Source organism: Hydrogenophaga aromaticivorans (assembly GCF_013387465.1).
In the GTDB taxonomy this organism is placed as follows: Bacteria; Pseudomonadota; Gammaproteobacteria; order Burkholderiales; family Burkholderiaceae_C; genus Hydrogenophaga; species Hydrogenophaga aromaticivorans.
The window spans coordinates 717,769-945,088 of sequence record NZ_VYGV01000006.1 but is presented as its reverse complement, the minus strand read 5'-3'; the positions used below and the strand labels follow the sequence as shown (position 1 = coordinate 945,088).

206 protein-coding genes, 8 tRNA genes, 1 other RNA gene and 2 pseudogenes (2 of these 217 running past the window's edge) are annotated in these 227,320 nt (G+C 64.4%); 159 read left to right on the top strand and 58 right to left on the bottom strand.

Annotation, left to right across the window (positions count from 1 at the left end; genetic code table 11):
• The 3 genes in view from F3K02_RS08785 to hpnC are tightly spaced (at most 59 nt apart) and all read right to left on the bottom strand, a layout consistent with a single transcriptional unit that may run on beyond the window.
• Positions 1-1,155, bottom strand: partial view of an efflux RND transporter permease subunit gene (locus F3K02_RS08785; protein ID WP_177135175.1) — the 5' end (the start) only. The gene continues 2,004 nt to the left of window position 1, outside the view; the window shows 1,155 of its 3,159 coding nt (coding positions 1-1,155); its start codon is at positions 1,153-1,155; its stop codon lies beyond the left edge, outside the window.
• A gap of 13 nt (positions 1,156-1,168) precedes the next feature.
• The gene (locus F3K02_RS08780; RefSeq protein ID WP_177135173.1) at positions 1,169-2,278 is read right to left on the bottom strand and encodes an efflux RND transporter periplasmic adaptor subunit; all 1,110 of its coding nucleotides are present in this window, start codon (positions 2,276-2,278) and stop codon (positions 1,169-1,171) included.
• A 59-nt stretch (positions 2,279-2,337) separates the two neighbouring features.
• Positions 2,338-3,255: a squalene synthase HpnC gene (gene hpnC / locus F3K02_RS08775; protein WP_177135171.1), complete on the bottom strand. Its 918-nt coding sequence runs from the start codon at positions 3,253-3,255 to the stop codon at positions 2,338-2,340.
• A 237-nt stretch (positions 3,256-3,492) separates the two neighbouring features.
• On the opposite strand from hpnC, the gene F3K02_RS08770 reads away from it, so the two are divergent.
• The 13 genes from F3K02_RS08770 (at position 3,493) to F3K02_RS08710 (ending at position 16,870) form a co-directional block, all read left to right on the top strand.
• Entirely contained in the window at positions 3,493-4,608 is a 1,116-nt protein-coding gene (locus tag F3K02_RS08770) for an efflux RND transporter periplasmic adaptor subunit (protein WP_177135169.1), read from the top strand.
• 7 nt (positions 4,609-4,615) lie between these two features.
• Positions 4,616-7,780: an efflux RND transporter permease subunit gene (locus tag F3K02_RS08765; protein ID WP_177135167.1), complete on the top strand. Its 3,165-nt coding sequence runs from the start codon at positions 4,616-4,618 to the stop codon at positions 7,778-7,780.
• 103 nt (positions 7,781-7,883) lie between these two features.
• Positions 7,884-7,970: transfer RNA gene (locus tag F3K02_RS08760), tRNA-Leu, on the top strand.
• Positions 7,971-8,041: 71 nt separating this feature from the next.
• Complete coding sequence (tig, locus tag F3K02_RS08755; RefSeq protein ID WP_177135165.1) at positions 8,042-9,352, top strand: trigger factor; 1,311 nt, start codon at positions 8,042-8,044, stop codon at positions 9,350-9,352.
• Positions 9,353-9,581: 229 nt separating this feature from the next.
• Entirely contained in the window at positions 9,582-10,202 is a 621-nt protein-coding gene (clpP, locus tag F3K02_RS08750) for an ATP-dependent Clp endopeptidase proteolytic subunit ClpP (protein ID WP_281362737.1), read from the top strand.
• Between the two features lie 166 nt (positions 10,203-10,368).
• Entirely contained in the window at positions 10,369-11,634 is a 1,266-nt protein-coding gene (gene clpX, locus F3K02_RS08745) for an ATP-dependent Clp protease ATP-binding subunit ClpX (RefSeq protein ID WP_177135163.1), read from the top strand.
• A gap of 99 nt (positions 11,635-11,733) precedes the next feature.
• Positions 11,734-14,166, top strand: coding sequence for an endopeptidase La (gene lon / locus F3K02_RS08740; RefSeq protein WP_177135161.1), 2,433 nt, complete (start codon positions 11,734-11,736; stop codon positions 14,164-14,166).
• Positions 14,167-14,244: 78 nt separating this feature from the next.
• Positions 14,245-14,320 (top strand) — tRNA-Gly (locus tag F3K02_RS08735).
• Positions 14,321-14,393: 73 nt separating this feature from the next.
• Positions 14,394-14,467, top strand: a tRNA-Cys gene (locus tag F3K02_RS08730).
• 23 nt (positions 14,468-14,490) lie between these two features.
• Positions 14,491-14,566 (top strand) — tRNA-Gly (locus F3K02_RS08725).
• Positions 14,567-14,696: 130 nt separating this feature from the next.
• Positions 14,697-14,789, top strand: a tRNA-Leu gene (locus F3K02_RS08720).
• Between the two features lie 44 nt (positions 14,790-14,833).
• Positions 14,834-15,460, top strand: a complete 627-nt coding sequence (locus F3K02_RS08715; protein WP_177135159.1) for a DUF6806 family protein — start codon at positions 14,834-14,836, stop codon at positions 15,458-15,460.
• A 96-nt stretch (positions 15,461-15,556) separates the two neighbouring features.
• A complete protein-coding gene (locus F3K02_RS08710; protein WP_177135156.1) occupies positions 15,557-16,870 on the top strand; it encodes an MFS transporter in 1,314 nt (437 codons plus the stop codon).
• A 32-nt stretch (positions 16,871-16,902) separates the two neighbouring features.
• On the opposite strand, the gene murI is transcribed toward F3K02_RS08710, so the two are convergent.
• Together murI and F3K02_RS08700 are read right to left on the bottom strand one after the other, a co-directional pair.
• Positions 16,903-17,715, bottom strand: a complete 813-nt coding sequence (murI, locus tag F3K02_RS08705) for a glutamate racemase (protein WP_177135154.1) — start codon at positions 17,713-17,715, stop codon at positions 16,903-16,905.
• Positions 17,712-19,265 (bottom strand): fumarate hydratase, encoded by a 1,554-nt coding sequence (locus F3K02_RS08700; protein WP_177135152.1) that lies wholly within the window; start codon positions 19,263-19,265, stop codon positions 17,712-17,714. Before F3K02_RS08700 ends, murI begins: the two co-directional genes overlap by 4 nt.
• A gap of 132 nt (positions 19,266-19,397) precedes the next feature.
• On the opposite strand from F3K02_RS08700, the gene fumC reads away from it, so the two are divergent.
• Entirely contained in the window at positions 19,398-20,795 is a 1,398-nt protein-coding gene (gene fumC, locus F3K02_RS08695) for a class II fumarate hydratase (protein ID WP_177135150.1), read from the top strand.
• A 68-nt stretch (positions 20,796-20,863) separates the two neighbouring features.
• Here fumC and F3K02_RS08690 read toward each other — a convergent pair whose 3' ends face one another.
• Positions 20,864-21,463, bottom strand: a complete 600-nt coding sequence (locus F3K02_RS08690; RefSeq protein ID WP_177135148.1) for a TIGR00645 family protein — start codon at positions 21,461-21,463, stop codon at positions 20,864-20,866.
• 223 nt (positions 21,464-21,686) lie between these two features.
• Between F3K02_RS08690 and acs the strand changes: the two genes are divergently transcribed.
• On the top strand, positions 21,687-23,681 hold the full coding sequence (gene acs / locus F3K02_RS08685) for an acetate--CoA ligase (protein WP_177135146.1): 1,995 nt from the start codon (positions 21,687-21,689) through the stop codon (positions 23,679-23,681).
• Between the two features lie 95 nt (positions 23,682-23,776).
• Here acs and F3K02_RS08680 read toward each other — a convergent pair whose 3' ends face one another.
• Positions 23,777-24,082 (bottom strand): c-type cytochrome, encoded by a 306-nt coding sequence (locus F3K02_RS08680; protein ID WP_177135144.1) that lies wholly within the window; start codon positions 24,080-24,082, stop codon positions 23,777-23,779.
• Between the two features lie 122 nt (positions 24,083-24,204).
• On the opposite strand from F3K02_RS08680, the gene F3K02_RS08675 reads away from it, so the two are divergent.
• Positions 24,205-24,444: a TIGR04438 family Trp-rich protein gene (locus tag F3K02_RS08675; RefSeq protein WP_177135142.1), complete on the top strand. Its 240-nt coding sequence runs from the start codon at positions 24,205-24,207 to the stop codon at positions 24,442-24,444.
• A 23-nt stretch (positions 24,445-24,467) separates the two neighbouring features.
• Here F3K02_RS08675 and ilvD (F3K02_RS08670) read toward each other — a convergent pair whose 3' ends face one another.
• A complete protein-coding gene (ilvD, locus tag F3K02_RS08670; RefSeq protein WP_177135140.1) occupies positions 24,468-26,174 on the bottom strand; it encodes a dihydroxy-acid dehydratase in 1,707 nt (568 codons plus the stop codon).
• A gap of 128 nt (positions 26,175-26,302) precedes the next feature.
• Between ilvD (F3K02_RS08670) and ilvD (F3K02_RS08665) the strand changes: the two genes are divergently transcribed.
• The 7 genes from ilvD (F3K02_RS08665) to F3K02_RS08635 all read left to right on the top strand — a co-directional run bounded on the left by ilvD (F3K02_RS08665) (position 26,303) and on the right by F3K02_RS08635 (position 34,585).
• A complete protein-coding gene (gene ilvD / locus F3K02_RS08665) occupies positions 26,303-28,162 on the top strand; it encodes a dihydroxy-acid dehydratase (protein ID WP_177135138.1) in 1,860 nt (619 codons plus the stop codon).
• A 107-nt stretch (positions 28,163-28,269) separates the two neighbouring features.
• Entirely contained in the window at positions 28,270-29,073 is an 804-nt protein-coding gene (gene lgt, locus F3K02_RS08660) for a prolipoprotein diacylglyceryl transferase (RefSeq protein ID WP_177135136.1), read from the top strand.
• A gap of 139 nt (positions 29,074-29,212) precedes the next feature.
• Entirely contained in the window at positions 29,213-29,881 is a 669-nt protein-coding gene (locus F3K02_RS08655) for a GntR family transcriptional regulator (RefSeq protein ID WP_177135134.1), read from the top strand.
• Positions 29,878-31,206 (top strand): malonyl-CoA decarboxylase domain-containing protein, encoded by a 1,329-nt coding sequence (locus F3K02_RS08650; protein ID WP_177135132.1) that lies wholly within the window; start codon positions 29,878-29,880, stop codon positions 31,204-31,206. The genes F3K02_RS08655 and F3K02_RS08650 overlap by 4 nt, the downstream gene beginning before the upstream one ends.
• Before the next feature lie 36 nt (positions 31,207-31,242).
• On the top strand, positions 31,243-32,232 hold the full coding sequence (locus F3K02_RS08645; RefSeq protein WP_177135130.1) for a Bug family tripartite tricarboxylate transporter substrate binding protein: 990 nt from the start codon (positions 31,243-31,245) through the stop codon (positions 32,230-32,232).
• A 22-nt stretch (positions 32,233-32,254) separates the two neighbouring features.
• The gene (locus F3K02_RS08640; RefSeq protein WP_177135128.1) at positions 32,255-33,022 is read left to right on the top strand and encodes an enoyl-CoA hydratase/isomerase family protein; all 768 of its coding nucleotides are present in this window, start codon (positions 32,255-32,257) and stop codon (positions 33,020-33,022) included.
• Positions 33,023-33,043: 21 nt separating this feature from the next.
• Complete coding sequence (locus tag F3K02_RS08635; RefSeq protein ID WP_177135126.1) at positions 33,044-34,585, top strand: malonate--CoA ligase; 1,542 nt, start codon at positions 33,044-33,046, stop codon at positions 34,583-34,585.
• A gap of 121 nt (positions 34,586-34,706) precedes the next feature.
• On the opposite strand, the gene F3K02_RS08630 is transcribed toward F3K02_RS08635, so the two are convergent.
• On the bottom strand, positions 34,707-35,150 hold the full coding sequence (locus tag F3K02_RS08630) for a universal stress protein (protein ID WP_177135124.1): 444 nt from the start codon (positions 35,148-35,150) through the stop codon (positions 34,707-34,709).
• A 93-nt stretch (positions 35,151-35,243) separates the two neighbouring features.
• Here F3K02_RS08630 and F3K02_RS08625 point away from each other — a divergent pair, with 93 nt between their 5' ends.
• From F3K02_RS08625 to F3K02_RS08585, 9 genes and pseudogenes are all read left to right on the top strand, one after another.
• Entirely contained in the window at positions 35,244-37,700 is a 2,457-nt protein-coding gene (locus tag F3K02_RS08625) for a heavy metal translocating P-type ATPase (RefSeq protein ID WP_246309251.1), read from the top strand.
• 42 nt (positions 37,701-37,742) lie between these two features.
• Positions 37,743-37,880, top strand: coding sequence for a cbb3-type cytochrome oxidase assembly protein CcoS (gene ccoS, locus F3K02_RS08620; RefSeq protein ID WP_177135122.1), 138 nt, complete (start codon positions 37,743-37,745; stop codon positions 37,878-37,880).
• 67 nt (positions 37,881-37,947) lie between these two features.
• Complete coding sequence (ccoN, locus tag F3K02_RS08615; protein WP_177135120.1) at positions 37,948-39,393, top strand: cytochrome-c oxidase, cbb3-type subunit I; 1,446 nt, start codon at positions 37,948-37,950, stop codon at positions 39,391-39,393.
• A gap of 11 nt (positions 39,394-39,404) precedes the next feature.
• Positions 39,405-40,016, top strand: a pseudogene (gene ccoO, locus F3K02_RS08610) (cytochrome-c oxidase, cbb3-type subunit II); the annotation flags it as partial.
• Between the two features lie 184 nt (positions 40,017-40,200).
• Positions 40,201-40,338: a cbb3-type cytochrome oxidase subunit 3 gene (locus F3K02_RS08605; protein WP_177135115.1), complete on the top strand. Its 138-nt coding sequence runs from the start codon at positions 40,201-40,203 to the stop codon at positions 40,336-40,338.
• A 26-nt stretch (positions 40,339-40,364) separates the two neighbouring features.
• Complete coding sequence (gene ccoP, locus F3K02_RS08600; RefSeq protein ID WP_177135113.1) at positions 40,365-41,273, top strand: cytochrome-c oxidase, cbb3-type subunit III; 909 nt, start codon at positions 40,365-40,367, stop codon at positions 41,271-41,273.
• A 171-nt stretch (positions 41,274-41,444) separates the two neighbouring features.
• Positions 41,445-42,818 carry a cytochrome c oxidase accessory protein CcoG gene (ccoG, locus tag F3K02_RS08595; RefSeq protein ID WP_177135436.1) on the top strand — a complete coding sequence of 458 codons (1,374 nt, stop codon included), beginning with the start codon at positions 41,445-41,447 and terminating at the stop codon, positions 42,816-42,818.
• A 39-nt stretch (positions 42,819-42,857) separates the two neighbouring features.
• Positions 42,858-43,160, top strand: a complete 303-nt coding sequence (locus F3K02_RS08590; protein WP_177135111.1) for a nitrogen fixation protein FixH — start codon at positions 42,858-42,860, stop codon at positions 43,158-43,160.
• Between the two features lie 92 nt (positions 43,161-43,252).
• Positions 43,253-43,546 (top strand): hypothetical protein, encoded by a 294-nt coding sequence (locus F3K02_RS08585; protein ID WP_177135109.1) that lies wholly within the window; start codon positions 43,253-43,255, stop codon positions 43,544-43,546.
• A 78-nt stretch (positions 43,547-43,624) separates the two neighbouring features.
• On the opposite strand, the gene fnr is transcribed toward F3K02_RS08585, so the two are convergent.
• Positions 43,625-44,344 (bottom strand): fumarate/nitrate reduction transcriptional regulator Fnr, encoded by a 720-nt coding sequence (gene fnr / locus F3K02_RS08580; RefSeq protein WP_177135108.1) that lies wholly within the window; start codon positions 44,342-44,344, stop codon positions 43,625-43,627.
• A 179-nt stretch (positions 44,345-44,523) separates the two neighbouring features.
• On the opposite strand from fnr, the gene hemN reads away from it, so the two are divergent.
• Positions 44,524-45,903, top strand: a complete 1,380-nt coding sequence (gene hemN, locus F3K02_RS08575) for an oxygen-independent coproporphyrinogen III oxidase (RefSeq protein ID WP_226467029.1) — start codon at positions 44,524-44,526, stop codon at positions 45,901-45,903.
• Between the two features lie 158 nt (positions 45,904-46,061).
• Entirely contained in the window at positions 46,062-46,721 is a 660-nt protein-coding gene (locus tag F3K02_RS08570; protein WP_319005929.1) for a sulfite exporter TauE/SafE family protein, read from the top strand.
• Between the two features lie 16 nt (positions 46,722-46,737).
• On the opposite strand, the gene F3K02_RS08565 is transcribed toward F3K02_RS08570, so the two are convergent.
• Positions 46,738-47,691 (bottom strand): DMT family transporter, encoded by a 954-nt coding sequence (locus F3K02_RS08565; protein WP_177135103.1) that lies wholly within the window; start codon positions 47,689-47,691, stop codon positions 46,738-46,740.
• A gap of 386 nt (positions 47,692-48,077) precedes the next feature.
• Here F3K02_RS08565 and aceA point away from each other — a divergent pair, with 386 nt between their 5' ends.
• From aceA to F3K02_RS08450, 24 genes are all read left to right on the top strand, one after another.
• Positions 48,078-49,409: an isocitrate lyase gene (aceA, locus tag F3K02_RS08560; RefSeq protein ID WP_177135101.1), complete on the top strand. Its 1,332-nt coding sequence runs from the start codon at positions 48,078-48,080 to the stop codon at positions 49,407-49,409.
• Positions 49,410-49,630: 221 nt separating this feature from the next.
• A complete protein-coding gene (locus F3K02_RS27965) occupies positions 49,631-50,020 on the top strand; it encodes a DUF4189 domain-containing protein (protein ID WP_177135099.1) in 390 nt (129 codons plus the stop codon).
• A 212-nt stretch (positions 50,021-50,232) separates the two neighbouring features.
• Positions 50,233-52,140, top strand: coding sequence for a threonine--tRNA ligase (thrS, locus tag F3K02_RS08550; RefSeq protein ID WP_177135097.1), 1,908 nt, complete (start codon positions 50,233-50,235; stop codon positions 52,138-52,140).
• Positions 52,141-52,246: 106 nt separating this feature from the next.
• Positions 52,247-52,858 carry a translation initiation factor IF-3 gene (gene infC, locus F3K02_RS08545; protein WP_343067054.1) on the top strand — a complete coding sequence of 204 codons (612 nt, stop codon included), beginning with the start codon at positions 52,247-52,249 and terminating at the stop codon, positions 52,856-52,858.
• A gap of 180 nt (positions 52,859-53,038) precedes the next feature.
• Positions 53,039-53,242 (top strand): 50S ribosomal protein L35, encoded by a 204-nt coding sequence (rpmI, locus tag F3K02_RS08540; RefSeq protein ID WP_069048846.1) that lies wholly within the window; start codon positions 53,039-53,041, stop codon positions 53,240-53,242.
• A 24-nt stretch (positions 53,243-53,266) separates the two neighbouring features.
• Positions 53,267-53,626: a 50S ribosomal protein L20 gene (gene rplT / locus F3K02_RS08535; protein ID WP_066151478.1), complete on the top strand. Its 360-nt coding sequence runs from the start codon at positions 53,267-53,269 to the stop codon at positions 53,624-53,626.
• A 126-nt stretch (positions 53,627-53,752) separates the two neighbouring features.
• Positions 53,753-54,805 carry a phenylalanine--tRNA ligase subunit alpha gene (gene pheS, locus F3K02_RS08530; protein WP_177135095.1) on the top strand — a complete coding sequence of 351 codons (1,053 nt, stop codon included), beginning with the start codon at positions 53,753-53,755 and terminating at the stop codon, positions 54,803-54,805.
• A gap of 18 nt (positions 54,806-54,823) precedes the next feature.
• Positions 54,824-57,250 carry a phenylalanine--tRNA ligase subunit beta gene (gene pheT, locus F3K02_RS08525; protein ID WP_177135093.1) on the top strand — a complete coding sequence of 809 codons (2,427 nt, stop codon included), beginning with the start codon at positions 54,824-54,826 and terminating at the stop codon, positions 57,248-57,250.
• Between the two features lie 31 nt (positions 57,251-57,281).
• Positions 57,282-57,608 (top strand): integration host factor subunit alpha, encoded by a 327-nt coding sequence (locus tag F3K02_RS08520; RefSeq protein ID WP_177135091.1) that lies wholly within the window; start codon positions 57,282-57,284, stop codon positions 57,606-57,608.
• A 192-nt stretch (positions 57,609-57,800) separates the two neighbouring features.
• On the top strand, positions 57,801-58,253 hold the full coding sequence (locus F3K02_RS08515; protein ID WP_177135088.1) for a MerR family transcriptional regulator: 453 nt from the start codon (positions 57,801-57,803) through the stop codon (positions 58,251-58,253).
• A gap of 35 nt (positions 58,254-58,288) precedes the next feature.
• Positions 58,289-58,365, top strand: a tRNA-Pro gene (locus tag F3K02_RS08510).
• 204 nt (positions 58,366-58,569) lie between these two features.
• The gene (locus F3K02_RS08505) at positions 58,570-59,841 is read left to right on the top strand and encodes a tyrosine-type recombinase/integrase (protein WP_177135086.1); all 1,272 of its coding nucleotides are present in this window, start codon (positions 58,570-58,572) and stop codon (positions 59,839-59,841) included.
• 377 nt (positions 59,842-60,218) lie between these two features.
• A complete protein-coding gene (locus tag F3K02_RS08500; protein ID WP_177135084.1) occupies positions 60,219-60,476 on the top strand; it encodes a helix-turn-helix transcriptional regulator in 258 nt (85 codons plus the stop codon).
• 9 nt (positions 60,477-60,485) lie between these two features.
• Positions 60,486-60,785, top strand: a complete 300-nt coding sequence (locus tag F3K02_RS08495) for a hypothetical protein (RefSeq protein WP_177135082.1) — start codon at positions 60,486-60,488, stop codon at positions 60,783-60,785.
• Positions 60,769-63,216, top strand: a complete 2,448-nt coding sequence (locus F3K02_RS08490; protein WP_218179377.1) for a DUF3987 domain-containing protein — start codon at positions 60,769-60,771, stop codon at positions 63,214-63,216. Before F3K02_RS08495 ends, F3K02_RS08490 begins: the two co-directional genes overlap by 17 nt.
• Positions 63,213-63,725: a hypothetical protein gene (locus F3K02_RS08485; protein WP_177135078.1), complete on the top strand. Its 513-nt coding sequence runs from the start codon at positions 63,213-63,215 to the stop codon at positions 63,723-63,725. The genes F3K02_RS08490 and F3K02_RS08485 overlap by 4 nt, the downstream gene beginning before the upstream one ends.
• Positions 63,726-63,736: 11 nt before the next feature.
• On the top strand, positions 63,737-64,114 hold the full coding sequence (locus tag F3K02_RS27285; protein ID WP_218179376.1) for a hypothetical protein: 378 nt from the start codon (positions 63,737-63,739) through the stop codon (positions 64,112-64,114).
• A gap of 27 nt (positions 64,115-64,141) precedes the next feature.
• On the top strand, positions 64,142-64,402 hold the full coding sequence (locus tag F3K02_RS08480) for a hypothetical protein (RefSeq protein WP_218179375.1): 261 nt from the start codon (positions 64,142-64,144) through the stop codon (positions 64,400-64,402).
• Between the two features lie 275 nt (positions 64,403-64,677).
• Positions 64,678-67,467: a class I SAM-dependent DNA methyltransferase gene (locus F3K02_RS08475; RefSeq protein WP_177135076.1), complete on the top strand. Its 2,790-nt coding sequence runs from the start codon at positions 64,678-64,680 to the stop codon at positions 67,465-67,467.
• Positions 67,464-69,587 carry a DEAD/DEAH box helicase gene (locus tag F3K02_RS08470; protein ID WP_177135074.1) on the top strand — a complete coding sequence of 708 codons (2,124 nt, stop codon included), beginning with the start codon at positions 67,464-67,466 and terminating at the stop codon, positions 69,585-69,587. Before F3K02_RS08475 ends, F3K02_RS08470 begins: the two co-directional genes overlap by 4 nt.
• Entirely contained in the window at positions 69,580-70,767 is a 1,188-nt protein-coding gene (locus F3K02_RS08465; protein ID WP_177135072.1) for a GIY-YIG nuclease family protein, read from the top strand. The genes F3K02_RS08470 and F3K02_RS08465 overlap by 8 nt, the downstream gene beginning before the upstream one ends.
• A gap of 63 nt (positions 70,768-70,830) precedes the next feature.
• Positions 70,831-71,247, top strand: a complete 417-nt coding sequence (locus F3K02_RS08460; protein WP_177135070.1) for a hypothetical protein — start codon at positions 70,831-70,833, stop codon at positions 71,245-71,247.
• Positions 71,248-71,260: 13 nt separating this feature from the next.
• Entirely contained in the window at positions 71,261-71,833 is a 573-nt protein-coding gene (locus tag F3K02_RS08455) for a type II toxin-antitoxin system MqsA family antitoxin (protein WP_177135069.1), read from the top strand.
• On the top strand, positions 71,818-72,246 hold the full coding sequence (locus tag F3K02_RS08450) for a hypothetical protein (RefSeq protein WP_177135067.1): 429 nt from the start codon (positions 71,818-71,820) through the stop codon (positions 72,244-72,246). The genes F3K02_RS08455 and F3K02_RS08450 overlap by 16 nt, the downstream gene beginning before the upstream one ends.
• Before the next feature lie 471 nt (positions 72,247-72,717).
• Here the strand turns inward: F3K02_RS08450 and cysN are convergent, their stop codons facing one another.
• From cysN to F3K02_RS27460, 3 genes and pseudogenes are all read right to left on the bottom strand, one after another.
• Positions 72,718-74,619: a sulfate adenylyltransferase subunit CysN gene (cysN, locus tag F3K02_RS08445; RefSeq protein ID WP_177135065.1), complete on the bottom strand. Its 1,902-nt coding sequence runs from the start codon at positions 74,617-74,619 to the stop codon at positions 72,718-72,720.
• On the bottom strand, positions 74,619-75,548 hold the full coding sequence (cysD, locus tag F3K02_RS27960; protein WP_425485576.1) for a sulfate adenylyltransferase subunit CysD: 930 nt from the start codon (positions 75,546-75,548) through the stop codon (positions 74,619-74,621). The genes cysN and cysD overlap by 1 nt, the downstream gene beginning before the upstream one ends.
• A gap of 570 nt (positions 75,549-76,118) precedes the next feature.
• Positions 76,119-76,256 (bottom strand): annotated as a pseudogene (locus F3K02_RS27460) (hypothetical protein); the annotation flags it as partial.
• Between the two features lie 147 nt (positions 76,257-76,403).
• Here F3K02_RS27460 and cysQ point away from each other — a divergent pair.
• Positions 76,404-77,174 (top strand): 3'(2'),5'-bisphosphate nucleotidase CysQ, encoded by a 771-nt coding sequence (cysQ, locus tag F3K02_RS08435; protein ID WP_177135063.1) that lies wholly within the window; start codon positions 76,404-76,406, stop codon positions 77,172-77,174.
• A gap of 10 nt (positions 77,175-77,184) precedes the next feature.
• Positions 77,185-78,921: an SLC13 family permease gene (locus F3K02_RS08430; protein WP_177135061.1), complete on the top strand. Its 1,737-nt coding sequence runs from the start codon at positions 77,185-77,187 to the stop codon at positions 78,919-78,921.
• 4 nt (positions 78,922-78,925) lie between these two features.
• Here F3K02_RS08430 and F3K02_RS08425 read toward each other — a convergent pair whose 3' ends face one another.
• Complete coding sequence (locus F3K02_RS08425; RefSeq protein ID WP_177135059.1) at positions 78,926-79,522, bottom strand: 3'-5' exonuclease; 597 nt, start codon at positions 79,520-79,522, stop codon at positions 78,926-78,928.
• 92 nt (positions 79,523-79,614) lie between these two features.
• Here F3K02_RS08425 and F3K02_RS08420 point away from each other — a divergent pair, with 92 nt between their 5' ends.
• Entirely contained in the window at positions 79,615-79,923 is a 309-nt protein-coding gene (locus tag F3K02_RS08420; RefSeq protein WP_177135432.1) for a hypothetical protein, read from the top strand.
• A gap of 54 nt (positions 79,924-79,977) precedes the next feature.
• Positions 79,978-80,325 carry a DUF6172 family protein gene (locus F3K02_RS08415; protein ID WP_177135056.1) on the top strand — a complete coding sequence of 116 codons (348 nt, stop codon included), beginning with the start codon at positions 79,978-79,980 and terminating at the stop codon, positions 80,323-80,325.
• 48 nt (positions 80,326-80,373) lie between these two features.
• Here F3K02_RS08415 and F3K02_RS08410 read toward each other — a convergent pair whose 3' ends face one another.
• Positions 80,374-81,621, bottom strand: coding sequence for a DEAD/DEAH box helicase (locus F3K02_RS08410; protein WP_177135054.1), 1,248 nt, complete (start codon positions 81,619-81,621; stop codon positions 80,374-80,376).
• Positions 81,622-81,680: 59 nt separating this feature from the next.
• On the opposite strand from F3K02_RS08410, the gene F3K02_RS08405 reads away from it, so the two are divergent.
• Complete coding sequence (locus F3K02_RS08405; RefSeq protein ID WP_177135052.1) at positions 81,681-82,043, top strand: translation initiation factor Sui1; 363 nt, start codon at positions 81,681-81,683, stop codon at positions 82,041-82,043.
• Between the two features lie 12 nt (positions 82,044-82,055).
• Here the strand turns inward: F3K02_RS08405 and F3K02_RS08400 are convergent, their stop codons facing one another.
• The 4 genes from F3K02_RS08400 to mfd all read right to left on the bottom strand — a co-directional run bounded on the left by F3K02_RS08400 (position 82,056) and on the right by mfd (position 87,528).
• Complete coding sequence (locus F3K02_RS08400) at positions 82,056-82,616, bottom strand: redoxin family protein (protein ID WP_177135050.1); 561 nt, start codon at positions 82,614-82,616, stop codon at positions 82,056-82,058.
• A gap of 7 nt (positions 82,617-82,623) precedes the next feature.
• Positions 82,624-83,349, bottom strand: a complete 726-nt coding sequence (gene serB / locus F3K02_RS08395; RefSeq protein ID WP_177135048.1) for a phosphoserine phosphatase SerB — start codon at positions 83,347-83,349, stop codon at positions 82,624-82,626.
• A gap of 37 nt (positions 83,350-83,386) precedes the next feature.
• A complete protein-coding gene (locus F3K02_RS08390; RefSeq protein WP_177135046.1) occupies positions 83,387-83,896 on the bottom strand; it encodes a DUF4405 domain-containing protein in 510 nt (169 codons plus the stop codon).
• A 140-nt stretch (positions 83,897-84,036) separates the two neighbouring features.
• Positions 84,037-87,528 carry a transcription-repair coupling factor gene (mfd, locus tag F3K02_RS08385; protein WP_177135044.1) on the bottom strand — a complete coding sequence of 1,164 codons (3,492 nt, stop codon included), beginning with the start codon at positions 87,526-87,528 and terminating at the stop codon, positions 84,037-84,039.
• Between the two features lie 123 nt (positions 87,529-87,651).
• Between mfd and ispD the strand changes: the two genes are divergently transcribed.
• Positions 87,652-88,374, top strand: coding sequence for a 2-C-methyl-D-erythritol 4-phosphate cytidylyltransferase (ispD, locus tag F3K02_RS08380; RefSeq protein ID WP_177135041.1), 723 nt, complete (start codon positions 87,652-87,654; stop codon positions 88,372-88,374).
• Positions 88,371-88,868, top strand: coding sequence for a 2-C-methyl-D-erythritol 2,4-cyclodiphosphate synthase (ispF, locus tag F3K02_RS08375; protein WP_177135039.1), 498 nt, complete (start codon positions 88,371-88,373; stop codon positions 88,866-88,868). The genes ispD and ispF overlap by 4 nt, the downstream gene beginning before the upstream one ends.
• 12 nt (positions 88,869-88,880) lie before the next feature.
• Here the strand turns inward: ispF and F3K02_RS08370 are convergent, their stop codons facing one another.
• Positions 88,881-90,284 (bottom strand): ATP-binding protein, encoded by a 1,404-nt coding sequence (locus F3K02_RS08370; protein WP_177135037.1) that lies wholly within the window; start codon positions 90,282-90,284, stop codon positions 88,881-88,883.
• The gene (gene ompR, locus F3K02_RS08365; RefSeq protein WP_177135035.1) at positions 90,284-91,015 is read right to left on the bottom strand and encodes an osmolarity response regulator transcription factor OmpR; all 732 of its coding nucleotides are present in this window, start codon (positions 91,013-91,015) and stop codon (positions 90,284-90,286) included. Before ompR ends, F3K02_RS08370 begins: the two co-directional genes overlap by 1 nt.
• A gap of 154 nt (positions 91,016-91,169) precedes the next feature.
• Between ompR and F3K02_RS08360 the strand changes: the two genes are divergently transcribed.
• Positions 91,170-91,475, top strand: coding sequence for a hypothetical protein (locus tag F3K02_RS08360; RefSeq protein WP_177135032.1), 306 nt, complete (start codon positions 91,170-91,172; stop codon positions 91,473-91,475).
• A 6-nt stretch (positions 91,476-91,481) separates the two neighbouring features.
• Entirely contained in the window at positions 91,482-92,240 is a 759-nt protein-coding gene (locus tag F3K02_RS08355) for an SIMPL domain-containing protein (RefSeq protein ID WP_177135030.1), read from the top strand.
• A 62-nt stretch (positions 92,241-92,302) separates the two neighbouring features.
• Here F3K02_RS08355 and F3K02_RS08350 read toward each other — a convergent pair whose 3' ends face one another.
• Positions 92,303-93,073 (bottom strand): 3-hydroxybutyrate dehydrogenase, encoded by a 771-nt coding sequence (locus F3K02_RS08350; RefSeq protein ID WP_177135028.1) that lies wholly within the window; start codon positions 93,071-93,073, stop codon positions 92,303-92,305.
• Positions 93,074-93,152: 79 nt separating this feature from the next.
• Here F3K02_RS08350 and F3K02_RS08345 point away from each other — a divergent pair, with 79 nt between their 5' ends.
• The 5 genes from F3K02_RS08345 to rimO all read left to right on the top strand — a co-directional run bounded on the left by F3K02_RS08345 (position 93,153) and on the right by rimO (position 98,730).
• Positions 93,153-94,076, top strand: coding sequence for an alpha/beta fold hydrolase (locus tag F3K02_RS08345; RefSeq protein WP_177135026.1), 924 nt, complete (start codon positions 93,153-93,155; stop codon positions 94,074-94,076).
• 19 nt (positions 94,077-94,095) lie between these two features.
• Complete coding sequence (locus tag F3K02_RS08340) at positions 94,096-96,420, top strand: RelA/SpoT family protein (RefSeq protein WP_177135024.1); 2,325 nt, start codon at positions 94,096-94,098, stop codon at positions 96,418-96,420.
• 59 nt (positions 96,421-96,479) lie between these two features.
• Positions 96,480-96,556, top strand: a tRNA-Val gene (locus tag F3K02_RS08335).
• A gap of 201 nt (positions 96,557-96,757) precedes the next feature.
• Complete coding sequence (phaR, locus tag F3K02_RS08330; RefSeq protein WP_177135022.1) at positions 96,758-97,300, top strand: polyhydroxyalkanoate synthesis repressor PhaR; 543 nt, start codon at positions 96,758-96,760, stop codon at positions 97,298-97,300.
• Positions 97,301-97,344: 44 nt separating this feature from the next.
• On the top strand, positions 97,345-98,730 hold the full coding sequence (gene rimO / locus F3K02_RS08325) for a 30S ribosomal protein S12 methylthiotransferase RimO (RefSeq protein ID WP_177135020.1): 1,386 nt from the start codon (positions 97,345-97,347) through the stop codon (positions 98,728-98,730).
• Between the two features lie 169 nt (positions 98,731-98,899).
• On the opposite strand, the gene F3K02_RS08320 is transcribed toward rimO, so the two are convergent.
• Positions 98,900-98,984: transfer RNA gene (locus F3K02_RS08320), tRNA-Leu, on the bottom strand.
• 46 nt (positions 98,985-99,030) lie between these two features.
• Between F3K02_RS08320 and rnr the strand changes: the two genes are divergently transcribed.
• Together rnr and F3K02_RS08310 are read left to right on the top strand one after the other, a co-directional pair.
• Positions 99,031-101,334, top strand: a complete 2,304-nt coding sequence (gene rnr, locus F3K02_RS08315) for a ribonuclease R (RefSeq protein ID WP_177135018.1) — start codon at positions 99,031-99,033, stop codon at positions 101,332-101,334.
• Between the two features lie 114 nt (positions 101,335-101,448).
• Complete coding sequence (locus F3K02_RS08310) at positions 101,449-102,000, top strand: YggT family protein (protein WP_177135016.1); 552 nt, start codon at positions 101,449-101,451, stop codon at positions 101,998-102,000.
• Between the two features lie 21 nt (positions 102,001-102,021).
• Here the strand turns inward: F3K02_RS08310 and F3K02_RS08305 are convergent, their stop codons facing one another.
• A complete protein-coding gene (locus F3K02_RS08305; protein ID WP_177135014.1) occupies positions 102,022-103,575 on the bottom strand; it encodes an NAD(P)H-hydrate dehydratase in 1,554 nt (517 codons plus the stop codon).
• Between the two features lie 283 nt (positions 103,576-103,858).
• Here F3K02_RS08305 and rpsB point away from each other — a divergent pair, with 283 nt between their 5' ends.
• From rpsB to F3K02_RS08200, 21 genes are all read left to right on the top strand, one after another.
• Positions 103,859-104,614, top strand: coding sequence for a 30S ribosomal protein S2 (rpsB, locus tag F3K02_RS08300; RefSeq protein ID WP_177135012.1), 756 nt, complete (start codon positions 103,859-103,861; stop codon positions 104,612-104,614).
• A 113-nt stretch (positions 104,615-104,727) separates the two neighbouring features.
• The gene (gene tsf / locus F3K02_RS08295) at positions 104,728-105,645 is read left to right on the top strand and encodes a translation elongation factor Ts (RefSeq protein WP_177135010.1); all 918 of its coding nucleotides are present in this window, start codon (positions 104,728-104,730) and stop codon (positions 105,643-105,645) included.
• Positions 105,646-105,824: 179 nt separating this feature from the next.
• Positions 105,825-106,535, top strand: coding sequence for a UMP kinase (gene pyrH, locus F3K02_RS08290; RefSeq protein ID WP_177135008.1), 711 nt, complete (start codon positions 105,825-105,827; stop codon positions 106,533-106,535).
• A 42-nt stretch (positions 106,536-106,577) separates the two neighbouring features.
• The gene (gene frr / locus F3K02_RS08285; protein WP_177135006.1) at positions 106,578-107,138 is read left to right on the top strand and encodes a ribosome recycling factor; all 561 of its coding nucleotides are present in this window, start codon (positions 106,578-106,580) and stop codon (positions 107,136-107,138) included.
• 43 nt (positions 107,139-107,181) lie between these two features.
• Positions 107,182-107,952, top strand: coding sequence for a polyprenyl diphosphate synthase (gene uppS / locus F3K02_RS08280; RefSeq protein WP_177135004.1), 771 nt, complete (start codon positions 107,182-107,184; stop codon positions 107,950-107,952).
• A complete protein-coding gene (locus F3K02_RS08275; RefSeq protein WP_177135002.1) occupies positions 107,945-108,778 on the top strand; it encodes a phosphatidate cytidylyltransferase in 834 nt (277 codons plus the stop codon). The genes uppS and F3K02_RS08275 overlap by 8 nt, the downstream gene beginning before the upstream one ends.
• Positions 108,779-108,783: 5 nt before the next feature.
• Entirely contained in the window at positions 108,784-109,971 is a 1,188-nt protein-coding gene (gene ispC, locus F3K02_RS08270; protein WP_177135000.1) for a 1-deoxy-D-xylulose-5-phosphate reductoisomerase, read from the top strand.
• 82 nt (positions 109,972-110,053) lie between these two features.
• The gene (gene rseP / locus F3K02_RS08265) at positions 110,054-111,421 is read left to right on the top strand and encodes an RIP metalloprotease RseP (protein WP_177134998.1); all 1,368 of its coding nucleotides are present in this window, start codon (positions 110,054-110,056) and stop codon (positions 111,419-111,421) included.
• 12 nt (positions 111,422-111,433) lie between these two features.
• Positions 111,434-113,734 carry an outer membrane protein assembly factor BamA gene (gene bamA / locus F3K02_RS08260; protein ID WP_177134995.1) on the top strand — a complete coding sequence of 767 codons (2,301 nt, stop codon included), beginning with the start codon at positions 111,434-111,436 and terminating at the stop codon, positions 113,732-113,734.
• Entirely contained in the window at positions 113,734-114,252 is a 519-nt protein-coding gene (locus tag F3K02_RS08255) for an OmpH/Skp family outer membrane protein (RefSeq protein WP_177134993.1), read from the top strand. Before bamA ends, F3K02_RS08255 begins: the two co-directional genes overlap by 1 nt.
• Before the next feature lie 18 nt (positions 114,253-114,270).
• Entirely contained in the window at positions 114,271-115,323 is a 1,053-nt protein-coding gene (lpxD, locus tag F3K02_RS08250) for a UDP-3-O-(3-hydroxymyristoyl)glucosamine N-acyltransferase (protein ID WP_177134991.1), read from the top strand.
• Positions 115,320-115,760 (top strand): 3-hydroxyacyl-ACP dehydratase FabZ, encoded by a 441-nt coding sequence (fabZ, locus tag F3K02_RS08245; protein WP_177134989.1) that lies wholly within the window; start codon positions 115,320-115,322, stop codon positions 115,758-115,760. Before lpxD ends, fabZ begins: the two co-directional genes overlap by 4 nt.
• 19 nt (positions 115,761-115,779) lie before the next feature.
• Positions 115,780-116,568, top strand: coding sequence for an acyl-ACP--UDP-N-acetylglucosamine O-acyltransferase (gene lpxA, locus F3K02_RS08240; RefSeq protein WP_177134987.1), 789 nt, complete (start codon positions 115,780-115,782; stop codon positions 116,566-116,568).
• Between the two features lie 19 nt (positions 116,569-116,587).
• On the top strand, positions 116,588-117,733 hold the full coding sequence (lpxB, locus tag F3K02_RS08235; protein WP_177135431.1) for a lipid-A-disaccharide synthase: 1,146 nt from the start codon (positions 116,588-116,590) through the stop codon (positions 117,731-117,733).
• Positions 117,705-118,340, top strand: coding sequence for a ribonuclease HII (rnhB, locus tag F3K02_RS08230; protein ID WP_177134984.1), 636 nt, complete (start codon positions 117,705-117,707; stop codon positions 118,338-118,340). The genes lpxB and rnhB overlap by 29 nt, the downstream gene beginning before the upstream one ends.
• Positions 118,337-119,104 carry a TrmH family RNA methyltransferase gene (locus F3K02_RS08225; RefSeq protein ID WP_177134983.1) on the top strand — a complete coding sequence of 256 codons (768 nt, stop codon included), beginning with the start codon at positions 118,337-118,339 and terminating at the stop codon, positions 119,102-119,104. The genes rnhB and F3K02_RS08225 overlap by 4 nt, the downstream gene beginning before the upstream one ends.
• A 265-nt stretch (positions 119,105-119,369) precedes the next feature.
• Positions 119,370-120,530 (top strand): glutamine-hydrolyzing carbamoyl-phosphate synthase small subunit, encoded by a 1,161-nt coding sequence (carA, locus tag F3K02_RS08220; RefSeq protein WP_343067038.1) that lies wholly within the window; start codon positions 119,370-119,372, stop codon positions 120,528-120,530.
• Positions 120,531-120,549: 19 nt separating this feature from the next.
• A complete protein-coding gene (locus F3K02_RS08215; protein ID WP_177134980.1) occupies positions 120,550-120,912 on the top strand; it encodes a hypothetical protein in 363 nt (120 codons plus the stop codon).
• A 30-nt stretch (positions 120,913-120,942) separates the two neighbouring features.
• Complete coding sequence (gene carB, locus F3K02_RS08210) at positions 120,943-124,218, top strand: carbamoyl-phosphate synthase large subunit (RefSeq protein WP_177134978.1); 3,276 nt, start codon at positions 120,943-120,945, stop codon at positions 124,216-124,218.
• A gap of 141 nt (positions 124,219-124,359) precedes the next feature.
• The gene (gene greA / locus F3K02_RS08205; protein WP_177134976.1) at positions 124,360-124,836 is read left to right on the top strand and encodes a transcription elongation factor GreA; all 477 of its coding nucleotides are present in this window, start codon (positions 124,360-124,362) and stop codon (positions 124,834-124,836) included.
• Positions 124,836-125,300, top strand: a complete 465-nt coding sequence (locus F3K02_RS08200; protein WP_177134975.1) for a DUF4149 domain-containing protein — start codon at positions 124,836-124,838, stop codon at positions 125,298-125,300. The genes greA and F3K02_RS08200 overlap by 1 nt, the downstream gene beginning before the upstream one ends.
• 105 nt (positions 125,301-125,405) lie before the next feature.
• Here F3K02_RS08200 and folD read toward each other — a convergent pair whose 3' ends face one another.
• The 3 genes from folD to F3K02_RS08185 all read right to left on the bottom strand — a co-directional run bounded on the left by folD (position 125,406) and on the right by F3K02_RS08185 (position 129,515).
• Positions 125,406-126,254, bottom strand: coding sequence for a bifunctional methylenetetrahydrofolate dehydrogenase/methenyltetrahydrofolate cyclohydrolase FolD (gene folD, locus F3K02_RS08195; protein WP_177134973.1), 849 nt, complete (start codon positions 126,252-126,254; stop codon positions 125,406-125,408).
• A 79-nt stretch (positions 126,255-126,333) separates the two neighbouring features.
• On the bottom strand, positions 126,334-126,960 hold the full coding sequence (locus tag F3K02_RS08190; protein WP_177134971.1) for a response regulator transcription factor: 627 nt from the start codon (positions 126,958-126,960) through the stop codon (positions 126,334-126,336).
• The gene (locus tag F3K02_RS08185; RefSeq protein ID WP_177134969.1) at positions 126,957-129,515 is read right to left on the bottom strand and encodes a PAS domain-containing sensor histidine kinase; all 2,559 of its coding nucleotides are present in this window, start codon (positions 129,513-129,515) and stop codon (positions 126,957-126,959) included. The genes F3K02_RS08190 and F3K02_RS08185 overlap by 4 nt, the downstream gene beginning before the upstream one ends.
• Before the next feature lie 205 nt (positions 129,516-129,720).
• Here F3K02_RS08185 and aceE point away from each other — a divergent pair, with 205 nt between their 5' ends.
• The 3 genes from aceE to lpdA (F3K02_RS08170) are packed head-to-tail and all read left to right on the top strand — an operon-like array spanning position 129,721 to position 135,951.
• A complete protein-coding gene (gene aceE, locus F3K02_RS08180; RefSeq protein WP_177134967.1) occupies positions 129,721-132,423 on the top strand; it encodes a pyruvate dehydrogenase (acetyl-transferring), homodimeric type in 2,703 nt (900 codons plus the stop codon).
• 18 nt (positions 132,424-132,441) lie between these two features.
• Complete coding sequence (aceF, locus tag F3K02_RS08175; RefSeq protein WP_177134965.1) at positions 132,442-134,103, top strand: dihydrolipoyllysine-residue acetyltransferase; 1,662 nt, start codon at positions 132,442-132,444, stop codon at positions 134,101-134,103.
• Positions 134,104-134,112: 9 nt separating this feature from the next.
• Positions 134,113-135,951, top strand: coding sequence for a dihydrolipoyl dehydrogenase (gene lpdA, locus F3K02_RS08170; RefSeq protein ID WP_177134963.1), 1,839 nt, complete (start codon positions 134,113-134,115; stop codon positions 135,949-135,951).
• A gap of 143 nt (positions 135,952-136,094) precedes the next feature.
• Here lpdA (F3K02_RS08170) and F3K02_RS08165 read toward each other — a convergent pair whose 3' ends face one another.
• Entirely contained in the window at positions 136,095-136,325 is a 231-nt protein-coding gene (locus F3K02_RS08165) for a hypothetical protein (protein ID WP_177134961.1), read from the bottom strand.
• Positions 136,326-136,549: 224 nt separating this feature from the next.
• On the opposite strand from F3K02_RS08165, the gene F3K02_RS08160 reads away from it, so the two are divergent.
• Together F3K02_RS08160 and F3K02_RS08155 are read left to right on the top strand one after the other, a co-directional pair.
• Positions 136,550-136,780 (top strand): hypothetical protein, encoded by a 231-nt coding sequence (locus F3K02_RS08160; RefSeq protein WP_177134958.1) that lies wholly within the window; start codon positions 136,550-136,552, stop codon positions 136,778-136,780.
• A gap of 399 nt (positions 136,781-137,179) precedes the next feature.
• The gene (locus tag F3K02_RS08155; RefSeq protein ID WP_246309246.1) at positions 137,180-137,650 is read left to right on the top strand and encodes a L,D-transpeptidase; all 471 of its coding nucleotides are present in this window, start codon (positions 137,180-137,182) and stop codon (positions 137,648-137,650) included.
• Positions 137,651-137,742: 92 nt separating this feature from the next.
• On the opposite strand, the gene F3K02_RS08150 is transcribed toward F3K02_RS08155, so the two are convergent.
• From F3K02_RS08150 to F3K02_RS08140, 3 genes are all read right to left on the bottom strand, one after another.
• Positions 137,743-138,189: a PRC-barrel domain-containing protein gene (locus F3K02_RS08150; protein WP_177134957.1), complete on the bottom strand. Its 447-nt coding sequence runs from the start codon at positions 138,187-138,189 to the stop codon at positions 137,743-137,745.
• A 138-nt stretch (positions 138,190-138,327) separates the two neighbouring features.
• Positions 138,328-139,122: a Crp/Fnr family transcriptional regulator gene (locus F3K02_RS08145; RefSeq protein WP_177134955.1), complete on the bottom strand. Its 795-nt coding sequence runs from the start codon at positions 139,120-139,122 to the stop codon at positions 138,328-138,330.
• A gap of 206 nt (positions 139,123-139,328) precedes the next feature.
• A complete protein-coding gene (locus F3K02_RS08140) occupies positions 139,329-140,036 on the bottom strand; it encodes a Crp/Fnr family transcriptional regulator (RefSeq protein WP_226466420.1) in 708 nt (235 codons plus the stop codon).
• 71 nt (positions 140,037-140,107) lie between these two features.
• Here F3K02_RS08140 and F3K02_RS08135 point away from each other — a divergent pair, with 71 nt between their 5' ends.
• From F3K02_RS08135 to F3K02_RS08120, 4 genes are all read left to right on the top strand, one after another.
• A complete protein-coding gene (locus F3K02_RS08135; RefSeq protein ID WP_177134953.1) occupies positions 140,108-140,275 on the top strand; it encodes a hypothetical protein in 168 nt (55 codons plus the stop codon).
• A gap of 137 nt (positions 140,276-140,412) precedes the next feature.
• Positions 140,413-141,696 (top strand): OmpP1/FadL family transporter, encoded by a 1,284-nt coding sequence (locus tag F3K02_RS08130; RefSeq protein ID WP_218179372.1) that lies wholly within the window; start codon positions 140,413-140,415, stop codon positions 141,694-141,696.
• Between the two features lie 149 nt (positions 141,697-141,845).
• Complete coding sequence (locus F3K02_RS08125; RefSeq protein WP_246309244.1) at positions 141,846-142,526, top strand: class I SAM-dependent methyltransferase; 681 nt, start codon at positions 141,846-141,848, stop codon at positions 142,524-142,526.
• Positions 142,527-142,766: 240 nt separating this feature from the next.
• Positions 142,767-143,438, top strand: coding sequence for a c-type cytochrome (locus tag F3K02_RS08120; RefSeq protein ID WP_177134951.1), 672 nt, complete (start codon positions 142,767-142,769; stop codon positions 143,436-143,438).
• Positions 143,439-143,515: 77 nt separating this feature from the next.
• Here the strand turns inward: F3K02_RS08120 and F3K02_RS08115 are convergent, their stop codons facing one another.
• A complete protein-coding gene (locus tag F3K02_RS08115) occupies positions 143,516-144,079 on the bottom strand; it encodes a C40 family peptidase (protein ID WP_177134949.1) in 564 nt (187 codons plus the stop codon).
• Positions 144,080-144,273: 194 nt separating this feature from the next.
• On the opposite strand from F3K02_RS08115, the gene F3K02_RS08110 reads away from it, so the two are divergent.
• The 7 genes from F3K02_RS08110 to zapE all read left to right on the top strand — a co-directional run bounded on the left by F3K02_RS08110 (position 144,274) and on the right by zapE (position 154,766).
• On the top strand, positions 144,274-144,879 hold the full coding sequence (locus F3K02_RS08110) for an isochorismatase family protein (RefSeq protein ID WP_177134947.1): 606 nt from the start codon (positions 144,274-144,276) through the stop codon (positions 144,877-144,879).
• A complete protein-coding gene (locus F3K02_RS08105; RefSeq protein WP_343067035.1) occupies positions 144,822-147,026 on the top strand; it encodes a propionate--CoA ligase in 2,205 nt (734 codons plus the stop codon). The genes F3K02_RS08110 and F3K02_RS08105 overlap by 58 nt, the downstream gene beginning before the upstream one ends.
• 172 nt (positions 147,027-147,198) lie before the next feature.
• Positions 147,199-147,573 (top strand): ArsR/SmtB family transcription factor, encoded by a 375-nt coding sequence (locus tag F3K02_RS08100; protein ID WP_177134943.1) that lies wholly within the window; start codon positions 147,199-147,201, stop codon positions 147,571-147,573.
• 250 nt (positions 147,574-147,823) lie between these two features.
• Positions 147,824-150,715 (top strand): 2-oxoglutarate dehydrogenase E1 component, encoded by a 2,892-nt coding sequence (locus F3K02_RS08095; protein ID WP_177134941.1) that lies wholly within the window; start codon positions 147,824-147,826, stop codon positions 150,713-150,715.
• Between the two features lie 82 nt (positions 150,716-150,797).
• Positions 150,798-152,063: a 2-oxoglutarate dehydrogenase complex dihydrolipoyllysine-residue succinyltransferase gene (gene odhB, locus F3K02_RS08090; RefSeq protein ID WP_177134939.1), complete on the top strand. Its 1,266-nt coding sequence runs from the start codon at positions 150,798-150,800 to the stop codon at positions 152,061-152,063.
• A gap of 164 nt (positions 152,064-152,227) precedes the next feature.
• On the top strand, positions 152,228-153,655 hold the full coding sequence (gene lpdA, locus F3K02_RS08085; RefSeq protein ID WP_177134937.1) for a dihydrolipoyl dehydrogenase: 1,428 nt from the start codon (positions 152,228-152,230) through the stop codon (positions 153,653-153,655).
• 13 nt (positions 153,656-153,668) lie between these two features.
• A complete protein-coding gene (gene zapE, locus F3K02_RS08080) occupies positions 153,669-154,766 on the top strand; it encodes a cell division protein ZapE (RefSeq protein WP_177134935.1) in 1,098 nt (365 codons plus the stop codon).
• 135 nt (positions 154,767-154,901) lie between these two features.
• Here the strand turns inward: zapE and F3K02_RS08075 are convergent, their stop codons facing one another.
• Entirely contained in the window at positions 154,902-155,660 is a 759-nt protein-coding gene (locus F3K02_RS08075; RefSeq protein WP_177134933.1) for a PP2C family protein-serine/threonine phosphatase, read from the bottom strand.
• Positions 155,661-155,843: 183 nt separating this feature from the next.
• Between F3K02_RS08075 and F3K02_RS08070 the strand changes: the two genes are divergently transcribed.
• A complete protein-coding gene (locus F3K02_RS08070; RefSeq protein ID WP_246309242.1) occupies positions 155,844-157,892 on the top strand; it encodes an ATP-dependent DNA helicase in 2,049 nt (682 codons plus the stop codon).
• Here the strand turns inward: F3K02_RS08070 and F3K02_RS08065 are convergent.
• Positions 157,864-158,670, bottom strand: a complete 807-nt coding sequence (locus F3K02_RS08065) for an outer membrane protein assembly factor BamD (RefSeq protein ID WP_177134931.1) — start codon at positions 158,668-158,670, stop codon at positions 157,864-157,866. The two genes, F3K02_RS08070 and F3K02_RS08065, sit on opposite strands and share 29 nt — an antisense overlap.
• A gap of 75 nt (positions 158,671-158,745) precedes the next feature.
• On the opposite strand from F3K02_RS08065, the gene F3K02_RS08060 reads away from it, so the two are divergent.
• The 22 genes from F3K02_RS08060 to F3K02_RS07955 all read left to right on the top strand — a co-directional run bounded on the left by F3K02_RS08060 (position 158,746) and on the right by F3K02_RS07955 (position 180,233).
• Positions 158,746-159,741 (top strand): RluA family pseudouridine synthase, encoded by a 996-nt coding sequence (locus F3K02_RS08060; protein ID WP_177134929.1) that lies wholly within the window; start codon positions 158,746-158,748, stop codon positions 159,739-159,741.
• A gap of 211 nt (positions 159,742-159,952) precedes the next feature.
• Positions 159,953-160,624 (top strand): SMC-Scp complex subunit ScpB, encoded by a 672-nt coding sequence (gene scpB / locus F3K02_RS08055; RefSeq protein ID WP_177134927.1) that lies wholly within the window; start codon positions 159,953-159,955, stop codon positions 160,622-160,624.
• Complete coding sequence (locus F3K02_RS08050) at positions 160,621-161,955, top strand: pseudouridine synthase (protein WP_177134924.1); 1,335 nt, start codon at positions 160,621-160,623, stop codon at positions 161,953-161,955. The genes scpB and F3K02_RS08050 overlap by 4 nt, the downstream gene beginning before the upstream one ends.
• A 95-nt stretch (positions 161,956-162,050) precedes the next feature.
• Positions 162,051-162,476 (top strand): nucleoside-diphosphate kinase, encoded by a 426-nt coding sequence (gene ndk / locus F3K02_RS08045; RefSeq protein WP_177134922.1) that lies wholly within the window; start codon positions 162,051-162,053, stop codon positions 162,474-162,476.
• Positions 162,477-162,496: 20 nt separating this feature from the next.
• Positions 162,497-163,651: a dual-specificity RNA methyltransferase RlmN gene (rlmN, locus tag F3K02_RS08040; RefSeq protein ID WP_177134920.1), complete on the top strand. Its 1,155-nt coding sequence runs from the start codon at positions 162,497-162,499 to the stop codon at positions 163,649-163,651.
• A 92-nt stretch (positions 163,652-163,743) separates the two neighbouring features.
• Positions 163,744-164,541 (top strand): type IV pilus biogenesis/stability protein PilW, encoded by a 798-nt coding sequence (gene pilW, locus F3K02_RS08035; protein ID WP_177134918.1) that lies wholly within the window; start codon positions 163,744-163,746, stop codon positions 164,539-164,541.
• Between the two features lie 7 nt (positions 164,542-164,548).
• Positions 164,549-165,472 (top strand): RodZ domain-containing protein, encoded by a 924-nt coding sequence (locus F3K02_RS08030; protein ID WP_177134916.1) that lies wholly within the window; start codon positions 164,549-164,551, stop codon positions 165,470-165,472.
• Between the two features lie 8 nt (positions 165,473-165,480).
• On the top strand, positions 165,481-166,773 hold the full coding sequence (gene ispG / locus F3K02_RS08025) for a flavodoxin-dependent (E)-4-hydroxy-3-methylbut-2-enyl-diphosphate synthase (RefSeq protein WP_177135425.1): 1,293 nt from the start codon (positions 165,481-165,483) through the stop codon (positions 166,771-166,773).
• Between the two features lie 65 nt (positions 166,774-166,838).
• Positions 166,839-168,158 carry a histidine--tRNA ligase gene (gene hisS / locus F3K02_RS08020; protein ID WP_177134914.1) on the top strand — a complete coding sequence of 440 codons (1,320 nt, stop codon included), beginning with the start codon at positions 166,839-166,841 and terminating at the stop codon, positions 168,156-168,158.
• Between the two features lie 16 nt (positions 168,159-168,174).
• Positions 168,175-168,849 carry a YfgM family protein gene (locus F3K02_RS08015; protein WP_177134912.1) on the top strand — a complete coding sequence of 225 codons (675 nt, stop codon included), beginning with the start codon at positions 168,175-168,177 and terminating at the stop codon, positions 168,847-168,849.
• A complete protein-coding gene (bamB, locus tag F3K02_RS08010; RefSeq protein ID WP_246309238.1) occupies positions 168,849-170,018 on the top strand; it encodes an outer membrane protein assembly factor BamB in 1,170 nt (389 codons plus the stop codon). Before F3K02_RS08015 ends, bamB begins: the two co-directional genes overlap by 1 nt.
• A 51-nt stretch (positions 170,019-170,069) precedes the next feature.
• Positions 170,070-171,404 (top strand): ribosome biogenesis GTPase Der, encoded by a 1,335-nt coding sequence (gene der / locus F3K02_RS08005; RefSeq protein WP_177134910.1) that lies wholly within the window; start codon positions 170,070-170,072, stop codon positions 171,402-171,404.
• An 85-nt stretch (positions 171,405-171,489) separates the two neighbouring features.
• On the top strand, positions 171,490-171,741 hold the full coding sequence (gene hfq, locus F3K02_RS08000; RefSeq protein WP_413466255.1) for an RNA chaperone Hfq: 252 nt from the start codon (positions 171,490-171,492) through the stop codon (positions 171,739-171,741).
• 49 nt (positions 171,742-171,790) lie between these two features.
• Positions 171,791-172,981, top strand: a complete 1,191-nt coding sequence (gene hflX, locus F3K02_RS07995; protein WP_177134906.1) for a GTPase HflX — start codon at positions 171,791-171,793, stop codon at positions 172,979-172,981.
• 46 nt (positions 172,982-173,027) lie between these two features.
• Positions 173,028-174,425 (top strand): FtsH protease activity modulator HflK, encoded by a 1,398-nt coding sequence (gene hflK, locus F3K02_RS07990; protein WP_177134904.1) that lies wholly within the window; start codon positions 173,028-173,030, stop codon positions 174,423-174,425.
• 38 nt (positions 174,426-174,463) lie between these two features.
• Positions 174,464-175,351, top strand: coding sequence for a protease modulator HflC (gene hflC, locus F3K02_RS07985; RefSeq protein WP_177134902.1), 888 nt, complete (start codon positions 174,464-174,466; stop codon positions 175,349-175,351).
• A gap of 15 nt (positions 175,352-175,366) precedes the next feature.
• Complete coding sequence (locus F3K02_RS07980; protein WP_177134900.1) at positions 175,367-175,552, top strand: DUF2065 domain-containing protein; 186 nt, start codon at positions 175,367-175,369, stop codon at positions 175,550-175,552.
• A 110-nt stretch (positions 175,553-175,662) separates the two neighbouring features.
• The gene (locus F3K02_RS07975; RefSeq protein WP_177134898.1) at positions 175,663-176,829 is read left to right on the top strand and encodes an ATP phosphoribosyltransferase regulatory subunit; all 1,167 of its coding nucleotides are present in this window, start codon (positions 175,663-175,665) and stop codon (positions 176,827-176,829) included.
• A gap of 13 nt (positions 176,830-176,842) precedes the next feature.
• Positions 176,843-178,231 carry an adenylosuccinate synthase gene (locus tag F3K02_RS07970; RefSeq protein ID WP_177134896.1) on the top strand — a complete coding sequence of 463 codons (1,389 nt, stop codon included), beginning with the start codon at positions 176,843-176,845 and terminating at the stop codon, positions 178,229-178,231.
• 58 nt (positions 178,232-178,289) lie between these two features.
• Positions 178,290-178,814 (top strand): phosphoribosyltransferase, encoded by a 525-nt coding sequence (locus tag F3K02_RS07965; protein WP_177134893.1) that lies wholly within the window; start codon positions 178,290-178,292, stop codon positions 178,812-178,814.
• A gap of 5 nt (positions 178,815-178,819) precedes the next feature.
• Positions 178,820-180,010 carry a PLP-dependent transferase gene (locus tag F3K02_RS07960; protein ID WP_177134890.1) on the top strand — a complete coding sequence of 397 codons (1,191 nt, stop codon included), beginning with the start codon at positions 178,820-178,822 and terminating at the stop codon, positions 180,008-180,010.
• A 34-nt stretch (positions 180,011-180,044) separates the two neighbouring features.
• A complete protein-coding gene (locus F3K02_RS07955; RefSeq protein WP_177134888.1) occupies positions 180,045-180,233 on the top strand; it encodes a hypothetical protein in 189 nt (62 codons plus the stop codon).
• 17 nt (positions 180,234-180,250) lie between these two features.
• Here F3K02_RS07955 and F3K02_RS07950 read toward each other — a convergent pair whose 3' ends face one another.
• Positions 180,251-180,931, bottom strand: a complete 681-nt coding sequence (locus tag F3K02_RS07950; RefSeq protein WP_177134886.1) for an NBR1-Ig-like domain-containing protein — start codon at positions 180,929-180,931, stop codon at positions 180,251-180,253.
• A gap of 150 nt (positions 180,932-181,081) precedes the next feature.
• Between F3K02_RS07950 and F3K02_RS07945 the strand changes: the two genes are divergently transcribed.
• Together F3K02_RS07945 and F3K02_RS07940 are read left to right on the top strand one after the other, a co-directional pair.
• Positions 181,082-181,918, top strand: coding sequence for a response regulator transcription factor (locus F3K02_RS07945; RefSeq protein ID WP_177134884.1), 837 nt, complete (start codon positions 181,082-181,084; stop codon positions 181,916-181,918).
• Positions 181,887-183,845, top strand: coding sequence for a sensor histidine kinase (locus tag F3K02_RS07940; protein WP_177134882.1), 1,959 nt, complete (start codon positions 181,887-181,889; stop codon positions 183,843-183,845). The genes F3K02_RS07945 and F3K02_RS07940 overlap by 32 nt, the downstream gene beginning before the upstream one ends.
• Before the next feature lie 44 nt (positions 183,846-183,889).
• Here F3K02_RS07940 and F3K02_RS07935 read toward each other — a convergent pair whose 3' ends face one another.
• From F3K02_RS07935 to F3K02_RS07920, 4 genes are all read right to left on the bottom strand, one after another.
• The gene (locus tag F3K02_RS07935; protein ID WP_246309236.1) at positions 183,890-184,438 is read right to left on the bottom strand and encodes an ABC transporter ATP-binding protein; all 549 of its coding nucleotides are present in this window, start codon (positions 184,436-184,438) and stop codon (positions 183,890-183,892) included.
• Positions 184,439-184,610: 172 nt separating this feature from the next.
• Positions 184,611-185,369, bottom strand: coding sequence for a general secretion pathway protein GspB (locus tag F3K02_RS07930; RefSeq protein WP_177134880.1), 759 nt, complete (start codon positions 185,367-185,369; stop codon positions 184,611-184,613).
• A gap of 26 nt (positions 185,370-185,395) precedes the next feature.
• Positions 185,396-187,060, bottom strand: a complete 1,665-nt coding sequence (locus F3K02_RS07925) for an AAA family ATPase (RefSeq protein WP_177134878.1) — start codon at positions 187,058-187,060, stop codon at positions 185,396-185,398.
• Positions 187,061-187,140: 80 nt separating this feature from the next.
• Positions 187,141-187,716, bottom strand: coding sequence for a bactofilin family protein (locus tag F3K02_RS07920; protein ID WP_177134877.1), 576 nt, complete (start codon positions 187,714-187,716; stop codon positions 187,141-187,143).
• 227 nt (positions 187,717-187,943) lie between these two features.
• Here F3K02_RS07920 and F3K02_RS07915 point away from each other — a divergent pair, with 227 nt between their 5' ends.
• The 3 genes from F3K02_RS07915 (at position 187,944) to F3K02_RS07905 (ending at position 190,768) form a co-directional block, all read left to right on the top strand.
• Positions 187,944-188,777, top strand: a complete 834-nt coding sequence (locus tag F3K02_RS07915) for a helix-turn-helix transcriptional regulator (RefSeq protein WP_177134875.1) — start codon at positions 187,944-187,946, stop codon at positions 188,775-188,777.
• 96 nt (positions 188,778-188,873) lie between these two features.
• Entirely contained in the window at positions 188,874-190,577 is a 1,704-nt protein-coding gene (locus tag F3K02_RS07910) for an FAD-dependent monooxygenase (RefSeq protein ID WP_177134873.1), read from the top strand.
• Between the two features lie 2 nt (positions 190,578-190,579).
• The gene (locus tag F3K02_RS07905) at positions 190,580-190,768 is read left to right on the top strand and encodes a DUF2783 domain-containing protein (RefSeq protein ID WP_177134871.1); all 189 of its coding nucleotides are present in this window, start codon (positions 190,580-190,582) and stop codon (positions 190,766-190,768) included.
• A 171-nt stretch (positions 190,769-190,939) separates the two neighbouring features.
• Here the strand turns inward: F3K02_RS07905 and F3K02_RS07900 are convergent, their stop codons facing one another.
• A complete protein-coding gene (locus tag F3K02_RS07900; protein ID WP_177134869.1) occupies positions 190,940-191,440 on the bottom strand; it encodes a hypothetical protein in 501 nt (166 codons plus the stop codon).
• A gap of 254 nt (positions 191,441-191,694) precedes the next feature.
• On the opposite strand from F3K02_RS07900, the gene F3K02_RS07895 reads away from it, so the two are divergent.
• The 6 genes from F3K02_RS07895 (at position 191,695) to F3K02_RS07870 (ending at position 198,284) form a co-directional block, all read left to right on the top strand.
• On the top strand, positions 191,695-194,076 hold the full coding sequence (locus tag F3K02_RS07895; protein ID WP_177134867.1) for a YgiQ family radical SAM protein: 2,382 nt from the start codon (positions 191,695-191,697) through the stop codon (positions 194,074-194,076).
• 170 nt (positions 194,077-194,246) lie between these two features.
• Positions 194,247-195,239 (top strand): Bug family tripartite tricarboxylate transporter substrate binding protein, encoded by a 993-nt coding sequence (locus tag F3K02_RS07890; RefSeq protein WP_177134865.1) that lies wholly within the window; start codon positions 194,247-194,249, stop codon positions 195,237-195,239.
• Between the two features lie 316 nt (positions 195,240-195,555).
• Positions 195,556-196,065 (top strand): bacteriohemerythrin, encoded by a 510-nt coding sequence (locus F3K02_RS07885; protein WP_177134864.1) that lies wholly within the window; start codon positions 195,556-195,558, stop codon positions 196,063-196,065.
• Between the two features lie 161 nt (positions 196,066-196,226).
• Entirely contained in the window at positions 196,227-196,580 is a 354-nt protein-coding gene (locus F3K02_RS07880) for a TA system antitoxin ParD family protein (RefSeq protein ID WP_177134862.1), read from the top strand.
• A gap of 14 nt (positions 196,581-196,594) precedes the next feature.
• Complete coding sequence (locus F3K02_RS07875; protein ID WP_177134860.1) at positions 196,595-197,209, top strand: ATPase; 615 nt, start codon at positions 196,595-196,597, stop codon at positions 197,207-197,209.
• Between the two features lie 4 nt (positions 197,210-197,213).
• Positions 197,214-198,284, top strand: coding sequence for an AI-2E family transporter (locus F3K02_RS07870; protein ID WP_177134858.1), 1,071 nt, complete (start codon positions 197,214-197,216; stop codon positions 198,282-198,284).
• Between the two features lie 83 nt (positions 198,285-198,367).
• Here the strand turns inward: F3K02_RS07870 and ffs are convergent.
• Positions 198,368-198,464, bottom strand: an RNA gene (gene ffs, locus F3K02_RS07865) — signal recognition particle sRNA small type.
• Between the two features lie 65 nt (positions 198,465-198,529).
• Between ffs and dnaX the strand changes: the two genes are divergently transcribed.
• From dnaX to F3K02_RS07840, 5 genes are all read left to right on the top strand, one after another.
• Positions 198,530-200,467, top strand: coding sequence for a DNA polymerase III subunit gamma/tau (gene dnaX, locus F3K02_RS07860; protein ID WP_177134856.1), 1,938 nt, complete (start codon positions 198,530-198,532; stop codon positions 200,465-200,467).
• 49 nt (positions 200,468-200,516) lie between these two features.
• Positions 200,517-200,849, top strand: coding sequence for a YbaB/EbfC family nucleoid-associated protein (locus tag F3K02_RS07855; protein ID WP_177134854.1), 333 nt, complete (start codon positions 200,517-200,519; stop codon positions 200,847-200,849).
• A gap of 11 nt (positions 200,850-200,860) precedes the next feature.
• Positions 200,861-201,466 carry a recombination mediator RecR gene (recR, locus tag F3K02_RS07850; RefSeq protein ID WP_177134852.1) on the top strand — a complete coding sequence of 202 codons (606 nt, stop codon included), beginning with the start codon at positions 200,861-200,863 and terminating at the stop codon, positions 201,464-201,466.
• Positions 201,467-201,493: 27 nt separating this feature from the next.
• Positions 201,494-201,898 carry an MAPEG family protein gene (locus tag F3K02_RS07845; RefSeq protein ID WP_177134850.1) on the top strand — a complete coding sequence of 135 codons (405 nt, stop codon included), beginning with the start codon at positions 201,494-201,496 and terminating at the stop codon, positions 201,896-201,898.
• Between the two features lie 200 nt (positions 201,899-202,098).
• Entirely contained in the window at positions 202,099-203,100 is a 1,002-nt protein-coding gene (locus F3K02_RS07840; RefSeq protein WP_177134848.1) for an ABC transporter substrate-binding protein, read from the top strand.
• A gap of 25 nt (positions 203,101-203,125) precedes the next feature.
• Here F3K02_RS07840 and F3K02_RS07835 read toward each other — a convergent pair whose 3' ends face one another.
• A complete protein-coding gene (locus F3K02_RS07835; protein WP_177134846.1) occupies positions 203,126-204,766 on the bottom strand; it encodes a transglycosylase SLT domain-containing protein in 1,641 nt (546 codons plus the stop codon).
• Complete coding sequence (gene gloB, locus F3K02_RS07830) at positions 204,763-205,536, bottom strand: hydroxyacylglutathione hydrolase (protein ID WP_177134844.1); 774 nt, start codon at positions 205,534-205,536, stop codon at positions 204,763-204,765. Before gloB ends, F3K02_RS07835 begins: the two co-directional genes overlap by 4 nt.
• Before the next feature lie 102 nt (positions 205,537-205,638).
• Between gloB and F3K02_RS07825 the strand changes: the two genes are divergently transcribed.
• The 5 genes from F3K02_RS07825 (at position 205,639) to F3K02_RS07805 (ending at position 211,960) form a co-directional block, all read left to right on the top strand.
• A complete protein-coding gene (locus tag F3K02_RS07825; RefSeq protein ID WP_177134842.1) occupies positions 205,639-206,529 on the top strand; it encodes a class I SAM-dependent methyltransferase in 891 nt (296 codons plus the stop codon).
• A gap of 125 nt (positions 206,530-206,654) precedes the next feature.
• Entirely contained in the window at positions 206,655-207,089 is a 435-nt protein-coding gene (rnhA, locus tag F3K02_RS07820; protein ID WP_177134840.1) for a ribonuclease HI, read from the top strand.
• A gap of 114 nt (positions 207,090-207,203) precedes the next feature.
• Positions 207,204-208,394, top strand: coding sequence for an efflux RND transporter periplasmic adaptor subunit (locus F3K02_RS07815; protein ID WP_177134838.1), 1,191 nt, complete (start codon positions 207,204-207,206; stop codon positions 208,392-208,394).
• Positions 208,395-208,412: 18 nt separating this feature from the next.
• A complete protein-coding gene (locus tag F3K02_RS07810) occupies positions 208,413-211,511 on the top strand; it encodes an efflux RND transporter permease subunit (RefSeq protein ID WP_177134836.1) in 3,099 nt (1,032 codons plus the stop codon).
• Positions 211,511-211,960: a hypothetical protein gene (locus F3K02_RS07805; RefSeq protein ID WP_218179371.1), complete on the top strand. Its 450-nt coding sequence runs from the start codon at positions 211,511-211,513 to the stop codon at positions 211,958-211,960. Before F3K02_RS07810 ends, F3K02_RS07805 begins: the two co-directional genes overlap by 1 nt.
• 75 nt (positions 211,961-212,035) lie before the next feature.
• Here F3K02_RS07805 and moeA read toward each other — a convergent pair whose 3' ends face one another.
• From moeA to F3K02_RS07785, 4 genes are all read right to left on the bottom strand, one after another.
• A complete protein-coding gene (gene moeA, locus F3K02_RS07800) occupies positions 212,036-213,313 on the bottom strand; it encodes a molybdopterin molybdotransferase MoeA (protein ID WP_177134834.1) in 1,278 nt (425 codons plus the stop codon).
• A 10-nt stretch (positions 213,314-213,323) separates the two neighbouring features.
• Complete coding sequence (gene mobA / locus F3K02_RS07795; RefSeq protein ID WP_177134831.1) at positions 213,324-213,953, bottom strand: molybdenum cofactor guanylyltransferase MobA; 630 nt, start codon at positions 213,951-213,953, stop codon at positions 213,324-213,326.
• Positions 213,954-214,075: 122 nt separating this feature from the next.
• Positions 214,076-215,212, bottom strand: a complete 1,137-nt coding sequence (moaA, locus tag F3K02_RS07790) for a GTP 3',8-cyclase MoaA (RefSeq protein ID WP_177134829.1) — start codon at positions 215,210-215,212, stop codon at positions 214,076-214,078.
• Positions 215,213-215,293: 81 nt separating this feature from the next.
• A complete protein-coding gene (locus tag F3K02_RS07785; RefSeq protein WP_177134827.1) occupies positions 215,294-216,115 on the bottom strand; it encodes a metal-dependent hydrolase in 822 nt (273 codons plus the stop codon).
• Between the two features lie 144 nt (positions 216,116-216,259).
• Between F3K02_RS07785 and F3K02_RS07780 the strand changes: the two genes are divergently transcribed.
• Complete coding sequence (locus F3K02_RS07780) at positions 216,260-216,886, top strand: TetR/AcrR family transcriptional regulator (RefSeq protein ID WP_246309232.1); 627 nt, start codon at positions 216,260-216,262, stop codon at positions 216,884-216,886.
• Between the two features lie 68 nt (positions 216,887-216,954).
• Here the strand turns inward: F3K02_RS07780 and F3K02_RS07775 are convergent, their stop codons facing one another.
• Positions 216,955-219,018: a sodium-translocating pyrophosphatase gene (locus tag F3K02_RS07775; protein ID WP_177134825.1), complete on the bottom strand. Its 2,064-nt coding sequence runs from the start codon at positions 219,016-219,018 to the stop codon at positions 216,955-216,957.
• Between the two features lie 308 nt (positions 219,019-219,326).
• Between F3K02_RS07775 and ppa the strand changes: the two genes are divergently transcribed.
• On the top strand, positions 219,327-219,863 hold the full coding sequence (ppa, locus tag F3K02_RS07770) for an inorganic diphosphatase (protein ID WP_177134823.1): 537 nt from the start codon (positions 219,327-219,329) through the stop codon (positions 219,861-219,863).
• 97 nt (positions 219,864-219,960) lie between these two features.
• Here the strand turns inward: ppa and F3K02_RS07765 are convergent, their stop codons facing one another.
• The 6 genes from F3K02_RS07765 to F3K02_RS07740 form a co-directional block, all read right to left on the bottom strand.
• Positions 219,961-220,365 (bottom strand): bactofilin family protein, encoded by a 405-nt coding sequence (locus tag F3K02_RS07765; RefSeq protein ID WP_177134821.1) that lies wholly within the window; start codon positions 220,363-220,365, stop codon positions 219,961-219,963.
• A 4-nt stretch (positions 220,366-220,369) separates the two neighbouring features.
• Positions 220,370-220,930, bottom strand: a complete 561-nt coding sequence (locus F3K02_RS07760; RefSeq protein ID WP_177134819.1) for a hypothetical protein — start codon at positions 220,928-220,930, stop codon at positions 220,370-220,372.
• 9 nt (positions 220,931-220,939) lie between these two features.
• Positions 220,940-221,473 (bottom strand): bactofilin family protein, encoded by a 534-nt coding sequence (locus F3K02_RS07755; RefSeq protein WP_177134817.1) that lies wholly within the window; start codon positions 221,471-221,473, stop codon positions 220,940-220,942.
• Between the two features lie 91 nt (positions 221,474-221,564).
• A complete protein-coding gene (locus tag F3K02_RS07750) occupies positions 221,565-222,005 on the bottom strand; it encodes a bactofilin family protein (RefSeq protein ID WP_177134815.1) in 441 nt (146 codons plus the stop codon).
• Complete coding sequence (locus F3K02_RS07745; protein WP_177134813.1) at positions 221,996-222,313, bottom strand: hypothetical protein; 318 nt, start codon at positions 222,311-222,313, stop codon at positions 221,996-221,998. The genes F3K02_RS07750 and F3K02_RS07745 overlap by 10 nt, the downstream gene beginning before the upstream one ends.
• A 103-nt stretch (positions 222,314-222,416) precedes the next feature.
• Positions 222,417-223,607 carry a GNAT family N-acetyltransferase gene (locus tag F3K02_RS07740; protein ID WP_177134810.1) on the bottom strand — a complete coding sequence of 397 codons (1,191 nt, stop codon included), beginning with the start codon at positions 223,605-223,607 and terminating at the stop codon, positions 222,417-222,419.
• A gap of 104 nt (positions 223,608-223,711) precedes the next feature.
• Here F3K02_RS07740 and F3K02_RS07735 point away from each other — a divergent pair, with 104 nt between their 5' ends.
• On the top strand, positions 223,712-225,409 hold the full coding sequence (locus F3K02_RS07735) for an NAD+ synthase (protein WP_177134808.1): 1,698 nt from the start codon (positions 223,712-223,714) through the stop codon (positions 225,407-225,409).
• A gap of 89 nt (positions 225,410-225,498) precedes the next feature.
• Positions 225,499-225,837, top strand: a complete 339-nt coding sequence (locus tag F3K02_RS07730) for a P-II family nitrogen regulator (protein WP_177134807.1) — start codon at positions 225,499-225,501, stop codon at positions 225,835-225,837.
• A 27-nt stretch (positions 225,838-225,864) separates the two neighbouring features.
• On the opposite strand, the gene F3K02_RS07725 is transcribed toward F3K02_RS07730, so the two are convergent.
• The 3 genes in view from F3K02_RS07725 to F3K02_RS07715 are tightly spaced (at most 40 nt apart) and all read right to left on the bottom strand, a layout consistent with a single transcriptional unit that may run on beyond the window.
• Positions 225,865-226,452 (bottom strand): LOG family protein, encoded by a 588-nt coding sequence (locus F3K02_RS07725; protein ID WP_177134805.1) that lies wholly within the window; start codon positions 226,450-226,452, stop codon positions 225,865-225,867.
• A 24-nt stretch (positions 226,453-226,476) separates the two neighbouring features.
• Positions 226,477-226,875, bottom strand: a complete 399-nt coding sequence (locus F3K02_RS07720; RefSeq protein WP_177134804.1) for a diacylglycerol kinase — start codon at positions 226,873-226,875, stop codon at positions 226,477-226,479.
• A gap of 40 nt (positions 226,876-226,915) precedes the next feature.
• Positions 226,916-227,320, bottom strand: partial view of an RDD family protein gene (locus F3K02_RS07715; protein WP_425485574.1) — the 3' portion only. 75 nt of this gene lie beyond the right edge of the window; 405 of the gene's 480 nt are visible here — the last part of the coding sequence; its start codon lies off the right edge, out of view; the stop codon is at positions 226,916-226,918.

Sequence of the window (227,320 nt, the reverse complement as noted above, 5' to 3'; positions counted from 1 at the left end):
GTGGCCCAGGGTCTGCAGCACGGCGAAGGTGCCGAGCAGCGAAAACGGGATGCCCATGGTCACCAGCAGGCCAATGCGCCAGCCCAGGAACACCCAGCACACCGCCAGCACCAGGAGCATGCCGAACAAGGCGTTGGTTTCCATGACACCGATGGCGTCGCGCGTGGGCACGGTCTGGTCGTCGGTCAGCACGAGCTTCAGTCCCGACGCTTCGAACACGCTGTTCTGGTTCTGGATGTAGGTCTTGAGAACGTCGACAAGCTCCAGGGTGTTGGTGCCCGATTTCTTGGTCACGGCCAGCGAGATGGCGCTCTGACCGTCGGCCGCGGCGTATTGCGCCGCCGGTGCGCGCGCGCGCTCGATGCGGGCCACCTCGCCGAGCCGCGCGGCCACGCCGGGGCGCTGGGCAGAGGTGACGGGCAGGCCTTCGAGCGCCTGCGGATCGGTCATCACGCCCTTCACGCTGATCGACCAGGCGCCGCCCTGGGTCTTGAGCGTGCCGCCGGAGGTGTCGCGCCACCACGCGGCCACCGCGTCGGCCACGTCGGAGGCGAGCAGGCCGCGCGCGGCCAGCGCCTGGGCGTTGGGGCTGATGAGGATTTCCGGGTCGCGCAGGCCCGAGGCGTAGACCTGGTCCACACCGGCGATGCGTTCCAGGTCCGCCTTGATGCGCCGCGCGTTGACGCGCAGGGTTTCGTCGTCGGCCTGGCCCACCAGCATCAGCGCGGCGGTGGGGAAGCCGTTGCTGGTGGTGATCTCCAGGATCATCGGGTCTTTGGCATCGCGCGGCAGCTCGCTGGTGGCCTTGTTCTGGATCTCGCGCCGCAGGTCGGCCATGCGCTTGTCGAAGGTGCGCTCGTTGATCTCGCGAAAGCGCACCAGCATGCTGGAGATGTTTTCGCGCGAGCTGGAGATGACGAAGCGCACGTCGGCCACGCCCTTGATCGCGTCTTCCAGCGGGTTGGTGATCAGTCGCTCGACCTCCTCGGCGCTGGCGCCCGGCAGCACCGCGGTGACGCTGACCCAGTTGAAGTTGATCTCGGGGTCCTGCTCGCGCGGCATGGTGTTGTAGCTGACCAGCCCGAGCAGCATCACCACCACGAAGGCGATGTTGGCCAGTGGGTGGTTGGTGAGGAGGGCGCGCATGAATGCCATGGGGCGTCCTGGTTCAGTTCGCCGAACGGCCGCTGACCGGCTTCACCTCGATGGCCACGCCCGGTTGCAGCGCCGCCTGGCCACTGACCACCACCAGCGTGTCGCCGCCCAGTGTGGCGGGCAGGGCCGAGGCCCGGCCTTCCTGGGCGCCCGGCACGGTGACGAAGCGGGCCGTGGCCTGCGCGCCGCTGCCTTGATGCACGAACACGCCCAAGCCGCCGTTGCGGCGCACCATCAGGGCCGGTGGCAGGTGCGGTCGCGACTCGCGCCAGCGCAGCGTGCCGCTGGTGCCGGCGGGCGGTGGCGAAACCGCGGCGGTCTGCGCAAAGGCCAGGCGCGCGGTCTGGGTGCGTGCCGGCGCGCTCAGCGTGCTGCCCACGCGCAGCAGCTTCACCGGCACAGCCTCCCCGAGGGTCACGAAGCGCAGCTCGCTGCCGGCGCGCAGGCCGGGCACGTCGGCCGGGCTGAGCGTGGCCTGCAGTTCCGCCGCACCCGATTCGCTGAGCACGTAAAGCACGCTGCCGGGCGCCACCGATTCACCGGTCTGCGCCAGCCGCTCCTTCACACTGCCGGCGAACGGTGCGCGCAGCGTGGTCTTGGCCAACTGGCGCTGGGCGGTGGCGAGCTGGGCGCGGTTGGCGCTGACCTCGGTCTGCACCAGGGTCACTTCGGTCTCGCGCTGACCCAGCGCTTCCTTTGAAAAGAAACCCTGGGTGACCAGATCGCGTGAGCGCTGCAGCTGCGCCTGGGCCAGCTTCAGGCGCGCCAGGGTGGCGTCGAGTGCGGCCTGGGCGCGCTGCACGGCCAGCTCGGCGTCGCGCGGATCGATCTGCGCCAGCACCTGGCCGCGCGCGACCTGGGCGCCGACATCGGCGGTCCAGCGCAGCAAGGTGCCCGAAACCTCGGCCGAGAGCTTCGATTCGTTGCGCGCGATCACATGGGCCGGCGCTTCGCGCTCGGGCTGGATCCAGACCGTGTCCAGCCGGGCCACGCCCACGCTGGTGCGGGCCGGCACCGCCGCGGGCTGCGGGGCCGGTTCGGGGCTCTGCTGCGCCCAGCCGGGCAGGGACAGGCAGCAACCGAGCAGGGCCGCGACCAGGGTCGGGCATTGAAAGCGTCGCATGGCGGATTCCTGAAAGGGCGAGCGGGGGGGCGTGTTCATGAGGGCGGATCCGTTAGGGGTCAGCGCATGCACAGGGCGCGCCAGACCAGGCGGGGCACATCGGCAGCGCCCACCCGGGGGCGCTGTTGCCAGCTGCGGTGCTGCAGGGCCGCGATCTTGTCGAGGATGAGCAGGCCGCCCTGAATCACCAGCCGCAACTCCCAGCCGGCGCGTCCCGGGATGCGCCGGGCGAGTGGCGCTCCCTGCTGCATGAGGGCTCGTGCCTGGGCGCAGAGGGCGGCGACCGCCTGCGCCATGCGCACCTGGGTGGCGGCATCGGGGCTGGCGCCGGCGTCGAAGGCTTCTCGCGGCAGGCCGTGGCGCTGCAGCAGGTCGGTGGGCAGGTAGTGGCGCTGGCGCGGCAGGTCCACGCTGATGTCCTGCCAGAAGTTGATGAGTTGCAGCGCGCTGCAGATCTGGTCGCTCCGGGCGAGCGAGGGGGCATCGTTCACGCCATAGAGGTGCAGCAGCAGCCGGCCCACCGGGTTGGCCGAGAGGCGGCAATAGTCCAGCAGCTCGGTGGTGTCGGCGTAGTGGTGCCCCGCAGCGGTGTGGCGCACGTCCTGTTCGAAGGCGCAGATCAGGTCGTGCAGCAGATTTGCCGGCAGGTTGTGCTGTTGGATCGCCTCGCGCAGCGGCGCGAAAACGCCATTCCATCGGGCGGTGAGGGGCTGGCCCCTGGTGAGGCTCGCCTGCAGGGCCTGCCGGTAGGCGCCCAGATCGACGAGGCGCTGCGTGGCATCGGCGTTGCCTTCGTCGGCAATGTCGTCGGCCGTGCGGGCGAAGTGGTAGATGGCCATCACGGCGGGGCGCAGGGCGGGCGGGCACAGCAGGGAGGCGACCGGGAAGTTCTCGTAGTGCCTCACGCCGGCAGACAGCGGCGCAGCGCCCGGGAGGGGCGCGGTGGTGGTTTCGGCGGTCTGGGGCAGATGGGTCATGGGCGCTCGGCCGGGTGGCGTTTCAGGGCGGGTGTCAGGCCTGCCAGTGTCGGTGGACACCAAAGGTCCGCATTGTGCAGAGTGTCGGCTGCTCCGGGCGCCCCGACGTCCCTCGATTGAACTACAATTTTGGTTACTAACCAGTCAGTCATTAACTCGGGCACATCGGACCATCGAATTTGGTGCACCAGTTTTTAAGCATTTCCACGCCTGATTTCAACGGAACTTTGCAACGTCATGAAAACACCGCATTTTGTCTTTGCCATGACCGCCGTGCTGGCACTGGCCGCCTGCTCGCGGCCGGAAGCGCCCCAGGAGCCGATCCGCTCGGTCAAGCTGATCACCGTCGCGGCCACGGGCGTGGGCGCGCAGAGCGAGTACGCTGGCGAGGTGCGGGCACGCGTCGAGTCGCGGCTGGGCTTTCGGGTCGGGGGCAAGCTGCTGCAGCGCCCGGCCGAGGTGGGTCAGCGTGTGAAACCGGGGCAGTTGCTGGCGCAACTGGATGCGAACGACCTGGCCCTGGCCAGCCAGGCCGCACAGGCGCAGGTGAGCGCGGCGCAGACCCAGCGCAACCTGGCCGCGGCCGACCTGAAGCGTTTCACTGACCTGAAGGCCCAGGGCTTTGTGAGCGGGGCTGAAATCGAGCGCCGCCAGGCCACGCTGCAGGCCGCCGAAGCCAGCCTGCGCCAGGCCCAGGCGCAGGGCGCGGTGCAGGGCAACCAGGCCGCTTACACCCGCTTGCTGGCCGACGCGGCCGGCGTGGTGCTGGCCGTGGAGGCCGAGGTGGGCCAGGTGGTGGCCGCGGGCACGCCGGTGGTGCGCCTGGCGCGCGATGGCGCCCGCGATGTGGTGTTTGCCGTGCCGGAAGACCGGCTGGCGCAGTTGCGCGTGGGCCAGCCGGCGCAGGTGCGCCTCTGGGCGGCGGCCACGGGTGCACCCGGCAACGGAGCCCCGCTCGGGGGCGTGGTGCGTGAGGTGGCCGCGAGCGCCGATGCGGCCACACGCACCTACCAGGTCAAGCTGTCTCTGCCGGACGGGGCTGCGGTGCCCCTGGGCGCGACCGCCTATGTGACGCTGGCCGCGCCGGAAGGCGCGGGGCCTGCGATGATCCAGCTGCCCACCAGCGCGCTGATGGCTTCGGTCTCGGGCGAGCCGAATGGCAGCGCGGTCTGGGTGTTCGACGCAGCGAGCCAGACGGTGCAGCCACGCCCGGTGGTGGTGGCGGGGGCCAATGGCAACCTGATCGTGATCGCCGAGGGCCTGAAGCCGGGTGAAGAGGTGGTGGCTGCGGGCACGCATGTGCTCTCGCCGGGGCAGAAGGTGACGCGTTTCGCCGCGCCCGCCGCGCAGTGAGGACGGCATGAGCGAACACCATCCGAACACCACCGACGGGGCCCGCTCCTGGGTCTCGCGATTCAACCTCTCGCAGTGGGCGCTGGACCACCAGGCCTTCACGCGCTACCTGATGATCGTGCTGATGCTGCTGGGCGTGGCGGCTTACTTTCAGCTCGGTCAGGACGAAGACCCGCCGTTCACCTTCCGCGCCATGGTGGTGCGGGCCTACTGGCCCGGTGCCACGGCGCAGCAGATGGCCGAGCAGGTGTCCGACCGGATCGAAAAGACCCTGCAGGAGGTGCCTTACGCCGACAAGATCCGCAGCTATTCCAAACCGGGAGAGTCGGTGGTGCTGTTCCAGGTCAAGGACTCGTCGCCGCCGGACGAGGTGCCCCAGATCTGGTACACGACACGCAAGAAGATCGGCGACATGCGCAGCACGTTGCCGCAGGGTGTGGTCGGGCCGTTCTTCAACGACGAGTTCGGCGATGTCTTCGGTGTCATCTACGCGCTGCAGGGCGAGGGCTTTTCGCCCGCCGATCTGAAGCAGGTGGCCGACGACGTGCGCCAGCGCCTGCTGCGCGTGAAAGACGTGAACAAGGTCGAGCTGTTTGGCGTGCAGGATGAAAAGCTGTACGTCGAGATCTCGCAGAAGCGCCTGGCGGTGCTGGGTCTGGACATGCCCCAGGTGCTGGCGGCGCTGGGTCAGCAGAACGCGGTCGAATCGGCAGGCGCGGTGCAGGCGCCGGGCGACGCGGTGCAAGTGCGGGTGGGGGGTGCGTTCAACTCGTCGGAACAGCTGCGCGCCATGCCGATCCGCGCCGCCAATGGCACACAACTGCGGCTGGGCGACATCGCCGACATCCACCTGGGTTATGCGGATCCGGTGCAGGTGAAGGTGCGCCACAACGGGGAAGACAGCATCGCGCTGGGCATCTCCATGGCCAAGGGCGGCGACATCATCGCGCTGGGCGAGGCCCTGAAAGGCGCGGTGATCGACATTGAGGCGCACCTGCCCGCCGGCATGAAGCTGGTGCAGGTGCAGGACCAGCCGACCGCGGTGGCGCGCTCGGTGAGCGAATTCGTCAAGGTGCTGATCGAGGCGGTGGTGATCGTGCTCGCGGTGAGCTTCCTGGCGCTCGGTCTGCACAAGCGCCCGGGCGGCCGTGGCCTGCGCCGCTATGTGCTGGACGTGCGGCCCGGGCTGGTGGTGTTCATCACCATCCCGCTGGTGCTGGCCATCACCTTCCTGGCCATGCAGTACTGGGGCATCGGCCTGCACAAGATCTCGCTCGGTTCGCTCATCATCGCGCTGGGCCTGCTGGTGGACGACGCGATCATCGCGGTGGAAATGATGGTGCGCAAGCTCGAAGAGGGCTACACCATGATGAAGGCGGCGACCTTCACCTGGGACGCCACCGCCATGCCCATGCTCACCGGCACCCTGATCACCGCGGCCGGTTTCCTGCCCATCGGCATGGCGAACTCCACGGTGGGGGAATACACCTACGCCATCTTTGCGGTCACGGTGATCGCGCTGGTGCTGTCGTGGATCGTGGCGGTGATGTTCGTGCCCTACCTGGGTGTGAGGCTGCTCAAGGTCAAGCCCCATGTGGGCCCGGCACATGAAGTGTTTGACGGTCCGTTCTATGTGCGCTTTCGCGCGCTGGTCAACTGGTGCGTACAGCACCGCTGGATCACCATCGGCCTGACCATCGCGACCTTTGTGCTCGGCATGGTGGGTATGGGCAAGGTGCAGCAGCAGTTCTTCCCCGATTCGAGCCGGCCCGAGATCCTGATGGACGTGTGGCTGCCCGAGGGCAGCAGCATCACGGCCATGGACGAGGTGAGCCAGCGGCTGGAGAACCGTCTGGCGCGCGAGACCGGTGTGACCAGCGTGACCAGCTGGGTGGGCTCGGGTGTGCCGCGTTTCTACCTGCCGATCGACCAGATCTTTCCGCAGTCCAACGTGTCGCAATTGATCGTGTTGCCCCAGGATCTCGCCACCCGCGAAACGCTGCGCAAGAAGCTGCCGGCCCTGCTGGCCACGGAGTTTCCCGAGGTGCGCGGGCGCGTGAAACTGCTGGCCAACGGGCCCCCGGTGCCTTACCCGGTGCAGTTCCGCGTCGTCGGGCCCGATCCGGCGGTGCTGCGCGGTCTGGCCGACGAGGTGAAGGCCGCGATGCGCCAGAGCCCGAACACGCGCGGCGTGAACGACAACTGGAACGAGTCGGTCAAGGTGTTGCGCCTGGAGGTGGACCAGGCCAAGGCGCGCGCGCTCGGCGTGAGCAGCCAGTCCATTGCGCAGGCCTCGCGCACCAACCTCACGGGCAGCACCGTGGGCCAGTACCGCGACGGTGACAAGCTGATCGACATCGTGTTGCGCCAGCCGCTGGACGAGCGCAATTCCCTCTCTGCCCTGGGCAACGGCTACCTGCCCACCGCCAGCGGCAAGAGCATCCCGCTGCTGCAGATCGCCCGGCCGGTTCCGGGCTGGGAGCCGGGTGTGATCTGGCGTGAAAACCGCGACTACGCGATCACCGTTCAGAGCGATGTGGTCGAGGGCCTGCAGGGCGCCACCGTCACCGCCGAGCTGCAGCCGGCCCTGAAGGCGATCAGCGACAGCTGGGCCGGCCGCGGTCTGGCGGGTTACCAGGTGCAGGTGGCCGGTGCGGTGGAGGAGAGCAGCAAGGGTTCGTCGTCGATCGCCGCCGGCATCCCCATCATGCTGTTCATCACCTTCACGCTGCTGATGCTGCAGTTGCAGAGTTTCAGCCGCTCACTGCTGGTGTTCCTGACCGGCCCGCTGGGCCTGGCGGGTGTGGCTGGCGCGCTGCTGCTGCTGAACCGGCCGTTCGGTTTTGTCGCGCTGCTGGGCGTGATCGCGCTCATGGGCATGATCCAGCGCAACTCGGTGATCCTGATTGACCAGATCGAGCAGGACCGTGCGCGTGGCGTGCCGGCCTGGGACGCGATCGTCGAAGCGGCTGTGCGCCGCATGCGGCCCATCGTGCTCACCGCTGCGGCGGCCGTGCTGGCCATGATCCCGCTCTCGCGCAGCGTGTTCTGGGGGCCGATGGCCGTGGCCATCATGGGCGGCCTGATCGTGGCCACCGTGCTCACGCTGCTGGCGCTGCCGGCCATGTACGCGGCCTGGTTCCGGGTGAAACGGGAACCGCAGGCCGTTTGACCGGTCCGGTGCACTGCAGCGGCTACAATTTAGGGTTGCCGTGAAGCGGAGAAACCTGAGCACGGGGCTGTGATTGCCCTCTGCGCAGGACCTCTTTGAAGGCGCGCGGGTGGCGAAATTGGTAGACGCACCAGGTTTAGGTCCTGACGCCAGCAATGGTGTGGGGGTTCGAGTCCCCCCCCGCGCACCACCTTTCAGACGAACAGATTTTTACCGGTTGGCCAGAGTGGCTGGTTGACCGACACCCTTTTGGAGAAAGCCATGACCGTGACTGTTGAAACCCTGGAAAAGCTCGAGCGCAAGATCACGCTCACGTTGCCGGCCGACGTGATCCAGAACGAGGTGACCAAGCGCCTCAAGGACGTGGCTCGCAAGGTCAAGATGGATGGCTTCCGTCCCGGCAAAGTGCCCATGAGCGTGGTGGCCCAGCAGTACGGCTACTCGGTTCACTACGAAGTCATGAACGACAAGGTCGGTGAGGCTTTCGCCACCGCCGCCAACGAAGCCAAGCTGCGCGTCGCCGGTCAGCCCAAGATCACCGAAAAAGAAGAATCGCCCGAAGGCCAGCTGGCTTTTGACGCCGTTTTCGAGGTGTATCCCGAAGTCAAGATCGAAGACCTGTCCACCGCTGAAGTCGAAAAAATCTCGGCCGAAGTGGACGACGCCGCCATCGACCGCACGCTGGACATCCTGCGCAAGCAGCGCCGCACCTTCGCGCAACGCGCGCAGGACCAGGCCGCAGCCGACGGTGACCGCGTCACCATCGACTTCGCCGGCAAGATCGACGGCGAAGCCTTTGAAGGCGGCAAGGCCGAAGGCTTCCAGTTCATCGTCGGCGACGGCCAGATGCTCAAGGAATTTGAAGACGCCGTGCGCGGCATGAAGTCCGGTGAGTCCAAGACCTTCCCGCTGGCCTTCCCCGAGGATTACCACGGCAAGGACGTTGCCGGCAAGACCGCCGATTTTCTGGTCACGGTCAACAAGATCGAAGCCGCCCACCTGCCCGACGTGGACGAAGCCCTGGCCAAGTCGCTCGGCATCGCCGAAGGCACGGTCGAAGGCCTGCGCGCCGACATCAAGAAAAACCTGGAGCGCGAAGTCAAGCACCGCCTGCAGGCCCGCAACAAGCAGGCCGCGATGGACGCCCTGGCCGCCAAGGCCGAGCTGGATCTGCCGAAGTCGGTGGTGCAAGCCGAACTCGACCGCTTGGTCGAAGGCGCCCGTGCCGACCTCAAGCAGCGCGGTGTGAAAGACGCCGACAAGGCGCCGATCCCCGACGACCTGTTCCGTCCCCAGGCCGAGCGCCGCGTGCGCCTGGGCCTGGTGGTGGCCGAGCTGGTGCGCGCCAACGAACTGCACGCCACGTCCGAACAGATCAAGGCCCACATCGACGAACTGGCCGCTTCCTACGAAAAGCCGGCCGACGTTGTGCGCTGGTACACCAGCGACAACCGCCGCATGGCCGAAGTGGAAGCCATCGTGATCGAAAACAACGTGACCGAGTTCGTGCTGTCCAAGGCCAAGATCAATCAAAAGTCGATCAGCTTCGAAGAGCTGATGGGTCAAGCCTGATCTTTTGCACACAGCGGCCCGGTGTTCGGGCCGCTTGCGGCATCGGTCGGGGCCTGCGGTCGCGCGGGATTCGGAAGGGCGGAGCAATCCGCCCTTTTTTGTTCCCCGACGCTTGCCTTTTTCAACAGGCACGCCATATGCATGCTTCGGCCATAGCCGCAACCCTGTGGCGGCTTTGGCAGGTTGGTTACAGTAGTGGCATGTTATGCATCAACACATGGAGAAACGCATGAGCGCAATGGACATTCAGGGCCTGGGCATGGTGCCCATGGTGATCGAGACCTCGGGCCGCGGCGAGCGCGCCTACGACATCTACTCGCGCCTGCTCCGGGAGCGGGTGATCTTTCTGGTGGGCGAGGTCAATGACCATTCGGCCAACCTGGTGGTCGCTCAGCTGCTGTTTCTGGAAAGTGAAAATCCGGACAAGGACATTTCCTTCTACATCAACTCGCCCGGCGGTTCGGTGAGCGCCGGCATGGCGATCTTCGACACGATGAACTTCATCAAGCCCGACGTGTCGACCCTGTGCTGCGGCTTCGCCGCCAGCATGGGTGCGTTCCTGTTGGCCGCAGGGACCAAGGGAAAGCGCTTCTCGCTGCCCAACTCCAAGATCATGATCCACCAGCCTTCGGGTGGCAGCCGCGGTCAGGCGACCGAGATCGAGATCCAGGCCCGCGAGATTCTCAAGACCCGCGAGCAGCTGAACAAGATCCTGGCCGAGCGCACCGGCCAGCCTCTGGACCGCATCGCGCGCGACACGGAACGCGACTACTACATGTCGGCCGCCGAATCGGCCGAATATGGCCTGATCGACAAGGTCATCGAAAAGCGTGGGGCTATTGCAGCTTGACGCTATGGACCGATGGGTGCTTCGTGTGGCGCCCATCGGTCCAGAACCTCGCCAAACTGCCCGATTCGTGCCAAAAGAGGCGCTTTTTCGGCATTTGGTACATCGCAGGCTTGAACTATCATTGTTCCCGTTGCACTCCTCTCCGTCTATCTGAACTCCCAATCTCATGGCCGACAAAAAAGCCGTCTCCGGTGAAAAAGCGCTCTACTGCTCGTTTTGTGGCAAGAGCCAGCACGAGGTCAAGAAGCTGATCGCGGGGCCCTCGGTGTTCATCTGCGACGAGTGCATCGAGCTGTGCAACGACATCATCCGGGACGAACTGCCGGGACTGGAGTCTGTCAAGGCGTCCGGCGATGACGTGCCCACGCCCGCCGAACTGAAGGGCAATCTGGACAGCTACGTGATCGGTCAGGAAGGGGCCAAGCGGGCGCTGGCGGTGGCGGTGTACAACCACTACAAGCGCCTGCGCCACAAACTGACGGCGCGCAAGGACGAGGTGGAACTGGCCAAGAGCAACATCCTGCTGATCGGTCCCACGGGGTCCGGCAAGACCTTGCTGGCCCAGACCATGGCGCGCATGCTCAACGTGCCGTTTGTCATGGCCGACGCCACCACACTGACCGAAGCCGGTTACGTGGGTGAAGACGTTGAAAACATCGTGGCCAAGTTGCTGCAAAGCTGCAACTACGATGTCGAGCGTGCCCAGCAAGGCATCGTCTACATCGACGAGATCGACAAGATCACCCGCAAGTCTGACAACCCGTCCATCACGCGCGACGTGTCGGGCGAAGGTGTGCAGCAGGCGCTGCTCAAGCTGATCGAAGGAACGATGGCTTCGGTGCCGCCCCAGGGCGGCCGCAAGCACCCGAACCAGGATTTCCTGCAGGTCGACACGACCAACATCCTGTTCATCTGCGGCGGCGCGTTTGCCGGGCTGGAAAAGATCATTGAAAACCGCACCGAAGCGTCCGGTATGGGGTTCAATGCCGTCGTCAAGAGCAAGAAGCAGCGCAGCCTGACCGAATCTTTCAAGGAAATCGAGCCTGAGGATCTGATCAAGTTCGGCCTGATCCCCGAGCTCGTGGGGCGCGTGCCGGTGATTGCCGCGCTGTCCGAGCTCAGCGAAGATGCCTTGGTCGAAATCCTGACCGAACCCAAGAACGCCGTGGTCAAGCAGTTCGCGCGCTTGTTGTCCATGGAAGGCGCGGAGCTGGAAGTCCGTCCTGCTGCCCTCAAAGCCATCGCCCGCAAAGCGCTGGCGCGCAAGACCGGCGCGCGCGGCCTGCGCTCGATACTGGAAAACGCGCTGATCGACACCATGTTCGATCTGCCAGGCATGAGCAACGTGGAGAAAGTCGTGGTGGACGAGTCCACCATCGAAGAGAACAAGCCTCCGCTGCTGGTCTACCGCGAAGCGGCCAAACAGGCCTGATCGGTAGCGGGCATGCGTGAGTGAATGCATGCCAAGTTGATGATGCACACGGTGTTGACCGCTCGCATCTGCCCAAGACCATTTTGTTGAGGTTGAGAAATGTCCGGACAAACCCCTTTGCCCAGCACGCCGGTTGACCTGCCACTGCTGCCCTTGCGCGACGTGGTGGTGTTCCCGCACATGGTGATCCCGCTGTTCGTGGGTCGCCCGAAAAGCATCAAGGCGCTGGAATCCGCCATGGAAGCGGAGCGCCGCATCATGCTGGTGGCCCAGAAAGCCGCGGCCAAGGACGAACCCTCCACGGAGGACATGTTCGAGATGGGTTGCGTCGCCACCATCCTGCAGATGCTGAAACTGCCCGATGGCACCGTGAAGGTGCTGGTGGAGGGCGTTCAGCGCGCCAAGGTGTTGTCGATCACCGATGGCGAGACCCACTTTGTCGCCAGCGTCAACCCGGTGGACCCCGCGATCGAGCGCGCCGATATCCTGTCGACCGAACTCGAAGCGCTACGCCGTGCCGTGATGCAGCAGTTTGATCAGTACGTCAAACTGAACAAGAAGATCCCGTCGGAAATCCTGACTTCGATCTCCAGCATCGACGATCCGGGTCGCCTGGCCGACACCATTGCCGCCCACCTGCCGCTCAAGCTGGAATCCAAGCAGGTCGTGCTGGATCTGGACCTGGTCAACAAGCGCCTGGAAAACCTGTTCGAACAGCTCGAACGCGAAGTCGACATCCTCAACGTCGACAAGAAGATCCGTGGTCGGGTCAAGCGCCAGATGGAAAAGAACCAGCGCGACTTCTACCTGAACGAACAGGTCAAGGCGATCCAGAAGGAACTGGGCGAAGGCGAAGAGGGCGCCGACATCGAAGAGATCGAGAAGAAGATCAAGGCCGCCAAGATGCCCGCCGAGGCGCGCAAGAAGGCCGATGCCGAGTTCAAGAAGCTCAAGCTGATGTCGCCCATGTCGGCCGAAGCCACCGTGGTGCGCAACTACATCGATGCGCTGGTGGCCCTGCCCTGGAGCAAAAAGACCAAGATCAAGCACGACCTGGCGCACGCCGAAGCCGTGCTCAACGAAGACCACTACGGCCTCGACAAGGTCAAGGACCGCATCCTCGAATACCTCGCGGTCCAGCAGCGCGTTGACAAGGTCAAGGCGCCGATCTTGTGCCTGGTCGGTCCGCCCGGCGTGGGCAAGACCTCGCTCGGCCAGTCGGTGGCCAAGGCCACTGGCCGCAAATACGTTCGCATGGCCCTGGGGGGCATGCGCGATGAAGCCGAGATCCGTGGTCACCGCCGCACCTACATCGGCGCCATGCCGGGCAAGGTGCTGCAAAGCCTGTCCAAGATCGGTACGCGCAATCCGCTGTTCCTGCTCGACGAAATCGACAAGCTGGGTACCGACTTCCGCGGCGATCCGTCGAGCGCCTTGCTCGAGGTGCTGGACCCGGAGCAGAACCACACCTTTGGCGACCATTACGTCGAAGTCGATTTTGACCTGTCCGACGTGATGTTCGTCGCCACGTCGAACTCGATGAACATCCCTCCAGCCCTGTTGGACCGGATGGAAGTGATTCGTCTCTCGGGCTACACCGAAGAGGAAAAGGTCAATATCGCGATCCGCTACCTGTTGCCGAAACAGCTGAAGAACAACGGCATTCGCGAAGGCGAGATGGTGGTGAAGGACGACGCTGTGCGCGACATCGTGCGTTACTACACCCGCGAAGCCGGTGTGCGCTCACTGGAGCGTGAGCTCTCCAAAATCTGCCGCAAGGTGGTGAAGGGTCTGCTGCTCAAAAAGTACACGCCCACCGTGGTGGTGGATGCGGAAAACCTCAGCGAATTCCTGGGGGTGCGCAAGTACAACTACGGGCGAGCCGAAGCGCAGAACCAAGTGGGTCAGGTCGTGGGTCTGGCGTGGACCGAGGTCGGTGGCGATCTGCTGACCATCGAGGTGGCGATCATGCCCGGCAAGGGCGTGATCACGCGGACCGGTTCGCTGGGTGACGTGATGAAGGAGTCGGTGGAGGCGGCGCGCACGGTGGTTCGCAGCCGTGCCCGCTCACTCGGCATCAAGGACGAACAGTTCGACAAGCGCGACATCCATATCCACGTGCCCGACGGCGCCACGCCCAAGGATGGACCGAGCGCCGGTGCGGCCATGACCACGGCGCTGGTGTCCTCGCTCACAGGCATCCCGGTGCGTGCCGACGTGGCCATGACCGGAGAGATCACCTTGCGTGGTGAAGTCACCGCGATCGGTGGGTTGAAGGAAAAGCTCCTGGCGGCTTTGCGTGGTGGCATCAAGACCGTGATCATTCCCGAAGAAAACGTGAAGGATCTGGCCGAGATTCCCGACAATGTGAAGCAGGGTCTGGAGATCGTGCCGGTCAAATGGATCGACAAGGTGCTTGCCATTGCGCTGGAGCGCCAGCCAGTTCCGCTGACCGACGAGGAGGTCGCGGCGCAGGTGGCCGCAGCCTCCGTCCGTCCGGCGGCACCCGCACCCGATGCCGTGAAACATTGAGTCAAAAAATTTGTGGGGGCTTGAAAAGAGGCGTTTTTCTGCGCTAGAATTCCAGCTTCTGACAAACATCAGAAACATGCGGGAATAGCTCAGTTGGTAGAGCGCAACCTTGCCAAGGTTGAGGTCGCGAGTTCGAGTCTCGTTTCCCGCTCCAGTTTTGAAAAAGGGAAGCCGAGCTTCCCTTTTTTGTCGATGGGGATGAATGGGTTTTCCGATTCATCGCACAGGGCGCGATAGCAAATCGGTTATGCAACGGATTGCAAATCCGTCTAGCCCGGTTCGACTCCGGGTCGCGCCTCCAGTCACTGGTTGGTATCAGATTTTGCGGGAATAGCTCAGTTGGTAGAGCGCAACCTTGCCAAGGTTGAGGTCGCGAGTTCGAGTCTCGTTTCCCGCTCCAGCATCAAAGAAAAAGGGGAAGCCATGCTTCCCCTTTTTTTTTCGTTTCCGTGTCACGGCAAGCCGAACAGGGATTGACCAGGTTGCGACGCCCCAAGCGCGCCTGGCGAACCTGCGACAATGACAGGCTGGCCTCGGTGGTGAAATTGGTAGACACAGCGGACTTAAAATCCGCCGCTTTCCCGTGAGGGGGCGTACCGGTTCGACCCCGGTTCGAGGCACCATGTCCCCTAGGCTTTTTCCGGTTTCACCGGTACAGTGAGTTTCCATGACCCGATACAACGCGCCCTTTGAAATCCACGTGCATGGCGATGTGCCCTTGCGCGAGGATGTGGCTTACGGCCAGATTCAGGATGCGCTCAAGCCACTCTGGCAGTACGCCGGTGGCCGCTCGCTGGCGGCAGCGGCCGAGAGCAGCTACGAGGACGAGCCGGGTATCCGATTTGACGCGGAAGCGCACGTGTTGCAGATGTGCTGGACGGTGCCGGGCGATGAGGATTTCCGCCAGGTGATCGAAGAGGCCTGCATGGGCTTGAACGACATCGCTTCGGCCGGTGCACCGCTTGAAGTGTCCTTCTACGACACCGAGTTCGATGAAGAAGACGAGTCCTCAGAAGAGGAGGCGCGCGACGATTTCATGATGTGTTTTGTCGGCCCCACGCCCGCGGCCATCATGCAGGTGCAGCGCGATCTGCTGGTGCAGGATGTGGTCCACATCATGGAGCGGCACTTTGATGCCGCCGAGCTGGGCGATGTGGTCGGCTCGATCGACAAGCTGTTCACCCAGCGCTTTGATGCCCTCGTCAACTCCATGCAGCTGGGTCGCCCACCCCGTGGACATGGTGGCGGTTCCTCGGGCCACGGCGGTGGGCGCAAGCCCCGCCATCTGCACTGACCAGCCCGATGGATCGACGGTCTGCCGTGTGTGCAGGCCCCAGGCCGATGCCACCGCTTCGGGTTCGTCGACGCGGCGTGAACGCGTGAGGCCCTGATGGCGCTGTTTTCCACCGAAGCCCTGAACCCTGGCGTGTGCAGGCGCGAGGTGTTCGGTTGGGCCATGTACGACTTCGCCAACTCGGGCTACACCACCGTGGTGCTGACGGCGGTGTTTGCGGCCTATTTCGTGGGTGCTGTCGCCGACGGTGCCGCCTGGGCCACGTTCGCCTGGACGCTGGCGCTGAGCGTGTCGCATGCCATCGTGATGGTGACGATGCCGGCCATGGGCGCCTGGGCCGACCGCTACGGTACCAAAAAGCGGCTGTTGCTGCTCACCACCACGGGTTGCGTGCTGGCCACGGCCGCGCTGGCTTTCGTCGGGCCCGGGATGGTGGCGCTGGCGGTGCTGTTGATCGTTGTTTCCAACGTCTGCTTTGCCTGGGGCGAATCCCTGATTGCCGCGTTCCTGCCCGAACTTGCGCGGCCGGCGGCCATGGGCCGGGTCAGCGGTTGGGGCTGGAGCTTTGGCTACTTCGGCGGCATGCTGGCGCTCGGTCTGAGCCTGGTGTACGTGATCCGGGCCCAGGGGCAGGGGCAGACCGCCGCCCAGTTCGTGCCCGTGACCATGTGGATCACCGCCGGCCTCTTTGCGCTCGCGGCGCTGTTCACCTTCAAGCTGCTGAAAGAACGGGCCGAACCTCAGGCTCGGTCGACGGAAAGCGGATTGAAGGCTGCTTTGAGCCGCTTGCATTCCACCTACCACGATGCCCGGCGCTACCGCGATTTCATGTGGTTGCTGGCTTGTGCGACGGCGTACCAGGGCGGTGTGACCGTGACCATCACGCTGGCGGCCATCTACGCGGAGCAGGTGATCGGCTTTGTGCAGCAGGAAACGATGGTGCTGATCTTCGTGCTCAACATTGCGGCTGCATTGGGCGCGTTTGCCTTCGGCTACTGGCAGGACCGGCTGGGCCACAAGCTCGCGCTGGGCATCACCCTGGTCGGCTGGATCGCGACCTGCATCATCGCCGCACTCACCACCACCAAGGGCGGTTTCTGGTACGCGGCCGCGATCGCGGGCCTGTGCATGGGCTCCAGCCAGTCGTCAGGGCGGGCCATGGCGGGCATGCTGGCTCCGCCCAGGCAACTGGCCGAGTTCTACGGGTTGTGGACCTTTGCAACGCGGCTGGCGAGCATCATCGGACCCTTGAGCTATGGGGCCATCACCTGGGCCACCGGGGGCAACCAGCGCCTGGCCATCGGATTCACGGCGCTGCTGTTTTTGCTCGGGCTGGTGTTGCTGCTGCCGGTGAACATGGAGCGGGGTCGTCGTGCGGCCTTGTCAGGCCCAGGCGCGGCGAACGGCTGACCTTTGGGTTTCCGCGCGGGATGTTCGCCGGATCAGACGTTGATGTGGGTGGCACCCACGGTGATGCCGAGCCAGCGCGCTGCGGCCTGCGTCAGCGGTGTCGGGTCGCCGGTGGACAGCAGCGTGATCTGCGGTGTTGCGCCATCTGAGGGGTGGGCCTCGGGCAGGCCCAGCACCGCCCGAGTGCGGCGTGCCACCGGCGCGCCGGTTTCAACCAGGCGAACGTCGGGTCCCGACAGCGCTTGCAGGATGTCGGCCGCGAACGGGTAGTGCGTGCAGCCGAGCACCAGGGTATCCATGGGTTCCGGGGTGGAGGCATGGGCTCGCAATGCGTCCAGGTAGCGCGCACACAGGACCCGTGTCGTGGTTTCGTCGCCGCGCTCGATCGCGTCGGCGAGGCCGTCGCAGGCCTGGCTGTTGAAGTGCAGCGGGCGACTGGATTCGGATTCGACCCGGGTGCGCAGGCGGGCAAAGCGCTCACTCTCGACGGTGCCGCGCGTGGCGAACACGCCGATGTGCCCGGTCCGGCTGAGGGCCGCAGCGGGTTTCAGCGCGGGTTCCACGCCGACGATGGGCCAGTCGGGGTGTTGCTGGCGCAGCGATTCGATGGCCTGGGCGGTGGCCGTGTTGCAGGCCACCACCAGGGCATCGACCGCATGGTCTTTGCGCAGTCGGGCGGTGATGCGCTGTGCCCGCTCTGCGACCTGCTGGGCGCTGCGTTCGCCGTAGGGGGCGTGCGCACCGTCGGCGAGGTAAACGTAGCGGGCTTCTGGTATTTCGAGCAGCAGGGCGCGCAGCACGCTCAGGCCACCCACCCCGCTGTCAAAAACCCCGATGGTCTTCAAGCAGCGGCCACCGAAATGCCCTTGAACTCGCCCGAGGCGATGCGTTTGCTCCACTCGGCCGGGCCGGTGATGTGGGCGCTGGTGCCGCCCGCGTCCACCGCCACGGTCACGGGCATGTCGACCACGTCGAACTCGTAGATGGCTTCCATGCCCAGGTCGGCAAAGCCCACGACCTTGGCGGTCTTGATGGCTTTGGACACGAGGTAGGCGGCACCGCCCACCGCCATCAGGTAAGCGCTCTTGTGCTTCTTGATCGCCTCGATGGCGACCGGGCCACGCTCGGCCTTGCCGACCATGGCGATCAGGCCGGTTTGCGCGAGCATCATCTCGGTGAAGCCGTCCATGCGGGTGGCGGTGGTGGGGCCGGCCGGTCCGACCGCTTCGCCCTTGACCGGGTCGACCGGGCCGACGTAGTAAATGACGCGGTTGGTGAAGTCCACCGGCAACGGCTCGCCCTTGGCCAGCATGTCCTGGATGCGCTTGTGCGCTGCGTCGCGGCCGGTGAGCATCTTGCCGTTGAGCAGCAACGTGTCGCCCGGTTTCCAGCTCGCCACTTCGGCGGCAGTGAGGGCGTTCAGGTCCACCTTCTTGCTCTTCACGTAGTCGGGCGTCCAGGCCACGTCGGGCCAGAGGTCCAGGCTCGGCGGGTCGATGTAGACCGGGCCGCTGCCGTCGAGCACGAAGTGGGCGTGGCGCGTGGCGGCGCAGTTGGGGATCATGGCCACGGGCTTGCTGGCCGCGTGCGTGGGGTACATCTTGATCTTGACGTCGAGCACGGTGGTGAGGCCACCGAGGCCCTGCGCGCCGATGCCCAGCGCGTTGACCTTCTCGAACAACTCCAGGCGCATCTCTTCGACCTTGCTGAGCTTCTCGCCCTTGGATGCCTTGGCCTGCAGCTCGTACATGTCCAGGTCGTCCATCAGGCTTTCCTTGGCCATCAGCACGGCCTTCTCGGCGGTGCCGCCGATGCCGATGCCCAGCATGCCCGGCGGGCACCAGCCGGCGCCCATGGTCGGCACGGTCTTCAGCACCCAGTCGACCACGTTGTCGCCCGGGTTGAGCATGACCATCTTGGACTTGTTCTCGGAGCCGCCGCCCTTGGCAGCCACGGTCACTTCCACCGTGTTGCCGGGCACGATCTCGGTGAAGATCACGGCCGGCGTGTTGTCCTTGGTGTTCTTGCGGTCGAATTGCGGGTCGGCCACGACGCTGGCGCGCAGCGTGTTGTCAGGGTGGTTGTAACCGCGGCGCACGCCCTCGTTGATGGCGTCATCCAGACTGCCGGAGAACCCTTCCCAGCGCACGTCCATGCCCACCTTCAAGAACACGTTGACGATGCCGGTGTCCTGGCAGATCGGGCGGTGGCCGGTGGCGCTCATCTTGCTGTTGGTCAGGATCTGCGCGATGGCGTCCTTGGCGGCGGCGCTCTGCTCGCGCTCGTAGGCGCGCGCCAGGTGGGCGATGTAGTCGGCCGGGTGGTAGTAGCTGATGTACTGCAGGGCGGCGGCGACGGATTCGATCAGGTCGTTCTGGCGGATGCTCGTGGTCATGGCGTGGGGCAATGGTGTTGACGTGGACAAGGCGTGCCGCGCTGGTGGCACGGCGCAAGGTCTGCTACGGTGGGATCAGCCTGCTATTTTGACAGGCCCAGCCTTTCACCGGCTGACGACCGGAGCCATGCCATGAACACCCTGTCAACAACCCGCATCGAAACCGACAGCATGGGCGCCATCGAGGTGCCTGCAGACCGTCTGTGGGGCGCGCAGACGCAGCGCTCACTGGCGCACTTCGCGATCTCGGGCGAGCGTCTGCCGACCGAGCTGATCCGTGCGCTGGCCGAGGTCAAGCGGGCCTGTGCCGTGGTGAACCCGTCTCTGGCTTCGCTGGACGCCGACCGGGCGGACGCCATCGTTGCGGCAGCCGACGAAGTCATCGCTGGACGGCACGCGGGCGAATTCCCTCTGGTGGTCTGGCAGACCGGTTCGGGCACGCAGAGCAACATGAACCTGAACGAGGTGCTGGCCAACCGCGCCAGCGAGTTGCTGGGCGGCGCGCGGGGAGAGGGGCGGCTGGTGCACCCGAACGACGACGTGAACCGCAGCCAGTCGTCCAACGACGTGTTTCCCACCGCCATGCACCTGGCCGCGGTGGAGGGGTTCACGCAGCGGCTGCTGCCTGCATTGTCGGATTTGCGTGAGACCCTGGCCGCCAAGGCCGTGGCGTTCGACAACATCGTGAAGATCGGCCGCACCCACCTGCAAGACGCCACACCGCTCACGCTGGGTCAGGAGATTTCGGGATGGGCCGCGCAGCTGGCGCACGCCGAGCGTCATGTGCGCGCCGCACTGCCGCACCTGTGTGAACTGGCGCTGGGCGGCACGGCGGTGGGGACCGGTTTGAATGCCCCGGCCGGCTTTGCAGAACAGGTGGCCGCCGAGCTGGCCCGACACACGGGGCTGCCGCTGGTGAGCGCACCCAACAAGTTTGAGGCACTCGCCAGCTGTGACGCGCTGGTGCACGCGCACGGCGCGCTCAAGGGGCTGGCGGCCAGCCTGATGAAGATCGCCAACGATGTGCGCTGGCTCGCCAGCGGCCCGCGCAGCGGACTGGGTGAGCTGTCGATTCCGGAAAACGAACCCGGTTCGTCCATCATGCCGGGCAAGGTCAACCCGACGCAGTGCGAGGCGCTGACCATGCTGTGCTGCCAGGTGATGGGCAACGACGTGGCGATCAGCATGGGTGGCGCGTCGGGCAACTTCGAACTCAACGTGTTCCGCCCGATGGTGGCGCACAATTTCCTGCAGAGCGTGCGCCTGCTCGCCGATGGCATGGCGAGCTTCAACTCGCACTGCGCGGCTGGTATCGAACCCAACCGCGAGCGCATCACCGAGCTGCTCGAACGGTCGCTGATGCTGGTGACCGCACTGAACCCGCACATCGGCTACGACCGGGCCGCCGAGATTGCGAAGAAGGCGCACCGGGAGGGCCTGACCCTGCGCGAGGCCGCTCTGGCGCTGGGCCACGTGTCGGCTGAGGACTTCGACCGCTGGGTGGTGCCACAACAGATGGTCGGCCGCTGAGCTTTTTGCCGGTGCCAGAATCAAAAAAGCGGCCACGAGGGCCGCTTCCCGGTAGCGATTGCAGTGGCTCAGTGATCGGCACCCGCGGGTTTGCTCATCAGACGGTCGGTCACGGCGATGGCCATGGCGCTGAGCAGGAACACCACGTGGATGATGGTCTGCCACATCAGCACCTTTTCTTCGTAGTTGGCGGCGTTGATGAAAGTCTTGAGCAGGTGGATCGACGAGATGCCGATGATCGCGGTGGCCAGCTTGACCTTGAGCACCGACGCGTTCACGTGGCTCAGCCATTCCGGTTGGTCCGGGTGGCTCTCCAGGTTCATGCGGCTCACGAAGGTCTCGTAACCCCCGACGATCACCATGATCAGCAGGTTGGAGATCATGACCACGTCAATCAGCGCCAGCACCACCAGCATGATGATGGTCTCGTTGAGTGAGGTGACCTCGAAAGACTCCTTGTAGCCAATGCTCTTGACCAGGGCCGCCAGCGCGTCCGTGTTGCCGAAAGCGGCCTCGATCAGGTGGACCAGCTCCACCCAGAAATGGAAGACATAGATGCCCTGCGCCAGGATCAGGCCCAGGTACAGCGGCAACTGCAGCCAGCGGCTGGCGAAGATCAGGTTGGGCAGGGCCTGCAGGGTGCTGGTGTTTTTGACGGGTGTGGTCATGGAAGGTACAAGTGCTGTTGGTGCGGGCAAACCCGTAGTGGGCGGGCCCGATTGTAGGAGCGGGCTGATGTCCGCTGTGCTACAAGTCCATCTTGGCGGGCCTACGGATCGTAGCTTCCCCCTTGGTACAGGGCTACCCGCGCCAGCCTATGTAAGTGGCTCGTAAGAGCCTTTGCGCACATTCACGCGTTACCTGTTCCCACAACACCTGAGGAGACTGCCCATGTCCGCGCCTTCGTCGTCGATCGAATCCACCCTGGTCGAAAACCGCGTTTTTGAACCCACCGAAGCGACCCGAAAGGCCGCCCGCATTTCGGGCATGGACGCCTACAACGCCCTGTGCGCCGAGGCCGAAAACGACTTTGAAGGTTTCTGGGCCAAGCGCGCACGCGAAACCCTGACCTGGAGCAAGCCCTTCACCAAGGTGCTGGACGAGTCGAACGCACCGTTCTACACATGGTTCGAAGACGGCGAACTCAACGCCTCCTACAACTGCCTGGACCGCCACATGGGCACGCCGGTGGAGAACAAGACCGCCATCATCTTTGAAGCCGATGGCGGCGAAGTGACCAAGGTGACCTACAAGGAACTGCTGGCCAAGGTGTCGCAATTTGCGAATGCCTTGAAGGCCCGTGGCGTGAAGAAAGGCGACCGCGTCGTCATCTACATGCCCATGACGATCGAAGGCGTGGTGGCCATGCAGGCCTGCGCCCGCATCGGCGCGACGCACAGCGTGGTGTTCGGTGGCTTCTCCGCCAAGGCTTTGCAAGAACGCATCCAGAACGCCAGTGCCGTGGCCGTGATCACCGCCAACTACCAGTTGCGCGGTGGCAAGGAGCTGCCGCTCAAGTCCATCGTGGACGAAGGCATCGCCATGGGTGGCTGCGAGTGCGTCAAGGACGTGATCGTCTTCCAGCGCACGCCCACCGCCTGCAACATGGTGGCGGGTCGAGACAGCTACATGCACGAGGTGATGGCCTCGGAGTCCACCGACTGCCCGGCGGTCATGGTGGGCGCCGAGCACCCGCTGTTCGTGCTCTACACCTCCGGCTCCACCGGTACCCCCAAGGGCGTGCAGCACAGCACCGGAGGTTACCTGCTGTGGGCCAACCTGACCATGAACTGGACCTTCGACCTGAAGGACAGCGACGTGTTCTGGTGCACGGCCGACATCGGCTGGATCACCGGCCACACCTACGTCGCTTACGGCCCGCTGGCTGCGGGCGCGACCCAGATCGTGTTTGAAGGTGTGCCGACCTACCCGAACGCCGGCCGCTTCTGGCAGATGATCGAGAAACACAAGTGCTCGATCTTCTACACCGCACCCACCGCCATCCGCTCGCTGATCAAGGCCGCCGAGGGCGATGAAAAAGTGCACCCGGCGCGCTCCGACCTGTCCAGCCTGCGCATCCTGGGTTCGGTCGGCGAGCCCATCAACCCCGAAGCCTGGATGTGGTACTACAAGCACATTGGCGGCGAGCGTTGCCCCATCGTCGACACCTTCTGGCAGACCGAGACCGGTGGCCACATGATCACACCGCTGCCGGGCGCCACGCCCCTGGTGCCGGGTTCGTGCACGCTGCCGCTGCCAGGCATCACGGCCGCCATCGTGGACGAAGCGGGCATGGACGTGCCCAATGGCGCGGGTGGCATCCTGGTCGTCAAGCGGCCCTGGCCTTCGATGATCCGCACCATCTGGGGCGACCCCGAGCGTTTCAAGAAGAGCTACTTCCCCGAAGAACTCAAGGGTTATTACTTGGCTGGCGATGGCGCGGTGCGCAGTCCTGACCGTGGCTACTTCCGCATCACCGGCCGTATCGACGACGTGCTCAACGTTTCCGGTCACCGCATGGGCACGATGGAGATCGAGTCGGCGCTGGTGGGCAAGACCGACCTGGTGGCCGAAGCCGCCGTGGTGGGCCGTCCGGACGACCTGACCGGTGAAGCCATCGTGGCCTTCGTGGTGCTCAAGCGTTCGCGCCCCACCGGCGACGAGGCGAAGGCGATCGCCAAAGTGCTGCGCGACTGGGTGGGCAAGGAGATCGGCCCGATCGCCAAGCCCAAGGACATCCGTTTCGGTGACAACCTGCCCAAGACCCGCTCGGGCAAGATCATGCGCCGCCTGCTGCGCTCGATCGCCAAGGGCGAAGCCATCACCCAGGACACCTCCACCCTGGAGAACCCGGCCATCCTCGATCAATTGTCTGAAAACAACTGATCCTGTGTTCCTGGCACCCTCGGGCGCCAGGAACCAGACAACAAAAAACCCGCTGGAAATCCAGCGGGTTTTTTGTTGGAACAGCGGGAAGTGGATTACTTCTGGCTCAGCACCCAGGCAACCAGCTTCTTGGCCTCGGCCGCGCTCACCTGTGGGTTGGCAGGCATGGGGATCGCACCCCAGACGCCCGAACCGCCCTTGACGACTTTCTCGGCCAGCATGTCGGCGGCCTTGGCGTTGCCGGCGTACTTCTTGGCCACGTCCTTGTAGGCGGGGCCAACCAGCTTCTTGTCCACGGCATGGCAGGCCATGCAGTTCTTGCTCTTGGCGAGGGCTTCGTCGGCCATGGCGGGAGCGGAGATGGCGGCCACAGCGGCCATAATCAGGAGAGCGCGTTTCATGGTGTTGTCCTAGTGGGTGAACGTGAAAAACTCACAGGCTGGATTTTACCCAGTGGGACAGCCCGGATACGCTCGCTTACAGTTTCTTGCCGGGCTTTATCGGACCTTTACTGGAGGGTGTGATGTATTTCCTCATCGCGGGCGTCGGCCTGTTGCTACTGAAGTATTTCGAATTGGGATTCGTCGCCGAGCTGTCCTGGTGGTGGGTGTTGTCGCCTTTTGCCATGGCGGTGGCCTGGTGGGCCTGGGCTGACAGCACCGGCTACACCAAGCGCAAGGAGATGGAAAAGATGGACCAGAAAAAGCAGGACCGCATTGAGCGCCAGCGCCAGGCGCTGGGCATGAAGAGCCGGCGCCGCTGAGCCTGCATGGGGTTCCCTGCCACTCAATAGTTGTCAAGCACCGCACCGCGGCTTGCACTGGCTGCGTTGAACGCAAATTTGGCTTGCACGCCACGGGTGTAGCGGGGCGCGGGAGCGGTCCAGCCGGCCCGGCGGCGGGCAATTTCGTCGGCTGCCACGTTCAACTCCAGCCGGAGGGCATGGGCGTCGATGGTGATGCTGTCGCCCTCTTGTACCAAGGCAATCGTGCCGCCGGCAGCGGCCTCGGGAGCCACGTGGCCCACCACCATGCCCCAGGTGCCGCCTGAGAAGCGGCCATCGGTGATCAGGCCGACGCTCTCGCCCAGCCCTGCACCGATCAGCGCACCGGTGGGTGCCAGCATCTCGGGCATGCCAGGTCCGCCCTTGGGGCCGAGGTAGCGCAGCACCATCACGTCACCGGCCTTGATCCTGCCGTCCAGGATGGCCTGCAGCGCCGACTGCTCGTCGTCGAACACCCGCGCGGGGCCGGTCATCACGGGGTTTTTCAGGCCGGTGATCTTGGCCACGCAGCCCTCGGGTGACAGGTTGCCTTTGAGGATGGCCAGGTGGCCCTGGGCGTACATGGGGCGGTCGATGGGGCGGATCACGTCCTGGTCGGCACGCGGCGCGTCGGGCACGTCTTTGAGCACTTCTGCGATGGTCTGGCCGGTGATGGTGAGGCAGTCACCGTGCAGCAGGCCGGCGTTCAGCAGCATCTTCATCACCTGCGGAATGCCGCCAGCGCGGTGCAGGTCGACTGCCAGGTACCGGCCGCTGGGCTTGAGGTCGCAGAGTACCGGTGTTTTCACGCGCACGCGTTCGAAGTCGTCGATGTTCCATTCGACGCCCGCAGCATGCGCAATGGCCAGGAAATGCAGCACGGCGTTGGTGGAGCCACCGGTGGCCATGATCATGGCCACCGCGTTTTCGATGCTCTCGCGGGTGACGATGTCGCGCGGCTTGATGTCTTTGCGGATCGCCTCGATCAGTACCTTGGCCGACTCACGGGCCGAGTTCATTTTTTCGTCGTGCGGATTGGCCATGGTGCTGGAGTAGGGCAGGGAGATGCCCAGCGCCTCGAAAGCCGAACTCATGGTGTTGGCGGTGTACATGCCACCGCAGGAACCCGATCCCGGGATCGCCCGCATCTCGATCTCGCGCAGCTCGGCGTCGCTCAGGTTGCCCGCCGCGTTCTGGCCCACGGCTTCAAACACGCTCACGATGTTCAGGTCCTGGTCTTTGTAGCGCCCCGGCAGGATGGTGCCACCGTACACGTAAATGGCCGGCACGTTGGCGCGCAACATGCCCATCAGGCCGCCGGGCATGTTTTTGTCGCAGCCGCCGATGACGAGCACGCCGTCCATCCACTGCCCCTGCACGCAGGTCTCGATGCAGTCGGCAATCACCTCGCGGCTCACGAGTGAATACTTCATGCCCTCGGTGCCCATGGCCATGCCGTCCGAGATGGTGGGTGTGCCGAACACCTGGGCGTTGCCGCCGGCTTCCTCGATGCCGGCGATGGCCGCGTCGGCCAGCTTTTGCAGACCCGAGTTGCAGGGGGTGATGGTGCTGTGACCATTCGCCACGCCCACCATGGGCTTGACGAAATCGGCCTCTTCGTAACCCATGGCGTAGTACATGGAGCGGTTGGGCGCGCGCGATTTACCCTGGGTGATGTTGCGGCTGCGCGGATTCATGGGTTGGATCGGAATGACGGTCGGTTTGGCCATGGGGGTCTCCGGTGGTGGGGCGTTGTTGTGCTCTGCTTATAGCGCGGCCGGCAATCACCTCTTGGGCGTGGGAGATAATCCAAGGCTGCGTTTTTTGCCCCCTGATCCGCCCAGACAAAGACCTCACCATGCCCGCTTACCGCTCCAAGACCTCCACCGCCGGCCGCAACATGGCCGGTGCCCGCTCGCTCTGGCGTGCCACCGGCATGAAGGACGGCGACTTCAGCAAACCCATCATCGCGGTCGCCAACTCCTTCACGCAGTTCGTGCCCGGCCATGTGCACCTGAAGGATCTGGGCCAGCTGGTGGCGCGTGAGATCGAGGCCGCGGGTGGCGTGGCCAAGGAATTCAACACCATCGCGGTGGACGACGGCATCGCCATGGGTCACGACGGCATGCTGTACTCGCTGCCCAGTCGCGAGCTGATCGCTGACTCGGTGGAATACATGGTCAACGCGCACTGTGCCGACGCGCTGGTGTGCATCTCCAACTGCGACAAGATCACCCCCGGCATGCTGATGGCCGCCATGCGGCTGAACATCCCGGTGGTGTTCGTCTCCGGCGGTCCCATGGAAGCGGGCAAGGTGCGCCTGGCCAACCCGCAGACCCAGGTCATGGAGTTCAAGAAGCTTGATCTGGTCGATGCCATGGTGATGGCCGTGGACAGCAAGGTGAGCGACGCCGATCTGGCCGAAGTCGAGCGTTCGGCCTGCCCGACCTGCGGTTCCTGCTCGGGCATGTTCACCGCCAACTCCATGAACTGCCTGGCCGAGGCGCTGGGCCTGGCGCTGCCGGGCAACGGCACGGTGGTGGCCACGCACGCCGACCGTGAGCAACTGTTCAAACGCGCTGGTCGCACAGCGGTGGCGCTGTGCGAGCGCTTCTACGAAAAAGGCGATGCGTCGGTGCTGCCGCGTTCCATGGGCTTCAAGGCCTTCGAGAATGCCATCACGCTCGACATCGCCATGGGTGGCTCGACCAACACCATCCTGCATTTGCTGGCGATCGCGCAGGAAGCCGAGATCGACTTCACGATGCAGGACATCGACCGCCTTTCGAGATCGGTGCCGCAGCTGTGCAAGGTGGCGCCCAACACCAACAAGTACCACATCGAAGATGTGCACCGTGCGGGCGGCATCATGGCCATCCTGGGTGAGCTGGACCGCGCTGGCAAGCTGCACACCGACGTGCCCACCATCCACGCGAAGACCATGAAGGATGCACTGGATCAGTGGGACATCGCGCGCCATCCGTCCGACGCCGTCAAGACCTTCTACATGGCCGGCCCGGCCGGCATCCCCACCCAGGTGGCGTTCAGCCAGTCCACGCGCTGGCCCAGTCTGGACCTGGACCGCACCGAGGGCTGCATCCGCTCGGGTGAACACGCGTTCTCGCAAGAGGGCGGCCTGGCGGTGCTGCACGGCAACATAGCGCTGGATGGTTGCGTCGTAAAAACGGCTGGTGTGGACGAATCGATTCTGGTGTTCGAGGGTTCGGCCTACGTGACCGAATCGCAGGACGAAGCCGTCGCCGAGATCCTGGCCGACAAGGTGAAGGCCGGGGACGTGGTCATCGTGCGCTACGAGGGCCCCAAGGGAGGCCCCGGCATGCAGGAAATGCTTTACCCCACGAGCTACATCAAGTCCAAAGGCCTGGGCAAGGCCTGTGCGCTGCTGACCGATGGCCGTTTCTCCGGCGGTACCTCGGGCCTGTCGATTGGCCACTGCTCGCCCGAAGCCGCGGCGGGTGGCGCCATCGGCCTGGTGCGCAACGGCGACCGCATCCGCATCGACATTCCCGCCCGCAGCATCAACGTGCTGCTGAGCGACGAAGAACTGGCCAAGCGCCGCGCCGAGCAGGACGCCAAGGGCTGGAAGCCCGCCCAGCCGCGCCCGCGCAAGGTGTCTGCGGCCCTCAAGGCCTACGCCTTGCTCGCGACCTCGGCCGACAAGGGCGCGGTGCGCGATCTTTCGTTGCTGGGCGACTGAAGCCACAGCGCTGAAGCCACAACAGCCTCTCCGGAGGCTGTTTGTTTTTGGCGTGTGGACAGCCCGGTCACCTGTATGCTGCACGGTCAGCGTGCACAATCGCTGCCATGCTGATTCATCCCCAGATCGATCCCGTCGCGCTGCAACTCGGCCCCCTGGCCATTCACTGGTACGGGCTGACCTACCTCGCGGCGTTTGCGCTCTTTGTGCTGCTCGGTCGCGCGCGCCTGAAGCACGAGCCGTTTGCTTCCATCCGCCAACCCCAGCCGTGGACTTCGCGCGATGTCGAAGACATCCTCTTCCTCGGCGTCATGGGCGTGGTGGTCGGTGGCCGCATCGGCTACTGCCTGTTTTACAAACCCGCGTACTACCTGAGCCACCCGCTGGAGGTGTTTGCGGTCTGGCAGGGGGGCATGAGCTTTCACGGCGGCATGCTGGGGGTGCTGTTGGCGATGGTCTGGTACGCACGCAGCCGCCAGCGGCCCTGGCTTCAGGTGATGGACTTTGTGGCGCCCTGCGTGCCCACAGGGCTGGCGGCGGGTCGCGTGGGGAACTTCATCAACGGCGAGTTGTGGGGCCGTGTGGCCGATCCGTCGCTGCCCTGGGGCATGGTGTTTCGCGGCGCGGGTGATCTGCCGCGCCACCCTTCGCAGGTCTACCAGTTCCTCATGGAAGGCGTGCTGCTCTTTGTGCTGTTGTGGCTCTACGCGCGCAAGCCGCGGGCAACCGGGCGGGTGAGCGCGGTCTTCCTGTTCGGCTACGGCGTGTTCCGCTTCATCGCCGAATTCTTCCGCGAGCCCGATGCCCACCTGGGGCTGCTCACGCTGGGCATGAGCATGGGCCAGTGGCTCTGCGTGCCCATGATCGTGGGTGGGGTGGGGCTTTGGTGGTGGTGCGGTCGACGCACCTGAGCCGCCGGTTTTGACAGGCGCCATCGCGGGCCTGTCCCTCCGCAACTCCGCCGCTTCGTCAGCATCGGGGTGCGGGTAATTCCCGGCGCCAGAGGCTTGCCCTCTGGTTAGCATTATCTGTAATTACAGATAATCACAAATGCGACTGGTGCCCAACTCTCTGCACGATGAAGTGGCTGCGAAGCTGCGCGACCGGATTTTTGCGGGTGCACTGGTGCCCGGCAGTTTCATCGATGAGTCCGCGTTGTGCGCCGAGCTGTCCATCTCGCGAACACCGCTGCGAGAGGCGCTCAAGGTGCTGACGGCCGAGGGCCTGTTGCGCCATGAACCGCGCCGGGGTTGCTTTGTGAGCCAGATCACCGAGCAGGATCTGGACGAAATTTTTCCAGTCATCGCACTGCTGGAAGGGCGCTGCGCTTTCGAGGCCGCGCGCAATGCCACCGACGCCGACCTGGCTGCGCTGGAGCAGTTGCACGACCGCCTGCAGCGCAACGCCAAAGGCAAGCGCATCACCGAATACTACGAAACCAACTTCGCGATCCACGAAGCCATCATCCTGTTGGCCAACAACCGCTGGCTGGCGCAGGTGATCGGCGATCTGCGCAAGATCGTCAAGCTCGCGCGCCTGCAGCAGCTGCACGCGCCGGGACGCCTGGAGCAAAGCCTGTCTGAACACATGGCGGTGTACGCCGCGCTCAAGGCGCACGACGCCGAGGGCGCCGAAGCCGCAATGCGCACCCACCTGACCCGCCAGCGCGTGGCGCTGCGCGAACTCGCCCGCAACCAGAAGTCGAGGATCACGGCATGAACACCCGCGAATGGCTGTCCGAACACGTCGCACGTCTGCGCAAACCGGCACCGGTGGCGGCGCGGTCCACGCAGGACCGGCTCAAGGCCCGGCTGCGCCAGGGCGAAGAGGCCATGTCGCCGCGCGCCCTGCGCCACAAGCTTGACGAGCTCAAAGCCATCGTCGATCCACTGGTGAGCGAGGTCGAAGGTGGGCGGCGCGCAGGGGCCTTGATTGACTGGTATGCCAGTGCTTCGGCAGCCCACCGGCGTGACCTGTGGCTGCTCATGAGTGAACGGTTCGTGGCCGACCCCGAGCAGGTGAAGGCTGCTCAGGTGGACTACGCGGCCGCGGTGGGCACGCCCGACGAAGCCGCTGCCGAGGTGTTGTACCGGCGCGCGACGGTGTCGCCTCGCCGGCGCCTGCTGCAGCGCTTCAGTGCCCACCCGGACGGCATTCCCTTTCTGGTGAACCTGCGCGCCGAGATGCAGTCCCTGTTGAAAGCCGACAAGCGCCTGCTGGCGCTGGACGTGGAGATGGAGTACATGTTCTCCACCTGGTTCGATGTGGGCTTCCTCGAGCTGCGCCGCATCAGCTGGGACTCGCCCGCTTCGCTGGTGGAAAAGCTCATCAAATACGAGGCGGTGCACGACATCCGCAGCTGGGACGATGTGAAAAACCGGCTCGACAGTGATCGACGCTGCTACGGCTTTTTTCACCCGCGCCTGCCGGGTGAGCCGCTGATCTTCGTTGAGGTGGCGCTGATCAATGAGATCGCCGCCAGCATCACGCCGCTGCTGGACGAATCCGCAGCACCGGCCGATCTGGGTCGAGCCACCACCGCCATCTTCTACTCGATCAGCAACACCCAGGCCGGGCTGCGTGGCGTGAGCTTTGGCGACTCGCTGATCAAGCGCGTGGTGGAAAGCCTGCACGAAGAGTTTCCGCGCCTCAAGACATTTGCGACGCTTTCGCCGATTCCCGGTCTGCGGGGCTGGCTGAACAAGAACGCACCCGCAGAGTTGCTGCAGGCTTGGGAAGCAGCCCCCGAACTGGCCGAAAAATCGGCGCCGCGCGTGGCCCTCAAGCAATGGGCCGCGCGCTACCTGGCCCAGGAGCTCAAGGACGGCAAACCGTTGGACCCGGTGGCCCGTTTTCATCTGGGCAACGGTGCCCGGGTCGAGCGCCTGAACTGGGCGGCCGATCCGTCGGCCAAGGGCTTCAAGCAGTCCTACGGCCTGATGGTCAACTACCTCTACGATCCCAAGAAGCTCGACAAAAACCGGGCCGCCCTCGCGCAAAGCAAGATCCCGGTCGCGCCATCGATCAAGGATCTGCTTCCCTGACGCCCACTTTTCCACAACCACAACGGAGACAAACCCATGCAGACAAACGGATTCAATCGGCGGGATGTGTTGCGCGCGGCGGCGGCCGGCCTGGCTGTCTATGGCAGCACCGGCCATGCGCAGGGCGCCTGGCCCAGCAAACCGGTGACCTTGATCGTGCCTTTCCCGGCCGGCGGCGGCACCGACGCGTTTGCCCGCCCGCTGGGGGCCCAGTTCACACGCCTCGCTGGTAAGGCGCTGGTGATCGACAACCGCGGCGGTGCCGGTGGCACGCTGGGCGCCGGTATTGCCGCGCGGGCGGCACCCGATGGCTACACGCTGTTCATGGGCGCGGTGCACCACACCATCGCCCCCAGCATGTACCCCAAGCTGGACTACGACATCGAAAAGGACCTGGTGCCCCTGATCCTGGTGGCCAGCGTGCCACAGGTGCTGGTGGTGAACACCAAACAATACGGCGGCATGGATTTCAAGGCTTTCCTTGCACAGGTCAAGTCCAGACCGGGCAAGCTCAACTACGGATCGGCTGGCGCCGGCACCTCGCACCACCTGGCGGGCGAACTCTTCAAGCAGCAGAGCAAGACCTTCATCACCCACATCCCCTACCGAGGTGCTGGGCCCGCGCTCAACGACCTGATTGCCGGCAACGTCGACATGATGTTTGACGGCCTGGGTTCTTCGGCCGGTCACATCAAGGGCGGCCGTATCAAGGCACTCATGGTCTCGGGCAATAAGCGCAGCGCAGCGTTCCCTGACGTGCCGAGCGCGGCCGAGCTGGGTCTGCCCGATTACAACGTGACCACCTGGTACGGCATCTGGGCGCCCAAAGGCACGCCCGCCGATGCACAAGCCCGAGCCATTGAAGAAATCCGCAAGGCCGCACAGGCCGACGAGGCCAAGGCCGTCTGGACATCCCAGGGCGCCGAGTTTCCCAACCTGACGGGTGCGCAGTTCGATGGCTTCGTCAAGGGCGAAATCCGCAAGTGGGCCCAGGTGGTCCAGGCATCCGGCGCCAAGCTCGACTGAGACTCTCACATCAAAGGATCGCATGTCCGGTCATGTCCGTCTGAAGATCGATGGCGCCGTCGCACGGGTGACGCTGTCGAACCCGGCCAAGTTCAACGCCATGTCGCGCGCGATGTGGCGCGAACTGCGGCAGGTGTTCACCGAGCTGCAGCAACGCACCGACGTGCGTGTCGTGCTGGTGGCGGGCGAGGGCGGGCATTTCTGTGCAGGCGGTGACATCGCCGAGTACAGCGACTTCCGTTTCCATCCCGGGGGCTTGCGCGACTTCCACGAGAACGATGTCTGGGGCGGCCTCTCGGCCATGCTGGCCTGCGACCTGCCCATCGTGGCGCAGATCGAGGGCAACTGCATGGGCGCCGGCGTGGAGATCGCCTGCTGCGGCGACATCCGCGTGGCGGGGCAGGGTGCCCGCTTTGGCGCACCGATTGCCAAGCTGGGCTTTCCCATGGCGCCACGCGAGGCCGAGCTGGTCGCGCGCGAGGTCGGCCTCGCCACGGCGCGCCAGATGCTGCTGGAGGCCGCAGTGCTCGACGCGCCCACGATGCTGGTACGAGGCTTCCTGCAGACCGTGCTGCACGACGCCGACGTTGCGACAGAAGCCTTGCAACGCGCCCAGCGCATGACGCGCCTGGCCCCGCAGGCAGCCCGGCTGAACAAACTGGCCCTGCGTGCGCTCGCGGGCGGGCAGGGGGCCGAAGCGCTGCTGCCCACCGCCTACGACTACGCCGACAGCCCCGAGCACCGCGAAGGCATCGCGGCCTTCCTGGCCAAACGTCCACCCAACTTCTGAACGTTTCTACCCGATCCACCCATGAGCAACCAGAACCTGTTCGTCGCGCTGCGCGACGCCTTCCCCGCCGATCTCGACCGCACAGCCTTGGAGACCGACGACGGCCTGACGTATTCCTGGCGCGACCTCGACCGCGCCACCGCCATGATGGCCAACCTGCTCGATTCGCTGGAGCTGCCCGCCGCCTCGCGCATCGCGGTGCAGGTGGAAAAGTCGGTCGAGGCCATGGTGCTCTACCTCGCCACCTTGCGCGCCGGCCATGTGTTCCTGCCGCTCAACACCGCCTACCAGAGTGCAGAGATCGAATACTTCATCGGCAACGCCGAACCGGCCGTGGTGGTCTGCAGCCCGCAGAACCACGGCTGGGTCAGCAAGATCGCCTTTACCGCGGGCACGAAATACGTGTTGACCCTTGGCGATGACCGCAGCGGCAGCCTGCTGGAGCGCGCCGCCCACCAGAGCGACCACCACACGCCAGCGGTGCGGCAGGACGATGACGTCGCTGCCATCCTCTACACCAGCGGTACCACCGGGCGCAGCAAGGGCGCCATGCTCACGCACGGCAACATGCGCACCAACGCCGTGATGCTGCGCGACTACTGGCAGTGGCAGCCCGACGATGTGCTGATCCATGCACTGCCCATCTTCCACGTGCACGGCCTGTTCGTGGCCATCCACGGCGCGCTGATCAACGGCAGCAAGATGATCTGGCTGTCCAGGTTCGATCCCAGGCGGGTGATCGCCAAATTCCCGGAGGCCACGGTCTTCATGGGCGTACCCACGCTGTACGTGCGCATGCTGGCCGAACCGACGCTCACGTTGGCTCAGACCGCTCACATGCGTCTCTTCATCGCCGGCTCGGCACCGCTGCTGATCGAAACCTTCACCGACTGGCAGCGCCGCACCGGGCACACCATCCTGGAGCGCTACGGCATGAGCGAGACGGTGATGCTCACGTCCAACCCCTGCGGTCCGGATGCGCGTTACGGCGGTGCGACGGAGCGGCGCGGAGGCACCGTGGGCTTCCCGCTGCCGGGCGTGACCTTGCGCGTGGTGGAAGACGACGGCAAAGCCGTGTCGCCGGGGGAGATCGGCGGCATTCAGGTGCGCGGCCCCAACGTGTTCAAGGGCTACTGGCGCATGCCCGAGAAAACGGCCGAGGAGTTCACGGCCGACGGCTTTTTCAAGACCGGCGATGTGGGCAAGGTGGACGCTGACGGCTACGTGACCATCGTCGGCCGCAGCAAGGACCTGATCATCTCGGGCGGCTACAACGTCTACCCGGCCGAGATTGAGGGCACCATCAACGAAATGCCCGGCGTGGCCGAGAGTGCCGTGGTCGGCGTGCCGCACCCGGACTTTGGCGAGGCGGGCGTGGCCGTCATCATCGCCAGGCCCGGCGCCACGGTGCAGCCCGAGCGGGTGATCGCCGACCTGAAAGCCAGGCTGGCGAACTTCAAGATCCCCAAACGCTGCTTCGTGGTGAACGAACTGCCCCGCAATACCATGGGCAAAGTGCAGAAGAACCTGCTGCGCGAGCGGTACAAAAGCGAGTTCGCCTGAAAAAAGAAACGCGCTGCGGTGTGACATCCGGAGCGCGTGAACAAAGCCCAGAACGCGGCGGAACCGGCGCTGCCAGTCCGTTCGCGTTGCCCGGGGGATGCCGCCGAAGGCGGCGCGGGGGTTACCGGAGCACCAGCACAGGCGTGTGAGAATGCGTCAGCACCTGCTGGGTTTCGCTGCCCAGCAGCAGGCGTTTGAGGCCTCGACGACCATGCGAGGCCATCACGATCAGGTCACATTTGTTTCGCTTGGCTGCCGCGATGATGGCTTCGGCGATCAGATCGGATTTCACGGTGATCGGCTTGACCTTCACTTCGCGCAGCTGTCCCGCCGACTTCACGGCGTTGACCGCCTCCATGGCTTCGTCCTGCCACTGCTTTTCGATACGGGCCACTTCCGCCGCGGCAAGCGCCACACCTCCTTCAAAATAGGTCTGCGGATAGCGTGGCACCACCTTGAGTGCCACCACTTCGGCGCCTGTGATATCGGCCAGATTGATGGCGTGTTCGACGGCCATTTGCGACAGTTTGGAGCCGTCGGTCGCCACGAGGATGCGCTTGTACATGCTGTTCTCCAGTGAAATTGTTGTTGGACAGACAATAGGCTAACAAAGACCGCCCCGGAGCGGTTGACTTAAATCAAGCGCCTGGAGCACCTGTTGAATTACCCTCAGCGCATGAACGAGGCCGTCACCGCGCCCCCGGTGGGGCTGTCGCTTGGGCGTTCCTTGCCCAGCGATCCTTCGGCCTCTGGTCGCGTCGAGCAAACGGGTGAGGGCGCTGCTGCGCCCAGTCTGTTTGGCGCGCACCGGGGCCCGCTCACCGTCACCGACAATTTCGCTGTTCTGGACGATCCGGTCGAACAGCAGGATTTCACCGAATTTTCCGAAGTCGATGGCCACCAGGTGGCGGAGTCGGTGTTGATGGTGCAGGGCATGTATTGCGCGGCGTGTGCCGACACGGTTGAATGCGCATTGCAAGATCTGCCCGGTGTGCAGCTTGCCCAGGTGCATGCCGCCACAAGACGCCTGACCGTGCGCTGGGACCCGACCCTGACCCGCATGTCCAGCCTGGCGCAAGTGGTCGGAGAGACCGGCTACCGGCTGCTGCCGATGCAACAAGCGCTGTCCATCAGCGAACGTCTGCGCGAAACCCGTCGTGCGCTGTGGCGTTTGTTCGTGGCCGGTTTCTGCGCCATGCAGGTCATGATGTACGCATGGCCCGCCTACGTGGCCACGCCTGGTGAGATTCCCCCTGACATTGACCAGTTGCTGCGTTGGGCCAGTTGGGTGTTGAGCTTGCCGGTGGTGTTTTTTGCCAGTGGCCCGTTTTTCAGCAGTGCCTGGCGCGACCTCATGCGTGGCCGGGTGGGTATGGACACCCCCGTGTCCATCGGCATTCTGGTGACCTTCATCGCGAGCTCGGCTGCGACGTTCGATCCGAACGGTCCCTGGGGGCATGAGGTCTGGTTCGACTCGCTGACCATGTTCGTATTTTTCCTGCTGGGTGGTCGCTATCTGGAGCTCAAGGCGCGTGACCGCACTGCGGGTGCACTCGACAGCCTGATGAACCGCCTGCCCGAGGTCTGCGAGCGGATGAAGCCCGACGGGAACTTTGAGTCGGTTTCGGTGCGGCGACTCGTGGTGGGCGATGTGGTGCGTGTTCAGGCGGGTCAGGCATTTCCCGGCGATGGCGAGATACGCAGCGAGTCCGCGACGGTTGACGAAGCCCTGCTGACGGGCGAGTCACGTCCGGTCGTGCGCACGTGCGGCCAGGCTGTGGTGGCGGGCAGCTTCAACCTGGGCGGCCCTGTGCAGGTGGCTGTTCAGCGTCTGGGGCGCGACACCCGCTTTGCACAGATCGTTGCGCTGATGGAAAAAGCGTCCACCGAAAAGCCGCGGCTGGCCGTTCTGGCGGATCGCATTGCCGCGCCGTTTCTCGTGCTGGTGCTCCTGGCGGCGGCCTTCGCTGGCTGGTACTGGTGGCAGATTGATCACAGCAAAGCGCTGGCGGTGGCGGTGGCGGTGTTGATCGTCACGTGTCCGTGTGCGCTCTCGCTGGCGACGCCGGCCGCCATGCTCACGTCGGCCGGGGCGCTGGCCCGGCGGGGCATTCTGGTTCGCCGCCTGCAGGCCTTTGAGTCCCTCGCCGGGATCAACACCGTGATTTTTGACAAGACCGGAACACTCACCCACGATCAGCTGAAGCTTCAAGCGGTGCGCACCCGTGAAGGCGTCGATGCGGCCCACGCGCTGTTGCTGGCGGCTTCGCTGGCGCAGGGCTCACTGCACCCCGTATCGCGAGCGCTGGTGCAGGCGCAGTCCGATGCGGCCGGTGTGGACCATGGACCCATCGGCTTCAGGGACATGCAGGAGGTGGCCGGTCAAGGCATGCAGGCGATCCTGGCTGATGGTGGGCGACTGCGCCTGGGCTCGGCGGCATTTTGTGGCGTGAGCCTTGGATCTTCCGACGAAGCAGACGGCGCGCCTCAAGCCCATCTGGCTGACGACCAGGGCTGGCTGGCGACATTCGAATTGCAGGAAGGCTTGCGCGAGGACGCCAAGGCGGCCATAGCAGCCTTGCGCAAGTTGGGCATTGAGACTTGGTTGCTGTCGGGTGACCGCGAAGCTGCCGCGCGCCAGGTCGGGCAGGCGGTGGGCGTGGACCATGTCATCGCCAGCGCCACGCCGGAACAAAAGCTGGCCGAGGTGGTGAACCTGCAGTCCCAGGGCCGTCGCCTGGCCATGGTTGGCGATGGCCTGAACGACGGACCGGTGCTGGCGCGTGCCGACACCTCGTTCGCTCTTGGGCACGCAGCCCCTCTGGCTCAGGCCCAGTCGGACTATGTGATCCAGGGCGGCGAGGTCATGGACGTGGTCTTGACGCTGAAGCTGGCCAGGTCCACGATGCGCATCGTGCGTCAGAACCTGATATGGGCTGCGCTCTACAACGTGGTCAGTATCCCGATGGCCCTGATCGGCTGGATGCCGCCATGGCTGGCCGGTTTGGGTATGGCGGGCAGTTCCTTGTTGGTCATCGGCAACGCGTTGCGGCTGACGACCCATATTCCTGTCCGACGCACAGATACCCGGCCAGGTATGGAGTGGCCGGCGTAAGATCGCGCCTGTTTTTGAACTCAGATTTCCAGAGGCTTCACCATGGACGTTTTGTATTTGCTGGTCCCGCTCTCCGTGGTTCTGGTCTTCGCCATCATCGGCATTTTCTGGTGGGCGCTCCATGCGGGGCAGTTTGACAACATCGAACGAGAAGGCGAGCGCATTCTCCGAGGTGATTGACTTAAGTCAAGGCGATTAGCCGGGTGCCTGTAGACACTCGCCAAGTGACATTTATGAGGAGTTCTGTATGTCCGTGACAACGAAGACCAGCCAACCGGCGGTCTACAACGATAGTGTGGTCCGCGGGTTTGCCGTCATGTCCGTGATCTACGGCGTGGTGGGCATGCTGGTGGGTGTAATCATCGCGGCCCAATTGACCTGGCCCGAGCTCAATATGGGCATTGAATGGCTGACCTATGGTCGCCTACGTCCGCTACACACCAACGCGGTGATTTTTGCGTTTGGTGGGTCGGTGCTGTTTGCAACCAGCTACTACGTGGTTCAGCGAACCTGCCACACCGCCTTGTTCTCGAACAAGCTGGCCTGGCTGACGTTCTGGGGCTGGAACGCCGTGATCGTGTCGGCTGTTGTTTCATTGCCTTTGGGTCTGACTCAGGGTAAGGAATACGCCGAACTGATCTGGCCGATCGACCTGTTGATCACGGTGGTCTGGGTGTCGTATGCGATCGTGTTCTTCGGTACTGTCGGTATCCGCAAGGTCAAACACATTTACGTAGCGAACTGGTTCTTTGGTGCCTACATCATCACCATCGCGCTGTTGCACATCTTCAACAACCTGGCTATCCCGACCGGTGCCACGCACTCCTACTCGGCCTATGCTGGCGTGCAAGACGCCATGGTGCAATGGTGGTACGGCCACAACGCGGTCGGATTCTTCCTGACCGCCGCCTTCCTGGGCATGATGTACTACTTCATCCCCAAGCAGGCCGAGCGTCCGGTTTACTCCTACCGCCTGTCCATCGTCCACTTCTGGGCGCTGATCTTCACCTACATGTGGGCGGGTCCTCACCACCTGCACTACACCGCACTGCCTGACTGGACGCAATCGGTCGGCATGGTGTTCTCCCTGATCCTGCTGGCGCCCAGCTGGGGCGGCATGATCAACGGCATCATGACCCTGTCGGGTGCCTGGCACAAACTGCGTGACGACCCCATCCTGCGCTTCCTGATCGTGTCCCTGTCGTTCTATGGCATGTCCACCTTCGAAGGTCCGATGATGTCCATCAAGACCGTCAACGCGCTGTCGCACTACACCGACTGGACCGTGGGTCACGTGCACTCGGGTGCTCTGGGCTGGGTGGGTCTGGTATCCATGGGTTCGCTGTATTACCTGATTCCTCGCCTGTTTGGCCAGAAGAAAATGTATTCGGTGCCCGCCATTGAGCTGCACTTCTGGGTGGCCACCATCGGCATCGTGCTCTACATCGCCGCGATGTGGATTGCCGGTGTGATGCAAGGTCTGATGTGGCGCTCGGTCAACCCCGACGGCAGCCTGACCTACACCTTTGTCGAGTCGGTGAAAGCCACCTTCCCGTTCTATGTGATCCGTCTGCTGGGTGGCGTGCTGTACCTCAGCGGCATGCTGGTCATGCTCTGGAACGTCATCATGACGATGCGTCAGGGCCGTGTTGTGGACGTGCCCGTCCTCGCCGTCAACCCCGCACACGCCTGAGGAGTACAAACATGGCAAACAACGAAAAAGTCGAAGGCCACGGACGGATCGAGACCAACAACTTCCTCATGATCGTGTTGATCACGCTCGTGGTGGCCGTGGGTGGTCTGGTCGAAATTGTTCCTCTGTTCTTCCAGAAGTCCACCACCACGCCGATCGAAGGCCTGAAGCCTTACAGCGCACTGCAACTGGCGGGTCGTGACGTCTATGTGAGTGAAGGTTGCTACAACTGCCACTCGCAGATGATCCGTCCGTTTCAGGCTGAAACGCTGCGTTATGGCCCTTACTCGGTGGCTGGCGAATTTGTCTACGATCGTCCGTTCCAGTGGGGTTCCAAGCGCACCGGTCCTGACCTTCACCGCGTGGGGGGGCGCTACAGCGATGAGTGGCACCGTACTCACTTGACCAACCCACGTGATGTGGTGCCCGAATCGAACATGCCGGCGTACGCATTCCTGGGTGGGAAGGCCGTGAACGCGGACGTTATGCCCAAGCGCATGGAAGTGCTGCGCACGCTGGGCGCTCCCTATACCGACGAAGAGATCGCACAGTCGGTCGAGGCGGTGAAGGGCAAGACCCAGATGGACGCTGTCATCGCATACTTGCAGGTGCTGGGCACCGCTCGCAGCGCCAGCCGCCCAGCTGCCATGGTCGCTCCAGCAGCTGCTACCGCCGATGCGGTTCCAGCTGCTGCCGAAGTAGCTCCCGCGACCGAGGCGGCTGCACCTGCAGCGCCAGCCGATCCGGCTGCTGCACCGGCTCCCGCCGCGGCGACTGGTACCAACCAATAAACAAGGAGGTCCCGCCATGGACATCAACGATCTCCGCAGCGCCGTCACGGTGGTCAGCCTGCTGACCTTCGTGGGCATCGTGGTCTGGGCATGGTCCAAACGCAACCAAGCCGGTTTTGACGAGGCAGCGCAACTGCCCTTCACTGACGACTAAACCGCGGCACCAACAAGAGAAACATCATGAGCGACTTTACAAGTGATTTCTGGCACCTCTACGTGGGTGGACTGACGCTGGTCAGCATCCTCGCCTGCCTGATCCTGCTCTGGATCAGCGGCACCACGAAAGCGAACACCCATGCAGACAACACCACCGGGCATGTCTGGGACGGCGACCTGGCGGAAATGAACAACCCGTTGCCCAAGTGGTGGGTGTACCTGTTCGTCATCACGGTCCTCTTCGCGCTGGCTTACGGTGCGTTGTATCCCATGTTCGGCAAATTCCAGGGTGTGCTCGGCTGGACTTCACGGGGTCAGCACACCGCTGAAGTTGCCAAGGTGGAGGCCGCAATTGCCCCCATTTACGCCAAATTCAGCGGGATGACGCCCGAGCAGATGGCCGGTGACTCCGAAGCCATGGCGATCGGTGAGCGCCTGTTCATGAATTACTGTGCCCAGTGCCATGGTTCTGATGCCCGTGGTGCCAAAGGCTTCCCCAACCTGACGGACAAGGACTGGCTGGGCGGAGGCGATCATGCGACCATCAAGACAACCATCACGCAGGGCCGCATCGGTGTCATGCCTCCGATGGCAGCTGCGGTGGGTAGCGCTGAAGACGTGCGCAACGTGGCGAACTATGTGCTGAGCCTGTCTGGCAGCCCTCACGACTCCGTGCGGGCCACTCAAGGTAAAGAGAAGTTCGCTGCTTGTGCGGCATGCCATGGCATGGACGGCAAGGGCATGGCTGCGGTGGGTGCAGCCAACCTGACCGACGGTATCTGGCTTCACGGCTGGGGCGAAGAAGCCATCGTGCGCGCTGTGAACAACGGGTTCAACAACCAGATGCCTGGTCAGTCGGCCTTGCTGAACGAAGCTCAGATCAATGTGCTGGCCTCCTATGTCTGGGGCATGTCCAACAAAGCGGCCAATTGAGCGTTTAAAGAGAGTCGCAGCGGTCGATTCGACCGCTGCGACTCTTTTCCATTTTCCTACTTCGGGTTTTTCGTGAGTTCCGCCAAGCCAGCCACCAGCGCCAATCCGACCACCACCATTCCCATCGTCCCGGAGCCTCCACCCAAAGGGGTTCCTGCCGACGATGAGGTCATGGTTTCACTCTACGCCTCGCGCAAGAAGATATACCCACGATCTGTCTCGGGTCTGTTTTCTCAGTGGCGCTGGATCACGGTCTGGATCACCCAGATCGTTTTTTACGGTTTGCCCTGGCTCGAGTGGAATGCTCGACAGGCGGTGCTCTTCGATCTTGAGGCGCGCCGCTTTTACATTTTTGGCCTGGTGTTGTATCCGCAGGACTTCATCTACCTGACGGGTCTTCTGGTCATTGCCGCTCTGGCATTGTTTCTGTTCACGGCTGTCGCCGGACGTTTGTGGTGTGGTTATGCCTGCCCGCAGACGGTCTACACAGAAATTTTTCTCTGGATCGAGAAAAAAGTCGAGGGCGATCGCTCGGCTCGCATGCGCCTGGATGATTCGGCGTTTTCAGCCGGCAAGTTCGGCAAGAAGTGGTCGAAGCACGTGCTCTGGATACTGTTCTCGTTGTGGACCGGTTTTACCTTTGTCGGCTACTTCACGCCGATTCGGGAGCTGGCGGCGGTCTCGCTGGCTGCATCGCTGGGCCCGTGGCAGACCTTCTGGATCTTCTTCTACGGTTTTGCCACTTATGGCAACGCAGGCTTCATGCGTGAACAGGTCTGCAAGTACATGTGCCCTTACGCACGTTTCCAGAGTGCGATGTTCGACAAGGACACGATGATCGTGACCTACGACGAAAAGCGCGGGGAGCCGCGAGGCCCTCGCTCGAAGAAAGCGGACCCCAAGGCGCTGGGTCTGGGGTCCTGTGTGGACTGCACGTTGTGTGTTCAGGTTTGTCCGACGGGTATCGATATCCGCAATGGCCTTCAGTACGAGTGCATCGGTTGCGGTGCCTGTATCGATGTGTGCGACGAAGTGATGGACAAGGTTGGCTATCCGCGTGGACTGGTCAAGTACTCGACCCAGAACGGCATCGCGCAAGGCTGGAATACCCAGCAGATGATCCGTCGGGCCATGCGCCCACGGGTGCTGGTTTATACGGGCATTCTGCTGGCGATCACGTTCGCTGTCATGATCAGCCTGTTTCTTCGAAAACCGCTCAAGGTGGACGTGATCCGGGACCGCGGCGCGCTGGCTCGCATGGTTGAACAAGGCCGCATCGAAAATGTCTTCCGTTTGCAGGTGATGAATGCGACCGAGAGCACGCAACGTTATGTGATCAGCGTTTCTGGGCTGCCTGGTATCACCATTGCGTCGGAATCGGAGATTGAGGTCTTGCCGACGGAAGTGCGATCTGCGGTCATCCGGGTGCAGGTTCCCCCGGGTGCAGCAGACACCGGGTCGCACCCGATCCATTTCGAAATCAAGGCTGCCGAGGATGATGGTGTATCTGTCACAGAAAAGGCTGCCTTCCTGGTGCCACGTTGAGCACCGCTTTTCAGCAGTCAACCAGACTCAGAGATATCTATGAACACCACAACACTCAAAACGCCTTCCAGTGAACACCAGCCCACTCCCTGGTGGCGCGTTCCCCACATGTGGCTGGTGGTGGGTGGGCCACTGGTGGTGGTGGTAGCAGCCATCATCACGGCCGTCATAGCCGTGGAGGGCGCTGACCCTGTTCTGAACAAAGTCGACTTTGAGCGGGACCTGAAGGCGGCCCAGTCGTTGGATGGACAAGCGCGGGCCGAGGCACTGATCAAACTTCAACCGGCCCACCAGGCACGTAACCACGCCGCTTCTCCTGTCGTCCCGCCCTCGAAGGAGTAGCGAGATCTGTGTAGTCCTGAGGCTGAGATGGCGCCTTTGCACCGGTTTTGATGCGTGGAATCGATCACAACAGCACCCGAGGAGAAACAGGAATGACCGCTCAAAGATGGATGTGGATAGCGTGGCCAGCCTTTCTGGTCGCTGCGGTGCTGGAGATGATCGTTTTCGCCATGATCGATCCCAGCGATCTCCACTGGTTTGGCTCGCCGTTGGAGTTGTCTCGCCCAGCGGTCTATACCTTGGCGTTTTTCACTTTCTGGCTGGTAGCCATGGTGTCAAGCGCACTCACCACCCTGTTGTCCATGTCGCCATTTGAAGTCAACCGGTGTCCGGTCCCGCAGGATCAGCGGCCCCAGGATTGCGCCAAGAACGGATCTTGCGGCTGAACGCCCCTGCGGCCACTTCAAGAAAAAAGCCCCAGCGAGCTGTCATTCGCTGGGGCTTTTGTCTTGAGTGAACTGGGTTCAGGGGCAGGTCGGCGGGTTCACGATCAACCGGAGGCCCTCGGTGTTCTTGATGTGGACGTAACGCTGTTTGACTTCAATGATGCCTTCTTCCACGAACTTGGAAAAAGTGCGACTCACCGTCTCCAGCTTCATGCCGAGATAGCTGCCAATTTCTTCTCGGGTCATCCTGAGAATCAGTTCGGACTGGGAAAAGCCGCGGGCGTGCAGGCGCTGCACAAGGTTCAGCAGGAAGGCCGCGAGGCGTTCTTCCGCGCGCATGCTGCCCAGCAGCAACATGACGCTGTGGTCGCGCACGATTTCGCGGCTCATGATCTTGTGCACATGGTGCTGCAGAGTGGTGAACTCTCTGGAGAGTTCCTCGACCTGATCAAACGGCATCACACAGACTTCTGCGTCTTCCAGTGCGATGGCATCGCAGGAATGGCGGTCACTCACGATGCCATCCAGGCCGATGATTTCTCCAGTCATCTGGAAGCCGGTCACTTGATCCCGGCCATCGGCCGTGGTGACGCAGGTCTTGAAGAACCCGGAACGCACGGCGTACAGCGAGGTGAATCTGTCGCCCGTATTGAAAAGTGCCGACCCGCGCTTGATGCGTCGCCGGGCTGAGATGACGTTGTCGAGCTTGTCCATCTCGTCGGGGTTGAGACCCATGGGCAGACACAATTCCCGCAGGTTGCAACTTGAACAGGCGACTTTGATGCTTTGTGCGTCCATAAATTATCCGGAAATCGGTGGTGAGCTTAACGCATAGCTGGGACTTGTGTCGAGGAAATGCCTGTATGCCACGCCCCTCACCGGAGCGAAAATTTGCGAATGCGCGCACGATTGATCAAGATCAAGGGAGGACTTGCGAGCGTGGTGCACATTCAGGGTTCAGCATTGGAGAACAGTCTGTGAGTCACGCCATTTCCGATGAATTGCTCAAGCGATTCGATGTTCCCGGTCCGCGGTACACCTCGTACCCGACGGCTGACCGCTTTGTCGAAGCCTTTACCGAGGGCGACTATATACAAGCGCTGGAGCAGCGCAGGGCCGGCTCGCTGGCACTGCCGCTCAGCATCTACGTTCACATTCCGTTCTGCGAGTCGGTCTGTTATTACTGCGCCTGCAACAAGGTCATCACCAAGCACCACGAACGGGCGGCTGAATACCTGCGGTACCTGTCGCGTGAAGTGGAGTTGCAGGTCCAGCATTTTGGCAAGGGGCACAGCGTGTCCCAGCTGCATCTGGGTGGTGGCACACCCACCTTTTTGTCCGATCCAGAGCTTGAGGATCTCATGACGATGATCCGGCGCAACTTCACGTTGGTGCCGGGCGGAGAGTATTCGATCGAGGTGGACCCCCGGACCGTGACCGACCAGCGGCTTCAGACGCTGGCGAGACTGGGCTTCAACCGCCTCAGCTTTGGTGTCCAGGATTTCGACCCCGCTGTTCAGAAGGCGGTGCATCGCGTGCAACCTGCCGATCAGGTGTTCGCGCTGGTGGAAACCGCCCGCAAGATCGGTTTTGAGTCGGTCAACGTGGACCTGATCTACGGTCTGCCGCTGCAGACGCCCGAGTCGTTCGCGCGCACGCTCGCTCAGGTGAACCAGTTGCGTCCCGACCGCATTGCGCTGTATGCCTACGCGCACCTTCCCTCCCGCTTCAAGCCGCAGCGTCGCATCATTTCGGCAGAGCTGCCCAGCCCTGGCGACAAGTTGTCCATGTTGTCTGCATCGCTGGATGCCATGAGCGATGCCGGGTATGTGTATGTGGGCATGGACCATTTCGCCTTGCCGACAGATGCGCTCGCCGTGGCCAAGCGTCAGGGCCGCCTGCACCGCAACTTCCAGGGCTACAGCACGCAGCCCGACTGCGATCTGATCGCCCTGGGGGTTTCCGCCATCGGTCGCATCGGAGCCACCTACAGCCAGAATGCCAAGACGCTGGAGGATTATTACGATGCCCTGGATCAGGGCAAGCTGCCCATCGTGCGGGGTCTGGTGCTCACGCGGGATGACCTGCTGCGCCGCGCCGTCATCATGTCCATCATGTGCCAAGGACAGCTGCAGTACGAATCGATCGAACTGGGTCACCTGATCGACTTCAAGAGCTACTTCGCGCGTGAGCTCGAAGTGCTGGCCGGACTGGCCGAACACGGCTTGGTCACCCTGGATGACAGCGGTGTTCAGGTCACGCCGACCGGTTGGTACCTGGTCCGAGCCATTGCCATGGTGTTTGATAAAAATCTGCAGGTTGATCGGGACCGGGCGCGGTTTTCAAAGATCATTTGAACGGTCAGCTTTTGGACCCGTGGCGGGTCTTTGCCCACGTGGGGTGTCCACGAGCGGGTGCGGTTGGGACCAATACCCACTACCCATGGGGGCGGGTTAGAACTTGCCTTCGCCACCTATCACCCACGCGCTGCTAAAGTTCCTTCATGCAAACTTCCATGGCGATCACGGCCCTGTTCATGGGCATCGTGGGTGGACCCCACTGTGTTGCCATGTGCGGCGCAGCCTGTGCCGGTATCAGCCGCGCGGCAGGCGAGCGCAGCACGCGGGCGCTGTGGACGTTCCAGTTCAGTCGCATGCTGGGGTATTCGCTGTTCGGCGCTTTTGCGGCGGGTTCCGTCCAGGGGCTTGCGGTGCTGGGGACCAACACCATAGCGATTCGGCCGGTCTGGACCATGTTCCACGCCGCGGCATTTCTCTTGGGCCTGGCACTGATCTGGCAGGCGCGCCAACCTGCCTGGATTGACAGCCTGGGCCAATCGTTGTGGCGCAAGGCGCGGCCGGTGCTGACCCGCTTGGGGCCGCGTGCCCCCATTGTGTTGGGGGTCGGCTGGGCGTTCATGCCGTGCGGGTTGCTGTATTCCGCCTTGCTGGTCGCGTCGCTCTCTGCGAACGTGTTCGAAGGGGCCGCCATCATGGCTCTTTTTTCTTTGGGCACGTCTATTTCCCTGACGGCCGCACCCTGGTTGTTGCTGCGCCTGCGGGGCGGTCAGTCGGGCGCCTGGGCCATCCGGTTGGCCGGCTTGGCACTGGCGCTGACGTCGGGCTGGGCACTCTGGATGGGGCTGACCAACCCCACGGGCCTGTTTTGCCTGTGATCGCCGGCTGAACAGTTCAACCCTTGGCCGATTGGCGAGCGGGCAGGGTGGCCAGTATCAGTCCCAGGAGCGCGATACCGAACGCCAGCATCTGCATGGGCGTCAACCGTTCGCCCATGAACAGCACGCCAACGGCCGCAGCGCTCACCGGAAGCATGACAGTGAAAACACCCGCACGCGAGGCTGGAACAATCTTCAGTCCGGTCATCCACAGCCAGACGGTCCATACGCTGGCCGCCAATGCATAGAAAAACAGCAGAGCCCAGATGTCACCACTGACCACGGCGAAGTCGAAGTGCCAAGCGGTCCACAAGCCAAACGGCGTGACCAGCGCAAAACCCCAGAGGTTGATGATGGCCGAGATCCGTTTGGGCCCAAGGCCTTCGGTCAGCTTTTTGCCGATCACGACGTAGGACGCTTCGCACACGACCGCGGCGAACACGAGCAGGTTGCCCCACACGGCGTAGCCTAGGCCCATGAAGGAGGATTCGGGCGTAGCGGTGATGCCGGCATCGGGCTTTTGCAGCGAGAACAAGCCGATGCCGAGCGCGGCACACGCGATGGCGGCGCTGGTCCGGCGTCCGATGCGTTCCTTCAGGAAGAGCCAGCTCAATATCGCCACCACCGCCGGGATGGACGACATCACCAGACCGGCCGCCACGGCCGTGGTCAAGCTGACGCCGAACAGCATGCAGATTGAAAACAGGAAGTTGCCGAGAAAAGATTCCAGGAACAGCAGGTGGCGAGTGCGCGGAGAGATGACGGCTTCGTCCGCTGGCTTGCGCAGCCATCGCCACATGGCGAGCCCCCCGATCCCGAACCGCAGCCAGGCCAGCAGAAAAACCGGGAACACCAGTACCAGCGGTTTGGACAGAGCCACATAGCTGCCGACCAGTGACATGCTCAAAGCCAGGCTGCCATATGCCCACCAACGCCTGACGGCGGGACTTGCTGTGATGGAGTCGTGCATGGGCGCCGATCATGCCCGAAGGCGGCTTTCATGCCTTTGCGCACCCACTCTGCGCAGGTTGGGGGCACTGAAAACGTGCTTTTTCGGTTGTTGAGAACGCACGCGGTTCGTGCTGCGGTTACTGTTCCGGGATGAGAGAGCGTCATTCCTCAATGTGAAATCGCAATGTTTTGCGTTGCACAAAAATTTCTCAATACAAGAAAAAGTTTTCCGCATTGAGGAATTTTATAAAAATATAGTTGATTTTAAAGGAATAATTTTTTGTCTTCTATAAGACATAAGAGCTTTCAAAACTCTTCTATAAGACTTAAAGTTCATACATCGGCATCGGGCTCGCATGGTGACCACGCCGACCCCTTTTCATCAACCTCACGGAGAGTCTTCAAATGCCCCAATCCCTCAACGAGCAACTGAGCCGCCAACAGCAGATTGACGCCCTGGAAAAAGACTGGGCCTCCAACCCGCGCTGGAAGGGCGTGAAGCGCGGCTACTCCGCCGCTGACGTCGTGCGTCTGCGCGGCAGCATGCAAATCGAACACACGCTGGCCAAACGCGGCGCCGAGAAGCTGTGGGACAAGGTCAACGGCGGCGCCAAGAAGGGTTACGTCAATGCCTTTGGCGCCATCACCGCAGGCCAAGCCATGCAGCAGGCCAAGGCCGGCCTGGAAGCCGTGTACCTGTCGGGCTGGCAGGTTGCCGCCGACGGCAACACCAGCGAAACCATGTACCCCGACCAGTCGCTGTACGCCTACGACTCGGTGCCGACCATGGTCCGCCGCATCAACAACACCTTCAAGCGCGCCGACGAAATCCAGTGGGGCCGTGGCATCGAGCCAGGCTCCAGCGAATTCGTGGACTATTTCCTGCCCATCGTGGCCGATGCTGAAGCCGGTTTCGGTGGCGTGCTCAACGCCTTCGAACTGATGAAGAACATGATCGCCGCCGGTGCCGCTGGCGTTCACTTCGAAGACCAGCTGGCCGCTGTGAAGAAGTGCGGCCACATGGGTGGCAAGGTGCTGGTGCCCACGCAGGAAGCCTGCGAAAAGCTGATCGCCGCTCGTTTCGCCGCCGACGTGATGGGTGTCTCTACCATCGTGCTGGCCCGTACCGATGCCGAAGCCGCCAACCTGATCACCAGCGACCACGACGCCAACGACAAGCCGTTCCTGACCGGCGAGCGCACGCAAGAGGGCTTCTACCGCGTCAAGAACGGTCTCGAACAAGCCATCAGCCGTGGCGTAGCCTACGCGCCCTACGCCGATCTGGTGTGGTGCGAGACCGGCGTGCCTGACATCGGCTTCGCTCGTGAATTCGCGCAAGCCGTGCAAGCCGCCTGCCCCGGCAAGCTGCTGTCGTACAACTGCTCGCCTTCCTTCAACTGGAAGAAAAACCTGGACGACAAGCAGATCGCTTCCTTCCAGGAAGACCTGGCCGCGCTGGGCTACCGCTACCAGTTCATCACGCTGGCCGGCATCCACATCAACTGGTTCAACACCTTCCAGTTCGCCCACGCTTACGCCCGCGGCGAAGGCATGAAGCACTACACCGAAATGGTGCAGGAGCAGGAGTTCGCCGCGCGTGATAAGGGCTACACCTTCGTGTCGCACCAGCAGGAAGTGGGCGCGGGTTACTTCGACGACGTGACCACCGTGATCCAGGGCGGTTCTTCCAGCGTGAAGGCCCTTACCGGCTCGACCGAAGAAGAGCAGTTCCACTGAGATCCAGCGGGCGCGCGTCGCCCTGCCCATAGAGACCGAATGGAATGGCCCGGCGCGCTTAGGCGTGACCGGGCCATGTTCTTGCTGTCGCCAATTTCATACACGCTGCGGGTATGTCGAACGATAGACTAGATGCATTTGTCGCCTGGCTGTATTTGTGCAAGAAATGTATGGGCCATGCGTGGTAGAACAGCTTTGTCGAGGAACAAGGAGAACTTCAAGTGCAAATCAACTGGAAACTGCTGTCTATATTGGTCGTTGCGTCGGTGGTGGCGGCCTGCGGAGGCGGGGGGAGTGACTCAACACCGCGAGGGGCTATTGCGGTCAACCCATCGACTGGGGTGGGCGCTATTTCAGTAAACTACTCGTCACAGCCAGAGGCCAACAGCGATGCTGTTTTTGAATGTGGTGGCGCGTCTGTCTGTACCGTGGTGCGGGAGTTCTCCGGATACGGTGAATGCGGATCGCTGGCGCGAGGCACCAATGGGGTCTGGGGGGTCGGCAGTGCGGGTTCCAAGGAAGAGGCGGACAACCGCGCAACGGCTTCCTGTGCTGGCAAGGGAGGTTCTGCTTGTCTCATTCAGCTGACGCTGGGGACACAGTGCAACTGACCGAGGCCTGTGTGATGAGTTTGGTGCGTGGCTGACTGCTAAAATGTAATGTTGATGTTCTCAAGAAATCGAAAGGCGAAACGGTTATGACACCGCGAACTACCGAGAGGTTTTCTCTGGCCTTCTGAGGCCTGCAGTTCGCGCCTGCCCGATTCCTTCTTTCTCACATCCAGCGCGGCCCATGCCGCGCTTTTTTGTTTCTGGACTTCCCCATGCTTCACATCACACTTCCCGACGGTTCCCAGCGCGAGTTTCCCGGTCCGGTCACTGTGGCCGAGGTGGCTGCTTCGATTGGCTCCGGTCTGGCCAAGGCCGCGTTAGCGGGCAAGATCGGCGACAAGGTCGTGGATACCAGTTTCCAGATCACGGCTGACAGCCCACTGTCCATCGTCACCGCCAAGGATGCCGAGGGTCTGGAGGTGATTCGGCACTCCACTGCCCACTTGCTGGCCTATGCCGTGAAGGAGCTGTTTCCCGATGCGCAGGTGACCATCGGCCCGGTGATCGAGCACGGTTTCTTTTACGACTTTTCGTACAAGCGCCCGTTCACGCCGGACGATCTGGTGGCCATCGAGAAAAAAATGACCGAGCTGGCCAACAAGGACGAGCCGGTGGTGCGCCGCGTGCTGCAGCGCGACGAGGCTGTGGCCTATTTCAAGAGTCTGGGGGAGCACTACAAGGCCGAGATCATCGCCAGCATCCCGAGCAATGAGGATGTGTCGCTGTATCGCGAAGGAAAGTTTGAAGACCTTTGCCGTGGACCGCACGTGCCGAGCACGGGCAAGCTCAAGCACTTCAAACTCATGAAAGTGGCGGGTGCCTACTGGCGCGGCGACCATCGCAACGAGATGCTGCAGCGCATCTACGGCACCGCCTGGGCCACCAAAGACGAACTCCAACAGCACCTGACAATGCTGGAGGAGGCTGAAAAGCGCGACCACCGCAAATTAGGCCGTGAGCTGGACCTTTTTCACATCGACGAGCATTCGCCCGGCACTGTGTTCTGGCACCCCAAGGGCTGGACGGTGTGGCAAGGTGTCGAGCAGTACATGCGGCAGGTCTACCGTGACAACGGCTACCAGGAAGTCAAGGGTCCGCAGATCCTGGACAAAGGCTTGTGGGAAAAAACCGGCCACTGGGATAAGTACCGCGACAACATGTTCACCACCGAGTCGGAAAAACGTGAATACGCGCTCAAGCCGATGAATTGCCCCGGTCACATTCTGATTTTCAAGCAGGGCATCAAGAGCTATCGTGATCTGCCGTTGCGTTATGGGGAGTTCGGACAGTGCCACCGCAACGAGCCTACCGGTGGCCTGCACGGCATCATGCGTGTGCGCGCGTTCACGCAGGACGATGGTCACATCTTTTGCACCGAAGACATGATCCTGGGCGAATGCGTGGCCTACACCGCTCTGCTGCAGAAGGTGTACGCCGACTTTGGTTTCAAGAACATCATCTACAAGATCGCCACCCGGCCCGATGCGCGCATCGGCAGCGATGAAAGCTGGGACAAGGCCGAGCACGCCTTGATGGAGAGCTTGCGCGCCTCCGGGTGCGAGTTTGAGATCTCCCCGGGCGAGGGCGCTTTCTATGGTCCCAAGATCGAATACACGCTGAAGGATGCTATCGGGCGCCAGTGGCAGTGCGGCACGATCCAGGTGGACTTCTCCATGCCCGATCGGCTGGATGCCGAGTACGTGGGTGAGGACGGCGCGCGCCATCGCCCGGTCATGCTGCACCGTGCCATCGTCGGCAGCCTGGAGCGATTCATCGGGATTCTGATCGAGGAACACGCGGGTGCATTGCCCGTCTGGCTTGCGCCAGTGCAGGTATCGGTGCTCAATATCACCGATTCACAGGCCGATTATTGTCGTGAAATCACGAAAACTCTGCAGAATCAAGGGCTTAGAGTCGAGACCGATCTGCGCAATGAAAAAATAACGTATAAAATACGGGAGCACGCGTTGCAGAAGCGGCCTTACATCCTTGTCGTGGGCGACAAAGAGAAGGCCGCCGGCGCCGTGGCTGTTCGGGCGCGAGGTAACAAAGACCTCGGGGTCATGCCGCTGGAAGACTTTTCCAGACTGATTGCGGCAGACGTTTCATCCAAAGTTTGAAGTCAAACATCCGGTTGATGCCCCTCGCTGCGGTGCTCAGGACTCGTGCATTGAGGGTGACGAAGGTTGCCCACCTGTCTGAACAGCCCACATCAAGGAATACACCATAGCTACCAATTTTCGCGACCGCCGCCAACGTGAAGAGCGTGCACACAGACTGAACCGTGAAATCATGGCTCCCGAGGTTCGCCTCAATGGACCAGAGAACGAACCGCTGGGTATCGTCAGTCTGATGGAAGCGTTGCGCATGGCAGGTGAGCTGGATGTGGATCTGGTCGAGATTGCCGCCACCGCAGTGCCTCCGGTCTGTCGCCTGATGGACTACGGCAAGTTCAAGTACCAGGAGCAGAAGAAGGCAGCGGAAGCGAAGGCCAAGCAGACGGTCATTGAAATCAAGGAAATCAAGTTCCGCCCGGGCACCGACGAGGGTGACTACAACATCAAGATGCGCAACATCCGGCGCTTTCTTGACGATGGCGATAAATGCAAGATCACGCTGCGTTTTCGTGGCCGCGAGATCACGCACCAGGACTTGGGTTTGGCGTTGTTGAACCGCATTCGCGATGAGCTGGCCGATTCGATCATCGTGGAGCAATTTCCCAAGCTGGAAGGGCGCCAGATGATCATGATGATCGCACCTGGTCGCAAGAAGGCCGGTGGCAGCGGCCCGAAGGCGTCTGAAGCGGCAGCGCAAAGCGCTGAGCAGCCGGCAACCTGAAGATTTCAGGGCCAAACAGAATTGGACGGGCAGGGTAGTCTCCTGCCAGTCCGAGGCTCCGGCCGAAAGGTCGGGTGCCAAAGAAGGGCTGTAAAGCCTTTCATAAAAGTGGCTCGGGGCCAACAAGTCCGCGGAAGGTTCGCGGCGCCTCACGAGCACAAATGAAAAAGGAGCATGAAGATGCCCAAAATGAAGACCAAGAGCAGCGCGAAGAAGCGATTCCGCGTTCGTCCCGGTGGCACCGTCAAGCGCGGTCAAGCCTTCAAACGTCACATCCTGACCAAGAAGTCCACCAAGACCAAGCGCCACCTGCGTGGAGCAGTGACTGTCCATGAGACCAATATGGGTCACATGGCGCAGATGCTGCCCGGCATGGGTATTTGATCAACGACGAACAAGGAGTCACACATGCCTCGCGTCAAACGTGGTGTAACGGCACGCGCCCGTCACAAAAAAGTTCTCGCCCTTGCCAAAGGTTTCCGCGGTCGCCGCGGTAATGTCTTCCGCATCGCCAAACAGGCGGTGATGAAGGCCGGTCAGTACGCCTACCGTGACCGCCGCACCAAGAAGCGCGTTTTCCGTCAGCTGTGGATCGCGCGTATCAACGCCGGTGCACGTGCTTGCGGCCTGACGTACAGCCAGTTCGCCAACGGCCTGAAGAAGGCCCAGATCGAGATCGACCGCAAGGTCCTGGCCGATCTGGCCGTGAACGACGTTGCTGCTTTCAACAGCATCGTGGAGCAAGTCAAAGCCAAGCTGGCCGCTTGATTCACGGCGGAGAGCGTCGTTGCCCGCAAGGGTGATGGCGGTTTCCCGTCGCTCAAAGGGGTTGAGGCTTGAGGGATTCCCTCGCTGCTCTCAGCCCCTTTTTTCATTTCTCTGCACAAGACACACATGAACGAGTTGGACGCACTGGTTGACAGCGCCCGCGCTGGCTTCGCGCAAGCAGCTACCCCGGCCGATCTGGAAAATGCCAAAGCCCAGTATCTGGGCAAATCGGGCCGCATCACCGAGCTGATGAAGGGCATGGCGGCGCTCCCGGTCGAGGAGAAAAAGACCCGTGGAGCCGCGATCAACGTGGCCAAGCAGGCCATCGAAGCTGCCCTCAATGCGAGGCGCCAGGCGCTGGCCGATGCAGAGCTCGAAACCCAGCTCAAGGCGGAGGCGCTCGACGTGAGTCTGCCAGGCCGACAGCGTGGGCAGGGTGGTTTACATCCTGTGAGCCTGACGCTGGAGCGCATCGAAGCGATCTTCAGCTCACAGGGCTTTGAGGTGGCCGATGGCCCCGAGATCGAATCCGACTGGTTCAACTTCACCGCGCTGAACACGCCCGAAGACCACCCGGCGCGTTCCATGCACGACACCTTCTACGTGGAAGGCGGTAGTGCGAAGGCGCCGAACCTGCTGCGCACCCACACCAGCCCGATGCAGATCCGCCACGCGGTGCAGCATGTCAAGCGCCACCGTGCCGCACTGGACGCGGGTCTGCCCATGCCTGAAATCCGCGTCATCGCGCCGGGTCGCACCTACCGGGTGGACAGCGATGCGACGCACTCTCCCATGTTCCACCAGTGCGAGGGCCTGTGGATCGGTGAGAACGTGAGCTTCAAGGACCTCAAGGTCGTGTTCACCGATTTCTGCCGCACCTTTTTTGAGTCCGACGATCTGGTGCTGCGTTTCCGCCCCAGTTTTTTCCCGTTCACCGAGCCCAGTGCCGAAATCGACATCCAGTTCCAGAGTGGCCCATTGGCCGGACGCTGGCTGGAGGTGGCAGGTTCAGGCGAGGTGCATCCGAACGTGGTGCGCAACATGGGGTTGGACCCCGAGCGCTACATCGGCTTTGCCTTCGGCATGGGTCCGGACCGCTTGACCATGCTGCGCTACGGCGTGAACGATCTGCGCCTCTTTTTCGATGGCGATATCCGCTTCCTCTCGCAGTTCCGCTGACCTCTTCGGTACGACACGATGCAATTTCCCGAATCCTGGCTGCGCGCCTTTTGCAACCCATCCCTGACCAGTCAGCAACTGGCCGATACCCTGACCATGGCCGGTCTGGAAGTCGAAGAGCTGCGCCCCTTTGCTCCCGCCTTCACCGGTGTGGTGGTGGGCCAGATACTGAGCGCCGAGCAACACCCGAACGCCGATCGCCTGCGCGTGTGCCAGGTGGACGTGGGGCAGGGCGCTCCGCTCAACATCGTCTGCGGAGCGCCGAATGCGCGTGCCGGCATCAAAATCCCGTGTGCCACCGTCGGCGCGCTGCTGCCGCCGGGTGAGGACGGCAAGCCATTCGCCATCAAGCTGGGCAAGCTTCGCGGTGTCGAGAGCGAGGGCATGCTGTGCTCGGCCAAGGAACTGCAGATTTCGGAAGAGAGCAACGGCCTGCTGGAGCTGGGTGAAAATGCCGTTATCGGCCGCAACATCCGCGAGCAGCTGGGACTGGACGACATGCTGTTCACGCTCAAGCTCACGCCCAACCTGGCGCACTGCCTGAGCGTGTTCGGTATCGCGCGCGAGGTGTCGGCTCTGACGGGGGCGCCGCTTCTGTTGCCCGAGTTCTCCAAGGTCGCGGTGCAGGTGCAGGATCAGCTGCCGGTGAGCGTCCAGGCGCCCGACCTGTGCGGTCGTTTCAGCGGTCGCATCGTGCGCGGCGTGAACACCACAGCGCAGACGCCAGCCTGGATGGTCGAGCGCCTGGCGCGCTGCGGCCAGCGCAGCATTTCACCGCTGGTGGACATCTCCAACTACGTGATGTTCGAGCTGGGCCGCCCCTCGCACATCTTCGACCTCGACAAGATCCACGGCGGCCTGCAGGTGCGCTGGGGCCATGAAGGCGAACAGCTCAAGCTGCTCAACGGCAACACCATCACGGTGGATGCCGAAGTCGGCGTGATCGCCGACGACCAGCAGGTCGAGTCGCTGGCCGGCATCATGGGTGGCGACGCCACGGCGGTGTCCGACGACACGCAGAACATCTTCATCGAAGCCGCTTTCTGGTGGCCCAAGGCCATCGCTGGCCGCTCGCGCCGCTACAACTTCAGCACCGATGCGGGCCACCGCTTCGAACGTGGTGTGGACCCGTCAACGACCGCTGAACACGTCGAGCGCATCACGCAACTGGTGCTGGACATCTGCGGTGGTCAGGCCGGCCCGCTGGATGACCAGACGCTGGCGCTGCCCGAGGGCAAGCCGGTTACGCTGCGCGTGGCCCGTGCGGCCAAGGTCATCGGCATGCCGGTCACGCAAGCGCAATGCGCGGGTGCCTTGCGCCGCTTGGGCCTGGACGTGACCGAAGGCGAGGGCACCGTGACCGTGGCGCCGCCGGCCTTCCGCTTCGATCTGCAGATCGAGGAAGACCTGATCGAAGAAGTGGCTCGCGTGATCGGCTACGAGCAACTGCCCACGAATCCGCCGCTGGCGCCCATCACCGCCAAGCTGCGCACCGAGGCCAAGCGTGGCCCGTTCGCGGTGCGCCGGCAACTGGCGCAACTCGGCTACCAGGAAACCATCAATTTCAGTTTTGTGGAAGAGCGCTGGGAACACGAGTTGGCTGGCAATACCGACCCGATCAAGCTGCTGAACCCGATCGCTAGCCAGATGAGCGTGATGCGCTCCTCGCTGCTCGGCAGCCTGATCGCTGTGCTCAAGTTCAACCTGGATCGCAAGGCCCAGCGCGTGCGCCTGTTCGAGCTGGGTCGTGTGTTCCGCAAAGACGCTGCGGTGAAGGACAGCGACACCACCGTGGCTGGCTTTGACCAGCCCATGCGGGCCGCTGGTCTGTGCTACGGCCCAGTCGATGCGCTGCAGTGGGGCCGTGCCGATCGCGCGGTCGACTTTTTCGACGTCAAAGGCGATGTGCAGTCCCTGTTGGCGCCGATGCAGGCGAGCTTCCGGCCGAGCGAACATCCAGCAATGCACCCCGGTCGTTGTGCGAGTGTGTGGCTGGGTGATCGTTGCATCGGCCACGTGGGCGAGCTGCACCCCAAATGGCGCCAAGCCTACGATCTGGCTCTGGCGCCCGTGATGTTTGAGCTGGAGCTGGATGCCGTACTGCAACGCGATGTGCCGGTGTTCCAGGCCGTGAGCCGCCACCAACCCGTGGATCGCGATCTGGCCATTGTGGTCAAGGAGTCGGTCACCCACGCGGCCGTGATGGATGCGGTTCATGCAGGCGGGGGTGAGCTGCTCCGCCAAGCGGTGCTGTTCGACGTGTACCGGCCGAAGAAGCTGGGTGACGCGCCTGCGGGTGGCCTGGCCGCTGATGAAAAGAGTCTGGCCGTGCGCCTGACCCTGAACCGGGACGACGCTACACTGACCGACGAAGAGATCGATGGCGCGGTCAAAGGCGCACTCGAAGCACTCGCCCAGCGTGTGGCTGCCCGGCTGCGTGCTTGAGCAAACAAAAACCAGGATGGAGCATCAACACATGGAACTTGCTGTCGAAAGCCTGGAGACCCCAGCGCTGACCAAAGCGCAGTTGGCCGAATTGCTGTTTGACCAGATCGGACTGAACAAGCGTGAATCCAAGGACATGATCGACGCCTTTTTCGACCTGGTCACGGACAGCTTGGTCGAAGGGACCGATGTGAAAATTTCCGGCTTCGGCAACTTTCAGATCCGCACCAAGGCACCGCGACCCGGCCGCAACCCGCGCACTGGCGAACCGGTCGCCATCGAAGCGCGTCGCGTTGTCACATTTCACGCTAGCCCGAAGCTCAAGGAGCAGGTGCAAACAGCGGTGATCGGCAACTGATCCCGCGATGTGACCAAAGCCCGGGGCTTGGGCCGCCGGGCTTTTTTACGTCGGAAGTGCTCACCTGTTCAAGGTGGTGAACCCTCTCGCAGTGGCATTTGCAACAGTTTGTACGGAAATTTTGTTGCGCTTAACCTTGTCAGCCTGTGTTAGAGTAAATTTCAAGGTTCGGTCTCTACCGCCTTGATTTTCATGGAAAAAACGCTGCCTCCCATCCCCGCCAAGCGCTACTTCACCATCGGTGAAGTGGGCGAGCTTTGCGGTGTGAAGCCGCATGTGCTGCGGTATTGGGAGCAGGAGTTTACCCAGCTGCGCCCGATGAAGCGACGTGGTAATCGGCGTTACTACCAGCACCATGAAGTCCTGATGATCCGTCGCATACGCGAGCTGTTGTACGACCAGGGGTTCACCATCAGTGGCGCGCGCAACAAACTGCAGGAGCTCGTGCAGGCCGAACGGGACCAGCGTCGTCATGAAGACAGTGAAGTGATCGAAGTGATTGACTTTGAGGTTGCGGCACCGCTGGTGGTTGGGGAGGCTGACCAAGTATTGACCAAGTCGGTGAGCCATAGCTCAGGTGCTGAATGGGTGGGGGTGCGACGCGAACTGCTGGAAATTCGCGAGCTTCTGAGTGTTCAGGACTGAATCGTCCAAATAGCCGGCTATAATGCAAGGCTTGTCGGCGTGTAGCGCAGCCTGGTAGCGCACTTGCATGGGGTGCAAGGGGTCGCGAGTTCGAATCCCGCCACGCCGACCATTTATCGAGATAAAGCCCGTTAGGAGCATATACCTAACGGGCTTTTTCTTTGGAAAATCAACGGCTTACCCTGCAGCGGGGTACAGGGGCTGACATTGACAGCCAGCATGGTAGCGGGGAACATACCGGGGAACGAAACCCGGTTTTTCTCAAAACCGGGGAACAGACCCCGAACCGCCGGGCAACAACCAACCGGGGAACCCCATGCTGACCGATGCCCAGTGCCGAAATGCAACATGTCCAGAGGGCAAGAAGCGCGAACGGCTGACCGATGCTGGCGGCCTTTACCTTGAGGTGAGCCCTCAAGGATCCAAGCGGTGGTTCTGGAAAACCTACAAGGACGGCAAGGAGGGGCGGATGGCTTTGGGGAGCTATCCAGCGGTCACCCTGACGTCGGCGCGCAAGGCGCGGGACGCTGCAAAGCTCAAGAAGGCAGACGGCTTCGATCCGGTGCAGGCGCGCAAGATTGACAGGCTCAAACGGGCCATGAGCGAGGGCGAAACCTTCGAGCATGTGGCGCGGGAGTGGTACGGCAAAAAATCACCGTTATGGAGCGGGCACCATCAAGTACGCGAACTGCGCAACCTGGAAAAAGACTTGTTACCTTGGGTGGGTAAGCGGCGCATTGGGGATATTGAGCCGGCGGAACTGTTGCAGACGCTGCGGCGTGTGGAAGCGCGGGGATCGTTTGACGTGGCTCACCGTGTGTTGACCACGGCGAGGGCTGTGTTCGCCTACGCGGTGGCCACCGGACAGGCGGGCCGCAACATCGCCATGGACTTGAAGGGCGCACTGACGCCACACAAGGGCCGACACTTCGCGGCGATCACCGACCCTGTGAAGGTGGGCGAACTGATCCGGGCGATCCGGATTTACAAGGGTGGGCTGATCGTGCGGGCCGCGCTGCAACTAGCACCGATGCTGTTTCAGCGACCGACCGAGCTGCGCGCGGCGGAATGGTCCGAGTTCGACCTGGACGCGGCTCTGTGGACGATCCAAGCCAAGCGCATGAAACGCACCTATCAAGGCAAGGAACATGGCGATCCCCATTTGGTGCCCCTTCCCACCCAGGCGGTGGCCATCTTGCGCGAACTGCACTACCTGACTGGCGATGGTGTGCTGTTGTTCCCCGGTGAGAAATCCCGATCTATCCCGATCAGCGACAACACTCTTCGCGCGGCGCTTCAGACGCTGGGCTATGGGTCCGATGTACAGACCGTTCACGGCTTTAGAGCCACGGCGCGGACCCTGTTGGATGAAGTGTTGGAGTTTGACCCGCTGGTGATTGAAGCACAGTTGGCCCACTCGGTGAAGGATGCCAACGGACGGGCCTACAACCGCACCACCTACCTGAAACAACGCGCGGACATGCTGCAGCGGTGGGCGGACTATCTGGACAAGCTGGCAGCGGGCGCGGGCGCGGGCGCGGGCGCGGGTGCGGGTGCAGACTTGATACTGCTACACCGAGCGGCTTGAGACGTTCTTAAGCCGTGGCCCAAAGGGGTGGGTATTGGCCATGGGTCGTTGTGTAAATGGCGGTTCTGAATGTTGAGGTTCTTAGGTCGTTTGGCGAAAGATGGCCCCATAGACGGCTACGTCGACAACTGCAACATCGTATGTATTGAGCGATTCCGTTGTTTCTGCGCAAAAATACCCAATAAGTCATTGATTCAATGGAGTTTTTATCCCGAGTATTTTTTGAAATGCAATTTCACGACAGTCTGTTAAGTCATTGATTTAATTGAAAATGTCACCCGTTTTCTGGTCGTTTTCACATAACAGTACTGCGAAAAACTTGCATCATTGCTCCATCTGTGGCAACGGCGTAAATCGCCAAACAAGGATGGGCAGCGATGGCAATTTGGCGAATCGAACGATGTAAGGATGAAGCTGGGTATCGTTCCCACGCGAGCATTTACGGGCTGATCCGAGTCGGCCTTTGGACACAGCCGGTCAAGATTGGGGAACGCTCAAGCGGTTGGCCTAGCGACGAAGTGCAGGCGATCAACGCGGCGCGCATAGCAGGCCAGACGGATGAACAAATCCGCGAACTGGTGAAGCAACTTCACGCCAGGCGTGCGGCAAAGCTGGCGGTGTTGATGGCGGATTAAGGGGTGGACATGACGATCAACAACACCTCAAAAAAAATGCCCACCGAGGACGGCAATCCCACGGCAGGCAACACGATCAACAAACCAAATTTTCCCACCAGCGAGCGCAACTACAAAGCGTTTTCAACACTGCGCGCGGCCGATGCGTTGAAGGGCCACACCCTGCACCACCCAGACCCGACAGACGGGCCTGTAACGTATTGGGCGGAACGCTGGGGGCTGGTCGCTACCTGCCCTCCATCGACTCGGCGCGGCGGTTTCTGGAACAGATCGGGGGACGGCTGTGATCGTCATGCAAGGTCCCACTGAAGAGTTTCAGGCGGCAATCCTGGCCGCTAGCCTGACCCCACCCGATGAAATCGTGGCCGATGGTCGCTTGCATCGCTTCAGCACGAACGGCAAAGCCAAGGACGATTCGGGTTGGTACACGCTGCACCTGGACGGTACACCTGCCGGGGCTTTTGGATGCTGGCGCAGCGGTTTGCAATCGAGTTGGTGCGCGAAAGCCGATAACGCCATGACCCCTGCCGAGCGTGAAGCCCATCGGCAGCGCATCAAGGCCATGCAGGCACAGCGTGAGGCCGAACAGGCGCGGCGACAGCAACAGGCCAGCGAGGCGGCGGCGCTGATCTGGAAACAGGCGATCCCGGCGACAGAGCACGTCTACCTGACTCGCAAAGGCATTAAGCCCCACGGCATCAAGTGTGACGGTCATCATCTGGTGATCCCGATGCGCGACACATTGGGCAAGCTGCACAGCCTTCAAACTATCGCACCAGACGGCAGCAAGCGGTTTCAACCTGGCGGAAGGGTGAAGGGCTGTTATCACGCTGTTGGCAAGCCTGACGGCGTGCTGATCGTATGCGAGGGTTACGCGACCGGTGTCAGCATCCACGAGGTCACCGGGCACGCGGTGGCAGTTGCCTTTAACGCTGGCAACCTGCGGGCTGTGACGGAGGCACTACGGGCCAAACACCCGGCGCTGAAGATTATTCTTGCCGCCGATGATGATGTGGGCACCCCTGGCAATCCGGGCCTGACCAAAGCAACCGAGGCTGCCCGGGCCCAAGGTGGGTACCTGACAAAACCTGATTTCGGCAGCGACCGACCAGACGGCGCGACCGACTTCAATGATCTACACCAGATGGTCGGGCCTGACGCGGTGCGCACATGCATAGATGCAGCGATGCCGGTCGAGTCCGTGCAGATGTTCCCTGAGTTCCCCGACTCGACTGCGATGGCACCCTGGCCTGATCCGGTGCCACTGCCCGATGCCTTGCCGGCGGTGCCAGCGTTTGATGACGAACTGTTGCCCAAGGCGCTGCGCGGCTGGGTGGCGGATATTGCCCATCGGATGCAATGCCCCCCGGACTTCACGGCGGTGGGCGCTGTGGTGGCGCTTTCAAGCCTGATCGGTGCGCGCGCTGTGGTGGCTCCCAAGGCTCGGGACGACTGGCGCGTGGTGCCGAATCTTTGGGGCTTGATCGTGGGTAGGCCCGGTGTGATGAAGTCCCCAGCCTTGTCCGAAGTGCTGAAGCCCCTGCATCGGCTGGAAGCGACCGAGCGCGAACAGTGGCAGGCTGCACATGAAGCGTGGCAACTCGATTGCATGGTGGCGGACATGGCCGCTGAAGCCAACGCGAAACAGGCCCGAGGTTTGGCCGCCAAGGAGCCGGCCAAGGCGCGGGCACTGTTGGCGCCGGGTGACACCCCAGTCGAGCCTCTGGCGCGGCGCTACGTGGTCAACGATGCCACGGTGGAAAAGCTGGGGGAACTGTTGACGGTGAATCAGTGGGGCGTGCTGGTGTACCGCGATGAAATCCACGGCCTGCTGTGCAGCATGGACCGGCAGGGGCAGGAGGGCGCACGCGGTTTCTACCTGACCGGCTATGACGGCAACCAAGGCCACGCGGTGGACCGCATCGGGCGCGGGGAGTCCTACATCCCCCGAGTCTGTTTGGCCATGCTGGGCGGTATCCAGCCGGGCAAGCTGCAGAGCTATGTGCGTGAGGCAGTGGCCGGCGGAGCGGGTGACGATGGTCTGTTGCAACGCTTTGGGTTGGCCGTGTGGCCAGATGTGAGCCGCGAGTTTGTGTATGTGGATCGGTGGCCTGATACCCCAGCGAAACAGGCGGCATGGGCCGTTTTCGATCGGTTGGGCCAACTGCGCCCGGCCAGCGACACCGCCCCCCAGGAATGGCGCTTCACTCCTGGGGCCCAAGCCTTGTTTGAGGAATGGCTGGTCCCATTTGAAAACGAAATCAGAGGCGAGGACCTGCACCCGGCGCTGGTGTCTCATCTGAGCAAGTACCGCAAGCTGATTCCGGCTCTGGCCCTGATCTTTGCCCTGGTGGACACTCCGGATAGCGGCGGGGCGATCCATCCGACAGAACTGATCCGGGCTGTGGCCTGGGGCGAGTACCTGCGCAGCCACGCAGAACGCATCTACGCGGCGGCAGTGATACCGGAAACCGCCGGTGCCAAACAACTGCTGGACAAGATCAGGGCGGGCAAGCTGTGCGACGGCGACGGCGTGATCCTGGAGGCATTCACGCCGCGGCTGGTGGCAGTGAAGCACTGGGCGGGGCTGGGCACTCCCGATGCGGTGCGCAAGGCCGCTGACTTGCTGGCGGACTACGGATGGCTGGCGCGTGAGTCGGTCCCGGCTGGGCCCTCTGGTGGCCGTCCCACCGAGCGCTACCAGATCCATCCTGCACTGCTGAAAGGAGGCCGCTCATGAGCTGGCTGGCACGACTTAAAAGGCAAACAGCTCTGGACCAGGACGCTACAAAACCTACACAACCCCCAGAGGCGGACCACGAGGCAGGTTTCGTTGGTTTCGTAGCGTGCCCTCCGGTGCCAATTCAGAAAATCAAAGCCCTCAAGGCTGCAGCGAACGACGCCGCTGCCGAAACTCTGGCGGCGGACACCGACCGCTACTGCTGGCCACACAGCGACGCCATGAACGGGCAGGAAATCGACACCTTCACGGCGCGGCTTGCCCAGTTCACCGACAAAGGCCTGAGCCTGGACGACGCCGAGCGCTCGGCCGACAAGCTGGTGATTCGCGACCGTGAATCAGACGACCGGCGACTTTGCTTGGAATGTGCCCACCTGCAAGGCCGTGGCCGCTGGCGCTGTGGCAACTGGGGTGTGGCCGACGTTGCGCGAGACGGGTTGGCCCCCGATCTGGTGAAGATTTTGCAGCGATGCAGCGGATACCCACCTGCCACGAACAATGCAGCTTAAGGAGCCCCACCATGGAAACGAAAAAGACACGCCCCAAGGCAGCTGTGCCGGCATCCCCAAAGTCTGATCCCAATGCCTACAAGATCGCGGCAAGCAAGGACACCAATTCGCAGACGATTGCGAAACTGGTTACGGGGTCGGTGCTGTCGGCTGCGACACTGAAACAGTTCTCAGGAGGTGGTGAAGCCCTTGACGTTGCGGACCTGGTGGTCGAAATGAAGAGGGCTGGTGACGAAACTGTTGCGGGCGACCTGGGGCGAGTCGAGCGCATGCTTGCCAATCAACTGCTGACACTGGACATGTTGTTCAACAACCTCGCGCAGCGGTCGGGCCGACAAGAGAGCTTCAAGGGCATTGAGGTGTTGATGCGGCTGGCGCTGAAGGCCTAAGCCCAGTCCAGGGCCACCGCAGAAACCTTGTCGATCATCAAGAACCCCATGCCTTACATCAAGCAGACCAACATCGCCCACGGGCACCAGCAAGTCAACAACAGCCAGCCGCCCACGGGCGCGGAAAATTTTGAAAGCAAGCCAAACAAACTATTGGAGGTCGATAATGGCGAAGTCTTGGACTTTGGAGCGCAGACAGCGCCAGGCCGAGCTGATCAGGCGCTGGAAGCCGTGGGAACAGTCCACAGGGCCAAAAACGCCCGAGGGAAAAAAGAAGGTGGCAAGTAATGCGAACCGAGGCGGTGTGCGCGGACAACTGCGCGCGCTGTCCAAGGCGCTCGGTGCTGAGTTGGCGGAGATGAATAGGCTTGAACGCCTCGCGCGCCGCTAGATCATCGGTGTGGCCAGTTTAGGGGTGCATGAAGCGCAATCCCTGATTGGCGGCAGGACCAACTTTTCTCACCCCACGAAACCGTTTTCGGCCAGGGCCTGCAAGCTGGTGATCTGGCTATGCTGTTGCTGGGCTTCGAAAGTCGCAACCTTGGGCATTGAGGAAACAACAATTGAACGCGGTAGAAATCGAGTCAGCGGTATCTGATCTTGCACTCCAGCCCTTTGACGCTACAGAGTTTCCCTTCGCCTTCCTGGCCGCCTTCGGCAACAAGGACACCACGCTCAAGCGCTTGCGCACTGGCAACAACAACGCCTCGGACGTGGCGAGTGGCGTGCTGCTGCGCAACAACATCCACCTGGCTGTGTGTGCGGCCGGGGCCGTGGGCGACACGCTTAAAGCGCTTCGCGCTAGTCCGGCCACGACGAAGGCAAAGGCTAAGTTCATTCTCGCCACCGATGGGCAGACCTTGGAAGCCGAAGAGCTGGCCAGCGGCGAAACCATCGCGAGCTCCTTTGCAGATTTCCCGAACCACTTCGGCTTCCTGCTGCCCCTGGCTGGCATCTCCACCATCAGGGAGATCAAAGACAACCCCATCGACGTCCGCGCTACTGGGCGCCTGAACAAGCTGTACGTCGAACTGCTGCGCGAGAACCCGGCCTGGGCCACGGACGAACGGCGCAGCGACATGAACCACTTCATGGCGCGGCTGGTGTTCTGCTTCTTTGCTGAAGATACTGACATCTTCAACGGCAAGGGTCTGTTCACCCAGACCGTAGACCAGATGAGCGCGAGCGATGGCAGCAACACCCATGAGGTGCTGTCAGAGATCTTCCGCGCCATGAACATCAAGGTGGCCAACCGCGTCACCGAGCATCCCCGTTTGCCAAACTGGGCCAACGGTTTCCCTTACGTGAACGGCGGTCTGTTCTCTGGCAGCACCGAGGTGCCGCGCTTTACCCGCATGGCGCGCACCTACCTGCTGCACGCAGGTGCCTTGAGCTGGCGGGAGATCAACCCAGACATCTTCGGCAGCATGATCCAGGCGGTGGCCGACGACGAGGAGCGCGGCGCACTGGGCATGCACTACACCAGCGTGCCCAACATCCTGAAGGTGTTGAACCCGTTGATCCTCGACGACCTGCGCACCGCGCTGGACGAGGCCGGCGACAACGAGCGAAAGTTGTTGAACCTGCGCAAGCGCATGGCGCGCATCCGAGTCTTTGACCCGGCTTGCGGTTCAGGCAACTTCCTGGTCATCGCCTATAAGCAGATGCGCGAGATCGAGGCGGAAATCAATCGCCGCCGGGGTGAGCTGCACCTTGGCAGCGAGATTCCGCTGACCAATTTTCGCGGCATCGAGCTGCGCAATTTTCCGACCGAGATTGCCCGCTTGGCGCTGATCATTGCTGAGTTTCAGTGCGATGTGTTGTATCGAGGGCAGAAGGATGCGCTAGCCGAATTCTTGCCACTGGATGCGCAGAACTGGATCGTCTGTGGCAATGCCCTGCGGCTGGATTGGTTGAGCATTTGCCCGCCCACGGGTAGTGGCGTGAAGGTGAAGGCAGATGATTTGTTCCAGACACCGTTGGATCAAGCGGAAATTGACTTTGAGAATGAAGGTGGAGAGACGTACATATGCGGCAATCCACCCTATAAGGGGGCTACAGAGCAGAACATGCTCCAGAAATCTGATATGCAGGCGATATTTGGGGAAACGTTCCCGGTCTGGAAATCCTTTGATTACATTCTGGGCTTCTTTCAAAAAGCCAGATATTTTTTAAATCACTGCGATGCTTCCTTCGCCTTTGTTACCACTAACTCCATATGCCAAGGTGAGCAGGTCTATCGTTTTTGGCCGCAATGTATCTCTGATGGCGTACGTATATCATTTGCTGTTACTTCTTTCAAATGGTCAAATTTGGCGAGCAAGAATGCAGGTGTGTCTGTCTGCATTGTTGGCTTGGCAAGAAATCCGCGGGCTATCCGCTACTTCGATGATGAGGGTGCAATAGTCAGGAATGTAGCGAACATAAACGCCTATCTTGTTCCGTACAAAGACGTTTACGTAAAAAATGAGACAAACCCCATAAATGGCATGGCGCCAGTTGTAAATGGTAATAAGCCTGCCGATGGTGGAGGCCTAATTTTCGATGCTAGTGTTGCTGCCGACCTTAAGATGGCAGCGCCTGGATACGCCCATGTCATTCGCCCATTTTATGGCGCACATGACGCCACACATGGCGCTGGGCGCTATTGCATTTGGGCGGCAGAACCAGATTACCATGCTTTGAGAGATGTTCCCGCGTATCAGCGGCGCTTTGACATGGTCGCGGAGATGCGCGGCAATAGCGGTAAAGCACTAACCAAAGCTGGATTGGATAGTCCCTACGCCTTTCAACAAATTAGGCAGGTTGGTACCGAAATTGTTTTTCAGATACCGCGACACTCATCTGAGAGTAGGGAGTACTATCCGATAATCTCCTTGCCGGAAGGATCAATTGTTGGTGATGGAGCATTCTCATTTTACAATCCGCCACTTTGGAATGTGGCTATATTCGTTTCGCGTCTTTCACTTGTCTGGACCGGCGCTGTGTGCGGAAAGATAAAAACCGACTTTCGCTTTTCTAATACCCTTGGTTGGAACACGTTCCAAATCCCGCTTCTCACCGAGCAAAACAAGGCCGACCTGACGCGGTGCGCCGAAGACATTTTGCTGGCCCGCGAAGCCCATTTCCCCGCGACCATCGCCGAGCTGTACGACCCTGACAGCATGCCTGACAACCTGCGTCATGCCCACGAGCGCAACGACGAAGTGTTGGAGCGCATCTACATCGGCCGCCGGTTTAAGAACGACACGGAGCGGCTGGAAAAGCTATTTGAGCTGTATTCAAAGTTGACGACCGCAGAAAAAGCCAAGCCTGCAGCAAAGGCAACAAAAGGGAGGAAGAAAACAGCATGAACGACCAAGCCAGTAACCCAACCAACGCCTACACCGTGCCTTCGGTATCCATCACCACTGCGCGCACCGGCGCATCCAGCAAAGCCAATGAGTTGGGCATGCGCGCCATGCAGGAGCGTGCCTATGCCAAGCGGGGCGAACAGTACCTGCTGATCAAGTCGCCGCCGGCCTCGGGCAAGTCCCGCGCGCTGATGTTTATCGCGCTCGACAAGCTGCACAACCAAGGCATGCAACAGGCTATCGTGGTGGTGCCCGAGCGGTCCATCGGTGGCAGTTTTGCCGACGAAGCCTTGACCCGCTTCGGCTTCTACTGGGATTGGCAGGTAGCCCCGCAGTGGAACCTGTGCAACGCGCCAGGCGGTGACGAGCCTCGCGCGGCCAAGTCCAAAGTGGCCGCGGTGCGCCAGTTCCTGGCCAGCAGCGACAAGGTGCTGGTCTGTACGCACGCGACCTTCCGCTTCGCGGTGGAAGAAATGGGCATCGCGGCTTTCGACAGCCGCCTGATCGCAATCGACGAGTTCCACCACGTCTCCAGCAACCCGGACAACGTGCTGGGCAGCCAGTTGGGCGCCTTTATCGCCCGCGAGAAGGTGCATCTGGTGGCCATGACTGGCTCTTATTTCCGGGGCGATAGCGAGGCCGTGCTGGGCCCGGCCGATGAATCGAAGTTCGAGACGGTCACCTATACCTACTACGAGCAGCTCAACGGATACCAGTGGCTCAAGTCGCTGGACATCGGCTACTTTTTCTACACTGGCCCCTATGTGGATGCGGTTACCAAGGTGCTCGACCCGGCACTAAAGACTATCGTCCACATCCCCAACGTCAACGCACGCGAAAGCCTGAAGGACAAGCAGCGCGAAGTCGACGAGATCATGCACGGCCTGGGCACCTGGACAGGTGTTGATCCCGTCACCGGCTTTCATTTGGTTCAGACCAAAGAGGGCCGCGTGCTGAAGGTGGCAGACCTGGTGGATGACAGCGACGCGGCCAAGCGCACCCGGGTGCTGGGCGCGCTGAAAGACCCGGCGCAAAAGGACAACCGCGACCATGTGGACGTGATCATCGCGCTGGGCATGGCCAAGGAAGGCTTCGACTGGATCTGGTGCGAACACGCACTGACTATCGGCTACCGCAGCAGCCTGACGGAGATCGTACAAATCATTGGCCGCGCCACGCGTGACGCCAAAGGCAAGGAGCGTTCGCGTTTCACCAATCTAATTGCCGAGCCGACAGCCGAACAGTCCGCGGTGACCGAAGCTGTCAACGACATGCTCAAGGCCATTTCGGCCAGCTTGCTGATGGAGCAGGTGCTGGCGCCGCGGTATGAGTTCACGCCCAAGAATGCTGGCGCCCAAGGAGGCTTTGTCTACAACGGCGGCGAGGGCTACCAAGAAGGTCGCACCAACGTTGGTGTGAACGAAGCCACCGGCCAGTACCACGTCGAGATCAACGGCCTGGCCAAGCCAGTGACGCCCGAAGCCACTCGCATTTGCAAGGAAGACTTGAACGAGGTGGTGACCAGCTTCTTGCAGGACAAAACCGCACTGGAACGCGGCCTGTTCGACAAGGAAAACACCTTGCCCGAAGAGCTGACGCAGTTGCGAATGGGCAAAATCGTGCGCGAGCGTTACCCGGAGCTGAGTGAGGGCGACCAGGAGGCCATTCGGCAACACGCCATCGCCGCCATGAACATCACCCAGCAAGCGAAGCTGGCCCTGGCCCAGGCGGATGCAGCGGGCGGCAGCACCGCGCAAGGCAGCACGGCTCTGCTCGACGGTGTGCGCAAGTTCGTCAACGTGCGAGACCTTGACATTGACCTGATCGACCGCATCAACCCCTTCGACGCCGCCTATGCGGTGCTGGCCAAGGCGATGGACGAGAAGTCACTGCGCCAGGTTCAGGCCGCCATTGCGGCGAAGAAGGTCAGCATCCCCGAGGAGGAAGCGCGCGACCTGTCCAAGAGGGCCTTGCAGTTCAAGAACGAGCGTGGCCGCCTGCCGGACATAAACTCTGCCGACGCCTGGGAGAAACGCATGGCCGAAGGCGTGGCCGCCTTTGCGCGCTACCGTGCCCAAGCAAAGGCAGTGCAAGCACAAGGGAGCGCCGCCAATGGCTGACATGGACGACGACGAACTGCTGGACGCGCTGGGCGTTGACGTGACACCGCTCAAGTCATCAAGCCGTACGCCGCGCGAAGAACGCATCATCGCGGGCTTTGAAGACATCCTGCGCTTTCATCATACGCACGGGCGCGCACCGCAACATGGCGAGGACCGCGACATCTTCGAGCGGCTGTATGCCGTGAGGCTGGATCAGTTGCGCAAGCTGCCGGAGGCGCACGCCCTGCTGGCAGCGCTGGACGGGCCTGGCATGCTTGCCAGTGCCTCCAGTACTGTGGCCGATGTCGATGCACTCGACGAAGACGCGCTGCTGGCTGAGTTGGGTGTCGAGAGTGCCGCACTGGCCGAAGACGACATCACCGTGCTGCGGCATGTGCGTTCCAGCGCCGCCATACGCGCAGCGGAAGAGGTGGCAGACCGTACCCCGTGCGCTGATTTCGAGCGTTTCCAACCGCTGTTTGATCAGGTGGAGCGTGAGCTGAAATCCGGCGTGCGAAAGGCCCTGCCGTTTGGCCGCGATGCCAGCATCCTCAATGGCAACTACTTCATCTTGAGTGGCCAGCTTGCCTACGTTGCCGAGGTGGGCGACCAGATCAAAGCCCCCAATGGCGAAAGCGATGCGCGCTTGCGCGTCATCTACTCAAACGGCACGGAGAGCAACCTGCTGCGCCGCTCTCTGCAGCGAGCCTTGTACAAAGACGAAACTGGCCGACGCCTCACAGACCCCGGAATGGGCCCTCTGTTTGGCGAGACCATGGAAGAGAGCGACATTGAAAGCGGCACCATCTACGTGCTGCGCAGCAAGTCAGATCATCCCTATGTGTCCGAACACCGGGAGTTGGTCCACAAGATCGGCGTCACCGGTGGCAAGGTCGAGACCCGAATCGCCAATGCCGCTCTTGAGGCAACGTACCTGCTTGCCGAGGTGGAGATCGTTGCGACCTACAAGCTGGCCGGCATCAACCGCACGAAGCTTGAGAACCTGTTTCACCGCATCTTCGCTGCAGCCCAGTTGGACCTGACGATCCAGGACCGCTTCGGGCATCCTGTGCGGCCCAGGGAGTGGTTCCTGGTGCCGCTGCATGTGATCGACGAGGCGGTGACGTTGTTGGTGAGTGGATCGATCACCGGAATGGCGTACGACCCAGAGTCAGCAAGACTGGTTCAAGACTCATAGTGCTGTAATTGCATCCAGCATCGCTCACTCCTTAACCTTGGCCGTTGGTCGAAAATTACCACGATGGTAAAAATCTTCGTTCTTTCAGAGTACAGTAACAATCCTCCCGCAGTGCTCGGTACCGGGCGGATCAAGATAGCTAGAGGGCCGCTGTATGAACTGGCAGCGGTGCAGGCGCTGGTTCAAGACGAAGAGAAGCTCAAGGCATGGACAGATAAGTGTCGTAACGATTTACGTAAGTGGTTTGACGACGATCTACAGCGGGTCGCTGATCTCATAGGTAGTCTGAAGAAGTCGGACTACATTGATTCGGAATGGTGTGAAAACGGCAAAGGTGCTGTCGCTGCGTGCGACGCCTACAGCATTCGTCGATTCGAGAGAGCGCCTGCCACCGGGCAGGCCCTTCAGATGGATTATTTTTTGAAATTTGCAGTGAGCAAGACCGGTACCCTAGTGCTGATGGTGTCTTGCCACCCTTGAAAGGAGTGTCGCCATGAGCGCACAAGAACTTTGCCCGATCTGCGGTGAAGGCCATGTCACCGAGCAGGTTCAAATGGTTGAGAGCGAATACAAAGGCCAAAAGGAAGCCCTGCCTTTGCACTTCAAGCTTTGCGACACCTGCACTTCGGACTTTGCCGGGGCAGCCGAGAGCAAGCTGAACAAGCGGGTACTGATGGCATTTCGCAAGAGGGTAGACGGCTTGCTCACGGGCGCCGAGATCACAGCATTGCGCCAGCAGTACAACTTGACCCAGGGTAATGCTGCAGAATTGTTTGGGGGTGGCCCTGTTGCATTCTCAAAGTACGAGAACGACGACGTAGCTCAGTCGGAGTCCATGGACACCTTACTTCGTCTCATCCGTCGTAGCGCTGCCGCTTTCTGGGAGTTGGTCGATGAGAAGGGCATGAGAGCCGAATTCGTGGTTGAGAAGGTGGTGGCTCCCGCTCGCCCACAACTTATCCGTGTGCCGCTAACACGAGATAACGGCGCACTGGTGGATAAGGTCTACAACCCCAGAGAGTTCCGGCGAATTGCTCATGGAGAGGTGCAATGCTTGAGCAAATGAACACGCGCCCAATTTTGGCGTCGTTGCGGGTTCTATCCTTCCACGGCGACAACAGGGCTGAGGCCGACGGCGCTCGATGGGCCTTGGAGTTGCAGCAGGACATTCAAATGGCGCTGGCCGTGCCCAAGGTATCGGGTGCAGGGCTACAAGCGGCCGTGAAAATTGAGCTCATTGCGCAGGCCAAAAGCGAACAAGGCAACGCAGAGCCTGCGTCGTTCAAAGGTCTCTACGAGGCCAAATTCAACTACATGCCCGAAGTGACTGAGGCAACGGTGGCTCCACTGATGGAACAGGAGTCCTACCAGTACATGCTTGTGGCCCAGGCCTATCCCCTGGCCATGACGCACTTCCGGCGAGAGTTGCAGGCAATGGGCTTTGATGCGAGGAATCTCCCTCTTGGTTTGACCATGTAGCTAGGGGGGTGGTTCCGTGAACTTCACCCATTTGTGTCTCGGTACACCTGCGGTACCCTGCACTATGTGCGGCCCCGAGAGTGGTTTTTGGTTCCGCTGCACGTCATTGATAAAGCGGGTTGTGGACGGGACCATTACGACGGCGACCTACGACCCAGGGCGCGCGTGCCGCGTTAGATCGTGGCTTTTTGGACACATCGAATAATGAGCTGAAAAGTCGATCCGTAAACGCACCCCGGAAACTGGGTATCCGAGCCACGACCGGGGAACAAAACGGGGAACAAAACTACGTTGCTACGGACGATATTCAATAAAATCAATTGCTTAGGTGATTCCTTGGAATCCCGCCACGTTTCAAGGGCTTGTTGCTAGAAATCTAGCAGCAAGCCCTTTTTCTTTTTGTGCCCTGGTTTCAACCCATGGGCAGCCGTTGTGCGCTTGTCTCGAAGGCGGTTGACCCTGTCAGGATCGTCACACGATGCCGCGCTCCCGCAGCAGCTCGATCACGCGCTCGGCCGCTTCCTCGGATGAAATGGTCGAAGCCGGCAGCACCACCTCCGCGTTCTGTGGGCGTTCATACGGCGAGTCGATGCCGGTGAAATTCTTCAGATCACCGCGCCGGGCTTTTTTGTAGAGGCCCTTGACGTCGCGCTCCTCGGCAACGGCCAGCGGTGTGTCCACGAACACTTCGATGAACTCGCCTTCGGCCACCAGCGAGCGGGCCAGCTGGCGTTCGGCCCTGAACGGCGAGATGAAGGCGGTGAGGACGATCAGGCCGGCGTCCACCATGAGGCGTGCGACTTCGCCCACGCGGCGGATGTTCTCCACACGGTCTTCTTCCGTGAATCCGAGGTCCTTGTTCAGGCCATGGCGGACGTTGTCGCCGTCCAGCAGGTAGGTGTGGCGCCCCATGGCAAACAGCTTCTTTTCGACCAGGTTGGCGATGGTGGATTTGCCGGCGCCGGAGAGACCGGTGAACCAGAGCACGCAGGGTTTCTGGGCCTTTTGCTCGCTGCGCGCCGCCTTGTGCACGTCCACGTGCTGCAGGTGGATGTTCTGGCTGCGGCGCAGTGCGAAGTGCAGCAGACCGGCGCCCACGGTGTTGTTGGACAGGCGGTCGATCAGGATGAAACCGCCGGTGTCGCGGTCTTCGGCGTAGGGGTCGAAGGCAACGGCGCGGTCGAGATTCACGTTGCAGACGCCGATGGCGTTCAGATCGAGCTTCTTGGCTGCGATGTGCTCCATGGTGTTGACGTTGACCTGGTACTTGATCTCGGTCACGGTGGCGGTGACGGTCTTGGTGCCGATCTTGAGCAGGTAGGGGCGGCCGGGGAAGAGCGGTTCTTCGTGCATCCAGACGATGGTGGTCTCGAACTGGTCGGCCACGCCGGCGGGCGCTTGCGCCTGCGAGAGGATGTCGCCGCGCGAGATGTCGATCTCGTCGGTCAGGGTCAAGGTGATGGACTGGCCGGCCACGGCCTGTTGCAGGTCGCCATCGAAGGTGACGATGCGCTCAACGGTGCTTTCCTTGCCCGAGGGCTGGACACGGATGCGGTCGCCGACCTTCACCATGCCGCCCGCGATGGTGCCAGCGAAACCGCGGAAGTCGAGGTGGGGGCGGTTGACCCATTGCACCGGCATGCGGAACGGGGTCTTCTGCTGGCGTGCCTCGTCGATTTCCACCGTTTCCAGGTAGCCCATGAGCGTGGTGCCGTGGAACCAGGGCATGCGGTCGCTGGGCTCGATGATGTTGTCGCCCTTGAAGGCCGACAACGGGATGAAGGTGACGTCGCTCAGGCCGATCTGCCTGGCGAAGGCTTCGAAGTCTTCGACGATCCTGCGGTAGGTTTTCTCGCTGTAGTCCACCAGGTCCATCTTGTTGATGGCGACCACGGTGTGGCGGATGCCGATCAGCGAGGTGAGGTAGCTGTGGCGGCGCGTCTGCGTGAGGATGCCTTTGCGCGCGTCCACCATCAGGATGGCGACGTCGGCCGTCGAGGCGCCGGTGACCATGTTGCGCGTGTACTGCTCGTGGCCGGGGGTGTCGGCGACGATGAACTTGCGTTTGTCGGTGGAGAAGAAGCGGTAGGCCACGTCGATGGTGATGCCCTGTTCGCGCTCGGCGGCCAGGCCGTCCACCAGCAGGGCAAAGTCGATGGCGTCGCCCTGGGTGCCGAATTTCTTCGAGTCGGCTTCCACCGCGGCCAACTGGTCTTCGAACAGCATCTTGGACTCGTAGAGCAGGCGCCCGATGAGCGTGCTCTTGCCGTCGTCCACGCTGCCGCAGGTGATGAAGCGCAGCAGGCTCTTGTGTTCGTGGGCCTTGAGGTACTGGCCGATGTCGGTGGCGATGAGGTCGGAAACGTGTGCCATCAGAAATACCCTTCCTGCTTCTTCTTCTCCATGGATGCGGCGGAATCGTGGTCGATCACGCGGCCCTGGCGTTCGGAGGTGGTGGTCAGGAGCATCTCCTGGATGATCTCGGGCAGCGTCGCGGCTTCGGATTCCACGGCGCCGGTGAGCGGGTAGCAGCCCAAGGTGCGAAAGCGCACCTTTTTCATCAACGGTACTTCGCCCGGCTTGAGCGGCATGCGGTCGTCGTCCACCATGATCAGGGTGCCGTCCCGGTGGACCACCGGGCGCTCGGCCGCGTAGTACAGCGGCACGATAGGGATGTTCTGCAGGTAGATGTATTGCCAGATGTCGAGCTCGGTCCAGTTCGAGATCGGGAACACGCGGATCGACTCGCCCTTGTGCTTGCGCGCGTTGTAGAGCTTCCAGAGCTCGGGGCGCTGGTTCTTGGGGTCCCAGCGGTGCTGCCCGGAGCGGAACGAGAAAATGCGCTCCTTGGCGCGGGACTTTTCTTCGTCGCGGCGCGCACCGCCAAAGGCCGCATCAAAACCGTAGATATCGAGCGCTTGTTTCAGGCCGTCGGTCTTCATGATGTCCGTGTGGATCGCCGAACCGTGCGTGAAGGGGTTGATGTCCTTCTCGATGCCGTCCGGGTTGATGTGCACCAGCAGCTCCAGCCCCAGCTCTTTGGCCATGCGGTCGCGGAAGGCGTACATCTCGCGGAACTTCCAGCGCGTGTCCACGTGCAGCAGCTTGAACGGGGGTTTGGATGGGTAGAACGCCTTCATCGCCAGGTGCAGCATGACCGCGCTGTCCTTGCCGATGGAGTAGAGCATGACCGGGTTGTCCGTTTCGGCCACGACCTCTCGCATGATGTGGATGCTCTCGGCTTCCAGCCGTTGCAGGTGGGTCAGCGTCATGGGTGGGCTTTCGGATGACTGGGGTGACAGAAGGGGGTGGCGAGTGGTCGGGCGGGCGGGGGTGTCCGTGGCGTCGGTCCCCTCGGGTTCCTGGAGGGCCACCGACCCGCTGCGCTGCTGCAGCCAGGCGGCGATCTCCGGCAGGCGCTGCAGAGTGCTGGCGCCCGCCAGCAGCAAGGTGGTGGGTTTGTGGCTGGCATCGACCAGCGGACGCCACAGCGCCAGATGGTCGCTGGCCTGCAGGGCGTCGCTCGCGTGCAGGCGCCAGTGGATGGCGCCCCGGCTGTCGATCGCAACCCGGCTGACGGGTCTGCAGCCCAAGGCCTGGTAGTGGCCGGGGTCGAGCCGCAACGTGAAGCTGCGCAGCCGATAACACTTGTGACCGAGCAGGCCTGGCGGCAGGGTTTGATCGGGCAGGTAGAGGCCGATGCGGCGGCACCACTGAAGGATGCCGGTCCGACCTACCACCAAACCGTGTTCTTTGAACCACAGCACCACCTGGTTCACATTCCAGGCGGCCGGGCCGTCGCCGCTGAGCATGTGGCGCAGCAGGGCCAGTTCCAGAGAGGGGCCGAAGGCCGATGTCTGCGCCGCCGGTCGCCCGCGTCGGGGGTTGACCGTGACAGCGGCCCAGCCGCCCGCCCTGAAAGCCTTGACCGCCGAAATGATGGTGGGCGCGCTCAGCTGGGTGACCTGTTTCACGGCGCTCAGCGTATGGCCTTCGAGGCGCAGTTGCACCGCCTGGCGACGCTGGCTGTTCAAGGCCTCGACCGTGAGCTGGTTGCCGCTCAAAGGGCTCTCCCAGTGTTAAACATTTAATTAGATTGGCAATATTAAACCAATCGATAGAATTGTTGGCATGGTTTCACCGACGGAGTACGGCCCATGAGCGCACCGAACCACACCGACCTGCTGCAGCAACTCGTGCCCATCGTGCGCGCCGCCGGCGAGCGGGTGATGGCGGTGTACGCCACCGACTTCGACGTGCTCAGCAAAGACGACGCCTCGCCGGTGACAGCGGCCGACCAGCAGGCGGAAGACCTGATCACCGAAGCGCTGATGCGACTCACACCCGGGATTCCGGTGGTGGGCGAAGAGGCGGTGTCGGGTGGCGCACAGCCCGCCATCGGTGAACGATTCTGGCTGGTGGATCCACTGGATGGCACCAAGGAATTCATCAGCCGCAACGGCGAGTTCACGGTGAACATCGCGTTGATCGAGCACGGACAGCCTGTGCTCGGCGTGGTGCTCGCGCCAGCCCTGGACGCGCTGTACGCTGGTGGCGTGGGTCTGGGCGCGTGGTTGGAGCAGGGCGGGCAGCGCACACCGATCGCCTGCCGCGCCGTGCCGCCCGAAGGCCTGTCGGTGGTGGCCAGCCGCTCGCACGGCGACGCGGCCGCACTGGACGCGTTTCTGGCCGGGCGCAAGGTCGCACGCAACGTGAGCGCCGGCTCCTCCCTCAAACTGTGCCTCGTGGCCAGCGGGCAGGCCGATGTGTACCCCCGTCTGGGCCGCACCATGGAGTGGGACATCGCAGCCGGCCACGCGGTGCTCAGCGGTGCTGGTGGCACGGTCGAGCGGCTGGATGGTCAGCCGCTGCGCTACGGCAAACCGGGCCTGGACAACCCCCACTTTGCCGCCTGGGGGCTGCGCTGAGCAGCCGCAGATGACGGCGTATCTGACGCTGGCCTCCATCGCCCTGCTGCTGGGGCTGCTCATCCATGGGCGCTGGCCGGCCTCGGTGCTGTTCTCCCTCTGGGCGCTGGCCTACCACCTCGCCGGGCTGATCGACCAGAAATCTCTTCTGGCGAGCTACACCAACCCGGCCCTGATCACGGTGATCCTGCTGTTGGTGGTGTCTCTGGTGCTGGAGCGATCGGTGCTCATCGAACGCGTGACGCACCGTGTGCTCAGCGGGCCCGAGTCGTGGGCCAGTTTCAAGCTCATGACCGCCACCACGGCGCTGTCGGCCTTTCTGAACAACACCGCGGTGGTCGGCATCCTGATGGGCAGCATTTCGCGGCAGAAGCTCATTGCTCCCTCACGGCTGCTCATACCGCTCTCTTACTCGGCCATTCTGGGGGGCGTGACCACCCTGGTGGGAACGTCCACCAACCTGGTCGTCAATGCCTTCGCCATCGACAACCACCTGCCTCCGATCGGCATGTTCCAGCTCAGCTGGGTGGGTGTGCCGGTGGCGCTGGCCTGCATGGGTGTCATGCTGGTCACCGCCCGCTGGCTGCCGCGACACCTCCCCGGCGAGGCCGACAACCAGCAGCCGTATTTCCTGGAGGCCCGTGTTGCGCCCGGCGCCCCGCTGGTGGGCCGGTCCATCGAGGTCAATGGCCTGCGCCACCTGGACGGGCTGTTCCTGCTGGAGATCGAGCGCCAGGGCCACCTCATCAGCCCGGTGGGGCCGGAAGAAATCCTTCAGGCGGGCGATGTCCTGCTGTTCACCGGTGATGTGAACAAATTCCAGACCTTGCACCACGTCCGCGGCCTGGAGGTGTTTGGCACGCGCTCGGATGCCCTGCTGGGCTCCAACCAGGTGGAGGTGATCATCGCCAGCACTTCGGAACTGGCCAACAAGACCTTGCGCGAGGTGGACTTCCGCACCATGTTCGACGCGGGCGTGATGGGCATCCGCCGGGGCGACAAGCGCCTGACCGGACAGCTGGGGCGCATCCCCCTGAAGGTGGGCGACGCGCTGCTGCTGGCGGTGGGCGCCGATTTTGCGCAGCACCACAACCTGGACCGCAATTTCCACGTGCTGGGCGACACCCTGGTGCGCCCCCAGCTCAGCGGTGGGCAGAGTGCGCTGGCGCTGGGCGGTTTTGCGCTGGCCATCGCCGCGTCGGTCACGGAGCGGGTGGACCTGCTCACCAGCCTGATGCTGCTGATGGTGGTGTTCCTGGCCACGCGGTTGCTCACGCTGGGCGAGGTGCGGCGCCGCTTCCCGTTCGAGCTGCTCATGGTGATCGGCTCGGCGCTGGCACTGGCCAAGGGCATCGAGTCGTCCGGTGCGGCGCAGTTGCTGGCCGGCTGGATGCGCCAGCTCTTTGACGGCACGGGGGTGTACGGCGGGCTGGTCGGCGTGTATCTGTTGACGCTGCTGCTGACCGAGCTGGTGACGAACAACGCAGCCGCCGCGCTGGCGTTTCCGATCGGGTTGGCCACCGCGCGCGCTTTCGGCGTCGATCCCACGGCCTTCGTGCTGATCGTCGCCTATGGCGCCAGCGCCGGCTTCCTCATTCCCTTTGGTTACCAGACCCACCTGATGGTCATGTCGCCGGGTCACTACCGTGTGACCGACTTCTTCCGCGCCGGCCTGCCGGTGAGTCTGACCTATTCGGTGGTGGTGCTCACGCTCACGCCCATCTTCTTCCCGCTGACGGTCGGGTGATGCCTCAAGAGAGGCGCAGCGCCGCGTGCACCCGCGCCGCCGCATACGCATCGTTCGCCGCGTAAACCAGCTGCGCCTCGCTCAACCGTGGATTCGCCCAGTTGGAGGTGGCGGCCTTTTTTGACTTGATGAAGCGCTGGTTGAACAGCACCGCCACCGCGCCCTTCACGCCCATGTCCTTGCGGTAACCCTGCTGGCGAAAGACGTGGTTGAGCTCCAGCACGCCGGCCGGTTCCACCAGCAGTTTGCTCACGATGCGCTTGGTGTCGTCGCCGAGGCCAAAACCGGCTTTTGTGAACGCGGCGTCGGCGAGCAGGCCCGCCACCAGCTCGCGGCAGGCCGGGTCGTGCAGCTGGAACACCCAGGCGTGCTGCAGCGTGGCGAGCTGCACGATGTGCGGCCCGTCGGACACCTGGTCCTTGAAGAACGTGGGTTTGCTCTCGGTGTCGAAGCCCCAGGCTACTTGGTCGTACAACGCAGCCGCGGCTTCGCGGGCTTGCACCACGTTGTCCACCAGCGTGATGCGGTCCAGACCCAGGCGGTCAAATTCGGGCAGCAGGGCGATGGCTTCCTTGTCGGGCGTGGGGCGGGTGGTTTGCATGGCGTCGGTGGCGGGTGGCAGCTGCAGGCGGGATCGATAATCAAAGCATTGTGCAACGCGCCCCGATGCACCCCTTTGTGCCCGATGCCTTCATGACCTACACGCTCCAGCTCTACGTCTCCGACGACACCACGCCCGCCCAGCGCCAGGCGGCCGAGCGGCTGTTCCGCAAAGCGCTGGAGTCCGCTCTGGGCGATGCCGCGCTGGTGGCGCCGGTGTATTTGGCCTACCAGGCCATCGTGGCCCGTTACGGCGACACGCCAGACCCCGAGGCGCTCACGGTGGAGGAGCGCACGGTGCTCGAACACTGGCAGCTGGCCGAAACCGCGGCCATCGAAGCGGTGTTCGGCCCGCACCGGCACCTGGACGAAGGCAGCTACCAGATCGACTTGCCCGCATAATCGCTACCCCGTTCACGTCCTCCCTGGGCGCTCACTCCCTTTGAAGGACTCCCCATGAGAAAAACCTATCCCCTGCGGCCCGAGGGCAAAAATCCCGACCGCGTGCTCGATGCCGTCAAGCACGACATCCGCAAATACATGAAGCGCGAACGCCGCCGCGATTTGCCAGAAGGCGCGACGTTCTGGGATTTCGACTGCCGCTTCGGAGCGGACAAGGACAGTGCGCAAACGGCCAACCCGGCCGAGCTGATCGGCCTGCTCGATGTGTTGGCCAAGGCGGGTGGCGAGCAGTGTTATGTGGAGCTGCTGGCGAAGCCCGGTGTGCGCCAGCCACGACCGGCTGGTCAGGAAGTGATCGGCGATGCCGGGGCTTCGCCGGCGCCTTCCGATTCCGACGCCTGATGTTTCGCAGTGGGTCACCCGGCGAGCGGGTGGCCGATGGCTGCGCCGCTACTCGGGCTGGCCGGTCTTCGCTGCCGCCGCCGCGCGCAACTTGTCTTTCTTGCTCGGGCGTTTGCCCTTGATGCCGCCGCCGGCCGGCCCGGCCGGCGCAGCCACATCGGTGGGCTCGAACCCGGGCAATTGTTCCAGCGGCAGGCTCAGGCCCTGGCGCTTTTCGATCAGGCGCCAATGGGCCTCGGTGTCGGCACTCACGAAGCTCACCGCCAGGCCGCTCTCGCCCGCCCGGCCGGTGCGGCCGATGCGGTGCACGTAGTCCACCGCCGAACGCGGCAGGTCAAAGTTCACCACCACGGGCAGCTGCGCGATGTCGATGCCGCGCGCGGCGAGATCGGTGGTGACCACCACGTCCCAGCGTTTTTCCTTGAACTCCTGCAGCGCCTGCTTGCGCGCGCCCTGGCTCAGACCGCCGTGGAACGATGTCGCGAACAGGTCGCCATGGTGCAGCTTGGACGCGAGCCGCTCGGCCGCGTACTGCGTGGCCACGAACACCAGCACGCGCTCCCAGCCGTTGTCCTTGATCAGTTGGCGCAGCAGCTGGGTGCGGCGGCTTGCATCGACCGCGATGGCGCGCTGCAGCACCACGGCCTCTGCCTGCGCCGGGGCGGGCACGTCCACGCGCCGCGGGTCACGCAGCAGGCCGCCCGCGAGCGCTTCCACCGCGGGCGGGAAGGTGGCCGAGAAAAACAGGTTTTGTCGCTGTGCGGGCAACAGCGCGAGCACGCGGTCCAGCTCGTCGGCAAAACCCAGGTCGAGCAGACGGTCGGCCTCGTCCAGCACCAGCAGCTCCACCGCCGAGAGCCGCAGTGCGTTGTGCTCCACCAGGTCGAGCAGGCGCCCGGGTGTGGCCACCATCACATCGGCGCCGCCGCGCAGCGCCATGAGCTGCGGGTTGATGGACACGCCACCAAAGGCCACTGCGATGCGCGGTCGGGAGGGCAGGTGTTGCGCCAGGCTGCGCAGCACCTCGCCCACCTGGGCGGCCAGTTCGCGCGTCGGCACCAGCACGAGTGCGCGCACGCGCCTCGGTGTGTGCGAGGGCCCGGTTTGCAGGCGTTGCAGCAGCGGCAGGGCAAAGGCCGCGGTCTTGCCCGAGCCGGTCTGTGCCGTGGCGAGCAGATCGGCGCCGCTCAGCACGGCGGGGATGGCTTCCAGCTGGATGGGGGTGGGCGCGGTGAAGCCGAGTTCGGCGGCGGCCTGGGCGAGGGTGGGGGCAAGCCCGAGGGAGATGAATGGCATGGGGGGTCGAGTTTAACGGTCGGCCCCCGCGGGGCAGCCCCGCGTTACGATGCGAGCCCATGAAAAGCAAGTTGTCTTCTTTGGGCGGCCTGGTGTATTCCACCGAAGCGGGTCGCATGTGTCCCGCTTGCCGGCAACCGGTGGCGCAGTGCATCTGCAAGCAGGCGGTGGTGCCTGTGGGCGATGGCACCGTGCGCGTGTCGCGCGAAACCAAGGGCCGGGGCGGCAAGGCGGTGACGCTGGTCAAGGGGCTGGCACTCGATGCCGCGGGCCTCACGGCGCTGGGCAAACAGCTCAAGGCGGCTTGCGGTACGGGCGGGACGGTGAAGGATGGCGTGATCGAGATCCAGGGCGATCATGTGGACAAAGTGATGACCGCGCTGCAGGCGGCGAGTTACAAAGTCAAGCGCGCGGGAGGCTGAAGGGGCGCCTATCTAAACGAGCTTCGCCCACCACAGCCGCAGGCGCATGCCGATCTCGCTGGTGTAGCCCACGCTCGCGCTGCGCAGACGGCCATCGGCATCCACCACCACGAACGCGGGCACGGCCCGAAAACCCAGCGTTTGCGCCAGCGCGCCGCGCGGGTCGATGGCGGTGGCCCAGGGCAGTTCCCGTTTCGCCAGCACGCGTGCCACGGCATCGGCCGGACCGGACTGCATGGCCACGGTCAGCACCGGCCAGTCGCGCGCCAGGCGCGTGACGCTGTGTTCCTCGGTGCGGCAGATCGGGCACCATTCGGCCCAGATGTGCAGGACCACCGGCTGGCCCGGGTGTTGGGCGCGCCAGTCGGCCAGGGTGGTGTCGACGCGGCTGCCGTCGGGCCCGATCAGGGTGAAGGCCAGTTCGGGCGCAGGGCCCGAGGGCACGTTGCGCGTCTGCCAGGCCTGCACGCCGAACACCACGGCCAGCACCATCGCCAGCGTACCAAGGTGGTTTTTCCAGCGGGTGCGCAGGTTCTGGCGCAGGCGAATCCACCAGCCGTGAGCGGCGTTCATGAGCGGCTCAACGCAGCACTTCGAGCAGGCGGTCGAGCCCGCCTTCGTTGATGGCCACCATGGCCTGCTCGCGCACCTTGGGCTTGGCGTGGTAGGCCACCGACAGGCCTGCCACGCCCATCATGGGCAGGTCGTTGGCGCCATCGCCCATGGCGATGCACTGGCTGGGTTCGATGCCCAACAGGGAAGCCACTTCCAGCAGCGTGCGGCGCTTCTCCGCGCCGTCACAGATGTCGCCCCAGGACTGGTCCACCATGCGGCCTGTGAGCTGCCCGCAGTTGGGGCCGCTCTCGATTTCCAGCACGTTGGATCGCGTGAAATCGATGCCGAGCCGGTCGCGCACGCGGTCGGTGAAATAGGTGAAGCCGCCCGAGACCAGCAGCACCTTCAGACCCGCGGCCTTGCAGGCCTTCACCAGCGCTTCGGCGCCCGGGTTGAGCTGCAGGCGTTCGGCCAGCACCTGTTCCATGTGCGCCACGGTCACGCCGCGCAGCAGCGCGACGCGCTGGCGCAGGCTTTCCTTGTAGTCGGTGATCTCGCCGCGCATGGCGGCTTCGGTGATGGCGGCCACTTCGGCCTTGCGGCCGGCGGCGTCGGCGATTTCGTCCACGCACTCGATGTTGATGAGCGTGGAGTCCATGTCGAACGCGATGAGCTTGAAGTCTTTGAGGTTCAGCGGCGGCGTGAAGCCCTGGACGGTGAGGCCGGGGGCGAATTCGGTGGTGGAAGTCATCCCGGAATTATCGCGGGAGCCGGGATGACTGTTCCGCTCAGGACTTGGGTGGTGACAGCACCTGGCTCATCGCGCGAATCTGCACCTTCAGGTCGCCGCCCACCAGGTCTGCCACCGATTGCTGGTCGCTGGTGACGGTGAAGCCAGCGGCCTGCAGCCTGGCCTTCACGTCGTCGGTGCTGGTGCCCGCTACCTGGGCGAGCACGGTGATCGGGGCCTTGGCCAGGGCGCGCACCGGGGGGGCGAAGCCGGGCTCGCTGCCACCACCGCTGCCGCCGACCGGGATGAAGCTCAGCCCCAGCACCACCAACGAACCGATCACCACCCAGCGCCCGGTGCGGTTCTGCAGATGCCGTTTCACGGCGGGCAGGTTGAGCAGCGCGTGCAGCACCACAGCGCCCAGCATCAGCCAGCCCAGCCACTCGTGTGCCGCCTTGTTCAGACCGGTGTCGAGGTGGAAAAACATCAGGACGCCCGTCGCGGCGGACAGGGCGAAGCTGCCCATCACCAGTGGTGTGATCCAGGGGCGTTGTTTGGCAAGGTTCATGGTCGTTTTCTCCTTCAAATGATCAAGCCGCGATGGTGCGGCGTGCGTTTGAAGTTTGATTTCTGGCGCATGAACGCCGTGTGAACGGGTCCCCTCTGGGCACCCCGGCGCACCTCGGAAGGACGTTCTCTTGATCTGGGTCAAACCGCGCCGGCGGTGGGCGCGACACTGATCGGCTGGCCCAGCGCCTTGAGCACGTCGCGCACCAGCTGCACCCGGTCTTTCACCTCGGGCAGGGTGCGCTCGATGCGCAGCTTCTCGTTGCCTGCCAGCTTGATGTGCCGGTTCTTCTGGATCAGCTCGATGATGCGCATGGGCTCGATGGGCGGGTTGGCCTTGAAGGTGATGTTGGTCACGCCCGGCGCCGCGTCCACCTTCACCACGCCGTAGGGCGTGCTGATGCAGCGCAGGCGGTGCACGTCGATGAGCGTCTGCGCCTGGGCGGGCAACTTGCCGAAGCGGTCCACGATCTCTTCGAGCAGACCATCCACCTGGTCGGTGGTCTTGGCGGTGGCCAGCTTCTTGTAGAACGATAGCCGCAGGTGCACGTCGCCGCAGTAGTCGCTGGGCAGCAGGGCCGGGGCGTGCAGGTTGATGTCGGTGGTGACCGACAGCGGCGAGAGCAGGTCGGGTTCGCGACCGGCTTTCAGCGAGCGCACGGCTTCGTTGAGCATCTCGTTGTAGAGCTGGAAGCCGACTTCCAGCATGTTGCCGCTCTGGTTCTCGCCCAGCACCTCGCCGGCCCCGCGGATTTCCAGGTCGTGCATGGCGAGGTAGAAGCCGCTGCCGAGCTCTTCCATCTGCTGGATCGCGTCGAGGCGCTGCGCGGCCTGTTTGGTCAGCCCTTCGATGTCCGGGACCATGAGGTAGGCGTAGGCCTGGTGGTGGCTGCGGCCGACGCGGCCGCGCAGCTGGTGCAGCTGGGCCAGGCCGAACTTGTCGGCCCGGCTCATGACGATGGTGTTGGCCGTGGGCACGTCGATGCCGGTCTCGATGATGGTGGAGCACAGCAGCAGGTTGTAGCGCTGGGCCACAAAGTCGCGCATCACGCGCTCCAGGTCGCGCTCGGGCATCTGGCCGTGGGCGATGGCGATGCGCGCCTCGGGCAGGATCTCTTCGAGCTTCTGCTTGCGGTTCTCGATCGTCTCGACCTCGTTGTGCAGGAAGTAGACCTGCCCGCCGCGCTTCAACTCACGCAACACTGCCTCGCGGATCACGCCGTTGCTCTCGCTGCGCACAAAGGTCTTGATCGCCAGGCGGCGCTGTGGCGCGGTGGCGATGACCGACAGGTCACGCAGGCCTTCAAGCGCCATCCCCAGCGTGCGCGGGATCGGCGTGGCGGTGAGCGTGAGCACATCGACCTCGGCGCGCAGGGCCTTCATCTGCTCCTTGTGGCGCACGCCGAAGCGGTGTTCCTCGTCGATGATGAGCAGGCCGAGGTCTTTGAACTGCGTCTTCTCGCTCAGCAGCTTGTGCGTGCCGACGACGATGTCCACCGAGCCGTCGGCGATGCCTTTCTGTGCCGCGGTGATTTCTTTCTGCGAGCGGAAGCGGCTCATCTCGGCGATCTTCACCGGCCACTTGCCGAAGCGGTCCACCAGCGTCTGGTAGTGCTGCTCGGCCAGCAGCGTGGTGGGCGCGAGAAAGGCCACCTGGCGCCCGCCCGTGACGGCCACGAAGGCGGCGCGCAAGGCCACCTCGGTCTTGCCAAAGCCCACGTCGCCGCACACCAGTCGGTCCATCGGTCGCGGGCTGATCATGTCCTGGATCACGGCGTGGATCGCGCCGCGCTGGTCGGCGGTTTCGTCAAAGCCGAAATCGTTGGCGAAGATCTCGTAGTCCTGCGCCGAAAAGCGGAACGCATGGCCCTGGCGCGCGGCGCGGCGGGCGTAGATGTTCAGCAGCTCGGCGGCGGCGTCGCGCACCTGCTCGGCGGCCTTGCGTTTGGCTTTCTCCCACTGGCCGCTGCCCAGGCGGTGCAGCGGTGCCTCGTCGGCGCTCACGCCGGTGTAACGGCCGATCAGCTGCAGCTGGCTCACGGGCACGTAGAGCACGGCCTTGTCGGCGTATTCGAGGTGCAGGAACTCCATCAGCGCCGGCGTGCCGTCCGGGTTCTTTTCGCCCATGTCCATGTGGACCAGGCCGCGGTAGCGGCCGATGCCGTGCGCGTTGTGCACCACCGGGTCGCCCACATTGAGTTCGCTCAGGTCCTTGATCAGCGCATCGACGTCGCTGACCTGTTCCTGCTTCTTGCGCCGGCGCGTGGTCGGGCCTGCGGCGAAGAGTTCGGTTTCGGTGACGAAGTCGATGCCGTCTTCCAGCGAGCTGAAGCCGACCGTGAGCACCGAGGTGGCGATGCCGGTCTTTTCGTCGCTGGCCTGGAACTCGGCGAGCGAATCGAACGCTGACGGGTTCAGGCCGCTGGCGCGCAGGAAGTCCAGCAGGCTCTCGCGCCGGCCATCGCTTTCGGCCAGCAGCAGCACGCGGTGCGGGGTGTTGCGGATGTGGTTCTGCAGGCGGGAGAGCGGGTCTTCGGCGCCACGCACCACCGAGAGGTCGCCCAGCTTCTGGGCGAAGGCGTTGTCCGCCACGTCCTCCACCGCCGGGCGGATGGCGAGCTGCGCGTGCGCGTTGGCCCCGGTGTAGAACTGCTCGGCCGAGAGGAACAGGCTCTCGGGCGGCAGCGCCGGGCGCTCGGGGTCGCCCTTGACGAGGCGGTAGCGGTCCTGCGTGTCCTGCCAGAAGCGCTGGAAGGCAGGCTCCAGATCGCCGTGCAGCACCACCGTGGCCGCTTCGCCCAGGTAATCGAAGACGGTCGCGGTCTGTTCGAAGAACAGCGGCAGGTAGTACTCGATACCGGCGGTGGCCACGCCGTTGCCCATGTCCTTGTAGACGCGGCTCTTGGTCGGGTCGCCGTCCAGCAGTTCGCGCCAGCGGCTGCGGAATTTGGCGCGCGCCGCATCGTCCATCGGGAACTCGCGCCCGGGCAGCAGCCGCACCTCGGGCACCGGGTAGAGGCTGCGCTGGCTGTCGGGATCGAAGGTGCGGATGCTGTCGATCTCGTCGTCGAACAGGTCCACGCGGTAGGGCACCTGCGAGCCCATGGGGAAGAGATCGATCAGGCCGCCGCGCACCGCGTATTCGCCCGGGCTCACCACCTGGGTCACGTGCTGGTAGCCGGCGAGCGTGAGCTGGCCCTTGAGCTTGGCTTCGTCGAGCTTCTGCTTGACCTTGAACTGGAAGGTGTAGCCCGCCAGGAAGGACGGTGGCGCCAGCCGGTACAGCGCGGTGGTGGCGGGCACCAGCACCACGTCGGCACCGGTGTCCTTGTCGTGCTGCTGGATGCGCCAGAGCGTGGCCAGGCGCTCGGAGATCAGGTCCTGGTGCGGCGAAAACGTGTCGTAGGGCAGGGTCTCCCAGTCCGGGAACAGCGCGCAGCGCAGGCCCGGCGCAAAGAACGCCATCTCGTCGATCAGGCGCTGCGCGTCGGTGGCGTCGGCGGTGACGATGGCCGTTAGGCGGCCGGCCGCTTTTTCGCGCGCGGCGAGCTGGGCCAGCAACAAGGCGTCGGCCGCGCCGCTGGGGCGGGGCAGGGTGAAGCGTTTGCCGGGGGTGAGTTTGGGCAGGTCCATGGACGTTGGTGGCTCGCGCGGTGTGGGCGGCAAGACCTCGGGCCTTGCCGCTCCCATGACAAACACCCCCCACCTGCTGAGGTGGGGGGTGTGAAAGAGGTGATTCTAGAATGCGGTCACTCCATGACCGAAGCCCCTCTCACCATTCCCCCCAACCCGGCACCCCGTTGCCATGCCCTGCTGCCCTGCGCAGGCTCGGGTTCGCGCGCTGGCACCGCCGCGCCCAAGCAATACCAGCCCGTGGCCGGACTGCCCATGGTGCTGCACACGCTGGCGGCGTTTCAGGCGGTCGACCGCATTGAGCGCTGTCTGGTGGTGGTGGCGCCCGGTGACCGCTTTTTGAGCGTTGACGACCCTCACATCCAGCTCGCCCGGGTGGGCGGCAGCACGCGCGCAGCCAGCGTGTTTCATGGTCTGCAGGCCTTGCTGGACAGCGGAGCCGACGCCAGCGACTGGGTGCTGGTGCACGACGCGGCGCGCTGCCTGATCACCCCGGCGCAGATTGAGGCGCTGATCGACGCCTGCCTGGCAGACGCTGTGGGCGGCCTGCTGGCGCTCAAGCTGCCCGACACGCTCAAGTCCGAAGCCGGTGGCCGTGTGGCCGCGACGGTGGACCGGTCGGACAAGTGGCTGGCACAGACGCCGCAGATGTTCCGCATCGGCGCCTTGCGAGCGGCACTGGCCGCGCAGGCCGATACCGGATTTGCCGGCGTGACCGACGAGGCCAGCGCCATGGAGCTGGCGGGGCAGAAGCCGCTGCTGGTGCCCGGCAGCGCGCAGAATTTCAAGGTCACCTACCCGGAAGACTTTGCCTTGGCCGAGGCCATTCTCAGGAGCCGTTCATGACCCAGGTGCTTCTTCCGTTCCGCATCGGCGAGGGCTGGGACGTGCACGCCCTGGTGCCCGGCCGCCCGCTGATCATCGGCGGTGTCACCATTCCCCACCCCCTGGGCCTGCTCGGCCATTCGGACGCCGACGTGCTGTTGCATGCCATCACCGATGCGCTGCTGGGGGCAGCCGGGCTGGGCGATATCGGTCGCCACTTCCCGGACACCGACGAGCGCTTCAAGGGCGCTGATTCCCGCATGCTGCTGGCCGAAACGATGCGACGCGTGCGCGCGACCGGTTTCGAGGTCGGCAACATCGACAGCACTGTGATCGCACAGGCACCCAAATTGGCACCCCACATCGCCGCCATGGGCGATGCCATCGCGCGCGCGCTGGGCGTGGCGGTCCAACAGGTTAACGTGAAAGCCAAGACCGCCGAAAAGCTGGGGCCTGTGGGACAGGGTCTGTCGATCGAAGCCCGGGCGGTGGTCCTGCTGACCAGGGTGCCCTGAGCGGGCTTCAAGTCAGGGTTTGGCCAGCGGCAGCTTGATGTGGGCGGCCAGTCCGCCGGTGCTGCTGTTGGCCAGCGCAAAGCGCCCGCCCATCCGGGCAATCGCGCGCTCGACGATGGCCAGTCCCAGGCCGGTGCCGGTGGCCGAGGTCCGGGAGGCGTCGCCGCGGAAGAACGGCTGCGTCAGCTGGGCCAGCATTTCAGGGACCACGCCGGTGCCGTGATCGCGCAGTTTGATCAGCACCCAGTCGTCTTTCTTGCGGGCGGCGATCTCGATCCGCACCCGGCCGCTTTCTGGTTCCCTGCCGTAGCGCTGGGCGTTTTCCAGCAGGTTGGAGAACACGCGGTGCAGTTCCACAGCGTCGCCCATGACCACCGTGTCGGCTGGGATGCTCGTGTGCACCTCCACGTCCGGCGCGCTGCCGAGCGAAAACACGGCGGCGTCGATGACCTGGTTGAGGCTCACGCGCTCGGGCTCCAGGTGGTCGGGGCGCGCGTAATCGAGGAACTTGTCGATGATGGCGTTGACCTGTTCGATGTCGGCCGCCATGTGTTCCCGCGCCTGCGGGTCGCCCACGCTCATCTCGGTTTCCAGCCGCAAGCGCGCCAGGGGTGTGCGCAGGTCGTGGGAAATGCCGGCGAGCATGAGTGCGCGGTCCTGCTCGATCTTGGAGAGCCGCTGGGCCATGCGGTTGAAGCCGATGTTGACCTGGCGGATTTCACTGGTGGCGACCGTTTCGTTGAGCTGGCTGGCGTTGAAATCGCCTTCGCGCACGCGGCTGGCGGCAAACGAGAGTTTTTTCAACGGGCGGTTGATCAGCCGCGCAATCAGGGCGGCGCCGGCCAGGGAGAGCAGGGCGGCCGTGCCGAGCCAGATCAGCCAGGTGATGCCGGCCACCAGTTCGACGCGTGAGGGGTCGGTCTGCAGCCAGTAGGGGTCGCTGTCGATGCTGAACCCGATCCACAGACCGGCCGTGTTGTTCACCTCGCGCGCCACCACGGTGTCCGGACCCAGGCGGGCCTTGACCTGTTCGCTGATGCGGCGGCTGAGGGAGTCGGTGTTGTAGAGCCGGTAGGTGTCGCCGGGCTCGCGCGGTGCGATGCGCACCTTCTCTTCGTCGGCCAGCGTCTTGACCAGGGACACCCGCGCGATGGAGTCGGCGTGGATCAGCCCAGCCCGTGTGAGGTTGACCAGCGAGGCCAGTTGCTGGGCACTTTGCAGTGCACGGGGTTCAAACTCCAGGGCCCGAAAGGTCTGCAGCCACGCGATGATGCACCCCAGCAGCAGCATGGCCAGCAGGAAAAACGTGCGCCAGAAGAGGCTGACTTCTCTGGGCGGACGGCTGTCCAGTGGCGCCGGGACCGTTTCGAGGGCCGCGGGCTGGGTTTCAAATGGAACGCGTGACTCTTCGGACATCAGGCGTTGCCGTCCGGCACGAAGACGTAGCCCACGCCCCAGACGGTCTGGAGGTAGCGCGGCGAAGCGGCGTCTTCTTCAATCAGCTTGCGCAGGCGCGACACCTGCACGTCCAGGCTGCGGTCGAACGGTTCGAACTCACGGCCGCGGGCGAGCTGGGCCAGCTTCTCGCGCGACAGCGGCTGGCGCGGGTGGCGCACCAGGGCCTTGAGCATGGCGAACTCGCCGGTGGTCAGGGGCAGGTCGACGCCTTCCTTGCGCAGGGTGCGCAGGCTCAGGTCGAACTCGAATGGGCCGAAGGTCACCATCTCGGCGTCCTGCGACGGCGCGCCGGGCACTTCGGTGGGCGGGCGGCGGCGCAGCACGGCGTGGATGCGGGCCAGCAGTTCGCGCGGATTGAAGGGCTTGCCCAGGTAGTCGTCGGCGCCGACTTCGAGCCCGACGATGCGGTCCACGTCTTCGCTCTTGGCGGTCAGCATGATGATGGGCGTGCGGTCGGCGTTGGCGCGCAGGCGGCGGCAGATGGACAGGCCGTCTTCGCCGGGCATCATGAGGTCGAGCACGATCAGGTCCACCGCTTCGCGTTGCAGCACGCGGTTGAGGGCCTTGCCGTCTTCGGCCAGCATCACCTCAAAGCCTTCCTGCATCAGGTAACGGCGCAGCAGATCGCGGATGCGGACGTCGTCGTCAACGACCAGGATCTTGTTCGGGCGGGTGTTGGTTTGTGGCATGGCAGCAACTCTCGGAAAATGTAACAGAGGCCATTGTGGCAGCGGCAAGTGCTTGTCAGGCCACGTTTTTTGTGTTCTTGACAGGCTGTTACAAATGTTGCCCAAGGGGTCAGGACCGTTACCATGCTTGCCTCCCACAATGGTGCTTTTATCCATGCCCCGTTCCAACATGAAGCTGGTTTTTTCTCTGGGAAGTCTTTTGCTGTGTCTCTCGCCCATGGTCGGCGCTGAGGAGAAACCCGCACATCAGGATCAGGTTCAGGCGGCGGTCATGGTGCTGCCTTTGGAGGCTCCCGTGGGCGAACCGCGTGGCCCGTTGCGGCTGCGTGATGCCTTGCGCTATTCGGACAGCGACAGTGACGCGGAGGAAGTCAAACCCTACCGACTCTCGGCCGAAGAACGGCAGCGGTTGCGCGAGCAGTTGCGCAACCAGTCGTTTGATCAACAGCCGAGAAAGTAGAGTGCCATGCAGAAAACCTTCCTGAAGAAAAACGGCGCTGAAATTTCATTTGTTCCTGCTCGCTCGCTGCTGGTCGCGTTGGCTTGTGGCGGGCTGCTGTCGGCTGGATGGGCTCAGACCCCCGCTGTGGCCCATGATCCGGCCCATGTGGTGAACCTGTCCGCGAGCAGCTTTCTGGAGGTCGAGCAGGACTGGCTTGCCATGAGCCTGAGCACCACGCGCGAAGGCAACGACGCCACCGCGGTCCAGAGTCAGCTCAAACAGGCGCTGGACGCGGCGCTGGCCGTGGCCCGGCCGGCGGCGCAGCCGGAGTTGCTGGAACTGCGGACCGGGCAGTTCAGCCTGTATCCGCGTTATGGCACCAACGGCAAGATCAACGGTTGGCGGGGCAGCGCCGAACTGTGGCTGGAGGGGCGCGACTTTGGCCGCATCAGCAGCACGGCCGGGAAGATCCAGACGCTCACGATGGGCGATGTGGGTTTTTCACTTTCGCGCAAGGCCCAGCAGCGACTTGAATCGGATGTGCAGGGGCAGGCGATCGAGCGCTTCAAAGGCAAGGCCGCTGAAGTGGCCAAGGGTTTTGGTTTCAGTGGCTACACCCTGCGCGAGGTCTCGGTCAGTTCGGCCGACCAAGGCGGTGGACCGGTGCGCCCGCGCATGATGGCCATGGAAGCCAAGAGCTCGATGGCCGATGCCCCGGTGCCGGTCGAGGCGGGCAAAAGCATGGTGAGCGTGACCGTGTCCGGTTCGATCCAGCTGCGTTGAGTAACGCGGCTCCCAGTCAAAAGGCCCGCATGGCGGGCCTTTTGTTTCCCGTGGTTGGCGTGTTATTGCGCCACCCAGCCACCGTCCATGTTCCAGGCCACGCCGCGCACGTTGTTGCCCGCGGGCGAACAGAAAAAGACGGCCAGTTCACCCAGTTCTTCCGGGGTGGTGAACTGCATCGAAGGCTCTTTTTCGCCCAGCAAGAGTTTCTTCGCTTCTTCATTGGAAACGCCCAGTGCAACCGCCTTGGCGTCCACCTGTTTCTGCACCAGTGGCGTAAGCACCCAGCCCGGGCAGATCGCGTTGCAGGTCACGCCGGAGGTCGCGTTTTCCAGGGCCGTCACCTTGGTCAGGCCGACCACACCGTGCTTGGCCGCCACGTAGGCCGACTTTTCGGCCGAGCCCACCAGTCCGTGCACCGAGGCCACGTTGATGATGCGGCCCCAGTTGGCCGCGCGCATGGCCGGAATCGCCAAGCGGGAAGCGTGGAAGGCGCTGGTGAGGTTGATCGCGATGATCGCGTCCCACTTCGCCACGGGGAAGTCTTCAACCCGCGCCACGTGCTGGATGCCGGCGTTGTTGACCAGGATGTCCACTCGCCCGAACCTTTCGGCGGCGAACTTCATCATGTCTTCAATCTCGGCGGGCTTGCTCATGTCGGCACCGTGGTACGCGACCTGGACCCCCAAGGCAAGGATCTCGGCTTTCGGGCCTTCGACATCGCCAAAACCGTTGAGCACGATGTTGGCGCCCTGGCGCGCGAGCGCTTTGGCGATGCCCAGTCCGATGCCGCTGGTGGAACCGGTGACAAGGGCAGTTTTGTTGGCAAGCATGGGTAAGCTCCTGTTCCATTACGATAGGTTGAAAAACACCTGATTCATTATCACGGAGACACAGGGAAGGCCCCGGTTCATGCAGTCACCACAGCTTCGATTTTTGCCAGTCAGCGGGCCCGCGGCCCGCGACGGTGGGGTGCGCCGCATGGCCTTCTGGGACTGGTCAGCCGACCCGAAGGCACAGGGGCGCCATGTGGTCATCTGTGTGCACGGGCTTTCGCGTCAGGGGCGTGATTTTGATGTGCTGGCGCAGGCGCTGACACCGCGTTCGCGCGTGCTGGCGGTCGATGTCGCTGGTAGGGGGTACAGCGACTGGCTGGCCGATCCCATGGCGTACCAGCTGGGCAACTACGTGGCCGATCTGGCGGCGCTGGTACTGCAGGTGCGGGCCGAAGCTCCCGACGCCGCGATCGACTGGGTGGGCACCAGCATGGGCGGGCTCATCGGCATGGCGATCGCGGCCCAGCCCGCGCTGGCTCCGCGCCGGCTGGTGCTCAACGATGTTGGTCCGGTGATCGAATGGGCGGCCCTGCAGCGCATTGGCGACTATCTGGGTCAGAACCCATCGTTCACCAGCGAGCAGGACGCGGTGGCTTACCTGGCCTCCATTTCCACCGGCTTTGGGCCTCATTCGCCGGCCCAGTGGCTGGCTTTTTCCCGACCCATGTTGCGCGAGCGCGATGGGCGCTGGTGGCTGCATTACGACCCGGCCATCGCACAGCCTTACAAAGCGATGACCACAGGTATGGAAGAGGCGGCCGCTCGGCAGTTTGTGCAAGACGGTGAGCGCACGCTCTGGGCGCTCTACGACGCCATCGGTGCACCCACCCTGTTGCTGCGAGGCGCCGACTCCGATCTGCTGACCCGTGCCACCGCATCCGAGATGGGGCAGAGAGGCCCGCGGGCGCGCTGTGTTGAATTTGCCGGCGTCGGACACGCGCCAACGCTGTTGGCCCCCGATCAGGTCGCCGTGGTGCAAGAATTTTTGTGGGCGGTATGAGCCGACCCTTTGAGTTGAGATGAAACGTTCGCTTGCCACTTTTCCGCCCGTGGGTGCCCCGACCGCTGAGGTGGCCCCAACGGGCCTGGGAACTTCTTCGGCCATCGTGGCCGCCACTTCCGACAGCTTGCCCCACCAGGCGCAGGCACTGATGCGGGCGCGCGCTTTCGCCGAACCGCTGCTGGCCTCCGAGCAGCTGGACACCGGCGAAAACACCCTGGCCCATGCCGATGCCGTGGCGGCCATCCTGAGCGACATTGGCGGCTCCGAAGCCATGCAGGCGGCCGTCTATCTGGTGTACACCTGTCCGTACCTGAACCGTCCGCAGGAGGTGATTGCCAAGGCCTTTGGTGACAACTTTGCCGCCCTGGCCATGGAGACCACCAAGCTGGTGCAGTTGCAGCATCAGGCGCGCATCAAGTCGGCCGAAGTGCAGGCCAAGAAGGTCGAAGAGCGCCTGGCTGCGCAGGACCAGGCCTTGCCCGTTGTGTCACCCGGCAAGGCGCCCGTTTCGGAGCTGGCGGCAAGCCAGACCGAAAACGTGCGCAAGATGCTGCTGGCCTTTTCGCGCGATCTGCGCGTGGTGATGCTGCGGCTCGCCTCCCGGCTGCAGACCCTGCGCTATTTCGCTGCGTGCAAGGGCGACCCGGGCGAGGCGCTGGCCAGCGAGTCGCTGCATGTGTTTGCGCCGCTGGCCAATCGGCTGGGCATCTGGCAGATCAAGTGGGAGATGGAAGACCTGGCCTTCCGTTTCCTGGAGCCTCACACCTACAAACAGGTCGCGCGCCTGCTGGACGAGAAGCGTGCCGAGCGTGAAGCGCATGTCGAACAGGTCCGCCAGCAGCTGGAGCAAGACCTTCAGCGCCAGGGCATACAGGCTTCGGTGGAGGGCCGGCCCAAACACATCTACAGCATCGTCAAGAAGATGCGGGGCAAGGAGCTCGATTTTGACCAGGTGTTCGACATTCGTGCGCTACGGGTGGTGGTTCCACAGACCGACGACTGCTACGGTGTGCTGGCGCTGGTGCACGCGCACTTCAAGCCGGTGGCCGAAGAGTTTGACGACTACATCGCCAAGCCCAAACCCAACGGCTACCAGTCGCTGCACACCGTGGTGCGCGATGAACAGGGCAGGGCGTTTGAAATCCAGATCCGTTCCCAGGCCATGCACGACCACGCCGAGCACGGCGTCGCTGCGCACTGGGCCTACAAGGAAGCGGGTGCGAAAGGGTATGCGGGCGTTTCGGCGAGTTCGGAATACGACGCCAAGATCGCCGTGCTGCGCCAGCTGCTGGCCTGGGAACGCGACCTCAGTGGCAGTGCCAAGGGCCTGTTCGACGACCGCATCTATGTGTTGACGCCCGATGCCGCGATCGTGGAGTTGCCTCAGGGTGCCACCGCTGTGGATTTCGCTTACACCGTGCACACGAACCTGGGTCACCGTTGCCGGGGCGCCCGCGTCGACGGCGCCATGGTCACGCTGAACACGCCGCTGCAAAACGGGCAGACGGTGGAGATCACCGCGGCCAAGGAAGGCGGGCCGTCGCGGGACTGGCTCAACGCCGATCTGGGCTACCTCGTCAGTCACCGGGCCAAGAGCAAGGTGCGCGCCTGGTTCAATGCCCTGGCCATGGAGGAAACCATCGCCAGAGGCCGCGACGCGGTTGAAAAGCTGCTGCAGCGCGAGGGCCGCACGGCGCTCAAGTTTGACGACCTGGCCACGGCCATGGGCCTGGCTTCAGCGCAGGCGCTGTTTGAGCAGGTCGGGAAAGACGAACTCTCGCTGCGGGCCATCGAAACCCATCTGCGACCCGCTGAACCTTCCGAACCGGCCGAAGAGCTGGCGTGGCTGAAAAAGCCGCGCAAGCGCACCGGGCCATCGCCGGGCGGTGTTCTGGTGGTGGGGGTCGACTCGCTCATGACGCAGTTGGCGAAATGCTGCAAACCCGCCCCGCCAGACGACATCTGCGGGTTCGTGACGCGCGGCAAGGGCGTGAGCATCCACCGCAGCGATTGCAGTGACTTCGCGCACCTGCAGCGCAAGAGCCCGGACCGTGTCATCGAGGTGCAGTGGGGCGGACAGACCGGCGGTGGGCGCGATGGTTCGGCCGAGGTGTATCCGGTGGACGTGGCGGTCGAGGCGCAGGACCGGCAAGGCTTGCTGCGCGACATCTCCGAAGTGTTTGCCCGCGAAAAAATGAACGTGATCGGTGTGCAGACCCAGTCGGTCAGAGGCGTTGCGTGGATGACGTTCACCATCGAGGTGCTCGACTCCCGCCAAGTGGCAAGAGCGATGGCGGTGGTGGGTGATGTGGCCGGTGTTCGCGTGGTGCGCCGAAAATGATGCAGGCAGGCAAAAGTTGCCCGTAAAGCTGCTATACTGCGAGGCTTCGGACAGTTTGTAGGCGCGTAGCTCAGCTGGTTAGAGCACCACCTTGACATGGTGGGGGTCGTTGGTTCGAGTCCAATCGCGCCTACCAAACCTTTTCCGATGCATCAAAGGCCTGACGGTAACGTCTGGCCTTTTTTTGTGTCCAGAATGCGCTGGAGCGCACCGCCGGGCGTCGCGGGAGCCCACAGGGTAAACCCATGCAGACAGTTGTCAGGATGGGTTCCTAGAATGTGCCGTATGCTCTGACCAGCTCTGGTTCCCGAGCCGCTCCCATTCTGAAAGTCCAGCAGTGCAAAAAAGCAAGGCCGAAGCCAGCAGCGCCAACCCGGGCGTCTTGCGCATCATCAAGAAATACCCCAACCGGCGTCTGTACGACACCGATACCTCGTCCTACATCACGCTGGCCGAGGTCAAGGCGCTGGTGATGGACAACGAGCACTTTGTGGTGCGAGACGCCAAGACCAATGACGACCTGACCCGCAGCATCCTGCTGCAGATCATCCTGGAGGAAGAAACCGCGGGTGTGCCCATCTTCACCGAGCAGGTGCTGGCCAACATCATCCGGTTTTACGGTCATGCCATGCAGGACTTCATGGGCTCGTACCTGGAGAAGAACGTGCAGATCTTCATGGATCTGCAGAACAAGATGACCGAACAGACCAAGGGCCTCAACCCCGAAGTCTGGAAGCAGTTCACCAATGTGCAGTCGCCCATGATGCAAGGCATGATGGGCACCTACATGGAGCAGTCGCGCAGCGCGTTCACGCAGATGCAGGAACAGATGCAGAAGAACAGCGAGCAGATGCTGGCCGCCCTCGGTCTCAAGCGCTGACACGGTCACCTGTTCTTCCGAGCCGGGTCTGAGACAATCGGGCCATGACTGAAACTGTTGCCACCCCGGGCGCTGCGGCGCCCAAGGTCGGTTTTGTGAGCCTGGGTTGTCCCAAGGCGCTGACCGACTCCGAACTCATCCTCACGCAGCTCAGCGCTGAGGGCTACCAGACCTCCAAGACCTTTGCCGGTGCCGATCTCGTGATCGTGAACACCTGCGGTTTCATTGACGATGCGGTGAGGGAAAGCCTGGACACGATTGGCGAAGCCTTGGCCGAAAACGGCAAGGTGATCGTGACCGGGTGCCTCGGGGCTCGCGAGGCCGATGGCGGCGGCAACATGGTGCGGCAGATGCATCCGAGCGTGCTGGCCGTGACCGGTCCGCACGCCACCCACGAAGTGATGGAGGCGGTGCACCTGCACCTTCCCAAGCCGCACGACCCGTTTGTCGATCTGGTGCCGGCGCAGGGCATCAAGCTCACGCCGCGCCATTACGCCTACCTGAAAATCAGCGAAGGATGCAACCACCGCTGCACTTTCTGCATCATCCCGTCCATGCGCGGTGATCTGGTGAGCCGACCGATCGGCGATGTGCTGACCGAAGCGCGCAAACTGTTCGAGGCGGGTGTCAAGGAATTGTTGGTGGTGAGCCAGGACACCTCGGCCTATGGGGTGGATGTGCAGTACCGCACCGGGTTCTGGGACGGCAAGCCGGTCAAGACGCGCATGTTCGATCTGGTGCGCTCGCTGGGCGAACTGGCCAAGGGCTTTGGTGCCTGGGTTCGCCTGCACTACGTGTACCCGTACCCGCATGTGGACGACATCGTTCCGCTGATGGCCGAAGGTCTTTGCCTGCCGTACCTGGACGTTCCGCTGCAGCACAGCCACCCCGATGTGCTCAAGCGCATGAAGCGCCCGGCCAGTGGCGAGCGCAACCTGGAGCGCATCGCGCGTTGGCGCGAGCTGTGTCCGGAGATCGTGGTGCGCAGCACCTTCATCGCCGGCTTCCCTGGCGAGACCGAAGCCGAATTCCAGCACCTGCTGGATTTCGTGCAGGAAGCCCGCATTGATCGCGCAGGTTGTTTTGCCTATTCACCGGTGAATGGTGCGGCGGCGAATGCGCTGGCCGACCCGGTGCCCGATGCGCTGCGCGAGGAGCGCCGTGCGCGCTTCATGGCTGTGGCTGAAGGTGTGTCGGCCGACAAGCTGCGTGAGCGTGTGGGCGCGACCATGCAGGTGCTGGTGGATTCGGCGCCCGGCATGGGCAAGAAGGGCGGCGTGGGCCGCAGTTATGCCGATGCGCCGGAGATCGACGGTGTGGTGCGGTTGCTGCCGCCCGAGAAGATCAGCAAGACGCTGAAAGTGGGTGAATTCACCAAGGCGCGCATCGTGGCCGCAGAGGGGCACGACTTGCTGGCGGTGCCGTTTTGACCTTTGCCGCGTCGGCTCGCCGCGCTGACCACCGTCAGGTGGTCATCCGCGAAACCCCGGATCTGAAAGTGAAAAAGCCGGCGCGCTGTGTGCGTGCCGGCTTCATTGTTTTCCGTTCGGAAAAACAAAAAAAGGGCTTGCAAACATCACGTTTGCAAGCCCTTATCATTGGTGCCCAGGAGAGGACTCGAACCTCCACGCCTCTCAGCGCTAGTACCTGAAACTAGTGCGTCTACCAATTCCGCCACCTGGGCATTTCAGGAAAAACGCTAGTATAGCATCAAAAATTGAACTCAAAAAGTGAACGAAAAAAATAGCCTGCTGGCCGAATTTGAAGGTGTCGTGTCCGGTCATCGTGACGGTCATGGCTTTGTGGTCCGCGACGATGGACAGGCCGACATCTATCTGCCTTCCAACGAGATGCGGGCGGTGTTGCACAAGGACCGCGTGAAGGCGCGCATCGTGCGCCAGGACCGCAAGGGCCGACCCGAAGGCCGGGTGACTGAGATCATCGAACGCTCGAAGTCGCCCATCATCGGCCGGTTGCTGCAGGAGAGTGGTGTCTGGCTCGTTGCACCCGAAGACAAGCGCTATGGACAAGACGTGTTGATTCCCAAAGGCGCCACGGGTTCGGCCAAGCCGGGGCAGGTGGTGGTGGTCGAACTGACCGAGCCGCCCGCCCTGTACGGACAGCCGGTCGGTCGCGTGAAGGAGGTGCTGGGGGAGATTGACGACCCCGGCATGGAGATCGAAATCGCGGTGCGCAAATACGGGGTGCCGCACGAATTCTCCGAAGCCGCCACGGCACAGGCGCGGGCGCTGCCGGACCATGTGCGCTCCAGCGATTACAAGAACCGCGTCGATCTGCGCGATGTACCACTCGTCACCATTGACGGTGAAGACGCCCGCGACTTCGACGACGCGGTGTATTGCGAGCCGGCCAAAGTGGGTCGGGGCAAGGGCTGGCGCCTGCTGGTGGCCATTGCCGATGTGAGCCACTACGTGCAGACCGGTTCGGCCATCGACATCGATGCCTACGAGCGCGCGACCTCGGTGTACTTCCCGCGCCGCGTGATTCCCATGTTGCCGGAAAAGCTTTCCAACGGCCTGTGCTCGTTGAACCCGGGCGTGGAGCGCCTGTGCATGGTCTGCGACATGCTGGTCAACGCCAAGGGCGAGGTGCATGCCTACCAGTTCTACCCGGCGGTGATGTTCAGCCATGCGCGGTTCACCTACACCGAGGTGGCGGCCATTCTGCAAAACACCCGCGGGCCGGAGGCGGCGCAACGCAAGCCGCTGATTCCCTATCTGTTGAACCTGCACGATGTGTACCGCGCCTTGCTGACCGCGCGAAATGCCCGCGGAGCGGTGGACTTCGAAACCACCGAAACCCAGATCGTGTGTGACGAATCGGGACGCATCGAAAAAATCGTTCCGCGTACCCGCAACGATGCGCACAAGCTGATTGAGGAAGCCATGCTGGCGGCCAACGTCTGTTCGGCCGATTTCATCAGCCAGGGCAAACACGTGGGCCTGTTTCGCGTTCACGAAGGTCCGACGCCGGAGAAGCAGGACATCCTGCGCAACTACCTCAAGGCCATGGGCGTGTCGCAGACCATCAGCGACAACCCGCAACCGGCCGAGTTCCAGCAGATCGCCGCAGCCACCAAGGACCGGCCCGAGGCGCAACAGATCCACACCATGCTGCTGCGTTCCATGCAGCAGGCGATCTACACGCCCATGAACCAGGGCCACTTTGGTCTCGCGTTCGAGGCCTACACCCACTTCACCAGCCCGATCCGCCGCTACCCCGATCTGCTGGTGCACCGCGTGATCAAGGCCATCCTGGCTCAGCAGCGCTACCAGTTGCCGGCCCTGCCGACGCCGGGTGAAGCGCACGCCAAGCTCAGCAAGCGCCTGGCCAGCCGCGCCAAGCCGCCGGTGGCCGGCGAGCCGGTGAAAAAGATCTCGGCCGACACCCTCGCCTGGCAGGCGGCGGGACTGCATTGCAGCGCCAACGAGCGGCGCGCCGACGAGGCCAGCCGTGACGTGGAAGCCTGGCTCAAGTGCAAGTACATGCGCGAGCACCTGGGTGAAGAGTTCAGCGGTGTGGTGAGCTCGGTCACGAGTTTCGGCTTGTTCGTCACGCTCGATGCGATGTACGTCGAGGGCCTGGTGCACATCACCGAGCTGGGTGGCGAGTACTTCCGGTTCGACGAGGCGCGTCAGGAGCTGCGCGGCGAGCGCACGGGCATCCGCTATGCGCTGGGCACCCGGGTGCAGGTGCAGGTGAGCCGTGTGGACCTGGATGGTCGCCGCATCGACTTCCGTCTGGTCACCGGTGAAGACGATCTGCTGCTGCGTGCGATGCGCGACAAGACAGGCGGCTCGGGCGCTGCGGGTGATGGGGACGCCTCCACCGGACGCGGCGGGAAAGCCCGGCGCAACCGCCCGTCCGAAGCGGCTTCAAAACCTCGCCCGGCCAGTGCTGCCGACGCTCTGGTGCAGGAGGTCAAGGCGTCGGTCAAGCGCGCGGCGAGCAAAAAGTCCGCGCGGGGCAATGCGCGGCCCTCGGCGGGCAAGGTTCGCAAAGGACGCCGCTGAGAACGGGTGTCTGATTTGGCTGGGGCGGGCTGGCGAGATGCAGCGGCCTGGCCCTGAACCTGGCGCCGTCGCCGGGGGCCTTCGCTGGCTTGTTCTGATCAAGGGTCCATTCTCATGAGCGTCCTGTTTTTCCTGCTGGAAACCCTGTTTTTTTTCCTGATCGCCGCCGCATTGCTGCGCGCCTGGATGAACCATTTGCGCATCCACATGTCTGCGCAGCCCGGGCGCCTGGCCATCGCGGTCACCGACTGGCTGGTGCGACCGGTGCGGCGCATCCTGCCCAAGTCCCTGGCGCAAAGCCGCGTCGATTGGGGCAGCCTGATGGCGGCCCTGTTGCTGGCGCTGGCCTATGGGGGGCTTTGGTTGATGCTGGCCTCGCTGTTCGCAGGGATGCCGGCTTCGTCGGCGGCTCTGGTGCTGGCCATTCCAACCCTGGCCGTGAAGTTGCTGCTCCGGGTGGTGTTGCAGGGCTTGATGATCCTGTTGCTGCTCTATGCCGTGTTGTCCTGGGTGCAACCCGGTTCGCCGGTGCTCTCCACACTTGATCGCTTGTGTGGGCCGATTCTGCGACCAGTGCGCCGCATCATCCCGCCGATCGGAGGCGTCGACCTGTCGGTGCTGGTGTTGGTGATCGTGCTGCAGGTGGGCTTGATCCTGCTGGGTTGAAGCGCCGGAATCCGGGCCGGCTCAGAGGGCCTGTTCGGCCAGCATGCTGGCGGTCAAGTGACCCGCGTGCGCTGTCTGTATCCACCGGTCGGCGAGCCGGCCATGCTGGTGCACGGCACCAGCCACCCGTTGAACGGTTTGCTCGAAGCTTCCCGGGGGCAATGCCAGGGCGCTGCCGATCATGCCGGCCAGCACGTCGCCGGTGCCGGCCGTGGCCAGCGCCGCGTTGCCACTGGCGTTGATCATCGGCATGCGTCCTGGCGCGCTGATCACGGAGCCCGATCCCTTGAGCACACAGATGGCGGCAAACCGGTCGCTCAGGTGCTGGGCCGCCGCCAGCCGGTCCGACATCACCGTGGCGGTGTCGCTGCCGAGCAGGCGGGCGGCTTCCAGCGGGTGGGGTGTCAGCACCGTGATCCAGCCCGACGCGCTGCGTTCCTGCAGACGGGCTTGAAGGTGGCTGTCTTTGACGATGGCATTGAGGGCATCGGCATCCAGTACCAGCGCAGGTGCCTGAGCAAGCACCGCGGGCAACAGCTCGGCCACCACATCGCCACCACCACACCCGCAAACGATCACGGCGGTTTGCATCAATGCGCTGCTCATCAGTGCCGCCACCGATCGGAACATCAGTTCAGGGCATTCCGGGTCCCAGCGCACCGCCGGCTCACCGGGGGTCTCGCCCAGCAGCGCCACATAGACACGGCCGGCACCTCCGTGCAAGGCTGCGCGGGCTGCCAGCACCGCTGCACCGGTCATGCCCGCACCGGCTTGCGCGATGTCTTGTCCGCCGAGGATCACCACTTCGCCATAGCTGCCCTTGTGGGTCGCGTGCGCTCGTCGCCGTGGCGCAGTGGAGTGCGGCGCTTCGCAGATGAGTTGCGCCTGGGCCAGCACGCCGTCGCAGGGTGGTACGCCCAGGTCATCGAACCAGACCTGACCGGCTTCATCACGGCCGTTCGCGGTGAAGAGGCCGGGCTTGAGTGTCAGAAGCGACAAGGTGTGGCGCTCTTGGGATGCTTGAGGGTTCTCGCCTGGTGCGCGCATCAGCACACCGGTGTTGATGTCCAGACCGCTGGGGAGGTCGACGCTCAGAACGGGTGCGCCGCTGGAACGCAGGATGCGAAGATGATCGGCCAGCAGCCCTTCGGGTGGGCGGCGGCAGCCAATGCCCAGCAGGGCATCAACGGCGAAATCGAAGCTTGAAGGCGGAGCGTCTTGAATCTGCAAGCCGGTGGCCAGCGCCTGCTGCAGGGCGTGCGCTGCGTCCGGTGGCAGTCGGGCCGGGTCGCCGCACAGCGTGACCACGATGTCGGGCAGGCCGCCGGTCGACCGGCCGAAGTGTTGCAGGTGGGTTGCGGCCACCAGCCCGTCACCACCATTGTTGCCGGGACCACAGGCGATCCAGATGCACCGGGCGTGCGGGGCCAGGGCCCGGGTGAGTTCGGCCACGCGGAGGCCTGCTCGGGCCATCAGTGTGTGGGGTGGCAGGGCGCTGGAGGCGGTGCGCTCTATCGAGCGCGTCGCCTCCAGGCCGTACAGCGGTTCCGTTCCATGAATGCCGACACGCCGCATGGTGATCAGGCCGCAGTCATTGTTTCGATGGTGCCATCGAATGAGGAGTCCAGCGTTTCCACTTTGGGCTTGATGTTGGCAATGTCAGTGGCAAGGATGGGCCTGCTATAATCGATTGGCTTTGCTGGAGGGTGTTCTGGGTATTTTTCCCGGAGCCCGAGAGCAAGGTAATCGCAAACCAGCCCAACCGGGTGTTGTCGGAGCTTGTGATGAAGCCTGTTGGCCTCATTCGCTCATGACGATCAGGGCTGGATTTTAGTCCCAACCTCTGGAAAGAAATCTCATGTCTATCTCCATGCGCGAAATGCTGGAAGCTGGTGTCCACTTCGGTCACCAAACCCGCTTCTGGAACCCCAAGATGGCTCCGTACATCTTCGGTCACCGCAACAAAATCCACATCGTCAACCTCGAAAAGACGTTGCCGATGTTCGAAGAAGCCGCCAAGTTCGTGCGCAACCTGTCCGCCAACCGCGGCACCGTCCTGATGGTGGGCACCAAGCGCCAGTCGCGCGACATCGTGGCCCAGGAAGCCCGCCGTGCTGGCGTGCCTTTTGTTGACCAGCGCTGGCTCGGCGGCATGCTGACCAACTTCAAGACGGTCAAGACCTCCATCAAGCGTTTGAAGGACATGCAGGCCCAGCAAGAAGCCGGCCTGGAAAGCATGACCAAGAAAGAGCAACTGATGTTTGCTCGCGAAATGGAAAAGCTGGAAAAGGACATCGGCGGCATCCAGGACATGACCGCGCTGCCCGACGCCATCTTCGTGATCGACGTGGGCTTCCACAAGATCACCATCCTTGAAGCCCAGAAGTTGGGCATCCCGCTGGTGGGCGTGGTTGACACCAACCACAACCCGGTTGGCATCGACTACGTGATCCCCGGTAACGACGACTCGGCCCGTGCCGTTGCGCTGTACGCCCGCGGTATCGCTGACGCGATCCTCGAAGGCCGCTCCAACGCCGTCAACGACGTCGTCAAGGCTGTCAAGGCCGAAGGCTCCGACGAGTTCGTCGAAGTCAAGGAAGACGCGGCCGCCTGAGCCTCGCCGCAGCGCGAAAGAGGGGCTCCTGTAGCCCCTTTTTCACAAGCAAAATTGATCAATTGAAAAGTCCGCCCGGCCCATTCGGGGAAGGCGGCCAACGGAGAACTGAAATGGCAATTACCGCAAGCATGGTCGCTGAACTGCGCGCCAAGACCGACGCACCCATGATGGAGTGCAAGAAAGCGCTGACCGAGGCCGATGGCGACATGGCCAAGGCCGAGGAGTTGCTGCGCGTCAAGCTGGGTACCAAGGCGGGCAAAGCCGCCAGCCGCGTGACCGCCGAAGGCGTGGTCGCTGGCTTCATCAACGGCACCACCGGTGGCCTGATCGAAGTGAACTGCGAAACCGACTTCGTGACCAAGAACGACAGCTTCCTGGCCTTGGCCAACGCCGCAGCCAAGCTGGTCGCCGAGCACAACCCGGCCAGCGTCGAAGCGCTGGGCGCTCTGCCTTACAGCCAGGACAGCTTTGGCCCCACGCTCGAAGACGTGCGCAAAGGCCTGATTGGCAAGATCGGCGAGAACATGAGCTTCCGCCGCTTCAAGCACTACAGCAACGGCGCCAAGCTGGTGAGCTACCTGCACGGCACCCGTATCGGCGTGGTGGTGGAGTTCGATGGCGAAGAAGTGCCCGCCAAGGACACGGCGATGCACATCGCCGCCATGAAGCCTGTGGCGTTGACCAGCGCTGACGTACCGGCCGAGTTCATTGAGCGCGAGCGCTCGGTGGCCGCTGCCAAGGCTGATGAGGCCAACAAGGAACTCCTGGCTGCCGGCAAGCCGGCGCAGAGCGCCGAGATCACCGCCAAGCGCATCGACGGCGCGGTGCAGAAGTACCTGAAGGAAGTCAGCCTGTTCAACCAGGCCTTCGTGAAGAACGACAAGCAGACCGTCGAGCAGATGCTCAAGGCCAGTGGCACGACCGTCAAAGGCTTCACCATGTATGTGGTGGGCGAGGGCATCGAGAAGAAAGTGGACGATTTTGCCGCCGAAGTCGCCGCGCAAGTGGCCGCTGCCAAGGGCGCCTGATCCGGCGCTGGACACTGCCAGCCCCTTCGCAGAGACAAGACAACGGGCCGCAAGGCCCGTTGTCTTGTGTGATCCCCTGTTATTGCGGCGATTGTGTCGCTGGCCGGGGCGTTCTGTGCCGGCTCCTCGGTACACTTGCCGGTTGAGCCTACCGATATCTGATTTCCTGAAAGTTGCCCATGCCAGCCTATAAACGCATCCTTCTCAAATTGTCGGGTGAAGCCCTGATGGGTGACGATGCATTCGGTATCAACCGCGCCACCATCGTTCGCATGGTGGAAGAGATCGCCGAAGTCACGCGCCTCGGCGTGGAGGTGGCCATCGTCATCGGCGGCGGCAACATTTTCCGTGGCGTGGCGGGGGGCTCGGTGGGTATGGACCGTGCCACGGCCGACTACATGGGCATGCTGGCCACGGTCATGAACTCGCTCGCACTGGCCGACACCATGGAAAAAGCTGGCCTGGTGGCGCGGGTCATGTCGGCCATCGCCATCGAGCAGGTGGTCGAACCTTATGTCCGCCCCAAGGCGCTGCAGTACCTCGAAGAGGGCAAAGTGGTTGTTTTTGCGGCCGGCACCGGCAACCCGTTTTTCACCACCGACACCGCCGCCGCACTGCGTGGCGCTGAAATCGGTGCCGAGATCGTTCTCAAGGCCACCAAGGTGGATGGTGTCTACAGTGCCGATCCGAACAAGGACCCGAATGCCACCCGTTACACAGCGCTGACCTTTGACGAAGCCATGGCCAAGAACCTCCAGGTGATGGACGCCACGGCCTTTGCGCTGTGCCGAGACCAGAAACTGCCCGTCAAGGTGTTTTCGATTTTCAAGCCGGGCGCCCTGCGCAATGTGGTGCTCGGTGGCGACGAGGGCACGCTGGTCCACGTCTGACAACCACCGACTCACCGAAACCTGTCGAATTGAGGAGCATTCATGAGCATTGCTGAAGTCCGCCAAACCGCCGAACACAAGATGCAGCAGTCGGTGGAATCGTTCAAGAGCAACCTGGCCAAGGTGCGAACCGGACGACCCAACCCCCAGCTGCTCGACACGGTGCATGTGGATTACTACGGATCCATGTTGCCGTTGTCACAAGTGGCCAACCTCACGCTGCTCGACGCCCGCACGATTGGTGTGGCACCGTGGGAAAAGGGCATGGGCGCGAAGATCGAAAAAGCCATCCGCGAATCCGATCTGGGCCTGAACCCGTCCAGCCAGGGCGACCTGATCCGCGTGCCCATGCCGCCCATGACCGAAGAGCGCCGCAAGGAGCTGACCAAGGTCGTTCGGGGCGAGGGCGAGTCGGCCAAGGTGGCCATCCGCAACCTGCGCCGTGACGCCAACGAGTCGGTCAAGAAGCTGGTCAAGGACAAGCTGGCGTCGGAAGACGACGAGCGCCGTTCGACAGAAGACATCCAGAAGCTGACCGACCGCATGATCAACGAGGTGGATCGGCTGGTCGCTTCCAAAGAGCAGGACATCATGGCGGTGTGACGCGTTCGCGTCACCCTTGCCTGTTTTCTGAACCCGTGTCTTGATGACCGATTCCTTGCCTTCCGATCCGACATCTCCTGTCATCGTGCCGCACCATGTGGCCATCGTGATGGATGGCAACGGCCGCTGGGCGCAGCGGCGCCATCTGCCGCGGGTGGCCGGCCACAAACAAGGGGTCGATGCACTGCGCAACACGGTGCGGGCTTGCCTGGAGCGAGGTGTTCAGGTGCTCACGGTTTTTGCCTTTTCTTCCGAAAACTGGAGCCGTCCAGTGGACGAGGTGTCCGGTTTGATGAACCTGCTGGTCATGGCCTTGTCGCGCGAGGTGCCCAAGCTGACCAAGAACGGCGTGCGGCTGTATTTTCCGGGTGATCGCAGCGGGCTTTCGCCCAGGGTGGTTCAGGGTCTGCAACGGGCGCAGGACGCCACCGCCCACAACCAGCGCATGGTGCTCAACGTCTGTTTCAACTACGGTGGGCGCTGGGACATCGCGCAGGCGGCGCGCCGACTGGTGGCCGAGGGGCGTGACATCACCGAAGCCAGTTTGTGTGAAACCACCGCGCTGGCGCATTCGGGCGATCCGGACCTGCTGATCCGCACCGGCGGCGAGATGCGGATCAGCAACTTCCTGCTTTGGCAAGCCGCCTACGCCGAACTGTTTTTTACGCCCTGCCTCTGGCCCGACTTTGATGCGGCGGAGCTGGACCGCGCCTTCGCCGACTACGCCGGTCGCGAGCGCCGTTTTGGTCAGACATCGGATCAGGTGGTCAAGAGCCCGGCGACGGGTGTCCAAGCCGGACCACACCATGCTTAAACAGCGCATCATCACTGCGCTGCTCTTGATGGCGGTCTTGTTGCCCGCCTTGTTCTACCCGTCCAGCGAGCCCTTTGTATTGTTGTCGCTGCTGCTCATGGTGGCGGGCGGCTGGGAGTGGGCACGGCTCAACGCCTGTGCGCCAACCATGGCCAAGGCTGTGGGGCTGGGCTTGGGGCTGGCGTTGCTGGCGTTCTGGCTGCTGGGTGGACTGGAACAGACCTGGCGACCGGTCTGGCTGGTGTCTTCCCTGGTCTGGGTCGGTCTGGCTGTGGTGATGCTGCGACGTGGTGTGGCTGGCTGGAGCGCCTGGCCTGCGGCGATCCGGCTGGGGCTGGGGCTGTTGTTGCTGGCCTGTGCCTGGCTGGCGCTGGTGCAGGCGCGTCAACTGGGGGTGGGCTTTCTGCTCTCCGTGTTGAGCCTCGTCTGGATGGCCGATATCGCGGCGTATGCCGGCGGGCGTGCCTTCGGGCGGCGCAAGCTGGCACCCACGCTGAGTCCCGGCAAGAGCTGGGAAGGGGTGGTCAGCGGGCTCGCGGGGGTCCTGTTGCTCGGACTGGGATGGCGCTGGTTCGATGGACAGCAGCTCACCGATCAGCCCAGTCTGTTCACCCGTCTGCAGACGCTGGGCGAGCTGGTTTCGTGGCTGGCCGTGATTGGCCTGACCGCCATGAGCGTGGTGGGGGATCTGCTGGAATCGCTGGTCAAACGCAGCGCAGGCATGAAAGACTCCAGCCAACTCCTGCCAGGACACGGCGGTGTGCTGGACCGGGTGGATGCGCTGCTGCCCGTGTTGCCACTGGCCATGATGCTGGTCACTCTCTGAACACCATGACCGCTTTTCACCAGAACATCACCATTCTCGGGTCGACCGGATCGATCGGTACCAGCACGCTGGATGTGATCGCCCGCCATCCCGACCGCTACCGGGTGTATGCCCTCACCGCGGCCACCCAGGTGGAAATCTTGCTCCAGCAGTGCCAGGTTTTTTCCCCGCGCTACGCCGTGATGGCCAGCGCCCCCCATGCCGCGCAACTGGCCGCCCGCGTGAAAGCGCTGGGCTTGCCGGTTCAGGTGCTGGCGGGCGACCGAGCGCTGTGCGAAGTCAGTTCCGACCCCGAGGTGCACGCCGTGATGGCGGCGATTGTGGGGGCGGCCGGACTGGCCCCCAGCCTCGCCGCGGCGCAGGCCGGCAAGAAGCTGCTGCTGGCCAACAAGGAGGCCCTGGTGGTGGGCGGTGAGCTGTTCATGCGGGCGGTGCGCGAGGGCGGGGCGACGTTGTTGCCCATCGACAGCGAGCACTCGGCGGTTTTCCAGTCGCTGCCCGAAGATCACGCCACCTGGGAACGCCGGGTGGAAAAGATCGTGCTCACGGCTTCCGGTGGGCCGTTCCGCCAGCGTGATCCGCAAACCCTCCATCTCGTCACACCCGAAGAGGCCTGCGCCCACCCGAACTGGGTCATGGGACGCAAGATCTCGGTGGATTCCGCGACCATGATGAACAAGGCGCTAGAGGTGATCGAGGCCCGCTACCTGTTCGGTCTGGCGCCAGCGCAGATCGAGGTGGTGATCCACCCGCAGAGCGTGATCCACTCCATGGTGCAGTACCACGACCGTTCGGTGGTGGCACAACTGGGCACGCCCGACATGCGTGTGCCCATTGCCTATGGGCTTTCCTGGCCCGAGCGCATCGCGTCGGGTGCTGCGGCGCTTGATTTTTCGACCTTGGGCGCACTCAGTTTCGAGAAACCGGACGACCAGCGCTTCCCCGGTCTGCGACTGGCCTGGGAGTCTCTGGCCGGTCCGGTCGGCACCACCGCCGTGCTCAACGCGGCCAATGAGGTGGCCGTGGCCGCGTTTCTCGACCGGCGACTGCGCTTTGACCAGATTCACGCGGTCAACCATGCAACTTTGGGCGCCATGAGCCCCTCCAAGCCGGTGGGCCTGGGTGATCTGATGGCCATCGATGCCGAGGCACGCGCAGTGGCTGGGACGGTGGTTGCACGTTGCGCGGCCTGACCGAAGTTCCTGACGGTCGCGGACACCGGCGGTCGGTGTCGTCCCTGAACAAGCTTGTCCCTGTCATTGCAGGACCCTGCCCATGTTGACCCTGATCGCTTTTGTGGTGGCCCTCGGCCTGCTGATCACCGTGCACGAATACGGGCACTACCGGGTGGCTGTGGCCTGTGGCGTGAAAGTGCTGCGTTTCTCGGTCGGTTTCGGCAAACCCCTGCTGCGCTGGCAACGCAAGGGTAGCCCGACCGAGTTCGTGCTGTGTGCGCTGCCCCTGGGCGGTTATGTGCGCATGCTGGACGAGCGCGAAGCGCCGGTGGACGCCGCCGAGCGCCATCTCGCATTCAACACCCAGCCGCTGAAGTCGCGCGCCGCCATCGTGGCAGCGGGGCCGGTGGCCAACCTGTTGCTCGCCGTGCTGTTGTATGCGGTGGTGAACTGGTCGGGTGTGGAAGAGCCCAAGCCGGTGCTGGCGGCGCCGGTGGCCGGTTCGCTGGCGCAACAGGCGGGGCTGCAAGGCGGCGAGTGGGTTTCACAGATGGGCGCGGGTAGCGATTCCGAGCCGGTTGCCGTGTCGTCGTTTGAAGATCTGCGCTGGCAATTGACACAAGCGGCTCTGTCGGGCGAAGACATGACGCTGTGGGTGGCGCGCGGAGAGGGTGAGCCCGCGCACGCCATCACCTTGCCCCTGAGCACGCTGGACGTGCGCGATGCCGACGCGAGCCTGTTCCGGCGCATCGGCATCCTGGCGCCCTGGACCGCACCCCAGCTGGGCGAGATGCTGCCGGGCGGCGCAGGCGAAGCCGCCGGCTTGCGCGTGGGCGATCTGGTGCTGCAGGTGGACGGCCGAGCGGTGGCCGATGGTCAAAGCCTGCGCACCCTGATTCGCGAAGCGGTGGGCCCGCAGGGGGAGCCGCGCGAGCAACAGTGGCTGCTGCAGCGGGGTGCCGAACGCCTGACCTTGCCGGTGCGGCCGAAACCCGAGCAGATCGAAGGCGCCTGGGTCGGGCGCATTGGTGCCTACGTGGGTGCTGCGCCCGCCATGACCCTGGTGCGCCATGGGCCGGTGGACGGTTTGTGGCTGGGCGCCGTGCGCACGTGGGAGGTTTCCTGGCTCACGCTCAAGATGATGGGGCGCATGGTGATCGGCGAGGCCTCGATCAAGAACCTCAGCGGCCCTTTGACGATTGCCGACTACGCGGGCAAATCGGCCAGCCTGGGCCTGACTTCCTATCTGTTGTTTCTGGCGCTGATCAGCGTCAGCCTGGGGGTGCTCAACCTGTTGCCGCTGCCGGTCCTCGATGGAGGGCACCTGATGTATTATCTTTGGGAGGGTGTGACCGGGCGCAGCGTGTCTGACGTCTGGATGGAGCGCCTGCAGCGCGGTGGTGTTGCGATTCTTCTGGCGTTGATGTCCGTCGCCTTGTTCAATGATGTGGCCCGCTTGGCAGGCTGAACGTTTATCCTCATGAAAATAATCACAAACAGACTGCGTGGCTTGTCGTTCACAGCGGCAGCGTCCCTCTTGCTGACGGCCTTGCCCGCATGGGCGGTGGACCCGTTCACCCTGCGCGACATCCGCGTCGAGGGCCTGCAACGTGTGGAGCCCGGCACCGTGTTCGCCTCGTTGCCATTCCGTATCGGCGAGCAGTACAACGATGAAAAGGGCTCCACGGCGATCCGCTCGCTGTTTGGTCTGGGCCTTTTCAGCGACGTTCGCCTGCAGGTCAACGGTGATGTGCTGGTGGTGATCGTCGAAGAACGTCCCACGGTGGCCGATGTGAGCTTTTCCGGCATCAAGGAGTTTGATGCCGAGGTGCTCAAGAAGTCCCTGCGTGACGTCGGTCTGGCCGAAGGACGGCCTTATGACAAGGCGTTGGCCGATCGTGCCGAGCAGGAACTCAAGCGCCAGTACATCAACCGCAGCATGTACGCCGCTCAGGTCGCCACCACGGTCACGCCGGGCGAGCGCAACCGCGTCAACCTGAACTTCAGCGTGATCGAGGGCGATGTGGCCAAGATCAAGGACATCCGCATCGTTGGCAACCAGGCCTTCAGTGAAGCCACCCTGCGCAACCTGTTTGATCTGGATACCGGTGGCTGGCTGAGCTGGTACACCAAGTCCGACCGCTATTCGCGCGCCAAGCTCAACGCCGACCTCGAGAACTTGCGTTCGCACTACCTGACACGTGGCTACCTGGAGTTCCGGGTCGATTCGACCCAGGTGGCCATCTCGCCCGACAAGCAAGACATGTCGGTCACCATCAACATCACCGAAGGCAATCGTTTTGTGGTGTCGTCGGTGGCCTTGCAGGGCGAGTACCTGGGCAAGGAAGAAGAGTTCAAGTCGCTCGTCAGCCTGAAGGTGGGCGAGGCCTACAACGCCGAAGACGTGAGTCGCACAGTCAAGGCGTTCACCGACTACTTTGGTGGGTTTGGCTACGCTTTCGCACAAGTCGAAGCCGCGCCAGAGATCGACCGTGTCAACAACCGGGTGGCGTTCGTGTTGCGCGCCCAGCCGTCGCGCCGCGTCTATGTGCGCCGCATCAATGTGGAAGGCAACAACCGCACGCGCGACGAAGTCATCCGCCGCGAGTTCCGTCAGCTCGAATCGGCCTGGTACGACAGCGACCGCATCCGCCTGTCGCGCGACCGGGTGGACCGTCTGGGCTTTTTCACCGAGGTCGGGATCGATACCGAGCCCGTGCCCGGCACCAATGACCAGGTGGACCTGACGGTGAGCGTCGCAGAGAAGCCGACCGGCAACCTGTCCATCGGCGCTGGTTATTCCCAGGCTGACAAGCTGTCATTCCTGGCCAGCATCAAGCAGGAGAACGTGTTCGGCAGTGGCAACTACCTGGGACTGGACCTCAACACCAGTGAGTTCAACCGCCAGTTCGTGCTGAGCACCACCAATCCGTATTTCACGGCGGACGGCATTTCCCGCACCTTCGACCTGTACTACAAGACCACGCGCCCCTACGACGCCCAAGGTGGTGACTACGAGATCTCCACCCCCGGTGTCGGTGTGCGCTTCGGGGTGCCATTCACCGAACGCGACACCGTCTACTTCGGTGTGGGTGCCGAGCGCGTGAAGGTCGATGAAGGCGATCAATTGCCCGAAGCCTACCGTGGCCAGGGCGGAACCTACCTGCCGGCCACCATTGGCTGGGCCCGCGACGAGCGCGACAGTGCGCTCGTGCCGTCCGACGGCCGTTTGCAGCGTTTCAACACCGAATTTGGTCTGGGCAGCGACAAGCGCTATGTCAAGCTGAGCTACCAGTTCCAGCAATACGTTCCCTTGACGCGCCAGTACACGCTGGCCTTCAACACCGAGCTGGGTGTCGGCAAGGGCATGGGCGGAGAGCCTTTTCCGGTGTTGCGCAACTTCTACGGCGGCGGCCTTGGTTCGGTTCGTGGCTTTGAGCAAGGCACCCTGGGCCCCACGTCGGCGGTCATCGGATCCACCACGGGTGAGACCGTCAACATCGGTGGCGCGCGCAATTTTGTGGCCAATCTGGAGTTCATCGCACCCTTCCCGGGCGCGGGCAACGACCGCACCTTGCGCTGGTTCGGCTTTGTCGACGTGGGCAACGTGTTTGGCGAATCGCAGAAAGTGGACTTCGGCGAAATGCGGGCCTCCGTTGGTGTGGGCCTGAGCTGGATCTCGCCCATCGGCCCTCTGCGTTTTGCCTATGCCAACCCTGTGCGCAAGTTCGACGGGGATAGAATCCAGAAATTCCAGTTTCAGATCGGAACGTCCTTTTGATGAACAAGTTTCCTCGGCTCTTTTTGCACGGGTTGCTGTCGGTTTTTCTGATGGCGGCCGCAGGGTCGTCTGTGTCGGCTCAGGAAGTTCGGATCGGCGCCGTCAACCTGGACTCGATTGTCCGGGACTCGGCGTTGGCCAAATCCCTGACGGCAAAACTGGAGCAGGATTTCTCACCGCGTGAGAAAGAGATCCAGGCCCTCGGTGTTCAGCTGAAAAGTTCTTCTGAGAAGTTTGAACGCGAAGCACCGACGCTGCCCGAGGCGCAGCGGATCACCCGCCAGCGCCAGCTGGTGGAGCAGGATCGCGAATTCCAGCGCAAGCAGCGGGAGTTCCAGGAAGATCTGGCCCTCCGGAAGAGTGAAGCCCTTCAACAAGTGGTTGATCGGGCCAATCGTGCGCTCAAGAAGGTCGCCGAGGCTGAAAAATACGACCTGATCATCCAGGACGCGGCCTATATCAACCCGAAGCTCGACATCACGGCCAAGGTGATTGATGCTTTGAACAGCGCCAAATAAGGCGCCGCGGGGTTGACGATGTCGAGATCCCTGGGGTCTATTGTTGAGGCCCTGGGTGGTCAGTTGCACGGCGACGCCCATGCGCTCATCCAGCGGCTCGCACCTTTGTCCACGGCGGGCACGCACGACCTCGCGTTCGTGGCGCAGGCCCGATACGCCAGCCAGATCGAGACCACCCGCGCATCGGCGCTGATCGTTCCACCGGCCTTGCAGGCCGTGGCCGCTCTTCGTGGTGCCTGCATCGTGACGGACGATCCCTACCTCTACTTTGCCCGTCTGACCCAGTGGTGGCGGGCGCAGCACGAACCCCGACCCGAACCCCGGATCGATCCGCTGGCCAGCATCCACCCCGACGCCTTGATCGGCGAGGGCGTGGACATTGCAGCTTTCGTGACCGTCGGACCCGGTGCCCGCATCGGTGCCGGTGCGCGTCTGGGTTCACACACGGTGATCGGCGCGGGCGCCATGGTCGGAGAGCAGTCATTGCTGCACCCGCGTGTCACCCTGGGCGAACGTTGCAGCGTGGGTGAACGCTGCGTGCTGCACCCAGGAGTGGTGATTGGTGCCGATGGATTCGGCTTTGCGCCTCACAAAGGTCAGTGGGTCAAGATCGAGCAGCTGGGCGCGGTGCGCATCGGAAACGATGTCGAGATCGGCGCCAATACCTGCATCGACCGTGGTGCGCTGGACGACACCGTCATCGAAGACGGCGTCAAGCTCGACAACCTGATCCAGATCGGCCACAACGTGCACATCGGGGCGCACTCGGCCATGGCCGGTTGCGTGGGGGTGGCGGGCAGCGCCACCATCGGTGCCCACTGCACCGTGGGTGGTGGTGCGGTGGTGCTCGGGCATCTGACCCTGGCCGATGGCGTGAACATCTCGGCGGCTTCCGTGGTGACGCGCTCCATTTCCAGGCCTGGTCACTACACCGGCATGTTTCCCATCGACGACAATGCGAGCTGGGAAAAGAATGCCGCCTCCCTCAAACAACTCAACCGCCTGCGCGAACGGCTCAAGGCCGTGGAGCAGGCCATCGAACAAGCGACCCAAGTGACGCCCAAGCCATGATGGACATCCACCAGATTCTCAAGAAGTTGCCACACCGTTATCCGTTCCTGCTGGTGGACCGTGTGCTCGAACTCGAACCGGGCAAGCGCATCAAGGCGCTGAAGAATGTGACCATGAACGAGCCCTTTTTTGAAGGGCACTTTCCGCACCGGCCCGTGATGCCCGGTGTGCTCATGCTCGAAGCCATGGCGCAGGCAGCCGCCTTGCTGGCCTTCGAAGTGGTGGGCTCGGTCCCCGATGAAAAGTCGGTCTATTACTTCGCCGGCATTGACGCGGCGCGCTTCAAGCGCCCGGTTGAACCGGGCGACCAGCTGATCATGGACGTGACGCTGGAGCGCATGAAGGCCGGCATATTCAAGTTCAAGGGTGTGTGCACCGTGGACGGCAAGATGGTCTGCGAAGCCGAACTGATGTGCACCATGCGCACCGTCGCCTGAGCGCAGCGGAGATCAGTTCGTGACAAAGATTCATGCCACGGCGCTGGTGGACCCGGCGGCCGAGATCGATGGCACGGTCAGCATCGGTCCTTACACCGTCATCGGCCCGCATGTGAAGATCGGTGCGGGCACCACGGTGGGCGCGCATTGCGTCATCGAAGGTCGCACCACCATTGGACGGGACAACCGCATTTTCCAGTTCAACTCGCTGGGTGCGGTCCCGCAGGACAAAAAGTACGCTGGTGAACCCACTGAGCTCACCATCGGCGACCGCAACACCATCCGCGAGTTCTGCACCTTCAACCTGGGTGTGCCCGGTGCGGGTGGCGTGACCAGCGTGGGCCATGACAACTGGATCATGGCCTACACCCACATCGCCCACGACTGCCACGTCGACAACCACACGACCCTGGCGAACAACACCACGCTGGCCGGGCACGTGCACCTGGCCGACTGGGTCACCGTGGGTGGCCTCACGGGTATCCACCAGTTCGTGTCGGTGGGCGCGCACGCCATGATCGGTTTTGCCAGCGCGGTGTCGCAGGATGTGCCGCCTTTCATGCTGGTGGATGGCAATCCGCTGGCGGTGCGTGGCTTCAACGTCGTGGGTCTGCGTCGCCGCGGCTTCTCGCCCGAGCGGGTTGCCGCCGTGAAACTGATGCACAAGCTGCTGTACCGCCAGGGCCTCACCCTGGAGCAGTCACGCAGTGGCATCGAGGCGTTGGCGAGCGACCTGCCCGAGGCGGCACCCGATGTGGACATGATGAACCGCTTTCTCGCTTCTGCGACCCGCGGCATCGCCCGCTGACGGTTTGTCGTTCCCATCCATGGAAGCAGGGCAACGCCGGTTTGCGATGGTGGCTGGCGAGACGTCCGGCGATCTGCTCGCCGGCCTCTTGCTGAAGAGCATGCGCCAGCGCTGGCCCGATCTGGTGGCCGGAGGCATTGGCGGCCCGCGCATGGTCGAGCAAGGATTTGACGCCTGGTGGCCGAGCGACCAACTCGCCGTTCGGGGCTACCTGGAGGTGCTGCCCAAGCTGCTGGGTATTCTGCGCATCCGTAAACGCTTGCGCGAGCGCCTGCTGGCACAGCAGCCCGCGCTGTTCATCGGCGTGGATGCGCCCGATTTCAATTTTGGACTGGAAGCCGACCTCAAGGCCGCGGGCGTGCGTACCGTGCATTTCGTCTGCCCCTCTTTCTGGGCCTGGCGGCCTGAGAAGATCGAAAAGGTGCGGCGCGGGGCCGACCATGTGCTTTGCATTTTTCCGTTTGAGCCGGCCCTGCTGGCCGAACACGGCATCGCTTCCACCTACGTGGGCCATCCGATCGCGCACATGATCCCCATGGTGCCCGATCGCGCCGCCGCCCGGCGCCAGCTGGGCTTGCACGACGAGGACTGCGTGGTGGCGATTCTCCCGGGCAGCCGGGCATCAGAGGTGCAGTACCTCGCCGAGCGGTTTTTTGCGGCCGCGGTCGCGATGCTCAAGGCCCGGCCAGGGCTTCGTTTTGTCGTGCCGGTGGTACCGGCGCTGCGCGAACGCATCGCCCACTTGGCGGCGGCCAGCGGTCTGGGTGACGCACTGGTCCTCGTTGACGGTCAATCGCACGCCGTGCTGGCCGCCTGCGATGTCACCCTGATCGCCAGCGGTACCGCCACCCTGGAAGCCGCGCTGTTCAAGCGGCCGATGGTGATCGCCTACAACATGAACCGCCTGTCCTGGCACATCATGCGCCGCAAACAATTGCAGCCCTGGGTGGGTCTGCCGAACATCCTGTGCGGCGAATTCGTCGTGCCCGAGCTGCTGCAGGACGCGGCAACGCCCGAGGCACTGGCCCGCGCCACGCTGGACTGGCTGGACGCTCCCGACAAAGTCACCGCCTTGCAGGCGCGGTTCGCTGAATTGCATCAAACCTTGCACCGTGACACCGCCCAACTCGCGACCGATGCGATCGAAAAAGTTCTTCAAAGCTGAACAGGCCTCCCTGGTCTGGGACGTGCCCGGTCTGGTGGCCGGCGTGGACGAGGCCGGGCGCGGCCCGCTGGCCGGTCCGGTGGTGGCCGCGGCCGTGATCCTGGACGAACGCAAACCCATCAGGGGCCTGGCCGACTCCAAGCAGCTCACCGCCAAGCGGCGCGAAAAGCTCTACGACGAAATTCGCGCCAAGGCGCTGTGCTGCAGCATCGCGATGGCCTCGGTGGAGGAGATCGACCGCCTCAACATCCTGCAGGCCACAATGCTCGCGATGCAGCGCGCGGTGCAGGGGCTGCGTCTCAAACCGAACAAGGTGCTGGTGGATGGCAACCGCCTGCCGGCGCTGGACGTGTTGGCAGAAGCGATTGTGTCTGGCGATGCGCTGGTGCCCGCCATTTCGGCGGCCTCGATCCTCGCCAAAGTCACGCGCGATCGCCTGCTGGAGGAGCTGCACCTGCAGCATCCGGAATACGGGTTCGATCGTCACAAAGGTTATGGCACCGTGGTCCACCTGCAGGCGCTGCAAACCCACGGCGCCTTGCCCGAACACCGCCGCTCCTTTGCACCGGTCGCGCGCGTGCTGGCCACCACCCAAGCCAAGCCATGAACGCCCCCACCGCCATCACCTCGCGCGACAACCCGCTGCTCAAGCGCCTGCGTGTACTCGCACAAGACAACGCCGCCTACCGCAAGCAGGGCCAGGTCTGGCTGGAGGGCGATCACCTCTGCCGCGCGCTGCTGGCCCGGGGACTCCGGCCGGTCACCGCCGTTTTTTCCGAGACGTTCTGGCGCCAGGCGCCGCACGATCTGCGCGATGCGGCCGACCACATCGTCACCGTTCCCGATGCGCTGATGGCCGGCATCAGCGGTCTCGAGTCCCCGGCGGGTGTGGGTTTTGTCTGGGAACTGCCCCAAGCGGCTGCGCTGCAGAGCGGTGCCGCAGCGGTGGTGCTGGACCGGTTGCAGGACGCGGGCAACGTGGGCTCCATCCTGCGCAGCGCAGCGGCCATGGGCTTTGCCCAGGTGCTGGCGCTCAAGGGCACGGCGGCGCTGTGGTCGCCCAAGGTGTTGCGCGCCGGCATGGGCGCGCACTTTGGACTGCACCTGGTGGAGGGGCTGTCGGTGGACGATCTGGCCGGCCTGTCGGTGCCGCTGCTGGTGACCAGTTCGCACCAGGGCGATTTCCTGCACAGGGCCCGGTTGCCCTGGCCCTGTGCCTGGGTGCTCGGGCACGAAGGGCAGGGCGTGAGCCCGGCTCTGGAAGCGCTCGCAACGCAAAAGGTGCGTATCGCCCAGCCAGGCGGCGAAGAGTCGCTCAACGTGGCGGCGGCGGCGGCGATCTGCCTGCACGCCAGCGCGGCCGGGCGCTGAAACCGGGTTACCCGCCTGCACGAGCCCTGAAACATGCCCGTTTTCGGGGCGTGGTGAGGCGAATCGCAGAGGGTGAGCGGCTATAATTCCGGGGTTTACCCGCAATCGACGCAACCCGCTGCGTCCGCCCCGGCTTCCTGCCCAGGTTCCCCGTCCTTTCCCCCGGCTGCGACCCGTTCGCGGCGCTCCGGGAGCGGGCGCGAATCTTCCCCGGTTGATTCCCATGGCGGGCGCGGTTGCGTCCAAAAAATCTCTGGAGAAAACCGTGCTTCCCGTCCATCCGAAAGCCCTTCTCGCGCTCGCCGACGGCACGGTCTTTACAGGCATTTCCATCGGTGCAACCGGCCAGACTTCGGGCGAAGTGGTGTTCAACACCTCGCTCACCGGCTACCAGGAAATCCTGACCGATCCGAGCTATTGCCAGCAAATCGTCACGCTGACCTACCCACACATCGGCAACACCGGTGTGAACCGTGAAGACGTGGAGGCCTCGCGCATCCACGCCGCTGGCCTGATCATCAAAGACCTGCCCCTGCTCGCGTCCAACTTCCGCAGCACCGAGACCCTGTCCGAATACCTGCAGCGCGAGGGCACGGTCGCCATTGCCGACCTGGACACGCGCGCGCTCACGCGCCGCCTGCGCACCCACGGCGCGCAGAACGGTTGCATCGTGGCGCTGGCCGCTGGTGAAGCCCTGACCGAGGCGCACCGCGCCCTGGCCATCGCTGCCGCCAAGGCCGCGCCCAACATGGCGGGCCAGGATCTGGCCAAGGTCGTGTCGGCCGAAGCGCCCTACGCCTGGACGCAAACCGAGTGGCAACTCGGCTTCGGCTACGGCGAGCAGATCGCGCCGAGGTTCCACGTCGTCGCCTACGACTTCGGCGTCAAGCACAACATCCTGCGCATGTTGGCCCAGCGCGGTTGCAAGATCACCGTCGTGCCGGCGCAGACGCCCGCGGCCGACGTGTTCAAGCTCAAGCCCAGCGGCGTGTTCCTGTCCAACGGTCCCGGCGACCCGGAACCTTGCGACTACGCGATCACCGCCACGCGCGAGATCATCGAGAGCGGCGTGCCCACCTTCGGCATCTGCCTGGGCCACCAGATCATGGCGCTGGCCAGTGGTGCCAGGACCTTCAAGATGAAGTTCGGCCACCACGGCGCCAACCACCCGGTTAAAGACCTGGACAACGGCCGCGTGAGCATCACCAGCCAGAACCACGGTTTCGCGGTGGACGAGAAGAACCTGCCGGACAACCTGCGCGCCACGCACGTGAGCCTGTTCGACGGCACGCTGCAGGGCCTGGCACGCACCGACAAGCCGGCTTTCTGCTTCCAGGGACACCCGGAAGCCTCGCCCGGCCCGCACGACATCGGTTACCTGTTCGACCGCTTTATTGCGCTCATGCAAGACCGCGTGCCCGCCTGATTCCCACCAAGGTCATTCCATGAAGCTCTTCAGTTTTCCGGTGTTTGCGGTGGAGAAGGCGGTTGCCAAGCGCATGCTGACGCTGGAGGCGCCGCACAAGGACTGGTTTGCCCAGCGCTGGGCGCAGAAGCCCTACCGCAAGGCCTTCGTGGAGAACAAGGCCATGCCGCTGGTGACGCTGCTGGCCAAGGGCAAGACCTGGGACGACGAGACCTTCAACACCGAAATGACCGCCTGGGACGCGCTGTTCTACCCGGCCGAAATCGAGGTGTTGCGTCCGATGATCGAAGGCGACGGCCTGCTGCAGCTGATGCAGAAAAACGTGCCTGCCGAACGCGTGCAGGCGCTGCTGAACAAACTGGAAACCCAGCGCCAGTCCTGAGCGGACCGCGCAACGACACACAAGCGAACCATGCCCAAAAGAACAGACATCCAGACCGTGCTCATCATCGGCGCCGGCCCGATCATCATCGGCCAGGCCTGTGAGTTCGACTACTCCGGCGTGCAGGCCTGCAAGGCGCTGCGCGAAGAGGGCTACAAGGTCGTGCTGATCAACAGCAACCCCGCCACGATCATGACCGACCCGGCCACGGCCGACGTCACCTACATCGAGCCCATCACCTGGCAGACGGTGGAGAAGATCATCGCCAAGGAGCGCCCGCTCACGGCCGGTGGCTTCGCGATCCTGCCGACCATGGGCGGCCAGACCGCGCTCAACTGCGCGCTCGACCTCTGGCACAACGGTGTGCTCGAGAAGTACAACGTGGAGCTGATCGGCGCCACGCCGGAAGCCATCGACAAGGCCGAGGACCGCCTGAAGTTCAAGGACGCCATGACCAAGATCGGTCTGGGGTCCGCGCGCTCGGGCATTGCCCACAGCATGGAAGAGGCCTGGGGTGTGCAGAAGACGGTGGGCTTCCCGGTCGTTATCCGCCCCAGTTTCACGCTCGGCGGTACCGGGGGTGGCATCGCCTACAACCCGGAAGAGTTCGAAACCATCTGCAAGCGCGGTCTGGAAGCCTCGCCCACCAACGAGCTGCTGATCGAAGAGTCGCTGCTCGGCTGGAAAGAGTACGAGATGGAAGTGGTGCGCGACAAGGCGGACAACTGCATCATCATCTGCTCGATCGAAAACCTCGACCCGATGGGCGTGCACACCGGTGACTCCATCACCGTGGCCCCGGCCCAGACCTTGACCGACAAGGAATACCAGATCCTGCGCAACGCCTCGCTGGCCGTGCTGCGCGAGATCGGCGTCGACACCGGCGGCTCCAACGTGCAGTTCTCCATCAACCCGGCCGATGGCCGCATGGTGGTGATCGAGATGAATCCGCGCGTGTCGCGTTCGTCGGCGCTGGCGTCCAAGGCCACCGGTTTCCCGATCGCCAAGGTCGCGGCCAAGCTGGCCGTGGGCTACACGCTGGACGAGCTGCGCAACGAGATCACGGGTGGCGCCACGCCGGCGTCGTTCGAGCCCAGCATCGACTACGTGGTGACCAAGATCCCGCGTTTCGCCTTCGAAAAATTCCCCACCGCCGACAGCCGCCTGACGACTCAAATGAAGTCGGTCGGCGAGGTGATGGCCATGGGCCGCACCTTCCAGGAGTCGTTCCAGAAAGCCCTGCGCGGCCTGGAAGTCGGCGTGGACGGCATGAACGAAAAGACCCAGGACCGCGAGACCCTGGAGCGCGAGCTGGGCGAACCCGGCCCCGAGCGCATCTGGTACGTGGGCGACGCGTTTGCGGCCGGCTGGACGCTGGCCGAGGTGCACCAGTTCACCAAGATCGACCCCTGGTTCCTGGTGCAGATCGAAGAGATCGTGAAGATCGAACTCCAGCTGGAGCAGACCAGCCTGGACGCCATCGACGCGGACACGCTGCGTGGCCTGAAGAAAAAGGGCTTCTCGGACCGCCGCCTGGCCAAGCTGCTCAAAACCACCGACGCCGCCGTGCGCGCGCGCCGCATCGCGCAGAACATCCGCCCGGTCTACAAGCGCGTGGACACCTGCGCGGCCGAGTTTTCGACCGACACCGCCTACCTGTACTCCACCTACGAAGGCAACGGAGACGGCGAGTGCGAAGCCGAGCCAACGAACAACAAGAAGATCATGGTGCTGGGCGGCGGCCCCAACCGCATCGGCCAGGGTATCGAGTTCGACTACTGCTGCGTGCACGCCGCGCTGGCCATGCGCGAAGACGGGTACGAGACCATCATGGTCAACTGCAACCCGGAAACCGTGTCCACCGACTACGACACCAGCGACCGCCTGTACTTCGAGCCGCTGACGCTGGAAGACGTGCTGGAGATCGTGGACAAGGAAAAGCCCACCGGCGTGATCGTGCAGTACGGCGGCCAGACGCCCTTGAAGCTCGCGCTCGGCCTGGAGGCCGCGGGCGTGCCCATCATCGGCACCAGCCCCGACATGATCGACGCCGCCGAAGACCGTGAACGCTTCCAGAAGCTGCTGCACGAACTGAAGCTGCGCCAGCCGCCCAATGCCACAGCACGCGCAGAACCCGAAGCGCTGGAGAAAGCCGCCGCCCTGGGCTACCCGCTGGTGGTGCGCCCCAGCTATGTGCTGGGAGGCCGCGCGATGGAAATCGTGCACGAGCAGCGCGACCTGGAGCGTTACATGCGCGAGGCCGTGAAGGTGAGCAACGATTCGCCGGTGCTGCTGGACCGCTTCCTGAACGACGCCATCGAGTGCGATGTGGACGCGATCCGCGACCACACCGGCCGCGTCTTCATCGGTGGCGTCATGGAACACATTGAACAGGCGGGCGTGCACAGCGGCGACTCGGCCTGTTCGCTGCCACCGTACTACCTCAAGCAAGCCACGATCGACGAGCTCAAGCGCCAGACCGCGGCCATGGCCCAAGGCCTGAACGTGATCGGGCTCATGAACGTGCAGTTCGCCATCCAGGAAGTGGACGGCCAGGACGTGATCTACGTGCTGGAAGTGAACCCGCGCGCTTCGCGCACGGTGCCTTTCGTCTCCAAGGCCACGGGCATCCAGCTGGCCAAGGTGGCCGCGCGCTGCATGGCCGGTCAGTCGCTGGACGCGCAGGGCATCGGCGCCGAGGTGAACCCGCCGTACTTCAGCGTGAAAGAGGCCGTGTTCCCGTTCGTCAAGTTCCCCGGTGTGGACACCATTCTCGGCCCCGAGATGAAGTCCACCGGTGAGGTCATGGGCGTGGGCAGGACCTTCGGCGAAGCATTCGTGAAGAGCCAGCTCGGCGCTGGCACCAATTTGCCTCGGCCTAAGAAGGCCGACGGCAGCCCGTCGGGCAAAGTGTTCCTGACCGTGAAGAACGGCGACAAACCGCGCGCGGTGGAAATCGCGCGCGCGCTGGTGGCCATGGGCTTCGAGCTGGTGGCCACACGCGGCACCGCTGCGGCCATCGCCGCGGCCGGCGTGCCTGTGGTCACGGTCAACAAGGTCACCGAAGGCCGCCCGCACATCGTGGACATGATCAAGAACGGCGATATCAGCCTGGTCATCAACACGGTGGAAGAGCGCCGCAACGCCATCGCCGATTCGCGCGCGATCCGCACCTCGTCGCTGCTGGCCCGCGTGACCACTTTCACCACCATCTTCGGCGCCGAAGCGGCGGTCGAGGGCATGAAGTACTTGGACAGCCTGGGCGTGATTTCGGTGCAGGAGATGCACGCGCAACTGACCGCCTGACACGGGGTCATCCCGGTTGATTCCCGGTTGCCCACCGGGGCATAATGTCACCCTACACCGCCGACCGGCAACGCTCGGCGGTTTCCTTTTGTACCTAGCGGGCCGCCGTGCCCGTTTTTGCCGAGACTCTGGAGCGTTCACATGTCCACCTTTCCGATCACCAAACGCGGCTCAGAAAAGCTCAAGGAAGAGTTGCAGCGGCTGAAGACCGTGGACCGCCCCTGGGTGATCAACGCGATCGCGGAGGCGCGGGCCCAGGGCGACCTGAGTGAAAACGCCGAATACGACGCGGCAAAAGATCGCCAGGGTTTCATCGAAGGCCGGATCGCCGAAATCGAGAGCAAGCTGTCGACGGCCCAGATCATCGATCCGGCCACCGTGGACGCTGGTGGCCGCGTGGTGTTTGGGGCGACGGTGGACCTGGAAGATGTGTCCAATGGCGCGGCCCTGACCTACCAGATCGTGGGCGAAGACGAGGCCGACCTCAAGCTCGGCCTGGTCAACATTGGCAGCCCGATCGCACGCGCCATGATCGGCAAGGAGGAAGGCGACACCGCCGAAGTCCAGACCCCGGGTGGTACGCGTCGCTTCGAAATCGTGGCCGTGCGCTACGCCTGATGCCCATGCAGCGGCTGGCGGTGTTCATCGCAGCGCTCTGGTGGGGTGGCATCTCGGGCCTGAGCTTTGTGGCCGTGCCCACACTGTTCGCCAGCCTGGGCAGTCCCGCTGTGGCCGGTCCCGTGGCTGCGAAGCTGTTTTCCCTGCAATGCTGGGCTGGACTGGGTCTCGGTCTGGCGTTGTTGCTGATCCTGCGCCGCCAACGCTCGATGGGCCACTTTCCACTGGCCGGTGAGGCCGGGGATCCAGCGAAACTGCTGGTCATGCAGCGCGTGCTGGCCACCATGGGCTTCGTGCTGGCGGCCATGTTGCTGGCCTTGCTGCAAGAGTTCGGCGTGGCGCAGAAGATCGTGACGGCCCGCGCCACCGGCGGCGACCTGCGCATGTGGCACAGCCTGGGCACGCTGATGGTGCTGGGGCAGTGGCTGTGTGCCGGCGCCGTTCTCTGGCGCAGTTCCAGGTAACCCCCCGCGCCGCCTGCGGCGTCACCACCCAGGGGGCGGCATTGGTGACCCGGTCAAGCCGGTTCCGCGGTGCCCTGGGCTTAAGCCCTATCGCGCCGGAGAGGCTTACTTCGTCCGTTCAGCCGATTCCAAGGTATTGACCATCAGCATCGTGATGGTCATGGGGCCGACGCCACCGGGCACGGGGGTGATGTAGCCCGCCACTTCCTTGACGCCCGCGAAGTCCACGTCGCCGCAGAGCTTGCCTTCGTCGTTGCGGTTCATGCCCACGTCGAGCACCACGGCACCGGGCTTGACCATGTCGGCGGTCAGCACGTTGCGTTTGCCCACGGCCGCCACGATCACGTCGGCCTGCAACGTCATGGCCTTGAGGTCTTTCGTGCCGCTGTGGCAGATGGTGACGGTGGCGTTCTGCTGCAGCAGCATCAGCGCCATGGGCTTGCCCACGATGTTGCTGCGGCCGATCACCACCGCGTGTTTGCCTTTGAGGTCGTAACCGATGCTCTCCAGCATCTTCATGCAGCCATAGGGCGTGCAGGGCCAGAAGCCGGGCATGCCGGTCATCAGGGCGCCGGCACTGGCGATGTGAAACCCGTCCACGTCCTTGGCGGGCGAAATCGCTTCGATCACTTTCTGCGCGTCGATGTGCGCCGGCAGGGGCAGTTGCACCAGGATGCCGTGGATCGTGGGGTCGTTGTTGAGCGCGTCCACGCGGGCCAGCAGCTCCGCTTCGCTCATGCTCGCGGGCCAGGTCTCCAGCACCGAGTGCATGCCGGTGTCTTCACAGGCCTTGACCTTGTTGCGCACGTAAACCTGCGAGGCCTGGTTGTCGCCAACCAGAACCACGGCCAGCCCGGGTGTGATGCCTTTAGCCTTGAGGGCGGTCACGCGCGCGGCGACATCGGCGCGCAGTTGGCGGGAGAGGGCGTTGCCGTCGATCAGTTGAGCGGTCATGGCGTTTGGGATGGAGTGGTTTTGAAACGGAAACGCCCGCCGGTGAGGGCGGGCGTCGATGGCTATGTTGGGGTGTCTGTCAGGCTTTGGCCGGTGTCTGACCCAGGGCAATTTTCAGCAGGTCGGCCACGGTGTTGGCACCAAGCTTTTCCATGATGTTGGCGCGGTGGGCTTCTACCGTCTTGATGCTGATGCCCAGATCGTCGGCGATCTGCTTGTTCAGTCGCCCGGCGACGATGCGCTCCAGCACCTGGGCTTCGCGACCGGTCAGCTTGGAGAGCAGGGCGTCGCGGCTGGCGGCCTGCTGGTGCGTGGCGAAGGCGTCCTTGGCCGTTTCCAGCATGCGCTCGACCAAGGCAACCAGCTGGTCTTCCTTGAAGGGTTTCTGGATGAAGTCCAGCGCGCCCTTTTTCATCGATTCCACGGCCATGGGCACGTCGCCGTGGCCGGTGATGAAGACGATGGGCAGCGGCGACTGGCGTTCGATCAGCTTTTCCTGCAGTTCCATGCCGGTCATGCCACCCATGCGGATGTCGGCGATCAGGCAGGCGACTTCGCGGGCATCGTAGCGGCTGAGAAAGGCCTCGGCCGATTCGAAGCAGCGGACCCGGTAGTCCTTGCCTTCGAGCAGCCACTGCAGGGAGTCGCGCACGGCTTCGTCGTCATCGACCACGTAAACGTTGCCTTTTTTGGGGATCAAACTCATCTCGCTCTTTCTGTATCCGTCAACGACGCGGAAGGTGCAGAGGGTGCCGTGTTTTCCGCCAGGAGCCTGGAGTGCACCGGGATCCAGAAGCTGAAGCAGCAGCCCACCACCTCTTCGCCATTGTAGATGTTCTGTACCTGCATCCTGCCGTGGTGCGACTCGACGATGCTGCGGCACAGTTTCAGGCCGATGCCCATGCCTTCGCTCTTGGTGCTGTAGAAGGCTTCGTAGATGCGCTCGATCATTTCGTCGGGCACGCCGTTGCCCGAGTCGCGCACCGAAAACTCCACCACTTCTTCGTCTTCCAGGCGGCGCGGGCCCACGCGCAGTTCCACGTAGCGTTCGCCCGGTGGGCGTCCCGCCTGGGCAATCGCCTCGCCGGCGTTCTTGAGCAGGTTGATCAGCACCTGCTCGATCAGGATCGGGTCGACCATCAGGCTGGGCAGGCGCGCGGCCACATAGGGCGAGAGGCGCACCTGCTGACGGCGCAGTTCGATGTCGGCCAGCTCGATCGCGTTGCTCACCATCTGCGCCACGTCGGACGGCATGGGGTTGGGTTCGCTGCGTTTCACGAAGGCCCGGATGCGCTGGATGATCTGGCCAGCCCGCTGTGCCTGACGCGAGGTTTTCTCCAGCGCACTGAGCAGCTCTTCGTTGCTGATGCGCTGCTCGTTCAGGCGCGAGATCATGCCGTTGCAGTAGTTGCTGATGGCGGTGAGTGGCTGGTTGAGCTCGTGCGCCACGCTCGACGCCATTTCACCCATGGTGATCAGGCGGCTGGCGGTCTGAGCACGCTCGTTTTGTTTGGCGGCCTGGGCCTCGGCATTGCGGCGCGGGGTGATGTCGCTGGCAATGACCATCTGCGCCAGACGCCCGTCCACCCAGGTGAGATAACGTGTTCGCACCTCCAGCCAGCGGTCGAGTTCTTCGGCAAACACCTCGGCGTTTTCCGAACCCGCATCGGTCAGCGTTTCGGTGGGCATGCCAGCGAAAGCGTCGACCGCATCGCCGTCGTCCGGGCTCGGCGATGGCTGGGTGCCGGCCAGGTCGACCAGGTGCCGGTGGCCCTGGCCGCGGGTGCCGAACCACAGGCGGTACATCTTGTTGGCGAACAGCATTTCGTCGCTCCCCAGCGGCGCGACAGAGACCGCGGAGTCCAGGCTTTCCAGCACGGTCGTGAAGCGTTCGTAAGAGGCCGAGAGTTCTTCGCGGATGCGCTTGGGCTCGGTGATGTCGGTCATGGACGTCATCCAGCCGGTCTGGTGACCCTTGGGGTCGATCAGCGGCGAAACGTACATGCGGGCGTCGAAGATGCTGCCGTCGCGCCGTTGCACACGCACCTCGAAACCGCCCGGCGTGGAGCGGCCGCTGAGCTCGTCTTCCAGGCGGGCGGCGAGCTGGTCGTGGTCTTCGTCGGGCCAGTAGGGGAAGGGCGCGGTGCGGCCCACCAGCTCACCCTCGGTCCAGCCCGTCATGGAGCAGAAGGCCGGGTTCACATAGGTGATGCGGCCTTGCAGATCCAGCGCCCGCATGCCGGTCAGCATGGAGTTTTCCATCGCACGGCGGAAGTTGGTCTCGGCCACCAGCGCCTGCTGCGCCTGCACACGCCGGCGCGTGTGGCGCCAAGTGCCGAGCAGCATCCAGACCGTGAGCGCGCTGAGCGCACCGATGACCCAGAAGAAGCCGCTGCCGACGATGTCCTGCGAGGTGCGGTAACCCTGCGCCTTCAGGATCAGCCCGTTGCCGACCGGTGACACCGGCACTTCGTGTTCCAGCGGCTGAGACGACCAGGGCAGCAGGCGCAGCACGGTGTTGGGCGACTGCAGGCTGCCGGCGAGCACGCGCTGGCGGTCGTCGATCAGGGCCACGGCGTAGCGCGCCATGATCTCGGGCGGAATGCCGAAGCGCAGCAGGCCATCGACCGAGTATTCGCCCATCACCGTGCCGGCGAAACGGCCCTGTTCGGTCAACGGCACCTGCAGCATCAGCGTGGCCTGGCGCGGATCTTCACCCAGGGGCCGCGAGTAGATGGGCTGTCGCAGGTCGCGCGCCAGGTCAAACGATCCATCCGATTCGTTGGGGGCGAGCGTGCTCCCGGGCAGCCGGACCAGCGCGGGCGGCGCGCTGGGCGATGCGTAGGTGGTCAGGACATGGCGACGACCGTCCACCCAGCTGACGGCCAACAGCTCCGGGAACTGGCTGATCAGGTTTTCGGCCTGGAATTCAAACTCTTCGCTGCTGATTTCCTTGTTGTCGACCTCGCGCGCCAGGCGCATCAGCTGTTCCTGGCGCTCCAGCAGGCGCAGGCGCAGGCGCTGCTGCGCGTATTCCACGTCGCGGGTGACGGCTTCCTGCTCACGCTCCAGTTCTTCATAGCGCAGGTAGGTGATGGCCACCACGATGGCCGACAGAAACAGCAGCACGGCCAGCAAAGGTGCCAGGGTGGCAAAGCGGTCCTGGCGGGATGGTGGCAAGCGAAGCCACCACTGGCGCATCAAGCCCAATGGGGATCGTTTGTCCGGGTTCGGGGTAGGGGTATGGGGGGCTGGCGGCATGGGTGTTTGAGTCTACGTGAGCTGACACGCCACCGCTCTCAACGCTCTGAAGAAATGCCGCGAGAGACAACAAAATCCTGGTTTCATAAATTTCACAATGTAGAAAAGAAAAGCACATATTGAAATTATCCAGCCGATGTGCAAAAATTCGCCACAGAGCGGAAGGCCCGCTTTAAGCTTGATTTCAAACCAACAGGAGACAGACATGTCAGCGTCCGACGCTCTCAATGACCGTGGTGTGGGGGACATCGATTCCCAGGAAACCCGCGAATGGATGGAGGCGCTGGCCGCCGTGATTCAACGGGAGGGTCCCGAACGTGCCCACTTCCTGCTGGAGCAATTGCTGGAAGAAGCGCGCCAGAACAGCATCGACCTGCCGTTCTCTGCCAACACCGGTTACGTCAACACGATCGAGAGCACCGAAGAAGCCCGTTGCCCGGGCAACATCGAGATCGAAGAGCGCCTGCGCGCCTACATGCGCTGGAACGCGATGGCGATGGTCGTCAAGGCCAATCGCCACAACCCCGAAGACGGCGGTGACCTGGGCGGTCACATCGGCTCGTTCGCCTCGCTGGCCCACATGTTTGGCGCCGGTTTCAACCACTTCTGGCACGCCGAGAGCGAAAACCACGGCGGCGACTGTCTCTACATCCAGGGCCACGTGTCGCCCGGCGTCTATGCGCGCGCCTACCTCGAAGGCCGCCTGACCGAAGAACAGCTGCTGCACTTCCGCCAGGAGGTGGACGGCAAGGGTCTCTCCAGCTACCCGCACCCCAAGCTGATGCCCGAGTTCTGGCAGTTCCCCACCGTGTCCATGGGCCTGGGCCCGCTGATGGCGATCTACCAGGCGCGCTTCCTGAAATACCTGCACGCCCGTGGCATCGCCAACACCGAGAACCGCAAGGTCTGGGTGTTCTGCGGCGACGGTGAAATGGACGAGGTCGAGTCGCTGGGCGCCATCAGCCTGGCCGCGCGCGAAAACCTCGACAACCTGATCTTCGTGGTGAACTGCAACCTGCAGCGCCTGGACGGTCCGGTGCGCGGCAACGGCAAGATCGTGCAGGAACTCGAAGGCGAGTTCCGCGGTTCCGGCTGGAACGTGATCAAGCTGCTCTGGGGCTCCAATTGGGACCCGCTGCTGGCGCGTGACAAGGACGGCGCCCTGCGCAAGATCATGATGGACACGCTGGACGGTGACTACCAGGCCTTCAAGGCCAACGACGGCGCCTACGTGCGCAAGCACTTCTTCGGCCGCGATCCCAAGGCGCTGGAACTCGTCTCGCACATGAGCGACGACGACATCTGGAACCTGCGCCGTGGTGGCCACGACCCGCAGAAGGTCTACGCCGCGTACCACAAGGCCGTCAACCACAAGGGCCAGCCCACCGTGCTGCTGATCAAGACCGTCAAGGGCTTTGGCATGGGCAAAGCTGGCGAGGGCAAGAACACGGTGCACCAGACCAAGAAGCTGACCGACGAAGACATCAAGATCTTCCGCGACCGCTTCAACCTGCCGATCCCTGACAGCGAGTTGCCCAAGATCCCGTTCTACAAACCGGCCGATGACACGCCGGAGATGAAGTACCTGCACGAGCGCCGTCAGGCCCTGGGCGGCTACCTGCCCAAGCGCCGCGTGAAGGCCGACGAGAGCTTCACCGTGCCTTCCATCGAGACCTTCAAGGCCGTGATGGAACCCACCGCGGAAGGCCGTGAGATCAGCACCACGCAGGCCTACGTGCGCTTCCTGACGCAGCTGCTGCGCGACCAGGCCCTGGGCCCGCGCGTGGTGCCCATCCTGGTGGACGAGGCCCGCACGTTCGGCATGGAGGGTCTGTTCCGCCAGATCGGCATCTACAACCCGGCTGGCCAGCAGTACACCCCGGTCGACAAAGACCAGGTCATGTACTACAAGGAAGACAAGGCCGGCCAGATCCTGCAGGAAGGCATCAACGAGGCCGGCGGCATGAGCAGCTGGATCGCCGCGGCCACCAGCTACAGCACAAGCAACCGCATCATGGTGCCGTTCTACGTGTACTACTCGATGTTCGGCTTCCAGCGCATCGGTGACCTGGCCTGGGCGGCCGGCGACATGCAGGCACGCGGCTTCCTGCTGGGCGGCACCTCCGGGCGCACCACGCTGAACGGCGAAGGCCTGCAGCACGAAGACGGCCACAGCCACATCCTGGCCGGCACGATCCCGAACTGCATCAGCTACGACCCGACCTTCGCACACGAAGTCGGCGTGATCCTGCACCATGGCCTGAAGCGCATGGTGGAGAAGCAGGACAACGTGTATTTCTACCTGACCCTGCTGAACGAAAACTACGCCATGCCGGGTCTCACGCCCGGCACCGAAGAGCAGATCATCAAGGGCATGTACCTGTGCAAGCCGGGCGCCCAGGGTGAGCAGCGCGTGCAGCTGCTGGGCTCCGGCACCATCCTGCGCGAGAGCATCGCCGCCCAGGACCTGCTGGCCGCCGACTGGGGTGTGCAGGCCGATGTGTGGAGCTGCCCGAGCTTCAACGAGCTGACCCGCGACGGCCAGGACGCCGAGCGCTGGAACATGCTGCACCCCACCGAGCCGCAGCGTGCTCCCTTTGTGGCGCAGCAGCTGGAGAAGCACGCCGGCCCGGTGGTCGCGTCCACCGACTACATGAAGAACTACGCCGAGCAGATCCGCCCGTTCATGCCCAAGGGCCGTTCGTACAAGGTGCTGGGCACCGACGGCTTTGGCCGCAGCGACTTCCGCAGCAAGCTGCGTGAGCACTTCGAGATCAACCGCCACTACATCGTGGTCGCGGCCCTGCGCTCGCTGGCCGATGAGGGCAAGCTGCCGATGGCCAAGGTGGCCGAGGCCATTGCCAAATACGGCATCAAGGTCGACAAGATCAACCCCTTGTACGCATAAATTTCCGGAGACAACAACATGGCACTGGTAGAAGTGAAGGTCCCGGACATCGGCGACTTCGACGAAGTGGCGGTCATTGAACTGCTGGTCAAGGTGGGCGACACGGTCAAGTCCGAACAGTCGCTGATCACGGTCGAGTCCGACAAGGCCTCGATGGAAATCCCGTCCAGCACGGCGGGTGTGGTGAAAGAACTGCGCGTCGCCCTGGGCGACAAGGTGAAAGAGGGCTCGGTGGTGCTGGTGGTGGAAGCCGCTGGTGAGGCCCCCGCGCCAGCGCCTGCGGCCGCTCCGGCTGCCGCTGCGCCCGCACCGGTCGCGGCGCCTGCCGCTGCACCAGCGGCCGCCGCTGCGCCTGTGGCGGCACCCGCGGCATCCGGACCGGTGCAGGTCCTGGTGCCCGATATCGGCGACTTCAAGGACGTCGCCGTCATCGAGGTGTTCGTCAAGCCCGGCGACACCATCAAGGTCGAGCAGAGCCTGATCACGGTCGAGTCGGACAAGGCTTCGATGGAAATCCCTTCTTCGCACGCCGGCGTGCTGAAGGAGCTCAAGGTCAAGGTCGGTGACACGGTCAACATCGGCGACTTGCTGGCGATCCTCGAAGGCGCCGCAGGCTCTGCGGCGCCGGCACCCGCTGCCGCCGCACCCGTGGCGGCTCCAGCCGCCGCCGTGGCCGCTCCCGCGGCAGCCACCGCATCGGCTGCCGCCGCACCCGCCCACAACCCCACCGGCACGCCGGCGCTGGGCCTGCCACATGCATCGCCCTCGGTGCGCAAGTTCGCCCGCGAACTCGGCGTGCCGCTGGAAGAAGTGCAGGGCAAGGGCCCCAAGGGCCGCATCACGCTGGACGACGTGCAGGGTTTCACCAAGTCGGTCATGGCTGGCGCGGTGCAAACCGCCGCTCAGAAAGCCAAGGCCCCGGTATCCACCGGTGGTGGCGGCTCCGAACTGGGTCTGATCCCCTGGCCCAAGGTGGACTTCGCCAAGTTCGGTCCCATCGAGCGCAAGGAGATGGGCCGCATCAAGAAGATCAGCGGCGCCAACCTGCTGCGCAACGCGATCATGATCCCGGCCGTCACCAACCACGATGACGCCGACATCACCGACCTCGAAGCCTTCCGCGTCTCCACCAACAAGGAAAACGAAAAGAGTGGCGTCAAGGTGACGATGCTCGCCTTCCTGATCAAGGCCTCGGTGGCCGCGCTGAAGAAATTCCCCGAGTTCAACAGCTCGATCGACGGCGACTCGCTGGTCTACAAGCAGTACTGGCACATCGGCTTTGCGGCGGACACGCCCAACGGCCTGATGGTCCCGGTGATCAAGGACGCCGACAAAAAGGGCGTGCTGCAGATCAGCCAGGAAATGGGCGAACTCGCCAAGAAGGCGCGCGACGGCAAGCTGAGCCCCGCCGAGATGAGCGGTGCCACCTTCACCATCTCGTCGCTCGGTGGCATCGGTGGCCGTTATTTCACGCCCATCATCAACGCGCCCGAAGTCGCCATCCTCGGCGTCTGCAAGAGCAACATGGAACCGGTGTGGGACGGCAAGGCCTTCCAGCCGCGCCTGATGCTGCCGCTGTCGCTGACCTGGGACCACCGCGTGATCGACGGTGCCGCTGCGGCCCGCTTCAACGCCTACCTCGGCCAGATCCTCGGCGACTTCCGTCGCGTTCTTCTTTAAGGAATGGCGATGGCACTGATCGATATTCAAGTTCCCGACATTGGCGACTTCGACGAAGTGGCCGTGATCGAGTTGCTGGTCAAGCCCGGCGACACCGTCAAGGCCGAGCAGTCGCTCATCACCGTGGAGTCCGACAAGGCCTCGATGGAGATTCCCTCGTCGCACGCCGGCTTGGTGAAAGAGCTCAAGGTCGCGCTCGGCGACAAGGTCAAACAAGGCTCTGTGGTGCTGGTGCTGGACGGTGAGGGCGCTGCCAGCGCGCCCGCCGCGCCAGCCGCAGCACCTGTCGCTGCTGCGCCAGCACCCGCTGCTGCCCAGCCCGCCGCTCCGGTGGTGGCTCCTGCCGCGGCCAGCTTCGGCGGCAGCGCCGACATCGAGTACGATGTGCTCGTGCTCGGCGCCGGCCCCGGCGGCTACTCGGCCGCCTTCCGCGCGGCCGACCTCGGTCTCAAGGTCGTGCTGGTCGAGCGTTACGCCCAGCTCGGCGGTGTGTGCCTGAACGTGGGCTGCATCCCGTCCAAGGCGCTGCTGCACGTGGCGGCCGTGATGGACGAGGTCAGTCACATGGCGGACCTGGGCGTGGAGTTCGGCCGTCCGGTGGTCAACATCGAGAAACTGCGCGGTCACAAGGAAAAGGTCATCGGCAAGCTCACCGGTGGGCTGGCCGCGATGGCCAAGATGCGCAAGGTCACCACCGTGCGCGGCTACGGCGCTTTCGTGGGCCCCAACCACGTTGAGGTGGAAGAGACCACCGGCACCGGCCAGGAAAAGACCGGCAGCAAGAGGGTCGTGGCCTTCAAGAAATGCATCATCGCCGCCGGCTCGCAGGCGGTGCGCCTGCCTTTCATGCCCGACGACCCGCGCGTGGTGGACAGCACCGGCGCACTGGCCTTGAAGGACGTGCCCAAGCGCATGCTGATCCTGGGCGGCGGCATCATCGGCCTGGAAATGGGCACGGTCTACAGCACGCTGGGTGCGCGCCTGGATGTGGTGGAAATGCTCGATGGCCTGATGCAGGGCGCCGACCGCGACCTGGTGAAGATCTGGCAGAAGATGAACGCCAAGCGCTTCGACAACATCATGCTCAAGACCAAGACGGTGGGGGCCAAGGCCACACCCGAAGGCATCGAAGTGACGTTCGCCGCAGCGGAAGAGGGCGGCACCGCGCCCGCGCCGCAGGTCTACGACCTGGTGCTGCAGGCCGTGGGGCGCACGCCCAACGGCAAGAAGATCGCCGCCGACAAGGCCGGCGTGGCGGTGACCGACCGCGGCTTCATCAACGTCGACATCCAGATGCGCACCAACGTGCCGCACATCTTCGCCATCGGCGACATCGTGGGCCAGCCCATGCTGGCGCACAAGGCGGTGCACGAAGCGCACGTGGCGGCCGAGGTCATCGCCGGGGAACTGCAGGGCAACAAGGAACTGGCCGCGGCCGCCTTCAACGCCCGCGTGATCCCCAGCGTGGCCTACACCGACCCCGAAGTGGCCTGGGTGGGTCTCACCGAAGACCAGGCCAAGGCGCAGGGCATCAAGGTCAAGAAGGGCCTGTTCCCATGGACGGCATCGGGCCGCGCCATTGCCAACGGTCGCGACGAAGGCGTCACCAAGCTGCTGTTCGACGATTCGCCCGAGGCCCACGGCCACGGCAAGATCCTGGGCGGCGGCATGGTGGGCACGCACGCGGGCGACATGATCGGTGAGATCGCGCTGGCGATCGAGATGGGCGCCGACGCGGTGGACATCGGCAAGACCATCCACCCGCACCCCACGCTGGGCGAGAGCATCGGCATGGCGGCGGAAGTGGCGCACGGGTCTTGCACCGACCTGCCGCCGAGCAAGAAGTAAGCAGCTGCTGCGCTTCTCTTCTCAAACAGGGAGGGCCCGAACCGGCAACGGTTCGGGCCCTCCCTGTTTGAACGCCATGGTGCAGCGGTATCTGCCCCAGCCGTTCGGGCCACCCCGGCGCGTGACAGCGCGTGCGTGCCGGTTCAGGCCTCAGCCTGCACCGGACCATCGAGCTTGATCTTTCCTTCCTTCACGAAGCGCCGGAAGTCGCCAATGGGCATGGCGGCAGAGCCGTGGACATCTTCCTCGACCCAGCTCAAGGTGGCGTCGGCCGTCGAGATCGAAACCTCCACTGGGCCCTCGCGTATTTCCACGGCGGGGCCGTCGCCACCCCGGTATTCCACCTTGCCCACGATGTGCGCGCTTTGAGCCATTGCGGTCCCTTTGTGTAAAGTGCCATCTTGGCCCAGGCACGGGGACCAGTCGGTTCGCCAACGCACACAAGCACCCCGCGCCAGACGCAATGTCTTACACCTGCGGGCGCTGCGTTGGTTCGGCGGCGCACAGACCCTCTGTCAACCCCCCACCTACGCTGAAGGTCGGTCGGCATTTCCGGCTGAATTCGAAATGTGCTGCTTGCAGCCGAAAGGAAACTTCCATGCTCACGTCCAAATTCCTCACAGCTTCGCTGACGGCACTTGCGGTGGTCGGCTCAGCCGGCTTTGTCTATGCCCAGTCCACGTCAGGCACCGTCACGCCAGCGCCCGACACCACGGTTCAAGCCCAGCCTTCGACGACAGCGCCCGCCAGCGGCGACACGACCACACCCGCCATGAACCAGGATGCTCCTGCGATGGACCAGCCCCTGGCCCGCGCGGACCGCAACTGAGTGGCCAACAGCTGAACCTGACACCTCCCCGCCGCGCAAGCGCGAGGAGGTGTTGCGCCGGCTTGCTTTGCCACTCGCCACGCTGCACTCACCATGCGACTACCCTCCTGTCGCGCAGGTCCGCTCCGCATGGGCCATGCCCCATGGTTTCCGGCCGCAGTGGGGTTCGCCACGCGCGTGAGCGCCGAGTTGCGGGTGGGTGTGGTCGCTGGTCTGAGCGTTTTGGCGCTGCTCATGCCGAGCGGTTCGCCGCCGCAGGTGAACCGGATCCGATCTGTGTCAGATGCACCGGTCTTCCCGACCTTGGCCACGCGCCAAGCCGACCTGGGCGCGACACCAACGTCGGACCCTGTGAAACGGATCGCCCACTGGAGTGCCGCCTCGCAAGACCATGGGGCCATGCCTTTTGTCGTCGTCGACAAGCAAGCGGCGCGCCTCTACGTATTTGATGCCAAGGCACGCCTGCAGGCCGACACAGCCGTGCTGATCGGTTCGGCCTTGGGTGATCTCTCGGTGCCAGGCATCGGCCAGAAAGCCATTGCCGACGTGCGGCCGGAAGAACGCACCACGCCGGCTGGCCGCTTCAACGGCAAGCTGGGGCGCAACCTCACAGGTGAAGACGTGGTCTGGGTCGACTACGACGCGGCCGTGTCCATGCACCGCGTGCGCGCGCACCAGCCCGCTGAGCGGCGCCTGCAGCGCCTGGCGTCCGAAACGATTGAAGACAACCGCATTTCCTACGGCTGCATCAACGTTCCGGCCGAATTTTTTGACGCCCACCTTCTGCCCGTGTTCTCCGCCCAGGCGGCCGCCATCTACGTGCTGCCCGATCAGCTGACCCTGGAACAGGTGTTCGGTTCGTTGCCCTGACACGCATGAAAAAGCCCGCGCAGCGCAGCGGCTGGCACGGGCGGGTGCCGAATCACAACGGGCGCGAGGCGGCCCCGGTGTGAATCAGGGAATCAATTGCCGCGCGGGGCCACGTACGGCTGCGTGCCGTAGAAGTCGTGCACACCCTTTTCCCAGGCCGTGTCGGCCATATCGGGCCAGTCGTTTTCGTCGAAACCGGGCGCACTCTCCAGCCGGTCCCTGCTCGCGTCGAGCACGAATCGCTTGTTGACCGTGTCCAGTTTCAGCGCCGTCCATGGCACAGCGAACAGTTTTTCGCCCAGACCCAGGAAGCCGCCGAACGACAGCACCGCATAGCTCACCTGCCCGGTGCGCATGTCGAGCATGATTTCCTTGATGTCACCCAGGTCTTCGTCTTTGGCATTGACCACGTCGTTGCCCAGCAAGGTGTCGGCACCCATCAGGTAGGGGCCAGGGCCGCGGTTGCGCTGCGGAACGGTGTCGTCCAGTGCGCTGATGGCGTTGTACATGCCAAAGCTGTCGCGTTCTTCGTAGTTCATGTGATGGGCTTTCAAGAAACAGGGGTTGCTGGAGGAGGGGCGGGTCTGCGCGCGACAGCGTGGTCTTTTGTCGCCTGCAGGGGGGTGAGCGGGCTGCTGGCAGCGCCGTCCGGCTCTGCGCAAGCGGCCACGCAAGGTTCAGGCTGCTTGCAAGGACTGGCGGTACACCAGCTGGCTGTTCAGCCCAGGGGCATGGATCACGGGTGAACGGCGCGGCGCGCTGTGGGCACACGACAAGCGGTCGTAGGCCTGTCGCACCACGCCGTAGCACTCGCAGCTGCGCGCTTCCAGCCCGCGGCGGTCGAGGATGGAAATGTGGCCCCGGTGGTAGTCGATCAGGCCGGCTCTCTGCAGCTTGAGTGCACCGCCGGTGACGCCCTCGCGCCGCACGCCCAGCAGGTAGGCAATCCGCTCCTGCGTGATCTGCATGTCGTTACCTTCCTGGCGGTCCAGGTGCTGCAGCAGCCAGCGGCACAGCTGCTGGTCCAGCGCGTGGTGGCGGTTGCAGGCCGAACACTGCGCCATGTGCGTGAACAAGGCCTGGGTGTAGCCCAGCAACTTCTGCATGAAGTCGGGTGATCGGCGGGTGTGGTGCTGCACGGCCGTCGTGCTCATGCGCCAGGCGTGGCCGGGCCGCTGCACCACGGCGTCGCTCAGGGCGTTGGCATTGCCCATGAAGGCGCAGATGCCGACCATGCCCTCGCTGCCCACCACGGCCACTTCGGCGGAGGCGCCGTCGGCCATCGAGGACACGAGGGACACCGTGGCGGTGGTCGGGAAGTGCACATGGCGCAGCGCATTGCCGCTCGAATGCAGCGTGCTACCGGACGGCAGATCGACCCATTCCAGGTCGGGCTCCAGGTGCTGCCATTCGGCGCAGGAGAGTGTGGCAAGCAGTTGGTTCGTGTTGAACCGTGAAGTGGTGGCTGTCATGCGGCCTCCTTGGGCATATCGTTCCATCGGCGTCCCGGCCGTTGAAGGCCAGGGGTCTGTCGATGCCCCTGCCGGCCTGGAAGGCGGGAAGCAGGGTTGAACTCAATGTAGGTCGCAGGTCATCCGTTTGCTGTGTACAAAGACATGTAAGTTGACCAATGTGTTACGGGGTGTCAGCGGGCCCCGCCTGCATCGAAGGGCCTCGATCACACCAGAGGGCGCACGGGCGGGCGGCCGTCGCCGTACAGGTCGGCCAGGCGCGCGAGCGCCTTCACGTCGCGCATGAACAGCCGACCGTCGCCAATGTGGTGCAGGCCCCGGCGCTCCAGCTTGCGCAGCGTCTTGTTGGTGTGCACCAGCGACAGCCCGAGGGCATCGGCCACGTGTTGCTGCGTCAGGGGGAACGGTACACCGCTCGCGCCGGCATCGGCCTGCAGTGCGGCGGCGCGCTTGAAGAGCAGGATCAGCAACGTGGCAATGCGCTCTTCGGCGCTGCGCCTCCCCACCGACAGCAAGGTATCGTCCACCAGCGACTCTTCGTGCGCGGTGAGCCAGGTCACGTTGAAGCCCATGCTGGGCGAGCGGCGGTGGATTTCCCACAGCGAGTCGCGCTGGAACACGCAGAACAAGGCATCGGTCAGCGTCTCGACGCCATGGGCCGCGGCATCGCCCATCTTCTGCTGCACGCCGATGAAGTCGCCCGCGAGCAGGAAATTCAGGATCTGCCGGCGCCCGTCGCTCAGTGTCTTGAAGCGAAACGCCCAGCCCTTTTGCAGCGTGTAGAGCGGTGCGTCGACCTGACCCTCCTGGATCAGTGTGCTGCCCACCGGCAGGTGCATGTCCCGGCGCTTGAGCGATTGCACGAGCTCCAGTTCGGCGGCTTCGTGCGCCTGGAACAGGGGCAGTGACCGCAAGGGGCACTGAGCGCACGGGACCGCGGCGGCGGGCGCTCGTTCGGAGGAGGTGGCGGCATTGGAGGTCATGCGTGATTGTGGCGCAGGGCCGCGAGGCCGTGGCCGAGGTCGTCTTCAACAGCGCCGACAACCGGATGCGCACCAACATGCCGCACAACTTCGCCCTCGGGCGCACGCGGGAACTCGCCCGAGGGCGCTTGAGCACACAGGGAACAGTCCAGGAACGGTGGTCGGGGTGATTCTTTAATGCTGGTACGGGTATCCGTATCTTGTATTTGGATCGCCGTCAACCCGCACCTTCCCGGCTCGTCAAACCATACCCGCGCCGGTATTCTTTTGATCTTCATCAACCTTTTGGCTTCAGGAGTCCATACGCATGCCAACCACCAAACGTTTCGACCAACGCCCCATGCTCACAGCCATCGCGGCGACCGTGATGGGGCTGGTGGCCTTGCCCGCCGCCGCCACCAACGGCATGAACATGGAAGCCTACGGCGCCAAAGCCGGGGGCATGGGCGGCGCCTCATTCGCCCATGACAACGGCAACTCGGCCATCATGAACAACCCGGCCACACTGGGTCTGCGTCAGGAAGGCAACAACGTGGGGCTGGGTTTGACGTTGCTGATGCCGGATGTGAACACCAGCATGAACCACCCGATGGCCGGCCCGATGAATGCGAAATCGGACGGCGACAAGTACTGGATGCCTTCGCTTTCATACATTCGCAAGTCCGGCAAGTTCACCTATGGTGCAGGCATGCTGGCCCAGGGCGGCATGGGGACCGAATACGGCAGCAACTCCTTCCTGTCGAACGGCACGGGCTTGCCCATGCGCTCCGAGGTGGGTTTCGGCCGGCTGATGTTCCCGCTGGCCTACAACGTCAATGACAACTTCACCGTCGCTGGCCAGCTCGACTTTGTCTGGGCCAGCATGGACGTGCAGATGCTGATGCCTGATGGCTCGGGTCATGCCAGCTTCAGCGACAACAACGACTTCAGCGGCGAAGCCAAGGGCAACGGCTGGGCCTTCAAACTCGGCGCCCACTACAAGGTTTCGAACGCCCTGGCCTTCGGTGCCACCTACCACAGCAAGACCGACATCGGCGACCTGCAAGGCAGTGGCACTTTCACCATGCTGCCGGGGGGTATGCAGATTCCCACCCAGTTCAAGGTGGTGGACTTCCAGTGGCCCGAGACCTATGGCGTGGGCGTGGCCTGGCAGGCGACGCCAGCATTCATGCTGGCCGCCGACGTCAAGCACCTGGGATGGAAGGACAGCATGAAGGACTTCCGCCTGGGCATGAACATGGGCGGGGGCTGGATGGTGGGTTCGATGCCGCAGAACTGGAAAAACCAGACCGTCTTCATGATCGGCGGCCAGTACATGCTGGCCCCGGGCCTGGCCTTGCGCGCCGGCATCAACTACGCCGACAACCCCGTGCCAGACGACACGCTGAATCCGCTGTTTCCGGCCACCATCAAAACCCACTACACACTGGGTCTGGGCTGGAACATGGGTGGTGGCCATGCGGTGGCCGGCTCCATCGCCATAGCGCCCAAGGTGACCCGCACCAACCCGAACATGTTCGGTCCCGGCATGGCCGGCACGGTGTCGCACCGGCAGAACACCCTGCGCATCAGTTACAACTACAGCTTCTGATTTCATTCAGGGGCACGGTTCGTGCGATGGTGTGCAGGCCTTTGCGCGCACGGGGACACTCGGTAACAAACACGGGCTGTTGCCGCTTGCGGTGCGAGGATCTGCGCACTATGCTGGCTTGAGAGGCATTGCCGCAGGCCAGAAAGACCATGAAAAGACCTTCCGTCAGTCGCAGGGACGCGCACATGCCTGATCGCGGTTTTGCGCTGGAGCAGTACCGGTTGCGAGCCGGCGTGTACGACCACGAACTCGCCATGTTCGAACCGCTTCGCCGCGAGGCCGTGGCCAGTCTGCGGCTGAGTCCCGGCGCGACCGTGCTGGATGTGGGTTGTGGCACCGGCCTGAGTTTTCCCCTGCTCGCCGAAGCCGTGGGTCCAAGCGGCCGGATCGTGGGGATCGAACAATGCCCGGAGATGCTGGTCAAGGCGCGCGAGCGCCTCGCGTCCGTCGGGCCATGCGAGGTTTCGCTGATCAACGCACCGGTCGAGTCGGCGCGCTGGGCAGGGCAGGCCGATGCCGTGCTGTTTCACTTCACGCACGACGTGCTGCGCCGCCCCGAGGCGATTGCCAATGTGCTGAAGCACCTCAAGCCCGGTGCGCGCGTGGTGGCCACCGGGCTGCAATGGGCCGACCCCTGGGCCTGGCCGGTCAACCTCTTTGTCTGGGGAGCGGCGCTGCGTTCCGTCAGCACGCTGGATGGCCTGGTTCAACCCTGGAGCGACCTTGCGGCTCACGTACCGGGGCTGGACGTTCGTTCCACCTGGATGGGTGGTATCTACATCGCCTCCGGAACCTGGCCGGGCCATCAGGCCTCCCCACACCACGCATAGCGCAGCCGGGCGGTGGCCGGACCGGCCTCCGGGGGCCTTCAAGCGAACGCGATGCGCGAGCGATCCGCCTTGCTCGCCTCCGCCGCCGCCGTCCCGGTGCGCCGGGCAAAGCACGGGCAAGCCCTCGTGAAAGGCCATTTTTCCGGCGTCAATATAAGTTGATCATTGTTGACTTGTATCAATCGGTGACCCGGGTCGTGTGACCAGAATGCCCCTGACTTTCACCGACAGGAGACATGGATGGGCAACAAGCTCAAGACGGCCGCCTCAGGCCGCAAGCGCCAGCGGGTTGGCCGGTTGCGCCGGCTCCGCGCGCTGCTGGCAATCGGGCTGCTGGGGTCGCAGGCGTGGTCGGCGGGTGCGCAGACTTTCGACGCCGACATCGCCGCCGGCGCCCGCTTCGCTGCAGAACACTGCGGCGCCTGTCACGGTGCCACCGGACAGAGCGTGGCGCCCAACTTCCCGCGCCTGGCGGGACAGAACGAAACCTACCTGGTCAAGCAATTGAAGGACTTCGCCTCGGGGGACCGAAAGAGCCCCTTGATGAAAGAAAAGGTGGCCATGATGGACGATCGAATGATCCGTTCGCTCGCCGCGCATTACGCGAGCCAGAAGGCGGCCAACACCCCGTCCGATGACGCGCAGCTCATGGCGGTGGGTCAGTTTGTTTACGAGCGGGGCAATGTGTATGCGGGGTTGCCCGCCTGCTTGTCCTGCCACGACACCCAGGGCCGTGGCAGCGCCAACATGCCGCGCCTGGCCGGTCAACATCCTGGCTACATCGAAACCCAGCTGCTCCATTTCCATCAGCGCGCCCGCAGCAACGACAACGCGGTCATGACCGTGATCTCTGCGCGCCTGAGTCCGCTGGAAACCAAGGCCGTGGCCGCCTACCTGGGCAACTTGAAGTGAGGGGTGGTTGAACGCCTGGCCGACCAGACATGAAAAAACCGGGCTTGCCCCGGTTTTTTTATGAGGCCGCTGTGGGTTCAGCGCACGGCTGTGTGGGTCGATGGTTGCAGCGGAACGCGTCGGGCACCGTTGAACCGGGTGTTCCAGTACGCGACGCGCATGTCTTCCACCCGGACGGAGGAGCCTGAACGTGGGGCATGGATGAACTTCCCGTCACCGACATAGATGCCCACGTGGCTGAACGCCCGCTTCATGGTGTTGAAGAAAACCAGGTCGCCGGGTTTGAGTTCGCTGCGGTCTATGGTCTCGGTCACCGCGGCCTGGTCCACAGCCCGGCGTGGCAGGATCTTGCCGACCGACTTTTCAAAGACCGTGCGCACCAGACCGCTGCAGTCGACCCCGGTTTCGGCGTTGTTGCCGCCGTAGCTGTAGGGGACGCCCAGAAACCCCATGGCATTGATCACGAGGTTCGAGGCCGACGCACCCACGTTGTCGCGAACCTGCTGAATCTGCTCGCTCAGGCGCGAGATGACACCTTTTTCCTGTAGCAGCACGTCCATGTCTTCGTAGACAACTTCGCTTGGCGCAGCATGCACCAACGGCATGCCAGCCAGCAGCAGAACAGGGATCCAACGCTTCATATCTTTTCAGGTTAAGGGTGAAGCTTCGAGAAGTCAAGCGAGGAAAGTCAGGCAATGCATTGATTTGTTTGAACATTGCGCGATTGGGCCTGTCCGGGCTGGCCGCGCGGCATGCGCCTTTGTCACAATGCTGGGCACAACCTGCTGCACCGCCATCTGGCCGGTGTGTCCCAACCCAACGAAGAGACTGTCCGATGCTGCTTGATGCCGCCGATTCCCAGCTGGTTCTGGTCGACTACCAAACCCGCTTGTTGCCCGCGATTCACGAGGCGCCACTGGTGCTGGCCAATGCGGTTCGCCTGGCCCGCATGGCCCAAGTGTTTCGGGTACCGGTTTTCGGCACCGAACAGAACCCGGAAAAGCTTGGCGGTAACGACGCCGCGTTGCGGGCCTTGTGCCAGAAGACCCTGGGCAAGATGAGCTTCAGCGCCGTTGATGCTGGTTTGCTGGACTGCTTGCGTCCAGCGGCGCGCCCGGCCTCTGGCAACGCCCGCAGCCTGCCCAAACACCTGCAAAAGGCCGCCCCGAGTCAGACGCCCGAGCGCAACACGGTGGTGATCGCCGGTTGCGAGGCCCATGTATGCCTGCTGCAGACTGTGCTCGAGCTGATCGAGCAGGAGATCGACGTCTGGGTCGTGACCGACGCCTGCGGCTCGCGCACCGAGCGCAACCGCGATGCGGCCTTTGACCGCCTGGCGGGTGCTGGCGCTGAACTCATCACAACGGAAATGGTGGCTTTCGAGTGGCTGCGCACGGCCGACCACCCGGCGTTCCGGGAAGTCCACGCGCTGATCAAGTAGGGCGAAGTAGGGCTCCCCAACGCTGCTGGCGCAAGGTGCTCGTCGCTTTCCGCCTCGGTGGCGGTGGTCTGACCAGTGGCAGGCCGACAGGGTTACCGGATGCGCGTGGAGGGGTGAATTTGTCAGACTGTCGCAAGTCTGAACGCCATAATTATGAATTCAGTTTTTCGCGACCACGCTGTAAATCCCATGGGCCCGGCGCGGTCGTTGTCGCATTTCAACCGACCACCACGCAGGAGACTCACATGAGCAACGCTCAGGGCTACGCCGATTTCCACCGCCGTTCGATCGAAGACCGTGACGTCTTCTGGGCCGAGCAGGCGAAGCTGGTGGACTGGCACAAGCCCTTCGACCGCGTCTGCAACTACGACAACCCGCCGTTTGCCCGCTGGTTTGAGGGTGGGCTGACCAACCTGTGCCACAACGCGGTCGATCGCCACCTGAAAGACCGCGCGGACCAGAACGCCCTGATCTTCGTTTCGACCGAGACCAGCGTCGAAAAAATCTACAGCTTCCGCGAACTGCACGCCGAAGTGCAGCGCATGGCCGCCATCCTGCGGGCCCAGGGCGTGAAGAAGGGCGACCGCGTCCTGATCTACATGCCCATGATCCCGGAGGCGGCGTTCGCCATGCTGGCCTGCGTGCGCATCGGTGCCATCCACTCGGTGGTGTTCGGCGGTTTCGCCAGCCACTCGCTGGCCAGCCGCATCGAAGACGCGTCGCCCGTGGCCATCGTGAGTGCCGACGCCGGGTCGCGCGGCGGCAAGGTGGTGGAATACAAGCCGCTGCTGGACGAAGCCATCAAGCTTTCAGCCCACAAACCGCAGAAGGTGGTGATGGTCAACCGCGGGCTGGCGGCATTCAACCCGGTGGAAGGCCGGGACGTGGACTACTCGGCCGAACGTGCGCGCCACATGGACACCGTGGTGCCCTGCGAATGGGTCGACGCCACGCACCCCAGCTACACGCTCTACACCAGCGGCACCACCGGCAAACCCAAGGGCGTGCAGCGCGACACCGGTGGCTACACCGTGGCGCTGGCGGCGTCCATGAAGCACATCTACATGGGCGAGCCGGGCGAAACCTATTTCTCCACCAGCGACATCGGCTGGGTCGTGGGCCACAGCTACATCATCTACGGCCCGCTGATCGGCGGCATGGCGACCATCATGTACGAGGGTCTGCCGATCCGGCCGGATGCCGGCATCTGGTGGAGTCTGGTCGAGAAGTACAAGGTCAGTGTCATGTTCAGCGCCCCCACCGCGGTGCGCGTGCTCAAGAAATACGATTCGTCCTTCATCAAGAAATACGACCTCTCCAGCCTGAAGGCGCTGTTTCTCGCAGGTGAGCCGCTGGACGAACCGACCGCCAAGTGGATCTCCGACGAATTGGGCAAACCCATCGTCGACAACTACTGGCAGACCGAAACCGGCTGGCCGATCCTGGCGATCTGCAACGGCGTGGAGAAGGCCAACAGCAAATTCGGCTCACCGGGCAAGGCGGTCTATGGTTACAACGTCAAGCTGCTGGACGACCAGACCGGTGCCGAGCTGCAGGGCGGCAACCAGAAGGGTGTGGTCGCGGTCGAAGGTCCGTTGCCCCCGGGTTGCATGCAAACCATCTGGGGCGACGACGCCCGGTTCGTCAAGACCTACTGGACCAGCGTGCCCGGCCGCATGGTCTACAGCACCTTTGACTGGGGCATCCGTGACGACGACGGCTACTACTTCATCCTCGGCCGTACCGACGACGTGATCAACGTCGCCGGCCACCGCCTGGGCACGCGCGAGATTGAAGAGAGCATTTCCAGCCACCCGAAGATCGCCGAGGTGGCGGTGGTGGGCGTGGCCGATCAGCTCAAAGGCCAAGTGGCCATGGCGTTTGCCGTGGTGAAGGACGCCTCGGTGCTCACCGACGATGCCGCGCGCCTGAAGCTGGAGGGCGAAGTGATGAAGCTGGTGGACGAGCAGCTGGGTGCCGTGGCGCGCCCGGCACGGGTGCGCTTTGTCAACGTGTTGCCCAAGACGCGCTCGGGCAAGTTGCTGCGCCGTGCCATCCAGGCGGTCTGTGAGGGCCGCGATCCCGGCGATCTGACCACCATGGACGACCCCGCCGCACTGCAGCAGATCAAGGATCTGCAGGCCTGATCTCTGTATCTGGCCTGGCGCCAGGATCCTGTTGAAACCCGGTGGCGTTGCCTGACGCTCCGGGTTTCTTTTTGGGGTCGCCAAACCCGCGTCAATCCCGACAAAAACGCATGGTCAACGGCGGTTTTTGTAAGTATGATCCATGCTTATATTGACAAAAGTGTGGTCTGCCATGGAACAAATGATCGAGTCCGATGCCAATGTCGAGAAGGTGCGCGTGTTCGAAATGGCCGCCGAGTTGTTTGGCGTGCTGGCAACGCCCATGCGCTTGCGCATCCTCAGCGCCCTGTGCGACAGAGAGAAATCGGTTTCCCAGTTGCTGCAGGAAATCGACACCACCCAGCCCAATCTGTCCCAGCATCTGAACTTGTTGTACCGGGCGGGTGTGCTGGCCAAACGCAAAGACGGCACCCAGGTCATCTACCGGGTGCAAAGCGAAAAGGCGGTCACGCTGTGCCGCACGGTCTGCACGCAGATTGCCATCGAAATGGACGAGCCCAGCGCGGTGCCAGCGTCCGAGCGCCTCTCGCCACGCGTGGTTTCCTGATCCTGGATCGTGTCGCCTGACACGGCGCTGTCGCTTCGCGCTGCTGCAACAACTCCGGGGTGATTCCGGCCCCCGGGGCATCCTCCACTGTATTCTTTTTCCCTGATCCTGCGCTCAGGTGGCACAATCGCTGGCTGCAGTCAGGTCCTTCCACAGTCACTGTCGCATCCGCCAATCGGTTAAGCCGTGTCGCGGGAGGTTTCTTTAACCAGCTAATGTTTCCCAGAGGGAAGCGGAGGTCAGCGAATCTATGAGCAATTCCCCATCGAACGGGGGCAACGTCTATGTTGCCTACCAGAACAATTCCTATCTCTTCGGCGGCAACGCACCGTACGTGGAAGAGATGTACGAGAAGTACCTGGAAAATCCCGGCAGTGTGCCGGACAACTGGCGCGGCTACTTTGACGCCCTTCAGCATGTGCCTGCCGGCGACGGCTCCGATGCCCGCGACGTCCCCCACCAGCCCGTCATCAACGCTTTTGCCGAGCGCGCCAAACAAGGCGGTACCAAGGTCGTTGTGGCCGCTGGTGCCGACTCCGATCTGGGCCGCAAACGCGTCGCTGTCCAGCAGCTGATCGCGGCTTACCGCAACGTCGGCTCCCGCTGGGCCGACCTCGACCCGCTTAAGCGCACCGAGCGCGACAACATTCCCGAACTCGATCCCGCGTTCTACGGTTTTTCCGACGCCGATTTCGAGACCGTCTTCAACACCAGCAACACCTTCTTCGGCAAAGAAGTCATGTCGCTGCGTGACCTGCTCAACGCCCTGCGCGAAACCTATTGCGCCAGCGTGGGTGCCGAGTACATGTACATCAGCGACCAGACGCAAAAGCGCTGGTGGCAGGAAAAGCTGGAAGCCATCCGCAGCAAGCCCGCGTTCAATGCCGAAAAGAAAAAAGCCATTCTCGACCGCCTGACCGCAGCCGAAGGCCTGGAGCGTTTTCTGCACACCAAGTACGTGGGCCAGAAGCGCTTCTCGCTCGAAGGTGGCGAAAGCTTCATCGCCGCCATGGACGAAGTGATCCAGCAGGCCGGTGCGCAGGGCGTGCAGGAAATCGTGATCGGCATGGCCCACCGCGGTCGCCTGAACGTGCTGGTCAACATCCTGGGCAAGATGCCCAAGGACCTGTTCGCCGAATTCGACCACACCGCACCCGAAGACCTGCCCGCCGGTGACGTGAAATACCACCAGGGCTTCAGCTCGGACGTCACCACCCCCGGCGGTCCGGTGCACCTCTCGCTGGCTTTCAACCCTTCGCACCTGGAGATCGTGAACCCGGTGGTCGAGGGTTCGGTGCGCGCCCGCATGGACCGCCGCGGCGATCCGCTGGGCAAACAGGTGCTGCCGGTGCTGGTGCACGGCGATGCCGCGTTTGCCGGCCAGGGCGTGAACCAGGAAACCCTGGCGCTGGCGGCGACTCGTGGCTACACCACGGGCGGCACGGTGCACCTGATCATTAACAACCAGATCGGTTTCACCACCTCCGACCCGCGCGACCTGCGCTCCACGCTGTATTGCACCGACATCGTCAAGGGTGTCGAGGCGCCGGTGCTGCACGTCAATGGTGACGACCCGGAAGCCGTGGTGCTGGCCACCCAGCTGGCGCTGGAATACCGCATGACCTTCCGCAAGGACGTGGTGCTCGACATCATCTGCTTCCGCAAGCTGGGCCACAACGAGCAGGACACCCCGAGCCTGACCCAGCCGCTGATGTACAAGAAGATCAGCGCCCATCCCGGCACCCGCAAGCTCTACGCCGACAAGCTGGCCGCTCAGGGCCAGGGTGAAACGCTGGGCGATGACATGGCCAAGGCCTACCGCGCCGCACTCGACGCCGGTCGCCACACGGTGGACCCGGTGCTGACCAACTTCAAGAGCAAGTACGCGGTCGACTGGTCGCCCTTCCTGGGCAAGAAGTGGACCGACGCGGGCGACACGGCGATCCCGATGGCCGAGTGGAAGCGTCTGGCCGGTCGCCTGACCACCATCCCGGAGAGCGTGAGCCCGCACCAGCTGGTGAAGAAGGTCTACGCCGACCGCGCGGCCATGGGCCGTGGCGACATCCCGGTGGACTGGGGCATGGGCGAACACATGGCGTTTGCCTCCCTGGTGGCCAGCGGTTTCCCGGTGCGCCTGTCGGGCGAAGACTGTGGGCGTGGCACGTTCACGCACCGCCACGCCGTGATCCACGACCAGAACCGCGAAAAGTGGGACACCGGTACCTATACGCCGCTGCAGAACGTGGCCGACAACCAGGCGCCGTTCGTCGTCATCGACTCCATCCTGTCCGAAGAGGCGGTGCTGGGTTTTGAATACGGTTACGCCTCCAACGACCCGAACACCCTGGTGATCTGGGAAGCGCAGTTCGGCGATTTCGCCAACGGCGCGCAGGTGGTGATCGACCAGTTCATTGCTTCCGGTGAGGTGAAGTGGGGCCGTGTCAACGGCATCACGCTGATGCTGCCGCACGGCTACGAAGGCCAGGGTCCCGAGCACAGCTCGGCGCGTCTGGAGCGTTTCATGCAGCTGGCGGCCGACACCAACATGCAGATCGTGCAGCCCACCACGGCGAGCCAGATCTTCCACATCCTGCGCCGCCAGGTGATCCGCAACCTGCGCAAGCCGCTGGTGATCTTCACGCCCAAGTCGCTGCTGCGCAACAAGGACGCCACGTCGCCGCTGTCCGAGTTCACCAAGGGCAGCTTCCAGACCGTGATTCCCGAGAGCAACGTCGACGTGGTCAAGAACGCCGACAAGGTCAAGCGCCTCATCTGCTGCTCGGGCAAGGTTTATTACGATCTGGTCAAAAAGCGCGAGGAGCGTGGCGACGACGACGTGGCCATCCTGCGTGTAGAACAGCTCTACCCGTTCCCGCACAAGGTGTTCGGTGCCGAGATCAAGAAGTACCCGAACGCCACCGACATCGTGTGGTGCCAGGACGAGCCACAGAACCAGGGTGCCTGGTTCTTTGTGCAGCACTACATCCACGAGAACATGCTCGATGGCCAGAAGCTGGGTTACGCCGGTCGGGCCGCTTCGGCGTCGCCTGCGGTGGGATACGCGCACCTGCACCAGGAGCAGCAGAAGACCCTGATCGAAGCCGCTTTCAGCAAGCTCAAGGGCTTCATCCTCACCAAATAATCCGGACCCGCGCTGGCCTGCTGCTCCCTGAGGGGCGCGACGAAGGCCGGCGCGAATCGCAAAAAATCAAGGTAGAAGACACATGGCAATCGTAGAAGTCAAAGTTCCGCAGCTCTCCGAATCGGTGGCCGAGGCCACCCTGCTGCAATGGAAAAAGAAGGTCGGTGATGCCGTCACCGCCGACGAGACACTCATCGAGATCGAGACCGACAAGGTGGTGCTGGAATGCCCGGCACCGTCCTCCGGCGTGCTGGTGGAAATCCTGCAGGGCGATGGTGCGACCGTGGCTGCCGAGCAGCTGATCGCCCGCATCGACACCGCCGCTGTGGCCGGTGCGGTTGCGCCAGCCGCCGCCGCTGCACCCGTCGCCGCTGCCCCGGCACCCGTGGCGCCGGCTGCTGCTGCTGCTGCCGCGTCCCAGTCCATGGCCGGTGTGGCCATGCCCGCCGCCGCCAAGCTGATGGCCGACGGTGGCATGGCGCCAGGCTCTGTGGCCGGCACCGGCAAAGACGGCCGTGTGACCAAGGGCGATGTCCTGTCCGCCGCCGCAGCACCCAAGCCCGCCGTGGCCGCCCCCGTTGCCATCCCGACCGGTGCGCCGACCAAGGTGCTGCCGCAGGTGGCGACCGTGGCCCCTGATCTGGGCGACCGCCCCGAAGAGCGCGTGCCCATGACGCGCCTGCGTGCTCGCGTGGCCGAGCGTCTGTTGCAGTCGCAGTCGACCAACGCCATCCTGACCACGTTCAACGAAATCAACATGGCTCCGGTCATGGACATGCGCAAGCGCATGCAGGAGCGGTTCGAGAAGGAACACGGCGTCAAGCTCGGTTTCATGAGCTTCTTCGTCAAGGCCGCTGTGCACGCGCTCAAGAAGTTCCCCGTGCTCAACGCCTCGGTGGACGGCAACGACATCGTCTACCACGGCTACTTCGACATCGGTATCGCCGTCGGTTCGCCGCGCGGCCTGGTGGTGCCCATCCTGCGCAACGCCGACCAGATGAGCTTTGCCGAGATCGAGAAGAAGATCGCCGAGTTCGGTCAGAAGGCCAAAGACGGCAAGCTGGGCATGGACGACATGACCGGTGGCACCTTCTCCATCTCCAACGGCGGCACCTTCGGTTCGATGATGTCCACCCCCATCATCAACCCGCCGCAGTCGGCCATCCTCGGCGTGCACGCCACCAAGGACCGCGCCATGGTTGAAAACGGCCAGGTCGTGGTGCGCCCGATGAACTACTTCGCCATGTCCTACGACCACCGCATCATCGACGGCCGCGAAGCCGTGCTGGGCCTGGTGGCGATGAAGGAAGCGCTGGAAGATCCGGCCCGCCTGCTGTTCGACATCTGACCCACCCCCGTTTCTTGCTCACTTTGTGTAGCCGAATCCCCCCTCAAGGGGGCAATCCCTGCGGCCCGGCAAAGCCGGTTCCGCGGGATTTCTGGAAGTTGTGGCGTCGCGTGTCTGCGTTGACGTTCCTTCCGGGGTTTGAAGAACCTCATTGAAAGAACAACATGTCTCAAGCATTTGACGTCGTCGTGATCGGCGCCGGCCCCGGTGGCTACATCGCCGCTATCCGCGCTGCCCAGCTGGGCTTCAAGGTCGCGTGTATCGACGAGTGGAAAAACGCCGCTGGCGGCCCGGCCCCGGGCGGCACCTGCACCAACGTCGGTTGCATCCCCTCCAAGGCCCTGCTGCAGTCCAGCGAGCACTTCGAGCACGCCAACCACCATTTCGCCGACCACGGCATCAGCACCGGCAAGGTGACGATGGACGTGGCCAAGATGGTGGCCCGCAAGGACGGCGTCGTTAAGCAGAACAACGACGGCATCCTCTACCTGCTCAAGAAGAACAAGGTCACCTTCTTCCACGGCCGTGGCTCTTTCGTGGCAGCGGCCGAAGGTGGCTACCAGATCAAGGTGGCCGGTGCCGCGGAAGAAGTCATCAGCGGCAAGCAGGTCATCGTCGCCACCGGGTCCAACGCGCGTGCGCTGCCCGGCGCGGAATTTGACGAAGTCAACGTGCTGTCCAACGACGGCGCGCTGCGCGTGGGCGCCGTGCCCAAGAAGCTGGGTGTGATCGGCTCTGGCGTGATCGGTCTGGAAATTGGCTCGGTCTGGCGCCGTCTGGGTGCCGAGGTGGTGGTGCTGGAAGCCATGCCCGCCTTCCTGCCGTCGGCCGACGAAGGCGTGGCCAAGGAAGCCCTGAAGGTCTTCACCAAGCAGGGCCTGAAGATCGAGCTGGGTGTGAAGATCAGCGAGATCAAGAACGGCAAGAAGGGCGTCAGTGTCGCCTACACCAACGCCAAGGGCGAAGCCCAGGAGCTGGCGGTGGACAAGCTGATCGTCTCGATCGGCCGCGTGGCCAACACCATCGGTCTGAACCCTGAGGCCGTCGGCCTGCAGCTGGACGAACGTGGCGCCATCATGGTCGATGCCGACTGCCGCACCAACCTGCCGGGCGTCTGGGCGGTGGGTGACGTGGTGCGTGGGCCGATGCTGGCGCACAAGGCGGAAGAAGAGGGTGTGGCGGTGGCCGAGCGCATCGCGGGCCAGCACGGCCACGTGAACTTCAACACCATCCCTTATGTGATCTACACCAGCCCCGAGATCGCCTGGGTCGGCAAGACCGAGCAGCAGCTCAAGGCCGAAGGTGTGGTCTACAAGGCGGGCCAGTTCCCGTTCCTGGCCAACGGCCGTGCGCGCGCACTGGGGGACACCACCGGCTTCGTCAAGATCGTTGCCGACGCGACGAGCGACGAAATCCTGGGCGTGCACATCATCGGCCCACAGGCTTCCGAGCTGATCGCCGAGGCCGTGATGGCGATGGAGTTCAAGGCCTCGGCCGAAGACATCGCGCGCATCTGCCATGCCCATCCGTCGCTCTCCGAGTCGACGAAGGAAGCTGCACTCGCCGTCGACAAGCGCACCCTGAACTTCTGACCCGGGTTCGCCCTTGTCGGTCCGCAGCACCTACGAAGCCGCGCTCAAGGAGCGCGGCTACACCACCGACCCCGCCCAGCAGCGGGCCATCGACGCGCTGGAGCGGTGTGCCACCGAGTGGGCAACGTACAAGCAGCGCCGTTCCAACGCGCTGAAGAAGATGTTCGTCAACCCGGAGATCCCGCGCGGGGTCTACATGTTCGGCGGGGTGGGTCGGGGCAAGAGCTTCCTGATGGACTGCTTCTACAACGCGGTGCCGCTGCGCCGCAAGACGCGGCTGCACTTCCACGAGTTCATGCGCGAGGTGCACCGCGAACTGCGCGAGCTGCAGGGCACCGTGAACCCGCTGGACGAGCTCGGTGCGCGCATCGCCAAGCGCTACAAGCTGATCTGTTTCGACGAATTCCACGTGGCGGATGTGACCGACGCCATGATCCTGCACCGTCTGCTGGACGCGCTGTTCAAGGCCGGTGTGGGTTTTGTCACCACTTCCAACTTCCACCCCGATGGCCTGTACCCGGACGGGCTGCACCGCGACCGCATCCTGCCGGCCATCGAGCTGCTGAAGTCACGGCTGGAAGTGCTCAGCGTGGACAACGGCACCGACTACCGCCAGCGCACCCTCACGCACATCCAGCTCTACCATTGCCCGCTGGGTCCGGCGGCCGACGCGGCGATGGAGAAGACCTTTGGCGAGCTGGCCGAGATGGCCGACCAGGACCCGGTGATGCACATCGAGTCGCGCGAAATCAGCGCGGTGCGCCGCGCGGGTGGCGTGATCTGGTTCGACTTCCGCACGCTCTGCGGCGGTCCCCGTTCGCAGAACGACTACCTTGAAATCGCCACGCAGTTCCATACGCTGCTGCTGTCCAACGTGCCGCAGATGGCGGTGCGCCAGGCATCGGAGGCACGGCGCTTCACCTGGCTGATCGATGTGCTGTACGACCGGCGTGTCAAGCTGGTGATGTCGGCCGCCGTGCCGCCCGAACGGCTGTATCTGGAAGGGCCGATGTCGCACGAGTTTCCCCGCACGGTGTCGCGCTTGGGCGAGATGCAGTCGGCCGAATACCTGACGCTGGAACACCGGCAGGTGGACACCGGGTTGACCTGAAGGCGTCGCCCCAGGCGCCGCATCGACTGCGTCGCTGCACCGGGGCTTCGCCGCTGCGCGGGTCGTTGCCTCCCGAGGGGGTTGTTTCGCCTTGGGGCGGCCCGGCGGCTCAACACGCGCAGCGCCGGGAAATGCTCAACCCAATGGGTCGAACTTGACGATGGTCAGCGACAGGTTGTCGCCCATGCCTTTGGCACGCGAGCGCGCTTTCTGGATCAGGAACTCGCAGGCTTCACGCGGCGTGAGCATGGCCACGGTGCTGGCCAGCTCTTCCGGCGTGAAGTAGTGCCAGATACCGTCGCTGCAGGCGAGCAGGGCGTCACCGGGGCCGAGCTTCTGGGCCACATGGATGTCCACCGGCGGATCGTTGTCGGTGCCCAGACAGCCCATGAGGATGTTGGAGTGCGGGTGGTCCAGCGCCTCTTCTTCGGTGATTTCGCCCTGGTTGACCAGGGTCTGCACATAGGAATGGTCCATGGTGCGAAAGACCATCTGACCTTGGCGGAAGTGGTAGATGCGCGAATCGCCGGCGTGGATCCAGTGGCTGTCGCCACCCGGGTTGATCAGGAAGGCCGCGATGGTGCTGTGCGGTTCCTGTTCGGCAGAGACCGCCGTCAGTTTGATCACCAGATGCGACTCTTCCACGATCTGGCGCAGCATCGCCGACGGGTCGTCGGTCTCGGGGTCAAAACGCTCAAACAGTTGCCGCGCGGTCAGCATGACCTGATCCGATGCCTTGCGTCCACCGCTGCGTCCGCCCATGCCATCGGCGACCACCGACAGCAGGCAACCGTCGTGGCGCTGGTGGTGCAGCAGACAGACCTGGTCCTGCTGGTAGTCGCGATCGCCCCGGTGGGTGCCGGTGGACGCGTGGATGCGGTAGCCTTTGGACATGTGGATCAACAATCAGGGCGACACAGTCGGTGTCGAGGCGCTTCGAATGGTAACCAGAAATCCCTACAGAGGCCGAGACTATCACCAAAAGCGCCCGGTTCAACCCGTTGGCCGGTGGGGGCGTGTGGTGTCGTGTTGCGCCGGGTCCACCATCGCGTTGCCGGTGCCCGTTGGAGGCAGCGTTTGACGCTCTTTGTGGACGCGGTGGCGGCCGTTTTTGCCGACGCTGGCCCCCTGGCGGCCAGCACCCCGGGGGGCTTGCAGCCACGCCAGGCCCAGATTCAGATGGCGCGCGCCGTGGCCGAAGCGCTGGAGACACAGTCCTGGCTTGCGGTGGAGGCCGGTACGGGTGTGGGCAAGACCTTTGCCTACCTCGCACCGTTGCTCCTGAGTGGACGCCGGGCCCTTTTGTCGACCGCCACCCAGTCTCTGCAGGAACAGCTGTATGCGCGCGACATCCCGGCGCTGAGCCGCGCACTCGGCCTGCCGGTGCGGGTGGCGCTGCTCAAAGGCCGTTCCAGTTACGTCTGCCTGCAGCGCCTGGAGCAGGCCCGCAGCGGACCTGTTGCTGGCAGCTTGCGCGATCCGGCGCTGGCCGCCGGGCTGGAGCATGTGCACCGTTGGGCCACCGCGTCGGTGCAGGGCGACCTTGCCGAACTGCCCGGGCTGGACGAGCGCTCGCCGCTGCGCCCCTGGGTCAGCTCCACGCGCGAGAACTGCCTGGCGGACGCCTGCCCGCGGTTGGCGAGCTGCCATGTGAACCGGGCGCGGCGCGTGGCTCAGCAGGCCGACTGGGTGGTGATCAACCACCACCTCTACTTCTCGGACCAGGCCGTGCAGGTGTCCGGCGAGTCGGAGCTGTTGCCACCGGTCGAGGTGGTGGTGTTTGACGAGGCGCACCGGCTCAACGAGATCGGCGTGCAGTTCATGGGTGTGACGCTGGACTCGGGGCGTTTGCGGGAGCTGGCGCGCGAAGTGGCTGGGCAGGGGCCGGTGTGGGCGCGCGGCCAGCGACCTTGGGCACATCTGGCGCTGGAGCTGGAGCAGGCCGTGCGAGGCCTGGCTGGCGTGCCACGAACCGGCGCAGCGGCAGCAGGCCGCTGTCGCTGGGCCGGGCCAACGCCGGATGGGCTGGACCCGCGGCGCTGGATGCAGGCCCTGCAGGGCCTGGCCCAGGCCCTGCGCGCCATGGAGCACGCCCTGGAGGCAACCCAGGGCGCTGCCGTCGAATTGCAGCGCCTGCTGGAGAACGTGCGCGGCTTGCGGGTCGAATGGCCCCGGTGGACAAGCCCCCGGGCAGCAGGCCTGGAGGGTGACAGTGTGCGCTGGGCCGATGTCGACGGGGCCGGTGGCTGGCGCCTGGTCAGCGTGCCGCCGGACGCTTCGACCCGGTTTTCACAGGCGGGCTCGGCGCCGCAAGCGGCACGCAGCTGGATATTCACCTCGGCCACCCTGGGCGGCGACGATGCGCTGCGCTGGTTCACCGAACCGCTGGGCTTGCAGCACCACCCCGGGTTGCGCACCTTGCGCCTGCCCAGTCCGTTTGACCACGCCGCGCTGGCCTCGCTGTACGTGCCCCACGATCTGCCCGAACCCGGTGAACCCGATCACACCGCGCGGCTGGCTCAGGCGGTATCGCGCTGGGCATCGCGCCTCGGCGGACGCACCCTGGTGCTGACCACCACCTTGCGGGCGGCCGACCGCATGACCGAGCTGCTCGCAGCGATGGCGCCGACCGGTCCGGGCGCTGCGCTGCAGGTGCTGGGCCAAGGGCGTTTGTCCCGGCGGGCGCTGCTGGCGCGTTTCCGTGCGGCCGCTGGCGTTGGGCAGGCGGGCGCCATCCTGGTGGCGTCCGCGTCGTTCTGGGAAGGCGTGGATCTGGCCGGTGATGTGCTGCAGCTGCTGGTGATCGACAAGCTGCCTTTTCCGTCACCCGACGATCCGTTGATCGAGGCGCGGGCACAGAAACTCACCGATGCCGGGCTCAGCGCCTTCAACGGTGTCTATATGCCCCAGGCGGCCCAGGCGCTCAGACAGGGCGTAGGTCGCCTGATCCGCAGCGAAACCGACCGAGGGGTCCTGGTGATCGGAGACCGGCGTCTGCTGACGCGGTCTTACGGCAATGCCTTGCTGGCCGAGCTGCCGCCGATGCGGCGGCTGGTCGATGAAGACGATGTGATGCGTGCGCTGGACGAACTCGCGCTCACCAGAGCTTCCACCAAGGGTCGCTGACCGACTTGCCACCCTGGCCGAGGTAGGCGCTTTGCGGGTAGTTGGTCTGCATCACCCGGCGGGCATCGTCGCGCAACTGGGTCATGCCCAGCGCATCGTAGCTGCGCACCAAAATGAACAAAGCTTCTTCCAGCGCCGGGGCGTCGGGGTAGTCGGTCAACGCACTCTGCACCCGGTTGATGGCCGCCACATACGCACCCCGGTTGTAGTAGTAGCGGGCCACGTGCACTTCGTACTGCGCCAGCGAGTTCACGATGTAGGTCATGCGCGCACGCGCGTCGGGTGCATAACGCGAATCGGGGAATCGTGTCACGACTTCACGCAGCGATTCAAACGAGGCCTTGGCCGCCTTCTGGTCGCGCTCGGACAGATCCTGACGTGCGAGCGCGCCGAACAGGCCGAGGTTGTCGTTGAAGTTGACCAAGCCCTTGAGGTAGAGCGCGTAGTCCAGTGCGGGGCTGGCCGGATGCAACCGCAGGAAGCGGTCGAGCGCGGCCAGGGCCTGGGCCTGCTCGCCTGCCTTGTAATGGGTATAGGCCTTGTCGAGCTGGGCCTGCTGCGCCAGCGGCGTGCCGGCCGCCCTGCCTTCGAGCTTTTCATACAGCGTAACGGCTTTTTCGAAGTGGCCGGCATCGCGCTCGTCGATGGCTTCGCTGTAAATCTTGTTGGGGCTCCAGCCCGCAGTTTCATCCACCGGTGTGCTGCTGCACCCCGACAGGGCGAGCAATGAGCCCAGCGTGTACAAGGACACCGCCGATAATCTGAACGAACACTTCACACGCACACCTTTACAACAGGAACACAGGTCTTGTCAGCAGAAATTATATCGATGGGGGGTGTGTCGACACCGGGGATGACCCCAGAGGCTTCAGAGTCAACGACCGGCGGCGACGATGCCCTGCTGGAAGCCGAGACCCGTTGTTGCGAAATCCCGGTCGAGATGCATGGCTGGCGGGTCGACCGTGCGCTGGCCCGTCTGATCCCCGAATTCTCGCGTTCCTACCTGCAGCAGCTCATGGCCGATGGTGCCGTGCGGCTGCTGGGGGCTGCGGTGCACAAGCCCTCGACCCGCATCCAGGTGGGGCATCTGCTGCAGGTGGAATTGCGCCCCACCCAGCAGGCCATGGCGTTCGTGGCCCAGCCGATGGCGCTGGACGTGGTTTTTGAAGATGCGCACCTGCTTGTGATCAACAAACCCGCCGGGCTCGTGGTACACCCGGCGGCCGGGAACTGGAGCGGCACGCTGCTCAATGGTCTGCTGGCCCACCACGCAGCGGCGGCCCAGTTGCCGCGCGCGGGCATCGTGCACCGGCTCGACAAGGACACCTCGGGCCTGATGCTCGTGGGCAAGAGCCGGGCGGCCGTGGAGGCCCTGGTGCGTGCCATTGCGGCACGCGAGGTGCACCGCGGCTATGTCGCGCTGGCGCAGGGCCGCTGGAAGGGCGCGGCGGAGCAACTGGTGGACCAGCCGGTGGGCCGCGACACCCACAACCGCTTGCGCATGGCGGTGTTGCGGCCCGATGCCACCAGTGGCAAACCCGCCCAGACCACCATCCGGCTGCTCGATGGCAACGAGCAGGCCAGTCTGGTGGTCTGCAAGCTGCACACCGGCCGCACGCACCAGATCCGGGTGCACATGGCCTGGCTCGGGCATCCGCTGGTGGGCGACGCCTTGTACGGCGGCAAGCCTTTGTACGACATGCCGCGCCAGGCCTTGCACGCCACACGCCTGCGTCTCTTGCACCCGATTACGGGCGAGCCTCTGGCATTCCAGTCCGCGCCACCGGCCGATTTTCAGGAAGCCCTGTCAAAGTCCGGGCTCCATTACAATGAAGCGCAGTTGGGGTGATGCCACCCCGGCAGTGCATATGCCTTCAGCAGGCCGCTTTTTTCGGGATGATTCCCGATCGTTTAGACAGCCCCACCCGGATCGCGCCGCCCCATGCCCTGATGTTGCGGTGCTCCAGGTGACCCAGCCCCGCCGCCGGGCGGGCACACAGGCAGCCTTCGAACCCTCTCGCAGCCCGTACCGGACAACCGGTTTTTGACAGACACCAGCGATGAACACCACGGATGCCCGACGCGTCCTCGAGACGGCTTTGATCTGCGCGCCGCAACCGCTCTCCGTGCGGGAGCTGGGCGTGCTGTTCGACATGGAAGTCTCGCCCGACACCCTCAAGAGCCTGCTGGCCGACCTCCAGCTGGAGTGGAGCGGCCGTGGCGTGGAGCTGGTGCAGGTGGCCAGCGGCTGGCGCTTCCAGAGCCGGCCGGAAATGCGCCCCTATCTCGACAGGCTGCACCCCGAGAAGCCCCCCAGATACACCCGCGCGACGCTGGAAACGCTGGCCATCATTGCCTATCGCCAGCCCGTGACCCGGGGTGACATGGAAGACATCCGTGGCGTGACCATCAATTCGCTGCTGCTGAAGCAACTCGAGGACCGGGGCTGGGTCGAAGTGATTGGCCACCGTGAAACCGTGGGTCGTCCGGCCCTGTTTGCCACCACCCGCCAGTTCCTGGACGATCTGGGCATTGCCTCGCTGGACCAGCTGCCGCCGCTCGAAGGCAGTGAGGTGCAGGAATCCGCGCTGGATCGATTGGACTTTGAGGCGCTTTCAACCAGCCTCTTGCCCGAAGCAGGCGAAACCGCCGAGGTGTCGTTGACCGATGCCGATCCCACCGAATCAGAAACCGCTACCGAGACGAACGAGCCTCCCACAGGAACACCATGACCATGGCAAACAACCCCACACCTCCAGACACGCCCCGTGAGGTCGAAACGGTCGAACCTGCGGGCCTCGATTCCACCGTGCCACAGGCGCAGTCTGATGCCCCTGCGGTGCCTGCCCGAGTTCCGGCTGCGTCCCCCGATGCCCTGCGCTTCGATGACGTGGTCAGTGGCGCCTTCGACGCCGAGCAGGAACAGGACCTGCCGTTGCCGACCAAGCGCGTGCTCGCGCCGCAAGCCGATTCGCCGAAGCTGCACAAGGTGCTGGCACAAGCTGGCATGGGCTCAAGGCTGGAAATGGAGCAGTTGATCCTGGAGGGACGCATCTCCGTCAACGGCGAGCCGGCCCACGTGGGGCAGCGCATCCAGTTCGGCGATGTGATCAAGGTCAACGGCAAACCGGTGCGTGTGCGCATGACGCCGCCGCCGCCGCGCGTGCTGGCCTATCACAAGCCCGCAGGTGAAGTCGTGTCCCACGACGATCCCCAGAACCGACCCACCGTGTTCCGCCGCCTGCCGCGCCTGTACCAGGGCAAATGGCAGTCGGTTGGTCGCCTGGATCTGAACACCGAAGGGCTGTTGCTGCTGACCGACTCGGGGGAACTGGCCAACCGTCTGATGCACCCGCGTTTCGGTCTGCAGCGCGAATACGCGGTGCGCGTGCTGGGGGCCCTGTCCAACGAGGAAAAGCAGCGCCTGCTCGACGGTGTGCGCCTCGACGACGGCATCGCCCAGTTTTCGAGCATCGAAGACGGGGGCGGGGAAGGGGCCAACTGCTGGTACCGCGTGACCATCGGCGAGGGGCGCAACCGCGAGGTGCGCCGCATGCTTGAAGCGGTGGGCCATGCGGTCAGCCGCCTGATCCGCATCCGCTACGGCGCCATGATGCTGCCGCGGGGTCTCAAACGCGGTGTCTGGGTGGAGCTGGACCAGCAGGACATCGACCGCCTGACCGCCGCGGCTGGCATGCCCGCAACGGGCGATGACCGTGCGCCCCGCGGCCGGCACCCGGCCACGCGTGGCAAGCCGGCGCCCAAGGGTGGCGGACGCAACTACGGCAATCCTCCCGGCAGCCGGGGTGAGGCGCCCGCCGTGCGGCGCAGCAGCATGTTTGGCGGCCCTGCAGACAACCCCAAGGCCCGTGGGGGCAAGCCCGGCGGGCCGGGCGGTGGCGCTGGCCAGCCCGATCCCATGAAAACCTCGTTTGGCTACATCGGCCAGGACGCCCTGCAGCGCCAGCGCGAGCAGGACGGTGGTCGTGGCGGCCCACCCGGTGGTCGTCGCCGCGGCGGCGGCGGTGGGCGCACCGGCGGGCGCTCAGCGCCCGGGCTGTAGCGCGTGCCCCATGCCGGACATGGGGGCAATGTAGAATCTAGGGCTTTGCAGCTCTGCGAAAAATTCGTTTTTTATCAATAAATTCAAGGACCACCATGGCCATCGAACGCACCCTCTCGATCATCAAACCCGACGCCGTCGCCAAGAACGTGATTGGCCAGATCTACGCCCGTTTTGAAGCGGCCGGCCTGAAGGTCGTGGCCTCCCGCATGGCCCACCTGTCGCGTGGCGAAGCGGAAGCCTTCTACGCTGTGCACAAAGAGCGTCCTTTCTTCAAGGACCTGGTGGACTTCATGATCTCCGGCCCGGTGATGATCCAGGCGCTGGAAGGCGAAGGCGCCATTGCCAAGAACCGCGACCTGATGGGTGCCACCGATCCCAAGAAAGCCGCCCCCGGCACCATCCGCGCCGACTTCGCCGACAGCATCGACGCCAACGCCGTGCACGGTTCTGATGCCCCCGAGACGGCCGCCGCTGAAGTGGCGTTCTTCTTCGCTGGCATGAACGTTTACTCGCGCTGAACACGCGCGTTGATCATGTGATGACGGCCAACCTGCTCGACTTTGATCTTGAAGGCCTGGCCGCCTTTTGCGAACAGCTGGGCGAAAAGCGTTTCCGCGCCGTCCAGCTGTTTCGCTGGATCCATCAGAAAGGGGCGTCTCGTTTCGACGAGATGACCGATCTCGCCAAAAGTCTGCGCGAGAAGCTGCCCTCGGTCTGCCACATCACCGACCTGCCGGTGCTCTCGCGCCAGGACTCGGTCGACGGCACCATCAAGTGGCTGTTCGATGTGGGTGACGGTAACGCCGTCGAGACGGTGTTCATCCCCGAAGACGACCGGGGCACGCTCTGCATTTCTTCCCAGGCCGGTTGCGCCGTGGGATGCCGTTTCTGCTCCACCGGTCACCAGGGTTTTTCGCGCAACCTCACCACGGGTGAGATCCTGGCGCAGCTCTGGCACGCCGAACATTTCCTGCGCAAACACCTGAAGTCCTCCGATCGTGTGATCACCAACGTGGTGATGATGGGCATGGGCGAGCCGCTGCAGAATTACAGCGCCCTTGTGCCCGCCCTGCGCGTGATGCTGGACGACCACGGTTATGGCCTCTCGCGCCGCCGGGTCACGGTGTCCACATCCGGCGTCGTGCCGATGATCGACCGCCTGGCGCAGGACGTGCCGGTGGCGCTGGCCGTTTCGCTGCACGCGCCCAACGATGCCTTGCGCGACTCCCTGGTGCCGCTGAACCGCAAATACCCGATTGCCGAACTGCTCGACGCCTGCCTGCGTTACCTGCCGGCCGCGCCGCGCGACTTCATCACTTTCGAGTACTGCATGCTGGAGGGTGTGAACGACCAGCCAGAACACGCGCAACAGCTGTTGTCGCTCGTCAAGACGCATGGTGGCCGTGGCGTTCCATGCAAAATCAACCTCATCCCGTTCAATCCCTTTCCCGACTCGGGGCTCAAGTGCTCGCCGCGTCCCGTGGTGCTGCGCTTCGGGCAGATCCTCAACGAGGGCGGGGTGGTCACGACGGTGCGCAAGACCCGTGGCGATGACATCGACGCCGCCTGCGGCCAGTTGGCGGGCGACGTGCTTGACCGAACCGACGCCGTCCGCCGCCTGGCCGATCGCCGACTGACCGCCGCCGAGCAACCCATTCGATTCGTGCACAAAGCCAAGGACAAACAGGTATGACAGACGCATTTGCCGACAGCAGCCGAGAACAAGCCCTTTTGCCGTTGCGGACGGTCTGGAGTGTGTTGCCTGGTGGTGGACATCGGTCGCGGATGCGGGTGGCATTGATGTGGCTGCTGCTGGCCGCCGGTGTGGCGCAGCTGACGGCGTGCGCCGGGGCGCCGGTTTCGAACACGACCACCACGGCCGAGCCGATCACCGATTCCGACGAGCCCGAAACACGCAAGCGGGCCCGGATTCGCGTGGAACTGGCGACAAACTATTTCGAACAAGGGCAGAACACGGTGGCGCTGGACGAAATCAAACAGTCGCTGGCGGCCGACCCGGGGTACGGGCCCGCGTACGTGCTGCGCGGGCTCGTCTACATGCGGCTCAACGATCCCCGTCTGGCCGAAGACAGTTTCCGCCGCGCCCTGCAGATCAATCCCCGCGACCCGGATGCGCTGCACAACTACGGCTGGTTTTCCTGCAACCAGGCGCGCTACCCCGAGGCCTTGCAGCTCTTTGCCCAGGCGCTGGCCAGTCCAGTCTATCGTGGGCAGGCCAAGACCCTGATGCTGCAGGGCACCTGTCAGCTCCGCATGGGCCAGGCGTCCGAGGCGGAGAGCAGTTTTGCGCGCGCATACGAACTGGACCCGGCCAATCCGTATGTCGGCTTCAACCTGGCCAATCTGCAGTTTCGCCGCAACGACTACACCAAGTCGCAGTTCGTGATCCGCCGCATCAACAATTCCGATCTGGCCAATGCCGAGACGCTGTGGCTGGGCATCAAGGTCGAGCGCAAGCTGAACAACAGCGCGGCGGTCGGCCAGCTGGCACAACAGCTGGAGCGGCGGTATCCGAAGTCGCGTGAATGGGCGGCCTACCAACGGGGTTCGTTTCATGAATGAGTCGGTGATGCACGAACAGACCCACGGCGCCCATCCGGGCGAAGTGGTCTGGACCGCGCCTGTTCTGCTGCGCCAGGCGCGGGAAGCCGCTGGCCTGCATATCGCCGCGCTGGCGGCGGCGCTGAAGGTGCCGGTCAAGAAGCTGGAAGCGCTGGAGGCTGGGCGCTACGACGAGTTGCCCGACCTGACGTTTGCGCGCGCGCTGGCTTCCAGCGCCTGCCGCCAGCTCAAGACCGACCCGGGTCCCGTCCTCGAACAGATCCCCCAGGGGCACATGCCCGTGCTGGGCGACTCCCGCCAGACCATCAACGCACCGTTCAAGGGGGACCAGGCCGGTTCGAGCTTCAGCCCCCTGGACTGGCTGCGCCGTCCGGCGGTGTTGATTGCTTCGGTGGCGCTGCTGGGAGCGCTGGTGATTGCGCTGGTGCCCGACTGGAGCGCTGTGCCTGGCAAGGACCTGCTGACCGGCGCCACGCGTGTTTTCAGCAAGGAAACCCAGCCCGACGAGGTGGTGACGACCGTGGTTCAAACGCCCGGTTCTGATGCGCCGGCAGCCCGTGTCGCGCCGCAGCCAGCCACAACGACCGAGCCGGTTGCTGCGCCGGTTCCTGAAGCCCCTGCGGCTTCTGTCGCGGAGCTGGCGCCGGTGTCTCCCGGCTCAACGCCGCTTGCGGTGACCGATCCGGCCGCGCCTGGCGGTCTGCTGAGCATTCAGGCGAGCAGCGACTCCTGGGTCGAGGTGATCGATGGCACGGGCAAGGTGCAGGTGCAGCGCATGCTCAAGGCGGGTGATGCACTGAACTTTTCCAGCATGCCGCCCTATTCGGTGGTGCTCGGGCGTGCCGATGCGGTGCAGGTGCAGGTGCGAGGACGACCGTTCGACGTGATGCCCTACGCCCGCAACAGCGTGGCCCGATTCGAGGTGAAATGACCATGGACATGCCCGTAGCCAACCGGTCTGAAACAGTGGACATCCTGGCGGATGCGCCGGTCGCGCTGGCCGGCGCCCGACCGCGCAAGTCGCGCCAGGGTGTGGTGTCCTGGGGTGACCACCACGTGACGGTGGGTGGCGACGCGCCGGTGCGCCTGCAGTCCATGACCAACACCGACACCGCCGACGCCATCGGCACCGCGATCCAGGTCAAGGAACTGGCCATCGCCGGGTCCGAGCTGGTGCGCATCACGGTCAACAACGACGAAGCCGCCAAGGCGGTGCCCCACATCCGCGAACAGCTGGACCGCATGGGCATCCACGTGCCCCTGATCGGCGATTTCCATTACAACGGCCACAAGCTGCTGAGCGACCACCCGGCCTGCGCCGAAGCCTTGTCCAAGTACCGTATCAATCCCGGCAACGTGGGCAAGGGCGAAAAAGGCGACCGCCAGTTCGCCCAGATGGTCGAAATCGCGGCGCGCCACGACAAGGCCGTTCGCATCGGTGTGAACTGGGGCAGCCTTGACCAGGACCTGCTCGCCCGCCTGATGGACCAGAACTCGCAGCGCGTCGAACCCTGGGACGCCCGCCAGGTGATGTACGAGGCGCTGATCATGTCGGCGCTCGACTCCGCGGCGAAGGCCGAGGCGCTGGGTCTGAACGGCAACAACATCTTCCTGTCCTGCAAGGTCAGTGGCGTGCAGGACCTGATCGCGGTCTACCAGGCCCTGGCCCAGCGCTGCGACTACGCGCTGCACCTGGGCCTGACCGAAGCCGGCATGGGCACCAAGGGCGCTGTGGCGTCGGCAGCGGCGCTGTCGGTGCTGCTGCAACAAGGCATCGGCGACACCATCCGGGTGTCGCTCACGCCGCAGCCCGGCGAGGCCCGCACGCAGGAGGTGGTGATCGCTGCCGAGATCCTGCAGGCGCTGGGCTTGCGGGCCTTTGTGCCCAGTGTCACCGCCTGTCCGGGCTGTGGCCGCACCACCAGCACCACCTTCCAGGAACTCGCCAAGCAGATCGACGACTACCTGCGCTCGTCGATGCCGGTCTGGCGCGCGCGTTACCCCGGCGTCGAAAACCTGAAGGTCGCGGTGATGGGTTGCATCGTCAACGGCCCCGGTGAAAGCAAACATGCCGACATCGGCATCAGCCTGCCGGGCACGGGTGAAGCTCCGGCTGCGCCGATCTTCATCGATGGCCAGAAAGCGATGACCCTGCGCGGCGAGGGCATCGCGCGCGAATTCCAGCAGATCGTTGAAAACTACATAGAAAAGAGATTCGGCGCTGCCGTCTGACCCCGATGCGGGTGCCGGTGAGCGGCGCCCGCGGTTCAGACGGTGCCCGGTCGCACCGCATTCCCATGGCAGAAAAACTCAGCGCCGTCAAAGGCATGAACGACATCGCCCCGCCCGTGTCCGCACACTGGGAGTGGCTCGAAGACAAGCTGCGCTCGCTCATGCTGCGCTACGGCTACCGCAACCTGCGCACGCCCATCGTGGAACCCACGGCGCTGTTCGTGCGCGGCCTGGGCGAGGTGACCGACATCGTCGAGAAGGAGATGTATTCCTTCGAGGACCGGCTCAACGGCGAGCAGCTCACCCTGCGCCCGGAAAACACCGCCGGTGTGGTGCGGGCGGCGGTCGAGCATTCGCTGCTGTACGACGGTGGCAAGCGCCTGTATTACATGGGGCCGATGTTCCGCCATGAGCGCCCGCAGCGCGGCCGTTACCGCCAGTTTCACCAGTTCGGCGCCGAGGCGCTGGGCTTCGTCGGTCCCGATGTGGACGCCGAACTGATCGTGCTCGCCTGCGACCTCTGGGCCGAACTGGGGCTGGAAGGCATCGAGCTGGAAATCAACAGCCTGGGCCAGCCGGCCGAGCGTCAGGCGCACCGCCAGGCGCTGATCACCTACCTGGAAGGCCACGCTGACCAGCTCGATGAAGACGCGAGGCGCCGTCTGCACAGCAACCCGCTGCGCATCCTGGACACCAAGAACCCGGCGATGCAGGCGCTCGTCAACGCCGCGCCGCGCCTCATGGACCACCTGGGGCCAGAGTCGCTGGACCACTTCAACCGCCTGCGTGGCCTGCTCGACGCACACGGCATTGGCTACCGCATCAACCCGCGCCTGGTGCGTGGCATGGATTACTACAACCTCTCGGTGTTCGAGTTCGTGACCACGCAGCTGGGGTCGCAGGGCACGGTCTGTGCCGGCGGCCGCTACGACGGCCTGTTCGAACAGATCGGTGGCAAGGCCGCGCCGGCCGTGGGCTGGGCGCTGGGCATGGAGCGCATCCTCGAACTGCTGAAAGAACAGGGCAAGCTGCCCGGGCAACCCGCGCCCGACGCCTACGCCGTGGTGCCCGATGCGGGCAGCGTGCCCCGGGTCATGCCGGTGCTGCGCACCTTGCGCCAGCAGGGTGTGCGGGTGCAGATGCACGCCGGCGGGGCCGAAGGCATGGGCAGCATGAAGTCGCAATTCAAGAAGGCCGACGCCAGCGGCGCACGTTTTGCGCTGATCTTCGGTCCCGACGAACTGGCTCAGGGCTGTGTATCGGTCAAGCCTTTGCGGGGACCGCGACCCGGCGAGGACGCTGGCGAGGCGCCCACCCAGGTGTCGCAGCCGCTGGCCGACGTGGCCGCGTGGGCGCAGAGCCTGCGCCCTACAATCCCCTGTTAATCACTGACTACCACGCATGGCCAAACATCTCGACCTTGAAGAGCAGGAACAGCTCGACCAGATCAAACACTTCTGGGCCCAGTACGGCAACCTGATCACCTGGGTGTTGATCGCGGTGTTTGGCAGCATGGCAGCCTGGAACGGCTGGAACTACTGGCAACGCAGCCAGGCAGCCAAAGCCTCGGCCCTGTACGAAGAGATCGAGCGCGCTGCGCTGGCCAGCGATGCCGACAAGATCCAGCGGGCCTATCTGGAAATGACAGACCGCTTTGCCGGCACCACCTTCGCTGCCCAAGGGGCTTTGCTGGCCGGCAAGACGCTGTACGAATCGGGCAAGGTGGACGGTGCGCGAGCGGCCCTCACCTGGGTATCCGAAAAGGCGTCGGACACATCGCTCCAGGCCATCGCCCGTCTGCGGCTGGCGGCGCTGGATGTGGAGAGCAAGGCGTTTGATCAGGCATTGAAGACGCTGGAAACGCCGATGCCCAAATCCTTTGAGCCACTCGCGGCGGACCGGCGGGGCGACGTGTTCCTGGCCCAGGGGAAAACCGAAGAAGCCAAGACCCAGTACCAGGCCGCCTGGCGCGCGCTGGGTGCACAAACCGAATACCGCCAACTGGTGGAAGTCAAACTTGCGTCGCTGGGGGTGGATGCTTCCACACTGGGTGGCGCTGCGGAGGTGACGCGTTGATGAAAACGATCATGCCCCAGGGAAATGGGTTTTCGCTGCAACTGGCTTCGCGGGGGCGTCTGCTCCTGTCGGGGCTGGGCCTTGCCGCTGCCATCGGGTTGTCTGCCTGTTCTTCGCCCGCCAAATTTGAACCGGCACCCCTGGCGCCTCCGGCCGCTTTGCTGGGTGCCAACCTGGCCTGGTCGACCCAGGTGGGGACATCCGGGACCTCCTTGACGCCGCTGGCGACAGCCGGTCGCGTCTTTGTGGCGGGCGCTTCGGGCACCGTGGCTGCACTCGATGCCGACACCGGCAAGGATGTCTGGCGCTTGGATCTGCGCACCGGCATTTCGGCGGGCGTGGGGTCGGACGGCCAGACGGCCGCGGTGATCACACAGACGAACGATCTGGTGGCCATTGCCGATGGGCGTGAACTCTGGCGCGTGCGCTTGCCGGCGCGCGCGTTCACGGCTCCACTGGTGGCCGGGCAGCGCGTGTTTGTCCTGACGGCGGACCGCAGCGTGACGGCCTTTGACGGTCGGACCGGCGCGCGTCTGTGGAGCCAGGCCCGCCCGGGTGAACCTCTGGTGCTGGGGCAGTCCGGCGTGCTGCTGGCGGTGGGCAACACCCTCGTCGCCGGCTTGTCCGCGCGCCTGACCGGTCTGGACCCCCTCAACGGCACGATCCGCTGGGAGGCCCTGGTGGCCAGCGCCCGGGGCACCAACGAGGTCGAACGCCTGGTGGATCTGGTGGGCACCGTCAGCCGGCAGGGTGACAGTGTCTGTGCGCGCGCCTTTGGCGCCGCGGTGGGTTGTGTGGACACCAGCCGTGGCGCTGTGGTGTGGAGCAAACCCGCGCGCGGTTCCACCGGCGTGCATGGCGACGACCGGATGGTGTTTGGCACCGAATCCGACGGCCGCGTGGTCGCCTGGCAGCGTGCCAGCGGTGAACGCAGCTGGGAAATCGAACGCCTCAAATACCGCGAACTCACGTCGCCGCTGGCCGTGGGCCGCGTGGTGGCCATTGGCGACAGCAAGGGACTGGTGCACTTGCTGTCCCGCGAGGACGGCAGCGAAATGAACCGACTGACCACCGACGGGTCACCGATCGTCGGTGCCCCGGTGCTGGCCGGGCAGACCCTGGTGGTGCAGACGCGCAACGGCGGCGTCTACGGCTGGCGTCCCCAATAACGATTGCAGGGCGAACCGCCGGTTCGCCTGGTCCTGAACGAAAGCTCTGTAGTGAAACCCGTCATCGCTCTGGTGGGACGCCCCAATGTGGGCAAGTCCACCCTGTTCAACCGCTTGACGAGTTCTCGCGACGCCATCGTGGCCGACTTTGCCGGCCTGACCCGTGACCGGCACTACGGCAACGGCAAGTCGGGCAAGCAGGAATACATCGTCATCGACACCGGTGGCTTCGAGCCCACGGCCGAGTCTGGCATCTACAAGGAAATGGCCAAGCAGACCCGACAGGCCGTGGCCGAGTCGGACGTGGTGATTTTTGTCGTCGATGCGCGTGCCGGCGTCAACGCCCAGGACCATGAGATTGCCAAGTACCTGCGCCGCCTGGGCAAGCCCACCGTGCTGGTGGCCAACAAGGCCGAGGGCATGACCCAGGGTCTTCAGCTGGTGGAATTTTTTGAACTGGGTCTTGGCGAGGTGGTGCCGGTCTCCGGCGCCCACGGACAGGGCGTGCGCTCCATGCTGGATCTGGCGCTGGAATCGATCCCGGGTCTTGCCGAAGAAGACGAAGAAGCGGTCGAAGCCGATACCGGCGTGATCCGCCTGGCGGTGGCGGGGCGTCCCAATGTGGGCAAGTCCACGCTGATCAACGCCTGGCTGGGCGAAGAGCGCCTGGTGGCCTTTGACCTGCCGGGCACCACGCGCGACACCATTTCGGTGCCTTTCGAGCGCGGCGGCCAGAAATACGAACTGATCGACACCGCGGGCATCCGTCGCAAAGGCCGGGTGTTTGAGGCCATTGAGAAGTTCTCGGTCGTGAAGACGCTGCAGGCGATTGAAAACGCCCACGTGGTGCTCCTGGTGCTGGATGCCACCCAGGGTGTGACCGATCAGGACGCGCACATCGCGGGCTACATCCTGGAGAGCGGGCGCGCCGTGGTGCTGGCGATCAACAAATGGGATGCTGTCGATGCCTACCAGCGCGAACAGATCGAGCGCCAGATTGAAACCCGGCTGGCGTTCCTGAAGTTTGCCTCGCTGCACCTGATTTCGGCCCAGAAGCGCCAGGGCCTTGGCCCGGTCTGGAAGTCGATCGCTCAAGCGCATGCTTCGGCCATGCGGAAAATGTCCACACCCGTGCTCACGCGCCTGCTGATGGAGGCCGTGGCCTTCCAGGCCCCCACCCGCAGTGGCATGTTCCGACCCAAAATGCGCTACGCGCACCAGGGCGGCATGAACCCGCCGGTGATCGTGATCCACGGCAATTCGCTGGAACACGTGCCCGACGCCTACACCCGGTTTCTCGAAGGCCGCTTCCGCAAGGCGTTCGACCTCGTGGGCACGCCGCTGCGCATCGAGTACAAGACTTCGGAGAACCCCTTCAAGGAGTGAACGACTTCTGCCCACACCCCTGCGTTGGTGCAGGGGTGTGGTATGGTGCGTTCCCTATCAACTTTTTTTGAACACGGAGCATATCGTGAGCAATAACAAAGGCCAGCTCTTGCAAGATCCTTTCCTGAACCAGCTTCGCCGGGAACACGTTCCCGTGTCGATTTACCTGGTCAATGGCATCAAATTGCAAGGCCAGATCGAATCCTTTGACCAGTACGTCGTGTTGCTCCGCAACACCGTGACGCAAATGGTTTACAAGCATGCGATTTCCACCATCGTGCCGGGTCGTCCGGTGCAATTCTCCGCAGCCGGCCCGGACGAAGCGCCAGCCTCTTGACCGAGCCCCTGAATCCTGCCGTGCTGGTCAGGGCACAGGCGGCTGTTGAATGGATTTGAACCCGTCCGCCTCTCAAAACCCATCCATCCCATCGGTCATTCTGGTCGGGGTGGATTTTGGTTTGCCGCATTTTGATGCCGAACTGGAAGAGCTCGGTCTGCTGGCCCAGACCGCGGGTTTCGCCGTGGCCGATCGGGTCAGCTGCAAGCGCCGCGCACCCGACCCGGCCCTCTTTGTCGGGTCCGGCAAAGCCGAAGAGATCAAGATGCTCGCCCAGTCCAAGGGCGCCAGCGAGATTCTTTTTGACCAGGCCTTGAGTCCGGCGCAACAGCGCAACCTGGAGCGCACGCTCGGCTTGCCGGTCAATGACCGCACCTTGCTCATTCTGCAGATCTTCGCGCAGCGCGCCCGCAGCCATGAGGGCAAGTTGCAGGTGGAACTCGCTCGCCTGCAATACCTGTCGACCCGGCTGGTGCGCCGCTGGTCGCACCTGGAGCGTCAAAGCGGCGGCATCGGCATGCGCGGTGGTCCCGGTGAAACCCAGATCGAGCTGGACCGCCGCATGATCGGTGACAGCATCAAGCGCACCAAGGAGCGCCTGGAAAAGGTCAAGAAGCAGCGGGCCACGCAGCGCCGGCAGCGCGAACGGCGGGATTCGTTCGCGATATCGCTGGTGGGCTACACCAACGCGGGCAAGTCGTCCATCTTCAACGCCCTGGTCAAGGCCCGTGCGTACGCGGCCGACCAGCTGTTTGCCACGCTGGACACGACCACGCGCCAGCTGTACCTCGGTGAAGCCGGGCGTTCGGTGTCGTTGTCCGATACCGTGGGCTTCATCCGCGACCTGCCTCATGGACTGGTCGACGCGTTCGCCGCCACCTTGCAGGAGGCCGCCGACGCGGATCTGTTGCTTCACGTGGTCGATGCCTCCAACCCTTCGCACCTGGAGCAGATCGCTTCGGTGCTGGGTGTGCTCAAGGACATTGGCGCCGATCGCGTGCCGCAGATCCTGGTGTTCAACAAGCTCGACGCCATGGACCCGGCAGCGGTGCCCCGTGTGCTGGAAGATGTGATGGAACTTGGCGGTGAGTTGGTGCCTCGTATTTTTGTGAGTGCCCGCACCGGGGACGGTCTGCCGGCCTTGCGCGCCTTGCTGGCCAGGCAGGTGGTGGTGCCTGTGGGGCCCGAAGACGGCAGTACCCCGGGGGAGATCTCCGTGATCGGGGATGTGCTGCCTTGATTGGGCACAATGTCATGGTTTTGATTCGAATAGAAGTTGGCAACACATGGATGTGAATCTGCAATCACCGACCCGCGGTGCTGAATCCGGCGGACGCCGCAAAGGCTGGCGTGCCCTGCTGGGCGTGTTCAATCTCAACGATCCCCGATGGGGTCGCGGTGACGACGCTCGCGATGGCGACAAACCTCAGGGCAGCGAGCCGGATGCCGAGGAACGGCCGAAGGGCGATCAGAAGCCGCCGCGTGGCCAGGGACCCAACCAGGGACCTCCGGACCTGGACGAGCTCTGGCGCGACTTCAACCGCAAGCTCGGCGGCATGCTGGGCGGCAAGGGTGGTCGCAGTGGCGGGCAGGGCGGTGGCAACGGCTCGGGCGGCGGCGGAGGCGGACTGCCCAGCTTCAATCCGAGCCCGAAGACCACCGGCATCGGTGCGGGCTTGATTGTCGGTGTGGCGGCGCTGATCTGGCTGGGCACCGGTTTCTTCATCGTGCAGGAAGGTCAGCAGGCCGTCATCACGCAGTTCGGCAAATACCACAGCACGGTCGGCGCCGGTTTCCAGTGGCGTCTGCCGTATCCGGTGCAGCGCCACGAGACGGTTTTCGTCACCCAGATCCGCTCGGTGGATGTGGGTCGCGACAACCTGATGCCCGCCACGGGCCTGCGCGAGTCGGCGATGCTGACCCAGGACGAGAACATTGTCGAGATCAAGTTCGCGGTTCAGTACCGTTTGAACGATGCCCGTGCGTTCCTGTTTGAAAGCCTGGATCCCGATGCATCGGTGATCAAGGTGGCAGAAACGGCGGTGCGCGAGGTTGTGGGCAAGATGAAGATGGACGCCGCGCTGGCCGAAGAACGCGATCAGATCGCGCCACGGGTGCGCACCCTGATGCAGACCATCCTCGACCGCTACAAGGTGGGTATCGAGGTGGTGGGTATCAACTTGCAGCAGGGTGGTGTGCGGCCACCCGAGCAGGTGCAGGCGTCTTTTGACGATGTGCTGAAGGCCGGACAGGAGCGGGAACGGGCCAAGAACGAAGCCCAGGCTTATGCGAACGACGTCGTGCCGCGCGCACGGGGTGCGGCTTCCCGCCTGACCGAAGAAGCCGAAGGCTACAAGGCGCGCATCGTGGCACAGGCCGAAGGTGACTCGCAACGCTTCCGCTCGGTTTTGACCGAGTACCAGAAAGCACCCCAGGTCACCCGCGAGCGCATGTACACCGATGCGATGCAGGAGGTGTACTCCAACGTGACCAAGGTGGTGGTGGATTCCAAATCGGGCTCCAACCTGCTGTACCTGCCACTCGACAAGCTCATGCAGATGACCGGTCCGACCCCTTCCGCGGTACCTGCCACCGGTGCGGCACCGGCGACAAGCGCGCCGGCAACGCCTGCGAACCGCAGTCTGGACAACGCGGCCCGCTCCCGTGAGCGCGAGAGCCGCTGAGCCGGGACCCAAGTACAAGCGATGAGAAAGCAACGCAAATGAACAAACTGGGTTTCATACTCACATCTTTTCTGGTGGCCCTGGCGATTGCCAGTTCCATGCTGTTTGTCGTGGACCAGCGCCAGTTTGGCGTGGTGTTCCAGCTGGGGCAGATCAAGCAGGTGGTCACCGAACCGGGGCTGAATTTCAAGCTGCCGCCGCCGTTCCAGAACGTGTCGTATATCGACAAGCGCCTGCTCACCCTGGAAAGCACCGACACCGAGCCCTCGCTGACGGCCGAGAAGCAGCGCGTGGTGATTGACTGGTATGTGCGCTGGCGCATCAGCGAGCCGCAGGAATACATCCGCAACGTGGGTGTCAATGAACGCGCGGGCGCCTTGCAGCTCAACCGCGTGGTGCGCAACTCGTTCCAACAGGAAGTGAACAAGCGCACCGTCAACGAACTGCTTTCGACCCGGCGTGAGGACCTCATGGCCGACGTGAAGCGCGAAGTGCTTGAAGCGGTGCGCGGTGCCGAGAAACCTTGGGGCATGGACGTGGTGGACGTTCGCATCACCCGGGTGGACTACGCGGAAAGCATCACGGCCTCGGTCTACCAGCGCATGGAAGCCGAGCGCAAGCGTGTGGCCAACGAATTGCGTTCCACCGGTTTTGCCGAGGGTGAAAAGATCCGTGCCGATGCCGATCGTCAGCGCGAGGTGATCGTGTCCGAGGCCTACCGCGACGCGCAGCGCATCAAGGGTGAGGGCGACGCCAAGGCCGCTGCGTCATTCTCCGAGGCGTTTGGACGCGACCCTGCCTTTGCCCAGTTCTACCGCAGCCTGGATGCCTACAGGGCCAGCTTCGCGGGCAAGTCCGATGTCATGGTCGTCGACCCTTCTTCGGACTTCTTCAAGGCCCTGCGCAGTAGCAACGTCGCCAAGTGATCCGCGGGGCTGCGCATGGCTGATCTGTTTTGGCCTGCGCTGGCGCTCGTCCTGGTCTTCGAGGGCTTGTTGCCCTTCATCGCACCCGGCGCCTGGCGCCGGGTTTTTTCTGAAATGCTCAAGATGAACGACGGCCAGATCCGGTTTTTCGGGCTGTGCAGTCTGTGCGCGGGTGTGCTGCTCTGGTGGTGGGTCGGCTGAGTGCCTGAACCGTCTGCCACCCGGGCAGATGTCAATTGACTGGCCAGGGTGCAGCCGAGCGGTCTGCCGGGCCGGTAAAATCTCGTTTTTAACAGCGTTCCCCTATGCCCATGTCTGCCTGGGTCCTCCCGGATCACATTGCCGATGTCCTGCCCTCCGAGGCCCGTCACATCGAAGAACTCCGCCGGGGTTTGCTGGACACAGCGCGTAGCTACGGCTATGAACTGGTCATGCCACCGCTGCTGGAGCACCTTGAATCCTTGCTCACCGGCACCGGCGAAGCGCTCGATCTGCAGACCTTCAAGCTGGTGGACCAGCTCTCGGGTCGCACGCTGGGTCTGCGCGCTGACAGCACGCCTCAGGTCGCCCGCATCGATGCCCACCTGCTCAACCGCCAAGGCGTTGCACGGTTGAGTTATTGCGGACCGGTGGTGCACACGCGCATCGACCGCCCCCTGGCCAGCCGCGAACCTTTGCAGTTCGGCGCGGAAATTTATGGCCACGCCGGTCTGGAGGCCGACCTGGAGGTCATTGAGCTGGCGCGCGCGTGTCTGCGCGGTGCGGGCGTGGAGCGCTTGCTGCTCGACATGGCCGACGTGCGGATCATCGACGCCGTGCTCGCGCCGGTGCAGCTCAGCGCAGCCCGCACGGCGCAAATTCATGCGGCACTGGCCATCAAGGATGTGGCCGAGCTGCAGTCGCTGTCTCGTGACTTGCCGGCCGCAGTGGGTCGTGACCTGTGCGCCTTGCCGCGGCTGTTCGGCGGCGTGGCCGTGCTGGAAGAAGCCCGTCGCACCTTGCAGGCTTCGCCCGAACTGCACGCCGCGCTGGACAGCCTGGCCTGGCTGGCGGAGCAGGCCCAGGGTCTGGATGTGTCCATCGATCTGGCCGATCTGCGCGGTTATGCCTATTACACCGGCATGCGCTTTGCCCTGTTTGCCCAGGGCACCGGCGGGGAGCCGGTGGAGCTGGCGCGCGGCGGGCGCTATGACGAGGTGGGTGCCGTGTTCGGGCGCAACCGCCCGGCGGTCGGCTTCAGCCTGGACATCAAGGAACTGGTGTCGGCCATTGCGCCGCGCCCCCTGGTGGCCGCGATCCGCGCGCCCTGGGGCATGGATGTCGAACTGCGCGAAGCCATTGCCAGCCTGCGGGCCCAGGGCCACACCGTGGTGTGCGCCTTGCCGGGCCATGAACACGAAGTCGATGAGTTTCATTGCGACCGCGAGCTGGTGCAGGTGCCAGCGCAGGGCGGTGTGTGGACACTGAAGAACATTTAACCGGAAACAGCAGATGATCAAAAACAGCAGCGCCGTGGTACCCGGGCGCAACGTGGTCGTGGTGGGCACCCAGTGGGGTGACGAAGGCAAGGGCAAGCTGGTGGACTGGCTGACCGAAACCGCGCAGGGCGTGGTGCGTTTCCAGGGCGGTCACAACGCCGGTCACACGCTGGTGATCAACGGCGTGAAGACGGCGCTGCACCTGATTCCCAGCGGCATCATGCGCACCGGGGTCAAGTGCTACATCGGCAACGGGGTGGTGCTGTCGGTGGGCAAGCTGTTTGAAGAAATTGCCGGTCTGGAGAAGGCCGGTGTGGAAGTGCGTTCGCGCCTGCGCGTGAGCGAGGGCTGTCCGCTGATCCTGCCGTTCCACGCCGCCATCGACATCGCGCGCGAAGCCGCCAAGGTGAAAGCCGGTACCGAGAAGATCGGCACCACCGGTCGCGGCATCGGTCCGGCCTACGAAGACAAGATCGCCCGCCGCGCCCTGCGTGTGATGGATCTGAAATACCCCGAGCGTTTCGCCACCAAGTTGCGCGAACTGCTGGACCTGCACAACCACGTGCTCAAGACCTATCTGCACTCGGCCGAGATGGTCTGGGACGAAAAGATCGCGGCCTACATGCAGGACGGTGCGATCCAGTTTGACGCGGTGTACGCCGAAGCCATGGCCCAGGCCGAACAGCTCAAGCCCATGATTGCCGATGTTTCGCGCGAGCTGAACGAAGCCCATCAGCAAGGGGTGAACCTGCTGTTCGAAGGCGCTCAAGGCACGCTGCTCGACATCGATCACGGCACCTATCCGTTCGTGACGTCCAGTAACTGCGTGGCGGGCAACGCCGCTGCGGGCTCTGGCGTGGGCCCGAGTCTGCTGCACTACGTGCTGGGTATCACCAAGGCCTATTGCACCCGTGTCGGTGGTGGCCCGTTCCCGACCGAGCTGGAATGGGAGAAGGAGGGCACACCGGGCTGGCACATGGCCACCATCGGAGCGGAAAAAGGCGTGACCACCGGGCGCAGCCGCCGTTGTGGCTGGTTCGATGCGGCGCTGCTCAAACGCTCGGCTCAGGTCAACGGCCTGACGGGGCTGTGCATCACCAAGCTCGACGTGCTCGATGGCCTGACCGAGCTCAAGCTCTGCACCGGCTACGAACTCGATGGCGAAACCATCGACATCCTGCCCATGGGAGCCGACGAGATCGCGCGCTGCACACCGATCTACGAAACGCTGCCGGGCTGGAGCGATTCGTCGGTCGGCGTCACCCGCTACGACGACCTGCCGGAGAACGCGCGCCGCTACCTCACACGCATCGAAGAAACCACGGGTGTGCCGATCCATGTGGTCTCGACCAGCCCGGACCGGGATCACACCATCCTGCTCCACCATCCGTACCACGCCTGATGGGGCCCTGCGCGGAATCGTGCAGAATGAAACACAGACCATCCAACCCGGAGCTTCCATGCTGACCGAAGACGGCAAACACCTCTACGTTTCCTACGACGAGTACCACAACCTCATCGAAAAGCTGGCGCTCAAGGTGCACCAGTCGGGCTGGCAGTTCGACACCATCCTGTGCCTGGCGCGCGGGGGCATGCGTCCGGGCGATGTGCTGTCGCGCATCTTTGATGTGCCGCTGGCCATCATGTCCACCAGTTCCTACCGCGCTGCCGCGGGCACGCAGCAGGGCAATCTGGACATCGCGCGCTACATCACGACCCCCAAGGGCGAGATCGCCGGCAAGGTCCTGCTGGTCGACGATCTGGCCGACTCCGGCCACACGCTCAAGGCGGTGATCGAGATGCTGAAGAACAACTATGCGCCCATCACCGAGCTGCGCAGCGCGGTGATCTGGACCAAGCAGCTCTCGACCTTCACGCCCGACTACTCGGTGGAATTCCTGCCCACCAACCCCTGGATCCATCAGCCGTTCGAGGGGTACGACAGCATGCGACCCGAACAGCTGCTGGAAAAATGGAAGCTCTGAGCTGAATGAGCGATCTCTCCACCCAACTGATTCACCATCCGTACCGCCCGCCCGAGGGGTTTGATGCCGTTGCGCCCGGCGTTCACAAAGCGTCCACCGTCATCTTCCCCCATGTGCAGGCGCTGCGCACGCAGGAGTGGAAAGACAAGAGCGGCTACACCTACGGCCTGCACGGCACGCCCACCACCTTCATTCTCGAAGAACGCATCGCCACCATCGAAGGCGGGCGCTTTTGCGTGCTGGCGCCCAGTGGCCTGTCGGCCGTGTCGCTGGTGGACATGGCCTTTTTGCGGCAGGGTGACGAACTGCTGATCCCCGACAACGCCTACGGGCCCAACAAGGCTTTCGCCAGCGTCGAGCTGGCGGCCTGGGGCATCACGCACCGCTACTACGATGCGCAGAACCCGGCCGATCTGGCCGCCAAGATCAGCCCCGCCACGCGCCTGGTGTGGCTCGAAGCACCGGGGTCCATCACGCTGGAGTTCCCCGATCTGCCCGCACTGGTGGCCACGGTGCAACAGGCCAATGCCGCCCGCGAAGGCGAGCGGCCCATCCTGACCGCGCTCGACAACACCTGGGGTGCCGGGATCGCGTTCAACGCCTTCGAGCTGGGGGCGGACATGTCCATGCAGGCGCTCACCAAGTACCCGAGTGGCGGGTCCGACGTGCTCATGGGCTCGGTGGTCACCCGCGACGAAGCGCTGCACCAGCAGTTGCTCATGACGCACATGCGGCTGGGGCTGGGGGTCAGCGGCAACGACACCGAACTCGTGCTGCGGGGCCTCAACACCATGGCCCTGCGGTACCAGGCGCAGGACACCGCCACGCGCGCGCTCGCCACCTGGATGCAGGCGCAGACCGGCGTGGTGCAGGTGCTGCACCCGGCCTTGCCCGGGTCGCCTGGCCACGCCAACTGGCAGCGCGACGCCCGGGCCGCGGCCTGCCTGTTCAGCGTGGTGTTTGATGCCCGTTTCAACCAGACGCAGATCGACGCTTTCTGCGATCAGCTGGAACTGTTCAAGCTGGGCTGGAGCTGGGCCGGTCCCATCAGCCTGTGTGCGCCGTACAACGTGTCCTCGATCCGCACCCACGCCTGGCCTCACAAGGGTGGCCTGGTGCGCTTTGCCGTCGGTCTCGAAGCCGTGGACGACCTGCGCGCCGATCTGGCGCAGGCGCTGGCTACACTCAACGCCTGACCGATCCTTCCAACCCCTCCAAAGAAAGACTGTTTTGGCCACTCCCAATTACGGATACGAAAAGCGCCAGCGCGAGCTCGCCAAAAAGAAAAAGAAGGAAGAGAAGTTGCGGGCCAAGGCCGCGGGCAAACCCCACGACGACAGCGATGGGTCCGAAGCGCCGACCGAGCAGACCCCTGAATCCGGTCAGGACGCGGCCCCTGGCGGTGAAGGCCAGGGCTGACCTCCTGCCGCCGCGTTTCAGCCGCCTATCACGGTCACCACCGCCTGCAGGAAGCAGCGCGGTCCAAAGCACGGACGACCTTGCGCGTCCTCCAGACGCCAGATGCTCGCGACCGAGCAGTTCTCCAGTGGAGCAGCAAACTCCACGCTCAACTCCACCAATTGCCCGGGCAGCGTGGTGGGCACCGCCACACTCCGCCCCAGGCTGTCCAGATGTGAATCGAGCAGCGGTTGCAGCTGCCCGTGGGCATTGCGCAGGGAAATCACCAGCTCGTCGTCGGCCCGCACCAGGCGGCGGCCATTCCATGCCACGCTGCCTGCGTTCTGCAACGCCCAGGTCTTGGTGAAGCGCTCGCCCGGCAGGAAGACGGTGTGATCCGGCACCGTGACGTCAGCCACAAAAACCAGCACGTCCTGCGGCCCGGCACCACCGTCCGAGGTCGGCAGGCCCTCGTGCCGCATGGCGGCGGCTTGCGGGCAGGCGAGGGTGTTGGTGAACACCCGGTAGATCGCGGAAGCCGGCACCTGCAGCGCAGTGGCCAGTCGCTGCAGTGTCATGATGCCGGGGTTGGCCGTGCCGCCAACGGCGAGGCGGTGCAGGTAGGCGCGCGTCATGCCCGCGCGCTCGGCGACATCGGACAGTGACAGCCCCAGCTGACGGGTGCGCAGTTGCAGCAGGTTGTTGAGTGATCGGTTCATACCCAAAGGAGGGGATGCCGTTGGGCAAACGGTCAAAAAATGTCTTTTAGTTGATGGAACGAATACTAAAAGATGCATCCTCTTGCTAGGCTTACGGTTCAAACCCATCCGGTGTTTTCGGCCACAGCGATGGCGCCATCACAGGATTCCATGAGACAACACCCGCTGCCCCGGCGCATCACGGTCATGGTGGTTGAAGACCACCCCGAATTTCGGGACACCTTGAGTCGTGTGGTGTCGGAATCGGAAGACATGCGGCTGTTGGGCGCCTGCAAGGATTTGCCCGCTGGCCTCTGTCTGCTGGAGCAGCACTGTCCCGATGTGTTGCTGGTGGATCTGGGTCTGCCGTCCGGATCCGGGATGGTATTGCTGCGCTCGGCACAGATTCTGTGGGGAGCGCGCTGCACCACTGCCTTGCTGACCGTGACCGGGATCGATGAGCACCTGCTCACGGCCGCGGCGGCCGGCGCCAAAGGCTATCTGTTCAAGTCGGACCAGGCGGCCGACTGGTTGGGCACGATCCGGGGCTTGGCCATGGGACAGAGCCCGCTGCATGCCAAGCTGGCCCACAGTTTTTTGCAGCAGTTCAGCGCCCGGGCCGGCGCTGCCGATGCAGACAAAGGCAGTGAGGGCGCGTCGCTACCCTGGGTGCTCGATGTCCAGACCCATGCCCTGCTGCTGCACATAGCGGCGGGATACACCAGCGCCGAGGCCGCGCTGCGCCTGAACCTCAGCGAGACCGACACCGGGCGGCGCATCCGCGCTGTCTACGACCAGTTCTTTCAGCCCGGCCCCTGCCTGTCGCCGCGCGAGCTCGAACTCCTGGGGCTGCTCAACAAGGGATACACGTTCAAGAAGTGTGCCGAACTGATGGGCGTGAGCGAGTCCACCACCAAGACACAGGCCGCGCGTGCCTACGAAAAACTCGGCGCTTCGAACCTGCAAATGGCCCTCTATGAAGCCCGTCAGGCCGGTCTCATCGCCTGAAGACGCGCTGGCTCAGCGCATTGTCTGGTGGAGCATGCTGCTCATTGCCATGCCGCTGGCGCTGTTTGCCTGGTGGACCTACCTGCAGTTTCCCTCGCGCCTGGCGCAGCTGGAGCGTGTCGGGCAGGTGGAGGTCTGGCACGAAGCGCTGGGTCAACCCGTGTTTGCACAGGACACGCTGCGAGAGATCGTGCGCACGCCGCCCGACTGGACGCAGGCCCGCTGGCAACCCGCCACCTTGCCCTACGTGAAAGAGCTGGGTGCCGCGGTCGATCTGCCTCCCGATGCGCCCAAGTACCGGGTGTGGCTGCGGATTCCGGTCCCGCCGCACGAAGACGGGCGCGGGCGCCTCGGCCTGCTCGGTGTGCGCGTGATGGGCGGCCCCTGGGCGGTGTGGGCAGACGGTCAGCTGCAACAGGCGAACCTGTCGGACTGGCGCATCCAGTGGAACGTGCCGTTGCGCTCCGCCGTGCCGCTGGGCGCGCGCGAGCTGCTGCTGGCGGTGCCCTACGCCGATCCGCAGGGTTTTGCCGTGGGTTCGCTCTACCTGGGGCCCATGGACGTGGTGGACACCGCCTGGCGGGAGCGCAATCTGCTGCACTTCGACATGCCTCGGATGATGGCGTTCGTGGCCGTTCTGATGATGATCCTGTCATTTCACTTGGCCTGGGCCCGTCCGCGGGAGCCTTACTTCAAGCTGCTGGGATTCAACGGGCTGGCGTGGTCGATCTCCTGCCTGCAGTACTTCTTCGATGCGACCGGTCAGGATCGGCTGGCGGTGTGGTTCGGGTCCCTGGTTGACTCTTCCATCACCTGGACGGTCGTGATGGCCTGCATTTTTGCTTTTGAAATCGAGGGCATCCGGGTGCCGCGCCTGCGGTCTGGACTTGTCATCTACGCCACCCTCTCCACCCTGCTCACGTTGCCCCTGTGGGACTGGCAAAAGAATGCGCTGATCGCGATGAACTACTTCAATGTGCTGGCTTTCATCGTGGGGCTGGTCACGCTGGGTCTGCACGTGTGGCGCCGTCCGCGTCGTGAAGGCGTCGCCTTGTTCATGGCGCTGTTCACCCTGCTCGCCCTGGGTGTCCACACCCTGGAAAACCTGACCAGCCAGAAGAACCCCGATGGCTTCTTTTCTTTTCCGATGGGCACCCTGGTGCTGTACCTGGTGTTCATGTACGTGATGAGCCGGCGCGCGATCGGCGCACTTGACGCGGCCGAGCGGCATGAGCACGAGCTGCGTCAGCGACTGCACGAACAGGAACAGCACCTGGCTGAGCAGCATGCGCGGCTGCAGCAACTGGAGGTGCAGCGCCACCTGACCACCCAGCACGAATCCATCATGCAGGACCTGCACGACCGCCTGGGCAGCAACCTCACCAGCGCGCTGCTGCAGGCCCGCACGGGGGCGCTGACGCCCACGGACACCTTGCTGCTGCTGCAGGACCTGGCCGACGAGCTTCGGCACATGAGCAAGTCCACCGCCGCCGACCGGCGTGGGCTGAACGAAGTGCTGGCCGAACTGCGCCAGCGGGTGCAGCACCGGCTGGGGCACGGTGGCATCCAACTGGTCTGGGATGTGGACCCGGCTCTTCCAGCGGTGGCCGGGCGGGAGACCAGCCAGCACCTTCGCGCGCTGCTGAGTGAAGCCATCGCCAATGTCATCAAACACGCACAGGCCACGCAGATCCGTCTGGAAGCCCGTGAAGAAGATGGGGCGGTGGTGATCGCCGTCACCGACAACGGCCGAGGATTCGACCCGGTCAGCGCCGAGTTCGGGAGAGGCCTTCCCGGCATGCGGCAGCGCGCCGAGACCCTGGGCGCCCTGTTGGAGATCGAGTCCGACGCCCAAAAGGGGTGCCGATGGGTGCTGCGGCTTCCGCTGTCCGAGGCAACGAAGGCCGAGCCCACGCGAACGACATGACCCTATCCAGGGTGGCCGGGCGCGAGACCAGCCAGCACCTTCGTTCAGAGCGTGATGACACTGGCCAGATCCAGCGCAACCGGTGCCTCGTAGTCGGCCAGCACCCAGGCCCGGCTCGGGTGCTCGGACGCTTCCTGCAGCAGTTCGGTCAGGAAGCGCATGGACGGGACGTCCAGTGCGGCAAAGGGCTGGTCGATCAGCGTGAGCGGCGTGCCGGCGGCCCATGCCGCGGTGAGCCAGACTTTGCGTTTGCTGCCCGCTGAAAGCATGTACAACGGTTTTTCGATGTGGGGTGTCAGGGCAAAGCCCTGGATCAGATCGGGCAAGGCTTCCGGGTTGAAGTGCGGGTATCTGCCCGGCAGGCGCTGGAACCAGGATGCGGCGCTGATCTGATCGAGGGATTCGCTGCGCGGATCGGTTCGAAAGACCTGTTGGCGGTAGCGCTCGGGATCTTCATGCAGGCGGTTGCCCTGGATGGCCAAGGTGCCGCTCCGGGGATGGACATCCCCGGCGAGCAGGCGAAGCAGGGTTGTCTTTCCGGTGTGCTCTTCACCACGGATCAGGCTCACGCCCGGTGGAACGCTGACGCTCAAGTCTGAGAAGAGTGTGCGCTCCGGCCATTGGAAACACAGATTTTGGATTTGCAGGACGGACGGGACTTTGTTCATGGGCATGGAGTGGCGTGACCTGGCTTCGTCGGGCGGGCAAATTCTCAAACCGACCCGGTCAGGGGTTCGTTTTGCCGTGCGCGGTGAAGGCAGGTTTTCAGTACGTGATGTTGTAGAGCGTGCCACGGTGGTTCAGCACGGCGCTGCGCGGCCCGACGGTTTCGAGTTTCAGGCCTGGCTCGATCTCCTGTCCTTCGTGCACCACCTTGCCGTTGGCAATCAGCATGCGATGCGCGGGGTTCTGTGAGTAGGACGAGCCGCTGACTTTGACCGGTGGCCTTCCGCTGGCATCGGCCGTGGCCATTGGGCGAGGAGCCGCTGGTCGCAGGGGGAGGGTTGATTGCGGTGATGGTGACGGCGGTGGCGGTGGCGGTGGTTGTGTGGTCACTGCGTTGACGCTGTCTTCCGCTTCCGTGGCGGTGTCGACCATGTCTTCTGCGTCGGCTTCCACATTCTCTTCTGCCGCCCCGGATGTCGTCTGGCCTGGCTGGGGGCGCGGAGACGCTGATGGTGCTGGGGCGGTTGCCGGGGTCGGGGTTTCAACCGCCGGTTCGGGCGCCAGAATGGGCAAGCCGGGCGTGGCGGAGGGCGCTGTGGCGGCCGAAGCCGGTTCTGCGGATGCCGCTGCGGTGCGCACCTCGGTGCGCTCGGACGTTTCTGGCGTGCGCAGCGACCACCACGTCAGCGCCGCCGCCGTGAGCAAGACCAGAACGGCAGCGACCCCTGCGGTGGGACGGCGCCACGATGCGCCGGGTCCGGTTGCCGGGTGGAACTCTCCCTGGCTGTGAAGACCAGGAACATGGCCGCGCTCGCGATCGGCATCGGCCCGTTTGAGTGCGTCGAGGATGTAGGACATGGTGGGGGCGGTCTCCTGGCCGTCTTTCAGAGGGGCTGCAGGTGGGGTTCGTCCACACCGCTGGCGCGGTTGACCTGCATGTACGTGACAGGGCCTGCCAGGCCATCCGCATCGATCCCATGGGCGCGTTGGAACGCCTGCACGCGGGCGTCCAGGCTGGCCGCGCCCGGCGCCAGTTGGCCGTCACGCTGCAAAATGCCGAGCTGGGCGTTGAGCCACTCGCCCGCCAGCCCTTGACGACCGTCGACCAGCCGGCTTGATTGCCCCGGCGGTAACCGCCACAGGGTGGCGTAGTCGCCGCGCCAGATGTCGGCGAGCCCGGTCAGCGGGAGTTGCCAGCGGCGTTCTCCGGCCTGCAGCACCGCGCTGTCCGCGCCCATGGCGACCAGCAGGGCCCAGGCTGGCGGTTGGCCGGGCAGGCGCAGGGTCAGGATGCCCGGGCGGCCCAGCTGTCGCAGGCCGTGCAAGGTCATCCGGCCGGTGCGGTAACACTGCAACCCGTTTTTCAGCGCGGTGGCACAGGGCTCGCCTGGCTCGATGGGCTGGTTCCATGACCGGCCGAGCGCATGCCAGGCCAGGGTTTCGGAGCGCAGGAGGTCGCTGAACGCGGGCACTTCTGCGAGGGGCGGTGGTTCGACCTCGCGCAAAGTGGCGGGCGCGGTGGGCCCGTCGGCGAGCGCAGCAGCGGCCATGGCTGGCTGCAGTGGCGCAGGCGCCGAGGACGATGCACCTGATTCGGTGGCGAGGCCGGCCGGGTGCTTGCCGACTTGCATGGCTGCGAACAGCAGCAGCGCGCCACTCACTGCGCCCGCGGCCAGCAACGCGAGGCTGGCGAGTGGGCGGTGTGGGCGGATGGGCGCCGACGCCTTGAGCGTGTCAAACACCTCGCTGGCGGCCTTGTCCACGACGGCGCGTTCCACGCGGTGCTGGCCGCTGGCATAGGCACCGAGCAGGGCGCGGTCGCACAGCAGGTTGATGCGCCGGGGCACGCCGGCCGTGAGCGAGTGAATCCGTCGCAAGGCGTCGCGCGTGAACGGCAGGGGCCCGTGCAACCCCGCCACGTCCATGCGGTGCTGGATGTATTGCCGGGTTTCGGCCTCGTCGAGCGCGTCGAGGTGAAAGCGCGCGATCACGCGCTGGGCGAGCTGCTCCAGTTCGGGCCGGGCCAGCAGGTGGCGCAGCTCCGGCTGACCGATCAGGATGATCTGCAGCAGCTTGCGGGTGTTGGTCTCCAGGTTGGTCAGCAGGCGCAGCTGTTCGAGCACGTCAGCCGACAGGTTCTGCGCTTCGTCGATGATGAGCACGGCGTGCTGTCCTGCTGCGTGGGCGGCCAGCAGAAAAGTGTTGAGCGGGTCGATGTGGTCTTTGGCGGTGGCCTCACCCGGACCCTGGTGGTTCACCACCACCCCGAACTCGTCACAGACCGTGCGCAGCAGCTCGACGACCGTGAGCTTGGGGTTGAAGATGTAAGCGACCCGGCAGTTCTCGGGGGTCTGCTCCAGAAAGCAGCGGCAGATGGTGGTCTTGCCGGTGCCGATCTCGCCGGTGAGCAGCACAAAACCGCCACCGCCCTGAACGCCGTACAGCAGATGGGCGAGCGCCTCCCGGTGGCGTTCGCTCATGAAGAGGTAACGCGGGTCGGGCGCGATGGAGAAGGGGCTTTGCTTCAGGCCAAAGAAGTCGGCGTACATGCCCGCAGCATAGCGGGCGCCAGAAGCTGGGACAACCGCGCCCGGCATGCGTTGGCCGGGCGCGGATCAGATGCGTTCGATCAGGCCGCGAGGGCCATGGCGGGCATGCTGGTGGAGCTGGACTTGCTGCTGTTGCTGGCGGAGGCGTTCACCGAGCACTCGATGTCGCCGGAGAGCTGACCGCCTTCTTCGATGACCACCTTGCCGTAGCGGATCTTGCCTGTGACCCGGCCGGTGGCGTAGATCACGAGCTTCTGGCGCACGGTGAGGTTGCCGTCGAACACGCCGTGGATTTCAGCGATGTCGATTTCGGCCGAGCCTTTGAAGGCACCTTGTTCGGCGATCTGGATCACGCGCGAATCCATGGTGGCTTCCACCAGACCTTCGACCACCAGCGTGTCGCAGTCGGTGATCTCGACGCCCTTGAGCTTGATGTTCGGTCCCACGGTCAGCTTGCTGCCGCCTTCGGGAATCGCAACGCTGGTGCGCGCCGGAGGGGTTGATGGTGTGGGGGTGGGTGTGGGCTCGGACGCGGTGGTCGCTTGCGGCGTCACGGGAGATGAGCTGTTGCTGCCTACGCCGTAGCGCTGCGTGGCCATGCCGGAGTTCAGGGTCTTGGGTTGTTCGGTCTCGCGTTTGCCAAAGTGCAATGCCATGTCAGCTCCTTCAAAAGTGAAGCGCCCATGCTAAAGGCGACACGGCTTACATTCCCGTTTGTGCCGTAAGAGTGGTAACGGGAAGAACGGTACATGCGGTTGCCTGTTTTGCATTTTTTCTTGTAACGGCGCAGCCCTCCCGATGCGACGAACGGCGCGGTGTGGTAGCGGACCGGGCGTGGTCCCGCAGAGGCCGACGAACGGGTCCTGCGCTACAGTGCCCCACCATGTCCGATCACTGGGTGCTGGGCACCCGTCCTGCCTCATCCATCGCCGTGCCCCTGTCGCAGGTGGTGGCGCTGCTGACGCGCCTGGGTCTGGCGGACCGGCACGCCGTGGCCGAGGACCTGTTGCGCCTGGTGGGCGCGCAGCTGCCGCTGGCGCAGTGCACCATCTTTGCCTTCGAAGGCCAGCGCCGGCCCCGCACCGTGGCCATGGGCGACCGCTCGCGCACGCAGGCGCTGCCCGATATTTCCGAAGCCTACGTCTCGCGCTTCTACCGGCTTGACGGCAGCGTGGCGGTGATGCGCCAGGAGTTCCCCGCGGCGCAGCAGGCCGGCATGGCCGAGCCACGCATCGTGCTGCACCGCCAGCGCGGTGAAGACATCGCCCACCCCGAGTACCGGCGCATCTGCTACGAGCTGCCGCAGGTGGCCGAGCGGCTGGCCGTGATGGCGCTCTACGAGGGCCGGCGATGGCTCTCGGTGAACCTGTACCGCGGCACCGAGCACGGGCCATTCGACGATGCGGCCATTGCTGTGGTGGAGGCCTTTGCACCGCTGATCGTGCACGCCGTGCGCCTGCACCACACCGGCCAGGCCCTGAGCCAGGAGCTGCCCGACCTGGTGCTGGCGCGGCTGGCACGGCGCTTTCCGGCGCTGACCCAGCGTGACCACGACGTGCTGCGCGCACTGATCGAAGGCCTGGGCACCGAGTCCCTGGCCGAACGCCTGGGCCTGACGCTGGCCAGCGCACAGACCTACCAGAAGCGCCTCTACCGCAAGCTCGGCGTGGCCGGGCAGCGCGAACTGCTGGCCTTGCTGCTCGACGGCGGCGCCTGATCCGGGTCTTCCCGAGGTGGGTTCGGTTTGTTCCCATATGGGGACATCTGCGTCATGGGCATTGCCTACACTGCGCCCACCAACAGGAGACCAGCCATGCACCAGCCGCACGCCGAACCCCGGCGCTCCATCTACTACGATTACCAGGTGTTCGACGCTTGGTTGCCCTCGCAGCACCCGCAGCCGCAGCGTCACGCCGTGGTGATCGCCGGGGCCGGGCCGATCGGGCTGGTGGCCGCGCTGGAGCTGGCGCGTCACGGCGTGAAAAGCGTGCTGCTCGAAGCGGAGCGCCAGGTGTCCGAAGGCAGCCGTGCCATCGTGTTCACGCGCCGCTCCATGGAGATCCTGCAGCAGGTGGGCGTGGCCGATCGCGTCACCCAGAACGGTCTGCCCTGGCGCTTCGGCAACTCGTACTACCGAGGCCAGCGCGTCTTCCGCATGGAAGCCCCGCACGATCCGGACGACCGCTTCTTCCCCATGATCAACCTGCAGCAGCAGTACCTGGAGGAATACCTGGTCGATGCCGTGCGGGCGAACCCGCTGATCGAGCTGCGCTGGGGCAACCGCGTGAACGCCGTGACGCAGGACGGGCAGGGCGCCACGCTGGAGGTGGACACACCCGAAGGACCTTACACGCTGCAGACCGACTGGCTGGTGGCCGCCGACGGTGCGCGTTCCGGCATCCGTTCGATGCTGGACCTGAAGCTTGAAGGCGCGTCCTACGAAGGCCGCTTCGTCATCGCCGACATCCGCATCGATCTGCCGCTGCCCACCGAACGCCTCGCGTTCTTCGACCCCGACTGGAACCCCGGCAACACCATCCTCATGCACCGCGAGCCGCACGGCATCTGGCGCGTGGACTACCAGCTGCCGCCCGGCGAAGACCCCGAAGCCGCCCTGAAACCCGAGTCGCTGAAAGCCCGCATCGACGCCCAACTGGCCATGATCGGCCACGCCGGCGTGCCCTGGGCCATGGACTGGTGCTCGGTCTATTCGGCGCGCGCGCTCACGCTGCCCGACTACGTGCACGGCCGCGTGCTGTTCACCGGCGACGCGGCGCACCTGCTGCCGATCTTCGGTGTGCGCGGCGCCAACACGGGGTTCCAGGATGCGCAGGCGCTGGCCTGGCGGCTGGCCTTCGTGATCCAGGGCCTGGCCGCCGCGCCGCTGCTCGCGGGTTACAGCAGCGAACGCGTGGGTGCGGCGCGCGAAATCATCGACGAGGCCGGCAAGAGCACCCGCTTCATGACCCCGCCCACGCGCGGCTTCCGCCTGCTGCGCGACGCGGTGCTCTCGCTCTCGCTCAGCGAGCCCTTCGTGGGGCCGCTCTACCACTGGCGCACCTCGCGGCCGCACGAGTACCACCACTCGCCGGCCAACAGCGCGGGTGACGACAACGCGCTGTTCAAAGCCGGGCCGGGTCACGGCGCGCCGCCGCAGAACGTGCGCCTGGGCGCCAACGACCACCTGCTGGACCACCTGGACCACCGCTTTTCGCTGCTGTATTTCACCGAAGGCGCCGCCGTGCCCGATGCGCTGCAAGCGGAGGTGAACGGGCTGCGGGCACGAGGACTGCCGCTGCGGATGATTGCCGTGGGCAGCGCCCAGCCGGTCGCCGGCGCCGATGAAACGCTGGCCGACGCCGACGGTCACCTGCGTGAGCGCTACGGCGTGCTCGCCAGTGGCGCGGCCTACCTGCTGCGGCCGGACCAGCACGTGTGCGCGCGCTGGATGAGCCTGGATGCGACGCGCCTGCGCGCCGCCCTGCTCAACGCCGCTGGTCTGAAAATGGAAGCCTGAACATGAACCAGAACACATTGACCATCCCCGGCCTGGAGCAGGTCTACGACGCACTGGCCACCGCCATTGACGGGGCAGGACCGGAGAAGACGGAGCTGTTTCTCGTGAAGCTTGCCTTGATGAACGCGCAGGCGCTGGGCGATCCCGAGCAATTTCAACGGCACCTCGCGGCCGCCTTGCGCGACCTCTGAGCGGCCCCGGCAGCAGGGGCCGCATGGCGGGTGAACATGTGCCGCTTCATGGGGATTTTCAAGGGCAGATTGGTGGGCAGCCGGGCACATCCACACGATGCCCGCACCGCATGGTTGCCCGACGGTGGGGCCTGAGCCAGACACGGCAGTCTCTGGCTCAACCCGACGGTCCTATTTCTTGCCGCCAGCGCCGCCACCCGAGGTGTCACTGCCACCCTGCATTCCTGCATTCGAAGAGCCGCTGCCGCTCTGTGTGCCTGTCTGCGAAGAACCACTGCCGCTCTGCGATCCTGACTGCGAAGAGCCACTGCTGCTCTGCGTCCCTGTCTGCGAGGAACCCGTGACGCTCTTGATCGTGACGCCGCGCTCCTTCGCTCTGGCGTCCATCTGCAGGCGGTGCTCTTCGCGGATGCGAGCACGTTCCTGTTCGGTCTTGGCCAGGCGCAGACGCTCACGCAGTGTGGTGCGCTCCTGATCGGTCATCAGCTCATCGGCGTAGAGGCGGTCCTGATCGCGCAGCTGATCCCTGTCCTGTGTCTTGAGCAGGTCTTTGTCTTGGGTTTTCAGTTGGTCCTTGTCCTGGGTCTTCAACCGGTCCTGCGCAGACGCCATGCCGACACCACCCAGCGCCAAGGCCAGGACAACGGCGTTGATCACAGATTGCTTTTTCATGGAGGTTCCTTTGGAAGATTCACTGAGCTACAGATCAAGCAACACCGGAACTTTCTACTCCACCCAGTATTTGCTCGCAAATCATTCTGATCCGACCCATTGGGGTGAAATTGATCATGCTCAAGGTGTCAGGTAATGATCTGGCAGGTATTGCTTCCAGAAGTAACGCGCTGCCTCGTCCCTCGACCGGTAACCCTATGACACGGCGTGGATGCGCAAAACCGTACACTTCGCCCTCACTCCCCCTTCGCACCATGAACGCCCCCGTCGACGTCTCCTTTTTCGCGCGCGCCGCCAAGCCGCTGACCAGCTACCGCCCCTACTGGGCCAAGCGGTTCGGCGTGGCGCCGTTCCTGCCCATGAGCCGCGCCGAGATGGAGCAACTGGGCTGGGACTCGTGCGACATCGTGCTGGTGACCGGCGACGCCTACATCGACCACCCCAGCTTCGGCATGGCCGTGATCGGCCGTGTACTGGAAGCGCAGGGTTTTCGCGTCGGCATCATCGCCCAGCCCGACTGGCAGAGCGCCGAGCCCTTCAAGGCGCTGGGCAGGCCCAATCTGTTCTGGGGCGTGACCGCGGGGAACATGGATTCCATGATCAACCGCTACACGGCTGATCGAAAGATCCGCAGCGACGACGCCTACACCCCCGGCGACGTGGGTGGCAAGCGGCCCGACCGCGCCGCCATCGTCTACAGCCAGCGCTGCCGCGAGGCCTACAAAGACGTGCCCATCGTGCTCGGCGGCATCGAAGGCAGCCTGCGCCGCATCGCCCACTACGACTACTGGAGCGACAAAGTGCGTCGCAGCATCGTGGTGGATGCCAAGTGCGACCTGCTGCTGTACGGCAATGCCGAACGCGCGCTGGTCGAGGTGGCGCACCGCATCGCCGCACGCGAACCCATCGAACACATCACCGACGTGCGCGGCACCGCTTTCATCCGCCGCCCGCACGACCCCACGGCCGAGGGCTGGATCGAGATCGATTCCAGCGAGGTGGACCAGCCCGGCCACGTCGAAGACCACATCAATCCTTACCAGACCACCAGCGAACAGGCGCAAGCCCAGGGACAGAGCTGTTCCAAGGAAGATGGCTCCCAAGCCCCTATCCCGCCTGTGGGAGAGGGTCGGGGTGAGGGCTCTTCGGCCTACAAACCCATCACCATCCACCGCCCCCAAGGCGCCGGCGGCGTGGCCAAGTTGTCGCGCGACCGCAGTGTGATCCGCCTGCCCAGCTACGAGCAGGTGAAAAGCGACGCCGTGCTGTACGCCCATGCCAACCGCGTGCTGCACCTGGAAACCAACCCCGGCAACGCCCGTGCGCTGGTGCAGGCGCACGGCGAGGGCGCCACGGCGCGCGACGTGTGGATCAACCCGCCGCCGATCCCGCTGACCACGGCCGAGATGGATCACGTGTTCGACCTGCCGTACGCGCGCGGCCCGCACCCGGCCTATGCCGACGAACACGGCAAACACGACGGCGCGACCAAGATCCCAGCCTGGGAAATGATCCGCTTCTCGATCAACATCATGCGCGGCTGCTTCGGTGGCTGCACCTTCTGCTCCATCACCGAGCACGAAGGCCGCATCATCCAGAGCCGCTCGGAAGACTCGATCATCAAGGAGGTCGAAGACATCCGCGACAAGGTCGACGGCTTCACCGGTGTCATCTCCGACCTCGGTGGCCCCACCGCCAACATGTACCGATTGGGCTGCAAGAGCCCGCAGATTGAGGCTGCCTGCCGCAAGCCCAGCTGCGTCTACCCCGGCATCTGCCAGAACCTGACCACCAACCACGACCCGCTGATCAAAATCTACCGCCGAGCGCGGTCGCTCCGGGGCATCAAGAAGATCCTGATCGGCTCCGGCCTGCGCTACGACCTGGCGGTGAAGAGCCCGGAGTACGTGAAGGAACTGGTGCAGCACCACGTGGGCGGTTACCTCAAGATCGCGCCCGAGCACACCGAGAGCGGGCCGTTGTCCAAGATGATGAAGCCCGGCATCGGGAGCTACGACAAGTTCAAGGCGATGTTCGAGAAGTACAGCGAAGAGGCGGGCAAGAAGCAGTTCCTCATCCCGTATTTCATCGCGGCCCATCCGGGCACCAGCGACGAGGACATGATGAACCTCGCGATCTGGCTGAAGAAGAACGGTTTCCGCGCTGACCAGGTGCAGACCTTCTACCCCAGCCCCATGGCCACGGCCACGGCGATGTACCACACCAGCCTGAACCCACTCAAGGGCGTGCACCGCGACGACCGGGCCGAGAAGGTGGATATCGTGCGCGGTGACAAGCGCCGCCGCCTGCACAAGGCCTTCCTGCGCTACCACGACCCGAACAACTGGCCGCTGCTGCGCGAAGCGCTCAAGACCATGGGCCGCGCCGACCTGATCGGCAACGGCAAACACCACCTGATCCCGACCTTCCAGCCCATGACGGACGGCAGCTACCAGAGCGCGCGCCGCAAGAACAGCACCGCCGTGGGCAAGGCCAGCGAGAAGATGGCCGCGGTGGTGAAGCCGGGGATGAAACCGGCGCAGCCCCAGCGTGGCGCGATCTTGACCCAGCACACCGGACTGCCGCCTCGGGCCGGCGTGGGCGGCAATGCGATGAAACCCCGCGGCGGGCGCTGACAGCGCCTTTGGCGCGTTCCCCTGAAGGTCTGACGCGGGCGTGGCCGCGATGGCGCTGCGTTGTTCTGGCCCAGCGCTGTGCTGTCGCGCGGTTGTTGCAGGGCCGTCACCGCCTCGTCATGTCGCCGGCATACAGTGGCCCGATTGTTCTGTACTGTCTGGAGATTCACATGACCTTCCCCTCCCCGGATCGTCGTCACTTTTGCCTGCAGCTGGGCGCGGGACTCGTTGGCCTGAGCGCTGGTGCCAGCTGGGCCAGCAGCTTCCCCGAACGCAGCATCAAGATCATCGTGCCCTTTGCGCCCGGCGCCGGCACCGACGCCATGGGCCGCCTGGTGGCGGGCAAGCTGGCCGAGCTGCTCAAGGTCAGCGTGGTCGTGGACAACCGGACAGGTGCCTCCGGTGCGCTGGGCGCGCAAGAGGTGGCCAGGGCCGCACCCGACGGCCACACCCTGCTGCTCGCGGCCGCACCCTTCACCACCGTGCCCGCCGCACTGCCCACCGCCGGTTACGACCCGATCGGCAGCTTCACCCCTGTCGGCATGATCGCTCACGGTCCGCTGGTCTGGGCGGCCAACAAGGACTTGCCTGTCAACACCCTGCCCGAACTTGTGGCCCTCGCGCGCAGCCAGCCGGGGCGGCTCAACTACGGTTCGGCCGGCGTGGGTGGCATCAACCATCTGGTGCTGGAATCGCTCAAGGCGCGCACCGGCACCTTCATCACCCACATTCCCTACCGCGGCATCGCGCCGGCCACGCTGGACACGCTCGCGGGCCAGGTGCAGCTGCTCACCGGCACCATCCCCGCGCTGGCCCCCTACATCCGTGACGGCCGCCTCAAGGCACTGGCCGTCACCAGCCCCGAACGCAGCCCCGCGCTGCCCCAGGTGCCTGGCATGCAGGAAGCCGGCATGGCCGACTTCAACGTGCTGAACTACTTTGCGCTGGTGGCGCCCAAAGGCACGCCCGAGGCGGTGGTGCAGCAACTCAACGCTGCGCTGGCTCGGGTGGTTGAAATGGCGGATGTGAAGGAGCGCCTGGGCAAAGACGCGCTGGAACCTGCCACCGGAACCCCCGCGCAACTGGCGCAGTTTCTGCAGAACGACGTCGAAGGCTGGAAGCGGGTGGTGGCGCATCAGAAGCTCAAGATGGATGCCTTCTGAGGCCTGCGCCTGCTCCACCGGCGCCAGGCTCCGGATGCGCGCCAGGCCACCCGAAGCCCATTGGGGGTGATTTCTCCGGTTTTTGATTGGGGTGGGCTGGCTGCTGTTGGGCACAGCAAGGCCCCGGCAGCGATGGGGCGGTGGCGTGGCGTTGTTGCAATGGCACGCTGTCGGTGTTTCAGCGGGGGATCCTCTTCCGTTGCGCTTGAGATATGTCATGAAACCTGCGAATGCCGCACCACGTCGGCGGCATCGGGTTCACAATTTGTTTCATTCACAGGGTATTCCCTGTTCCCCGCATGAGAGAAAGTGGCCCATGGCACACCTGAACTGGACCCCCGACCTGGAAACTGGCATTCGCGAGATCGACGGGCAACACAAACGCATCGTCGAATACATCAACCAGCTGTACGACGCCCGTGACCACCACGACCGTGAAGCCGTGGGTGCCGTGATCGACGAGATGGTGGACTACACGCTCTCGCATTTCGCGTTTGAAGAATCCCTGATGTCCGACGCCGGCTACATGTTCTCCGGCCCGCACAAGAAGGTGCACGAGCTGTTCACGCGCAAGGTTGGCGAGTACCGCATGCGCTTCGAGGCCGGCGAAGACGTGGCGTCCGACCTGCACGCCATGCTCTCGCGCTGGCTGTTCAACCACATCCGCAACGACGACAAGAGCTACGCCGACTCGGTGAAGGTCTACCTGAAGAACGTCAGCCACGGCGATGCCGACATGAAGGCGCAGATCAAGGAAGAACTGATCCGTGAACTGCACCTGAAGAAGAAGCGCGGGTTCTTCGCACGCCTGTTTGGCGGCGAATAGGTCGAGCGTTTTCAGGCCTGACGGCACAAGCAAAAGGCCGCTGATGCGGCCTTTTGCTTTGTGGCGCCTGCGCTGCGCTGAACCAGGTGATGGCGTCGGGGACCATCTGGGATTGCCGCATGGTTCAATTTGGCGCAAAATGCGCCAAACAGGAGTTCGCCATGTCCAACGCTGTCAGCCCGTTTTCGTCCGTGAAACTGCCCGCCGCCCTGGTGCAGCAGGCCCGAGAGGCGGCACAGCCGCAGCGCCGCTCGGTGGCCGGCCAGATCGAATACTGGGCCACATTGGGGCGCATTGCCGACGAAACCGGCCTCACGGTGCAGGAGGCGCGCGAGGCGATTGCGCTGTACGACGCCCGGCACCGCGCTGGCGCCTCGGGCACCACCGATGAATCGCTGGACGCCATCGAGGCCCGTTTTCTGGCCGCTGAATCGAGTGGGCGCCTGGCCCAGGCGGTGCGTGACACGGTGTTGTCCAACCGCCAGAAGGTGGCGCCAGCGCGCCGCGCCGCCTGACGCGACAGGCCGCATTGACTGCCCCGGTTTTCTACCTGCTGGCCGGCCCCAATGGCGCGGGCAAGTCCACGCTGTACCGCAGCGCGGTGGCTCAGGGCCTGATCCCCGCACAAGCCGAATTCGTCAACGCCGACCTGCACGAAGCGGCTCACCTGCAGCAGGTGAGCGACCCCGCCGAGCGCTCACGCCAGGCGCGCCAGTGGGCCGACGCGCGGCGGGCGCAGTGCCTGACCGAAGGCAAGTCCTTCGCCAGCGAGACCGTGTTTTCCCACACGTCCAAGCTCGATCTCATGAGCGCTGCCCAGCGCGTGGGGTTTGCCGTGGTGCTGCTGGTGGTGTGCGTGGACGAACCGCAGCAGCTGCTCGGTCGCGTGAGCCAGCGCGTGGAGGAGGGGGGCCACCCGGTGCCGCCCGAACGCGTGCTCGCGCGTTACCCGCGCACCGTGCGCCACCTCAGCGTGGCGGTGCGGCGGGCCGATCTGGCGCTGCTGTACGACACCTCGCTGCCTTCGGAGCAGGTGATCCAGGTGCCTCGGCTGGTGGCGCGCTTGCGTGGCGGCGCGGTGATCTGGCAGGCAGAGACCTTGCCCGCCTGGGCCCGGCGCGTGCTGCACCCCATGTCAGAATGAAAAGATGCCCCCTGTCTTGCGTGCTCCCCTCATCACCCGCGGCCTGTTGCTGCTGATCCTCGCCGCTGGTGTCTATTTTTTCCACGGCTTTCTGGTCCCGGCGCTGGCCGCGCTGATCATCGGTTTCGCCACCTGGCCGCTGTACCGCCGCCTGGTGGGTCGCTGCGGCGGCAACACCACGATGGCGGCCAGCCTGGCGATTCTGGTGGTGCTGGTGGTGCTCGTGGTACCGCTGTCGGTGGCGCTGCACTACGCCATCCGCGAAGCCAGCGAATTCGTGCACTGGGCGATCGAGGCCAACCGCCATGGCGCCACCGTGCCCGCGTGGATCGAGGCGCTGCCTCTCGTCGGCGCGCAGCTGGCCGAACTGTGGCGCGAACACCTGGGCCAGCCGCACGCGCTGGGCACGTGGATCCAGATGCTTTCTGGTCAGCACGTTGGCAACATTTCGCGCACGGTTCTGGCGGCCGCAGGCAATTTGTTCGGGCTGTTCCTGCTGGTGCTGTTCATGCTGATCACGCTGTTTTTTGTCTACAAGGACGGCGTGCGCATCGCAGGCCAGGTGGACCGGGTGGGCGAGCACCTGCTGCCCGAGCGCTGGCAGCGTTTCTCTCGGGTGGTGCCGGCCACGGTGAGCGCCACCGTCACCGGCATGGGCCTGATCGCCATCGGCGAGGGCGTGGTGCTGGGCGTGGCCTACTGGATCGCCGGCGTGCCTTCGCCGGTGTTGCTGGGCGTGATCACCGGCTTCATGGCCATGGTTCCGGGCGGGGCGCCGCTGTCGTTCACGCTGGTGTCGCTCTATCTGGTGGGCTCCGGCCATGCGACGGCCGGCCTGCTGCTGTTTGCCTGGGGTTCGGTCGAACTCTTCATCGTGGACAAGACACTGCGCCCGCGGCTGGTGGGCGGGCCGGTCAAGCTGCCGTTCCTGCCCACGTTTTTCGGGCTGGTCGGCGGTGTCAAAACGATGGGGCTGGTGGGCCTGTTCGTTGGCCCGGTGCTGATGGCGCTGCTGGTGGCGATCTGGCGGGAATGGGTGCGCGGGCTGGAGGGCCCGCCGGTGCCCAAGCCTTGAGGGCACCCGGTCCGCGACGCCCAGCGGCACGGCGGTGGTGCACTTCAGCTGGCCCGCTGCGGCGCCAGATTGGCGCTGAATAAGGTGACGAGCCTTGACCCCGGCACTGGCTACACAGTTAGGGCTGCTTGGTTCCCCACCTGACCCGGTTGGCCGCTTCACCATGCGGGAAGGCCCGTCGAGGTCGATTGTAGGCGATGACGGCCACCCTTTGCCGACCAAGGGCGCCGCTTAGAATCCCTGCCATGTCCTATGTCGTTCTGGCCCGCAAGTACCGCCCGCGCAATTTCACCGAAATGGTGGGGCAGGAGCACGTGGTTCAGGCGCTTTCCAACGCGCTGACCACACAGCGGCTGCACCACGCCTACCTGTTCACCGGCACCCGCGGCGTGGGCAAGACCACCGTCTCGCGCATCCTGGCCAAGTCGCTCAACTGCCTGGGGGCGGACGGGCAGGGCGGCATCACCGCCGAACCCTGCGGCGTGTGCCAGGCCTGCACCGACATCGACGCCGGCCGGTTCGTCGATTACACCGAGCTGGACGCGGCCTCGAACCGCGGCGTGGACGAGGTCCAGGCGCTGCTGGAGCAGGCGGTCTACAAACCGGTGCAGGGCCGCTTCAAGGTCTTCATGATCGACGAGGTGCACATGCTCACCGGGCACGCGTTCAACGCGATGCTCAAGACGCTGGAGGAACCGCCCGAGTACCTGAAGTTCGTGCTGGCCACGACCGACCCGCAGAAGGTGCCGGTCACGGTGCTTTCGCGCTGCCTGCAGTTCAACCTGCGGCCGATGGCGCCCGAGACCGTGCTGCAGCACCTGGCGCAGGTGCTGCAGGCCGAAAGCGTGCCGGCCGAGACGCTGGCGCTGCGTCTGATCTCGCGCGCTGCGCGCGGCTCGATGCGCGACGCGCTCTCGCTGACGGACCAGGCCATTGCCTTCGGTGGCGGTCAGCTGCAGGAAGCCACGGTGCGCCAGATGCTGGGCGCGGTGGACCGTTCTTATGTGCTGCGACTGATCGACGGGCTGGCGCGCGGTGATGGCGCGACCGTGGTCGACACCATCGACAGCCTGCGCCTGAACGGCCTGAATGCCGCCTCGACGCTCGAAGAAATGACCGGCCTGCTGCAGCGCATGGCGGTGCTGCAGGCGGTGCCCGAACGGCTGGCCCTGCAGGAGTCGGACGACCCCGACACACCCGAGATCGTGCGCCTGGCGCACGCGCTGCCGGCCGACGAAACCCAGCTGCTCTACAGCCTGTGTCTGCACGGCCGTGCCGAGCTGGGCCTGGCGCCCGACGAATACGCCGCGCTCACCATGGTGCTGCTGCGGCTGCTCGCGTTCAAGCCTTCGCAGACGGCGACCGGCGCCGCGGCGGAAAAAAAAACACTGAAATCCGGGGCTGAGGCTCCGGTCGCGGAGCTTCAGCCCTTTGCGGCGCTGGCCTCCCGGTCTGTGGCGCCTGTGGTCCGGCCCGTGGCAGTGGTGGCTGCACCTGTGGCATCGGCTCCGGTCGCACCTTTGGCCGCAGCGACCGTGCAGGCTCCGCCTGCCTCGCGCCCCGTGCCTGCGGCGTCGGCAACCAAGACATTGCCCGCGGCTGAACCTGCGCACTTTGAAGAGGATGCCGACGGCCCACCCTGGGTGGAGGAGCCAGACGATGCGCCGTTGGACGAGGGTGTGCAGACCTCGCGCCGTGTGGTCGAGGTTCCCGTGCGCGATCCCGGCCCTGCACCGCGACTGGACCGCCTGCGCGATCCGGGCGAAGCCGCACCGATGCGCGAGCCGGTGCTCAGCGCCGAAGGTGATTTCTGGTTCGATGCGATCCAGCAACTGGCCAAGGCCGAAACCATCACGGCGCTGGTACGCGAGCTGGGGCTGCAGTCCCAGCTGGTGGCGCGCGACGCGGACCAATGGCTGTTGCGGGTGGAGCGCGAGTCGCTCAACCAGGGCAACACCCGGGAACGCCTGAGCGCGGCCTTGAAGACGCTGGGCCACGAGATCCGCCTGGTCGTGGAGATCGGCCCGGTCGAGGACTCCGCCGCGCTGCGGTTGGCGGCCGAGGCCGCCCGCCGGCAGCGCGAAGCCGAACAGATCATTCGCGACGACCCCTTCGTGCAAACGATGATGCGCGACTTTGGCGGCAAAATCGTACCCGGCACGCTCAAGGCCACAGGCGCCTGAGCTTCTCGGTTACGCCGATTCATTTCATTCAGGACATACAAGGAAAACCATGTTCAACAAAGGACAACTCGCCGGCCTCATGAAGCAGGCCCAGGCCATGCAGGACAACCTCAAGAAGGCGCAGGACGAACTCGCTTTCATCGAGGTCACCGGTGAGTCCGGCGCCGGCCTGGTGAAGGTGCTCATGACCTGCAGACACGATGTGAAGCGCGTCACCATCGACCCCAGCCTGCTGGCCGACGACAAGGACATGCTGGAAGACCTGGTGGCCGCAGCGTTCAACGCTGCGGTGCGCAAGGCGGAAGAAACTTCGAACGAGAAACTGGGCAAGCTCACGGCTGGAATGCCAGGCCTTCCCGGCGGGATGAAGTTCCCCTTCTGACGACCGCCCACTTGGCCGAAAACCACTCACTTGAACTGCTGGTGCAGGCGCTGCGGCGCCTGCCGGGCGTGGGGGTGAAGTCGGCCCAGCGCATGGCGTTTCACCTGCTGCAGCACGACCGCGAGGGCGCGCTGCACCTGGCGCAGGCGCTGCAGCACGCCTGCGCCGAGGTCAAGCACTGCACGCTGTGCCACACCTTCACCGAAGACGAGATCTGCCCCACCTGTCGCGATGTGCGGCGCGACCGCAGCCAGCTGTGTGTGGTGGAGAACCCGGCCGACCAGTCGGCGCTGGAACGCACCGGGGCCTACAAGGGCCTGTACTTCGTGCTCATGGGCAAGCTCAGCCCGCTGGACGGCGTGGGTCCGCGCGACATTGGTCTGCAAAAACTCTTTGACCGCATCGACACCCTGGTGGACGGCGCGCGCGAGGTGCGTGAAGTGATCCTCGCGACCAACTTCACGGCCGAGGGCGAAACCACGGCCCATGTGATCGCTCAGGCGTTGAAGGCGCGCGGCGTGAACGTCACGCGGCTCGCGCGGGGCGTGCCGGTGGGCAGCGAGCTCGAATACGTGGATCTCGGCACGATCGCCCACGCCCTGGTGGACCGGCGTTGACCACTCGCATTCAAAAGAAAGCGCTTGATGAAAATCGCTGGACTCACCGTGGCCTACTGGGCCGTGATCGTGGCGGCGCTGCTGCCGATGGTTTGCGCGGGGCTGGCCAAGTGGGGCACGTTCGCCAAGCCAAGGCGCGAGGGCGGCTACGACAACCACAACCCGCGCGCCTGGCTGGCGAAGCAAAACGACTGGCGCGCGCGCGCCAATGCGGCGCAGGCCAACAGCTTCGAGGCGCTGCCGTTTTTCATGGGTGCGGTGATCATTGCCCACCAGCTCGGCACCTACCAGACCCGGCTGGATCTGCTGGCCTTCTTCTACATCGTTTTGCGACTGGTCTACATCATGTTGTATGTGGCCGATCTGGCCACGGCGCGCAGCATCGCATGGACACTGGCACTGTTGGTCAACATCGCGATCCTGTTCGTCTGACGCCGCCTGCGAGGCTGTTACTTTTAATTGCTTTTAAGCTTGGTGGAAACCCGCTCGGGATTCGTCCCGATGCGGGTTTTTGTGATGGCGCATACGCTGGCACCTTGAAGACAAGGTACCAGAGAGGATGTGTCATGTGGAGTCGCCGGGGGTGGGGTCGTGTGTGCGCGTCGGCGATGCTGACGGCAGGCCTTCCTGCGGTGTTTGCACAGTCGCGGCCAGCCACCAGCGTCGCGGCGCCCGTCACTCGCAACACGCTGGGCCGCGTGGTGATGGCGGTGGAGAACCGCTCGTCGTTCTGTTACCTGCCGCTCACGATCGCGGATCGTCTCGGCTATTTCGCTGCTGAGGGGCTGGACGTCCAGCTGCGCGATTTCACGGAACCGGGGCAAGCCCTGCAAGCCATGCTCAGCGGCGCCACCCACCTGGTGTCGGGACCCTACAGCCACACCATCAGCCTGCAGATGCGGGGGCAGTCGATACGCTCCATCGTGTTGCAGGGGCGCACGCCCCAAATCGTGCTCGGCGTATCGCTGCAGACCATGGAACACTACCGCCAGCTGCGCGACCTGCGTGGTCGACGTATCGCGGTCACGGCGTTGGGCTCGGCCAGTCACCGCATTGCGCGCCTGCTGCTGACCAGGGCAGGGCTGGGTCCGCAGGACGTGACCTACCAAGCCTTTCCGAGTGCCTCGGCAGCGGTGGCGGCTTTTCGATCGGGTCAGGTGGATGCCATCTGTTACACCGACCCGGTGATCACCCAGCTGGAGCAGGCGGGGCAACTCCGGGTGGTGGCCGACACGCGCACCACGCGGGGCAATGCCGATGTGTTTGGCGGACCGCTGCCCGCGGGTTGCCTGAGCGCTTCGGCCGACTTCGTGGAGAACAACCCGAAGCATTGCCAGGCCATCACCGACGCGATGGTGCATGCCCTGAAATGGCTGCAGACCGCCGGGCCCTCCGACCTGATCAGGATCGTGCCCGAAACCTATTTTCTCGGAGATCGGGCGCTGTACCTGGCCGCGTTCAGCAGGGCCCGTGAGTCGTGGACGCCCGATGGTCTGATGCCCGAAGCCGGCCCTCAGACCACGGTGCGCATGCTGGCGCATTTCGACGACGCGCAGATGCTGCAGCGCGTGAACCTGGAGCGCACCTTCACCAACGAATTTGCGCAGAAATCGAAGGCCCGCTTCCGCGCCTGAATCCGCGGCAAGGCGGACAACATTCTCAGTTCTTGCGTGCTTTCTTTTTGCTCGCCGTGCGCGTGGGTTTGATCGTGGCTTTTTTGGTGCTGCGTTTGACGCTCTTGCCTTTGGCCTGCGTGCTCTTCTGGGTCATCTTCCTGCCGCCCTTCGCAGCAACCGCGCTGGACCGCTGGGTCTTGACCAGCGAGAGGCGCTGACCGGCCTTGAGTTTGGAGCTGACCCGCAGGTTGTTCCAGCGCGCCAGATTCGAGGCACTGACGCCATGGCGCGCGGCCAGCCGGCTCAGGGTGTCGCCCGCGCGGACGATCACGGAGCCGCGCCGCACGATGGCCTCGGGTTGCAGGCTGAGGCTGGCGTTGTCGGCGACGAATTCGCTCACGTCGCGGTTGTGCTGGTCGCTACGCGCCACCAGCAAACTCGATCCGGCGCGCACCTGCATGCGGGGCGGGATGTTGTTGACGGCGCGCAGTTCGGACTCGCTCATGCCCACGCGGCTGGCGGCTTGTGCCGCCGTCATGGTGCTGGGAACGACCCAGGCGGTCCAGCTGGCGAGCGGGCCTTTGTACTCGGCCAGACGGCGCTCGAAGATGTTGGCGTTGTCCCAGGGCAGCAGGATGTAAGGCGTGCCGGCCGCCATCACGATGGGCTGCTTGATCGAAGGGTTCAATGCCCGGAAGTCCTTCTCGCTCACCTCCGCCAGGCGGGCGATGAGCGCCACGTCGATGTCACGCTCCAGCGTCAGGGTGTCGAAGAAGGGGTGGTTGCCGATCGGTGGCAGCTGGGCATTGAACGACTCGGGCCGGGCCAGGATGTTTTTCACCGCCTGCAGCTTGGGCACGTACATGCGCGTCTCCAGCGGCATGTCGATGTCGGTGTAACCCGTGGGCAGACCGGCGCGCTGGTTGCGCGTGATGGCGCGGTTGACGTTGCCCTGGCCCCAGTTGTAGGCCGCGAGGGCGAGGTGCCAGTCGCCAAAGCGGCCGTGCAGTTGCTCCAGGTAATCGAGCGCGGCGCGGGTGGACGCCAGCACGTCGCGGCGGTCATCGCGGAACGCGTTCTGCCTCAGGTCGAACGACTGGCCGGTGGCGGGCATGAACTGCCACATGCCGGCCGCGCGCGCACTGGACACTGCCTGCGGGTTGAACGCGCTCTCGATGAAGGGCAGCAAGGCCAGCTCCATGGGCAGGTTGCGGCGCTCGACCTCTTCGACGATGTGGAACAGGTAACGATTCGACCGCTCGGTCATGCGCTGCATGTAGTCGGGGCGGCTGATGTACCACTGCTCGCGGTCTCGGACCAGATCGTTCTGCAGGTCCGCCATGGCAAAGCCGCGCCGGATGCGGTCCCAGATGTCTTCCGGGGCAGCCAGCGTCACGACCGGGGGCGCGCTGGCCTGTGCGGAGACGATGGTGCTCAGCGGGGGGTGGTTGTAGCTGGAGGATGCGGTGGCCGGCTGAGGGCTCCCGCTGGGCACCGTTGACCCAGCCCCCGCCTGGTTGGTCTGGCGCGCTGCTGGCGAACCGGCACAACCGGCGATCAGCAAGGTCAGGCCCAGGGTCCAGACCAGCCCGGCCAGACGACCGCTTGACTGGGTCAACGGCGGGTGGTTGCGGGAGGGATCAGGGGGCGGATGGAAAGCGGTCGGAGCGGAGGCGAGAGTCATTTGAAATTGTTTTTCCATTCCCTGAGGGTGGCCAGCACGCTCACGGTATCGGATCCTGCGCCGGGTTCATGTGCACCGGCCGCCTGGGCCACCGCGGGCACATGGGTGCGCAGGAAGGGGTTGATCTGCTTTTCCAGCCAGATGGAGCTGGGCAGCGTGGGAAGGTTCCCGGCGCGCAGCTGCGCGCAATGCGCGGCGTGCTGCGTCAGTTCGGCATTGCCGGGCTCGACCGCCAGCGCAAAACGCAGGTTGGAGAGCGTGTATTCGTGTGTGCAGCAGACCCGGGTGGTGCCGGGCAGCTGGGCCAGGCGGGTGAGTGAGTCCAGCATCTGCGCCGGCGTGCCTTCGAACAGCCGGCCGCAGCCCGCCGAGAACAGGGTGTCGCCGCAAAAGACCAGGGGCCGGCCGTCCACGTCGGGACAGAAGTAGGCGATGTGGCCGGCCGTGTGGCCCGGCACCTGGATCACCGACCAGTCCAGACCCAGCGCACTCACGGTATCGGCCTCACCCACGCGCAGCAGGGGCTCGGGCATGGGTTCGTCCGCCGGGCCGATGACGCGCGCGCCGGTGGCCCGGCGCAAGGCCGCCACGCCACCGGTGTGGTCGGCGTGGTGGTGGGTGATCAGGATGGTGTCGAGGTCGAGCCGTTGGTCGGCCAGCCAGGCCAGCACCCCATCGGACTCGCCCGGATCCACGACCAGCGCCCGCTGCCCGTCGTGCAACACCCAGATGTAGTTGTCGCTGAACGCGGGTAGGGGAAAAAGTGTCATGCGCGGAGCCCGGTGTGAATGCGGGGTTGGCGTGTAGAGTACGCGGAAAAGCCGGGTTGGGGGTGCCGGACTTGCGCCAGCTCCGTCTTTTCATCTCACACCATGTATCCACCCATTATAAGTTTGACCGACTGGTTTCAGACCGCTCCCGGGCGTTACTTGCTGGACTGGGAGCAGCGGCAGTTTGACCTGGCCGTGAGCGATCTGTTTGGCTACAACGCGCTGCAGCTGGGACTGCCCGAGCTGCGTACCCTCGACGCGAACCGCATGCCGCACCGCTGGCTGGCCTTGCCCGAAGAGATGCTCGTTGCGCCGCTGGACGAGCGGCTGTTCACCGGGGAGGGCGGACGCACGGTGGACCTGGATGCTCCGCAGTCCCCATCCGTGGACCGTGGCGACCGGGTCTCGACCTGGCCGGCCCCGGGCGAGTCGCCGCGGGTGGCGCTGGTGACCAACGCGGCTGCGCTGCCGTTTCCGCCGGCGAGTCTGGACCTGGTGGTGCTGCCGCACACGCTGGAGCTCAGCGCCGATCCCCACCACGTGTTGCGCGAGGTGGAGCGGGTGCTCGTGCCCGAGGGGCGGGTGGTGATTTCGGGCTTCAATCCGACCAGCCTCTGGGGCCTGCGCCAGGGGCGCGCCCGCCTGGCAGGGCGGCTGGGTTTGCATGGGCTGGGTTTGTCGAGCCTGTACCTGCCCGAGGCCGGTGAATTCATCGGCCCGCGCCGGTTGCGCGACTGGCTGCGGCTGCTGAGTTTTGAAGTAGAGTCGGAGCGCTTTGGCTGCTACCGGCCGGCGGTGAGGACCGAAAAGTGGCTCAACCACAGCGCCTGGATGGACCGGGCCGGCCCACGCTGGTGGCCGATCTTCGGCGCGGTCTATTTTCAGGTGGCGGTCAAGCGTGTGCAGGGTGTGCGCCTGCTCGGCCCGTCGTGGAAGCCGCGGCGGGCTGTGGCTGTGGCTGCGGCGCCCGTGTCGGTGGCCAACCGGCATTGATGTGAAACCCCCCCCGCGCCGCTTCGCGTCACCCCCCTCCAGGGGGGCGGCACTGGCCGTCTGGCAAAGCCAGCCCGGCGGTGCCCCTGGGGTGGCGCTGTTTTTGTTTTTCTGGAGACTCTGATTTGAATCACGTGGTGATCTACACCGATGGCGCCTGCAAAGGCAACCCGGGCCCGGGCGGCTGGGGCGTTTACCTCAAGGCCGGCGGCCACGAAAAAGAGCTCTGGGGTGGTGAGCGCGAAACCACCAACAACCGCATGGAACTCACGGCCGTGATCGAAGCGCTCGGTGCGCTCAAGCGCCCCTGCAAGGTGTCGCTCTACCTGGACAGCGAATACGTCCGCAAAGGCATCACTGAGTGGATCCATGGCTGGAAGACCAAAGGCTGGAAGACGGCGGCCAGACAGCCGGTCAAGAATGCCGACCTCTGGCAGAAGCTCGATGCCCTGGTGCACGGCGGGGTGCACCAGATCGAATGGCATTGGGTCAGAGGCCATGCCGGTGACCCCGGCAATGAGAAGGCCGATGCGCTGGCCAACCGGGGCGTGCCGGGCTGAGCCGCCGGGTCGCCGGCTGGCCGGGCGATTGAACTTATGCGCTCGTGGGTGTCTATGCACTGATACATTGCAAAATGTTGTGACACTTGGCGCCCACCTGCACCTGATCGAAACATGGCAAAAAAGACCCTTTATGTGGTGATCGCTGCGGCCGGCCTCGGGCTGGCCTCGGCGGGTGCCTGGTGGCTCCAGAACCGTACGCCCAACCCGGCGGCTGCTGCGGGGGGCAGCACCGCTGCTTCCGCGGGACGACCGGCCGCCGGCACGCCCGGTGTCGAGGTGGCGCAGGTCAAGTCCCTCTCTTTGCGGGACGACGCTCAGGCGGTGGGCACCCTGCGCTCGCGCCAGAGCGTCACGCTGCGGCCCGAGGTCAGCGGCCGCATTTCTCAGATCGCCTTTGCCGACGGCGCCCGGGTCAGGCGTGGCCAGTTGCTGGTGCAGCTGGACGACGTGTTGCAGAAGGCCGAACTCAGCCAGGCGCAGGCCCAGCTCTCCATCGCGCGGGCCAACCTCAAACGCAACGAGGAACTGGTGGCGCAGGCCTTTGTGGCCCAGCGCGTGCTGGACGAAAGCCGCGCGGCGCTGCAGGTGGCCGAAGCGCAGGTGGCGCTGGCGCAGGCGCGCCTCTCGCGCATGCGCCTCACCGCACCGTTCGACGGCACCGTGGGGCTGCGCGTGGTTCACCTGGGCGACTACGTCAAGGACGGCGCGGACCTCGTGAACCTGGAAGACACCTCGCAGCTCACAGTGGACTTCCGTCTGCCCGAGCGCTTCCAGACCCGCATCGCCGCCGGCCAGCCGGTCGAGGTGGAACTGGACGCATTGCCCGGCAAACGCTTCAGCGCGAAGGTGCAGGCGGTCGATCCGCTGCTGGACGCCAACGGCCGTTCGATCGCCGTGCGCGCCGTGCTGCCGCCCGCGCCCGGGGGCGAGTTGCGCCCCGGCATGTTCGCGCGCGTGACCACCGTGTTCTCCACCAACGCCGCTGCGCTGGTGGTGCCCGAAGAAGCCATCGTGCCGCAGGCGGGCAAACAGTTTGTTTTCCGGTTGCTGAAAGAAGGCGAGGGCGACGGCGCCAAGCTGGTGTCGCGCCGCACCGAGGTGCAGCTCGGCGTGCGCCGGGGCGCCCAGGTGCAGATCACGCAGGGCGTGGCCGAGGGCGACACCGTGGTGGTGGCGGGCCAGCAGCGTTTGCAGAAAGACGGCACGGCCGTGCGTGTGGTGGAGATGAGCCGTCCCCCGGGTGGTCCGGTCCCCGGACCCCAGGGCGCACCCGCTGGCACCCCGCCGGCGAGTGGCGGCTGATCCCGCAGGAGGCGCACCATGCAACTGCCTGAAGTCGCGATCCGCCGGCCCGTTTTTGCCAGCGTGCTGTCGATGTTGATTCTGCTGATCGGGCTGGTGGCCTTCAGCGGTCTCACGGTGCGCGAGTACCCCAAGATCGACGAGCCCACCGTCACGGTCAGCACCACGTTCACCGGCGCTTCCAGCGAGGTGGTGGAGTCGCAGGTCAGCAAACCGCTGGAAGACTCCATCGCCGGCATCGAAGGCGTGGACGTGATCACCTCCATCAGCCGGCAGGAGCGCAGCCAGATCACGGTGCGCTTCAAGCTCGAACGCGATCCCGACTCGGCCGCCGCCGACGTGCGCGACAAGGTCAGCCGGGTGCGCCAGCGCCTGCCGCAGGGCATTGACGAGCCGGTGATCGCCAAGGTCGAGGCCGATGCGTTCCCGGTGATGTGGATCTCGCTGAACTCTGACACGCACAACGCGCTGCAGCTTTCCGACCTGGCCAACCGCATCGCCAAACCGGTGCTGCAGACGGCCACCGGCGCGGCCGAGGTGCGCATCTACGGCGAGCGCCGCTATTCGATGCGCATCTGGATCGACCCGGACCGCCTGGCCGCGTACAACCTGACGGTGCAGGACGTCGAAGACGCGCTGCGCCGCTCCAACCTCGAAGTGCCCGCCGGGCGCATCGAGAGCAGTCAGCGCGAGTTCAACGTCACCGCCGCCACCGACCTGCAGACACCCGAGCAGTTCCGCGAGGTCACGCTGCGCACGGTCAACGGCCAGTCGATCCGGCTGGGCGATGTGGCGCGTGTGGTGCAGGGCCCGCAGGACGAACGCAGTTCGGTGCGGCTGAACGGGCGCGACTCGGTGTCGCTGGGCGTGATCCGCCAGGCCACGGCCAATCCGCTGGAACTTGCGGCTGGTGTGCGCCAGTTGCTGGAGAAGGTCAAGACCGACCTGCCGCCGGGCATCAATGTCGAGATAGCCAACGACAACTCGGTCTTCATCGACCGCTCGATCAAGGCCGTCTACACCACCATCGCCGAGGCCGTGGTGCTGGTCGCGCTGGTCATCTTCGTCTTCCTGCGCACCATCCGTGCGTCCATCATCCCGCTGGTGACGATCCCGGTCAGCCTTATCGGCTCGTTTGCCCTCATGGGCCTGTTCGGCTTTTCCATCAACACGCTCACGCTGCTGGCGCTCGTTCTGGCCATCGGTCTGGTGGTGGACGATTCCATCGTGGTGCTGGAGAACATCTACCGGCACATCGAGGAAGGCATGAAGCCGTTTGAAGCGGCCATCAAAGGCGCGCGCGAGATCGGCTTTGCGGTGGTGGCCATGACGCTCACGCTCGCCGCCGTGTACGCGCCGCTGGCCTTCACGCCCGGGCGCACCGGGCGTCTGTTCGCCGAGTTCGCGCTCGCGCTGGCGGGTGCGGTGGTGGTGTCGGGCTTCGTGGCGCTCACGCTCTCGCCCATGATGAGCAGCAAGCTGCTGCGCCACAACCCCAACCCGGGCTGGTTCGACCGCGGCATGGAGCGTGTGCTGGTGGCCATCACCCGGGGCTACAGCCGCCTGCTGGCCGGGGCACTGCGCGTGCGCTGGCTGGTGGTGGGCGTCATGCTGGCGAGCGCTGCGGGCAGCTGGTGGCTGTTGCAGACCACCAAGCAGGAACTCGCGCCGCTGGAAGACCGCGGTGTGATCCTGGTCAACGTCAACGGCCCCGACGGTGCCACGCTGGCCTACACCCGGCGTTACGCCGAAGCGGTCGAGCGCATCGGCGCGGACTACCCCGAGTTCGACCGCATCTTCAGCAACATCGGCAACCCCACGGTGGCGCAGGGCTCGGTGTTTCTGCGCGCCAAGCCCTGGGAAGAGCGCGACCGCAGCACGCAGGAGATCGCGCGCGAGATCGCACCGCGCATCGGCGCGCTGCCCGGCATCAGCGGCTTTCCCATCACGCCGCCCTCGCTGGGCCAGGGCTTTCGCGAGCGGCCGATCAACTACGTGATCGTTACCAGCGACAGCTACCAGAACCTCTCGCAAACCGTGCGCCGCTTCCAGGACGAAATGGCCAAACACCCGGGCTTCGTGCAGGTGGACACCGACCTGCGCCTGAACAAGCCCGAGATCCGCATGGACGTGGACCGCGAGCGCGCAGCCGACATGGGTGTGAGCGTGGACGTCATCGCGCGCACGGTGGAAACCTTGCTGGGCGGGCGCGTGGTCACGCGCTACAAGCAGGGCGGCGAACAATACGACGTGGTGGTGCAGACCGACAGCGCGCAGCGCAGCGCGCCGGACGACATCGACAAGCTCTTTGTGCGCGGTCGCGGCGACGCCATGATCCCGCTGGCTTCGCTGGTGAAACTGCGCGAAGTCGTGGTGCCGCGCGAACTCAACCACTTTGGCCAAAGACGCAGCGCCTCCATCACCGCCAACCTCGCGCCCGAGCTGGCGCTGGGCGAGGCGCTCCAGATCATGAACGGGATTGCGGCCGAGGTGCTGCCGCCCGGCTACACCACCGACCTCAACGGCCAGAGCCGCGAGTTCCGCAGCTCATCGGGTTCGCTGGCCATCGTGTTCGCGCTTTCGCTGCTGTTCATCTACCTGGTGCTGGCGGCGCAGTTCGAGAGCTTTGTCGACCCGCTCATCATCATGCTCAGCGTGCCGCTGTCCATGCTGGGCGCGCTGCTGGCGCTCAAGCTCAGTGGAGGTACGCTCAACGTGTTCAGCCAGATCGGGCTCATCACGCTGGTGGGCCTGATCACCAAACACGGCATCCTGATCGTGGAGTTCGCCAACCAGCTGCGCGAGAAGGGCAAAGACAAGCTCGAAGCGGTCAAGGAGTCCGCCGCATTGCGCCTGCGCCCGATCATGATGACCACCGGTGCCATGGTGCTCGGCGCCATGCCACTGGCGCTGGCCACCGGGGCCGGTGCCGAGAGCCGTCAGCAGATCGGCTGGGTCATCGTGGGCGGCATGAGCCTGGGTACGCTGCTCACGCTGTTTGTGGTGCCGACCATGTACACCTTGCTGGCGCGTACAAGGCATGGTTCCCGGGTGCTGCCGAAGGATGTGCCGGGCCACGGAGAACCCGAGTCCGAAGACATCCTGGTGGCGAAGTGATGGCCGATCCGGAGCCACCGATGGGCCTGGACTGCACCTTGCCGCAGGCCGGGCGCCTGCCCTATACCGACGCAAACTTCCGGGCGGCCAAGGTCTTCGTGTTCGGTAAGTGGTGTGAAGAAGCCGTCGGCCAGCCGGACAAGGTCCCGCTGGACCTCTCGGGCGCCTGCAAGTACGGCTCGCTCTTCATGCAGCGCGTTTTCGGCGGCGCCATCCGGGGGCACTATGAACACCAGTACAACTTCATCGACGGGCAACGGGTGGATCTGAGTCATGAAGCCCGGGACGTCGCCTGCATGCGCCACCCTTACCTGCACGAACCGGCGTACTTTCAGGTGCCCGAGCTGCAGGCCTCGCTGGCGAGTTGCCTGCCCCGTGCCCAGCGCTGGGCCGACGAGTTTCTGGCCCAGCAGTCCGCGGCGGTTGCGCGAGAGCCGATCGACCGGTAGGCGGAGCGCTCACCCTGCGCGCAGAGGTCGGGTGGCCCGGGCCTGATCCGTGGCCGGGCAGGTGGCATCCAGCGCTCAGATCACGCCGTCGAACATCATCACGTCCACCTCGTCGCCCGCGGCCACGTTGCCTTGAGCGTGGTGCAGCACGATGAGGCCATTGGCCTCCACCATGGAGCGCAGCACGCCCGAGCCCTGGTTGCCGGTGGTGCACACCTGCAGCGAGCCGTCGGCGCCGCGGCTGACGACGCCGCGCTGGTACTCGGTGCGACCGGGTTTCTTGCGCAGCGCTTCGGCGCTGTGCGCCTTGAGCAGCACTGGCTCGCAGGCCTGGCAGCCCATCAAACGCTGCAGGGCAGGGCGCACGAAGGCGAGAAAGGTGACCATCACCGCCACCGGGTTGCCGGGCAGGCCGAAGAGGATGGCTGACTTGCTGTTTTCTGTGATCCTGCCCACGGCCATGGGCCGCCCGGGCCGCATGGCGATGCGCCAGAACGCCACGTCACCGAGCTGCTTCATCATGGCCTTGGTGTGGTCGGCCTCGCCCATGCTCACGCCGCCGCTGGTGATGATGGCGTCGGCCTCGCGCGCGGCCTGGCGGAAGGCGGCTTCTAGGGCTGCGGGTTCGTCCTTGATCACGCCCATGTCGATCACCTCGACGCCCATGCGCGTGAGCAGGCCGAAGACGGTGTAGCGGTTGCTGTCGTACACCGCGCCTTCGCGCAGCGGTTCGCCCAGGCTGAGGATTTCGTCGCCGGTGGAGAAGTACGCCACCTTGACCCGTCGATACACCGCCACACCGGGCAAGCCGAGACTGGCGATCAGGCCGAGCGCAGCGGGGCCGAGTGTCTGGCCGCGGCGCAGCGCGGGCTGGCCGGCCATGAGGTCTTCGCCGAGCAGGCGGCGGTTGTCGCCGGCGCTCACCACGCCGGGCGGGACGTCCACGCGGTCATCCTGCGCCTTCACAAACTCCAGCGGCACCACGGTGTCCAGCTCGGGCGGCATGATCGCGCCGGTCATGATCTTCAGGCATTCACCCGCCGCCACCGTGCCCTGCCAGGCCTTGCCGGCGAAGGCGGTGCCGACCACGCGCAGCGACAGCGGCTGCCCCGGCTGGAGCTGCGAGCTGTGAAATCCAAAACCGTCCATGGCCGAGTTGTCGTGCGGTGGCACGCTGATGGGCGAGATCAAGTCCTGTGCGAGCACGCGGCCGAGCGCCTCGAACACGCCCACTGTTTCGGTGGCTGTGACGGCATCGACCAGGTGGGCCAGGAACTGGTTGACGCGCTCGGCGCTCAGCGCCTGCGGGTCGTAGCCCTGCAGCTCGGCTGCGATCTGTTCTATCGTTTTCATCGATCAGGGTTCAGCTGTTTTCCAGCACGTGCAGTTCGGCGAGGGTGTTGGCGTTGCAGAAGGCGCGGGGATCGTCGCCCGGCTGGTCAAAGGTCACCACCACGGTGCGGTGCTGGTCGGTCCAGCGGTCGATCTTGCGGCCGCCCGCCTGGGTGAAGGCGACGAGGCTCTCCAGCAGGTTCACCCGCATCAGGCAGAAGACCGGCTGGGTGCGGACCTGGCCATCGGCTTCGCGGGCAGCGGCCATGGCGATCTCGGTCGAGCCGTCTTCAAAGGCCTGCGCCAGCCGCTGCGCGAGGTCGAGCGGGAACAGCGGCGTGTCGCAGGGGGCCGTCAGCAGATAGGGCGTTTCACAGCGTTCCAGCCCGGTCATGAAACCCGCCAGCGGCCCGGCGTAATCGGACAGCGTGTCGGGCCAGACCGGCGCACCAAAGGCCTCGTAGGCCGAGAGGTTGCGGTTGGCGTTGATCATCAGGTCACCGACCAGGCCACCGGCCTGCATCTGCAGCCGCATCACGGTGTGCAGCGCCAGCGGCGTGCCGTTGAAGTTCTGCAGGCCCTTGTCCACCCCACCCATGCGGGAGCCGCGGCCCCCGGCGAGCACGAGGGCGGTGATTTGTCCAGGTTGTATGGGATTCATGGCGGAACGCGTTCAGGTTTCGGTGGGGCAGCGAGTGAGGTGGTTTCAACCGGGGGCACCGCCGGGCCGGCTTTGCCGGCCCCTTGAGGGGGTGACGCGAAGCGGCGCGGGGGTGTGCCTGTTCAGCCTCCGATGTAGCTCATCTCCACCCGCCGGCCACCGCCCGATTCGTCGGGCGGCAGGCTGGCGCGCAGTTCGGAGTACCGGTCGCTGCGACCCTGCCAGATGGCCGCGATCGCGCTGGAGAGTTGTTCGTCAGACGCACCACCCCGCACCAGCGGCTTGAGGTCGTGGCCCTGGTTGGCGAACAGGCACAGGTACAGCTTGCCTTCGGTGGAGAGGCGGGCGCGGTTGCAGTCGCTGCAAAAGGCCTGCGTGACGCTGCTGATCACACCGATTTCACCCGCCCGCACATCGTGCTGGCCGTTCGCATCGGCATAGCCCCAGCGCTCGGCGGTCTCGCCCGGCGCCGACGGTTCCAGCTGCACCAGCGGCAGCTCGCGGTGGATCATCTGCACCACCTCGGCGCTCGGCATCACTTCGTCCATGCGCCAGCCGTTGGTGGCGCCGACGTCCATGAATTCGATGAAGCGCAGCACGATGCCGGTGCCTTTGAAATGGCGCGCCATCGGCAGGATCTCATGCTCGTTGGTGCCGCGCTTGACCACCATGTTGACCTTGATCGGGCCCAGGCCCGCGGCCTGCGCGGCTTCGATGCCCCGCAGCACGTCGGCCACCGGAAAGTCGACATCGTTCATGGCGCGGAAGACGGTGTCGTCCAGACCGTCCAGGCTGACCGTGACGCGCTGCAGCCCGGCGTCTTTGAGGGCCTGCGCCTTGCGCTCCAGCAGCGAGCCGTTGGTGGTGAGCGTGATGTCCAGCGGGAGGCCTTCGACTGTGCGCAATGCAGCGAGCTGAGCGATGAGGATTTCAAGGTTCTTGCGCAGCAGGGGCTCGCCGCCGGTGAGGCGGATCTTCTGCACGCCATGGGCCACAAACTGGCGCGCCACGCGCGTGATCTCTTCAAAACTCAGCAGCGCACTGTGCGGCAGGTAGGGGTAATCCTTGTCGAAGACTTCCTTGGGCATGCAGTAGCTGCAACGGAAGTTGCAGCGGTCGGTGACGCTGATGCGCAGGTCGCGCAGCGGCCGGCCCAGGGTATCGCCCAGCAGGCCCGTGGCGGGAATGGCCTTTGACGGGACCGCCGCAGACAACGTGGACATGCGGTGATCGACCAGGGGAATGACGCGTTCGGACATGCTCCGATTATGGTGGACGCTGCGCGGGCGCTGGCGCACAGACCCTGGCGAATCGGGGTTAAACCCCAGGGAGCAGGGCGCTCAGGCGGCGCCGACCCGGGTGTACAGGCGGCTGTTGTCGCGCAGCCAGTTTTGTGAGAGGTCGCTGCTTTGTTGACTGGGGTGGAAATCGGGCCGGAAATACGACCGCCAGGGTTTGAAGCTCCGGCGCAGCAGACCCTCGCGGCCGAGCATGTGGTGAGCCGCGCTGCGCCAGGTGCTCCAGCGCCAGAGCGTGCCGTCGCGACGCAGGTTGTTAGCGGTCTGGCGCAGCGTGTCGGTCAGGAAGATCAGGGTGATGCGCCGCATCCATTTCACCCGCCAGGCGTGGCTGCCACCCAGGGCCTGGTAGAGGTCGAACGCGGTGCATTTGTGTTCGGCCTCTTCGGCGCTGTGCCAGAGCCACAGGGCCTTGAGGCGGGGCTCGCAGCCATCCAGCAGGTGGTGGTGCGACAACATCCATTCGGCGAACAGGGCCGTGAAGTGTTCATTGGCCGCGGTGATGGCGAGGCCGTGGCGCGGGTCGGTGCCTTCGACCAGCCGCAGGCGCTCGCGGGCACGCGGTTCCCAGTCGTTGACCAGGCCGTGGCGTTCGATCAGCTCGTTGAAGAGCGCATGGATGCGGCGGTGGGTCGCTTCCTGGCCGATGAAGCCCTGGACTTCGCCTTGGTAGCGGTCGCTTTGTTCCGGCGCCAGCGCCTGCAGACCGTTGCGCACCGAGTCGATGAAGAACTGTTCGCCCACCGGGAAGCTCATCGACAGGGCGTTGAACCAGGCGGTCAGGAACGCGTCGCCGGCGCACCAGTGGCGGGCGACCGGTTGCTCCAGATCGATCAGCAGGCGGCGGACAATCAGTTCGGTCATGAGCGGTCTTCGGATGGCGGTACTTTATGGTACCAAGGGTGGCCATGCTGCCTGCCTGAGGGAGCACTGTCAAGCGGGGTTCCGCGGTGAACAGGGCTGGGCGTTGTCAGCCGGCGGACAAGCGGCTGGCCTAAGATGCCGCGCATGAAAGCCCCATCCATGGTCACCAACGACACCACCAGCGAGCTGCACGAACACCGTTCGCGCTTGCTGCAAGCGATGGCGGGGGTGTCGGCCAGCAAGGGGGTTGCCGCAGCCACCATTGCCGACATCGTGCGCGAAGCGGGGGTTTCCAAGCGCACGTTCTACGAACATTTTGACTGCAAGGAAACCTGCTTTCTGGCGCTGTACCGGCTGACCAGTGCATCGGCACTGCGCACGTTGCGCGAGGCGGTGCAGCCCGATCGCCCCTGGCAAACCCAGGTGGAGCATGCGCTGGACGCCTATTTTGCGCATCTGGCGGCGGGGCCGGGGTTGGTCGGGACGCTGTTTGTTGAAATCCATCACCTGGGATCCGAAGGACTCCGGGTGCGTCGCGAAGTGATGGCGCAGTTTGCCGACTTTGTGCTGGAAACGGTCAACGGTGGGCCCGATTCTGGCGGGGTGCCCTTGAGTCAGGTGCTGACGCCCACCATGGCGCTCGCCGCGGTGGGCGGCATCAATGAGCTCGTGATGCTGGCCATCGAGCGCGGGGAGGTCGACCGCCTTCAGGAACTGACACCCTGCGCCAGCGCGGTGGTGCGCCTGCTCACCCGGGCTGACGCTGCGTAGCCGCAGCGGCGCCGAAAACAACAAGGCCCGCTTCGGCGGGCCTTGTTGTGGGTGATCCAACCCGCGGGTCAGGCGGCCATCGGCAGCAGTGGCACGATCAGCAGGGCCACGATGTTGATGATCTTGATCAGCGGGTTCACGGCCGGGCCAGCGGTGTCCTTGTAGGGGTCGCCCACGGTGTCACCGGTCACGGCCGCCTTGTGGGCTTCGCTGCCCTTGCCACCGTGGTGGCCGTCTTCGATGTATTTCTTTGCGTTGTCCCAGGCGCCGCCGCCGGTGCACATGGAGATGGCCACGAACAGGCCGGTCACGATGGTGCCCATGAGCAGACCGCCCAGGGCCTGGGGACCGAGGAACACGCCCACCAGAATCGGCGCCACCACCGGCAGTAGCGAGGGAATCACCATTTCCTTGATGGCCGCGGTGGTCAGCATGTCGACCGCACGGCCGTACTCGGGTTTGGCCGTGCCTTCCATGATGCCGGGGATCTCCTTGAACTGGCGACGCACCTCGACCACCACGGCACCGGCGGCGCGACCCACCGCTTCCATGGCCATGGCACCGAAGAGGTAGGGGATCATGCCGCCGATGAACAGGCCGACGATCACCATCGGGTTGCTCAGGTCGAAACTGATCTGGTGCCCGTAGGTTTCCAGCTTGTGGGTGTAGTCGGCAAACAGCACCAGCGCGGCCAGACCGGCCGAGCCGATGGCGTAACCCTTGGTCACGGCCTTGGTGGTGTTGCCCACCGCGTCCAGCGGGTCGGTCACGTCGCGCACGCTGCTGGGCAGCTCGGCCATTTCGGCGATGCCGCCGGCGTTGTCGGTGATGGGGCCGTAGGCGTCCAGGGCCACCACGATGCCCGCCATGCTCAGCATGGAGGTCGCGGCGATGGCGATACCGTACAGACCGGCCAGCGTGTAGGCCGCGATGATGGCGATACAGACACAGAGCACCGGCCAGGCGGTGGAGCGCATGGACACGCCCAGACCCGCGATGATGTTGGTGCCGTGGCCGGTGGTGGAGGCCTGGGCGATGTGTTTGACCGGTGAATACTGGGTGCCGGTGTAGAACTCGGTGATCCAGACCAGGGCCGCCGTCAGGATCAGGCCGACCGCGCAGGCGCCCCACAGGCGCAGCTGGCTGCCGCTGGCGCTGATGGCGTCGTCAGGCATGATCCAGGCGGTCACGAAGTAGAAGGCGATCAATGAGAGCACACCGGCAATCGCCAGGCCTTTGTACAGCGCGGGCATCACGTTTTTCATGCCCGGGCTGGCCTTCACGAAGAAGCAGCCGATGATGGACGCGATGATCGACACGCCACCCAGCACCAAGGGGTAGAGCACGGCCTGCATCGGGGCCACCGTCACCATCAGGGCGCCCAGCACCATGGTGGCGATCAGTGTCACCGCATAGGTCTCGAACAGGTCGGCCGCCATGCCGGCGCAGTCGCCGACGTTGTCGCCCACGTTGTCGGCGATCACCGCCGGGTTGCGCGGGTCGTCCTCGGGGATACCGGCTTCGACCTTGCCCACCAGATCGGCGCCCACATCGGCGCCCTTGGTGAAGATGCCGCCGCCCAGACGGGCGAAGATGGAAATGAGCGAGGAGCCGAAGGCGAAACCGATCAGCGGATTGAGCAGGGTGGCGAGGTTTTTGTCGGGTGTCAGGTTGCCGTTGCCGACTAGGAACCAGAAGAAGCCGGCCACGCCCAGCAGGCCCAGGCCGACCACCAGCATGCCGGTGATGGCACCGCCGCGGAAGGCCACGTCCAGCGCCGGGCCGATACCCCGGGTCGCGGCCTGCGCCGTGCGCACGTTGGCTTTCACCGAGACGTTCATGCCGATGAAGCCACAGGCACCCGAAAGCACCGCGCCGAGCACGAAGCCGATGGCGGTCGTGCTGTCGAGGAAGACACCGATGAGGATGGCCAGCACCACGCCCACGACGGCAATGGTCTTGTACTGTCGGGCGAGGTAGGCGGCAGCGCCGGTCTGGATGGCCCCGGCGATTTCCTGCATGCGGGCGTTGCCCGCGTCCTGAGAAAGAATCCAGCTTCGGGACCAGAAACCGTATGCCACGGCCACGAGTCCACACACCAGCGCAAAGATCAGCGCAGATTGTCCAACCATAGATTACTCCTGCTCATTCGTTTTGACTTGGAGGGGGCAACGCTTTGAGGGTGGCCCCCGCTGCGTTGCTTCCTCGTGTCCTCGTGCTACAGGTGGTGCAGCACGGCAGGGCGATTGGCCAACGGCTGGAATTTAGCGGGAATTGCTTCATTTGGGAAATGATATGGATCAGGAAGTAAGGCTGGGATCAGTAAAATCAGGGTAAATCCTGCCCATGCGCGCACCGTTTGCGCCCATCCGTTCGGGTTCCGTGCGCCATGCCTGTGCACACGTGGCCGCTTCCGATTCATCAACCCTCAGAAAACCCCATGTCTCTCGACAACGTCACCCCTGGCAAGAATGTTCCCGAGTCGTTCAACGTGATCATCGAGATCCCGATGAACGCCGACCCGATCAAGTACGAAGTGGACAAGGAAACCGGCGCGATCTTCGTGGACCGTTTCATGAGCACCGCGATGCACTACCCGACCAACTACGGTTATGTGCCCAAGACCCTGTCGGGCGACGGCGACCCGGTGGACGTACTGGTGATCACGCCCGTGCCGCTGATCCCCGGTGTGGTGGTGCCCTGCCGTGCCATCGGTATCCTGAAGATGACCGACGAAGCCGGCGAAGACGGCAAGGTGCTGGCCGTGCCGACCGACAAGATCCTGTCGCTCTACAGCCGCTGGCAAAAGCCGGACGATCTGAACCCGATGCGCCTGAAGGCCATCGAGCATTTCTTCGAACACTACAAAGACCTGGAACCGGGCAAGTGGGTCAAGGTTCAGGGCTGGGAAGACAAGGCATCCGCCCACAAGGAAATCCTGGACGGTATCGCGGCTTACAACGCCAAGGCGGCCTGATCACTGTTGAAGACCCCGCCGTGGGGCGGCGTCTCAGAACAAAAAGCCTGCCAGATCACTCTGGCAGGCTTTTTTTCTGGTGTTCCTGGCAGTGGGATCAGGACTGCGCCGCGTCAATGTCGCCGCGGTATTCGATCTTGCCGCGCACGCGGGCACGCGGGTGCATGTCGATCATTTCGTCGTAGCTGGCGTCGCCGATCAGCGTGGCCGAGCCGGTGATCTCCAGCGCCTTGCGCGCGATCACCGTGCCGATCACCTTGCCTTCGATGAACACGTAGTCCGCTTCCAGGCGGGTGTTTTCGATCACGCCCGTGGCACCCACATGCAGCGTGCCGCCGGTCTCGAACGTGATGTTGCCCTTGAGCTGGCCATCGACCTTGATGCCCTGGTCGCGCGTGGTGTGGAAGTTGCCGTCGAACACGGCGCCTTCGGCGATCAGGCTGGTGATGGCCGTGAGGCGTTCGGCCGGGACGAGGCGGGTGGAAGCGGGATTGTTGTTCATGGGGTCAGGGCTCCTTGCTGTGCAACCAGTTTTCGGGTTTCAGATGCGGTTGGATCGGGGTGAATGTGTCGGACGCAGCGGACACGGTGGTGGTGAGCTTGTCGCTGTCGCTGTCGCTGACTGTGGTCGCCCAGCGCGATTCGAACCGCAGGGCCAGGGGCACGGGCAATTCTTCGCCCTCCGGGCTGTAGCTGACCACCTCTACTGGCTCGGCCGATGAAGGCGGCGGCAATGTGGCAGGTTCGGGCACAGCCTTGTGCGCTGGCGGGACAGCCGGTGCGGGGCTGGCGGCGGGTTTCTGGATGCGGGTCAGTTGGTCCAGCGGGTTGCCCATGCCCGGCAACACCCCCAGCCAGAGCCAGGCGCCCAAGCCGAAGACCAGCAGGGCCGGCAACAGGTAGCGCCCCGTCACCCAGACCAGCCAGCGCAACCACACGCGCCGGCGCGCGACCCATCGATCGCGCCGCCAGCTCGCCTGGAGCACCGCGCGGCGCACGGCTTCGGCGTCCGGCACGGGCGCGGTTTGCGGAATCAGGAGGGTTTGTGGAGGTTGGCGCCACAGCATGGAAAACCGTCAGGCCCCCGGCTTCTGGATCGCCACACGCTCCAGCGTGGCATTGAGGTCGGCGCCGTTGACCTGGATGCGCCCGTAGCGCACCAGGCCGTGCACGCTGGCGGTGTCGTGCAGGGCCACTTCACCCTGACCGGAGTCCAGGATGCCATCGGTGTGGCCCATGACCGAGATTTTCTGTGCGGTGATGTCGCCTTTGACGCGACCGGTTTCGGTCACGACGACCGCCACCGTGGCATCGGGGGCCTGCGTCAGGTTGCCTTCCACCAGGCCGGCCACGCTGCAGGGGCCGCGCAGCAGGGCGTTGCCCACAAAGTGCATGCCCTCGGCCACCATGCTGCGCGCCGGGTTCGCTTCAAGGGCTTCGCCTGCCACACCCGACAGGGGCGTGGGCTGCAGCAAGGGCAGGTGGCTGGGCTGGCTCGGCGGCATGGCGTTGCCAACGGCCACTTCCAGTGTCTGGCCACTGTCCACCGGGCCGTTGCCAGGCTCGTCGTAACCATGGCTGGCATCGGGTGCCTGTTGGTTGTCGTTCATGTCGTTGTTTTCCATGTCTTGTTCCAGATGGCGGTCGGGGTTCTGATAACGATGGGCTTTCAGGGGCGGCATGGTGGCGGACTCGGGCGGTTCAACGGGAGTCGGTGTGCACATCGTGCAGCACCGGCAGGTTGTCGCCGAGTTTGAGCGTCTTGAATGGCCCCTGCAAGTCAGCGCCTTCGTAGAGCTGCAGGCGTCTGGCCAGCAGCGTACCCGTGGACACGGCGGTCTTGGACACATAGGCCATGCCGGTGCATTCCAGGCTGGTGTCTTGTGGGCTGGCACCGGTGTCACCCAGTTGCCCGAACAGGTAGAGATCCCCGAGCACCTTCACGCGCCCACGCACCACGCCCCCGGTCCAGACGATCAGCCGGCCATTGATCCGGATATGACCCGAGATCTCGCCCTGCACCAGCAGGCCGCCTTCGAACTGGAGTTCGCCGCTGAGCCGGCTGCCCGCCGCCACGCGACTGACCACGTTCATCGCGATGGGATCGAGCGTGAGCGTGTCCTGCGGGGTTTTCAGCTCCATGGCTTGACTCCCCAGACAACGAGGGAACCCGCCAACGACAGCAGACCCAGGACTCCGATCCACAAGGCGTGGCGTTCCAGCAGGCGCCGCAGCCGGCCCGGACGCAGACGGGATTGACCCACCGGATCGCAGGCATGGCTGAGAACGATCCACTCCTGCCAGACGCGGGTCAGGCGGCTTTCACCGGTGGTCGGGTTGATTTCAAGGCCCTGGCTCTCAGCAGAGCCCGGCTGGATGCGACGGCCGAGCAGGACCGTGAAGGGCGCGCCCACAATGGTCTGGGTGAAAAAGGCGTCGGCTTCGTCCATGCGGGGTGAGTGTAACAAGTGTGTAACTAAATACTACAAAAGACGGAACCCAAGGGGCGCTTCGGTGCGAAGCACGGCCTGGTTTTCGGCCTCTCATGCGCATTCATTCTCTATTGTGGGGTACAGGTGCGTCCGGTGATGCGGCTGTTACCTTGAGCGGGCTGCGTTGGGAGAGGTGCTCGAGGTACTGTCCGATGCCATCGCCCTCGCGCTGCAGAAAACGCTCCACCGCATCGGCGAAGGCGGGGTGGGCCAGCCAGTGCGCGCTGGTGGTGCGAACCGGCAGCAGGGCGCGCGCCATCTTGTGTTCGCCCTGGGCGCCGCCTTCGAAGCGCTGGAAACCGTGTTCGATGCACCAGGCCAGGGGCTGGTAGTAGCAGGCCTCGAAATGCAGGCAATCCACCCGCTCCAGGGCACCCCAATAACGGCCATAGGCGACGCCGTGTTCGGCATCGATGCCGATCAGGCTGGCGGCCACCGGCCGGCCCTCGCGTTCGGCCACGAACAGCAGCCAGTTCTCGGGCACCGAGTGGGCCAGGCGGTGGAAAAAATCGCGGTTCAGGTAGGGCGCATTGCCGTGTTCGAGGTAAGTACGCTCGTAGCAGCGGTAGAAGAAGTCCCAGTCGTTCGAGCTGATGTCGGCACCGCGGGACCAGCGGAAGCTCACACCGGCCTCGGCCACCTTGCGCCGCTCCTGCCGGATCTTCTTGCGCTTCTCCTGCTGCAAGCTGGCCAGGAAGTGATCGAAGTCGGACACCCCCCTGTTCTGCCAATGAAACTGCACTGTGTGGCGCAACATCATCCCTGCCTGTTCGCAGGCCGCCACGTCCTGTGGCTGTGCGAACAGCAGGTGCAGTGACGACAGGCCTTCATCGCGCGCGTGTTGCAGCAGCGCTTGCACGAGCGCTGCACGCGCAGCGGGGTCGCGCGCCAGCAGCCGGGCGCCGGGCACCGGTGTGAACGGTACCGCCACCAGTGCCTTGGGGTAGTACGGCAGGCCGTGCTGCTCGTAGGCGTTGGCCCACGCCCAGTCGAACACGTATTCGCCGTAGGAATGCTGCTTCAGGTACATCGGACAGGCGGCGTGCAGCGTGTCGCCCACCCACAGCGTGACGAACCGGGCTTGCCAACCTGTTGCTGGGGTGGCGCAGCCGCTGGTCTGCAGCGCTGCGAGGTAGTCGTGGCGCATGAACGGACTGGGGTCTGGCTCCAGGGCCAGCAGGGCGTCCCACTCAGACGCCGTTACGTCCAGCGGCGAGTTCAGGACACGGGTGACATAATCAAATTTCGCCATGTCAGCGACCTGCAGAGCCTTGTCTGCAGGGCCGTGAAGTCCTCACCGCCCGGCGCCGGGGGCTTCTGTCCAATACCCCGTTTCCCGCAAGTTTTTCCGATTCCATGACGCTCAAAATCTGTGTGGCCCAGTTGAATTTTGTGGTGGGAGACATGGCGGGCAATGCCCGAAAGATCATCGATGCCGCTCGCGATGCCCATGCCCGCGGCATCGGCCTGCTGCTCACGCCCGAACTGGCCCTGTGTGGCTACGCGGCCGAAGACCTTTTTCTGCGGCCCGCGTTCATCGACGCCTGCGATGATGCCCTGAAAACCGTGGCTGGGGAGACCGCGGCGTTCAAAGGCCTGCACATCGTGGTGGGGCATCCTGTGCGCGTGCCGAGCCTCGCGGGCGAGGAGCGCCGCGAGCGCAGTGTTTCGGTGGCGGGCCTGTACAACGCCGCCAGCGTGCTGTGTGACGGCCAGGTGGTGCACCGCTACGCCAAACGCGAACTGCCCAACTACCAGGTGTTTGACGAACGCCGCTATTTTGTGCCCGGCAACGGGGTGGGCGTGTTCGATGTGACGGATGCGGAGGGCGATCGCGTGCGCGTGGGACTGCTGATCTGCGAAGACGCCTGGTTCGATGCACCGGCCGCCGATGCCCGCGCCGCGGGCGCTGAACTGCTGGCGGTGATCAACGCGTCGCCGTTCCACACCGGCAAAGGCAACGAACGCGAAGGCACCATGCGCCAGCGTGTGTTGGCCACCGGTGTGCCGCTGGTGTATGCGCATCTGGTGGGCGGGCAGGATGAGATCGTGTTCGAGGGCCGGAGTTTTGTGCTGGCGGCTGATGGCAGCCTGGCGGGTCGCGCCATCAGTTTCGAAGAGGCCTTGTTCGACATCGTCTTCAGCCGCGAACCGGCCGGCTGGTCCATTGAGGCCATCACCGACCGGGCGCACAGCCTGGAGGCCGATCTCTGGCACGCGCTGGTGCTCGGCGTGCGCGACTACCTGGGCAAGAACGGCTTTCCCGGTGCCATCCTGGGCTTGTCGGGCGGCATCGACTCGGCGCTGGTGCTGGCCATTGCGGTGGACGCCTTGGGCAAGGACCGCGTGCGCACCTTCATGATGCCCTCGCCGTACACCGCCGACATATCCTGGATCGACGCGCGCGACATGGCCGAGCGCCTGGGTGTGCGCCATGACGAAATCGCCATCGCGCCCGAGTTCGAAGCTTTCAAAGCCTCGCTCGCCCCGCTGTTCGAGGGCCGCCCCGAGGACACGACCGAAGAAAACCTGCAGGCGCGCATCCGCGGCACGCTGCTCATGGCCATGTCCAACAAGTTCGGCAGCATCGTGCTGACCACCGGGAACAAGAGTGAAATGGCGACCGGCTACTGCACGCTCTACGGCGACATGGCGGGTGGCTTTGCGGTGATCAAGGACGTGGCCAAGACCATGGTGTTCCGCCTGGCGCGCTGGCGCAACGAGCACGATCCGTATGGCACCGGGGCGAACCCGATTCCCGAACGCATCATCACCCGCCCGCCCAGCGCCGAACTGCGGGCCGACCAGAAGGACCAGGACAGCCTGCCCGAATACGATGTGCTCGACACCATCATCGAGCGCTACATGGAGAACGACCAGAGCCCGGCCAGCATCGTGGCCGACGGCTTTGCCAAGGCCGATGTCGACAAGGTGGTGCGGCTGATCCGCATCAACGAGTACAAGCGCCGTCAGGCGCCGGTGGGCATCCGCGTGACCCACCGCAGCTTTGGCAAGGACTGGCGATACCCAATCACCAGCAAGTACCGCGCTTGATGCGCGGGTTTGTCCTTGCCACCCTGTGTGCGTGCAGGCCTTGGGCATAATCAAAAGCCATCGATACCCGACCCGCATTGGAGACCCCCATGAAGCAGATCACCGCCGTCATCAAACCGTTCAAGCTGGAAGAGGTACGTGAAGCCCTGGCCGAGCAGGGTGTGACCGGCCTGACCGTGACCGAGGTGAAGGGTTTTGGCCGCCAGAAAGGCCACACCGAGCTCTATCGTGGCGCCGAATACGTGGTGGATTTCCTGCCCAAGGTGAAGCTGGAAGTGGTGGTCAAGTCGGATGACGTGGAGCGCTGTGTGGACGCGATCGTGCGCGCCGCCCGCACCGGCAAGATCGGGGACGGCAAGATTTTTGTGACGACGGTGGAGCGTGTCGTGCGCATCCGCACCGGCGAAGAGGACGAAACAGCCGTCTGACGGTGCGCCCCTTGCGCGACGACGGGTTCAGATCGCTTCGAGCTGCGCGGCCGGCGCCAGGCCGGCGTCCTGCACCAGGCCCGGCAGCAGACGCTGCAGGTCCGTGTCCATGCGGATCAGGTCCATCTGCCAGGTGCCCATGAACTGCTGCTCGACGGTGCTGTGCAGGAACTGCATCAGGCCGTCGTAGTAGCCAGCCACATTGAGCAGTCCCACGGGCTTGTCGTGGTAGCCGAGCTGGCGCCAGGTCCAGACCTCGAAGAATTCCTCGAACGTTCCGATACCGCCGGGCAGGGCCAGGAAGGCGTCGGCGTGTTCGGCCATCAGGCGCTTGCGCTCGTGCATGGTCTCCACCACATGGAGCTCGGTACAGGCGTGGTTCGCCCACTCCTTGTCAACCAGCGCCTTCGGGATGACGCCGACGACACGCCCGCCCGCATCCAGCGTGGCCTGTGCGACGGTGCCCATGAGCCCGTTGCAGCCCCCACCGTAGACCAGTTGTCCGCCATGGCGGCCGATCCACTCGCCCACCGCCCGTGCTGCTTCGGTGAATTCGGGTTGGCTGCCGGGGCGGGACCCGCAGTACACGCAGAGGGAGAAATGGGGATCACTCATCGAAGGAGTTCCGGTTGAAGAAGCTCAGGCCAAGGCGGTCCAGAGCGCTGCGCTCCAGACGCCGGTGCACACCAGCAGGCTCAGCAGCACAGCGGCGCTGCCCATGTCTTTGGCGCGTTTGGACAGATCGTGCCATTCCGGACCGATGCGGTCGATGGCGGTTTCGATGCCGGTGTTGAGCAGTTCCACCACCATCACCAGGACCACCGAGCCGGCCAGCAAAGCGACCTCGACCCAGTTGCGGCCCAGCCAGAAGGACAGCGGAACCAGCACCATGGCCGCGAGGGCCTCCTGGCGGAAGGCCGTTTCGTGCCAGCCTGCACGCAGACCCGCCATGGAATAGCCGAAGGCGTGCCACATGCGGGCCAGGCCGGTGCGCTGTTTCTGTGCGTTGGTGGGTTCGCGGTGTGTTGTGTCGGTCATGTTTCAGGTGTATCCGCTGAGCAGCGGCTTCCGCGATGCCTCAGGCGGCGTTCTTTTGGACCTTGACGGGCTGGGGCGGTTTGAAATGAACCAGGCGTGTGCCCGCCAGTGCGTCGTGCAGGAACTGCCGCTGGGGATGGAAGCGCGAGAGCACGGCCCAGATGGCCACCCAGCCGATCACGATCACCGTCAGCTCGCCACCGGGCAGGCTGAACGCGCCCCCCACGGCCAGTGGCGGCAGGAACCACAACCAGGACAGCACGTAGCGCCCCAGCGCGCGCGCTTGCGTGATCGGTCGTCCTTGCCGGTCCACCACGCGGATGTTCCAGGTCTTCATGGCCAGCGTCTGCCCCTTGGCCCAGAACCAGGTGAAGTAGATGCCGAACACCACGAACAGAAAGGCCTGCTGCATGTGGCGGTTGTCCAGCGCGTGCCGGGTCTGCGT

What these genes read in the sequence shown, in the direction of transcription:
- dnaX (WP_177134856.1), top strand. Translation starts at nt 198,530, where the DNA reads ATGTCCTATGTCGTTCTGGCCCGCAAGTACCGCCCGCGCAATTTCACC.
- gloB (WP_177134844.1), bottom strand. Translation starts at nt 205,536, where the DNA reads ATGACACTTTTTCCCCTACCCGCGTTCAGCGACAACTACATCTGGGTG.
- F3K02_RS07825 (WP_177134842.1), top strand. Translation starts at nt 205,639, where the DNA reads ATGTATCCACCCATTATAAGTTTGACCGACTGGTTTCAGACCGCTCCC.
- F3K02_RS08420 (WP_177135432.1), top strand. Translation starts at nt 79,615, where the DNA reads ATGACCTACACGCTCCAGCTCTACGTCTCCGACGACACCACGCCCGCC.
- ompR (WP_177135035.1), bottom strand. Translation starts at nt 91,015, where the DNA reads ATGCCACAAACCAACACCCGCCCGAACAAGATCCTGGTCGTTGACGAC.
- F3K02_RS07855 (WP_177134854.1), top strand. Translation starts at nt 200,517, where the DNA reads ATGTTCAACAAAGGACAACTCGCCGGCCTCATGAAGCAGGCCCAGGCC.
- serB (WP_177135048.1), bottom strand. Translation starts at nt 83,349, where the DNA reads ATGACTTCCACCACCGAATTCGCCCCCGGCCTCACCGTCCAGGGCTTC.
- hflC (WP_177134902.1), top strand. Translation starts at nt 174,464, where the DNA reads ATGAACAAACTGGGTTTCATACTCACATCTTTTCTGGTGGCCCTGGCG.
- F3K02_RS08275 (WP_177135002.1), top strand. Translation starts at nt 107,945, where the DNA reads ATGCTTAAACAGCGCATCATCACTGCGCTGCTCTTGATGGCGGTCTTG.
- F3K02_RS08410 (WP_177135054.1), bottom strand. Translation starts at nt 81,621, where the DNA reads ATGCCATTCATCTCCCTCGGGCTTGCCCCCACCCTCGCCCAGGCCGCC.
- F3K02_RS08110 (WP_177134947.1), top strand. Translation starts at nt 144,274, where the DNA reads ATGCTGCTTGATGCCGCCGATTCCCAGCTGGTTCTGGTCGACTACCAA.
- F3K02_RS07765 (WP_177134821.1), bottom strand. Translation starts at nt 220,365, where the DNA reads ATGAACAACAATCCCGCTTCCACCCGCCTCGTCCCGGCCGAACGCCTC.
- frr (WP_177135006.1), top strand. Translation starts at nt 106,578, where the DNA reads ATGAGCATTGCTGAAGTCCGCCAAACCGCCGAACACAAGATGCAGCAG.
- F3K02_RS08415 (WP_177135056.1), top strand. Translation starts at nt 79,978, where the DNA reads ATGAGAAAAACCTATCCCCTGCGGCCCGAGGGCAAAAATCCCGACCGC.
- F3K02_RS08770 (WP_177135169.1), top strand. Translation starts at nt 3,493, where the DNA reads ATGAAAACACCGCATTTTGTCTTTGCCATGACCGCCGTGCTGGCACTG.
- rlmN (WP_177134920.1), top strand. Translation starts at nt 162,497, where the DNA reads ATGACGGCCAACCTGCTCGACTTTGATCTTGAAGGCCTGGCCGCCTTT.
- F3K02_RS07940 (WP_177134882.1), top strand. Translation starts at nt 181,887, where the DNA reads ATGAAGCCCGTCAGGCCGGTCTCATCGCCTGAAGACGCGCTGGCTCAG.
- bamA (WP_177134995.1), top strand. Translation starts at nt 111,434, where the DNA reads ATGAAAATAATCACAAACAGACTGCGTGGCTTGTCGTTCACAGCGGCA.
- F3K02_RS08405 (WP_177135052.1), top strand. Translation starts at nt 81,681, where the DNA reads ATGAAAAGCAAGTTGTCTTCTTTGGGCGGCCTGGTGTATTCCACCGAA.
- F3K02_RS08450 (WP_177135067.1), top strand. Translation starts at nt 71,818, where the DNA reads ATGCTTGAGCAAATGAACACGCGCCCAATTTTGGCGTCGTTGCGGGTT.
- F3K02_RS07815 (WP_177134838.1), top strand. Translation starts at nt 207,204, where the DNA reads ATGGCAAAAAAGACCCTTTATGTGGTGATCGCTGCGGCCGGCCTCGGG.
- F3K02_RS07835 (WP_177134846.1), bottom strand. Translation starts at nt 204,766, where the DNA reads ATGACTCTCGCCTCCGCTCCGACCGCTTTCCATCCGCCCCCTGATCCC.
- fumC (WP_177135150.1), top strand. Translation starts at nt 19,398, where the DNA reads ATGAACACCCTGTCAACAACCCGCATCGAAACCGACAGCATGGGCGCC.
- aceA (WP_177135101.1), top strand. Translation starts at nt 48,078, where the DNA reads ATGCCCCAATCCCTCAACGAGCAACTGAGCCGCCAACAGCAGATTGAC.
- F3K02_RS08120 (WP_177134951.1), top strand. Translation starts at nt 142,767, where the DNA reads ATGGGCAACAAGCTCAAGACGGCCGCCTCAGGCCGCAAGCGCCAGCGG.
- F3K02_RS08675 (WP_177135142.1), top strand. Translation starts at nt 24,205, where the DNA reads ATGTATTTCCTCATCGCGGGCGTCGGCCTGTTGCTACTGAAGTATTTC.
- F3K02_RS08145 (WP_177134955.1), bottom strand. Translation starts at nt 139,122, where the DNA reads ATGACAGCCACCACTTCACGGTTCAACACGAACCAACTGCTTGCCACA.
- F3K02_RS07895 (WP_177134867.1), top strand. Translation starts at nt 191,695, where the DNA reads ATGAACGCCCCCGTCGACGTCTCCTTTTTCGCGCGCGCCGCCAAGCCG.
- rpsB (WP_177135012.1), top strand. Translation starts at nt 103,859, where the DNA reads ATGTCTATCTCCATGCGCGAAATGCTGGAAGCTGGTGTCCACTTCGGT.
- acs (WP_177135146.1), top strand. Translation starts at nt 21,687, where the DNA reads ATGTCCGCGCCTTCGTCGTCGATCGAATCCACCCTGGTCGAAAACCGC.
- hflK (WP_177134904.1), top strand. Translation starts at nt 173,028, where the DNA reads ATGGATGTGAATCTGCAATCACCGACCCGCGGTGCTGAATCCGGCGGA.
- F3K02_RS08650 (WP_177135132.1), top strand. Translation starts at nt 29,878, where the DNA reads ATGAACACCCGCGAATGGCTGTCCGAACACGTCGCACGTCTGCGCAAA.
- F3K02_RS08030 (WP_177134916.1), top strand. Translation starts at nt 164,549, where the DNA reads ATGCACGAACAGACCCACGGCGCCCATCCGGGCGAAGTGGTCTGGACC.
- ppa (WP_177134823.1), top strand. Translation starts at nt 219,327, where the DNA reads ATGTCTCTCGACAACGTCACCCCTGGCAAGAATGTTCCCGAGTCGTTC.
- F3K02_RS08215 (WP_177134980.1), top strand. Translation starts at nt 120,550, where the DNA reads ATGAAGCTCTTCAGTTTTCCGGTGTTTGCGGTGGAGAAGGCGGTTGCC.
- lgt (WP_177135136.1), top strand. Translation starts at nt 28,270, where the DNA reads ATGCTGATTCATCCCCAGATCGATCCCGTCGCGCTGCAACTCGGCCCC.
- F3K02_RS08465 (WP_177135072.1), top strand. Translation starts at nt 69,580, where the DNA reads ATGGCTGACATGGACGACGACGAACTGCTGGACGCGCTGGGCGTTGAC.
- F3K02_RS08115 (WP_177134949.1), bottom strand. Translation starts at nt 144,079, where the DNA reads ATGAAGCGTTGGATCCCTGTTCTGCTGCTGGCTGGCATGCCGTTGGTG.
- scpB (WP_177134927.1), top strand. Translation starts at nt 159,953, where the DNA reads ATGAACACCACGGATGCCCGACGCGTCCTCGAGACGGCTTTGATCTGC.
- F3K02_RS08430 (WP_177135061.1), top strand. Translation starts at nt 77,185, where the DNA reads ATGACGGCGTATCTGACGCTGGCCTCCATCGCCCTGCTGCTGGGGCTG.
- F3K02_RS08645 (WP_177135130.1), top strand. Translation starts at nt 31,243, where the DNA reads ATGCAGACAAACGGATTCAATCGGCGGGATGTGTTGCGCGCGGCGGCG.
- F3K02_RS08425 (WP_177135059.1), bottom strand. Translation starts at nt 79,522, where the DNA reads ATGCAAACCACCCGCCCCACGCCCGACAAGGAAGCCATCGCCCTGCTG.
- F3K02_RS07965 (WP_177134893.1), top strand. Translation starts at nt 178,290, where the DNA reads ATGCTGACCGAAGACGGCAAACACCTCTACGTTTCCTACGACGAGTAC.
- bamB (WP_246309238.1), top strand. Translation starts at nt 168,849, where the DNA reads ATGAAAACGATCATGCCCCAGGGAAATGGGTTTTCGCTGCAACTGGCT.
- F3K02_RS08165 (WP_177134961.1), bottom strand. Translation starts at nt 136,325, where the DNA reads ATGGCTCAAAGCGCGCACATCGTGGGCAAGGTGGAATACCGGGGTGGC.
- pheT (WP_177135093.1), top strand. Translation starts at nt 54,824, where the DNA reads ATGCAATTTCCCGAATCCTGGCTGCGCGCCTTTTGCAACCCATCCCTG.
- F3K02_RS08490 (WP_218179377.1), top strand. Translation starts at nt 60,769, where the DNA reads ATGCAAGGTCCCACTGAAGAGTTTCAGGCGGCAATCCTGGCCGCTAGC.
- F3K02_RS08585 (WP_177135109.1), top strand. Translation starts at nt 43,253, where the DNA reads ATGACCGCTCAAAGATGGATGTGGATAGCGTGGCCAGCCTTTCTGGTC.
- folD (WP_177134973.1), bottom strand. Translation starts at nt 126,254, where the DNA reads ATGACCGCTCAACTGATCGACGGCAACGCCCTCTCCCGCCAACTGCGC.
- F3K02_RS08155 (WP_246309246.1), top strand. Translation starts at nt 137,180, where the DNA reads ATGCCTTTTGTCGTCGTCGACAAGCAAGCGGCGCGCCTCTACGTATTT.
- F3K02_RS08100 (WP_177134943.1), top strand. Translation starts at nt 147,199, where the DNA reads ATGGAACAAATGATCGAGTCCGATGCCAATGTCGAGAAGGTGCGCGTG.
- F3K02_RS08505 (WP_177135086.1), top strand. Translation starts at nt 58,570, where the DNA reads ATGCTGACCGATGCCCAGTGCCGAAATGCAACATGTCCAGAGGGCAAG.
- lon (WP_177135161.1), top strand. Translation starts at nt 11,734, where the DNA reads ATGTCCGGACAAACCCCTTTGCCCAGCACGCCGGTTGACCTGCCACTG.
- ispC (WP_177135000.1), top strand. Translation starts at nt 108,784, where the DNA reads ATGACCGCTTTTCACCAGAACATCACCATTCTCGGGTCGACCGGATCG.
- F3K02_RS08780 (WP_177135173.1), bottom strand. Translation starts at nt 2,278, where the DNA reads ATGCGACGCTTTCAATGCCCGACCCTGGTCGCGGCCCTGCTCGGTTGC.
- F3K02_RS07845 (WP_177134850.1), top strand. Translation starts at nt 201,494, where the DNA reads ATGAAAATCGCTGGACTCACCGTGGCCTACTGGGCCGTGATCGTGGCG.
- F3K02_RS08150 (WP_177134957.1), bottom strand. Translation starts at nt 138,189, where the DNA reads ATGAACTACGAAGAACGCGACAGCTTTGGCATGTACAACGCCATCAGC.
- F3K02_RS07920 (WP_177134877.1), bottom strand. Translation starts at nt 187,716, where the DNA reads ATGGCATTGCACTTTGGCAAACGCGAGACCGAACAACCCAAGACCCTG.
- F3K02_RS08050 (WP_177134924.1), top strand. Translation starts at nt 160,621, where the DNA reads ATGACCATGGCAAACAACCCCACACCTCCAGACACGCCCCGTGAGGTC.
- moeA (WP_177134834.1), bottom strand. Translation starts at nt 213,313, where the DNA reads ATGAAAACGATAGAACAGATCGCAGCCGAGCTGCAGGGCTACGACCCG.
- F3K02_RS08715 (WP_177135159.1), top strand. Translation starts at nt 14,834, where the DNA reads ATGACCCGATACAACGCGCCCTTTGAAATCCACGTGCATGGCGATGTG.
- F3K02_RS07900 (WP_177134869.1), bottom strand. Translation starts at nt 191,440, where the DNA reads ATGAAAAAGCAATCTGTGATCAACGCCGTTGTCCTGGCCTTGGCGCTG.
- F3K02_RS08160 (WP_177134958.1), top strand. Translation starts at nt 136,550, where the DNA reads ATGCTCACGTCCAAATTCCTCACAGCTTCGCTGACGGCACTTGCGGTG.
- F3K02_RS08125 (WP_246309244.1), top strand. Translation starts at nt 141,846, where the DNA reads ATGAAAAGACCTTCCGTCAGTCGCAGGGACGCGCACATGCCTGATCGC.
- F3K02_RS08190 (WP_177134971.1), bottom strand. Translation starts at nt 126,960, where the DNA reads ATGAGTTTGATCCCCAAAAAAGGCAACGTTTACGTGGTCGATGACGAC.
- F3K02_RS07885 (WP_177134864.1), top strand. Translation starts at nt 195,556, where the DNA reads ATGGCACACCTGAACTGGACCCCCGACCTGGAAACTGGCATTCGCGAG.
- F3K02_RS07870 (WP_177134858.1), top strand. Translation starts at nt 197,214, where the DNA reads ATGCCCCCTGTCTTGCGTGCTCCCCTCATCACCCGCGGCCTGTTGCTG.
- clpX (WP_177135163.1), top strand. Translation starts at nt 10,369, where the DNA reads ATGGCCGACAAAAAAGCCGTCTCCGGTGAAAAAGCGCTCTACTGCTCG.
- F3K02_RS08590 (WP_177135111.1), top strand. Translation starts at nt 42,858, where the DNA reads ATGAACACCACAACACTCAAAACGCCTTCCAGTGAACACCAGCCCACT.
- F3K02_RS08680 (WP_177135144.1), bottom strand. Translation starts at nt 24,082, where the DNA reads ATGAAACGCGCTCTCCTGATTATGGCCGCTGTGGCCGCCATCTCCGCT.
- F3K02_RS07775 (WP_177134825.1), bottom strand. Translation starts at nt 219,018, where the DNA reads ATGGTTGGACAATCTGCGCTGATCTTTGCGCTGGTGTGTGGACTCGTG.
- F3K02_RS07805 (WP_218179371.1), top strand. Translation starts at nt 211,511, where the DNA reads ATGGCCGATCCGGAGCCACCGATGGGCCTGGACTGCACCTTGCCGCAG.
- clpP (WP_281362737.1), top strand. Translation starts at nt 9,582, where the DNA reads ATGAGCGCAATGGACATTCAGGGCCTGGGCATGGTGCCCATGGTGATC.
- F3K02_RS07780 (WP_246309232.1), top strand. Translation starts at nt 216,260, where the DNA reads ATGAAAGCCCCATCCATGGTCACCAACGACACCACCAGCGAGCTGCAC.
- F3K02_RS08565 (WP_177135103.1), bottom strand. Translation starts at nt 47,691, where the DNA reads ATGCACGACTCCATCACAGCAAGTCCCGCCGTCAGGCGTTGGTGGGCA.
- aceF (WP_177134965.1), top strand. Translation starts at nt 132,442, where the DNA reads ATGGCACTGGTAGAAGTGAAGGTCCCGGACATCGGCGACTTCGACGAA.
- hisS (WP_177134914.1), top strand. Translation starts at nt 166,839, where the DNA reads ATGGCAGAAAAACTCAGCGCCGTCAAAGGCATGAACGACATCGCCCCG.
- ispD (WP_177135041.1), top strand. Translation starts at nt 87,652, where the DNA reads ATGACCGAAGCCCCTCTCACCATTCCCCCCAACCCGGCACCCCGTTGC.
- F3K02_RS08500 (WP_177135084.1), top strand. Translation starts at nt 60,219, where the DNA reads ATGGCAATTTGGCGAATCGAACGATGTAAGGATGAAGCTGGGTATCGT.
- F3K02_RS08690 (WP_177135148.1), bottom strand. Translation starts at nt 21,463, where the DNA reads ATGACCACACCCGTCAAAAACACCAGCACCCTGCAGGCCCTGCCCAAC.
- rimO (WP_177135020.1), top strand. Translation starts at nt 97,345, where the DNA reads ATGACTGAAACTGTTGCCACCCCGGGCGCTGCGGCGCCCAAGGTCGGT.
- F3K02_RS07750 (WP_177134815.1), bottom strand. Translation starts at nt 222,005, where the DNA reads ATGGAGCTGAAAACCCCGCAGGACACGCTCACGCTCGATCCCATCGCG.
- ccoP (WP_177135113.1), top strand. Translation starts at nt 40,365, where the DNA reads ATGAGCGACTTTACAAGTGATTTCTGGCACCTCTACGTGGGTGGACTG.
- hpnC (WP_177135171.1), bottom strand. Translation starts at nt 3,255, where the DNA reads ATGACCCATCTGCCCCAGACCGCCGAAACCACCACCGCGCCCCTCCCG.
- F3K02_RS08350 (WP_177135028.1), bottom strand. Translation starts at nt 93,073, where the DNA reads ATGCTTGCCAACAAAACTGCCCTTGTCACCGGTTCCACCAGCGGCATC.
- rnhB (WP_177134984.1), top strand. Translation starts at nt 117,705, where the DNA reads ATGCGATCGAAAAAGTTCTTCAAAGCTGAACAGGCCTCCCTGGTCTGG.
- mobA (WP_177134831.1), bottom strand. Translation starts at nt 213,953, where the DNA reads ATGAATCCCATACAACCTGGACAAATCACCGCCCTCGTGCTCGCCGGG.
- F3K02_RS07735 (WP_177134808.1), top strand. Translation starts at nt 223,712, where the DNA reads ATGACGCTCAAAATCTGTGTGGCCCAGTTGAATTTTGTGGTGGGAGAC.
- F3K02_RS08390 (WP_177135046.1), bottom strand. Translation starts at nt 83,896, where the DNA reads ATGAACCTTGCCAAACAACGCCCCTGGATCACACCACTGGTGATGGGC.
- tsf (WP_177135010.1), top strand. Translation starts at nt 104,728, where the DNA reads ATGGCAATTACCGCAAGCATGGTCGCTGAACTGCGCGCCAAGACCGAC.
- pyrH (WP_177135008.1), top strand. Translation starts at nt 105,825, where the DNA reads ATGCCAGCCTATAAACGCATCCTTCTCAAATTGTCGGGTGAAGCCCTG.
- F3K02_RS08655 (WP_177135134.1), top strand. Translation starts at nt 29,213, where the DNA reads ATGCGACTGGTGCCCAACTCTCTGCACGATGAAGTGGCTGCGAAGCTG.
- F3K02_RS08700 (WP_177135152.1), bottom strand. Translation starts at nt 19,265, where the DNA reads ATGACCACGAGCATCCGCCAGAACGACCTGATCGAATCCGTCGCCGCC.
- pilW (WP_177134918.1), top strand. Translation starts at nt 163,744, where the DNA reads ATGCGGGTGGCATTGATGTGGCTGCTGCTGGCCGCCGGTGTGGCGCAG.
- F3K02_RS08305 (WP_177135014.1), bottom strand. Translation starts at nt 103,575, where the DNA reads ATGCGGCGTGTCGGCATTCATGGAACGGAACCGCTGTACGGCCTGGAG.
- F3K02_RS07905 (WP_177134871.1), top strand. Translation starts at nt 190,580, where the DNA reads ATGAACCAGAACACATTGACCATCCCCGGCCTGGAGCAGGTCTACGAC.
- ccoN (WP_177135120.1), top strand. Translation starts at nt 37,948, where the DNA reads ATGTCCGTGACAACGAAGACCAGCCAACCGGCGGTCTACAACGATAGT.
- F3K02_RS08360 (WP_177135032.1), top strand. Translation starts at nt 91,170, where the DNA reads ATGCCCCGTTCCAACATGAAGCTGGTTTTTTCTCTGGGAAGTCTTTTG.
- fabZ (WP_177134989.1), top strand. Translation starts at nt 115,320, where the DNA reads ATGATGGACATCCACCAGATTCTCAAGAAGTTGCCACACCGTTATCCG.
- mfd (WP_177135044.1), bottom strand. Translation starts at nt 87,528, where the DNA reads ATGGACCTGCCCAAACTCACCCCCGGCAAACGCTTCACCCTGCCCCGC.
- rseP (WP_177134998.1), top strand. Translation starts at nt 110,054, where the DNA reads ATGTTGACCCTGATCGCTTTTGTGGTGGCCCTCGGCCTGCTGATCACC.
- F3K02_RS07880 (WP_177134862.1), top strand. Translation starts at nt 196,227, where the DNA reads ATGTCCAACGCTGTCAGCCCGTTTTCGTCCGTGAAACTGCCCGCCGCC.
- F3K02_RS08200 (WP_177134975.1), top strand. Translation starts at nt 124,836, where the DNA reads ATGCCCATGCAGCGGCTGGCGGTGTTCATCGCAGCGCTCTGGTGGGGT.
- ispG (WP_177135425.1), top strand. Translation starts at nt 165,481, where the DNA reads ATGCCCGTAGCCAACCGGTCTGAAACAGTGGACATCCTGGCGGATGCG.
- lpdA (WP_177134963.1), top strand. Translation starts at nt 134,113, where the DNA reads ATGGCACTGATCGATATTCAAGTTCCCGACATTGGCGACTTCGACGAA.
- F3K02_RS07980 (WP_177134900.1), top strand. Translation starts at nt 175,367, where the DNA reads ATGGCTGATCTGTTTTGGCCTGCGCTGGCGCTCGTCCTGGTCTTCGAG.
- ccoG (WP_177135436.1), top strand. Translation starts at nt 41,445, where the DNA reads ATGGTTTCACTCTACGCCTCGCGCAAGAAGATATACCCACGATCTGTC.
- aceE (WP_177134967.1), top strand. Translation starts at nt 129,721, where the DNA reads ATGTCAGCGTCCGACGCTCTCAATGACCGTGGTGTGGGGGACATCGAT.
- F3K02_RS07915 (WP_177134875.1), top strand. Translation starts at nt 187,944, where the DNA reads ATGTCCGATCACTGGGTGCTGGGCACCCGTCCTGCCTCATCCATCGCC.
- F3K02_RS08095 (WP_177134941.1), top strand. Translation starts at nt 147,824, where the DNA reads ATGAGCAATTCCCCATCGAACGGGGGCAACGTCTATGTTGCCTACCAG.
- F3K02_RS08570 (WP_319005929.1), top strand. Translation starts at nt 46,062, where the DNA reads ATGGCGATCACGGCCCTGTTCATGGGCATCGTGGGTGGACCCCACTGT.
- odhB (WP_177134939.1), top strand. Translation starts at nt 150,798, where the DNA reads ATGGCAATCGTAGAAGTCAAAGTTCCGCAGCTCTCCGAATCGGTGGCC.
- carB (WP_177134978.1), top strand. Translation starts at nt 120,943, where the DNA reads ATGCCCAAAAGAACAGACATCCAGACCGTGCTCATCATCGGCGCCGGC.
- F3K02_RS07970 (WP_177134896.1), top strand. Translation starts at nt 176,843, where the DNA reads ATGATCAAAAACAGCAGCGCCGTGGTACCCGGGCGCAACGTGGTCGTG.
- F3K02_RS08130 (WP_218179372.1), top strand. Translation starts at nt 140,413, where the DNA reads ATGCCAACCACCAAACGTTTCGACCAACGCCCCATGCTCACAGCCATC.
- F3K02_RS07925 (WP_177134878.1), bottom strand. Translation starts at nt 187,060, where the DNA reads ATGTACGCCGACTTCTTTGGCCTGAAGCAAAGCCCCTTCTCCATCGCG.
- F3K02_RS08520 (WP_177135091.1), top strand. Translation starts at nt 57,282, where the DNA reads ATGGAACTTGCTGTCGAAAGCCTGGAGACCCCAGCGCTGACCAAAGCG.
- ilvD (WP_177135140.1), bottom strand. Translation starts at nt 26,174, where the DNA reads ATGGCCAAACCGACCGTCATTCCGATCCAACCCATGAATCCGCGCAGC.
- F3K02_RS07810 (WP_177134836.1), top strand. Translation starts at nt 208,413, where the DNA reads ATGCAACTGCCTGAAGTCGCGATCCGCCGGCCCGTTTTTGCCAGCGTG.
- greA (WP_177134976.1), top strand. Translation starts at nt 124,360, where the DNA reads ATGTCCACCTTTCCGATCACCAAACGCGGCTCAGAAAAGCTCAAGGAA.
- F3K02_RS08345 (WP_177135026.1), top strand. Translation starts at nt 93,153, where the DNA reads ATGCAGTCACCACAGCTTCGATTTTTGCCAGTCAGCGGGCCCGCGGCC.
- F3K02_RS08455 (WP_177135069.1), top strand. Translation starts at nt 71,261, where the DNA reads ATGAGCGCACAAGAACTTTGCCCGATCTGCGGTGAAGGCCATGTCACC.
- hflX (WP_177134906.1), top strand. Translation starts at nt 171,791, where the DNA reads ATGGATTTGAACCCGTCCGCCTCTCAAAACCCATCCATCCCATCGGTC.
- F3K02_RS08710 (WP_177135156.1), top strand. Translation starts at nt 15,557, where the DNA reads ATGGCGCTGTTTTCCACCGAAGCCCTGAACCCTGGCGTGTGCAGGCGC.
- ndk (WP_177134922.1), top strand. Translation starts at nt 162,051, where the DNA reads ATGGCCATCGAACGCACCCTCTCGATCATCAAACCCGACGCCGTCGCC.
- F3K02_RS08495 (WP_177135082.1), top strand. Translation starts at nt 60,486, where the DNA reads ATGACGATCAACAACACCTCAAAAAAAATGCCCACCGAGGACGGCAAT.
- F3K02_RS07740 (WP_177134810.1), bottom strand. Translation starts at nt 223,607, where the DNA reads ATGGCGAAATTTGATTATGTCACCCGTGTCCTGAACTCGCCGCTGGAC.
- F3K02_RS08060 (WP_177134929.1), top strand. Translation starts at nt 158,746, where the DNA reads ATGACCCCAGAGGCTTCAGAGTCAACGACCGGCGGCGACGATGCCCTG.
- uppS (WP_177135004.1), top strand. Translation starts at nt 107,182, where the DNA reads ATGACCGATTCCTTGCCTTCCGATCCGACATCTCCTGTCATCGTGCCG.
- F3K02_RS08370 (WP_177135037.1), bottom strand. Translation starts at nt 90,284, where the DNA reads ATGTCCGAAGAGTCACGCGTTCCATTTGAAACCCAGCCCGCGGCCCTC.
- ispF (WP_177135039.1), top strand. Translation starts at nt 88,371, where the DNA reads ATGACCCAGGTGCTTCTTCCGTTCCGCATCGGCGAGGGCTGGGACGTG.
- rplT (WP_066151478.1), top strand. Translation starts at nt 53,267, where the DNA reads ATGCCTCGCGTCAAACGTGGTGTAACGGCACGCGCCCGTCACAAAAAA.
- F3K02_RS08630 (WP_177135124.1), bottom strand. Translation starts at nt 35,150, where the DNA reads ATGTACAAGCGCATCCTCGTGGCGACCGACGGCTCCAAACTGTCGCAA.
- F3K02_RS08470 (WP_177135074.1), top strand. Translation starts at nt 67,464, where the DNA reads ATGAACGACCAAGCCAGTAACCCAACCAACGCCTACACCGTGCCTTCG.
- tig (WP_177135165.1), top strand. Translation starts at nt 8,042, where the DNA reads ATGACCGTGACTGTTGAAACCCTGGAAAAGCTCGAGCGCAAGATCACG.
- thrS (WP_177135097.1), top strand. Translation starts at nt 50,233, where the DNA reads ATGCTTCACATCACACTTCCCGACGGTTCCCAGCGCGAGTTTCCCGGT.
- cysN (WP_177135065.1), bottom strand. Translation starts at nt 74,619, where the DNA reads ATGGCACACGTTTCCGACCTCATCGCCACCGACATCGGCCAGTACCTC.
- F3K02_RS08075 (WP_177134933.1), bottom strand. Translation starts at nt 155,660, where the DNA reads ATGTCCAAAGGCTACCGCATCCACGCGTCCACCGGCACCCACCGGGGC.
- F3K02_RS07930 (WP_177134880.1), bottom strand. Translation starts at nt 185,369, where the DNA reads ATGTCCTACATCCTCGACGCACTCAAACGGGCCGATGCCGATCGCGAG.
- ilvD (WP_177135138.1), top strand. Translation starts at nt 26,303, where the DNA reads ATGCCCGCTTACCGCTCCAAGACCTCCACCGCCGGCCGCAACATGGCC.
- F3K02_RS08340 (WP_177135024.1), top strand. Translation starts at nt 94,096, where the DNA reads ATGAAACGTTCGCTTGCCACTTTTCCGCCCGTGGGTGCCCCGACCGCT.
- F3K02_RS07960 (WP_177134890.1), top strand. Translation starts at nt 178,820, where the DNA reads ATGAGCGATCTCTCCACCCAACTGATTCACCATCCGTACCGCCCGCCC.
- rpmI (WP_069048846.1), top strand. Translation starts at nt 53,039, where the DNA reads ATGCCCAAAATGAAGACCAAGAGCAGCGCGAAGAAGCGATTCCGCGTT.
- lpxD (WP_177134991.1), top strand. Translation starts at nt 114,271, where the DNA reads ATGTCGAGATCCCTGGGGTCTATTGTTGAGGCCCTGGGTGGTCAGTTG.
- F3K02_RS08015 (WP_177134912.1), top strand. Translation starts at nt 168,175, where the DNA reads ATGGCCAAACATCTCGACCTTGAAGAGCAGGAACAGCTCGACCAGATC.
- F3K02_RS08255 (WP_177134993.1), top strand. Translation starts at nt 113,734, where the DNA reads ATGAACAAGTTTCCTCGGCTCTTTTTGCACGGGTTGCTGTCGGTTTTT.
- F3K02_RS07725 (WP_177134805.1), bottom strand. Translation starts at nt 226,452, where the DNA reads ATGAGTGATCCCCATTTCTCCCTCTGCGTGTACTGCGGGTCCCGCCCC.
- F3K02_RS08355 (WP_177135030.1), top strand. Translation starts at nt 91,482, where the DNA reads ATGCAGAAAACCTTCCTGAAGAAAAACGGCGCTGAAATTTCATTTGTT.
- F3K02_RS08635 (WP_177135126.1), top strand. Translation starts at nt 33,044, where the DNA reads ATGAGCAACCAGAACCTGTTCGTCGCGCTGCGCGACGCCTTCCCCGCC.
- F3K02_RS07945 (WP_177134884.1), top strand. Translation starts at nt 181,082, where the DNA reads ATGAGACAACACCCGCTGCCCCGGCGCATCACGGTCATGGTGGTTGAA.
- F3K02_RS07720 (WP_177134804.1), bottom strand. Translation starts at nt 226,875, where the DNA reads ATGACCGACACAACACACCGCGAACCCACCAACGCACAGAAACAGCGC.
- F3K02_RS27285 (WP_218179376.1), top strand. Translation starts at nt 63,737, where the DNA reads ATGGAAACGAAAAAGACACGCCCCAAGGCAGCTGTGCCGGCATCCCCA.
- F3K02_RS08765 (WP_177135167.1), top strand. Translation starts at nt 4,616, where the DNA reads ATGAGCGAACACCATCCGAACACCACCGACGGGGCCCGCTCCTGGGTC.
- F3K02_RS07910 (WP_177134873.1), top strand. Translation starts at nt 188,874, where the DNA reads ATGCACCAGCCGCACGCCGAACCCCGGCGCTCCATCTACTACGATTAC.
- F3K02_RS08485 (WP_177135078.1), top strand. Translation starts at nt 63,213, where the DNA reads ATGAGCTGGCTGGCACGACTTAAAAGGCAAACAGCTCTGGACCAGGAC.
- F3K02_RS08310 (WP_177135016.1), top strand. Translation starts at nt 101,449, where the DNA reads ATGAGCGTCCTGTTTTTCCTGCTGGAAACCCTGTTTTTTTTCCTGATC.
- F3K02_RS07785 (WP_177134827.1), bottom strand. Translation starts at nt 216,115, where the DNA reads ATGACCGAACTGATTGTCCGCCGCCTGCTGATCGATCTGGAGCAACCG.
- F3K02_RS07755 (WP_177134817.1), bottom strand. Translation starts at nt 221,473, where the DNA reads ATGAACGACAACCAACAGGCACCCGATGCCAGCCATGGTTACGACGAG.
- F3K02_RS08605 (WP_177135115.1), top strand. Translation starts at nt 40,201, where the DNA reads ATGGACATCAACGATCTCCGCAGCGCCGTCACGGTGGTCAGCCTGCTG.
- lpdA (WP_177134937.1), top strand. Translation starts at nt 152,228, where the DNA reads ATGTCTCAAGCATTTGACGTCGTCGTGATCGGCGCCGGCCCCGGTGGC.
- moaA (WP_177134829.1), bottom strand. Translation starts at nt 215,212, where the DNA reads ATGTCCGAACGCGTCATTCCCCTGGTCGATCACCGCATGTCCACGTTG.
- F3K02_RS08515 (WP_177135088.1), top strand. Translation starts at nt 57,801, where the DNA reads ATGGAAAAAACGCTGCCTCCCATCCCCGCCAAGCGCTACTTCACCATC.
- F3K02_RS07890 (WP_177134865.1), top strand. Translation starts at nt 194,247, where the DNA reads ATGACCTTCCCCTCCCCGGATCGTCGTCACTTTTGCCTGCAGCTGGGC.
- fnr (WP_177135108.1), bottom strand. Translation starts at nt 44,344, where the DNA reads ATGGACGCACAAAGCATCAAAGTCGCCTGTTCAAGTTGCAACCTGCGG.
- F3K02_RS08400 (WP_177135050.1), bottom strand. Translation starts at nt 82,616, where the DNA reads ATGAACGCCGCTCACGGCTGGTGGATTCGCCTGCGCCAGAACCTGCGC.
- F3K02_RS08640 (WP_177135128.1), top strand. Translation starts at nt 32,255, where the DNA reads ATGTCCGGTCATGTCCGTCTGAAGATCGATGGCGCCGTCGCACGGGTG.
- F3K02_RS08225 (WP_177134983.1), top strand. Translation starts at nt 118,337, where the DNA reads ATGAACGCCCCCACCGCCATCACCTCGCGCGACAACCCGCTGCTCAAG.
- ccoS (WP_177135122.1), top strand. Translation starts at nt 37,743, where the DNA reads ATGGACGTTTTGTATTTGCTGGTCCCGCTCTCCGTGGTTCTGGTCTTC.
- F3K02_RS07760 (WP_177134819.1), bottom strand. Translation starts at nt 220,930, where the DNA reads ATGCTGTGGCGCCAACCTCCACAAACCCTCCTGATTCCGCAAACCGCG.
- cysQ (WP_177135063.1), top strand. Translation starts at nt 76,404, where the DNA reads ATGAGCGCACCGAACCACACCGACCTGCTGCAGCAACTCGTGCCCATC.
- F3K02_RS07950 (WP_177134886.1), bottom strand. Translation starts at nt 180,931, where the DNA reads ATGAACCGATCACTCAACAACCTGCTGCAACTGCGCACCCGTCAGCTG.
- F3K02_RS07975 (WP_177134898.1), top strand. Translation starts at nt 175,663, where the DNA reads ATGTCTGCCTGGGTCCTCCCGGATCACATTGCCGATGTCCTGCCCTCC.
- F3K02_RS08460 (WP_177135070.1), top strand. Translation starts at nt 70,831, where the DNA reads ATGGTAAAAATCTTCGTTCTTTCAGAGTACAGTAACAATCCTCCCGCA.
- F3K02_RS07730 (WP_177134807.1), top strand. Translation starts at nt 225,499, where the DNA reads ATGAAGCAGATCACCGCCGTCATCAAACCGTTCAAGCTGGAAGAGGTA.
- lpxB (WP_177135431.1), top strand. Translation starts at nt 116,588, where the DNA reads ATGGAAGCAGGGCAACGCCGGTTTGCGATGGTGGCTGGCGAGACGTCC.
- F3K02_RS08185 (WP_177134969.1), bottom strand. Translation starts at nt 129,515, where the DNA reads ATGCCGCCAGCCCCCCATACCCCTACCCCGAACCCGGACAAACGATCC.
- pheS (WP_177135095.1), top strand. Translation starts at nt 53,753, where the DNA reads ATGAACGAGTTGGACGCACTGGTTGACAGCGCCCGCGCTGGCTTCGCG.
- F3K02_RS07745 (WP_177134813.1), bottom strand. Translation starts at nt 222,313, where the DNA reads ATGGACGAAGCCGACGCCTTTTTCACCCAGACCATTGTGGGCGCGCCC.